Origin of the sequence: Teredinibacter franksiae (genome assembly GCF_014218805.1) — a bacterium.
Lineage (GTDB): Bacteria > Pseudomonadota > Gammaproteobacteria > Pseudomonadales > Cellvibrionaceae > Teredinibacter > Teredinibacter franksiae.
In genome coordinates this window covers 403,700-634,385 of the sequence record NZ_JACJUV010000001.1, presented here as the reverse complement: position 1 = coordinate 634,385, position 230,686 = coordinate 403,700, and the positions used below count along the sequence as shown (strand labels likewise).

Sequence of the window (230,686 nt, the reverse complement as noted above, 5' to 3'; positions counted from 1 at the left end):
AATTTTCCAGAAGCGAAGCGCATCAGTTTCCAGAAGGGCGCAGCCCGCTCCAGAAGCGAAGCGCTCCGGCGCCAAAGAATCTACCAAACTCGCAGTAGCGAGTTTGCTGATAAAGCACGAGTTCTATGAACCCGTGCATTCAGAGCCTTCAGGCTTTTAGCTGCCTAGTTGGTTCCAAAGTAAAGCCCAAGGGGTGTAAGCCCTTATATTGGAGAAGTAACAATGCCAAAAGCTAAAGTACACAGCGGTGCAGCTAAGCGGTTTAAGAAAACTGCTGGCGGCTACAAACGCAAAAGTGCTTACAAGAGCCACATCCTCACCAAAATGACTACCAAGCGTAAGCGTCAGCTTCGCGGTACCAGCATGGTTAAACCTGCAGATACCACTTCGGTAGATCGTATGTTGCGTGCCAAGTAATTGGCCCCCACTATTTTTGAATGAGGAATTAGCATGGCCCGTGTAAAACGTGGAGTAGTGGCACGCCGCAGCCACAAGAAAGTTTTAAAAGCAGCAAAAGGTTACTACGGTGCGCGTTCACGCGTATTCCGCGTAGCAAAGCAAGCCGTAATCAAAGCCGGTCAATACGCTTATCGCGACCGTCGCAATAAGAAACGTAATTTCCGCGCATTGTGGATCACGCGTATCAACGCTCAGTCTCGTGCCGAAGGTATGAGCTATAGCCGTCTGATTGCTGGCCTGAAAAAAGCAAACATTGAATTGGACCGTCGTGTTCTGGCCGATCTGGCTATTCACGACAAGCCGGCATTTGCCGCTATTGTGTCCAAAGCAAAAGAAGCGCTGGCTGCTTGATCAAAGTCATTGGTTCGCCAGTGAGTTTGTAAAACAATCAAAAGGGAAGGGCTTAGGCACTTCCCTTTTGTTTTTTAGCTCTTACAGCGGAGCTTGCTTCGCAAGCATCCGAAGCGGCCTGTTCTCCCTGCATAGCCCTAATAAGCTGCATATGTGTAGCGATTCTGGAATTGGGAGTGCCATCTTCGGCAGCGTCGAAAAAAAAGCGCATATTAAAATTAAAGTGTAAAAACATGGGAGCGTTGCTGTTCCAGCAGCTGCAGAAAGCAGCACTCCAAAATCCAGAGCCTGCAAAGCGGGCGTACCAGCAGAGAGCGAAGCGAACGCTCTGTATTTAACTATGGAAAATTTACAAGAACTCACAACTGAAGCCATTAACTTGGTAACGGATGCCCAAGATCTGGCAGCACTTGATGCTGTGCGCGTTAATTATTTGGGTAAAAAGGGCCAGCTTACGGGTTTGTTAAAGGGCTTAGGGAAGTTGAGCAAAGAAGAGCGACCAGCGGCCGGTGCGGAAATTAACAAGGCGAAAGAAAGCGTTCAAACGAAAATTAACGAACGCAAGGCCACCCTAGAAGGCGCCGCCATTGAAGCCAGGCTGTCTTCAGAGACCATTGATATCACACTCGATGGCCGTAAATCCGAGAGCGGTGGCTTGCACCCGGTAACACGTACCCTCGACCGCATCGAAAGAATTTTTTCAAACGTGGGCTACAAAGTAGAGCAGGGGCCCGAAATTGAAGATAACTACCATAACTTCGACGCCCTCAATATTCCCGCCCACCACCCGGCGCGTGCCATGCACGACACCTTCTATATCGACGACAATCGAGTGCTGCGTACTCACACCTCGCCGGTACAAGTGCGGGTAATGGAAAACCAAGAGCCACCCATCTACATTATTTGCCCTGGGCGTGTATACCGTTGCGATTCCGACCAAACACACACACCCATGTTTCATCAGGTGGAAGGTTTGGTTATCGACAAAAATGTAAGCTTCGCCGACCTTAAAGGTACGATCGTACAGTTTTTGCGCGCATTTTTTGAAAACGACGAACTCGAAGTTCGCTTCCGCCCCTCGTTTTTCCCCTTCACCGAGCCATCGGCAGAATTTGATATTCAGTGGGAGTCCAGCAAAACCGGTTGGTTGGAAGTGGGGGGTTGCGGCATGGTACACCCCAATGTGTTTAACTCCAGCGGCATAGACCCCGAAAAATACACCGGCTTCGCCTTTGGCTTAGGCGTAGAGCGCCTAGCCATGCTGCGCTACGGCGTAAACGACCTACGATTATTTTTTGAAAATGATCTCGACTTCTTAAAGCAGTTTTAGATGGTTTAAGAAAGGCGCCCCAGCAGCAAAGCTGCTCTAATCAAACAACAAAGCGAGCAAACAGCCCGCCCGAACCGAGCCTAGAGAAAATGAAATTCAGTGAATCCTGGTTAAGAACCTGGGTAAACCCCGAAGTGAGCACAGAAAAACTGGTAGACGACCTCACTATGGCCGGTCTTGAAGTGGATGGTGTAAAAGCGGTTGCGGGGGCATTTAGTAAAGTTGTTGTGGGTGAAATACTCGAAGCAGAACAGCACCCAGACGCCGACAAACTGCGGGTTTGTCAGGTGGCCGGGCACCCGGAAGGCACCAAGCAAGTTGTGTGTGGGGCCCCCAATGCACGGGTGGGCCTTAAAATGCCATTCGCACTGGTGGGTGCAAGTTTGCCGCCAGGTGAAGACGGCAAAGCCTTCAAAATTAAAAAAGCCAAGCTACGCGGAGTAGAGTCCTTTGGCATGTTGTGTGGCGAAACCGAACTGCAATGTGGCGACGACGACAGCGGCCTGTGGGAATTATCCGCCGATGCCACAGTAGGCGCCGACCTGCGAGAATACCTCGACCTGAACGACAGCGAAATTGAAGTAGACCTTACCCCCAACCGCAGCGACTGCCTGAGCATTAAAGGCTTGGCCCGTGAAGTGGGTGTACTGAACAAAGCAACGGTTACAGGCCCCGAAATAAAACCCGTGGCCAGCCAAAGCGATAACCGCTTCCCCGTAAGCTTGGAAGCCGGTGCAGCATGCCCCCGGTACGTAGGCCGTGTGATCAAAGGCGTAGACGTAACCAAGCCCAGCCCACGCTGGATGCAAGAAAGGCTGCGCCGCAGTGATATTCGCTCTATCGATGCCGTCGTTGATGTAACCAACTACATCCTGCTAGAGCTAGGTCAGCCCATGCACGCGTTTGACCTAGCCAAGTTAAACTCCGGCATTCGTGTACGCATGGCCGAAAACGGCGAGAAGCTTACCTTACTAGACGGGCAGGAAATTTCACTTAAAGCCGAAACCCTGGTGATTGCCGATCACACCGGCCCTGTGGCCATGGCTGGTATTATGGGCGGCGAAGCCAGCGCGGTAACCGGTAAAACCCAAGATATCTTCCTAGAAAGCGCCTTCTTTAACCCGGTAGCCATTGCCGGAAAAGCCCGCTCCTATGGCCTGCATACCGACTCTTCGCACCGCTTTGAGCGAGGCGTAGATTACAACGGTGCCCAAGCCGCAATAGAGCGCGCAACACAGCTACTAACAGACATCGTGGGCGGTAAGCCCGGCCCAGTAGTGTGCGAAGAACTCTCGAAAGAACTGCCCACGCCCGTGAGCGTTACCTTAAAGCGTGCGCGCATTGAATCTGGCCTTGGCTTTGCCATTCCCGATACTGAAATTGTCGATATTCTGTCTCGCCTTGGTTTAGAGCTGGAAAGCAGCAACGACACCGGTTGGACCTTTGCCGTGCCCAGCTACCGGTTCGATATCACCATAGAAGAAGACCTACTCGAAGAGCTTGCGCGTATATACGGGTACAACAAATTGCCTGTAACCGAAATGCGCGTACCGGCGCATTTGCCACGCCTGACCGAAACACAATTGCCAGAAGAGCGACTAGACAAACAACTTATTGCGCGCGGCTATCAAGAGGCTATTACCTATAGCTTCATCGACCCCAAAATACACGCACTGTTTGCGGGTGAGGGTAATACCGACGCCGTAGAGCTACTCAACCCCATCAGTGCCGATATGAGCGTAATGCGCACATCGTTACTGCCGGGCTTGGTAGAAGTCCTACGCCGCAACATTAACCGCCAGCAAAGCCGGGTACGCCTGTTCGAAAAAGGTCTGCGGTTCATACCAGGCCCAGAAGGCTTAAGCCAAACCGCCGGATTAGCCGGGCTTATATATGGCGCGCGAGACGAGTCTGGATGGGCCGCAGGTAAAGACGATGTAGACTTTTACGACATAAAAGGCGACCTAGAGTCACTGATTGCACTCACAGGTAAGCAGGCCAGCTTCTGCGCCGCTAAACACGCCGCGCTGCACCCAGGGCAGTGTGCCGAAGTAAAAGTGGGTAACGAAAGCCTAGGCTTTATTGGCGCCATCCATCCACAGCTGCTAAAAGCGCTAGACATCACAAAAACCGTATTTGTATTCGAACTAGATCTCGAAAAGGTGATATCGGCCAGAGTGCCGGCCTTCCACCCTCTGTCAAAATGCCCTGAAGTTAGCCGAGATTTGGCTATTCTTGTAGATAGGGGCGTCACCGCTGCAGCCTTATTGGCTGAAATACGAGCGAATGCCGGTGATTACCTAAAGAACTTAAAGGTGTTTGACGTATATAGCGGCGAAGGTATTGATCCTAAAAGAAAAAGTCTTGCTTTTAGCTTGACGTTTCAGCATCCTTCGCGCACTCTTAACGAAGACGAAATTAACGCTTCAATCGCTTCGATCATTGGGCGGCTAGAGGGTGAATTTGATGCCAGTCTCAGATAACATTGACAAGGAATCGTTAACAAAGGCCGATTTGGCCGAGAATCTCTACGAGGAATTGGGCTTCAACAAGCGTGAAGCCAAAGAGCTTGTAGAGTACTTCTTTGAAGAAATTCGTGACGCCCTTGAGCAAAATGAGCAGGTGAAACTATCGGGTTTCGGAAATTTCGATTTGCGCGACAAAAAACAAAGACCGGGACGTAACCCCAAAACGGGGGAAGAAATTCCTATTACCGCGAGAAGAGTGGTAACATTTCGTCCAGGTCAAAAACTAAAGGCACGAGTCGAAGTGTATGCTGGAACCGAGTAATAACGCAGAATTACCCGTTATCCCAGGCAAACGCTACTTCACCATTGGAGAAGTAAGCGAATTGTGTGCGGTAAAGCCGCATGTGCTTCGCTATTGGGAACAGGAATTCCCCCAACTAAAGCCCGTAAAGCGCCGTGGCAATCGCCGCTACTACCAGCGCGCAGACGTTCTCACCATTCGCCAAATTCGCTCATTACTCTACGATCAGGGTTTTACCATTGGCGGTGCGCGTCAGCAAATGACCCACGAAGTAAAGCCAGAACCTAAGCCAAAAGACATGTCGGAAATAGTAAAAGAGATGATCCGCGATCTAGAAGAAGTACTGGCGGTACTCAAAGCCTAACGCCAGTGAACTCAAATTGCCTAAGCAATTGATTCAACAAAGAAAACAACCAACTCCCCCATATTCACCCTTGCATAAAACCCGTTAATCCGTATTATGTGCGCCTCGCGTATAAGTACTAGCAACATACGTGAATCGGAGTGTAGCGCAGCTTGGTAGCGCACCACACTGGGGGTGTGGTGGTCGTCGGTTCAAATCCGGCCACTCCGACCAATTAAACAAAAAAGGCTACCCTAATGGGTGGCCTTTTTTGTTTAACCGGCAGAAGTGAGGGACTTTCGTTCTTAGACCTCGGGTCACTAATTCGTCGGGAACGAATTTGGGCGCCCTTCAGGGCGGGCGAAGCCCGAGGCGCAGGACGCGCCGAGTCAATTCCGGCCACGGAGCTTAATATAGGGCAAACAAAATAAGACTCTACATGCAGCAGATGCGAGCGTTCACTCCGACCAAAAAAGCGTTGTAAATCAACGACATAGAAGCCCGCCACTTAAGCGGGTTTTTTTGCCTGCAACTTAAGTCCGTATTAAGTCCAAATTTTTCAAAGAATTTCGCCCCCGTTCTGCGGGTGATCTGGCTCGTTTTTCTGTAATTGCTTCGTTCGAAGCCATTCCTTTTTATTTGACCTCCCTAAAACACCTAAATGGGTGTGTGTTGCCTCAAATCTGCCCTTAACTCGCTTGAGCTGACTTTAATGGTTGGTGAGGGGTTGTCCTGCCAATAGATGCTGATTAGCGCCAAGGCGGTGTTTGGTCGGTGACAACGAGGTGAGGACTGGGTAACAATTGAGCTGGCGCAATTGTTTGCTTTGGTGAGGAACTATGCTGAACAAGTGAAAGGTGGTGTTGATACTGGTTGAGGTGATATTTTTATTGGGCCACGGAGTTAGTTGTTATATAAAAGCTAGTTGGTCGGCTTTCGACCCAAAGCGGAGTGCGCCAGGGTAAGCTGGCAAAGGATAGGAGGTGCAAGTCCTCCGCAAGAAAAGGTCTAGCCAACCATCTTGGCCCCGAGTGATGCATGGTTTACCGCGAGGTAAGACGTGAAGCGTTCACAGGGGAGTTCATAGGCTGGGTATTGAGCTGCGAAATGGGTTCATTTCAAGGTGCCGATCTCGTTCCGCTGAAGAGAAGGCAATATTAAATCGAGCATAAATGGCAAGTTCGATTTAAACCTGGCGCAGTCGTTAGACCCCATGCATGTGAAGACGTCCTTTGTACGGAACCTGGGAGATCTCATTTGTGCCTAGCTTAGCTAGGCCGATTTATTCAAAGGTAATCACTGATAGATAAATATGAACGCAAGTGAGAAGTCGGACGAGACCATAGTACCGAAGATAACGCCGAACAACGAGTGTGCACACTCAGCGGAGGTGATGGAGGAAAGGGTCTCGCCCAAGAGGAACACGAGTCAAGCAACAGCAGCCCAGACACAGAGCTGGAGCCCTGCATTGATTGGATTGGCTGGTGTGCGCCAGGCGGCGCAAAGGAAGAAAGATGTACCATTCACCGCCTTGCTACACCACATAACTGTTAGCCTATTAACGCAGAGTTACTACGCGCTCAAGCGCAACTCGGCGTCAGGTATTGACGGAGTGACATGGCAAGCTTACCAAGAAAATCTAAACGAAAATCTGCTTCTACTCCACAGCAAAATACACAGTGGTAATTACCGTCCGAAACCTGCTAGAAGAATAATGATTCCGAAAGCTGACGGAACGGAAAGGCCATTGAGTATCCTTTGCTTGGAAGACAAAATTGCACAGCAAGCCGTGGTTTCTGTCCTCGAAGCGATTTACGAAGAAGACTTTCTGGGATTTTCCTACGGCTTTCGACCGGGAAAAGGACAGCACGATGCACTGGATGCGCTCAGTGTTGGAATTTACAGGAAGCGTGTGAATTGGGTGCTTGATGCCGACATTCAAAAGTTCTTCGATATGATGAATCATGACTGGATGTTGCGCTTTCTAGAGCACCGGCTTGGAGATAAGCGTTTGTTACGCTTAATCACGGCATGGCTTAAAGTTGGTGTCATGGATGGAGCTCACAGGCGTAAAGCCCATATTGGAGCGCCCCAAGGCGCAGTCATTTCGCCTATCTTGGCAAATGTTTACCTCCACTATGTGCTAGACCTTTGGGCTCATAAGTGGCGCCGTCAGTCCAGTCGTGGTGACATGATGATTATTCGATACGCTGATGACAGTGTTTTTGGTTTCGAATATGAAGATGATGCGCATCATTTCCTAACGGAGATGCGCATGCGTTTGAACAAGTTTGGCTTAACGATACATCCCGATAAAACCCAACTTATTTGCTTCGGCAAATATGCAATAGGGATGCGGAAGAATCGTGGTGAAGGAAGCCCAGAAACTTTCGACTTCCTAGGTTTTACACACTACTGCACCCTCGGGTATAAACGAAAGACGTTCGTGATAAGGCGTAAAACGATACGGAAACGTATGCGTGCTAGCTTACGCGTTATCAAAGCCGAATTACGGAAACGATGGCATGATCCTTTGGCTGAAACAGGAAAGTGGATTAAGCGAATCCTTCAAGGGCACCTTAACTACTTTTCAGTTCCCGGTAATGATCGCAGCATCTGGCTATTCTTCGGAGAAGTGCGCAGGCATTGGCTTAAGCGTATTCGAAAAAGAAGCCAGCGTGGGTTCATGAGTTGGGAGAAGTTTGTCAAAATCACGGCTCCGTATTTTCCGAAAATCCGAGTGGTACATCCTCATCCTAGGCAGCGCTTTGGCGTTCGTACTTGAGGGAGGAGCCCAGTGCGTTAGTAGCGCACGCTGGGATCTGCGCGGGGGGTACCGGGTAACTGGTATTCCTACCGCGACCATTAGTGTAATCAAAAATCAAAGACCTGACGCTGGTTATGCACTTTAAATTACAGAATAATGATAATTAAGTTAAATGTACTCATTGCATTTCGCCACGTCTTGATATAAATCCATTTTGTGATCCTCAAGCCACAATTTATACATTTGCTGATTTTCGTTATCTAATCCAGTATCCAGCTCTTCACCTCCAAAAACATAATTCTTTGTTTTATCGGCAGAAACAAGATGGCCGTTTGTATGATGATATCCAAGTATTGAAAAAGGCAGTCGTGCGACTAGATCTCCCTTAACAGATTTTACCTTATTGACATGTCGGTAGTAGAGACATTTATTTGATTCCAAAATAGATTTAAACCACTGTGAAAATATTTTATCCCCAACTTTTGGCTGTCCAAATGTTGTTATAGAATTGAATTTTATATCCGACTCATTGATAGATAACGCAAGATAGAGAACGGCCAAGGCGCCGCCCAAGCTATGACCCGTAACATGGACGCTTTTCACTTCCCCCATGTCATATATAATTTTAACCACTTCGTCTATTTCATTTTTAAACGATTGTATACATGACAGAAACCCGTTGTGAACATTACCGAAAGATTTTCCTCCTTTCACGAATTGTTTCATGGAGATATTTAAGTCCGTAGGGTAATCTTTTATACCTGATGTTCCTCTAAATGATAAAAACAAAACCTTGTCGATCATACAGTATGATAACAATACCTTCCTGTGTATTCTATAAGTTCCATTACCATTCTGTCGATTTAACTCCATATCACCTAAATCCACCAACCATCGCAGCTCGACATCTTCTCTGCTAGAGTCTAGGATTTCATTCTTGTCCTTGTATACTAGATTGGCAAGTTTCGAAATTTTGTAGTTTATTTTTCCAAAGTCTTTTGGCTGATTATTTCTATTGTTCATTTGAGTTAATCCTCGATTCATGGTGCTAAACATGATCCACGAGGAAACCATATTGCTCATGGATCATTAAACACATAAAACCATTTTATTTAGAAGTTACGTTGTGAGCATGTTCCAGCAATGTAAAGCCGATGCTTGCCGCGATGCTATTGATTCCTTCGCCGGCACTCTCCAAATTGATCATTGGGTTTTCGTCAGAAGTGGACTGGATGAGATTTTTTTTATCTTCTCCAGGGCCAGCTGCAATTTCCTGAATAATGCTCATGCCAGCAGTCATTATATGTGGAACACATTTGGCCCCAAGGGAAAGTAAATCTCCAAGCCAACCACCAAATTTTTCAGTTTCTGGAATGCATTTCATCGAGGCAGACGATTTAATGATTGCAGATCCTGGCGACACATAAATTGGCACGCTTGTTCCTGTATCCGATTGATAATCTACATTGCATTTTGGGCCAACAATTCCATTGATTAATGAGAAATCCAAATTTGGATCATCGTGGTTCCTTTCATTGCTTTTGTCGATATCCGGAGTTCTAAAAATAGCAGTAATCTCTGCTGGCGGGATGCCAGGACCGCTGAGGTGCACCGCTAGTCTTTGCGTTGTCACGGAACTTACCCGTTTTTGATGTTGCGTGTAAATAGTCTGTTTGTATGGGATTATTTTAGCGCATGCCCCATTATAGTCATATCCAGCCACGATAATTCCAGGATATGACGTGTCGTCTTCGATGTTGGAAGTGTCAGATGTCAACGTGTATTGATCACCTAGTTTTTTAAAGCTAAGAGGGCTTGCGACCACGACATAAGATTTTTTGGAGTCATTAGATTGGTTCATAATATTAGTCCTTTTTAGTCTCGTTTAAGGGATGTTTATGTCACGATTAATTATCGTGTGAAATGAATTTAGCAAATCATAGTTATTATTGTTTATGATCTAGTAACTGTTATTTTCTTTTGCGTAATTTTTTCTGTATTTGGCGGGCGATAGTAGGTATTCCTTTTTGAATGCAGATGAAAAATTGGCAATGTATTTATAGCCAACACAATCAGATATACTCTGAATATCTTTATCTGACGTGACGAGCATCTTCCTGGCTAGCGCAAGCCTATGCTGTCTAAGCCATTTAAAAGGAGGGGCTCCTGTCACATCTATAAAAGCGTAAGTCAATTTGCTGCGATTGGTGCCAACTGACTTTGCCAATCCATTCAGATTAAAACGCCTCTCCGGATTCTTGTGCATGAGATGGCATGCCTCCTCTACCATTCTATTATTTTCATTTTTGTTTGATTCATAATGACCACCCGGAACTATTTTTTTATAATCATTTCCTATAAACATCCATATAGCTATTCGACACCTAATTTCATCCAGTACTATCGGATAAGTAACATAATCACTAAAACCTAAAGAAAAAATTGTTTTGAGGCAGTTGGATCGAGACGCAATAGCGATTTTTACATGTTGAGAGGGTAATGCGATATTGGGGAGGTTGGGAATATATTTGGCTGTTTCCAAGTCCACTAAAACTACACTTGATTTATTTTTGCAAATTATTTCATTGCAAAAATCTACGTGGATTACTTCAGCACGATCTGACAGTGCAAATGAAATTTCATGCGCTTTTTTTTGTCACTTATTATATAAACTTCAAAATTATTCATGTCTGCCACCTTTGTTTTCTTCGGATAAAAATAAAATATCGATAGGCAGTGTATCTAATATTAAACTCGAGCTTGTTAAGCTTGTTAAGCTTGTTAATCTGCTGCCGTAATATAGGTGGTTTTTCAAAAAAATTAGCCTCGTAACATCGGGGCCTGTTTGTGATGACAATTTGGGGGGGTAAAAATTTTACCATAAAATACCGGAATTCTATTTGATTTCCATATCCAAAATATGTCTAGTTGATGACTGAGGAGACTTTATAACTCTTTTAACGCCACTTATTGGTTTACCTTGGCCCTGGGTTGTCTTCAAAACGATCTACCCTTCTCGCACTGTTTTAAATGCGATAATTTTGTCTCGCACGGTATTATTTACACGATATTCAGGCGATGGAATAAGATTCTTCGATTGATAAATTCCGTGAATACCTTGTTGATTGATATTTTACGCCCGTTCACGCATTGCCACTTCACTAACAATTGCATTTGGATGCAGCGTTCAAACTGCGTTTTAACTTGAACTAGCTTGCTTAATTGATATCTAGACGCATTAAAACTGGGTGCTCGCTTACCAAAATATGTCCACGCTTATTGCTACGAATGGGTGGGGTTAGTACGAATGAAAAGGCTTAATGAGATGACTCGCCTTCCATCCTAACCTAGGATGTAGGTGAGAAAAATAACGAAGGTGAATCATAATGACTATCAAAACGTTAGGTGTAGATCTTGGCGAACTCACCAGCGTGTCAAGTTGTATTTGAAACTTGCGGTGGTGCCCACCACTGGGCAACGTATGCGGCTAGGTACGGACATATTGCGAAGTTAATACCAGCTAAATTAGCTCAGTCCTATGTAAAATCGAAAAAGAAAATAAGGGGTCAGGCCTAAGAAAATAAGGGGTCAGGCCTTACATTTGACATTTTCCTCCTGGTAGCTATGCTTGCTAAAAGTCCAAAGGGAGGGGGCTAAATGGCCAGGCCACTACGAATAGAATATGCCGGTGCGCTATACCATGTTACTGCACGGGGTAATGCTCAAGGCGATATTTACATTACCGAAGAAGACCGGGAAGCTTTTCTTAAGCTGTTAAAAAACAGCTGTGAGCGCCATCAATGGCTTTGCCATGCTTATTGCTTGATGGACAACCATTATCACCTTCTCATCGAAACCGAAGCTCCCACTTTGTCTAAAGGTATGAAGTACCTGAACGGCACTTATACACAGCAATTCAATCGTGCACATCGTCGGGTAGGGCATGTGTTCCAAGGGCGATACAAAGCGATTTTGGTGGAGAAAGACTCCTACCTGCTGGAGTTGTGTCGTTATATTGTACTGAATCCTGTGCGTGCTCGAATGGTTCGCAGCGCAAAGGACTGGCGCTGGAGCAGTTACCGGGCAACAGCGGGTTTGGGGGAACCAACGGAAGCGCTCACTAAAGATTGGCTGCTGGGAAATTTTGGCAAGCAACGTAAGCGTGCGATAGAGGGCTACAAAGCCTTTGTAAAGGCGGGCAGAAACCAGCCATCGCCGTGGGAAAAGTTAAGGAACCAAGTGTATCTGGGCTCGGATGAATTCATTGAGCACGCCCAATGTCAAATGACGGACGAGCAATCGTTAGACGATATTCCCAAGCCGCAAAAACTGGCGCCGGTAAAACCCTTGATTCATTATGTAAAGCAGTACCCACCGGCCGAAGGCATGGCAAAAGCTTACCTGAGTGGCCACTATAGTTTGGCTAAAGTTGGCGAGGCTTATGGTGTGAGTTATGCCACGGTGAGCAGAGCGGTGAAAGCGTGGGAGGGAATGTAGGCGGGGTAGATGTGAGATGTCAAATGTAAGGCCTGACCCCGTGTGTGGTGTATTTCCTTTGCCAACCAACGTTAAATCGACGTGTGTTACCATGCGTTATCGTGAAATATTTTAACAGACTCTACGCGCCATATAAAAACCACATCATATATAACAGTCAAAATCAGTATGCGCAATAAAAAGTATTCGCTTGTCATGTAAATTAAGATTGTAGAGAACACCAATTATGCTCGTTATAAAACGCAGAATTTTCTTCCGTGTTTTGGCCTGTACTATTAAGCCAATTCAGTTAAAATCTATTCTTTTTATTCTGCTCTGCAGTTTTTTAAGTGCTTGCTTATCTTCGAACAAACAAGCGGTAGAGTCTGAATACAGCACTGCTAGCCGATGGCAGCCCTACGATGGCATGACACCATCTGCACCCACCCCGCACGACTATTTTGCTACGCCTTTTATGGCGGTTACAACAATCGCATCGGAAGCGAGTTTTAAAATTGCAGATAAGAATAGCAGCACAACTATCTACTACAGTGAAGACGATGCTGCGGTTGTTGCCATTGCCGCAACGGCGCTGAGTGACGATATTAAGCGTATAACGGGTGTTCAACCCTTGATATCGACAGCGGCAATTACTGATAACACCGCCATCATAGTTGGCACTATTGGCCAAAGCCCGCTAATCGATACGTTAATTGCTAATCGAAAACTTAATACGTCTGCCATTAATGGAAAATGGGAGGCTTACACAGCTGCGGTTATCAACACCCCTCTGCCCGGTGTTGAACAAGCATTGGTTATCGCGGGCAGCGACCGCCGCGGAACCGCCTATGGCGTGTTTGCTTTATCCGAAGCCATTGGGGTATCGCCCTGGTACTTTTGGGGTGATGTTGCCACGGCCAAAAAACCTGCATTATATGTGAGTGGTAGCTACACCCAGCATTCACCTGCCGTTAAATATCGCGGCATTTTTATTAACGATGAAGACTGGGGTTTTCAACCCTGGGCGGCAAAAACCTTTGAACCGGAATTTGGCAATATAGGCCCTAAAACCTACGCAACGGTTTTTGAATTAATGTTAAGGCTTCACGCCAATACTATATGGCCAGCCATGCACGAGTACCCTCGTGAATCGACACCGTTTTACCTGCATCCGCAGAACAAAGTGGTTGCCGATAACTATGCGGTTATTATCAGCACCTCCCATCACGAACCCATGATGCGTAACAGCCACGAATACAAACCCGAAAAACTGGGCGACTACAGCTACTGGAGCAACCGCGATAATATTTATACGTTCTGGGAGCAACGGGTTATTGAAACCGCGAGCTACGAAAACATCTATACCATCGGCATGCGCGGACGTGCCGATGCGGGCATGTTCGCCCCCAAAGGCATTACCGACGAAGAAAAAGCAGCAAAAATTCAAAACGACATTATTCCAGACCAGCGAAAAATGATTGCCGAGCATGTTCACGCCAACCCGGCTGATATACCGCAGATATTTATTCCCTATAAAGAGACCCTAGTGCAATATCAGTCTGGCTTACAATTGCCAGAAGATATCACCATTGTTTGGCCCGATGATAACCACGGTTATATTCGACAGCTGTCAACGCCAGAGGAGAATCAACGCTCGGGTGGCTCAGGTGTTTACTATCATGCATCTTATTGGGGGCTGCCCAGCAGTTACTTGTGGCTGTACACCACGCCACCGGGTATGACCTTGTCGGAAATGATAAAAGCCTGGGATTTTAGTGCAAGCAAGTACTGGTTAATTAATATTGGCGATATTAAACCCCACGAAATCGGCACAGACTTTTTTCTTCGATTGGCCCGCAACCCAGAAGCGTTCCGTAATTTCGACCAACAACAATACCTAAGCCAGTGGGCGGCAAAACACTTTACATCGATCAACAAAATCCAAGCCAATACCGTAGCGGATATTTTGGGTGAGCTTTTTCACTTGAATATTAATAGACGCCCGGAGCACTTGAACCGCGAAAAAAGTGGTTTCAGTTTAACGAGCAAAGGGGATGAAGCACAGAAACGGCTCGACCATTTTACAGCGCTAGCACATAAAGCCAGCGTGATTTATGCATCGCTTTCCGATGCAGATAAAGCAGCGTTTTATGCAATGGTGCTTTACCCCGTACGTGCTTCTAACTACGCCAATCAACGCGTATTACTCGCCGAACGCAGCCGGTTATGGGCGTCTCAAAATCGCACCGCTACTAATGAGTTAGCCAAAGCAGCAAATAACGCGCAGCAGGCGCTACTGAAAGAAACCCGCTACTACAACGAACAAAATGCGGATGGCAAATGGAATCATATGTTAAGCCCCATGCCCACAGAACAGCTCCAGAGTTGGGCTCGCGAAACTCAAAACGCTTGGATAATGCCAAAAACCGGTAGCTTTACCCCAAGCGCCGAAGCCGCACTAGGGGTTGTACCTGAAGGCGCAGCAGTGCCTTTAGTTAGCGACCAACCCGGCACACTGCCCACCTTCAATCGACCAGCCGACTCTCGCTATTTTATTGACGTGTTTAACCAAGGCCAAAAACCACTCCCCTGGACAGCCAGTGCCAATAGGCCCTGGGTTAACATAAGCCAGATGGCTGGCAGCAGCGACACACGCTTGATAGTCAGTGTCGATTGGCGTGTAGCCCCCAAAGGCACTGCCGTACCGGCCAGCATAGTTTTTAACGCTACGGGTTATCAGCGTACAATTGATTTAACAGTCTTTAACCCGGAAGGCTTAACACCTGCCAGCCTGCCGAAGGCCGTGGAAAACAACGGGCGGGTTTCGATTGAAGCTGAAGATTTTCTCCGTCTTGAAGACAAGGGCAATACAGGTTGGCGCAAGGCAGACTCGGCGACTGCATCTCGACATGGTATGACCATTCAACCCGTCACCAGCCAAAGTATTGCACCTGACAAGCTATTGCAACAAAGCCCTTCATTAACCTATCAATTCCATATGTTTAATACCGGAGGGGTAGAAATAGCAACCCAGTGCCTGCCCACCCATCGGCTGACTTCTGCGCACCGCGGCTTACGTTACGCCATTTCGTTAAATGGCGATACCCCACAAGTTATTGATATTAACGCTATTGAGTATTCCAAGACTTGGAAGTTGAATACCTTGCGAGCGGCGTCGATTGGTACATCTACTCACACAGTTGCTGAACCAGGATTACAAACCCTAAAAATCTGGATGGTAGATGCCGGCGTTGTACTGGATAATTTCAATATCGTTTTAAAATAATCGGTAGTGCAGGGACGCAACACTACAAACCACGATTTTATTGAATTTTTTGAAGCCTTAGATTTTAACATCACAGACGGGCTTCAGCGTATACACCAACAGCTGCATAGACTGGTAGTGTTATAACGGAACCGCTGACCAAGTGCCTGTTTAATCAGCAAGAGCATCAAACGCGTTTCAGTGAACTTGGCAGGGTGCTCGTCAATCTAAGCATTTTCTGAGATGGTTGTTGAGCAACCACTGAAACTCACACTGGTGTTGAACCAACTTAGAGATGTATTCTAACCGGCGGCGCTTGCTATCGCGCTTTTCTTTTCCCCCTCGCCCCTGCTTACCCCGCAAGTAAATACCACTAGCCCCCAACACAATTCATTGCAAAGCAAACATATGCAACAGGTTCCACAATGCTGATTACGCATACAGAATATAGGACAACTATTCCACGCCTATCCGCCGCTAATCCTAACGATTTGTAACCCATTGTCATCGGCTGAAATGCCAGAGCTTGAACTGCCAACCCGCGCCTTTACACAATTTCCAAATCCTAATGAGTATGGGACTTTCTATCTCTTTATATTGCGGTTAATTTGTAAATGTATTTTCAGTTTGTAACTTAAGGCGCCAGCAAGAACATAATCGTGCCTTACGATTTCCCTGCAAAATCATTTTTGCTAGCTATTTAAGTTGTATTGAAAAAATATAATTGCTTACCCGTTTTAATAAACATACTCTAGGTTTAAGATGCATCACAGCAGCAAGAATAATATTTGTCATGCCGCATATGAAACTCATACCATATATAGTTGTAAGTTAAGCAAGCAGGCTTTCCTACTTGAGAGTTACTGCTAGATTAAGCCTGCTAGACACTAGTGCATTAGGATTACCACCTGCAAAAACGTTGGCAGTGTTCGCGCAAACGCCCTCTAGCCACTTCCTCTATATAACCAAAAAACTCATATTTTTCGATGCTTCACTTTTGCTTTGGTATTTAGGACCATTGAAACAAAAGTACGATATAAAAATTTGAAGCTACCGACCGAGCACGACAAGAGCAGAAATGCATGCGAGTAGAATAATCAATATAACGACGATGTATTTTTCAATTGGCATTATTTTTACTAAAGAGGAAATAAAATGAACAAAGTAGCTAAACGAAAATCATATACCTCGCTTAAAAAGCTGACGTACTTCACATCAACGCTCTTATTATTGGGAACGCCAGTTAGCGCTCTTTCCCAAACGGCATCAAATTATGCTTTTTGTGCCACAGAAGGCCAAACTTGCAATTTTTCCGGTACCCGCGAAGTTCGTTACGGCGCAAACGGGCAATACAATTATCAAACAGCTACGGACAGCATTAAGTGCAACAACTCAGCCTTTGGCGATCCTATATATGGTGTAGTAAAAGAATGCGCCTACGCAGACGACTCTTCGAGCTCTTCAAGTAGCAGTTCTTCGAGCTCTTCAAGTAGCAGTTCTTCGAGCTCTTCAAGTAGCAGTTCTTCGAACTCCTCGAGCAGTAGCTCGTCAAGTTCGGGCGGTGGATTTGACACAGTCCTTCAAGAAAATTCCGCAGGGTTTTGTACCGTTGATGGATCTATCGACAACAACCATAGCGGATTTACCGGCAGCGGTTTTGCAAACACCGATAATTCAATAGGCAAACAAATTAGCTGGAAAGTTCAAGTTCAAAACAGTGGTTTCTATGCCCTTGATTGGCGTTTTGCCAATGGCAGTAGCGCTGCTCGTTCTGCTAGCGTGACAGTCAATGGCAGCCTTGCAGAGAGCGTGGTTGATTTTCCATCCACCGGTTCGTGGGCTTCGTGGACGGCAGGCAGTTTAAGCGTATTTTTAAATGCTGGCATCAACGATATAGCGTTGATAGCCGAGGTTAATAACGGCTTAGCGAATATCGACTCGCTTACCATTGTAGGCAGTGGCGTTAGTGCAGCAGACTGCGATGCTCCTAATACAAGTAGTTCTTCATCAAGCAGCAGTAGCAGTTCTTCTAGTTCCAGCAGTTCTTCTAGTTCCAGCAGTTCTTCCTCTAGCAGCAGTAGCGTTGGTAGCTGCCCAACGGCAATGGAAGGATTCGCTACTCTGGGTAATGGTACTACTGGTGGCGGAAATGCTTCCCCGATGACAGTGAATAACGCAAGCGACCTTAGAAACCAGGCAAATAGCAACTCTGCGCGCGTGATAATCGTTAACGGTACCATTGATGCAGGAGGCTCATCGATCGAGGTTGGTAGTAATACAACTATTCGTGGTGCAAATAAAAACGCCAGAGTAAAAGGCGGGTTTAATATGAACGGCAAGGACAACATCATTATCCAAAACTTAACAATTGAGGGTAAAGGTGAAGGCAATAGCCCTGCTGATACAATCGCAGCACGAAATACGCGTAATCTTTGGGTTGACCATGTCGCATTATTGGATGCTGGCGATGGCTTGTTGGATTTCACTAATGCATCTGATTTCTTAACCGTGTCATGGACAAAATTTTATTACACTGATAGCAATAATGGTCATCGACTTGCCAGCCTTAACAGTTCCGGCGGCGGAAGCCAGCCTAACGACTGGGGCAAAATGAACACCACCTACCACCATAACTGGTGGGGCGATTTAGTTGATCAGCGTATGCCACGTGTTATGTATGGTCACGGCCATCAATACAATAACTTCTTTAATTCTCCAGGTAATAGCTACTGTATAGGCGTGGGTTCGTACGCGGCTGATTTAATTGAAAACAACTACTTCAAAGATGTGAATACTCCTCATCAACACATGTACCGCGTTTGGTCGCATATTACCGCCAGGGGTAATATTTATGACAATACCAGTGGCTCTAGAGACGTAGGGCTAGGCGGTAATTCCTATCAAGAAGGCCAGGATTTTGAGGTGCAGCCGTTCACCGATGCCCCTTACAGCTACCATCTTGATGCAGCTGAGGAAGTTCCGAATATCGTGATGGAATGTGCCGGACCACAGTAAGCGTTAAGGAGTTGGCCATGGGTGCGTGACTAGTGCTCCACCCATGGTGTTTAAAAGAATGCTGGGCGAGTCGACCCAACATTCAAAGAAAAACGTGGGGGTCATGTCTACCCTTTTGTTTAAAGGACGATATTGAGCTCGTCGATCTCACCGATCGCGCTATTCGGGAAAACAAGCACGGCTATATTGATAATCAACTACCTTTCATTCTGGGTGAATTCCATATAAGTTCTCGCGAATGGCTGGTACCAAGCACTCAATCCGAGGCTACATTCAAATGCCTGGTTGGCTGCAAAGCCAAACTGCTTCATGCGGAAAGAGAAAAAAAGATCAAAGAGAAAAAACGAGAAAAAGAGACAGTCACCTTAAAAATGAGTTATAAAAAATTCCTGTAATTTCCCCCAAGGGCTGGCGAAAATCAGCGGTGCTTAGCTGTCAAGTCGGAAAACACTCAAAGAGGGGTAATATTAAAGATTTTACACGAGCGGAATTCCGCTCTTACGGAAGGCCTGATGAGAAAAGAATTTTGCGGTGAAAATTAATGCAAAAGCGCTTCGCAATTACCGTAAGCCGGCCTGCGTTTTAGGCCCAAAACGCTGGCGGCATGCAGCAGTTTGGCTTTACAGCCCACCAGGCTTTTGAATTTGGATTCAAACTGTGTGGTGAGCACCAGCCATACATGGGCGCTGATATTAAGTCGGTCGAGAATGGGGGGGGGAGCTGGTCGTCAATATAACCCCGCTTGTTTTCCCGAATTGCCCTGCCGGTAAGATCCAAAAGTTCGATATAGTCCTTTAAGTGAAAGGGCAAACCTTGCGGCATGGGTTCTCTGGGGTTGCCCACAAACTCAGCTAATTCAAGTGTTTCGGGTATGTTCAGAATCTTCAGGTGTGCGCGCCATTTTGGCTCGTACAGGGTTTAAACCCACATACGCCATGCAAGCCGCTAGGGCTTTTTCATCTAACAAGGCCTGTGATTTAAAGCGGCTTTCCCAGAAACGCCCGGTGCATTGCCCTTCGGTATTGGCCATTCTTGCAATAGGCTCGTTTAAGCAGGATATCAGCGTGCCCTTTGGGTAAAAGCGGCTGATATTGGCCCGCTCAAGGCGCCAGTGTTCCAGTTTCGCAGTAACCGCCTGCCATTGGGCTTCATCCAGCAGTTCTCCTTTCAAAAACCGCTGAGTGAGAAGAGTGCCCTTGTAAAGTTTGTGCCAGCGTTCACACACCTCCAGGTCAGTCAGGCTCAGGGCTTCCGGCATATTGATATGCAGCACAAGGTGGTGATGGTTGCTCATAACGGCGTAGGCGCAGACATCAATGCAAAATACCTCCCCCAAAAACACAATACGATCTTCCACCCATTGGCGTCGGTGTTCGTAATCTTTACCACTAAAGGGATCTAGCCCACACAGGAAGGCGCGCCGCACACAGCGGGATGTACAATGGTAGTAGGGTGTTGCATCGAGGGATATTTGGTGTTTGCGAGGGGTGGGCATAGATCGGCCCTTGATCGCTTTGGTATGTATTAATGTATAGTGCATGTGGATGGTGGGCAAGTGTTAGTGTGGGTGTCTATGTGACCGATGTGACCGTATGACGACAACGCCTATGCTGAATCGATATTCCGCACGTGCAAGTACCGCCCTGATTACCCTTACAAGGGCTTTGAAGATATAAAGCAGGCTCGTGAATGGGTGCTGAAATTTGTATCGTGGTACAACCATGAGCACCGCCACAGCGGAATTAAATTTGTAACGCCGCTTCAGCGCCACACAGGGAAAGATGAGGCGGTATTAGAAAATCGAATAGCGGTTTACGAGAAAGCGAAGCAACGAGACCCGATGCGCTGGAGTGGCAGTACGCGGGACTGGAGCAGGGGCGGGCCGGTGTGGTTAAACCCTGACGATAACAAAGCGAAGTTAGATAAAGTAATTTAAGTTGATGCGACAACTAGCTTGAAAAACGGCGATAGTACCACATATGAAAAAAACACGACTATTCTTATTAATTACATTTTCGATTACATGGCTGTGTTGGTGGACATTATCAATAATAAAACTCGATAATTCTCCAATATTTAACAACATTTTGCATGTGGTAATATTCTGCTTGGGTGGCATTGCTCCAACTATAGCAGCATATGTAGCAATTAGGTTTACCGATAAACAGACAAAAGCATTTAACAAATCGGTTTTACAATTCCGCACCCATATTGGTTTTTACATATTCAGCATATTTGTAGTTTTAGGGATTAAATACATTGCAATATGGTTGTATGACATTTACAACACCCCTATTTGGGCAGAGTTATCACCTCAATTTATGGCATTAATTCCCCTAACATTAATTATGATTCCGCTGGGAGGCTTAGAAGAATTAGGATGGCGAGGTATTCTACTACCAGAACTATCGAAAAAAATAAACTTTAAAACATCTGCTTTAATTGTTAGTGCTGTATGGGCCATGTGGCATTTACCACTTTTTTATATAAATGGCATGAGTCATTATCAATCTGATTTTCTTGCATTTGTACTGCAAACTATTGGTTTAGGGTTAGTGTTGGCTTGGTTATTCCGTAAAACAAATAGCATTTTTATTTGTGTTCTTTTTCATGCATTCCATAATGCTACATCGTCAATTGGGCTAAATTTACCTGATAATGGTAATTACATAACCGTTAGCATATGGTTGCTATTGGGGCTAGGCTTACTCGTGTTTGGAAATAGAAATAAGGAACTGGCTAAAAAGGCACAATAAACCCGTTACAATGAAATGTTCTACAGCCATGCTATTATTAACTCTTATTGCTTTTTCGTGCTGTACTCAAACGAGATAGGCCGCACGGGTTGCTCATTTCGGCGGCATATTGTGCCCCTATGAATTGGGTAAAGTGACCCCACTCGCCGTTTTAGGCCCTTGTATTAGTTGCGTGAGCAGCAAGGCGTCTATAGTTTCGGCATCCAGCCTACGTAGTTCCCGCCACACGGTAGCACTTGCACCGCCAATTTGTTGAGATTGTCGTATATCTAATTGGCACGTACTTCTCCTTGTTGACGTATTTTTTCACGCATGATTGACATTATGTGACGGGTTAACTCTTTAATTCCTGTAACAATGCTTTTTATCATTGCGGCAGCGTGTTTATACTGCTTCTGCCTCAAAGGCATTTCTGTATAAAAAACTATAAAAATAATATTCCTAAACATCAAAATAATTTATTACCGAATCATGTGCGGAGAACAATAATGAATCTTAAAAAATACGTGGTTTATTGGCTGGTCTTGCTTTTATGCTCGCTGGCTACAACGAATATTCACGCTGCAAATATTATAGAAAACGGCACCTTCGACGAAGGGTACTTTCCCTGGGATGCGCCCGGTTGGTGGGCCGGTGGTGCGGGCGATTCAGCAGTTGATGAACGTGGCCGTTTTTGTACCACGGTAACTGCGTTGGGTACTGCCGACTGGGGCGCGCAGTTGCGTCAAAGTCAGCTGGCCTTTGTGTCTGGTGAAAACTACCAAGTGAGTTTGCGTGCCTGGTCCAGCGTGCCCGTTACTATGCAAATGAGCGCTACAGACGAAAGTGCCGGTTTTGTGTGGATTTTCGGTGGCGACATTACTATAGACTCACCGCTGGGTGGCGATGGGCAAGTGATTACGGTGTCTTTTAATGCTGGTGCAGACAGCGATTCCGGTCATTTCCGCTTTTTACTGGGCGGCGGTAATGTGCCTGTTGGTGAAACCGTATGTTTTGACGATATTGTTGTAGACGCACCTTCAGCTGACATTAACCTGATCGAAAACGGCACCTTTGATAGTGGTTTTGAACCCTGGGCTCTCGGTGAGTTTGGTGGGGCTGCAACGCCGTTTTTGGATGAAGGGCGTGGCTGCGTTTTGGTTGACGACCCCGGCGCAGAATCCTGGAGTTTGCAGGTTCGTGTTAATGGCTTGGATTATGTCGAAAACGGCGAATATTTATTTAGAGCCGATGCTTGGTCTAGCGCTCCTGTCAATATTCAAGTGGCCGGTGTTGATGAGTCTGCGGGTTTTGTTTGGCACTTCGGGCAGGACGTCGCAATCGACGCGCCATTGGATGCGGAGCCACAAAAATTGTCTGTTGATTTTGTGAATGGCGGCGGTGTTACAGAGAACGGCATATTCCGATTCTTACTTGGCAATGGCCATGTAGAAGCCGGTACCACTATTTGCTTCGATAATATTGAGCTGCTCGCGCCCTCCAATTCTGAAATTGAAGAGCCTGTTGAGCCAGCGGTTTATGTAAACGCTCACGGTTACCTCACTGCCTTTGATAAATATGCTGTTTATGTTGCCCTTGAAGAATATGGGGATGTGACCAGCCCAAGAGCCTGGAGCTTGTTTAGTGGTGAAACGTCAGTGGCCAGTGGAGAAACAATTTATCGTGGCCTCGATGAGGGTTCCGGTGATCATGTTCACGGTATTAATTTCGGCCACATTCAAACAGAAGCAGACAATTACACCCTTGTGGTAACAGAAGGCGATAACCGTTATACCAGCCAGCCTTTTGCTATTCGTGACGATCTGTACGCAACGCTCAAATACGATGCGCTTTCTTACTTCTATCATAATCGCGCAAATACGCCGATTTTGGCTGATGTGGTTGGCGATATTTGGGCACGTCCTGCTGGCCATGTTAGTGATAGCGCCGTACAAACCATCGAGTGTCAAACAGACTCAAGCGACCCTGCTTGCCGTACTTTGGATTCCAGCGGTGGTTGGTACGATGCCGGTGACCATGGTAAATACGTAGTGAACGGCGGTATTTCCGTATGGACACTGTTAAACCAGTACGAGCGTGCTCAAGTATTGGGTAGCGATGCCGGGGAATTTGCCGACGGTGCTATGACCTTGCCAGCGGAAGAAAATGGTAACGGTACGCCAGACATTCTGGACGAAGCTCGCTGGGAAATTGAATGGTTCCTTACCATGCAGATACCTGCGGATTATCCCTTGGCTGGTATGGTGCACCACAAAATGCACAGTGAGTACTGGACAGGCTTGCCTACGGCACCGCACGAAGATGATGTAAGCCGCTACGTACACCCACCTTCAACAACAGCAACACTGAACTTTGCTGCAGTAACTGCCCAGTGTTATCGCGTTTATAAAGCGCTGGATGCAAACTTTGCAAATGGCTGCTTGCAAGCTGCAGAAGTTGCATACGCAGCGGCCAAGGCCAATGATTTTATCCCGGCGACCAGTAACGGCAACGGTGGCGGTACCTACGGCGATAACAACGCGTCGGACGAGTTTTACTGGGCTGCCAGTGAGCTCTACCTGAGCACGGGAAAGCAGGCTTACGCACAAGACATGCAAGCTTCTGTTCATCACCTGAGCCTTGAAGATGTACAGTATGGTCAGGCTGCGATGGGCTGGGGTACCACACAGGCGCTTGGTTTACTCTCTTTGGCGACCGTTGGGCCGCAATACAACGCAGACGAAAGCTGGGTCGCTCAGGCGCGAAATGCGGTGATCAGTGTTGCGGAACTTTATGTAGGGCACACGGAATTTCAAGCTTACGGTTTGCCCATGTGGACCGGCGGCATGTACTGGGGCTCAAACTCCAATGTAACCAACGATATGATTATGCTGGGTTTGGCTCACGACTTCAGTTGTGACGAGCGCTACCTGGAAACCATGCACACCAACATGCACTACCTGCTGGGTAACAATCCTTTGGGTGTTTCGTATGTGAGTGGTTACGGTGAGAACGACATGAAAGAGCCTCACCACCGCTTCTGGGCAAACGTCGTGAATAGCGACTTCCCTCCAGTGCCTGCTGGAGTGATAGCGGGCGGCCCCAACAGCCTTCTGCAAGACCCTATTGCCCAAAGCGCGTTGCAAGGCTGTGACCCGCTTAAGTGCTACATCGATCACTGGGAATCCTACTCCACAAACGAAGTCACTATTAACTGGAATGCACCTTTGGCCTGGACCGCTGCCTATATGGACCAGTGGAGCGATGCCAGCCTGAAAGCTGCTGCCCAATCCCGCTGTGCTATCCGTAACCAGCACTTTTCCAGCTTCGAAGACGATACCCGCAGTTGGAGCAAACATGGTGCAGGGGAGATCAGTGTTGTTGAAGGCGGCACTCGTGGAGACAATGCCCTTGAAGTTGATGGCTGCGGCTACACCTATCTGGATACGCCGCAATTCAGTACCACAGAGTTTGAAGTACTAGGAGACAGTCTGGCGATAGACGTAATGTTGCCAGACGCACAAGATAACCCGCATTGGCTCGGAAATATTAGTTTCCACATAACGCTGCCCAGCGCAGGCATTCACAATCAGTGGATTGACATGGTACCGCTAACAGATGATTCGCTGGGCTCATGGTTCACTGCCAAGGTAGCGTTGCCTGCCTCTATAAAGGCAGCACTCGCTGAAGAGCACGAGGGCCTTATAAGTGTCGCACTCAATACCAGTAATTGCTCAGCGCCGCTTTTGGTGGATAATCTGCGCTTTACCGGAAATACACATGCTCGTTAATTTATAACTTGTTTGTTTTGTGAAGCCCCGGTTTGTTAGCCCCAGGGATGGGGTGTATTCCGCAAGTTTGTCGGGAACAAACGCGGTTAACCGGGGTTTTTTATTTGTGCTGTTGATCAGGAAAATAAAAAAAGAAAGCTAATACAGGTTGTGATTAATTAAACCATGGCCAGCATGGTGATAAACGTCACGCTTTCGATGTGAGAGCGTTTTTTCTCTATTACGCTTGTAATCTAAATAAGCTTATTTAACAGCATCAACGCCAGCTTGCGCAACAAGCTTGTCGTTCTCAACCGTATCACCGCTTACCCCTATGGCGCCAATTACATCACCTGCGCCATTATAAATGGGTAGGCCTCCAGCAAAGGTAATGAGGCCGTTAATTGAATGCTTAATGTTGTATAGGGCTCTTCTCGGTTGAGTGTTTGCACCAAGATCATCAATAGGCATATCGAATAGCCGTGCTGTCTTTGCTTTTTTTATTGCAATATCAATGCTGCCAATAAAAGAACCATCCATTCGGCTAAACGCAACCAGATTTGCTCCAGCATCGACAACTGCGATATTCATTTTGGTGTTTAGTTTGTTTGCTTCTTTTTTAGCAAACTTTATCGCATTTTCTGCTTGCATCAAGTCAATACCTACATTTTAGATTTTTCATAGTGGCTTGTCTTTTTTGCGTGGCCGTCGTCGATCATAGAGCAGTGTTTCTTGTAGGGCTTCGGGAGCCATCGTCAGAGCTTTTTCAATAAGCACCTTTAGTTCAGGCACGAAAGGGTAGCGCGGGTTGTACTTATACAGCCGCGTTCTGCCTATTTTCTCGTTAATGAGCAAGCCGTCCCGTTCCAGTCGATCCAGTTGCTTTTGAATTGGGCTTAGATCGGTTGAGAAAGCTTTTGCAATTTCGGCTGCATACCCCGACTCACGGGCGGTGATAAACATCAACACCCGTTCTGCGCTGGTAGAGCCAAGGATTGCTTCAATCATGAATAACCTACTATCAAGGTGATAAAACCTACAATATAGGTTTACATACCTACTTTGTAGGTATGTCTAGAGGTAAATAGGGGGGGCCAATTAAACCTGCCCACGAATTTTAGGCTTGGCTCATTTCGAGATTGATATTAGGCAAAGTGAAATAAAACAATATTGTTTATCCTTGAAGGCGGCTCTACCGTATTGGAAGAGCTATGTATAGGCTCAACTAATGTTACCTTGGCTATTTATTCTTTAGGACTCCAATTCAAATAAATAACGGCCTTATTCGCGGTTATCGGCCATATTCGATGAATTAGAGATTCGCCGCTTAACACAAAGCTATCACCACTTTCAATGGTATAGCGGTGCTGTGTGGCAATGTCTAAAAATGTATCGTGAACAACGTAGCCGTCTTCGTCATAAAACCTGATGTGAGAAAAGTCGAGTTTAAAATCTATTGCACTGCCGGTGTTGTTAACAAAACTTGCGGTTACATTCGGGTGCTGCACCGACAATTCAGTAACGGCAATGTTTGGTAAAGGATCTCTCTCTGTTTTTTTACCCGCCAATCTACCTGTTGTTGCGTAGGCGGCAGCATTTATAACTTCTACAGGCAATCCATCGTTTTCTTCAAGGTAAGTTAATGTTTGGCCCGGCATTAAGCAGGTGTTGGTTGCGGCTACAATGGAGCTGTTTAATGGATAGAGCACGCCATTCAAGTAGTATGAATTGGATAACAGTGCAATTTCTTCATCTTCAGCGTTATATAGGCTTATGCCAATATCTACAACAGGGTCTATAAAGCAAATTGGAAAGGGTGCCGTATTAGTGACCTCGAACGAAGCCAGTACGCGCCGAGTGTTAACCTCGGTAGTGCTGTTATAGAGCTTTATCTTATTGTTAATTTGAAGGTAGGGGTCTTCCTCCCCATCCAATATTAAAGGCAGTGTTTTCTTTTGAGCGTCATCGTTCAAGACTCCGAAGCAGCCATTTGCGGGCGCTTTAAATGTATAAATGTTGCCCTCTGTCTCGGTAAGTGCGACCGTGAAATCATTACAGTAGGTGGAATTAAAGGTGGTTTCGGGGGGAGTAGAGCTGCTGGATACCGAACTACTGCTTATTGAAGAGCTTATACGACTCGAAGAGCTCTCACTAGCTGAAGACGAGCTAGAGCTTTGCGATGAAATATCAGAGCTGCTGGAGGAGGACTCGGTAGGAACGGAACTAGAACTAGAACTGCTTGGAGGTAATGCTGTCTGGCGTGGAAGGTTACCGCTACTCGAACTATTACCACCACAACCAGTCATCAGCCCCATGAGGAGCACAGTAAACAGCAAGCTATTTTTTAAAAACGCACAAAACCGATATTTTACATAATCCATTATGAAAGACTCTCCTTTGAGTTTCTGTGTTGAATTAATAAGTGTAATCCAAACAACCGACTGAATATAAATTTGCCGTATAATCGCCCTATAAAGATGAACTATTGCTGAATGGAGTAAACCGATCCAGAATTGAGCTTTAAATGGCGTTAATAGGTTATGGGCAGTTGTATGCCAGCGCTAATGGCAATGTTGAATTCGCTTTATAAAAAGTACGAGTCGATTACTCGCCCATTTTGAGCAGGAATGATATTTGATTGTTACGCCAGTCAGGGGATGAGGTGTGTAATCGTTAGGATTCAATTTTCTCTCGCGAACCACGTACGAGAGCTCTGTATTACCATACGATTTTGGTTTGGAGCAATATTTTTTGTGGGAGAAAAGCCGATTCGAAGAGTGCCTTCGGGTTTGGTCGTAATAAGAAGCTGAATAGCCTTATCACCGCTTCTGTGGTGTTCAGTGCTAAAGCATCGTTTACATCAGTTTTCATGACAACTAACTTAGGGAGTGATAATGAACCTTTGGTATAACCAAAACAGGCGTATACCTGTATATGCGTTATTGTCAGGTTTACTGGCGGTTTACCTTGGGTTCAGGCTGTTTTTTAAGTTTATTCCCGATGCCAAGCTTGCCTTCATTTACCCTTCAGGTGTTTTTGTGAACGCGTTTCTTTCGGGAGGCGAATACTCGATGGGTGAGTGGCTTTTTGGTGGTGATAGCAAAACGGTTTATATACTCGGAGAGTCGTGCAGTGGCACCACCTTCTTCAGTATGCTGTTTGCCTATATGACTTACAGCGTTGTGAAGGGGTATCGGTGGTGGTGGCTGTTATTGGTTTACCCTCTATCACTAATGGCCAACACCATTAGGGTTATTTCGTCAATCTATGCGCATCAGTTGATTAAAGGTTCTGCAATTTCGATTTACGCGGAATATGTTCACATTGCGTGTGGAGTGGCAGCGTTTCTGGTCACTTTTATTCTTGTGGTTTATATTCTAGATCACCTCAACGGGCGTGCAAGCAATGCAGCATACTAACTCAAATCAACGGCCAGCAATACATTGTTTGTTGTGGGCTCTATTGGTACCGCACTCTCTACTACTTATTTTGAATGTGCGTAGCTGGCTACTTATTCAAGGTGAAGCTGGGGCAGAAGAAACGTTTGTTGCTAGTTGGCTGGGGTGTTTTCAAGTACTTTTTATTCTCGCTGAGGTGGCGGTTTATTTGGCCTATCGTTTGCGATACATTCGGTTCGATTGGACGTTCTATATGGCCTCGTTTATGGCGCACGTCGCCTATATGTGGGCGTTCACTCTGAATCTGCACGACATCATCCCCAGCGCTATTCAACCGTGGGTTGTGAATGAAGGGAATGTTGGCCGTTGGAATTTCACATTAATGATGCCGGGAGCGTTTTGCTCACTGTATGCTCTAACGAAAGCTATTTTTAACAAGGTAAGTTCAGAAACTTCACTATTCGCGGTTGTGGTGGGTCTTATTGGTATACCTGTTTTATGGTATTTGTTAGTGTCTGTTCTTCAGCCGTTAATGCTAGGTAGCTTCACAGAAGTCGTGATGATTGTTTTTTCAACGGCATTAGTAACACTATTCTTGGCTGTTGTAATACGTTTATTCGATAATTTTATCTTCAAAGATAAATCGCTTCGTTTTACTGAAAAACATTATGTGTTGGCGTTAATTCTAGGGCTGGCTGCGCCACTGGGAGGCCTCTATTTAAACAAAATAATTCCATTTCCTGTAGATTTTCAAAGCACTGTCATATATGCGCTAGCGGTTTTGAATGGGTTGATTTTAATGTGGAAGCCGGGTGCTGAGGGTTTTGCGTCAATCCGCCTATTTTTAAGGTTTTTAACGCTCCCTTTTATAGCTTATTTTTTCTTGGTTTTTTTACCTTTTTTGCCTCTATCGTTATTTGCAATTATTGCCATGGGAGCGGGTTTTCTTATGCTGACTCCGTTAGCGCTTGGCCTTTTTCAGGGGAGAATCACCTATAACGATTACGCGCTGGTGTGCAGCGTTTCTGGGCCAGCCCGCGCTAGAGCGATCGCCTTAATGGGGTTTCTGATAATTCCTGTGTACTTCACGTCTCAAATCTATCAGGACAAGGCAGGGCTTGACCGAGCCTTGGCGTATTTTTATGCCAATGATATGGAATCTGTGAGCTTGACGGATTCTGAAATTGAACGTGCAGTGAGCGCTTTAATGCAGCTGCGTGATCGTAAGGCCGCAAAACAGTTGCCTTATATTGCCGGTGTATACAACCATTTCGTTTTTGGCGATATGGTTCTGCCAGATGCAAAAATTGAACGTATGTACCGTTGGCTTACCAACGCGGAGTTGCCGAAAACCGAATTGGATTTTTTCGGTTCGCCTCGTAGCCGCTCTTCGTGGGGAGTTGCGGTGCCACCAAAGAAGGAGGTCGAAATTGCATCAATCGATCACGAGCTTTCTAGGCCGGGAGCATCGACGGTTCGGGTAAAATTACGCAACTACGCGAATGATACTCACTCGCTGTATGTAGGGAAGCTCCACCTTCCTGAGGGTGTATTTGCCACAGGAATGAAACTAAAAATTGAAGACGAATGGGTGGCTGCGAGGATTTTTGATCGAAAAACTGCACTCTGGGTATTTGAAAAAATCACGGAGGTGCGACGTGACCCTGCATTGCTAATTTACAGAAGCCTCAATGAACTTGAGTTGCGGGTTTATCCCTTCCCGGCAGAAGGTATTAGAGAAGTGGAGCTTAAATTCGAATACAACCCGTTGGCTGATGCCACAATTGATATTGGCGGCAATGTGATTAACCTGAACCCAACCTCAAATAAGCCGCAGCTTATGGTATCCAATGGTCTGATACTGAAAGCGGAGAGGGTTAGGCGTTACGCGTTTGAGCGAAAGCCCTACCTTCATTTTATTCTCGACTATTCTCTTGATTCGAAACACGTAGCGAATGACTATTTGCCCAAAATCATACAGATAAGTAAAACCTTGGGTGTAGAAAAGCTAGCGATAACGGCCGCTAACGTAGGTAGTGCTGACATTGAAGAAATTAGAATTATCGATGTACAAAGCGAGACAGAAATTGTTAAGGAAATTGAGGCTATTCAGCTAGCTGAACGCGGTGGTTTTTGGATAAAAAGGGCACTGGCGAGTGAAATACTTCGTGCGAGTAACGTTCAAGAAGCGGTCTACGTCGAACAAACGCCAATATTTGTTGTATTGGCCGGGGATCATTTTGCCGGGGATGTGGATATTAGCCTTAAGGAGTGGCATTGGCTAATTCCGGATATGGAGCAGTGGTACCTATTCCAGAATAATACGTTAGTACCGAAGCCGGTTTTTGAGGGTATAGGTGGGGGGCCAGTCGCAGTATTTAAACGTGGTGAAACAGTGCAAGTGGCTTCAGTAAGTCGGCAAGCTGTATTGAATGTCGAAAGTTCAGAGAGTTTGGCCGTATATTCTCTGGCAGAGAAGCGTTTCGTGGCATTTGATGACTATATTCAGTCGGCTAGCAGTGCGGCATGGCGCAAGGCGGCAGAGGCTTGGAAAAGTGCCAAGCAATCTGCACTTAACCCTGCAAGCCTCGAACAAAATAGGCTAAAGCTGTTGAGTGTAAGCCGTGACCTGTCGGTTCTATTACCATCAACAGCATTAATTGTGGTGGAAAGTGATTCGCAATGGAAAATGTTGGAGCGAAAAGAGAAGCAGTCACTGTCAAACCATAGTGGGCTAGAGTTTGAGGAAAAACAGGCTTCTGAGCCTGCGTGGTGGCTAATGGCTTTGATACTCCTAATTTTTGTATATTGGAAAGAGCGAAAGAGTAGACGTTTTTTTGCCAGTAGTGCCGAAAAGTTTTGAAAGTACATAGTATGCCATTCGGGCTATGGGTTCGTTTAAGGCCCGTATCCAACGGCTGATATTGGCCAGCTCCAGCCGCCATTCATCTAGTTTTTCCTTAACAGCTAACCACTGAGCCGCGTCGAGCGTCTTACCTTTTAAAGACTTCTGAGTTAAGAGGGTGCTCTTGTAAAGCTTATGCCAGCGTTAGCCTATTTCTAGGTCACACAAACGCTGAGCTTCAGCTTTATAGGCATGTAACACTACGTGGTGGTGAATACTCAATATCGTATAGCCATACACATCTATACAGAATACCTCCCCTAGGCATAAAATGCGGTGTTCAACGCACTGGCGGCGCTATTCGTCATCTGTACCCGTTGACGTATCCAGACCACAGAAACAAGCGCGGCGTATATAGCGATAACTACAGGCCTACAGGACGCAGAGTGACGCAGGAAGCCAAAGCCGAGCGGTAATAGGTTTTCTCAGGGGCGGCCCTTAATTTATAAGGATTAAACAATACATGAAAAAGTTATTAGTGCTCACCGGTGGCGGTGATTGTCCAGGTTTGAATGCGGTTATTCGGGGTGTTGTAAAGCGGGCATCACTAACGAAAGAGTGGGAGGTTTGGGGTAGCCTAGAAGCATACAATGGTGTGCTTAGTGACAAAGTGGAAATAATTAAGTTGAGTGGAACGTCTGTCACGGCGGGTATTCATGCCAAAGGTGGAACAATACTTCGCACCACAACAAAAGGCGGGCCTTTCAATTGGCCGGTAATACAAGCGGATGGTAGCTGGGCCAGTGAAGACCGTTCAGATTTTCTACTAAGCCGATTGGCTGAATTAGGCTTTGAAGCGGTTATCAGTATCGGCGGTGATGGTTCGCAGAAAATTTCTCAGCAATTGTTCGAAAAGGGTTTGAACGTTGTGGGTGTTCCCAAAACAATCGATAACGATCTTTCAGCTACAGATTACACCTTTGGGTTTCAGACGGCCGTTCAAGAGGCGAGTAACGCCGTTGACAAGCTGGTCACCACCGCCGAGAGCCATCACCGTGCAATGATCCTTGAAGTGATGGGCCGCAGTGCCGGTTGGATAGCTTTGCATTCGGCGATTGCGGGCGGCGCAGAGGTCTGCCTTATTCCAGAAATTCCTTATGATATTGACAAAGTGGTTGAGCGAGTCAATAGCCGTTACTGCGACGGACGTGGTTTTGTCAATATTGTTATTGCCGAAGGTGCAGCGGCCGTTGGTGGGCAAGTGTCTGCCCAGGAATCGACGGAAGTGGGTTATGAAAACGTAAGGTTGGGCGGTGTTGGTAATCTCTTGGCTAGGCAGCTGCAAGACAATGGTTGCACCGCAGACTCTCGGGTAACAGTGTTGGGACATTTACAGCGAGGCGGTTCGCCTACGGCATTTGATAGGGTTTTGGCGACTCAGTATGGTGTAAAGGCTTTCGAGATGGTTTTGGCAAAGGAGTTTGGCCGAATGGTCGCATACAAAAATAATGATATTGTGACGGTGTCTCTGGATGAAGCAACCCGCGATTACAATTATGTGAACACGGATTCATATTTGGTGCAGGCAGCGCGAGGGGTTGGTATCTCTTTTGGCGATTGAGCAAAAGCGGCAAAATAAGCGCCAGCTATAGCGACGAAGGCTATAGTTTCGCGATATTGGGTAATAATCACCACAAATACAAAAGTGAACGATTGTTCACCATAGAAAACAACAAAGTAAAGATGATGAAACCGATTCTAATAATGGTTGTGGTGGCAATTTTGGGCGCGTGTGCCCAAGGTGCACCAAAACATGATGCAAGCTGCACGGGTATAAAAGCAGCGAATCTCATTTCGGCCTGCGATGTAACAACCGGTATTTGCTTATTTGGTGGCGAGCCGGGCCACTACAGCGTGGTAATAGAATTTGATAATGCGGCCAGCACTCTCCCCAAAATTTATTCGGAGTCTCGCCGTTTAATGTTTGATAGCGCCGTGAATATGAGCACTAAACATTGTACTCAATTTTCCGTTAATGTACGCGAACGTGAAGGGCAGCCTTTGCAGGAATCTGCCGCGGATGGCTTTGCGGGTTTAAATTTACATATCCCTAAAAACCTGTCGGCTGTAAAGGCTATTTACGTTGAGAAAGTGGAAAGCCCTAGAGTGCTTTTTATTGCGGGTGATTCCACTGTTTGTGATCAAGACCCGCAATGGGATAGGCCTGCTAGCGAGCGTTTTAGTGGTTGGGGGCAATTACTGCCTGCTTATTTTAATGCCGACATTTCTGTTGCCAATTATGCCGATTCTGGGGAAGGTACAGCGGCGTTTCGTGTAGGCGGAGGTGCTTTATGGGCGCCGCTATCTAAACAGCTAAAATCGGGTGATTGGGTACTTATACAGTTAGGACACAATGACAAAAAAACACCCGCTGTAGTCTACCGCAGCCGCGTATTAGCTATGCTCCAAGGCATTAAAGCCAAAGGCGCTTCTCCGGTACTTGTGAGCCCTATGGTTCGCAACAATGGCGATGCATTATACAAGCAACACATATACGGGGATTTGGTTGTAAAAGATGTTTTAATCCATTTGGCTAAACTTGAGCAAATCCCCTTTATCGATTTAATGAGCTTAACCCACGGTTGGGCTGAGACGCTTGGTCAAGAAGATGCGCAAAAATACTTTGTGAAAACGGATAAGACACATTCAAACGAGCAGGGTGCAGAAATTTTTGCGCAGATGATTGTAAAAGAAATTGCTCGCCAGCAGATAGGTTTAGATGAGTATTTAAGGTAGCCATTGTGATGGACGGTTTTTGGCTAACGGGGCCGTCTCATCGCCTTAGTTTTCTCGGTTTGAGAGTAATAGTATCCACAGCATCTAAAAAAAAATTTCCGAAAAAAATGGGTATCTGCCATACTAAAACGAATTCCCGGGCTTGAATAGGCAGCTGGGGAAAGTGAATGTTTCCAGCTTGATGCGAATGTCCATTCCAAGTGTTAATGTTGCGTCCAAATACAGCACGCTGTACACCGGGTGCGAGCAAAATCGAGTACAAGTAGGTCTATAAACGGACGCAGTGCACGGCGTCAATTTCGATAGAATGTAAGGTAATGGTTATGAATGTAAATAGCGCATCGTTCACACGATATGAACAAAACAATAACGTGTGGTTGTCTCAAGTAAAGGAGCAACATTGGGATTTCACTGATCATGGTGTTAAGCCAACTGTGCTTGATTCTGAAGCTGCTGTTGGCAAAGCGATGCTGAATGAGCTGTATAAAACGGCGGCATCAAAAGACGGTGATATTAATATTGCCCTTCTCGGCGGAAGAGGTGCACAGGAGCTGCACCGGTTACTCGGAGAGATAGCGAAATCAAACGACCAGGACGAGCTACTCGCCAGGTTAAATGTATTTACCCAAGATGCGCTTGCGCCTATGGGTATGGACAATAGCTTTAGCTTTGTTAGGGACTTCGAGCGTATTTTGGGTGGTGAGTTTTTCAAAAAAATAAAAAGCTTTACGCCAATGCGCACGGATACCAGTGATTTAGAGTCGGGTCTTATAGAGTATTTGAATAAGCTGGACGCTCTCGGGGGTTTAGATATATTTTTTATTGGTCATGGCCCAGAAAAAAATCAAGCATCACACCTTGCGTATATTAAGCCATTTTCTGGTGCCCAGAGCCACCATATTGCAGGCTTAATTCCAATATCTAGCAGTATTTTAGAGCACCATATTAGCAAGTTTAAAGCGGGCGGAAGTGTTGTTAGTGAAGGTGATGAGAATGAGTGCCGGTCTGCTGGGTACATTCTTACGTTAGGGCCGGCTGCTATATTGCAAGCCAAAAAAGTGGTGCAATCAGTTGTCGATGCCGATTCCGCGCCGGCGAAAATTCAGACGTATGCTAACGTGTTTAACACGCGCTTAAGTTCAGATAAAGAAGAAGTGTTACATCAGTTAAACTCGAACCCTGGGCTATGGGTAAGGTTTCATCCCAATGCCCAATCTTTTGTATTGCCTAGCTTGGAGGTCAATTCTGTTGAGTAGAGGCTAGTCCTGGATTCAGTCTCGGTTGTAAATGCTAGTGAGCTTTCGATTCACAATCGGTGTATGCCGGTCTTTTTTGCAATCCTAACGACCTCGATGCAAGTTTAATTTTTTTCATACAGTAAACTAAATTTTCGATTTGGCATTAAACTACGTGGTGATTATGACTATTCACGGTTAGAGATATTGAGCCGATCTAGAATGGGAGGTAAGCTGTTGTTGATAAATCTGTTTTTTTCACGTTTAGCTCTGCCAGTATTATCCACAATCGGAATGCAGTCTTGCAAGTGAAAAGGGGAGGCCCTAAGGCATTGGTTCTCTTGGGATAGATATAAGCTCAACGAGCTTAGAAGGTTGAGATGTTTCTGTTTTAGGCAATTAATACGGCGTTTAATTGAGGGGTGCCCGAATTTTTTTGGTCTTTGCCGTTTTAGTTCGAATGGGGTTTAAGTCAATGTAGGTCATACCGACGGTCAGAGATTTTTCATTAACAAAGGCCTGTGAGTTAAAGCGTTGATATAATCAAAGATTTAGGTGAGTTCTAGGGTGCCAGGCGGCAGTCCGACATTAGTAAAACTATAATGCTTTGAACCATTTCTCTAGCCGCACAAGGCCCCTGTTTTGTTATTAATTACGAATTTTCGAGCCACAGGTTTTTGCACTTGACTACCAATAAAGTCTTTAGTGTAAAAGCGATTCAAACTAACTTTTTCATTAATGGTTGCTGTCCAGAAGTTTTACTACATGGTGCAGTCAGCGGAGTTTTTGTTGATGTGTTGGCTGCTATTAATTGGGGTTAGGCTTTTTTCGAGTTCCTACCTAGTTGTACGGCATATACGCGCCAACCTACTCATTCAGTATTGACAACTAGGTTGAAAAGCACTAAAAAGGTGACCCCCTACTGAAAAGGTATACAAGTATTCCTTTGCTTTCTATTGGTCGTTCGGCCGAGGGGTAAGCTCTGAAGTTGATTCACTGCACCAGCAGTAGCTGAAGCTTTTTTCGGCTTTCTGAAGTATTACAGCCCTATGTCGTATAGCATCCTACTTGCTGGAGCGATTCAAAATATAAATTTTAATAATAATAGAGGGTTTTATGAGCATACGTATTAACAATGCTTTCAGCCTGAGTAAAAGCATATTGACGGTGCTAATCAGTGTCGTTTTGCTTGTACCAGCAGCTAACGCTTCATTCCAATCTGGCAACGATAACGGCTTCTATTGGCAATTATGGAAGTCCAATAGCCTCAGTGGCTGGGTAGATTATCAGAACGGATCAGGCGGAAATTTCGACGTCACATGGGATAGCAACGGCAATTACACCTGTGGTAAAGGCTGGGGTACTGGTACGAGTAACCGGGTAATTGGCTATAATGTTGGCGTCTATAACCACAATGGTGGCGGAGGTAGTTTTGCCGTATACGGATGGACTCGCAGCCCCTTAATAGAATACTACGTGAAAGAACGTTGGCCAGGATCTAGGCCCTCTGGCAGCATTAGTATGGGCCAAATTACCAGTGACGGTGTGAGATACGATTTGCACCGATCCCAGCAAGTGAACAAGCCTTCAATTGATGGTACGCAAACATTCTGGCAGCTCTTTAGTACCCGCGCGTCGCAGGCTCCCTTGGGGCAAGACCATGAAATTACCTTTGCCAATCATGCAAGGGGATGGGCAAATGGTGGGAAGAGCTTGGGAAGCAGCCACAATTATCAGATTTTGCTGCAGGAAGCCTGGGGTAATAGTGACGGCCACGTGAACGCAACCGTGTGGGATGCGGGTACCGGCAGCAGCTCCAGCTCAAGTAGCAGCTCCAGCTCAAGTAGTAGCTCCAGTTCAAGCAGCAGCTCGAGCTCAACTGGAGCTAACGCTTATTCAGTTGAACTAGAAAGCCTATCGGGTCAGGGCAGCTTTTCTCCATTTGATGTTCAGACCGATGGGGGTGCTTCAGGTAATCAGTACATCGTTTGGCCAAACAGTGGCTCACAAGTTTTAAGTTCGCCTTCAGACAATCAGTCTGGTCGTGTTGCCATTAGCTTTAGCCTTTCGAAATCGGCCAATGTTCAGTTTGATATCAGGGTCAATATGGCCAACGGCAATGATGACTCCTTTTATTACAAGCTGGATTCCGGCAGTTGGAACACTCAAAACAACACTTCCACCAATGGTTGGGGCACCCTAAGGCCAACCACTTTCAGTAATGTTTCCTCCGGCTCACATACCCTGTGGATACAGCGACGCGAAGATGGTTCGAGGCTGGATAGTGTTACCCTGACGCCTTCTACGGGCTCAATTAGCGGCAGCTCTGGATCATCCAGCTCTTCATCAAGCAGCAGCTCGTCGTCCAGTTCAAGTAATAGCTCGTCGTCCAGCTCTAGCTCAACAGGTAACAGTAATTGTAACGGGGTAAATGAGTACCCCAATTGGACGGCAAAAGACTGGTCTGGTGGTGAGTACAACCACGCTGAGGGTGGAGATAGCATGGTTTACCAAGGCGTTCTTTACCAAGCCAATTGGTATACAAACTCTGTTCCTGGTAGCGACGCGACTTGGACACGCTTAGGAAACTGTAATTAAGCTAACCTGAGATCGAACCCGCCGGGAATTGATCTCACTGCTTGTATCGCCAATGGGGTTGTCCGGTTTGAATCGGGCAACCCTTTTCTAAATGCCAAATTGAATAATAAGAAAAAGCGCTCATGAATGTAAAAACACTAACCATTCTGGTGTTGGCCACCTTGGCTGCTGTGAGTGGGTGTGCGCAAAAAGCACCTGAAAAATTTGCGCTGATTAAAGGCGGGAGTTTTACCAACAGCAAGTCTAACTACGCTGATAAAAAAATCACTATCGAAGACTTTTTTATCAGTAAGTATGAAACTACCCAGGAAGAGTGGCTCCAAGTGATGGGTAGCAACCCTTCAAAATTTAAAGGCAATACTTTGCCGGTAGATTCGGTGAGTTGGTACGACGCAATAGAGTACTGCAACAAACGAAGTGTCGGTGAAGGGCTAAGCCCCTATTACACAATAGATAAAACCAACAAAGACCCCCATAACACAAATTATATTGATACTGTGAAATGGACAATTACCCTTAACGAGGGTGCTAACGGTTACCGCTTGCCGACGGAAGCTGAATGGGAATATGCCGCAAGTGGAGGACAAAAAAGTAAAAACTTCAGCTTCAGCGGAAGCGATGATATAGCTGAAGTCGCTTGGTATTGGAAAAATTCCGGTAAAGCACCTTTGGATGGAGCGTGGAGTTGGATAACAATAGAAGGCAACGAGAATAAACCACACAATGTTGGCACCAAAAAACCTAACGAATTGGGGCTCTACGATATGTCTGGGAATATAAGGGAGTGGTGTTGGGATTGGTATGATGGTGACGCAGGTCATGGCGCCAGTCGTGTATGGCGAGGCGGTGGTTGGTTTAGCGGTGAACGCGCAATTGCTCTCACTTACCGGGGGCAATTTGATGCGAATGGAATAGGGCCCGATACCGGCCTGCGAATTGTTCGCAGTAAATAGTCTGGTCTAAAAGGTTCTTTGTAAGCGTCGAAATAAAATAGAAGCAAAAGCAAATCAAGAAAGAAAATGCTAGATGCTAGTGAGGTCACCCATTAGCATTTTGTAACCCCATTTCAGAAGACAGCGCCGATCATCACATTCAGGAATCCAAAAACCGATTCAATCTACCGTACTTTTGGTGTATAAGAACTCTGGGCTTTATCCTGCATTTTACGCAAGCTAAAGCCCAGAGAATGGTTTGATTTAACGGATCAGTTTGAATCTACATTCACCACAATAAACTCCAGTATCTGCTTCGCGGTGGTGACTTTATCAAGATCCTGATAGAGGACACCGTCTTGCCCCGAATGGTGGCCGTGCCCGACTAAGTTCAGTAGGTATTGTGTGGGGCTTTCGGAATCGATTTCTGTCTCATAAATTAATGAAGGTTGCCCTGATGAACCTGTACCACTATACACCGCATCGTCTGGGAAACGGGCCTTACTGTAGTATTCGTTAAAGTCGTAGGAGCGATTCACTTCCACCATCAACTTAAAGCGCCCCATGCGTGGTGCGTTCATTTTGACTTGATAGTCTACCTTCGGCGTAGCCGCTGTAATGCCATCTAGATCGCTATTGTGTGGGTCGGGGGTGTAAAGCCCATCGCTGGCAATAATGCCTCGCTTGTGACTCCAATAAGGCAGTGCCTCAGGTCGACGTACCACATCAATTTCTGGGTCTTGTGAACGATAACTGGAGTTGGATGTTTTACCGGTTATGTAAAGCGTATCAATGTAGTTGCCTTCGAGTGTTTCCATCCAAACAACTATTTGCGGCACACTGGTGTACGAAAGGTTTAAAAATAAGGGTTGCGGTTCCGACTCATAAGAGCGGCCAGCCTTAAAAAATAGACTCATCTTGGGAGCCGTTTGGTTAGTGGTTAAATCAATTACTGTGTACTCTCGCTTCGGTGCTTGCCCAGATGTTTTGAGGTTGTAACCTAACGTTACAACACTCGCAACGGGCGGTAGTTTGAACACCAGGGCGATTACAATAGGGATGATGCCCAATATCGCCAGCCCCATGGACCACTTACCCGGGCGTTTATACATATGGTTTTTGTAGGTTTTGGCGTTGTGTTTAATATGCAAAACAATACACATCAAAAATAGAATGGCCCCCCAGATATGCAAAGACCCAACAAAATAATTGTAGGGTGTAGCGTACAAAAGCACACCACTAACGAGCAGAACAGCAAAAGCTACGGATAAAGTAATGGTCGATATGGTGCGTAAATTCATGACATATCTCATTCAAAAAATTTGATTTTCAGGGTCGCAGCTGGCGAGCTTGCGCTACAGTTTAAGCCCAGAGTGCTGGGCTGAGATTTCAAGAAATATTAGAGAGTAAATGGGGCGTAATAATGCCTAGAATGTGAAAGAAATGTGTCACTGAGGATATTCGGTGTACAGAAAGTGTACGTTTTTACGCGTCACTCATGGCGCTTCGTATTTGTATCCGCATCCATACACAGAGCGAATCAATTCAAGTTGACCATTGATCTCATTGAGTTTTTTACGTAGTTTTTTGATGTGTCCATCGACAGTTCTATCCCCCACTATGCGATAGTCCTTATAGATATTGTCGAGAATATACTGACGGGTAAATATTCTACCGGGTTGTGAATAGAGCAGCGAAAAGAGTTTAAATTCCACGCCGGTAAGCTCCACGGATTGCTCAAGAATACGCACGCTCATATATTGTTCATTGAGTACCACTAAGCTCTGTGACGCTGGCTCAACAGATTGCGGCGCAGTGTATGTGCGCCGTAACACGGCCTTGACTCTGGCAACCATTTCGCGGGCACTGACAGGCTTGCAAACATAATCATCTGCACCTAGCTCAAGGCCTAGCAATCGGTCAATCTCCTCTACTTTTGCAGTCATCATAATAATCGGCACAGTCGAGCGTTGACGCTGATGCCTGCAAATTTGTAAACCATCCATGCCCGGGAGCATTAAATCGAGCACTATCAGTGCTGGTTCATTTTCCTCCAGCCACTTGTGAGCTTCGTCGCCGCGATTAAAAATAATAACGTCATAATGACTAGCTTTTAAATAGTCGGCTAATAAGTTGGCTAGATCCACTTCATCTTCAACTAAACAAATTTGAGGTAACGCTAACATAACAGTCTCATAAAACTAATCTTGGTAAATCAATGCAGATTTGTAATCCACCGAGAGCGGATGGCTCTGCGGTAATGGTGCCCTGGTGTGCACTAACAATATTTTTACAGATCGCCAATCCCAGACCAGCGCCGCCGGTATCACGGCTACGAGAGCTTTCTATACGGTATAGTCGGTTAAAAATCTTGTCTTCTTGACCGGCAAGAATACCCGGCGCACTGTCATCAATTATTATGTTAACCCGCGTATCATCCGCACTGAGCTTGACGGTAACAAGTCCCCCAGTATGAGTATAGCGGAATGAGTTTTCGAGGATGTTACTAACCAGCTGTTGCAGGCGATTGGCATCCGCTAAAACAGACACGTTTAGCGAGCTATCAATGCAATCTTTCAGTACTAGACCCGCCAACTGAGCTTTAACCTGATAATGCTCAATACAGGTTTTAAGTAAAGGCCCAATATTGAGTTTGTCTTTGTGATAACTCAATGCTCCCACATCAGAAAGCGAGAGTTCAAACAAATCGTCTATTAGCTTGCTTAGTTCAAGGCTTTTGCCATATAGCAGTGCCAAACTCTCCTGATTAAGCGGTCTTATACCATCTTGCATGGCTTCTATCTGCATTTTCCATACTGACAAGGGAGTACGTATTTCATGGGAAATATCAGCTACCCAATGGGCCTGAGATTGTTGGTGAGCATCAAGCGCTTCACCCAGTAGATTAAAACTATTGCACAGTTGGCCAATCTCATCGCGGCTGGCGACCGGTATTCTTCGCGAGTAATCACCTGCGGCTAGTGCCTGAGCATTTTTCGCAAGCGTAGTAAGGGGCAGGCTGATGCGTCGTGAAAACAATGTAGCAACCAACGTTGCGATGGCTAAAACCAACAAACTGATAATGCTAAACACCTTGAATTGCTGCTGGATAAAACGCTTATCCTGCATGCGACTCACTACTACTGGCTTAACAAAGCTGATATATCCCACCAACTGATTAGTACTGGTTACAGGTATCCAATTTAGCGTTTGGTTGGGTTTGGATACACCAAGTAGCATTTGTTTATCGGCGTCTTGCAAACTTATACTGGTAACAAACGCCCGATAATAGGCCTGAGGTGAAGTCTCGGCGGCACTATGGGGCTGTGGGGTATTGGCAAACAGTGTATCCGTTTCAGAGAAAATAATGTCTTTCAGGTTCAGCCAGCGAGAAGGCTCTGAGGCGAGTGTTTTAAATGAGCCTTCCTCTCGGTAAAGATTTCCCAGTGCGCCCCGTAATATCTCCAGCCGCTGGACAGACTGTTGTGAGGTATAGTCAAGAAAACCCTGACGGAGACTATTGTGTAATAGCAAGTAAAGAGCCAGCACGCAAACCGTGATAGTGCCAACAAATGCGAACCATAGTTTAGTACCTACTTTAAACCTTATCATTAGCCAACCTAACCCTCCCCTTGAGAAGGCCCATTGAAGGTCATTTGGCGAAAAATTGCTACTGGTTCCAGCAGACAATCCCGCGGAGTGAAACATTTCGACACACAACCGTGAAGATTTGTGGGGTTTGTCGGCAACCTGAAAACGCTGTGCCGTAGGGCCTAGCCTTTTAACTTACATAAATATGTTCAGCCGGTGGATAGTACCGGCCGAGCTATCCGTTAACACAAGCTTAAGTACGCTCTGTCGAGCGGGAAAGATTTTTTATACGGGGGTTCCCCTTGAAGCATTCTTTACACTTGTCTTCTATTGCTTGGCAATTTATCAGCTATTGCGTTTCGTGGGCGCAGGAGGGTCTCCGCTCCGGTAGAGAAAATCAATCACACATTAGACTGACGGCAAAAATCAGCGCCTATTTCCCCTCATTCGATAGCTCAAGCGCGTAAGTGGTCTTTGCTAGTGTAGGCAAGTAACGCAGGCCGCTAGCACATGACGGCCTGTATGTTCACTTCGTAGCGGTCGGGGTAGGCCGTCGAGCACGGTCATTGATTGGTAAAGGGCTCGCTCTTCGTCGATGATTTTTCGCTCGTGTTCAAAAGGGTAGATAACGTTGTTCATACCACCTTGGGCTATGAATATTTCCGGCGTTTCGATGATATTTTTAACGTGTATTAACTCGTGTAATAACACATCGGCTGGTGATGCGACACAAAAAGGTATTTTCTCCGTGCAAGCATTGTAAAATTTAAATTGCGCAGCGGATCTGGGGTCAAAAAGAACGTTCATAGATTCAATGCTGAGAGCACGGCCTTTCACGTGTGTTTCATAGGTTTTCTCTGAGTAGCGTAATGACCATCGGTTCGATTTAAGTGAACGTATTAATGCACGAACGTTTGGGTATTGGCTGTAATAGCTTGCTATGGAGTCAAGGTCGCTGGCCATTTTATTGTGGTGACTGGAGGCAGGATCGAGGTGTGCATGCAGAATGGTTTTAATTTTTTTATGCCATACATGATCGTAGAGTTTAGTAATTATTTCGCTTTTTTGTTTGGCTGGTGGGGCTACATAACTTGGTAAGGGTATTGAGGTTTCTTTGACTTTGGCCATAGCAAGTAGGGTGGCTTCTATCGGACGACCATTTTCGATACCCCATTTTTTGGTGTCTATCCATTTGTCACCGGATAGGGGTATGGTGAGAGCGCCTACAGAAAAAGCGAGTATAGCGGCGGGTAGCCATTTGTTACGTTTTTGCGGGAGCTTCGAACGGCTTCGGTCTCGGCGGTCACCGCCGCGGTACCAGTTGTGATTGTTTGCGACTTTTTCTATCGTTTTGAAATATAACGGGTCTTGTGCTTCTAAATTGGGCGCACGAAACAAACACATACCTTCTTTTAAAGCATAGGGGTGACCCCGTTCCTGACTTAACTGCGTGTTGCTGTCATGCCAGCGAAACAGAGCTCTTGAACTGATCGAAAGTGAATTTAATGCCTTCATTCCTTTAAGCTAGCAGTCACCGGCCTATTTTGGTTAGTTCTGTCCTATACCAATCTGGTATAAGTCGAATTGTTTATATGTCGATGGGGAAAAGCACAACAATTGATACGTTTGCATTTAGGCGATATTGGCGGGATGAAAATGGATGCCTGCGTTCGCGGGCATGACTCGAATTTAGAGTCTAACCTTGACAAATAGGGTTAAAAAATAAATGAAACAGAAAATGATACAGACACAATAACAAAAATGAAATTGGGTAGCGGGAAACTATTTCGATTAGGAAATTGTTATTTTCCCCATTGACCGAGAAGCTTATTTTGGCTGTATATAGAACCGTTTACAAAGCATGCTCCAATAGAAAAACAGCTAGCCTTTTCCGCTAATTCCCCAAAGCTATTGAAGGTAGGCTAATGGTCTATAAACACACCCCGGTTCTTAACCGGGGTGTGTTTATTTTTTAGGCGTATTCTCGCTGTTAATTAGCTGTTTTTTTTCGTTTAATCGCCATTTAACCAACGCTTAAAGTATTGGGTAAATGAATTGTTGGTGAGGGTTTGTCCATTCATGAGTGTTTCCGTTGCCACGGTACAGCCGGTGATGGTGTTCGCGCCATCAAGGCTACAGTCAGCGGCAAAACTGTCTAGGCGCGTCTTGGCTACGGCTGCGGTATGACAATCGTTACATACCGATGCCACTACATCCGCTTCGTTTTCAACATCGGTTTTGGTGACTAACCGCCGGGCGGAAGCAAAAGTACTTGCGGAAGCATTTTGACCATCTAAACCGCGTGCTTGTATCTGCAGTTGTACATTATCGGGGCAACTGAAATTGGCCGTGGTGCTGGTTAGGTTTCCGTTAATGGTCAGTGGGCCGCTAAAGCAGTTGCCGGTATCTGACACTTCGCTAATGCGATAGCTTAAGCCGGTGGTGTTATTACCATTGCTAGCCCAGCTAAACAAAACACCGGTGCTACTGGCTGAGCCAACCGATACGGCATTGGCGGGAGCGGGGTAGGTGGCGGCGTCTTCTACGCTGGAAGCTGAATGGGTAATGCCACTGGTGACCTCGATACGATAGGCATAGCGGTTATTAGCGACTAAGCCACTGTCGTCCAGGTTCCAATTATTGGCGTTACAATTGACGGATTGTGCGCAGGTGCCAGAAAACAATACGTCGCTCGGTTCACAGCTCGCACCGTTGCTACGGTTACAGCGTAAGAGTGTGTAGGTGCCCGTTTCCAAACCTGAAGGTGCACTCCAGCTAATATTCATTTCGGTAGGTGCATTGGATTGCGGTGTGAGCGCAAGTACCGGCTGGGTTACCACCGCCTCGACGAGCGCGGGGGTACGTATGCTTGCTGCATTGTTGTTGTCGGGCTCAGTTGTTAGCACGGCTGCCACAACGTAGGTATAGCTATTACCGGCCGATACGCTGGTGTCGGTATAGCTTGTGGCCGAGAAGCCACCAGTGCAAACATTCGCGTTATTCACATGGCAATTGGTGAGGGTTGCCAAAGGTGTTGCGGTACCCGCATCCACGGCTGCTTCGAGTGCAGCTGCTTGGTTGCCGGTCATGCGATAGATATTAATGGTTTCTGCTGTAAGACCTTCGGGGTTTGATGCCCAGGAAAAACCGACGGAGGAATCTGATAGTGTATCCGTGTTGATCTCCAGGCTTATGGGTGCCACTTGAATAGTAACTAAACCGGTAGCCTCTGCGATTGAAGGTTGATCGTTTGGGGACAGATCTTGAAGCTGGTATTGAAAACGTATTTCAGTGGCTTCTGCCGGAACGCGATTACTCAGTAATACCTGCGCGTGCCCGTTTGCATCTAACTGCACGGCATTATTTATGGTTAAACCGAAGGGCTCTGCGCCATGGTTGATGACCACTTGCACACTGCCATCGCCAAAATCGGCCTCGCTGAATAACGGGTTGGCGAGTAGGTCGAGTGTGAGTGTGCCATCGCCTGGAACATAATTGGCAACCGCCTCGGCGGTATCGTTGGGACCTAAGTTGGTGGTGTAGGTGAGTTCTCGGGTGACGGGTTTGCGGTCGACCAGAATGGTTTGGGTGTCTTGCTCTTCGCCATTTATGGCCAAGCTTATACGGTGTTGGCAAGGCGATGTGGCGGTTACAAAACTGGCTGCGGTGGTTTTTGCACCGTGCAGGAAGGTATCTTCGCTGCAGTCGTTAGTCAGTTCCCATTCAAAGGCGGTGTCGATGAGGCCGCTAGCCAGTATGCGGATTTGCTGATCGGTGCCATTGGCACTGCCATCAAGGTTGGCGGAGGGTTTATTGTTGTTGTCCTGAATAACCGCATCGATACTGACAATAGACGTAAGTGGTGTTTGCGCTAAACCGGGGTCGTACTGGGTCAGTACATCCACTAGCTGTTCTCCGGCGGAAGCGGTATTGCCGTTGAAGTCTGCCCAGAAGCGGTCGTAGGTTAAGCGTGCCGCGGGCATTTGTCCGCGAGAAAGCACTTGTTCCACCACTTTACTGAAATTGGCCGGCAACCCTGTTTCTATGTCAATTTCGCCCAGAAACTCTTCCGCTGTAGCGAAGTTCACGCGCGTTTGATCGGTCTGAATATGGCAAGCGCGGCAGTATTTGGCAAAAACATCGTGATAGATATCGGTCTGATTTTCCCAGCCCGGTAGCACGGCATCGCCATGGAAATTCTGGGTATCAATAGTGTCGAGTTGTTCTAGGTTGTCAATACTGGTGTTGTACCAACTATTGATTAAATTAATCGGGGCGTCCCAGCGGGAAGATTCGTCGCCCTCGTTGTTGTTTATTTCGGTCTCGTTGTTTGTTTCGGTTTCGTTGTTGCGCGCATCTAAATAGGTGGAGAGTACGTTCTTGTTGAACTGTCGGAACGCGCCGAGCTGGTTTTCTTTTGAGTAGCTGGCGGTGTCGATGTTGGTCAGCAAGCTCGAATTGAGGTAAGGGTCTGTGAGGTTGAGGTCGTCCTCTTCTGCATAAAGAAAAGCATTGAGATCAAACGGCATAAAGGTGGCGTTGAGGTTCGCCATAGTGGCGACACGCTCACTGTCGAGAGCATCCACGGCGGCGATAATGTTGGCGTCGTCAGCGAGCGTACTGACAAATTCGACAACGCTCGCGGGGTTCATGGCGTTATTGGTATTGTAGGGCGTACCGCCATGACAAACAGTACAAACGCCCGGCATATATTTTTCACCGCGACCATCAAAATTCATGCTGCTTGCGCGCACCATCTCGCCGGTAAAATCATTGGGCACATAGGCATAAAACTTTACAAACTTAGTGTCTTGCTGGTTGCACGTAAGCGCGGTGTTGGATGAGCTGTATTCCATAACAACGGTGGCGAAGCTATTGCGATGCTGGAGTGCGAGTTCTAGGGTGGGGTAATTATCCACATAGCTGTAGACGTTTCCGCAGTCGTCTTTGCGCATAACCATATCGCGACCAAAGCCAAGGTCATAATTATTCACGTAGGTGGCGTGAGCGAAATTGGGTTCGCTTTCTACGCCAGCAACAAAGCCTCTGTGGTTCAGCCAGTCCGTTAGAGTGGTTGCCTGGTCTAGTGGGTCAATCATGCGGTAGTAGGCATTGGCAGAGGCAAAGCTTTCAATATTTTGTGAGCGACGAATAAGGTCGACATCCACGTTCTGGGTGCTATCGTCGCTGCGCGTGCTAAGCCATAGCAGGCCGGAATCCACATATTGCTCGCTGTCTTTTTCCAGAATCAACAGGCGGGCATGACTGCTGGCGCTGACAAAGGAAAACTGTTGTACCGTTTGCGCTTGGTCGATTTTATCTAGCTCCAACCGCATGCAGCGCAGTTCGTTCGTTTCACAGGCTGCACCAATATCGTAGTGACGGTTAATCTCATCAACATCAATAAAGGGCATGTCGATACGGTGGCGAGGGTTAAAGTAAGCGTTAGCTGCGGTTTCGGCGTTAACCTGCTCGAAGGTTAAACCCGCTTGCCATTCACCACTGACGATTTCGCTACTGATTAAACGTCGGCACAAATTGTTTGATGCACCGTACTGACAGTCGGTGTGGGGAAACGCGGGCGACCATTCAGCGAAATTTTCGATTAATACGGTGTAGTTTGACGCTGATATTTCAGCTTCTGCAAGGTCGAGAGCAACGGCGAGTAAATAGGTGTTGTGCTCCGGGTCGTTAACGGCTTTTTGAGTGAGAAAAACATCCGCATCTTGAGTGGGAAGAATCACCAAGGTTGCTGTTGTGCTTCGCTCTACTTGGTCGGAGTCTGAAACGGTGAGTTGAAATTCAATTACCGTTTCTTTATCTACTTCAGGTGTCTTGAACGCTTTTGTATTGCGTGTACGTTCCAGCAGTGAAGTGTTGATATCCGCCAGTTCGAGATCGGTATTATTGACTGATATGGCCGTGAATTCGTAGGTGAGGATAGGGTCGTCTACGCCTTCACTGTCTTTTGCGCTCACTAAAACATCACTGCCTGAACGCGTCACAAACGTGTTGTTAGTGATTGCGGTTCCCAGAATTGTGAGGCTGGCGATCGGGGGTTTATCGGTGTTTGTGTTTTCTTTTTTACAGCCTGCGAGGCCGTACGCAGCTAGCAGTAGCGTGAGTATAAAAACCAGTCTTGAGTGCATCATGGTTATGTCCTTATATGCCAATGAGTAAAATTAGAATTCGTAACGTAAACCACCAGAGATCTGGCTTTGGTTGTAATACTCTAAATTGATAAATTCTCTATATTGGATAAAGGCTTGCAGCCCACCGCTGGCAGCGCCGTCGGCGTTTTTCTGGCTAGAGCCTCTTAATACGGCGGACATACCAACGGTGAAGGTCATGTAGTTGCTGTCGAGTTCGTCGGTGGGCAAGGAGAAAACGGTTGCTGATTCGCCTGCAACGATGTCAGCAACATCCACATATTGGGCATTAATTTGACGAGGGGCGGTATCGTGCTGGGTGCGGTATTCAATATCCACATAAGGGATAAAAACACCGTAATTCGGTGTGAGTAGGTAATTAAATTTCAGTCCCAGTGTGGATTCTGTGGAACCAAACGATTGCTCTGCCACGATGAATGCATGGCCTTCATTTTCAATGTCGGTTTCGCTATAGCCGTCAACGGAAACACTGCGATAGTTAAGCGCAACAAACGGTTCCATACCAAAAGCACTGTGTTGGAAAAAGCTATAACCCAAGGTAGAACTGAAGGTATAGGATGATGCGCTAGTGCCGCTAATAGCGACGGTATCGGTACTTTCTATTTGCGGGTTTAACGAAGGGTAGGAGATCGTGCGTTCAGTATCGAAGTCCATGCTTTGAAAGCCGACAGCGGCACTAAAAAATAAGCGTTCGCCGCTATATAGCATATAGGGTTGCAAGGACAGCCCGGTCATATCAACGGTACCTTCGACAATACTTTGATTGGGGTCGAACTCCACGGTTTCACTCTGGTGCCCCAGCATAACCCCGCCCACCCAATTGAGAGAGAAACGATAATCTACGCCGGTGTTAATGGCGGTGCCGTCGAAGTCGAAGGCGTCTTCTCGTTCGGTGGCCGTGCGATCACCGCTGGTGTAATCGGCATTCAGAAAGAACCCCCAGCGTGACCATTGAGCATTTAAGTCGCTGCCCGCACCGCCGCCGAGCGGGCCTTCGTGTCCAAGGGCAATGAGGTTGTTTTGATTCGTCGCACCCATGGCAATACTACCGGTGCCGCCGCGAAGTGCTGTCATACGGCTGGCTAATCCTGTCATTTGGCCACGAAGGAAGTTGGTAGACATATCGCCCTGGGTAGAAAATTCCTCGCCGGCGGTCCAACGCATGGCAAAGCCCAAACCTTCAAGGTCCAGCCCTAAGCTATACAGCGTAGGCCCAGCGCCCGTTAAGTCGTTGGCGGTATGAACCAGCTCGCGCACGGTACTCCAGGTTCGAAAGGTGGCTTCATCGCAGGCCTGTGTAGCGCCGCGTTGTTCGTCGGTGCAGCCATGTTCCTGTAGAACCGCATAGGTCCCCTGCACGGAAGCGGCGGAATACTCCTCCAGTTGTGATGTGAACTCACCTTCTAGGTCGGATAAATCGGCGTAGCTCAAGTGGCTTGCCGCCAATGTAAAAGTGAGGGTGAGGCACTTGGCGGTAAAGGTAAGAGCGGGTGGTTTTTTCATGGGGAAATAGTCCGTTATCGCGGCCCTAAACGGGGGTACTTCGGGCCAATAAGTAGTGTGGAACCCTTTATTGCTTTAGGTTGTTCCAATTAGATTCCTTCTAAAGGCCTGATTTGAGCGCTATGAAAGACAATACGCGCGCCATTATCGGGCTGAATCGGGCCAAATGCTAGCACGTATTAGTCTTGTTTACATTCCCTCTACTAGGCTCATTTAATTGTCGATTTTGTAGGCCGGGTACATTGCGTGTGTTGCCAATTAATAGAACAATGGCCACCATTGTGACCGAGTTGATGGACAGGAGTGGAAGCCAATTACATGAGTAAAGATAAAGGCGTGTTCGATGCCACTACCCGTATCCGGCCTGATGCCGATAAATCAAAGGTACGGCCCGTACCTCGCGCTAGTAAAGCGGAGGAGGATCGAACGAGACTCAAAGACCCCAGTTCGGAAGATGCAACGCGCCTGAAAGCGCCAGCCTCCGTTGATGCAACCCGCCTAAAAGCACCCGAGCCCGATGATGCAACGCGTGTTAAACCGGCCGCTTATGGACCTGCCGCCTATGTTGCTGGCGAATATGCGCCTGGCGAGAGTGGAGCCTTTATTTCTGTTGGCGATACCTTAAAAAACCGTTTTGAAATGACCGATCTACTTGGGCGTGGAGGCATGAGCCACGTGTACCGGGCTATCGATAAACGTAAGCTGGAAGCCGAAGACAAAAACCCGTACGTGGCTGTAAAAGTGCTTGGCGGCGATTTCGCTGGTCACCCGAAGGGTTTTGTTGCCTTGCAGCGTGAGGCGCGCAAGTCACAAACCTTGGCGCACCCCAATATTATTACCGTGTACGATTTTGATCGTGACGGAGCCACCGTTTTTATGACCATGGAGGAGTTAAGGGGCTCACCCCTAGACGTGCTGATTCGTAATAACCCAGGCGGCGTGGACAAAAACGAGGCGTTACGTATTATTGGGGAAGTCGCGAAAGGTTTAGCTTATGCGCACTCCAAGGGCATTGTTCACTCCGATTTAAAGCCGGGTAATATTTTTCTTACCGACGAGGGCACCGTTAAAGTACTCGATTTTGGTATTGCTCGGGCAGCGTCATCTGTTGAGGACTATCAGGCCTCTGAGCAAACAGTTTTTGATGCGGGTGAGCTGGGCGGGCTGACACCGACTTACGCAAGCTATGAAATGTTTGAGCGCGATGAGCCGCATCCCAGCGATGATATTTATGCCTTGGGTTTAATTGCTTATGAGCTGTTAACCGGCTCCCACCCCTACCAGCGTATGACCGCGCTTGAAGTGCAGAAAAAGCGTTTACACCCGCCGGTACTAAAAGGTTTGAAGCAGCGGCAAGCGCAGGCTATTAAGGCGGCTGTTGCGCTAAAGCGCGGGGAGCGTATTGCGGATGCTATTGTATTTACTAAGCAATTTGAAGCCTCTTCTTCATTCAAGCTTATAGCGGCTTCATTGTTAGTTGTTGTTATTGCACTAGGTGTTGTGGTGGTTTTTCAAAGCACAGAAGAGAATGGCCCTGCGGTTCCATTTTCGGAACTCAATGCAAACACCCAAGATAGTATTAACGAATCGATTAGCTTGGCTGAAGAAGCACGAAAATTTGGTGATATTAACGGCGCAATTTACCATTACAACGCCGTTTATCAATTGCACCCGCGCAATATACGCGCAATGAAAGGTTTAGAGGCGGTTGTAGATAAAGTGCTTGGTATCGCGAGAAAAGCCTCTCTTAGCTCTAAAGAAGAAAAGCTCCAACAAATTAATGTGTTGTTGGAGTATGATTCTCTGGCGTCGAATGGAGAGCTATTGGCCTACAAAGCGGAATTACTAGAAAGTAATTAAAAATAAGATAAAGTTATTTTTCAGGTTTATCGGTGCTTATGTTTATTTCGGTGCTTATGTTTATTAATGTCGGGTTTATGGGTAGTGTTAAGCCGCAATTTTCTGGTGTGCAGCGCTAAAAGCGGATCAATTTTACGGCCGCATTCTGCGGCTAAATATCCGCTTATAATTCAGTCTCTAATCGCTGTAAAATGCGTGGCCATTCATCCAGCCAGCAACAGTAGTGGTTGAATTCGGGGTAGCGCCAAATAATACCACCGTGTTTGTGAACATAGGAAAGAGTGATTTCTGCTGTTACGTTCTTATCTTTGCCACCAATAATATGCACTTGTTTTATTTGTGCTGGCGGCGGCTTGCTACTGATTGGGTCAATAGATTGATTAAGCGGTAGGTAATCATGTTCCTTGGTCCAGTGCTCAATGTTCAGGTTTCCCGCAATCGTTACCACGGCCGTAACATTGGGTATGTGCGGGGCTAAAAGCATCGCTAGGGTACCGCCGCCACTATAACCAATCACTATTATGTTGCTGTGTGGGTGGATTTCCAGCCATTCATTCGTTGCTTTCAGCATGCTGGAAACGACGTCTTGCGAAAATCGCGCAAACGTCCAAAGGTCTGGCTGGCAGTTTCTAGCGTTTTCCATCTCAAAGTAGCAGGGGCGGCCAATGAGTACGGCATTATGGGTATCCACTGCCATTAAGTTAAGCGCCAAACTTTTATTTGGCGTCGGGTTGGCTGCAATATGCTTCCCTTCTATCCAGGGTATTCCATCGCCCGCAATGTAGAGGTGGAGGGTGTTGTTATTTGCCCTCGCGCTATTGTGGAAAATCTTGTGGTCGAATGGGTGCCCAGGTATTACGGTTTGGGCTAGCGCGTTTTTTTCGATTAGTGACGGTGTTGTGTGTAGCCCGGTCGCACAATTTACAAGCAGAACGATCGTCAGCAATAGCAAAGAGAGTTTCAATGTGGTTCCCTACCGTGATAAAAAGCGCGTAAAAGATGATCTTCATATCACGGCTAACACGTCATGTATTTTGATGTGTTAGCCGCTATACTGCCTCGCCAAATACTGGTCGACATAATAAAAGGATAATTTATGCGATTGTACTCCCCAAAGTTATTACAGCAACCTGCTTTATTCCTTGTTTCACTCCTGTTGGTGGCTTGTGGTGGAAGTATTGCTACCGTTGACGATAGTGAGCCTTCTACCGCTGCATCTATGGTTGAAGGCCTGCAGGTTGTTGATTGTTTACTGCCTGGACAGGTTCGCCGCCTTGGCAATTCAACCTACGTAACACCTCGCAGGCCCACAAGAACAACCGCTGCCGACTGTGGTATTCGCGGTGGTGAGTTTGTTGCTTACGATCGGGCCGACTATAAAACCGCACTAAATGTATGGATGGCAGCCGCTGAAGCCGGTGATGCCGACGCGCAAGCGAATGTGGGTGAAATCTTCGAGCAGGGGCACGGTGGCAAACCTAATTACACCGCAGCGGCTGTTTGGTATAACAAGGCAGCGGAACAGGGTAATGCGCGTGGGCAATTTAATTTAGGTACACTCTATGAGCAGGGCTTGGGCGTTGAAAAAGATATGCTCAGGGCACTGAACTTGTACCGAAAGGCTTGGGGCATGCCGGAAGACGACGTTATTTTCCAATCTGCCGCCTACGAGCAACAGAAAGCATTACGTGATCAGTTACAGCAACAAATTACCGCGAAAGACTCACAAATTAAATTGCTGGGCCAACAGGTTGATCAGTTGCAATCCAATTTGAAGCTGGCCGAAGAAGACACGGCATTACAAGATCAGATTGCACAGTTAAAAAAATGGATTGCCGATATTCAAACCGAACAGTTAGATGCGCGTAAGCACTACGCATCTTTACCTGTATTTAGAAAGCCAACGGCGCCTTCTGGCTTTACCGAAAGAGACCAGGAGGATTTTTCGAACGAGCGCGAAAGCAAGTTTGGCAAATACTATGCCTTGGTGATTGGTAATCAAGATTATCATCGATTAGATAAGCTCAATTCACCCAGATACGATGCAAGTCGCGTGGCAGATTTATTGGAAAATAAATACGGCTTCTCGGTTCGGGTATTATTGGATGCTAGTAATATTGCGGTTATGCAGGCTATCAACGATCTGAATGATACCGTTGGCGAAAATGACAACTTACTTATTTACTACGCAGGTCATGGCAGTCGTATTCAATCGGGTGATTTGGAAAGCGGTTATTGGTTGCCTGTCAATGCGGACCCTCCGCCCACCGATACCTTCTGGGTGTCGAATGAATTCATTACTCGCCACCTGGCGCGCTTAAAAGCCAAGCGAATTATGGTTGTCGCCGACTCTTGTTACGCCGGGTTGCTTTCCAGTGCGCCGGGTTATCTTTTCCTTGGTGATAAAGCGCATTACGATGACGAGTACATGCGTTACAAACTGTCTAAAAAAGCGAGGCTACTGCTTTCGTCTGGTGCCGACAAACCCGTTTTGGATAATGCCGGAAACGGCCACTCGGTATTTGCTCGCGCATTTATCGATGTGCTCGAAAACAATCAGAAGATAATGGCTGGCCCAGATTTATACACCCAGTTAAAAGGCAAGGTGGAAGCCGGTGCAAAATCCGTTGGTTTTGATCAACAGCCTGAGTTTAAAGCGATGAAAGGCGCAGGACATGAAGTAGGGGACTTCTTTTTTGTTCCCGTTAACTCAGCCGGTTAGCGTGGTTAGAAATTAATTATGAGAGGCGCCCTTAAGGGCGCCTCTGCTTTCCTCTAGAATAAAGAAGGGCATTCACAATGCGCCTATGGCGGACTGTTCTATAACCCTAGTGTAAGCGCCAATCCAACCACACCCTACAAGGCGCGACATTAACATAATAACCTATAGTCTCCATTACTAAGGAGGCTATCATGTCCAAGCGCCGCACCTACAACTGGCCCCAACTTTTCGCAGAATTCGAGCGGTCAGGCCTATCGCAAGTCGAATTTTGCAAGCAACACGACCTCAATCCAAAATATTTCAACTTAAAGCTTTCCAAGCTCAAAGCGCAGGAAGACAGTGCGTTCGCGCATGTGGTTGTACAGCCTGAACTTTACTCGCGGCAGGGGCTTGTCCTCGAAGTGGGCAACTGTAAAGTTCATTGCCCACCAGCCATGTCTATTCCTTCCTTTGTATCATTGATTAAGTCCCTCGCATGATCCAGTGGTCCAATGCGATTCCCATATACCTGCACCGCGACCCAGTAGACTTTCGCAAAGCGATCAATGGCCTAGCGGTTATCGTGAGTGAGGAGATGGAGTTGGATGTATACAGCCAGGCGTTGTTCGTGTTTTGCAATAGAAACCGCAGTCAGCTCAAAGTGCTCTATTGGGACAGTACGGGTTTTGCCCTGTGGCAGAAACGCCTAGAGAAGGACAAATTTAAGTGGCCGAGTAAAGACCCGCTTGCAACCGCATCAATTACCTACGAGCAATGGGATTGGTTATTGCGGGGTTTTGACTTTGCTAAATTTAGACCACATAAGCAGTTAAAATTCACCGAGGTGGCCTAATATTTTGTATAATAGCCGCTATGAAATATGCGGCGGCTTTACAGAAAGAAAATGATTTATTGCGCGAAAAGATTGCCGCGCGCGATACGCAAATCGCCGTATTAAACGAACAGCTTAAACACCTGCTGAGCAAACGCTTTGGATCTTCTAGTGAAAAAATATCGGCTGATCAGCTAGGCTTATTTAACGAAGCCGAAGCATGTGTAGTTGAAGTTGAGGCCGCCGAAAGCGATAGCACCACTGTAAAAAGTTATACTCGCAAGCGTAAGCCTCGCGTTACTATACCCGACAACCTTCCCCGTGAAGACATCATTCACGACATCACCGAAACGGAAAAAGTCTGCCCTCACGATGGCAGCACTCTTAATATCATTGGCAGCGAAGACCATGAACAACTGGAAATCATCCCCGCTAAAATCAAAGTGGTTCGCCACAAGCGACTAAAATATGCCTGTCCCTGCTGTGACAATCACATTGTAACGGCAGGCAAGCCCAAACAGCCTATCGAAAAAAGTATCGCCAGCCCCAGTCTACTCGCTTACATCGCGGTGCAAAAATATGCGGATGCTTTACCTTTATACCGTCAAAGCGAGATATTCAAACGAATCGGCATAGAGCTGGACAGAACTAATATGGCGAACTGGATGGTGAAGTGTGGTGAGCTGACACAGCCCCTTATCAACCTGTTAATTGATTACCTCCACAAGCCACCGTACATCCACATGGATGAAACCACACTACAGGTATTGGAAGAGCCGGGAAAGACCGCACAAAGCAAAAGCTACATGTGGGTAATGACCAGCACAGGTCCACAGTCGGTTTGCGTATTCCACTATGCGGATAACCGAGGGCAACGGGTACCCATCGAGCTACTTAGCGCCGAAAATACCGCCATTATGGTCGACGGCTACGAGTGGTACCAAAAAGCCTGTGATGAGTACGGTATTACCCGCTTAGGTTGCTGGGCTCATGCCAGAAGAAAGTTCAAAGAGGCTCAAAATTTACAGAAAAAGGGTAAAACAGGCAAAGCTGATCAAGCCTTAGCCTATATCCACAAGCTGTACGCGATTGAAAAGAAAATAAAGGACGAACCACCGGATAAACGCTACCAAGTTCGCCAAGAGCAGGCAAAACCCATCCTCGACAAAATCAAAGAATGGTTGGATAAAAGCTTACAGTCGGTGGCACCGAAAACAAAACTCGGTATAGCATTGGTGTACCTGAACAACCAGTGGGATCGATTAATCGCCTACCTGGAAGATGGGTGCTATCCCATCGATAATAATGCTGCCGAACGTGCAATACGCCCCTTTGCTATTGGTCGCAAAAACTGGATGTTCAGTAAGAGTCAGGCGGGCGCTAAAGCTAGCGCAAATCTTTACAGTCTGATAGAAACAGCCAAGGCTAACGACCTGAATACGTACGACTATTTGCAACATATTTTTGAAGAACTACCCAATGCGCAAAATGTTGAGCAGATTGAGGGATTGTTGCCTTGGAATGTCCAGCTTGGTTAGGGTGTGGTTGGTTTGGCGCTTACACCCTAGTGCCTGCACAGCGAGCATAAGCATTTCCTTACAAATAAAATAACATTCAGTAAATAACGGGAAACCTACCAAGCTAGAACAGAGGCGTGTGAGCACTAATCAATTGCTGGCACCGCCGAACGACGTCAACGTGACCCGCCGTTTTGGCTCAGGCATACCTCCCTCTAGCCCCATACACCCCTCGATCACCCTCTCTACATGCAGCGTTTTGCACGCTGCATGTCTTCACCAAAAACCGTTACGCTGTGTGTGGCTAGCGTGTTATTCAACGGTTAGGGTTATGTCATTGCACTGTGGGCCAAACAAGCCTGCAAAATTTAAGTGGTAGCTACCGGTGTCTAGCGCAGGCATGGTAAAGGTGTTGGAATGGTCGACATCGTTGCTTACTATATCGTTCAGCTCGTACAGGTGTCCCAGCCCGGTCTCATCAGCGCCCTTCACGTAGAGGTTCGTGGGGCTAGCACTAAAAGCTGCTTCGTATGCCACCAACTCAAAGGGCTGCCCGGCACTCACCACCGACGGCTCTATGCGATACACGCAGGCGATGGAAATATCTAAAGCTATTTCAATAATGTCTACTTGGTTGGAATCTTCCTCAGCGTACACTTTTACGTAGGCCGTTTCTTGGCTGTGAGTTACATCAACGGGGGCCTCATTAAATTTGTCGATGTCGACACCAAAGCTGAACCACTGATCACCCAAATCACTGATAGATTTATTAATGTTCACTAACCACGGTGTCAACGATTCTACCAGCACAGGCGTATCTAAGGTGCCCTGTATAAACCCTATATCACTCATCTGCTCAACCGTTGTGCTGGCATAGAGGGCATTAGCATACCCATAGAGTTGCCATGTTGTGTTGGTTGGAAGGTAGTAAACATCGAAACTGATGGCTCCTTCTGTTGCGCTCGTTGCGGTAACCCGCGCATGGGAAAAACCTGTGGGCACATTTAGCGGGTTTATCTCTACCTGTATTTCGCTAGTGTCATAGACGAGTGGTTTTAACCATCCGTCGCCTTGGGAGTATTCCACGTTAACATTTATGTCATTTCCTTCCTGCGATATTTTATAGTAATTTGTTGCGTAAAAACTGTAGTTGGAGTGGCCAAGTGATAGTGGAATCAGTTTTTGCGTAAAGGCAAAACCGTTCTTGATGCTCTGGTAGTCTCGGCTAATGTTCACGGAAATACGGGTGGCATGAACCTCGGTATCGTTACTGAAGTCAATATTATAGTGTTGGTAGGTATCGATATGCTGGAAGGTAGGGTGAAGAACAAATTCGTAGTCGCTCAAGAATTCAATCGAATATCGATCGACTAAATCCTGCGGTAGTGTCATTGTTGGAAACTGCGAGGGCGGTTCGACTTTAATGTATATGGGGGCAGGGTCGGCACCTAATATCTCTCGAATTTTTATTTCATTCACAGGTTCGTAAGAGGCCTCTTGCGCACGCTTCATGAAAAATGCTGGCTGTGAACGCACAACGTTGATGGTGTAAGGCAGTGTCGCCCGCGGAGCGGCCATTTCGCTACAATTCTGGTCGTAGCAGACATCGACCGTTATTACACCGCTATGCTCCCCAACGGACAGAGAGTCGGCCAAGGTTAGAAACAGTTGCGCCTCGGTCTCGCCTACATATGGGTCTACTGCTGAAAAACTGGTGTCGTGCTGCACAATTACGAACACAGAGCGGCTCGGTATATCACCCACATACGCAATATCGACCATGACTTCCTCGGTGTATGCAGACACAACTTCTCGCTCAATGTCGAGCGCAGCAGGAGAAAAAGCCAAGCTAAAGTTCGAGTTGCCGCCGGAACCGCCGGGGGTCACCCCACCGCTAGTGCCGCCGTTACCTCCCCCTCCACCACAACCGGTGATCAACAGTGCGGACAATAATCCTGCGCATAAACCTAATGTTCTAATTTTCATTTTTATCTCTGCAACCTTTATTTCGTACTAATATCTGAATACACTTTTGCACCGATCTAATACCGAAGTTTTAGTAACCCTTTCACCGGAGGCTAACCACGCGTTTAACCCCCATCCGATTAATACAAAACCCGATTATATAGGCGCCAAATTGTATTGAAAAGTTCGTTGTTACCGTTGCTTCAATATTCATATCCGTAGCCCTTCCCCCATCTTCGGGCGGTACTGACTTAACCTGTACGCGCTATATCCGAATCAGGTGTGGTTGATCGGACAGACTAAAGCCCTTGTTGTAGGGTGGTTTGCACGTACGGTTATACCGGTGTGCTATTCACTTTCAGTGAAGCGAGAGTGTTGAGGTGGTGTCAAACTATTGGGCATGTAAGGGCTAGGAGGCGGTTGCTCTTGTGTCTATAGGGCTGTATGCCATAATGAGATAAGCATGGGTTTTTACCAGCACAGGAGCTTGATCGATGAAAATGTACGAGGGGCTTATCCCTCCATGCGGCATTTATTGTGGGGGCTGCCCTAGGTACGGAAGGGCGAACGGCTGCGTCGGCGCTGAATTGCAGTGCAGAAAGTGCAAAGGTATCTATGAGTGCTGCATAGGTAAAAAACATTTAAATTTCTGTTTTGAATGCACATCATTTCCCTGCTACAAATTCAATCAGTTTTCCAAGCGATGGGAAAAATACGGTCAAAACCTAATTGAAAATCAACGCCATATAAAAGAACAGGGTATTGATTCTTTTTTAAGATTTTACCAGCGAAAAATTTAAAGCAAGCTTGGGTTAGCTCTATTAAGGTACCGAAGTTCTCCTGTGCTCTTGCTAAGTAGGCAAGGTTACGCCGTTTTGATGCTAGGCTGGGCGTCTGTTTACCCTTTATCAATGTTTTTCGTTAATTAATGTGTGTTGTTAATTAATGTGGCGAGCGGCGTAAAAGTTCAAAATTGGCGTGCTTTTTAATGTTCCTGGAAGTGTTAGTGTGGGTGCTTAATTCACTTCATCTCACTTGTTTCAATAAGCACAGGCTTGAATGTCGGAGTAATGATGAGTGAGCATTGAAAAGCCTGCTATTTCAATGGTTCAGGGCGGCAAAAGGACCGTAAATAGCTTTTCCTGATTAAAGGGGACTATGTGCTGTTTTTTTTTGGAATAAACTCTCAAATATTTCTACTAAATGGGCGATTTGTTAGATTAACGTCATTTGAACTGTGTTATTTTCCTTAGGTAGTGGTCGATGTTGAGGAATGTATTGTCGGAAATGCAACCTAGTGTATGCGCCAAAACAATTCTTCCACTTCTGTCCTAAATCTAATAATAATTTTGTCTGATCAATAGTCGTATCTGCTCAGCTCTTTTATCAAAAAGAGGATTTCACATGCTTAAAATAAATAGACTGGCTCTGGTAGCGGGGCTTTTTTTTGTGGTTGCAAGCGTCGCCAATGCACAGACCTGGCAGTCCTGCGACCAGTGGGGTAACTGGAATGTAAATGGATTCACGATATATAACAATATGTGGGGCGGTGGTGGTGGCTCACAATGTATTTGGGCGAACAATGAGGGCGACTGGGGTGTGACGGCAGATCACCCGAATACAGGTGGTATTAAGTCTTACCCAAATGTTGACTTCGATGTTAACTATAACGTCAATAGCATGCCTACTATCACCTCTAGTTTTAACGTTAGTCGTCCTTCAGGTGGCTCTTACAATACGGCGTATGATATTTGGTACGACAACTACGCCTACGAAATTATGCTGTGGGTGAACTGGAACGGTGAGATGGGCCCCATTTCGTACAATTACGGTTGTGGTGGTGGTTACCCAAGTACGGCATGCCCGGTGGTAACTAATGTCAATGTTGGCGGCCACACCTGGAATTTATTCGAGGGTACTAACGGCTCCGCTACAGTTTATTCGTTCTTGAGAACTAGCCACACTAATTCAGGTACTGTAAACATAACAGAAATTTCCAAGTGGTTAGCCGATAACGGCTACTTCAGCCAAACCACTAACCTGCACGAAATTCAATTGGGTTTTGAAATCAGTCAATCGGCTGGCGGGTTGGATTTCAGTATGAATAGCTACAATGTCAATATCGGCGGTAGCTCCAGCTCTTCAAGTAGTTCTTCAAGTAGCTCCTCTAGTTCATCATCTAGTAGCTCTTCGAGTTCAAGTTCATCTTCTAGCAGTAGTAGTGGCGGGGTCATTATTCAAGAAAACCAAACGGGTTTTTGTAATGTTGATGGATCGGTGGATAGCAATAACAGTGGTTTCACCGGTTCTGGTTTTGCGAATACCGACAATGCCAACGGCAATGGAATTGAGTGGCAGGTAAGTGTACCCGAAGACGGTTACTACAATTTTTTATGGCGATTTGCCAATGGTTCCAGCACAAATCGTACCGGCGAGCTGAGTGTTGATGGCAGCATGAATGCGAATGCCGATTTCCCTGGCACCGGCAGTTGGGCCAGTTGGGCGACGGCTTCAACCAGTGTTTATTTGAGTAGTGGTAGCCACCGTATTCGCTTGCAGGCAAACCAAAGTTCAGGTTTGGCCAATATTGATTACCTCGAAGTGAGTGGAAGCAACCCATCGGCAGCCGGCTGTGATGGTGGGTCGAGCAGTAGTTCTTCTAGCTCTAGTTCGTCCAGTAGTTCCAGTTCATCGAGCAGCTCCAGTAGTTCCAGTTCATCGAGCAGCTCCAGCAGTTCCAGTTCATCGAGCAGCTCCAGTAGTTCCAGTTCATCTAGTAGCTCTAGTTCCTCAAGCAGTTCGAGTTCCTCCGGTGGGGGAAGTGTAACCGCACAAATTGAAACGACGAACGATTGGGGTGGCGGTTATTGCGGCAACGTGTTGTTAAACAATTCGGGAAACACCACGGTTAATGGCTGGTCGGTTGAATTTACCGTTGATGGTACAGTCAGCAACCTATGGAACGGTGAGTATAGTCAGAGCGGTTCGACAGTGTCTTTGGCCGGGGCCGGTTGGAATAACAGCGTTCCTCCTGGTTCTTACAATCCATCCATTGGGTTCTGCGTCAATCGATAATTTCGATTCTCTCGGCGAAATCAAGGCACCCCGTGGTTTTCCGGGGTGCCTTTGTTGCCGCTGAGGCGTGCTAAATTTAAATTTTTGGTACGCTCCTCTTCACGCTCCTGGGGGCTTTGGGGTGCAGATAAATACAGATGCCTGCGTTCGCGGGTATGACTTGAATTTTGTGCCCAACGTTGGATGATGCTACTGGAATAGGCACTATCAGTAATGGTTAGCGCTGTAAAAAATCACTCTCCCCGTTAAGGGCACCTCTATTCATTGATTTTAGCCTCTACGCGATCTCGCAAGCCTTAGTGTAAGGCGGGCTGCGCAGCGGAAGGTTAGTGGCCTTTCCAAGCAAGCCATCGCTGCAATCTTTCCAGGCAGGCCATTACTGCAATAAGGTTTGCTAGGCCACCAGTATGCTGTGAATTTTGTCTTGCGCGCCCTTTATATGGGCCTATTTATTGGGCTGATTTTTTAGAGCGGGGTAATGTCCGGCCTTAGGGCTCTAAGTCAGTTTACCGCTGTGTATAGGCAGGCGAATCTAACTCTCCATCAAGTAGTGGCATGGGCACTATCGCGGTGTATATGAGCGGTGTATGCAGGGCACTTGAGCATGCTGGGGCGGCTACTAGAGCCGAAAAGGTGTATAATCTCCGGCCTCTGAAAAGTACCGGAATTTACCATGAATAGCGAAATTAACTACAAACATAACCCGTTACATGGTTTAGGTCTAAAGGAGCTATTAGAAGAGCTGGTCGATCACTACGGCTACGAAATTCTATTTGCCTACCTGAACATTAAGTGCTTCAAGGAAAGGCCCAGCATTGATTCGAGCGTTAAATTTCTTAAGAAAACCGATTGGGCGCGGGAAAAGGTAGAAGCATTTTACTTGTACCAACTTAAAAGCCTGCCTCGTGCCAGTGCTGAACAATTCGAACTGCCTCCGCGTGACCGCATTATTCCCGAAGACCAGTTTCCGGGAGAGCCAGCAGAGCTAAGCCTAGAAGATGCCGCCCGATTACGTGAAAAACGGGGTCGCAAGGCGAAGGAATTTGGGCGTGGGGATAGAGCGCATTCGGAGCGCGGCAGAGCCAATAACGAGGGCCGGAGTACGAGCCCGTATCGGAAAACGGCTAAACCTTCAGCGCCGGAGAGCGGTGGTGATTCTACACCACCAAACCCCTGGGGAAACTGGAAAGGCTAAGCCCCTACTACGCACTAAAAGCGAAGAAAGGGAATTAAGCTGCTTGGTTTAGCCTAAACCTACCGCTTAAAATAAATACCTTAGGCCTTAAGGCTCTGCGAGCTGATGGGCAGAGAGCTATCTATTTTTTGAGTATCAATAGGCCGTTTTATCCAAGCGTGGTCATATCCTTCTGTGTGTATAAGTCTAGTTAGCTTACGTGTAACGGGTTCGCTTAGGGTGCTTATCCGCCTGCGTTTTCAGTAGACGTGTTTGATGCTCAAGCTTCAGCCGTTAAAGGCCCACTTTAGCTTTTACCGCCTACCATGGCTTTTTATTCGGTACTTCGCCCTTCACCTAAGAAAAAATACGGCCATCCCTGCATTGTTTAGTGTGTAGATGTTCAGGTTCGTGATCACGATGAGTTAAAGAGTCTAAACCGCGTAGAAGGCGCGCCTAACACCCCAAGGTAACCTGGTAACAGGCTGTGGAGACTACAGATATAGAAGGCTTGGGGGGCATGCAGGGTTTTTGTGTTGCCTGTAAATTAGCGTTAAGATTGATCAATACTCCAACACGTGCAGGAAGCCCCCATGGACAAATTTGACCCGAATAAACTCGTACTGCAGGGCAGTAAAGTGTGGAATAAGGCCATGGACAAAAAAGTGGCCGACTTTAACCGGCCGCAATGGTTCGACAGTAAACTGCCCGGTGGCGAGCAAATAAAGGGTAGTAACAAGTTGGATATGCGTGGCATGCATTTTTACGGCACGCGCATCCATTCGGCTTTTGCCGAGGGTTTAAATTTGTCGGGTAGTAGGTTTATCGATGCCGAGATAGAGGAAGGAGATTTTTCCCGCGCCGATTTCAGCAACTGCACGTTTAAAAATACTCGCTTTAATAAAACAATTTTTACCCAGGCCTGCTTTAGTGGGGCCACGTTTATAAACTGTAACCTCAATAGAGTTAACCTAGTAGAAGCACAGTTTGATGTGAAAGAAATTACCGAAACGGTGGTGTACGGTATTTCGGCTTGGGATATTTCCCTTAGTGACGATAGTAAACAGTCCAAACTGATTATTGAAAAAAGCTACGAACTTTATTCAGACTTTATTGCTCGCGGCGAATTGCCCTTGATGGTGGACGATATTGAACTTGCCCAGTTTGTTTACTACCTGAGCAACCATAAAAAAATGCGTGATACCATTAATGTGCTTAATCATCGCGGGGTGCTGTTGTTGGGGCAGTTTCGCGATGGTGGTTTGGAGCGCCTATATAAGCTTCGCCAATGGCTGCAAGAACGCGGCTATATGCCAATGATTTTCGACTTTACACGGCCAGATTCTTTAAGCACTAATGAAACTATTGTTACTATGGCAGGGCTTTCCAAATTTGTGTTGGCGGATCTCGCGGGGCCTAGTGTGCCTGCCGAACTTACCGAAATATTTAGCAGTATTAAGCGCCCACTACTGGCTTTTGGTAAGCACCCCTATGCATTGTTCCCGAATTTAATGGATCAAACAAAAGTGGAGCATGTTGAGGCCTGCCAGAAAACTTGCTGCAGGAACTGGAAGCAAAGCTACCCGCCATGGAGCAGCTTTACAGGGAGAGAATAGCCGTGCTTATTGAGCGCGATAAGTATCAAGCGCCTAGCGCTTGATTGTTAGCCGTAAAGGCATTGCTCGGAGCCCACCGAAGACCAAAGGGCGGCGAGTGAAACTCCCCAGCAATTAAACTCCCCAGCAATTAATATCGAATTGTATAACCCCTGTGGTGTGCATATAGGCGCCTGATGTTTGAGCATAAAAGCGCTATTAAGCGGCTCTAAGGTGTATGTTTGGGGTGGTTATTCTTCGTCTTTAGATTCTGAGCTGTAGTTTCTAGGCGGTGGCACCCAGCCGCGTTCGCTACGGGAATGCTGCCCACTAAAGAGGGTGAGCGCTTTTTGTTTGTGCTCAACTTTGGCCATACGGGGTCTTTATGCCTTTAACAGATACCGTGCGGGCGGAAAAAGCGCGCTAACAATAGCGTTTACTTTTAGGGTATGGCAAGAATAAGCCGCGCAAGGGGATGAGGTTGAGCGGTTTGTATGGCAAAATCTACTGTATTACCGAAGATCTAAATCTAAGGACCCTCAGAGTAAGTCTTGGATGCCTCTGCGCCACCTGCATTACGCAGTAGATGTGCGCTGTAGGCCTTGCCCGTAAGGGGCTTGGGAGTTTTCCCCCGCTGTGTCGCCAAAAGCACCGGCGGTGGGTGCATGGTTACGGCCGGCACCCAGCTTGGCCCTATCGCACGCCTAACAGGTAAATTTTAGGCGAATCGACTTGTTCAGAGGTTTCGTAACGTTAGGGGAACAATGAAAACACCAAAACGGCTTCAGCCATTAATGGAAGATGGTCTGATTGATGAAGTGCTGTATCAGCTAATGAGCGGCAAAGAAGCGCAAGTATTTGTCGTGCGCTGTGCAGGCAATATTCGTTGTGCGAAGGTTTATAAAGAAGCCAATAAGCGCAGTTTTAAGCAGGCAGCACAATACCAGGAAGGTCGCAGCGTGCGTAATTCCCGTCGTGCCCGCGCCATGGCTAAGGGTACGCGCTTTGGGCAAAAGCAGCATGAAGAAGCGTGGCTAAGTGCTGAAGTGGACGCCCTATACCGGCTAGCAGCCGCTGGCGTGCGTGTGCCCAGCCCCCACGGCTTTGTGGACGGTGTACTGCTAATGGATTTAGTGTGTGACGAAAGTGGTGACCCGGCGCCGCGTTTAGACGAAGTCGAGTTTACTCCAGAACAAGCCCGCGATTATCACAGCCGAATGATGATGGAGATTGTTCGTATGTTGTGTGCTGGTCTAGTGCACGGCGATTTATCCGAATTTAACGTATTGGTAGACGCAGAAGGCCCGGTGGTTATTGACCTGCCACAAGCGGTGAATGCGGCGGGGAACAATAACGCTCAAATGATGCTGGCACGTGATGTTAACAACATGACGGATTATTTTGGACGTTACGACCCTAATTTACGGGTAACCCACTATGCGGAAGAGATTTGGGAGCTGTACGAGCACGGGAATTTGCACCCAAACAGCAAGCTTACCGGCGAATTTGCCGAAGCTGATACGGATGCCGACATTGCCACTATGCTGAGCATTATTGAGTTTGCCAAGGAGGAAGAAGAGGAGCGTAAAGAGCGAGAGCAAGCCGCGCGCGATGGAGAATTTTAGGTCCTTTATTGAAATGAAATGAGAGGACAATAGGAGCGGACACATCCAAGGCCGTTTTCGTTTCCTTGAAGTACGGCAGCGCAATTGGGTGTTGAACTCGCCCATCATCGGGAGTGGTTCCGGCCCCAATATACTCGCGGCACAAGGCTTTTCGTAGAACAAGGCGACCCACATTTTGGGGCGTAACAGTGACCCACATATTATCGCGGTGCTAGGCCGCGCAGGGTTCGACCATGACTTTTAGCGCCGATTCCTCGGTACGAACTCAATCTCTCGGTGAGGAGCGGGCAAACGCAATCTCCCACGGAATGGCGTTGTTAGCGTCCATCGTGGCTATTCCTATTCTCATTACCGGTGCCGTTCGTGATGGTGGGGTTTTGACGGTCATTGGTGCGGCTGTTTTTGGCTCAACCATGCTATTTCTTTACCTGGTATCCACAATTTATCACGCGCTACCGGCGGGCAAGGCAAAGCGGGCGTTTGTTGTCCTTGACCATTGCGCCATATTTTTATTTATTGCCGGTACCTATACGCCATTCACTTTTGGTGTACTGGCGGGCTCCTGGGGTTGGAGTTTATTTGGCGTGGTGTGGGGCCTTGCCATATTTGGGGTTCTTGTAAAAAGCATTCTCGGTACGCAATACCAAGGCCTGTCGACCTCTTTGTATCTTGTTATGGGCTGGATTGTGATCGTAGCAATTCAGCCTATGCTAACGGCCGTACCGCTTCCTGGGTTACTGTGGTTATTGGCTGGAGGCTTGGCCTATACCATAGGTGTTGTGTTTTTTCTCCTAGACCGTCGAATTCCTTACGCCCATTTTGTGTGGCACCTCTTTGTTATCGCGGGTTCGTGCTTTCATTTTATCGCCGTGCATGGGTATGCCGCTTAGCGTAACGGGCGCTTCTACGTATGGCTTATGGTTTCTAGCTTTATGGGCGGCTTATGTGCAAGGTAAATTATACCGGCAGGCTGGCAACCTTAGCGAAAAACAGTAAAACTGTGCATGAACAGCGCGTAATGCTCTAAAGCGATTGGCTAGGTAAGCGCTTGCGGCGCCAATCTGCTTGCCAGCACGGTCAGCCTTTCGCTGCGTAAAGGCAAAAAAATACTAGCGGCGGCCTTTAATTCTCCCAAATAAAAAAATGCCCAATATTCACCATCTCGGAATGTACACATGAAAATTCTATTTATTGGCGGTACCGGCAATATAAGCCTAAGTGTGAGTAAGCGGTTGCTGGAAAAAGGTGAAGAGCTTTGGCTGCTGAATCGTAGTGGCGCGTGTTCGGAATTGCCGGGTGCGAAATTTATTCAAGGTGATATTGCTTCGCTGGGTAGTGCAGAGCAAACGCTGGCGAAACATCATTGGGATGTAGTCGTTAACTGGGTTGTCTTCACACCCGAAGAAGCTCAAAGAGATATTGAATTGTTTCGGGGTAGAACGGCTCAGTATAGTTTTATCAGTTCGGCATCTTGCTATCAAAACCCTGGGCCAACGGCCATCATTACAGAAAATACGCCTTTGGAAAACCGTCACTGGGATTATTCTCGTAATAAAATGGCAGCAGAACATATTTTTAATGCTGCTTTTAAATCGGAGGGTTTCCCAATAACCGTTGTGCGCCCAAGTCATACCTATTCACGCGTAATTCCACTCACCATTGGTGGTTGGGATGAATATACAGCTGTGGCACGCATGAAGGCTGGAAAACCTGTTGTAGTTCAGGGCGATGGACATTCATTATGGACACTAACGCACGCAGAAGATTTTGCTGTGGGTTTTTGTGGGTTGCTAGGTAACAAAAAAGCGATTGGTGAAGACTTTCATATCACCTCCGATTTTTTCTTAAGCTGGAATGAAATTTATCAGCAAACCGCTCGTGCGGCCGGTTGCGAAGCAGAGATAGTACACGTAACGTCCGACAAAATTTGCGCCCTAAATACTGAATACACTGGCACCTTACTGGGCGATAAATCGGTTTCGGCTATTTTCGACAACACCAAAATAAAATCGCTTGTACCAGAGTTTAAAGCGAAAATTAATTACGCCGAAGGAATAGCGCGAACTTTAGAGTGGTTTGAAGCTGACCCTAGGCGGCAGGTTATTAGCCCCGAGACAGACGCCTTTATAGACAGGCTTATTTTGTTAGAGGGTCGTTGATGGGATTAGGCTTGTAGCGGTATTCTTTAACGTAGGCTCGAAATTCGACATATGTTTGGGTTCGCGGTATTGCTGTTTGTGGAAAGGTTATAATTCTTAGCCATTGCCGACCCCCCCACTTTTACACCGCAGATTTCTTCACTACGGCCCCGTCATGCCCGCGAACGCGGGTATCTTTTATGGGTGCACTCCAAATCCTAGATTCCCGCTTTCACGAGAGCGATTAAATCGAGGGTGCGTGAGGGTTTTAATGTGTCTCGGGCATTAGGGCGTATTTGAAGGTATAACCTAAATATGAGTCTGCACTCAATGGGATAGCGGTGAAGCTATTAGCTATTAGTGAGTGTCCCATATATTTTTTTACACCGCAGATTTCTTCACTACGGCCCCGTCATGCCCGCGAACGCGGGTATCTTTTATGGGTGCACCCCAAACCCTAGATTCTCGCTTTCACGAGAGCGATTAAATCGAGGGTGCGTGAGGGTTTTAATGTGTCTCGGGCAGTAGGGCGTATTTGAAGGTATAACCGAAATATGATTCTGCACTCAATGGGATAGCGGTGACCCTATTAGCTATTAGTGAGTGTCACATATATTTTTTACACCGCAGATTTCTTCACTACGGCCCCGTCATGCCCGCGAACGCGGGTATCTTTTATGGGTGCACTCCAAATCCTAGATTCTCGCTTTCACGAGAGCGATTAAATCGAGGGTGCGTGAGGGTTTTAATGTGTCTCGGGCAGTAGGGCGTATTTGAAGGTATAACCGAAATATGATTCTGCACTCAATGGGATAGCGGTGACCCTATTAGCTATTAGTGAGTGTCTCATATATTTTTTACACCGCAGATTTCTTCACTACGGCCCCGTCATGCCCGCGAACGCGGGTATCTTTTATGGGTGCACCCCAAACCCTAGATTCCCGCTTTCACGAGAGCGATTAAATCGAGGGTGCGTGAGGGTTTTAATGTGTCTCGGGCAGTAGGGCGTATTTGAAGGTATAACCTAAATATGAGTCTGCACTCAATGGGATAGCGGTGAAGCTATTAGTGAGTGTCCCATATATTTTTTTAAGTGTCCCATATGTTTTTTTACACCGCAGATTTCTTCACTACGGCCCCGTCATACCCGCGAACGCGGGTATCTTTTATGGGTGCACTCCAAATCCTAGATTCCCGCTTTCACGAGAGTGATTAAATCGAGGGTGCGTGAGGGTTTTAATGTGTCTCGGGCAGTGGGGCGTATTTGAAGGTATAACCGAAATATGATTCTGCACTCAATGGGATAGCGGTGACCCTATTAGCTATTAGTGAGTGTCCCATATATTTTTTTCACCGCAGATTTCTTCACTAGGGCCCCGTCATGCCCGCGAACGCGGGTATCTTTTATGGGTGCACCCCAAACCCTAGATTCTCGCTTTCACGAGAGCGATTAAATCGAGGGTGCGTGAGGGTTTTAATGTGTCTCGGGCAGTAGGGCGTATTTGAAGGTATAACCGAAATATGAGTCTGCACTCAATGGGATAGCGGTGACCCTATTAGCTATTAGTGAGTGTCTCATTTATTTTTGGAAGTCATTTTGTGTGTGCCGAAAGATTGGGTGTCACAGCAAGGCCAGGCTCTCGCTCTTGGTCTTGACGAAGAAGGGTGCCTTAATCCATGTAGATCAACTTTTTTGTCGTCGTTAGTTTTGGTGATAAGTTTTGTATTGATGTTTTAAGGAAGTTGAGGCAGTTCACATTTTTTCGGTGGCTGCAGGTGTGGTGTTTGCCTTGCGGTCGAGTGTGTACGTAGGTAATAGGAATGAAAAGGTTTCCCGTTAGCCTGTAAATTGAAATTTGGGTTCTGTTGGGTTGCCTACAAGCTTCACAAGTTTTAGCTAAGTGGGCGTACTGCAAATGGAGTGTGTTGGGCAAGCTGTGTGTATATGAAAATAGTCAACCGTTGCGGATGAAGTTTTGATCCCGTTTACCCAAGATGAGTAGAATGCTAGACTGCATAGAAAAAGGGCAGATTAATAATACGAACATAAGCCTGCTAATCAATATCGGCTTACGGCTTAAAAATAAGAGATAGGCGCTACCCTGAGTGCCTGGATATAAAAAGGACGAAAGGACCCCGGCCATGATCCCTCCTAAAGACAAAGACTTACTTATTTCCACTCCCAATCAAGGCAAAGAAGTGAGCTTTGCGCCAGCAATTAAAGATAAAGGTATAATATTGAAGCGCGCCGCGCGTCAAGGCTATTACTACCCCATGCTAGCGATAAAGCACTTAAATGCTTTATCTACGGGGTTAAACGGCAAGCGCAATGTGTTTATCCCAAACATTAACGACTTTAAAGCCAACACCTTCCAGCAAGTGGTTGTGTTTGTACCCGGTATTATGGCCACGGTAGAGCGGCGGCCTAATGATAATTTGGTGGTGACTGAGCTGCAGTTAAGTGAGGGTTACGACAGTATTGAGCGTGGGAGCGGTAGAAAGCCTGGTGTTTATCGGGTCAGCGAAGGGGCAGAAGGGGTGAAGGTTGATTATAAGAAAAATGGGCGTATTACCCCAGAAAACCATAGAAATGTGGTGGTGGCAGATACTAAGCACAATGTACCGGCGCGTGCCGCCGAAATTGCGGCAACTAAGCTGGAAGCTATGTTTAGCAGCGACGCCGCACTAAAATGTGATTTCGACTTATTTTATTCGCCCGTTGGTAGTAAGTTAGGGGGCTGGCGTAATTATAACCCCATAGTGTTAAAGGAAGCTTATGCCTTTGCGGGCCTACTGGCAGACGCTATGGAGCAGTCTAAACAGCAGAAAGGGGTCGTGTGGGCGTCTGAGTTGGGCGGTTCTGTGGTGCTAACGCAGGCGTTACAAACCTTGGCCAATAAAAATATTTCGTTTAAAGAACAAAAACATATCATTAAAATGTATCAGCCCACCACCAACCCGAATCCCACTTTAGCATCGGCTACCAAGCTTGGCATGATAGCCGATAAAAACTTGGCTAAAGGCAACGGTAATATAAGGGCCAGTGTTAGCAGTTTGATGACCAACGCCGCGCGAGCGCGGGATAAAAGTGACCCTTACACGGGGCAAGACTACGCAAAGGATTTGTCTAATGGTTCCATGGCTGCGATAGGCGCCGCAGGTGCACTTGCGACCGGTGCGGGCTTGCTGGTCAGCTCGCCCGTGGTCACGACCGTTGGCTCCGTTACCGGAGCCATCGGCGCTATTCATTTTGCCGTTAATGCTGTAAAAAAACGTATGAAACGAGGTTGAACCCAGATGTTTGAATGGCTGAAGTTCTTTCCGTTTGAATGGCACGATGACCATAAGCCAGCAGAAGTTCGAGGGCCGTATTTTTCGGCGTTGAGAAAGAATAAGTGGTTCTTACAGGATAGCCTCTTATATTTTGGTGCGCCATTGGCTAACCCTGTTTTTGGTTTTTCTGGTAGAAGTAGCTCAGTAGATGCGGTGTTGCCAGGCTCTGCCAATATATTAAAATCGCCGTGGCAGCGGGTTTACAATAGTGGCTCAGATGCGCCACCAAGCGAATGGGATTACTATCGTTTTTATTCGAACACTTGGTATTTTGTAGGACCTTGGTTTACGGGTTATCAGGCACATTTAAAGGCTAGCGCCTTACTGGTCAAGGCCGATAAAAATGGTACTTTTGCCGATAAAAATTTATTCCACCCCAAGGTATTTGAGTCTGCCATCGCTAATTATTTGGATACTAGCTACGGTTACGATAGGCAAGGTAATAAGCCAAAATATCGAGGTCCTTTGCATTGGCGTGTGCTGCCAATATCCCCCAGTATACACGCGGTGGTATGCGATATTCACGAAATAGGAAATGGCTCCAAAGACAATCCTTCGTTACATCGAGTAGTTTATTTTCCCATAGCACCTCAAAAAATGATTCGGATTAATTTTGATTTTGGCGGTACTTCAATCTACCGCGATGAGGTGCGTGCAAAACCCCTGTTTAAGCTGTGCGATTCTATTATTGACTCCCTTCGTTTAGAGGTTGGAGCTCAAACACAAGCCGAGTGGGATAAAGTAAAGGCCACCTGCCCAGATATGTCGATAACAGAAACCTTTGGTGAATTACCTTGGCCGCTCAAGGTAGAGAAAGCCCGTAAAAAACCCAAAGAAGTCGATATTACCGCAACTCCAGACGCTCCTGGGCATCAAGCTAGAATTAATAAATAGCCCAAACTAAGGGCTATATAAAGTAATCCTTATGCTAAGCCGGCTTTATCGTTAGACTGCCTGTTGGAGGTTACGGTGGTGCTTCAAGTGTTGCCCGCGAACATTACGTTGTTTACAGGTCACAATGCCATTCTCACTTGACAGAGTTTTTATTACACTTCATGTGATATGTGTAATTCCACAATTACGTGTCTGTAAATATTCGTCTTAAAAGCTTCGCGCCAAAGACGATACTGTGTAACCCGTTTGTAAATAGGCAGGGCTTACGGGAGTATGTCAAATGCACGGCGACCCTTTTGTTCTTTTTTATAGGCCATGTGACGAGCGGCGGAAGAAGTGCAATGTCTCCACAAGCAAATTAGCTTATCTTTATAATCTCTCGGCGGTGTCCTGCCTGCCAAGTACTCGCATGACCTCGATAGTGTCAGCACTCACGCGATAGTAGATGCTGTCTACGCCACAAACACTACGCCGGTAGTGATCGCGGATGTGATCGACTGCTTGGTATTTGTAGGGCGCTTCGGCAATATCGCCAAAGCGCTGGATCAGGGCTTCATAGTAGCGGTCGGCCTGAAACTCCCCGAACTCTTTCACTCCGCGCCAGTAGATACGCGCTAGATCCATTTTTGCTTCATTGCTGAGTTTAAATCGCATCACGGCCCAGTCCGTTTTTAATTTCTTTTAGGAGCTCTGTTGGGTTTTGTTCAGTAAAACCACTCTCTTCCGCCCTAATCAGCTTGGCACGGATCACTTCGATTTCGCGGCTTGTCTCCTGCTCTCGCAACTGTCGCTCCCGTATCAGTTCCCGTAGCACTTCACTTTCATTGCCGTAATGCCCCGTTTCGATCTGCGCCTTGATCCAGTTATCTTGCTGGTCTGTTACTGTAATGCTCTTTTTCACCATGGCCATACTTACCACCTCGTCATCCGGATAAATATACTACTCAGTAGGATAATATACTCCTCCTCACTTACAGTTGCGAGCCGCCAGCCCTCATTCTTAACCGCTAGAGTAAAGAACGGCGCGTTTTCGCTCGTTTCGGGTGTATCGATGGGTGACTGCCTGTGATGTGCAGCAGATCGGGCAACAACCCATGTTGGGCATGCTCGCCTTTCCCAAGCTACGCCGAACGCAGGCGTGTACCCCATCGTTCCAGTAAAATCCAACTTCGTTTGGTATTTTCAGGGCTTCGTTCGTACCTGGCGTAGCTAATCTGGCAGTCAACAAAGACGTCTATTACTGTCCATCAGAATATACACCCGTAATTAAACGTAGCGGTAAGGTTCAAGAGATTCCATAGTTCAAGTGACTATTTTGCACTGGTGGATGAAACCGAAACGGGTAGGGCAAATCGTTAAGATAAAACGGTTTTATTCCTGAAGCGTAAACCTGTAAAACTTTGTCAACCCGTCAATCGCCTATTTGTTTGTAAGCCTTTCGCATCGCGCTATGTCAGTAGTTTGCGGTGGTTTTGGCTGGTGTGCGAGAAGAGATTATTTGATTGAATTAAGACCGTTTTGGCGACAACTCACACGCTAAAAAAGCGCGGAATATGCTATAAATACCGCCCTTCAGCATAAGTGCGCAAAGGACTTTGCGTTTAATGAATAAGTATAAAACAAGGAAAGGTAGCCTCATGATATTGTCGTATCGGGTTGTATGTAAACGCATTGCCGCAAAGTGTTTATTGGGCGTGGCGGTAATAGGGCTTGCTGCCTGTGGCGGCGGTGGCGGTGGCGGTACGAATACAACGCCAACAACAGAACCAGTGCCCGATACCCAGCCAAATGCCTTTAGCTTTAGTACACAAGGCGATGTTGCATTGGGTGCAGTAGTAGAAAGTGAAGCGGTTACCATTAGTGGAATGAACGCCGCCGCCTCGGTAGTGGTAAGCGGTGGCGAATACGCCATTGGCAATGGTGCTTATAGCAGCGCTGCAGGCAGCATAAGCAATGGCCAGGCCGTAAAAGTACGTGCAACGGCTGCTGCTGAATTTGCGACCGGGCAAACCGTAAGCCTCACCATTGGCGGCGTAACCGGTGAATTCACCGTAACCACCGCTGCACAGGATATTACCCCTAACGCTATCGACCTTGGCACAGTTACAGACGTTACTCCGGGGGCTACGGCAAGCTCCGTGAGTGTTGGCATTGAAGGTATAACCGGTGCGGTACCCATCAGCATAAGTAACGGAACCTACACCCTGGGCAGCGGCAGCCCCACCAGCGAAGCGGGCACCATTGAAAACGGCCAAACCGTAACAGTAACCGGCACAGCTGCAGCGACCTTTGCAACAGAAATTGTTGTTGCGTTAACCATTGGCGACACCACCGAAAACTTTAGCGTAACCACCGTTGCCGAAGACACCAACCCCGATGCATTCGAACTGGGTGCCACTGCCACCGTATCGGCTCCCGGTGCCACTGCGGAAAGCCAGTTGATTACGGTAGCGGGTATAAACTCCACCGCTAGCATCAGCATTACCAACGGTGAATACCGAATAGACGGCGTGCAAGACTACAGCAGTGCGGCATCTACCGTTACCAACGGCCAGCAAATTCAAGTACGGGCAACGGCTGGAACAATCCACAACGATACCACCACCGCCACGCTCACCATCGGAAACCAAAGCGATACCTTCGCCGTAATAGCCGAAGACCAAACCCCACCCACTGCCGAAGTGATATTCCCCACGGCGAACACAATGAGCAACGGCACCTTCGTTACCCTGCGCGGCAACGCCAGTGACGACTTTGGGCCGGTAACTGAAATAAACGTAACAGTGACTACTGATGACGGCACGGTAGAAGTGGATACCCAAACCCTTACCGCTACCGGCGATGAAGACTTTCAGGATACTTGGTCGGTACAGGTAGGCCTGGCTAGTGAAAAACTGAATACCTTGCAGGTAACGGCAACGGATTTTGCGGGCGAAGCGTCAACGCCGGTAACCTTAACGGTATTGCAGAGGGCGGATGCGTTGACGACTGATTTTCCTGAGGGGAATGATGTGTCGATTGGTAGGTATGAGTATGCCGGTATCGAATGGGATAGAGAGAATGATCGTTTATTTTTAGCGTGTGCAGCACCAGTTCAAATATTGGCTATCGATATTGAGACTGGCACAAGAAGTATATTTATAGATAAAGATCCAGCATTCCAGAGTTTTTCGATGTTAAAACTGCTCCCTGAACAAAATACGCTCTTATTTGCAGAGCAAAACTACGCCATTATTTTTAATGCGAATCTTGAAACAGGTGCTTTCGCTGTATTAACGGATGATAGTAGCCCGGATTCCAATGTTGATATTGGCGGCCCTTACTCCATGGAGCTGGGGAGTGATGGTGCTCTGTATGTGGCTGACGCGGCTGCACGTTTTTACTCAGTAAATATGGATTCAGGGGCACGTTCACTTATTTCTGATGCGTCGCGACCAAGCGGAGGCGCCAACCCTTTTACCAACCCCATGGGTTTGGTGTTGGATGAAGCAAACGATCGTGCGCTACTTACCGATTACACAACGCAACAGCTTTTGTGGGTGGACCTAACAACCGGCGCGCGAACCGTATGGGTGGACAGCGATCAGTTGAATGCACCGTTTGATATTAAAATGGATACAAACGATAACCGTATTATTTTGACTGACGAGGAGTTAGAAGCGGTAATAGCGGTGGACTTAAGTACCGGAGTTTTAACCACGCTTTCTGGTACCAGTAAACCGGCTAGTGATGTCAATAGTCTGCAAATTCCTTGGGGCATTGTAATTGATGAACAGGAAGATATTGCTTTTGTTGGCTCTCAAAGCAAGGTGGTTTCCTCTGGTTACGCAAGCATTCTTCTGGTAGACCTAACAACAGGTGAACGGATAGTGGTTACTAACTCAATTGCGCAATGATATTAAAAACAATGTGTGGTGTAGGGAGAGCCTGCACCATCACAAAAACAATAAACACAGAGTTTCACCGTAAAAACCAACAAATGGACGTTGTACTTTTCAGGGCCTTGTTATGAACCGCGCTAAACCTCTTCGCTTACCGAACACTTCTCCAATAAAAGCCTTTAAACGGTCACGCCTGCCCTTTGTTATTGGGCTGGTGCTGGCTGGCCAGGTTTTAGCAGGGCCAGAAGGTGAAGAGGTGGTAGGCGGGGCGGGCAGTGTTTCGCGTACCGGTAACAACACCCTTATTAATCAAGCCACCGACAGGCTGGCCATTAACTGGCAAAATTTCGATGTTAACAGCGACGAACGTGTGCAGTTTATTCAGCCCAGCAGTTCTTCTGTTGCCTTAAATAATATTCTTAGTAACACGGCCTCTAACATTAATGGCCGAGTGGATGCCAATGGCCAGCTGGTTTTTGTAAACCCTCATGGCATTATTTTTGGCCGTAATGCCGTGGTTAATGCGGGGGGCGTACTCGCCAGTGGTTTAAGTATAAACCCCAACGATTTTATGAACGGCGAGCTTACCTTTAGCGCCATGGCCAATACCGATGGCGTAGTGATTAATAGCGGGTTATTGAATGCAGCTACCGGTGGCAGTGTGAATATATGAGAAATCCACACTAAAAAAACAATCAATTCATTCCCGGTAGAAATTATCAGCTCTCAAGGCTCATCATCTTCTGCCAAAAACTCTTCAATAGACATGAAATCTTTTTTGGGTCGAATCCACCTTAAAGGCTCCATATGTTCTGAATAGCGTTGCCCTGGCCACTGCTTTTCAGCGGCTTCTTTCTGTTGTTGTGCGGAGGGGGAAAGCTCGACATGAACTGAATGCATTATTTTCTGTGCAAATAATTTTACTGCGTTGTGTACGCCTATTTTTTTGTTGAATATTTGGTAGCTGAAATTAAAAGTGAGGTAATGCTCATCACTCAATGGTATTTGCCAGTAGAGGCGCTGAGAGGGTTCTTCTTCGGGATCTTTTACGTTCAGGTAATGGATCCATTGGCTCTCATTAATTTTGTCGGGTTTCCATTCTAGGAATGTTTCGTAGGTGTCTTTTGTGTGTACACCCTTAGGGCCATACATTTTTTCATAGTAACTGGTTACTGCAGTTACGAAAGAGTCGCGTTTAAATAAATTACTTTTTCCCTTCCAGTTTGAAACTGTTACCGAAAATCGAATCCAACCGATATTTTTCTTGAGTAGAGGGGCTCCCTTTATATCCCATCGAGAGGTGTAACACTGAATGACTGGAGAGAAATCATCTTCACGTAAGTAGTCTGAGGCAGAGTATAGGTTGAATTGCTCCGCAAATGAGCGTTGGCTCCCCCATCGATCGTAAAAAGGAGGAACGGAAAAACGCACAACCGTACCCGATAAGTTTATCTTGCGCTGTTGCGACTTTTCAGTTTTAGGTAAGCGAGGGCTTCCAAATAGAGGGTATAACACAAACGCTACTCTTAGTGTTTCGATAAACGATTAAATACGTGGTCAAAAAAGTCTGCACCACTTTCCATTACTTTCTGGTTGGGGTTACCAGAATTCGACGCAATCAGGGTTCCCCAAGCAACTGCCCAAGCCGCAATGCTGACGCCTAAAGTAGGAATGCCATAACTACCGGCACCCAACATACCCGCACGCGTCAGTGCATTGTTCACGATATGCCCCGGTGTAACATTACGCAAGCCATTCTCACCTTGTTCTTTTAGTTGTCTGTACGACACAATCGATTCGCTGACAAAATTACCCGTTACCCAGGTCTGCTCAAGGCTAGTATTGTTCAGTAGCGGCGGTTGGGGCGCTAATTGCATACCGGCTTTTTTGCGGTAATGATCAATTAAACTTAAATTCATCGTTGGGTTCGCATAAAATACCTTATGTTTCGCCAAGCGCGATTTTTCGGTTGCCGTTAAATCTTGCAATACAATATTTAATGCCTGCTTAAACACCGCATGGCCTTTTTCATGCAGGGTCCAGCATGTATCCTTGTCTTTCTTAGCTTCTAGCTTAATCAATTGGGCCAGTTTTTTTGCTGTCTGAGTACCCCCGCTAACACTGCTGGTGTCCACAAACTGGCGCATATCTGACGAAACGCCATCACCGCATGGATTAAAGAAAATACAGTAGCCAGTTTTTTGGAGCGAGGCTTGAGTCGTTTCAGGCTTGTACCCTCTTTCAATAAAAGTTGGCATTGAACCTGACGCAAGTTCCAATCCTCTATATGAGCCATTGATGGCAACATGCCGGGTTGAAATTACGTTGACAGGATCGGGGTCAATATCTTGTCCGGGTTTTACTTTATAAAGCCCTGCTGCAGATTTTCTCCCCGAAGAAACCCCAAACTCCCCAATAAAAATACATCCATCCACCATGTTGTACTTGATATGGCCGCCTTCCAGTTGAAGCTGCATCTGTTGTGGTTTGGCGCGGCTTACTAGGCTTTTTACCAAACCGTGCCGGGTATTCAAGCTCATTAAATGATTGAATAAATACAAGGCGTTGTAGTTGCTTCGGGTTTTGTTTTTCAAGTGGTTAAACGCACTGTGGCGGTTTTTCTCTACAAAGACTTGCATTCCTTGCCCTGAGGGGCTTATCTGCTGCCATTCACGTCCAGCATAATGGGCACATCCATTGGGTTTTAATGACACTTTCATATGGGAGGTCCTTTTTCCAGATAACTATTGGGGTATCTTGTAGCATTCGCTACATAAGTTGAATGTGCAATAACTGAGGTTTGTAGCAAGAAAGGCTTGGGTGCACATGCTCCAAAGTGAAAGCTGGGCGCAGTAACGGTAGCGCGGCCATACTCCCTTTGGAATGAATCTCAGTATCATCCTTGCTATCAATTCTAGTTATTTACTTTTAAACGATTGTAACAGCCAATGTATATACAGAGAAAACCCCACTGCCGTCAATATCTAGCAAAAATTCGACCTAGGTCACACAGAATATCTTGAAACAAATACAGTCAGGCCGGTACCACACGGAAACGCAATGTTTCGGGTATGGGGCGCTGGTGGACCAAGCCCACACAACGGTTGTTTGTCGTTGCGGTACGTTTGTGTCGAAAATCCAGCCAGTAATTAACAACGTTATGCATTGCTTACCCCCCCCTGTATGACATTGTATACCCACCAATCGCCTGATTTTGTGTAAGCCTTCGTGAATACGTTTTGCCAGTAATCCGCCATTGTATTGGCGAGTTGTAAGGTAAATGTAAACAGGGTGAAAAACACACCAGATTCGAGAGGGGTAGCACTCGGGGGATGGCCGGAATATGGTATAACTGACTCCTTTCGTTATAAGTGCGCATGTTTATCGGCGTTTAATTAATAAGTATGAAACAAGGAAAGGTAGCCTCATGATATCTTCGTATCGGGTTGTATTTAAACAAATTGCGACACAGCTTTTTTTTGGCGCAGTGGTTATTGGGCTTATTGCCTGCGGTGGAGGTGGTAAGGGCAAAACAACACCAACGCCTGCCCCCGATACACGGCCAAATGCCTTTAGCTTTAGTGCACAAAGCGATGTTGCACTGGGTGCAGTAGTAGAAAGTGAAGCGGTTACCATTAGTGGGATGAACGCCGCCGCCTCGGTATCGGTTACCGGCGGTGAATACGCCATTGGTAGTGGTGCTTATGGTAGTAGTAATGGCAGCATCAGTAATGGCCAAGCCGTAAAAGTACGGGCAACGGCTGCTGCTGAATTTGCGACCGGGCAAACCGTAAGCCTCACCATTGGCGGCGTTACCGGTGAATTCACCGTAACCACCGCTGCACAGGATATTACCCCTAACGCTATGGACCTTGGCACAGTTACAGACGTTACTCCGGGGGCTACGGCAAGCTCCGTGAGTGTTGGCATTGAAGGTATAACCGGTGCGGTACCCATCAGCATAAGTAACGGAACCTACACCCTGGGCAGCGGCAGCCCCACCAGCGATGCGGGTACCATCGAAAACGGCCAAACTGTAACAGTAACCGGCACAGCTGCAGCCACCTTTGCAACAGAAATTGTTGTTGCGTTAACCATTGGCGACACCACGGAAAACTTTAGCGTAACCACCGTTGCCGAAGACACCAACCCCGATGCATTCGAACTGGGTGCCACTGCCACCGTATCGGCTCCCGGTGCCACTGCGGAAAGCCAGTTAATTACGGTAGCGGGTATAAACTCCACCGCTAGCATCAGCATTACCAACGGTGAATACCGAATAGACGGCGTGCAAGACTACAGCAGTGCGGCATCTACCGTTACCAACGGCCAGCAAATTCAAGTACGGGCAACGGCTGGAACAATCCACAACGATACCACCACCGCCACGCTCACCATCGGAAACCAAAGCGATACCTTCGCCGTAATAGCCGAAGACCAAACCCCACCCACTGCCGAAGTGATATTCCCCACGGCGAACACAATGAGCAACGGCACCTTCGTTACCCTGCGCGGCAACGCCAGTGACGACTTTGGGCCGGTAACTGAAATAAACGTAACAGTGACTACTGATGACGGCACGGTAGAAGTGGATACCCAAACCCTTACCGCTACTGGCGATGAAGACTTTCAGGATACTTGGTCGGTACAGGTAGAGCTGGCCAGTGAAAAACTGAATACCTTGCAGGTAACGGCAACGGATAGTGCGGGTGAAGAGTCAACGCCGGTAACCTTAACGGTATTACAGAAGGCGGATGCGTTGACGACGTTTTTTCCTGAGGGGAGTGATGATGTACAGATAGGGAATGCCAACTATCGAGGTGTTGAGTGGGATCGAGAAGGGAATCAGTTGTTTATGTCTCGCTCGGGGCCAACTCAGGTTTTGACTATTGATTTAGGCACCGGTGTAAGAAGTGTATTTGTTGATGAAGACCCAGCTTTTAATAGTTTTTCAAAGCTCAAGCTGCTTCCTGAACAAAATGCCTTATTGTTTGCGGATCAGAATAACGGAATTATTTTTAACGCCAACCTCGAAACGGGTGCGTTCACGGTACTCACGGATGACAGTAGCCCGAATTCCAATATCGATATTGTTGGCCCCTATTCTATGGAGCTAGGAAATGATGGCGCACTGTATGTGGCGGATATCGTCGCACGTTTTTATTCGGTGGATATGGAGACGGGGGCGCGTACGCTGATCTCGGATAATACCCGGCCAGATGGAGGCGCTAACCCCTTTACCAACCCCATGGGTTTGGTTTTGGATGAAGCGAATAACCGGGCGCTACTCACCGATTACACCACCCAACAGCTCTTATGGGTAGATCTAACAACCGGTGAGCGCACGGTGTGGGTGGATAGTGATCAGCTTGAAGCACCGTTTGATATAAAACTCGATGCCGACGATAACCGCATTATCTTGACCGACGAAAAATTGGAAAGATTATCGGCTATAGACATAAGTACCGGTGTTATGACCACGCTTTCCAGTGCCGGCATGCCTGTGAGTGGTGCCAATAGCTTGCAAATTCCCTGGGGTATGGCAATTGACGAAGAAACAAATATTGCCTTTGTCGCCTCCCAAAGCAAAGTGAATGAGTATTACACGGCCATTCTTCTGGTAGATCTAACCTCTGGTGAGAGGATTATCGTATCCAATTCCCTTTTATAGCTTTGTGATAAACGGGGTGGTGCATTTCAATTTGTGCGCCTACCCCATGTAAGCCAAAACGAATTAGAAAAGCCATTGGATATTGTATTTTCAGGATATTTTTATGAACCGCGCTAAACCTCTTCGCTTACCAAATACTTCTCGGACAAAAACCTTTAAACGGTCACGCTTGCCTTTTGTAATTGGCTTGGTGCTGGCTGGCCAGGTTTTAGCGGGGCCAGAAGGTGAAGAAGTGGTCGGTGGGGCAGGCAGTGTGTCGCGTACCGGTAACGACACCATAATTAATCAAGCCTCGGATCGGTTAGCCATTAACTGGCAAAGTTTTGATGTTAACAGCGATGAACGTGTGCAGTTTATTCAGCCCAGCAGTTCTTCTGTTGCTTTAAATAATATTTTGAGTAACACCGCCTCCCATATTCGGGGGCAGGTAGAGGCCAATGGCCAGCTGGTTTTTGTAAACCCCCACGGCATTATTTTTGGTGAAAGTGCGGTGGTGAATGCCGGGGGCATTCTTGCCAGTGGTTTAAGTATTAACCCCAACGATTTCATGAACGGCGAACTTACCTTTAGCGCGCTGGAGAATACCGATGGTGTAGTGATTAACAGCGGGTTACTCAATGCCGCTACCGGTGGCAGTGTAAGCCTGCTGGGTAAACGGGTAGAAAACAATGGCTTAATCAGCGCGAAATTGGGCTCGGTAAATTTCGCCGCCGGGCGTGAAGCGGTCGTTACCTTTGATAACGAGGGTAAAGTAGGGGTTCGTATTACCGAAGCGTTGCTAGAAAGCGATATTGGCCTAGACCCTGCAGTGGTGAATGCCGGGGCCATTCAGGCCGAAGGCGGTAAGGTTTTACTTACCGCCAGCACCAGCCAAGATATTTTTTCGCAGGCCGTGAACAACGGTGATTTGGACTACAACCGCAGTGTGGTGGTGAATGAAGATGGTTCTTTTACTATTGGTGACGGTGCGGATATTGTTAATGCGGGTTTAATTAGCGTTGCCGGTGAGCAGGCTGGTGATGTGGTGATTGTGGGTGAAAATATTACCCATAGCGGCGAAATAAATGCCGACAGTTATTCCAATAGTGCTACCACTGCTGGCCATGTGGAAATTCATAGCCGCGATACCACTTTGTTAACGCAAAGTAGCGTGGTTACCGCCAACGCGGTGCAGGGTAAAGGTGGCGATATAAAGCTGCTGGGTGACCGTGTTGGTTTGCTTGGTGAAGCACAAGTTAACGCTACGGGCACGAGCGAAGGTGGCCAAATATTAGTGGGCGGAGATTACCGGGGCGAAAACCCGCAGGTACGCAATGCCTCAGCGGTGTATGTGGGCCAAGGTACGCAGTTAAATGCGGATGCTACAGGTGAAGCCGGTAGCGGTGGTAAAGTTATTTTGTGGGGTGATGATGCCTTAAAGGCCTACGGAAGCATTAGTGCAACAGGGTTTAGTGAAGGAGGCTTTGTTGAAACCTCTTCGGGCGTTGTAAATTTAAATCTCTCTGTGGATGTGTCTGCTAGCCAAGGTGAAAGTGGTACATGGTTGATAGACCCCTATAATATCGAAATAAAAAGCTCGATTGATAATGATAATGAAGAAGCGCTGGCGTATACAGACAACGAGGCCCCTGCAGCAGATCTATTTACGCCAAATGAGGGTGGTGCAAATGTCACCAGTTCGGTTTTAACTATTGCATCACTGCGTGGCGCCCTTGCTAGCGGAAATAGTGTGGTTGTGGAAACTACCGGTGATGGTACGCAGGATGGTGATATTACGCTTGTGGATGCGCTAAATATTAACGGCCGAGGCGCAAGCTCGCTTACCTTTCGCGCCCATGATGATATTTTGATCAACGCAAATGTTTTCGATGATAATTCTGGTTTGGGCTCAGACTCCCTAAACCTAACCCTAATCAGTAATTACGATGATGGCGGCCAGGACGGTGGCGGAAATATCGAAATCGCCAGCGGCGTTAACATCACCACCTACGGCGGCACCTTCTCGGCTACGGGTTCCAACTTTACAGCAAATACCACCACAAGCATCAATACCGGCGGCGGTGCAGTCAGCCTGACGCCAACGGGGGCGGTCAATCTTTACGGCCATATAATCACCTACGGCGGCACCTTCTCGGCTACGGGTTCCAGCTTTACTTCACTAGGCCATATCAATACCGCGTCTGCAACGGGCGGTGGTAACGTAACGGTTAATGTTACTGGCGATGCTGCATTTGATGAGCTAATCATAGGGGATAGCAATGCCAGTGGCACAACCGATAGCCTGGTTTCAATAACGGCCGACAACGTAATCTTCAATGATAATATTACCTATGGCATTGAAGGCTCTCTTTCGAGCCATGCTGTAACGTTAACCGTGAATGCTGCGGGAAATATTAGTCTAATTGGCGTAGGCGCAGACAATAGTTCTGGCGCAAATATTTTTAATATTAATTTAAATGCAGACACCGATGTCGGCGAAGCTGGTGATGCTGCGGATGATGGTATTGTTACCCTCGATGGCGGAGGTACTCTTTGGATGACAGAGGGTGATTTCTCAGTCTCAGGGCACGATTTTATAATGACCAACAATGCTACCATTGGAGCAGAAGGTGGTGATATTTCAATTGGGAGTAGTGCTACGTCACTCACAGGCAGTGTGGATGCCTCTGCTGGTCGGTTATCCCTTGCCATTAGTAGCGGCGCTATTAATAAGGGTGGAAATCTTTACATCTATGCCGATGAGGATATTGATTTAGGGCGCCTATACCATCCAGATCAATCCAGTTGGAATTATACTGGTAACGGTAATATTGAATTAATCGTAAGCGCCGGTGATGATTTAACCCTTCACCAAAACATTAATATGGATATATTATCGGGCGATGGTACAAATTCTTTTACCTTTCTCGCAGGCAATTCAAACCCCACCGACGCCTTCGTTGCAGACAATAATAATGTAGATGGTATTCATCTTCTCGGCGAACTTACCGCAGCTACAGACGCTGTAGATTTAACCTTTGGCTCTTTCGGCGGCGATGCCAATCTCACTCACTTTACCAACGAACAAGCCATTCAAACCGATGGTGGCACTGTTAATATTTCCGTTGATGGCGATATTAATATTGAAAGCGGTATTTCCACTGGCGGTGGTGATTTTTTGGTGGGCAGTGAATTTACTGTTAATAGTACCGATTACACCGTTTACGCCAATTCATTCGACAACTACATAAGCGGCAGCGGCGGTACAATAGACACCGACGGTGGCGCTATCACCATTAGAACCATTGTTGATGGTACTGCCAATGGTAATGTGGTTTTAGGAGTACTCGATAACAGCACAAATTCGAGTGCTGAGTTGGCGGGTGATATAACCGTTACGTCGGGCAACGATATAACACTGCAGTCTGAATACGATTTTGATGAGACCGGTACAGATGCGGTTTCGGTTGATAACGACCCTTCCTTTATTACCTTTGAACTAAATGCCGATAATGCGATAACGTTGAATCAATCAATAGTCGATACTGCCGTAGATGATGACGACACCCTCAATCTCGTTTTAAATGCTGGCCGCCAAACGGGCTCTACTACTGGCCACATTAACATCAATGCAGCAACGTATACCGGTGGTGGAACAATAAGTGCCTCCGGAGTTGATTTTGATAGCGCGGGCGTGTGGATTCACACAGGGTATTCAAACGCTGGTGGCGGTGGCAACACCACTACCAGCGGTGACATTACGCTTGCGATGACCGGTGCCGTTACCCTGGGTAATTTACGAACCGAAGGGGGTTTTGGCGGTGGTGATTTAAGTATTACCGCGAACGGCATTAGTTCAGACACCAATAGCAGTACTATAGAAGTAAACGGCAGCACTCAGCTAAACGCTGGTGCTACCGGCAATATTACTTTTGATAATGCCGGCCACGAATTTGATGGGGCGATAACCGTTGTAAATGCGCAAGACGTAACCCTTGCCAATGAAAGTGCGAGTGATGGTGCAGTCTATGTCGCCAGTGTGCGCGACCTAACCTTAAGTGATAACGGTGTAATAGTAGTCGGTGGCTCGGGTGGTACACCCACTATTTCCGGCAATTTAAATATAACGGCTACGGGCATTACAGATGACGGTGCGTTTACTGTAAACGGTACCACCAGCTTAACTGCTGGCACAGGTGCCATAGCGTTAGATGCCGACCACAATTTTCAAAGTGCCGTAACCGTTGTGAGCGCTTCGCAACTAACGCTGCGCGATACCGTAGGCGACCTGGCATTGGGTACAGTCACTATTACCGGCACAGGTGACGCCAACGCAATAACCGCAACCGCTGGCGCTGTTACCCAAGCCGCCACTAATACCATAACCATTACTGGCACTAACAGCGCCTCGGGTAATTTAACCGTTAATGCCCAATCGATTAACCTACAAAATATTAGTACGGCAGGTGTTAATAATTACAACGGCGGAACTATAATTTTGGATGCCTCCGCTGGGAATATTACTACTGGGAGTATTACGACTAACGGTGGTGCTGCAGATGGCGGCAACGCTGGCAGTGATGCCGGTGCTATTACCTTAAGTGCCACCGGTGCGGTTTCGGTAGGAAATGTGCAGGCCATCGGCAGTGATGGGCTTGATAATAATAATAACGGTAGTGCTCAATACGATGGCGGCCATGGTGCGAACATTTCCATTACTTCATCCGGCGGGGAAACAATTACGCTTTCGGGCGTGAGTGCGGATGGTGGTAATGGCCATGCGCAAGATGATGACAATGATGACGACGCAAACGGTGGTAATGCGGGAACTATTACGGTTACTTCCCAAGCCAGCGATAATGCTTTTGGGGTTATCACACTTACAGACAATGTTACGGCTCGCGGCGGTCGACTGTGGGATCAAAATAATTCGCGAGAAAACGGTAATGCGGGTGGTATTACTTTTGTAGGCAATGCTGTGCTTGACGATGCGAGTATGGCCGATCCTATCGTTATCGACGCAACACTTACGGGTGTATTTATAGACAACGATGGTAATAGCAGCGGTACTGTTGAGTATGCCAAGTCGGCCGATGTGATTTTTAGTGGCACAATTGATGGTACCACCGTAGGAGCAGAAAACCTTACGGTACTGGGGGCTAACATTACGTTTGCTGGCGATGTCGGTGATAGCGTACGTTTGGGTGATGTTATCGTTGGTGAGGCAGATTCAGATGTTACCAATGAGTTAGGGCCGTTGGCCTCGCAGGTTACGGCTGCAGATATCACTTCAACCTCATTGGCTGTTACGGGCAGTCTTTTCTCTGCTTTTACTATTAATACTGACGGAACAGAAGATGCCGCGGGTGGAAGTATTGATATAGCGGTGGATTCTACACTCGCCGTTGGTGACATATCCAGCGCTGGTGGCACCGCCACAGCTGGTGGTTTAAATGGTGGTGCTATTAATCTCAGTGCTGCCGATATTACTGTGGGCACCATTACCAGTGCCGGTAGCAATGCTGTAACTGGTACAGGCGGCAATGGTGGCGAAGTCACTATTAGTGCTACCGAAAACGGCGGCACACCGTCCATTATTGTTAATGGCGATATCAATACCGAAGGTGGTGCGGGCACGTTGGCGGGTACGGCGTCTATTGCAACACTTTCCCTAAATGGCACCGGCACTACGGAAGGTAGTGTGGAGCTGAATTACACCAATTTTATTACCTCCAGTTTTACTTTAAACGGCAATAGTGAGTCTGGGGCAACCGATACGCTTAACGGTTTACCTGTTGCTTCTTTTTGGGAATCTTCAGCCGCTGGTGCGGGTGAAATTGCCAATGCGGAAAATACGCCATCCACTGTTATTAGCTTTACATATTTTGAGAACCTGAAAGGTGGTGATGCGGTTGATACCTTTACATTAAACCATAGCTTTTCTGAAGTGGCCGGTGGTGGAGACGCAGACACTTTTGCTGTGGGCACAGCGATTACCAGCCGTTTATTAGGTGACGCGGGCGGTGACGTTTTCCATCTGAATGCTGGCGTAAACGATGGCGATGGTTCTACAACTTGGGACGTTGACGGTGGTACAGGCAACGATATTTTTAATGTATTAAGCGGTATATCAACCACCGCAATTACGGGCAACACCGGTACTGAAGACACCTTAACGCTTGTAGATACTACCGGTGAATTTACCTGGGTACTAACCGATAACAATTCCGGTTCGCTGGGGAATATTGCCTTTACAGCGGTGGAAAAGCTTAATGGCTCTAACGGCGGCGACGACCGCTTTGAATTTGATTTTTCGGGTAATTACGGCGGTGCGCTGGGTGGCATTGATGCGCGAGACGGCAATGATTCGTGGTTAGTGACAACGGCTGGTGTATATGAGGTTACTTTAGGCTCCAGTCTAAAAGGTATGGTAAATGTTGAAACCATTGAGGGGGGCGGCACGGGTTATAGTTTGCAGCTGGCCAGTAGCAGTGCCATGGCGGGCACGGCTACCACCTGGGATATAGATGGTGTTAATAGCGGAACGGTTTCGAATGGTGCTGATTCGCTGGCATTTGAAAACTTTGCGGCGCTAGAGGGTAATGAAGCCAACGACGCGTTTGAAGTGGCAAGCACCGGCTCTATTGTAAGTGTAAGCGGTGTACGAGACAGCAATAATGCCGATTTGTTTGCATTGGAAAACAATACACTGCAATTCGAAGATGCTAGTAATCAATGGTTGTTGAACGGCCTTCACCAGGGAGTTGTTTCCGTTGGGCACACCACGTCGTTTACGGAAATACAAACGCTTACCGGCGCAGGTGCCGATTCTTTAACCGCGCGAAATCAAGCCAACACCTGGACATTAAACGGAAGCACAAACACGCTTGCGGCCGATGCAAACAGCCCCAGCGATACCGTTACCTTTTCAGGTATGAGCACCCTAAACGGAAACGATAATTCCGATGAGTTTGTTATTAATGCCAGTGTTGCCATGATGCTAAACGGCGGTGCCGGTGATGACACTTTCGCGTTTGGCGCTACGGGTGCTGTTATAGGTGCCGGTGCTGGTATTAACGGTGGTAGTGAAACGGATGTTGATACCCTTATTGCACGCGATGCGGAAAACAACTGGTCACTTTCAAGCGGTGCCAACGCTATAGCAGACAGCGCAGATGCGGGTTATGTGAGTAATTTCAGTGGTATTGAACGACTGGAAGGAAGTGATGCCAGTATCGATAATTTCGATTTCGCTGATTTTATAGCCTTTGACATTTCCGCAGGTGCGGGTGCAGGTGATATTGCAGACTATGCCGATGTTACCGGCGATGTCGATATTGTGGTGGGGGCTGCTACTGTAGCCGGTATTGACCGCTTTATTGGCAACAACGATGGTTTAAATCCAGCCAACACAAACAGCAGCACATTAACCTACAGCAGTAATGCAAATGCGGCAATTGGCTGGGCTATTTTTGATATTGATGCCGCTGCAAATGCCGCCGGTGCCGACGGAATAAACGATGGTACTGTTGCAGGCACAACGGAGTTTGTTAACTTTAATAATTTAGCCGGTGGCGCGGGTAACGATACTTTTACGTTTGATCAAACTGCCGGTGCAGTTGTCGGGTTGTCTGGCAGTATAGCCGGTGGCGGTAATAGTGGCGCTACTGGTGACGTAATTGTTGCGCCCAATGTGGATATCATCTGGTCTATCAATTCTGCGGGCAGCCGTTTTACGTATGCCAATGGGCTTTTAAATGCTGATGAAACAAGCACTAACTTTTCTACAATAGAAACGGTTTCTTCCGGCTTTGGTGATGACACGTTTAACGTGGTCGATGCATTTAATATTACGCTGAACGCCGGTGACGGTGCCGACATTTTAAATTTACCCGCAGACGATTTGGATATCACCCTGGGTAGTGCCATTAATGGTTTGGCCCTCCGTGATTTTGAAACGGTGAGTGCCGATGCGCTTTATAATAATTCACTGACCGTAAACAGTAATATAAGTGAAGTTGTACTTTGGGATATTGATGGTGAAAACAGCGGCTCTGTAACCGTAGGGGTATCTGCAGCGGTAGCGTTTGAAAACTTCCAGGTATTAATTGGCGGCGGGGGTGACGATACTTTCGATTTCTCCGGTGGTGGCAGTGTTGTTCGCTCGGAAACTATAGAATTCGGCGCGGTGCAGGGTGAGGCGGGTAATAACACACTTATTAGTCGAGAAGCGAATACCCAGTGGGCCATTAACGGCTTAAGCAGCGAGGACAGTAACGGTTCTTTAAGCGTGGCGGGTACGGCCTACGTAGAGGCATTTTCTGGTATTCAAATACTGGAAGGGCAGGCGGTATTTGTAGACAGTTTTGTATTAACAGACAGCGGCGCGTTTGATGGCAGTATTAATGGGTTTGGTGGTGCCGATACTCTATCGGTGGCCAGTGTAAGCGGTGAGCGCAATGACTGGTATTTAAATAATGAAAATGCAGGGGTGGTTAACCGTTATAACAGTTCGAATGTGGCGAGTAGCCGTTTTACCTTTAGCAATATTACCGCACTTACGGGCGGCACAGGGGTTGATGAATTTCGCTTTACCGACGCTGGCAGTATAACCGGTACGATAAATGCCAACGCAGTATCAGGTGAGAATATTGGTTCTGACACCGTTAACCTCTCGGAGCTTAGTGGTTTGGTTTCGGTGAACTTGTCTGGTGGTACTGTTTATGGTGTACAAAATATTGAAGAGGTTATAGGAAACGGCGACGGCAGCACATTAATCGGTTTGAATACGGGTACCAATACTTGGCAGGTAAATGCTCCAAACGATGGAACACTTGTAAACGGGGCTAACAGTCTTGGATTTTTTGATTTTGCTAATTTAACCGGCGGAGCCGACGCTACTGATAATTTCACTATTACGGCCGATGGTAGTGTTACCGGTATGATTATTGGCGGTACGCCCACCAACGGTATTGTTACCGACTCCATTATTACCGAAACCAATAGCCGCGTTTGGGCACTAAGTGCTGCAGGCGAGGGCGACGTAAGCGGTATTAATTTTACCGGTGTAGAGCGTTTTGTGGGTAATGGCGAGGGCGATACGCTGGTGGGTATTAGCCAGAATAATCGATGGACGGTAACGGGGGTGAATGAGGGGAGTGTTTCGGAAGCCGGTGGTGCAAATGCTCTTGCCTTTGTGGGTATGGAGAACCTCTCGGGTAATGTGGGTAGCGATGAATTTATTTTAAATGATAATGCTGTAGGCGACGACGGCCAAATAACGGGCACTATTCGGGGTACCGCTGTAGGGTTCACGGATGCAGGTGTAGATACTCTCACCATTGCAAGCGCGGGCAGCGATAGCATCACTTGGGCTTTAACCGAACTTGGCGGTGTTTCCAGTGCAAGTGTAAGCGAGCGGGTAGGTTCAGCTGTACTTTTTGAACAGTTTATGGGTGGCGATGGTGCCGATTTATTCGACGTGAACGATGCTGATGTGAACGTTTCGGTTGATGGCGCTGGTTCTACTAACGACAGGTTGCGTGTGAATTATGACAACCCTACACAGTGGGGTATTGGTGACGCTGTTGAGAGCGTAGCGGTGCAAGGGCGAGGGGTTGTTACTTTTAACAATATTGCATTAGCCGAGGGTAGTGATTCAGCAAGTGACACGTTTAATCTGAATGGCGCTGCTAGTAGCCTGCGCGAATTGAGCGGCCGTGGTGGAGATGACGTATTTGCCGTTGTGGCAACGTCTGAGGTTCGTATGACAATCGATGGCGGCGGTCACACCGATGGCGACAAGCTTGTTGGCGCTAACCGCGCCAACAACTGGTTGTTTGCCTTGAGCGCTGATGACGATGCCAATACGTTGAATTGGAATAGTGCGGAAGGCGCCGGTATTGATTTTAGTAATATTGAGGATTTTACCGGCGGTACCGGTGCGGATAATTTCGAGGTGCGCAACGCGAACATTGTGAGCACGCTTTGGGGTGCGTCGGAAGGCTTTACTGAAATTGCCACCGATACGCTTCACGTAACCAACGCGGCTACCTGGAGTATTTCGGGTGACAATGAGGGCAGCGTTTCGAGTGGTTATGTAAGTGATTTTAACTCCATTGAAAATCTTACGGGTAGTGATAGCAACGATATTTTTAACTTTACGGCTATTACTGCATCGATCAGCGGTTTGATCGATGGTGGTGCGGGCACTAATGACCAGTTAGACCTTCAGGTATTCACCGCCGGGGTAGTGGTTGAATTAGGCGCTACGGCGATTCCTGGCAGTATTGTTGAGGATGCTAGCGATTTGCCGAACGTTAATGCCTGGCAGTTTGAATCCATAACGGCCGCGCATAAAGATCCTAAAAACGGCGAGAATAATAACTGGCTGGCTATTGCGCACGGTGATGATGTGCAATGGGATATGGATGTGGGAGGGCAAAATGAAGGTATCGTTCGAAGCATTGAAAGTGCGGATGCCGAACCGGTAGTCGCTATTGCTGGCACGGATAGCCATTTTTACCATTTTGGCAGCATTCAGGCCGGAGTTGGCGATGAAGACACAAACCTCGATCCAGACTCGGATATTACCGGCGAATATCGCGAGGGTTCCGGTTTGCGATCGCTGGACTATAGTAACCGAGACGGCTTGACGGTAGTGGTGGATATTAGCCCACAAATTCTTCGCTTAGTGGGTAATGACGATACCTTTCTACGGGTTACAGAAGACAGTGGCTTTAACGGTGAGAACACTTGGACAATTTCCGGTGTAAACAGCGGTAATTTTTATTCAAACGATGTTGATTACGAAATCGAGGGTGTTGCGGCGACTGAATTTGGATTTTCATTCAGCGGAGTCAATCAGCTTCTAGGGGGGGGCGGTGAAGACACCTTTAATTTCGTTTTTGATAATGCGGCTGGTACGAGTGGGTTGCTTGTAGATGGCTTTATTAATGGTGGTGGGGGTGTTAATGCTATTCGTGTTACCTCTACGGCCAGTGATTTAACCTTTGGTGTGAATGCTGTACAAACCACGCCGACAGTCGTTGACGTTAGTTACCCACAACCATTAACGCAGCTTGTTTATTTGATGGATAACCGTGAAGGTGTTGTCGATATTGCCAATATCGCAAGCCTGACGGATACCGGCGAAGGCACAGGTGCCACCGTTGTTATGAGTTCGGGTGCGGGTACAGCGATCTGGACGCTTGATGCCAGTAACGGTTATCAGCTAGTTGATAATTCTACAACATTAAGTTTTTCGGGCGTTGATAGTGTTGCCGGTGGTGCCGCGAACGATACGTTTAACGTTCTTCAGCTTGGCGATGTAAGCCGGGTATTTGACGGTGGTGCTGGTGCAGATACCGTGAATATTACAAGCCTAACAACGGCGCAGCATATTTCGCTTGATATTGATGACAGTGCCGTTGCCAATTTTGTTTTGGCAAACGTGGAAACATTACAGGCAAGCGCGAATACGGTTGGCCACAGACTCAGCGGTAATGACATTGGTAATACCTGGAATATAACCGGCACAAACGCTGGTCGTGTGAGTGCCTCCGACGGTGCACCAGTACTTAATTTCAGTAATATGGCCCACCTTGAGGGTGGCGATGATCAGGACGTATTCCAGCTTAGCGCCTTGGGTATGGTTACCGGCACCGTTAACGGCGGCGGTGAAGCAGCTCTTCCCGACCAGTTGCTGGTATTAGGTACTTCCAACCAAAGCTTTGTTTTCCAGCAAACAACGTTAGACAACCAGAACCATGCTGTAGACCTAGGGGCTACTCAAATAGATGTGTATGGTGTAGAGCGGCTAATTGCGAGCAATACCGAGCCACATACTTTATTAGGCGCAAATAACACGGCCAACACTTGGTCTATTGCGGCACTTAATACGCTTGTAAACACTAACGGCACTTTGACCTTTTCGGGTATTGATAACCTGACCGGTGGCAACCAGCAAGATCAATTTAGTTTCGATGGTAATCTTGTGGGTGGTTTGGTTGACGGCGGTGCAAATGAAAATAATTCAGCAGACTCGGTTATTTTTCGCAATATCGCCGCTACCGGCATTTCAACAGTTCGGCTTGGCAGTACCGTTGGTGAAACCGAAATTAATCTAGCCAATGTGGAGGGTGTTACCTCTGAGACTCCCTCCGATAATTTACGCTTAATGGGCGATAACACGACGAATATTTGGACTATTCAGGGTACAGACGCTGGCTTGGTCAACAGTGTTGCTTTTAGCGGGTTTGCCGATATTGAGGGGGGTTCTGGAAACGATACTTTTGTGTTGGCGCGGCAAGTGGGTGCAAGCGAGGATGATCGTATTACCGGCTCCATTGATGGCGGTGTAAACCCTGATGATGGTCTAGCGACCGACCGTATAAATCTTCTGGCGGTAGAGGACAGCGTGACAGTTTCTCTGGACCCAACTTACACTACCGCTTATCTCACAATCAATAATATTGAGGTACTTGAAGCCGCCGATAATAATAATATTTTGGTAGGCGGTGCCGATGGCACACAAACTTGGACAATTTCGGGGCAAGATGACGGTTCGTTAAATAGTTTATTGTTCAGCGGTTTTGCCAGCCTGTTAGGCCGCGATCAAGTCGACATATTTAGTTTTACACAAAGTGGTGATATGAGTGGGCTGGTTAATGGTGGCGGTCAGCCAGTAGGAACTCGTGACCGGGTGGATATGAGTGAGTTAATTATTGCGAATGTTGTGATTGGCGATATTGATTCCGGCTTCGAAAATATTGAGGAGTACGTCGGTAATAACAGTTCCAGTACGCTTACCGCAGCGGATGTGCGTAATGAATGGACGATTACGGGCGAAAATACCGGCAGAATTCAAGACCAAGGCGGTAACGATATAGCCTTTAGTGGTTTTACTACGCTTCTTGGTGGCGGTGTTGTCGATGAATTTACTCTGGAAGCGGGCGGTAGTCTTAGCGGTGAAATACGTGCAGGTGCCGGGCAAGATCGCTTGAACGTAAATTTGGGTAGTGGTGTGACAGGGGGCGTTGCCTTTTATGGCGGGGCCGATGACGATACGGTCTTTATCGATGGCGGTGACGACAATAACCGTTTTACTGCGACCTACACTCCGGCTTCCGCGAACGACAATGAAAACTTTGCATACAGTATTACACAAGACGAGGTGGCTTATAACTTTGATATGGAGTTGGCGCAAACCGAGTTTGTAAACAATCGTGTTTATACCTCTGTACTGACACTGAATGATGTTGCTGGGCAGGAAGACACAATAGTACTTGCGAACAATCGCGTTGAATTTACCGGTTTACGTGAATTCAGTATTGCCAATAACGAAGGCTACAGTGTGATTGGCGAGCAGGCCGACCGTGTTGTGGTTGAAGGTAGTTTGATGCTGGAGGAAACCTTTAGCGTCACTAATGCTTCAGTGATGGGTGCTGATGAGAATGCGTTGGTTGTGGCCAATCGCGGTGTGATTTTTAACGCAACCGGTGAGGTGGGTACAGCAACTGCACGACTCTCGATCGATACCAATGATCTCTCCTTGGTGGCTGTGCGAGATGATGTGTTCCTTGCCCAAGATGGTGGCCTGACAATAAGCGCACTATCGAACCCCGGTGGTGTAGTGGATATTGAAGCGACTGGCAGTATTGTTAGTGGTAATGCCTTCAATTCCAGTAATGCGCTGCGCCTGGTGAGTGATGGCGATATTTTACTGAATAATAACCATGCACTTTCTGGCGAGGTTACGCTGTTGGCCGACGCCGGTGATGTGAGCCTTACAAACGCAACAACACTATTGGGTGATGTGCTTGCGCAAAATTTATCGCTTATTACTACAGGCAGTATTGAGGGTGAGGGTATTGTTCAGGTGGCAAACCAAACCACTATTACCGGTGCCGACACCAGTGTGGTAACGCTTAACAACGACAATAATCGTTTTGAAATTGTGGATGTTACTAATGCCGGTACGTTTGTATTGCAAGACAGCAGCGAAAACGGCGTTGTGGTTAGCGGTAATGTGGTGAATGATTTTTCTGTAGTATCCCCTAACGGTATTACGGTCAACGGTATTTCCGCTGATGACGTATCGCTTGATAGCGGTGCCGCCCGTGTACTGATTCAAAACACCATTAATGCGACGAACTCAGTGGTTGTGAATGGGCTGGGAATTGATGTAAACAGTGCGGTAAATGTTACCTCTAGTGCGGCGGACAGCGCCATTTCACTGAATGCCGGTAATGCTGATTTAACCATTCGTGGTGCATTGCTTGCGAATGAGAGCCTGGCCGGCAATATTGAATTGCAGGGCAACGCGGTTAACCAAATGCTGGGTGCGACTATTGCTGGTGCCGATGTTGTTGTAACCAGTGCAGCGGATGTTGCGCTTGGTGCGGATGTGTCTGCCAGTCAAAACCTGACGGTTTCGGCGGCAGGTAGTATTGTTATGGATGGCGGTGTGAGCCCGATTCAGGCCGATGCACAAACATTGAGCTTCACCGCTGGGCAGGGCATGGTGACTGAGCTACTGTCCGCAACCGATATCCGTCTTGTTGCCACTAACGGTGATGTTATACAGCAGGGTGATATTAACGCGGGCGGTATTACGGTAATAGCGGAAAACGGTTCTTTCGAAAATCGATCCAATACCACCAGCACAGTTGAGGCTGGCGGCTTCACCATTAGCGCGAGGATGGTGGAGTTGGACGGCACTGTGCAGTCTTCCAGCGGTGCGTTTGATGCAACGGCGGCTGATTCAATTGTTATTGATGGCGCTATCTCTTCAGCTGGGGTGATTATCACGGCGGGCAACCAGTTTGGCATGACCGCTTCTGGCCGTATTTTCAGTAGTAACGATGCGGTCTTGAGTGCGGGCTCTGATATACAGCTGAGTTCGGTTCAGGCCGAGAACGGGAGCGTGTCTTTAAGTGCTGGGGGCGCTATATCCGACAATAATGATGATCAGCTCAACATAGTGGCTGACTCGCTCATTGCGCGATCGGAGAGTGGTTTTGGAGGCTTAGAAGATTCCGCTACCCTTGATATGTCGGTAGCCAATATGGATGTACTCAATGCCTCTGGCAATGTCGGCGTTACCAATAACCGTGACGTTACGGTAAGCGCTTTAATTACCAATGGTGATATTCGCATGGTTAATACGCAAGGCAATGTGACCATGGCGAATGCCGGCGAAGACTACGATCGTGCAGCGCTTACCGCACGAGAAGCGGGGGGCGTCATTAATGCAAATTACGCCTCTGGGAATGTAACGCTGGTGATTGAGGATGGCTATTTAACCGCTACACCGGGTGCTCACTCTAATCGCCCAGAGTTAGTGGGCGATATTATTGACGTGACCACCAGCGACGGCTTCGGTGTAGACCGGCAGCTGATGGTATATGCGCAAACAGAGTTGATTGTAAGTGGCCCCGGCATACGGCCCTTATGGGCCTTTGGTGAAGAACCTCTATTTGGTTTAACCACTGATTCAGACTTGTTAGACCCTTCTATTGTCGGCAGTGTGAGTGAACTGTTGATTGAGGTGGATGACATTGAATACATCGACCCGGCGGTATTTTCCAATGTGCGTAACTTCGCCTATGGAGGAAGGCCAATTCGTATGCCGCTAGACCAGCTCTACGATGACGAACTTTCCGATGAAGAAAAAGACGAGCTTTCGGGTTTGTAGTGGACAGTGAAAATTTATACAAGTTGAAAAGCTTCCTAAAAACATAAAAAATTTAGTAGCCCTATGATGTTAAAGAATTTTGCTGCGTTCTGTTTTAACGCGCTAGTTGTGGTTGTTGTATTGAATGTTCAGGTTGCCTGGTCTCAGGGGTTTTTGGAGATGCCAGATACCACCCAAGTGCCGGACTACGAGCGCGAAACCATGTTGATGGACTTGGATATTCCTGCGGTAAGAGATCGCGACCCCGACCCAGAAGCTGGGCCACGATTAAATGTTAAAGAGTTTCGGTTGCAAGGTGTTGTGGAATACCCAGACTTGGGTATTACCCGCGAGGAAATTGTTAAACGCATTGAAGCTATTCGCTTCGATATTATGGAGGAGGGTGATTACACTGACTCCGGGTTTACGTTAGACGAGTTGGGCGAGTTCTCTAAGCTGTTTATGGAAATGGAAAGGAGCACTCAAGATCGGCACGTTGGCCCCGTTGAGGTTCAGCAGTTTGTCTTTCTGATTCGTGAACAGCTGCGTAATAGGGGCGTTACGCTGGGTATGATTGAAACTGTGGCCGATACCATAACCCAGTTCTACCGTGAGAATGGTTTCATTTTGGCGAAGGCCTACATTCCAAAGCAAGAGGTGCGCGATGGGGTGGTGACTTTAACGTTACTGCTGGGCGAATTGGGAGAAATAGACGTAGAGGGAGACAAGCGCGTTTCGAGGAATATGATTGCACGTACCTTTAAGCGCGACATGTATAAACCTGTAACTAACGAAAATATAGATGAAGCGCTCACGCTTATTAACGATATACCCGGGCTCAGAGCGCAAGGGTTTTTGTCGCCAGGCACGCAAGTTGGCGACACCCGTATGACGGTGAAAGTTAATGAAGAAAAATGGACGACGGTAAACCTTCGCCTGGATAATCATGGCTCGGAAAGCACCTCGAAAAATCGCGCCTATGTTGATGTGTATGTGCATAACCCGCTTGGTATAGGTGACGAAGTCTACCTAGGGGTGTTAAAAACCTATAACCCAGACCAAAGTACCTATGGCGCCTTTCGTTACAACTCATTCATATTAAACCCCCGCTGGCGGGCAAGCGTTGGTTATTCCAACAACGACTTTGTTTCTCGTAATCTCCGTGGTGTGGGGGCTACGTTTTTTACCGGCGAATCGCAAGTAGCCGATGCCAGTATGCGCTATATCTTTCAGCGGAGCCGTGTGAGCAATTATTCGACCGAGCTTAAATATATGGATATTGATACTCAATTGGATACTCAGGCGAGTGTTACGGAAGAGGATGTAAACAAAACGTCGTTGGGGTTCAATTTCGATTTACTCAATGAAAAGTGGCGACATTTATATCTGGGTAATATTACTTACCATCAAGCAAAAATTCATGAACTCGGTGGGTTTGAAGGCGAAACCACGGGTTCTGAAAGTTTTGTGACTTTCGATGTTTCGATGCTTAACTTTTTTAAGCTGCCTTTTTCAAATTATGAGACCCGCTGGCTGTGGAAGGCTAATGGACAGTATGCCGGTGAAGGTTTGTCGAACCTCAATCAAATTAACCTAACCGGCCCCAGCCGCGCCCGGTCGTTTGGCGTTAATGGTTTTCAGTCGGATGATGGCTTGTATTTTGGTGCAGACTGGATTTTCTCTTTCCCCAAATTTGGAGGGCAAACCCTTTTCGGTGAAAGCATTAGCCGGGTATTTCAGCCATTCGTATTTTTTGATACGGCCTACGGTGTTATTCACCCACTTCAGGAAGGGAGTGGTGAAGGGGAGATTACCGGTACCCTAGCCGATGCGGGCATTGGTATTAAAATGAATCATTCGCGCTTTAGCGGTGGTGTAACCTACGGCAGAGTACTGGAAGATCAAATCAGTGAATTACAGGATGAAACGCCGAGTAGCAAGTTGTCTTTCGAGCTTCAATTGGCTTTCTAGCGTTAAGTGCTGAGCCTAGGACAATACGAGCCTTTTCAGCGTTCTCAATTATCTAGGTTACGCGCGTTTGGCCGTAATGTTGACGATAAATTTGACACGTTATTGTGGGTCGCTGGGTTTAAGCGAAGCACATAGATTTTACGCTGATGATTTAATGGGCTGACGTTAAGTGTGGCAACTGGGCGCCAGAGGGCTGGGTTATTATGGCGGGCAAAACGACATCTAGAGTGACATTTAAAACTAAGACTTTAGGCTGTGTCGAATTTGTTTCCAGTCAAAAAGCTAGCGACTAAAGGTTGAGTTCCCCTCGTAGAGGGCCTAATAAAGCCGTGAACTTGTGACCTGTGTCACGAAGCGAGAGTTTGTCTGGTTATCTATGGGGCTAGTATTAAAAATACGTTTGATTGAATCGGCTTTGTGCTTGAAAATAAGCGAAACGAGCGACAGAGTGTTTCAGTCGCTTCGTTGTTTAGATAGCAGAATTAGGATAATATCCGATCAGTCTCAAGCGTTTGCATAAACTATGTAAAGGTACAAGGACAGACACAAATTATAATAATTTTGGCATTTATATTCGCCGTGTTATAGCGCCAAGTATATGCGCCATTTTTAGTATCGAAGAACCAATTCGGTTGTGATTTAAAATAAACAAATTAGGAGATAGTTAATGGCAATATACATTGAATGGGAAGGTATTAAAGGTAATGTTACAGCTGACGGTTACAAAGACCACCTGTCTGTAGATACTTTCAGTTTCGGCGTTGGTCGCTCCCTTACAATGGAAGTTGGTAATTGTGCAAACCGAGAAGCCAGCCGTCCTGCATTCAGCGAAGTAACGCTAACTAAGCCAGCTGATAACTCTTGTACTTCAATTTTCCAAGAAGCTACCAGTGTTTCTGAAGGTAAGAAAGTTCTTATCAAGTTTGTCCAAACCGGTTCCGATAAAGTAACCGAGTTTATGACTTACACGCTTAGCGAATGTCTGGTTAGTGGATACACTGTTAGCGCAAGCTCCGAAGGCGATCCTCTTGAGAGTATCACCATCAGCTTCTGTAGCATTGAAGTTAACTACCTCGACTTCGACGCAACCAACAAGGGTTCTAGCCCACAGCGCGTTGGTTACGATCTTAAAGGTGCTAAGCCTCAGTAAATCTGAGTTAGCAACTCGTGTTAAGCAAATCTCTGGGAAATCTTTATGGTTTCTCAGGGGTTGTCTATTCTAGTGCTAGTCTTGCATTTGCTTGAGGACGTTCTAGGGTGGGGCACTAGGCCCAATTCCGTTGTCTGATTTGTGTATGACTTAGCTAATTATGCCTCTTACCGGGCACCTATTTGGCGCGTTTGTTGTAGGCTGTCTTGGGTCAGCTTAATACTGTCAAAGAGATTGTGCTGAGTGCAGTGCCAGTGCAGAGGTGAATAGGAAGCCGGCGGTAAATATGGGTCAGTTCAGTCAGGAAAACCGTTTTTTATCCATCAGTCAGTTTTCGTTCGAAAACGACACACTCCTTCTTACAGATATTTCTGGTGAGGATCATATATCGGACCTTTTTAGGTTTGATCTTGTTTGTCTTTCAGAAACACTGGATATAGATCCCGACGATATCGTGGGTAAAACCTGTACCGCTAAGGTCAATGATGAAAATGGCCGTCATTTTCACGGGTATATCGTTAAGTTTACCTATGGTGAGATTGTTGGGCAGGGACAAGGTGCCACCTTTCGTAAGTATCATATGCAGATGGTGCCGTGGTTGTGGTTTTTAGACCGAACGAACAATCACCGAATTTTTCAAGAAAAAAACACTAAAGAAATTGTTAGCCAGATTTTCGATGATTTGGGTTTTTCCGATTATGAATTTAAGGCTCAAGGTGGTTTAGCCAGAGAATATTGTATTCAGCACAATGAGAGCGATTTTCATTTTGTTTCTCGTCTTTTGGAAGAAGAGGGCATCGCCTATTACTTCAAGCATGAAGAGAAAAAACACAAGCTGATATTGGTAGACCAGAAAAACGCCTACGATGAAGTGCCTGAAACCAAGCTCGAATATTCCCGCGGTTCCACCGGGGACACACATATTAATGAATGGCGTCACAATTATGCATTCCGGAAGGGGCAGTGGACCCTTAACGATTACAATTTTAAAGAGCCTGCAAAAGATCTAACGGCAAATGCGGCTACAGGCAGTAAATTTGCTAACAATAAAAGCTTTGAGCATTACGAATACCCTGGTTTGTACGAGCATACGGCCGGTGCGGACTTGGTTAAAATTCGCCTCGATGCAGAGGAAGCTGATAAAAATACTGTATTGGGAGCAAGTGATTGTGCAAGTTTCTATGCGGGAGGGCGTTTTGCCCTAGCCAAGCATGAAGCCGCTTCCGAAAAAGGGGACTATATTCTCGTCTCTGTAACGGTTAACGCCTACGAACACAGTTACGGCATGCATAGCCAAAACGGTTCTGGCTACAGTAATACCTTTCAATGCATACCGTCTTCCGTCTATTTTCGCCCAAGATTACGCCACTACAGGCCGGTTATGCGTGGTCCACAATCTGCGGTTGTGGTTGGGCCATCGGGCGAAGAAATATATGTCGATGAATATAATCGTATAAAGGTCCAATTTATTTGGGACAGAGAAGGAAAGCAAGACGAAAACAGTTCATGTTATCTCCGCGTAACGCAATCTTGGGCGGGTAATCAGTGGGGCGCTTCGTTTATTCCGCGCATTGGCCATGAAGTTATCGTCGATTTTCTGGATGGCGATCCCGATCGCCCGATTGTTACTGGTTCGGTTTACAACGGAAAAAACAAACCACCTTTTTCGTCAAAAACTCAGAGTGGTTTTCGAACGCGTTCGACCAAAGACGGTACTAGCTCTAATTCGAATGAGCTGCGCTTCGACGATAAAAAAGACTCGGAACAAATTTACATACACGCCGAGAAAAACCTCGATACCGAGGTTGAGAATGATGAAACCCTGACAGTTGATAACAACCGCACGAAAACCGTTGTAAAGAATGAAAGCTCCAGTATTGGTGAAGATCGAACCAAGTCGGTTGGTAAGAATGAATCGGAATCGATTGCAAAAAATAAAGATATCAGTGTTGGCGAAAATCATTCGGAAAATATTGGAAAGAACAAGTCGCTCGATGTAGGCGGTGACCATAGCGAAAGCATTGGTAGTGCTATGACTATTTCTGTAGGTAAAGACTTAAAGGAATCGGTGAGCGGCGCCTATGTAGAAAAAGTAACCAAAGAATATGGTTTGTCGGCTAAAGAAATTGAAATGAAGGCGGACAAGAAAATTACGTTACAAACCGGTTCCGCAAAAATTGTGATGGAGTCTAATGGTAATATTACAATTTCCGGTAAAAACATTAATCTGAAAGGTTCTGGTAAAGTTGTTATAAAAGGCAGCAAGGTAGAATCCAATTGATTCTATTTGGATGGTTTAAGTGAAAGAAGAGTTGTCAGATACCAGTAATTATACGGAAACAGAGAGCATTTCATCAGCCAGCCAAGCTTTGGCGGCCGGGGAGGTAGTGTTAGGCGATTTAGTCGGCATTACCGCAGAAGGGCAAGCGAAAGTAAGTTTTTCTGTTGGTGGTGAGGTGTTTGACAGTCGTATCGCCAAAACCACACAACCACTAAAGCCTTCTTATATTGGCCGTCAGGCCGTATTAATGTTTCTCGATCAGGATTTATGCCAGCCAATAATCACGGGTTTTATTCATGGTAGCCTAGAGTCATTCTTGACTGTAGCAGACGATGTTGGCGCACAAGATGTTAGTACCCAAGATGTTAGTACCCAAGATGTTAGTACCCAAGATGTTAGTACCCAAGATGTTAGTACCCAAGATGTTAGTACCCAAGATGTTAGTACCCAAGATGTTAGTACCCAAGATGTTAGTACCCAAGATGTTAGTACCCAAGATGTTAGTACCCAAGATGTTAGTACCCAAGATGTTAGTACCCAAGATAGTAACGAAGACCAGGGTGTTTTCCCAAGCGAGCCAGAGGCCCCACTAACCGTCAAGGTTGATGCCGATCAGGAAAAGAAGTTGTTCCTAGAGGGTAAAGACGAGGTTGTGCTTAAATGCGGTGAGGCCAGTATTACCTTAACTCGTCAGGGCAAAGTGATATTGCGGGGCAAGTACATCCTGAGTCGTTCAAGTGGTGTTAACCGTATTTTGGGTGGTTCGGTTCAGGTAAACTAGGCTATTAGGTATTAAGTGAATGTTACAGCTGGAAAATCATACGCCTTTTGCTGCTGCGTTTACTGTCTTTCCTAACCCCCAAGGTAAGGACACGCTTTACGTCATTGTTAAAGCTTCCTTCGAATTGCAAGAAGGGCGATTAAATCTTGCCGATGAGCAGTTGCCGCCTCAGGAGACCGATGAATTTTGGGGTGAGCCCGAGCATACGAGTTTAAAAGCTACCTCGGATTTTTTGCCGGTAAAACCCGCCACCGATATTATTGTTACAGGCAGTGCATGTGGGCCTGACGGAAGAACTATGCGTAGGATGGAGGTGTCTGCCGCTGTTGGCAACATCCGCCAGTCGATTATGGTTTTCGGTAATCGCGTATGGCGTGAGGGCCACATAAGTGAGCCTGAAGGCTTTACGGAAATGCCGATTCTTTACGAAAACGCCTTCGGTGGGTGCTGTGAATCTAGCACCGGGGAAATTGAATTCGAAGCTAGAAACCCGGTTGGTAAAGGTTTCTGGGTCAATAATAATGTTCCTGACGGGACAGCTTTACCCAACTTGGAATTACCCAGTGCGTTAATCTCTGAACCTAAGTCGCGGCCTTTACCTGTTGGGTTTGGGCCAATAGCACCGGGCTGGCAGCCGAGGGCAAGCCTGGCGGGTACTTATGATGATGTATGGTCGACAACGCGAGCGCCTTTTTTACCGCTAGATTACAATGTTGGCTTTGCCAACGTTGCTCACCCCTCCTTAGTTAATAAGGGTTTTCTCCTTGGTGGAGAACCTATTGTTGTTACGGGAATGAGCCACGCTGGTGCTTTTAACTCGGTAGTGCCAGCGGTTAACCTTACCTGTCAGGTATCTTTAAAAGATAGTAGTGAATTAGTAAAGTTTAACCTAGAAACGCTGATTATAGAGCCAGCGGCTTCAAAGTTACAGGTTGTGTGGAAGAGTGAGTTTGGCTGTAATAGGGCAAGTGAAAAAATTCGCTCTATGACAGTAAAAATGTCGAAATAGTTGGCTGTTGCTTGTGAACAGCGTTAACGCGTTTCCAGAATGAATGGCGCGTGTTACAGCCTTCCGCGGTCAGTTCAATAGCCCTATGGTGCGCAGTACCGTTGTTAAACAGCAGTTCCGTTTGAAAAGTATGTGCTGAAGGTGCAAGTTGTAGAATAATTGTCGGTGGCGGAGATTGTGGCGGAGATTAAAGTTGAACGGAATAGTGAACAGTAAAACTAAAAGCGAATATGAATTTATGATGTACTCTTTATCTTTAAATGTGACGCGTGAAGGCAAGGGCCTGTGTAGTACTGCAGATACCGAGAGTCACGCTATAAAGACGTTCATCGGATAGCAGCGGGGCACGCAAAGGCGAAAAAGTGGATCCGTATCGGCATATAATTGAACAGCATATAGATGATGCTGCATTTCTTTGGGTGTTGCGCTCTGTTGCAGTAGATCAGCCCCATTACCTTACCAGCGATATCGTGTCGCTGGAGTCCCGCATCGATAAGCATCTTGATGGCATTCTTGCTTCCCTTAGTCGTGCGTGGCCATTGTGTTTGCGTGCAGCAGAATTTGAGGAGGGGGGCGAAGCGTTTCTGCTCGCTGTCACGGCTTTTCGTAGTCTCGAAGTGGAAAAAATAAAGCAGTCTGTCGACTTGGCGGTTGTCAACGATGCAACGTTTAAAGGGTTTGTGTCGGCGATGGGCTGGTTACCAGGAAAGCTCTGCCATGACTGGATTAAACGCTTTTTCACGAGCAAGGACCTTGCGCACAAACATCTAGCGATAGCGGCCTGTAGTGTAAGGCGGGAAGACCCAGCCGACTACCTCACCAGAATTTTAGAGCGAGAAGACTGTATAGCAGACCAGCCCCTGTACGCGCGAAGTATACGCATTGCGGGTGAACTTAAACGCCGGGATTTAATCGATAAGTTGGAAATTGCTCGATTATCCGACGACGATTGCATTCGCTTTTGGGCAATTTGGTCATTGGTTATGATGGGTAAATTACATCTGGCCTTGGAGTTGGAAGGCTTTGTTCATTCGCCTGGGCCTTTGCAGCAGAAAGCGATAGAGCTAGCGTTTAGAGTTTTGCCAATGGACACCGCACGCCAGTGGATATCGAATATGTCCAACAGCGATGAAAATGCGAGGGCCATTATTCGAGCAACCGGTGTGTTGGGTGACCCCCAGGCGATGCCATGGTTAATTGAAATGATGAAAACCCTGCGGGTGGCACGTGTAGCTGGAGAAGCCTTTTCTTTGATCTCAGGTATAGATTTAGAGGAGCACGATTTAGCTCTGGAAATCCCCAGTATAGAAACTCTGGAAGAAGACATGGACCCCGGAGAGATTAACGAAGACGAAAATTTGGCCTGGCCTTGTGTGGAAAAACTGGCAGTAGTTTGGCAGAAGTATGGCCAAGGCTTTAAGCTGGGTAATCGTTATTTTCTAGGTAAGCCTCTTAGTGATGACTTCCTGCGCACTACCGTTTTACATGGTTTTCAGCGTAGCCGCCATGCGGCTGCACTTGAACTGTCTATTCGCCATACCGGGCAGATACTTGTGAATACCAGCGCTAGCCATCCGTTTTAGGCGCTTGCACCTCAGTGGCTATGGGCATTTTACCCGGAGGAAGAGGGGTTACCGGGTCGAACAGATCACCAAACAGGCTGTGTAATCGCAGTTTCTGATGGCCTATTGCCTTTCCATCAAGATCTTTCCAGGGTACAACATATAGGATTTTTGGCAGCTCGGTGTTGCCTTTAATAAAAGTAGTATCTAATTCTACGCGGTCTTCAGCTGCGTGTAATAGGGCGCTGCTACTCAGCAGAGCGAATAATAATAAAATCATAATTTTCATGGATTACCCATCTCCCAAGGAGTATTTGAGCTGCTCTACCCAATTCAGTGTTTGCTCATCTTTATAGTCAATAAGGTTAAGGTAGGTTAAATAGTATTTGTATGCCTGCTGAATATTTTGATAATAAATGTCGTACAGCAGTGCAAGGTTGTAGTATGCCAATGCGTAGTCTTTGTTAAGCGCAACGGCCTGCGCAAATGCTTTTTCAGCAGCCTTAAATTCGTGCTTTTCCAGCTTTAGCAAACCTTCCAAATTGTAGAGTTTGGCGTCTTTATTGTTTAGGCTAAGTGCTTGCTGGAGAGAAGTTTCGGCTTTGTCGAAATTTTCAGTTTTATAATATACCAACGCAAGATTAAGTTTTACCGGGTAATAGCTGCCTTTTTTATCTAGCCGGGTAAGTGTTTTTATACTCTTTTTGTAATTCTCTTTTCCAATTTCTGTAATAGCATGCTGAAACTCCACTTTTTGTGATGCTGACAGCGTTCCGCTTTGTGTCGGCAACGTCGGTGCGTTGCTGGTTTGTTCTTGTGTTGGAGTTTGCTGTGGGGTCGTTCCGCAGCTGGATACCAACAGTGCGCACAACACTAATAATAGGAACCGAGGGTTCGCCAAAAACACATTATTCATTGTAAAACGCCTCTACTTTTACTTTACGATCAAACCGCACAGGGAAGAGCTCTATAAGCTTTTGATGGCTGGTTGAAATCCACTGGTCATAGGTGTCGTCTTTAACTCTTGAGAGATTTGTTTCATAAAACTCAATGGCTTTTTCCTCAAACGGAAACGCTTGGTCTTCCAGTAAAATATTGTATTGTTCCAGCTCGTCACCATTAAGGTGAGACGGTCTTTCCGATTCGAGTAGCGCCACACTAAAGGTTTGATAAATGTCGGCAATTTGAAACGTTGATTGGGTGGTAACCTCGCTGATTTTGTAGGCTGAGGCTTGGCCGTACAACTTTATAGCGGCTTGCATTTGCTTCTTTTTCTTCTTTAAATTTGTCGCTAAGGGCTCGACCAAGCGCGTACGGGTGAAGTCCTGTTTTTGCTGTTCTGCCAGATCCAGGACCGTGGAAGAAGCAATGAAATTAGTGCGATCAGTTTTTACGCGCTGACTTGCGCGTGCATCTGCATTTTTAATTTTGGTTTGCCAGAAGTAGCGTTTTTGTGAATCACGTTTTTGCTTGTAAAGCGCTGTTAAACGATGCATAGCCTCCATGTTTTGCGGGTACGGCTCTTTAAAGGCGTGCGCATATTCACGATAGGAACGAATGGCTGCATCTATATCTTTGCGCTCGTCGTATAGTTGGGCTGCCTGCCAGAGCGCCGCCATTTTAACTTCGCGACTTTCATCGCCACGTGCGAGCTGCTCAAATTGCTTTGCGGCTTTGTCTTTTTGGTTGGATTTAAGGTAGGCCACGGAGAGTTGGCGAGTGGCTTCTTTATTGTACTTATGTTTAGGGAAAAGCTGCTGAAAGCTTTCGTAATAAAAGATTGCGGAGCCCCAAAGTTCATTTGTTATCGACAGTGAAGCCGCATCGTATAAGCCCGTTGCGGCAACAGCAGACTGTGGGTAGCGCTGTACAATTCGACCAAAGTGATGCACAGCGGATTCTATATCGCCTTCGCTTTTGGCCTGCTCGCCTCGCTTGTAGATCGACAAGGCTATACTGTCTTGAACTTTTTTACGTTCACCAGAGGACAGTTTGTTCTCGGTGAGGAGGTCGGTAAATGCGGATTCCGCGCCGGTGTAGTCGCCGGAATCGAGAAAAGATCTTGCCTTAATGTTGCCGATCACGAAATCTTGCCGATTTTTTCCGCTAGGTTTATACAGTTGAGTTAGCTTAATGGCACGCTCGTAATCTTTTGCGGCGAAACTTAGTTGTGCAGCATTGGCAATAATATTTCCAACACCGGGATCTTCGGGGTATAGGCTCGCATAGCGATAGGCGTATTCGGTATGTTTGGCCAGCCAATTAGATTTACTTGCGCTTGTGGCTGTGTTGTAGAGTTCGTTGGAGAGTGTGGCTGTGGCATAAGCGGCCTTTTTATCAAGTACCAGTTCACCATCGTAGGCTGCTTCTTCATAGTAGCTAAGAGCTTGCCCTTTCATGCCGCCAGACGCGAGCAGGTCGCCATAGCGAGCGTAAATTTTGTCCTGCCGGGCGAAGTGCTCGTAGTGATTTATGTAGCGTGAGTACCATATGTTCGCACTATTGAAGTGTGCTTTTTTGCCGCTCTTTTGGTACTGACTGTGATGGAAGGCGGCTAGTTTTACAATGTAGTCGCGTAAGGTATTTTGAATTTCTTTCTGTGCAGAATTGTTGGGGTTTTCTTTCCAGTAGGCGGAAGTTGGATTATAGGCGGTATAGAGTACTTCTATTTGTTCGTGCAGGCGGTCGGTAAAATTACCCTGCTGCCAAATAGTAACCATGTTTAATTGTGCCAGCGGTGCTTCTACTGCACTTGGGTGATCCTCAACAAAGAGCTTCATGGTCTCTGCTGCATCGGAAAAACGTTCCTGCTTGACGTAAATGTCGGCCACTACCGTATAGGTATGGTAAAGGTATTTGAAATTGGTCTGGTCCGCAAAGTATTCGTTTAAGCTTCGGGCTCCGCGCAAATGTGAAAATACTAGGCCAATCGCTCGAAAATATTCGTCGAACTGATCGCGTTCGGTTTTGTTCAATTTCTCGATGTCGGCAAATCGGTGGTAAGTTAATGCTTGTAGGTAGTCGTCAACGGCCTCGTCATATAGCTCTTGCTTATAGCGTGTCCAGCCACGCTTAAAAAGTGATTTTTCGTAAAAGCGATCGTTGCTAGAGGTAAGAATTACTTCGGTATAGGCATCTTCGGCGGTTATATAGTCGCCGGAAACAAAGGCATGTTCGGCCAGCCGAAATTGAGCCTCCGCATAAAATGGCGACTCAGGATACTTGCTGACCAAGGTCTTTAGGTTGGCGACAGCTAAGTCACCGCGCCCGAGCTGGTCTTGGGTTCGTGAAAGTTGATACAGGGTGTTGTCATTGTTAGACGCATCGGGGAAATCACGCAATGAAGTGGACAGTAAATTAGCGGCTTTCTCCAGTGATTCGAGATATAACCTATCGGTAATGTCTTCGTTTTCATTAGAATCACTATCTGCGAGAATTTTATTGGTTAGGTTAAGCTCCATAGCGGCAATGCGATTAATAGCGGCCTGGCGGGATTGGTCTGCTTGTGAGGCGTTGCGAATATATTCGTAATAAGCTTTTTTTATTTCGGCTTCCGATTTTGGCTTTACGAACACCGTTGCATGGGTGTTTTTACTGTCGCTCACATCCAGTTCGGCCAGCGTGTGTTTTTTTTCATTAGTGGAGCAGCTCGTAATTGCGAGAGTTAGCACAAAAAAACAAGCTGTTCGGAGTTCTGTATTGAGCATAAGGTTAAACTGAATTTAGTTAATGGTGTCAAAAATTTTGGCTTGGCCGAATTGCGCTTGGCTCAAATAGCTTGTTAGTACGGTATTGGCCTTTTGCTGCCGGAGTCTGTCGACCATTGCGATTTTCTGACTATATTGCATGGCTAGCTTTTTAGCGTTTTTCCTTAGTGGCTTTGAAGTGTTCGGGTCTTTTTGTACGGATTCCAAAAGTTTGCTTCTGGCAATATAGGTTTGGGTTATCGCTGTATTGGATTTATCTTCAAAGAAGGCGGTGTTACCGGCCGATAGTTTTAGCAATAGCTGATTATAAAAAGCTATGGCGGCTTCGTAGTGGGCGGAAGCTAACGATTTTTCACCCATTTGTTCATGGGTGTAGGCAAACAAAAGGTGAGACTCTATAACCGGTAAAGAGTAATCTGTTTTTGCTTTAAGTATGCCAAAGGCATTGATTGCGCCTACGTAATCGCCTTGATTCAAAGCGCTTAAACCAATGCCAAGTAGCGCTTGGTCGGCGTACTGGCTTTCGATTTCCACATTCCGAAACGCTTCCCGCGCGTTGCGGTAAAATTCGTGTTGTAACTGATTGGAACCAAGCACTAGGTAAAGGCGGTTTTCAAATTCATCGGCGGGTTGAGAAAGTTTATTGCCTAGCGCCTTCTCTATACTGATTTTTGCGTCTGTCCACCAGCCCTGCCGTATATAGGCTACTGCGATGTTCAATAGGGCATGGTTATAGTATGCCGAAGTTTCAGCTATTGACTGGTAGTGCTTGATGGCGGCCCTATGATTTTTTTGGTTTTGCAGGGTTATGCCGAACATCAGTGTCGCATAATCGCTTTGTGAGTTCTCAAGTGCATTTCTGGATTCGATGCGAGTGAGAAATGTTTGGGCTTTTTGCCAATCACCCATATCAAAGTGGTGCATAGCCAAAAAATAGTTGAGTTTCGCTTGCGTGTAACTGTCGGCGTATTGTCGCGCATCGTTATAGAATATTTCGGCTACAGATGTGGCCTGTTGTTGAAGCAGATACTTGAAAAGAGTAATAAACTTCTCGTCATCAATGTTGGTGATTAGCCTGTTATGGTTGGCCGCAATAGTGGCTATGGCGTCAGCATTGTTTCCGGTGGACAGGGCAGACGTGAATGCGTGGAAGATATCGTCAAACGTGTTTTTAACCAGATTGCCTGATTTGAGTTTGTTTTTTTTGTACAGATAGTCCTCAAGCACAAAACGCTGATACTCCGCATTTAGGGCCGAGGAGGAGGTTGAAGTGGTATTAGCCTGTGTTGCCGTTGCCAGTACAAAAAAGGCGATGGCTGACCAAAAGCTGAGTAATTTCATAATGTTCTTTATACGTTATTAAGGCTGTAAAAGCGCCTAACGACAGGGCGGCATTATATTGCCGCCCGAGGTAAAGTGTTATGCGATCTCGTAGGTGAACTCGCCTTCTTCACTTGCCGCTATATGCACTTTTTCAATAGGCAGGTCTTCTGCCAGTCGTGAAAGGCACAAAGATGCCAATGCAGGCAACATAGAGCGTGAAATAATGTTTTCGATATTGCGCGCGCCAGTGTCTGTATCTTGGCAGCGTCCAACAATATGGAGAAGCACATCTTCGTCGTAGGAGAAGCTGGCTCCGTACTGTTCGCCTAATCGCTTGGCTATCTTGCGCATATTGATTTCAGAAATTTTCATCAGAATTTCGTCATCCAGCGGATAAAAAGGAATAATACTGGTTCGACCTAAAAACGCCGGTTTAAAGTAATTCAGCAATTGTGGTCTGAAATTGTCTAGTAACACATCGGGTTCTGGTTTTTCCTCACAGGAGGCGACCATTGCACGAATATGCTCTTCGCCAGCGTTGGAGGTCATGATAATCACTGTATTTCGGAAATCGATATCCCGGCCTTCGCCGTCTTTAATCGTGCCTTTGTCAAACAGGTTGTAGAACACGTCCTGCACGCCTGGGTGGGCTTTTTCCATTTCATCTAAAAGAACAACACTGTATGGGTTACGACGAACGGCTTCAGTGAGTACACCACCTTCACCATAACCAACATAACCGGGAGGAGAACCCAGCAGCATGGATACCTTATGCTCTTCCTTAAATTCGGACATGTTTATAGTTGTGAGGTTGTGCTCCCCACCGTATAGAAGGTCTGAAAGTGCCAGTGCCGTTTCAGTTTTACCCACACCGCTTGGGCCAACCATAAAAAAGACACCGATCGGTTTGCGGGGGTCTGTTAAACCGGCGCGTGACGTGCGGATAGACTGCGCGATACCTTCAAGTGCGTGATCTTGGCCAATGACACGCTCGCCAAGCATGTCTGTTAACTTCAGTACTTGCTGAATTTCGTTGGAAACCATTTTGCCGACGGGAATACCTGTCCAGTTGGCGACGACCTCGGCTATTGCCTGGCTGTCGACATTTACCTGAATCATGGGCGATTCTTCTTGAAGCCCATCAAGCTCTGCCATCAGTCCTTTAAGTTGGGCTTTGATTTCAGATTTCTCTTCGTCGGTAAGCGGTGTGTTCTTCTCTTCTGTATCTGTATCTTTACCGTTATTGTCGAGGTTGCGATGGAAGTCCGCTTCAATTTTTTCTTGCAAAGCGTGAATTTTCTCTACCATCTCGCTTTCGGCTTGCCATTGTTTTTCTTGTTTTTCCAAGAGAACAACTAATTCCTGCTTTTCGTTTTCCAGTTCAGCGATTCTTTCGTCACAATTACCCAAAGTGGCATTTTCGCGCTGAAGGGAAATAATATTGGTGTCGTTTAGGGTAATGCGTCTGCGCGTGTCTTCTACGGCGGCAGGGGTGGCGCTCTGGCTAAGTGAGACACGGGCGCAGGCGGTATCGAGTAGGCTCACCGATTTGTCCGGTAGTTGTCGCGCGGTAATGTATCGGCTAGACAGTTTTACCGAATCGACTATTGCTTCATCCATAATACGAACACGGTGGTGGGTTTGCAGCATTTCAGAAATTGCACGCATCATGCTTATGGCTTTATCTTCACTGGGTTCTTCTATTTTAACCACTTGGAAGCGTCGGGTGAGGGCTGGGTCTCGCTCGAAGTATTTTTTGTATTCGGCCCAAGTAGTGGCAGCAATGGTGCGTAGCTCGCCGCGAGCGAGTGCAGGTTTTAACAGGTTGGCTGCATCGCCTTGGCCTTCTTTGCCTCCAGCACCGATAAGCGTGTGGGCTTCATCGATAAACATGATAATGGGTTCTGGCGAGGCTTTAACTTCGGAAATAACCGATTTAAGACGGTTTTCGAATTCACCCTTAACACTAGCGCCAGCCTGAAGAAGGCCGAGATCCAAACTTCGTATGGTGACATTTCTCAAAGGCTTTGGCACGTCACCGGAAGCGATACGTAGTGCAAAACCTTCCACAACGGCGGTTTTACCTACACCGGCTTCACCGGTGAGAATGGGGTTGTTTTGGCGCCGACGGATAAGGATGTCGATAATCTGACGTATTTCTTCGTCGCGACCCAGCACCGGGTCGATCTTGCCTTTTTTTGCGGCTGCTGTGAGGTTTACCGTAAACTTGTCTAATGCGGGGGATTTGCTTGGGCCAATGGGTTCGCCGCTGGCGGTAGTGGGCGCAGTGGTATCGCCCGAAGCATACAAATTTTCAGATTCCTGCGTACTGCCAACAACTGAGCGAACAAGCTCACGCATTGATTCGGGTGCAATTTTTTCGAGTTCACTGGACGATGCAGCACCACCGCGCCGTAAATTTTCATCCAGTAAAAGTGCAGCCAATATGTGACCGGATGTTGCAACGGGGTGCCCGTATTCAACAGAGGCGAGTATCCAGGCGCTTTTAGCGAGGTCAACAATGGTGGGGGAGAGTGCAGCTCTGCGGGAGTTGCCGGATTTAATTTTATCCAGCTCCTGATTTAACTGTTGGTTGAGCTTGCCGCGATCTACTTCGAATTTTTCCAGCAGCGCGTTAAAATCGTTATTGGGTATTTCCAACAGTTTTAGTAGCCAGTGCTCAACTTCCACATTGTAGTGTGTGCGCGCCATGCAAAGGCCTGCGGCGCCTTCTAGTGCATTCCGTGCTTGATCGTTGAGTTTGCCCACCAGTGATTTTAAATCGATGTTGATCATTTTGCGGTCCTTAATAGTCTCTTATTTAACAGCTGGACGATATTTTTATATCCAGAACGGCGGTCTCGCTACTTTCTGGGCGAGAATCTGAAAGCCAGGTGCTCCACCCCATAATGGGGGGCGCCTTGGGGTTAAGTACAACCTTGTCTTGCAGGTTTGAGCGATTTACTTTAATTACAAATTCGAAGTCGTATTCCATGCCCAAATAAAAGCGGCTTAATTCATTGAGCGCGTTACAGCTGCGACTACCCGGCGCAAATTGGCGGTGTGCTTGCTGGCTGAGAGGGCCAACAATAATTTGTAATTTTCCCTGTGCGAACCAACCCTGGCTTCCCAGCATACTGGTTTGACCTAAGCGTGAGTTTTGCCCAAGAGGAAGCCCAGGCCCGGGAAGCCGTGTTCGAACATCGTCGATGAGCGGTTGCCACTGGCCAACAAACTCATTTACTTGAATGGGGACTTGAAAGTAGTGCTGTAGAATCTGTTTTAACCCTTTTGCCGTCTTCACCCGCTGACAGAGTAAACCGCTGTAAAAAATCAGCGATTCGTCGTGTAGTGATTGGCGGTTGGTTAAATGTCCGCTACTCAACCCCAGTAACGATAAAATCGCGAGGGTGTGATTATCAGATTGAACGTTAAGTGATTGTCTTTTGTCTCTTTCTAGCCGCTGGGTTTCATATTGCAGTGGTAATCGATACTTAATCGAAGCCTGATAAAACAAAGATGTGATGCGGTGATTGAAAAGGTTTAGAAAGCGGACAAAACTGGCATCTTTTTTTCGTAATCGTTGTATCGCAAGTTCACTGTAGTGGAAGGGCAGAATACCCATGGCTCCATTTAGGCCGATAAAATTCACCAGTACACGCCAGGTACTCGGTTTGTATGCTTGAGGCTCATCTTTAATGAGTTGAATATCTGACTCAGGAAAAGACAGTGACGAATTGCTTTCGAACCTTATCGATTCCCTTTCTGCTGGGGCGAATCTGCCAATAGTGCGTGTATTGCGATTTTCGCCAGCGCCAAAGTTGCGATAAGTAGACGCCCGCTCTAGCAGCCTCACCGCTTGAGTAAAACAGAATTGTCCTGGCTCACGAATGAGCCGGTCAATTACAGAAAAACTTTTTCGCCGGCTCTTGGTGGACATTTTTTTAAATAATCATCTTTGTTTTTAAGTTTAACGAGTACCCGAGTAAATGAATTTACTGAGCAATAAACGGCAAAAAAGTGTTCCAGTACGCTGGCGTATAAAAAGCTACTACTGCCAGTCAGTAGGGCGTTATCGAGTAGTATATCTATCTCCACACCACGACACATAGTGGTGTGGCCATTAATGGGTAGTGGCGCACTAATGGCATGGGCATCAACGGCCAAAATGGAATCGATGAGTGCGCGAGAAACTGATGTTTCAGTAAAATCGTAAAGTCGTAATATTTCTTTTAAGGCGTCTGCTGCTTTGCCACCACCGGTTAATGACAGGTGGTTTAAATTCAGGTGCGATAGTAATCGCCATCGAGCATGATTTTTTAACGGTGGACGAATAACTGGTGTAGGTTTTGTAAGGCATCGAATCTTGGAGCAGGGTGGCGCGCTGTTGCTGCACTGCAATTTGGGTTGGTCTACACCAAAAGGTAGTTTGGTTGGCAGGTCTCTGTTACTGCAAACGGCTTCAATTGACAGTGTGCGATCGTGTGGAATATTGGGGTTAAACTCTAGGTCCACTAAATTGAGGTATACATCGGTACCTTCGTCGCGCTCGCCAAAGCCCGATTTTGCCGGTCGGCGGGTAGCGAACCAGTAGGCATGGTCTGCAGGGTCTTTATGTTCATGCCTAATACCGTAAAAAGGTAAATAGTCTGTTTTGTCGCCACTGGATGTGGAGGCAACAACTTTTTCAACAGACTGAACTTCAAAGCCTTTTGGCCTGCGCGAATCGGGTAGTAAATGGTATTCCGTCTGGGTGTGGTCAAGTTTAATCGGGTCGCATTTTAAGCTAAAAATATTTACTGCGGGCGTTGCGCCCAGCACAAATGTTTTTTCACTAATATTGTGTTCCAGCTCGATATTACTGTCTTTGAGATAAATGTAAATGTCCAGTTGATCACTGGCGTTCTCTGGAAGGTGTTTAGATAGATTGCATATGTCGATAAACATAAATTTATCGGGGAAAGCAAAATACTCGGTTAAGAGACGGTAGCCTAGAAATGAATTTTCTGGATAGGAAAGTAAACCTTCGTTCTCGGTAAAGCCTACCGGCTGTAGTGCCGTACTGTCGAGGTAGGTGGGCTGTAAATCGTCTTCAGACCCAGTAAGTACAATTTGGTGTGTTTCCCTAAGCAACATTTGGTAAAGCGGGTGAACATGTTGAGGTTGCCCTTTAAGGTAAAGGCGTAGCTTATCTAGGCCAATGTCTTTAATTTCAATATCGCTGTTAAACGTTTTAATACTCAATTTGAGTACACTGGCACAGTTAGACATTTTGTCGGCGCCAGGCGTTAGAAACGGCCGGCCAATGAGCGTCGCTTTGGTGATTTCTATGGGGTATAGCTCAACGGGGTAGCAGGTAGAAAAACGGCAATTTTCACCCTGAAAATACTCTGTTTCAATTTCGGTGTCTTTTTCTACAGTGTATTTGCTCTCGAGCTGTTCTTGATCGGCTGTAAATTCCACCATGGTAAGTGATGGAATAGGGCGAAGGTAATGTGGGAAAACGACGTTTAGCAGGGCGTCGGTAAGCTCTGGGAAATCGTCATCTAGCTTATGCTGTATGCGCGCGTTTAGATAAGCGAAGCTTTCGACAAGTCTGGAGACATGTGGGTCTTCAATGGTGTCGTTATTGATCCCCAAGCGACCCGCTATTTTTGGGTTTTCGCGAGAAAACTCCGAGCCCATCTGGCGAATAAACGCTAGTTCTTTTTCATAATAGGGCAGCAATTCATCAGACATGGTTGGATTCCTCAATATTGACTGTGCGGGAAACCGGTTCGAGTACAGAGTCGAAAACAATCACTTCCGGTGAAGGGTCGGCGTAGATGGTTGCATCTATTCTAAAACGTAGGGTGCGGTCACTGCTGTCTGGGTTTTCTTGGTAATTCACGTTCACTGTTTTAAAACGAGGCTCGTAGCGTTTTAGCAGGCCTTCTAGGTTTCGCGTAAATTCGCGGCGTTTGGCCAAGTCGGTGATGTTGACTGTGGCTAGGTCGGCTAATCCGTAATTCAAAATGGAGCTTTCCAATTGTGTCAGTTCTTCTGGTGGCGAAATAATGCGATAGCGAGTGTTGAGCAGGCTTTCCAGATCGCGCTTTACACTCTTACGTAGATCCCTTAGCTGTTGGTGTTTGCTGGGTTCAACTTCCTGAGTGCTTCTTGGATCGCTGTCAATTAGCCTATCGAGAATTGACGGACGCAAATTTTTATTTTTATCTATTCTGGCCAACGGGTAGTCCTCACTTAACTCGATTGCACTAATTCGGTTACTAACTCGAGCTCAGAAACCATTTGGTCTACTTGGTAGTGGGGCACCAGATGTATAACACACAGATACTTTCCGGGTTTTTCCGGGTGTTCCCGTACGTTTACATCGGCTTCGCGCAACGGATAACGTGCTTGCTGCTCCCACTCTAGGTCGTGTCGGCCGGTGGTGTATTTTATCAGCCAGCTGCGCAAAAAAGTTTGGCATTCTTCGGCCGACATAAATGAGCCTACTTTATCGCGGATCATGACTTTGATGTAGTGTGCTACCCGCGAGGCACATAATACGTGTTGCAGCATGGTAGATAATTTAAAGTTAATCGCCTGCTGACTGCGTTTGTTTTTAGGTTGTACTTGCACAGATTGGTTGCTATAAAACGCTGTAAAGGGTGTGTTGTAGCAACTGCACAATGGAACCATACCCAATTCGCTTACTTCTCGTTCTAGCGAATCGGTGATTAGAATATCGGTTACTGGCTTGTAGGCAATGCCGTCACCATCGGTGGTAAATTCATCTAGAGGCAAATTGGTTACCAAGCCACCACCAAGAAGATCGCGTGGAACGCCGCGAATATGCCCAAACCAGCCAACGCTTGCGAACTCACGAATTAAAATACCGCCGAAGGCATAAGCGGCATTGCCCCATAGGTAGGACTCCTGAGTATCGCCGGTTATGTTTTCACGAAATGTGAGCCCTTTATAACTGCCGTGCGTTTTTTGATAGGGTGTGCGCATTAAAATTTTGGGTAGGGTTAGGCCAATAAAACGGGCCTCTTGTTTTTCGCGCAGGCTACGCCAGCGAATATACTCCTGCTGTGCATAGATATCGGCTAATGGGGTGCCCTGACCAAGCTCCGAAAAGGTGTCTGCTCCCAGTAATTCAGGGGTTGCACTGAGAACGAAGGGCGTAAAAGCTGCTGAGCCGATATCGGCGAGGCCGCTCAGTGTGGCAATGTCATCATGTGGGGATTTGGCTGTGGTTTTATGCGTAATTTCATAGTCACCGATAATGACACCGTAAGGTTCGCCACCGGGAGTGCCGTATTCTTCGCTGTAAATTTTGTTATACAGCTGGCTTTGGTCAAAATCGAGCGTGCGCTCAATATCCTTACTGACTTCCGACCATTTTGCATCTAGCGTTTTAATTTTGAGGTTGCGAATCCCTTCGGCCTGAATAACTAAATACCACAAGCCCCGCCAAGAGGCTTCCAACTTTTTAAAATTCGAATGATGGATGATGGCGTTAAGTTGACTATTTAATTGCTCGTCAATATGGGCAATGGCCTGGTCTATGCTGTGCCATATATCTTCTGTGCTGGTTATGGGGTTGGAGCAGTATTCGTTTAGGAAGTAGCTCAAGCCTTTAACCGCATTGTTTTCGGCGAGAAACGCTTGTAGAGAAACGATATGCGGGCTGGAGCTGCACAGTTCCTCGAGGTCGATGGCGCTGGGTGGCGCTGAGCTTGATAATGGTAGAGATGGTGCGGTCACAAACTACAATCCTGATCATTCCGCAAATAAGGGAGCCAAAAGGCTCCCTTGTGCATACAGTAAGCCGATGCGTTATTACCCAACCTTGGGTATGTTGGCTACTAGGCGGAGAGACGCAGTAAGTTCTTCCATTTGTAACCACGGGCGAAGATAAGCCACTGCGTTAAACACGCCGGGTTGGCCTGGTACTTCTTTTACTTCCACTCTCGCTTCAGCTAAAGGATATTTGGCTTTCATTTCGGCACTGGCGCCGGGCGTGCCGTTAACGTATTGGCTAAGCCAGGTGTTCAGCCAGCGTTCGGCTTCGTCGGCTTCCATAAAGGAGCCAATCTTGTCGCGTGCCATAACTTTTAAGAAATGGGCAATGCGCGATGTAGCCATAATGTAAGGCAGGCGCGCAGAAATGGCTGCGTTGCCGGAAGCATCGGGATCGTCGAATTTTTTCGGCTTTTGTGTGGTTTGAGCACCAAAGAATACCGCGTAGTCTGTATTTTTGTAGTGACACAAAGGCAGGAAGCCCAATTTGCTAAGCTCAGCTTCACGACGGTCGGTAATACCGATTTCGGTGGGGCACTTCTGATCGGCATCGCCGTCATCACTCATAAATACGTGGCTGGGTAAACCTTCTACCTTACCACCGCCCTCAGCACCGCGAATGGTGGTACACCATCCGTAATTTGCGAATGCCTTGGTGAGCGTTGTACCTAATGTGTAGGCAGCGTTCATCCAGCAGTAGGAGTCGTGCTCGCTTTCTAGGTGCTTGCCGTCTGCGGTTACGTTGGCTTCTTCGAAGTTAAATTCTTCCACCGGCTTGGTGGCCTCACCGTAGGGGAGGCGAGCGAGTGTGCGAGGCATGGTTAACGTAACAAAACGGGAGTCTTCGCTTTCACGGAAGCTGCGCCATTGAATGTATTCTGCAGATTCGAAAATCTTTTCTAAATCACGAGGCTTGGAAAGCTCGGTGAAAGATTCAAAACCAAACATTTCTGGGGCTGTTGCCGAAACGAACGGACAAAAACCTGCCGCCGCAACGTTAGACATTTTTGAGAGCAGGGAAAGGTCATCTGGGTGCGCGGAGAAGTCGTAGTCACCAATGAGCGCGGCGTAAGGCTCACCGCCGGCGGTGCCAAATTCGCTTTCGTAAATTTTCTTGAAGATTTGGCTTTGGTCAAACTCAACCGCTTTTTCCAAATCTCGAGTAAGCTCTTTTTTACTGATATTCATAACGCGCATTTTAAGTTGCGAGCTTGTTTCGGAGTTCATAACCAGATATTGCAGGCCGCGCCAGGAGCCCTCTAGCTTCTGAAATTTTTCACTGTGCATGATTGCGCACAACTGGTCGGACATAACTTTGTCGATGGCTGCAATAGCCGAACTAATGGTAATGCTCAGGTTTTTATCCCATTTCACAGTACCTTTGGTCGCTTCTTTTGTGAGCGTTTTTAACAGTTCTTCCGTTTCGTTGCGAGGCGTTTGCTTAGTGGCAGATATAGCCTGCTCGAGAAAGCTCGCTTCGGTCGCTTCTGCTGCACCGGCTTCTTGCGACTCAAGTTGTTCTTCGTTATTCGCCATCTTTGGCATCCTCTTCTTCTACGCCCAGCTCACCAGACAAGCTGCTTAATGATGCGGTATTGCTCAAAATTTCTTCTAGCACATTTTCCAGGTCTTCGGAGCGATCTGCTTTGGTTAACAGGTCACGGAGCTGGTTGCGGGTTTCCATGAGCTTTTTTAATGGATCAATCTGCTCAACCAGCTTTTGTGGTTCGAAATCTTCCATGCTATTAAAGCTAAGGCTGGTAGACATTTCGCTGCCATCGCCCTCGAGTGTATTTTCAACCTTGAGGTTTAACTGGGGGTTGGTTTTACTCATTAGCTCATTAAAATTATCTCGATCCACCTGGGCGAATTTACGATCTTTTAGGGCTTTTTTACCTTCGGTGTTGTCACCGGAGTAATCACCCATTACACCCATTACAAATGGGAGTTCTTTCTCAACGACGGCACCACTGGTTTCCAAGTCGTAGGTAATGTGCACGCGGGCTTTCCTTACACGCCCAAGTTTATCTTGTATACTTTCTGACATTGTCAATAATCTCCAGGTTGGAATTTGTGTTAGTCGTCATCCGCAAGTACGCCGGTCAGCTCGCTGTAATGGCTTCTGGAGGATGAGTCCGGTATAAGTTCGAGAATAAGTTCGTTAAGTGGCATTTGGCCCCATTTAACTGCTTTTTGTAACACATAAGAGACCGGTGAGTGGGGTTCTGTTTTACGAAAAAACTCTGCGATTTCGTGCAGTTGTTTAAATGCTGCTTCGCGGTTATTAATTTGAGCAGGAACACCAGCCTTCGTTGCGGCGGGTGTGCCATCTTCCGTTTCTACAGTCTCTTCGTTCTCTACCGGCTCTTCTTGAATGGCGAGTTTGTCTCGAGCTAGGTGGTTGATCGCGCCGAGACAGTCTTCGAGCACCTCTAAAATGGTGCGGGTAGGTGGTGCGTCGAAAGCACCGCAGTGTTCATCAAGAAGGGTGCTTGCTTTTCTATATTGCTCAATGGCCACATTGAGGTCATCGCGCATATCTTCATAAAATTGGTTATCGGTTTCACGAACGGCGGTTTCAATGTTGTCGAGGCTAAACCCGAGCTTTTCTATTTTTGCCTGCTTGGCTTTTTCGTCCGGTAACTTTTGGCACTCCAGTGCTTGCTGGTATTCCCAATAGGTAAAAGGGCCAACGGAATTGCCGCCGGTAATTATGGTTTTACGAATGGGCGCGATCAAAACACCTTCTGCACCTTCGCCGTTTAAGCCAGCGAGACAGGCAACCCGCGTTTCCAAGCCATCTTCATCAGGCATGGGGTGCAGGTTGTCCCAAAAATTTTCAACAAGGCCATGAATAATGCTGAAACCATCGCGCAAGCCTTGAAAGCCGTTTGCACGCAACGCCGACTCGGTAAGCCAGCAGGCTACTTCAAGGTCTTTGGATTGGTTGAGCAAAATGTTGGGGGCGTTGGTACGAATGGTACGCCAGTGCTCGTCGGCTTCAGATGTATTGCCATCGTGAATGCTGTTTCTTTCAGCGGCACGGGCAGAGCTTCGAGCAAGTTTAATTGTTTGGTATAAAGAAGTAGGGGATGCATCTAAACGAACGTCTACACCGGTATTCACCTCCCCATCAATGGGTGTGAGTATCTGATCAAGATCAAAGAGTGCGGCGGATGTCATTTTTCTTCCTTACGTGTCCTGCGTGACGTCAGGGCGGTTTTCTTATTTCTTCCTTGGCGCATTTTGTATTAGTTACCCATATAAAAGCAAGTGCAACCAATGTGCTGTGTATATAAAAGAACAAACAGCCCAATCTGTGAATTAAGGGCGCATAAGGCAACTTAATGGCATGCAAATTAACGGTTTTGTTTGTATGGCAGCCGCAGCAAGGTAAAGCGTACATGAATGAAAAATGCAGGGGTAGGTGATTAAGACTGTTTTTTTATTTACTGCTCGGTCTTTTATGCAACTAATAAATGCTTATAAATCAATTGTGTGCGGAGGTTTTTGGTATCGCCTGCATTGGCTGGAGCGAGAATGGTTTCATGTGTTAACGTACCTATTTCCGGTCTTTTTGTGTTTTTGTTGACGGTTTCGGTGCTCTAAGCGAGCGCTGGCGGCCAACTTTGTTTTGAATAGCGTTCTGCCACAGAATATACTGGGGTGGCATGTAGAACAGGAGTTCGTGCGAGAAGTTTAATTGTGTAACTTGTGATTCGTTTCACGTATTTCGCTTGCATAATGGCGCAATAGCCGGGTCCGGTTTTCGCAATTAATGATATTTTCTATAGAAAAAAATACGGAAGTCATTAGATGGTATTAAAAGTGGAGGTAGTCGAGTCGCCTCAGGGAGCGGTAATTTCCGAGGCGAGTAAAACTATTTCGGAGCAGGGTGGCTCTTTCGGTCGAGGTGAAAATAACTCTTGGGTCTTGGATGATCCCGAGCGATTTTTGTCTAGCAGACATTGTGAATTTTCCTATGAGGCTGGTCAGTATTACCTCACCGATGTGAGTACCAACGGTACGTTTATGAATGGTTCCCCAGAGCCCCTGGGCCGTGGATCCAAAGTTCAGCTCCAAAATGGTGATAAAATAGAGTTGGGTGAGTACAAATTTGCTGTTCAACTGGATTCAGCCAGTTCAGATTTTGTTGGTGATTCAGGCCTGGACCCGTTCTCTAGCCCGGCCTCCCCGTTTGATTCTGCGCCGCTCCCACTCGATACCGGTTCCGACCCACTGGCTTTTGGCAATAGTTTTGGTACAAATGACGGCGGAGCTCCCAGCGATCTGGGAGCGATTGAAACCGACCCATTGGCCGCGCTCGACAAAGTGGCTGCCGACCCTTTCAGCGCAGCTTCTACGCCATTTGAGCCTGGATTAAGTCTTAATCCGGATGCGCCAGCCGAGTCATTTCCTTATGGCCAGAACACTTTTTCAGACAACGCCGACCCAATGGCGGGCTCGTTTGAGTTGCCGGCGGCTGCGGGCAGCGTAATTCCCGAAGATTGGGAAGATGATCTCGGTATGGCGTCCCCGCCCACAGCGGCACCTATACAGTTGGAAGCCGAACCTCCAAGGCCGCAGCCACCTCAGCCTAAACCAGCCGCACGGCCCCGGCCCGCTGCAGCAAGGGCGGCACGGCGCGATATCTCGCAACCGAATCACGTGGTACGAAAAACGCCAAAAACCAAACCCGTACCCCCGCAGGCTGCGCCTAAGCCTGCCGCTAAAAAGGCCTCGCAAGCGGTTGCGCTGGAGCGTCACACGGGTAAAACCCTACTCGATGCCATGGGGTTAGACGCGCAAAGCCTGTCGGCGAAGGAGCAGGTAGAGATGGCGGGTATTATTGGCGAGCTCATGCCCGTGGTTGTAGAGGGTATGATGCGAGTGTTACGTTCACGTGCCAGTATCAAGAATGAATTTCGAATGAATGTTACAACCATTCAGCCCATCGAAAATAATCCGCTCAAATTTTCGGCGGATGCGCATGAAGCGCTGGAAAACATGTTCATTCGCAAGAGCAAAGCCTATAAAGGGCCGGTGGAGTCTTTTTCCGAGGGCTTTAACGCGATTGCAGAGCACCAGGTGGCCATTATTGCGGGTATTAGAGCCGCTTTTTCCAAAATGATTGAACATTTCGACCCTGGAGCGTTGGAAGGTCAATTTGATAAACAAAACAAGGGCGTAGTAATTCCTGGTATGCAAAAGGCGCGGTATTGGGCGAGCTACACCGATTATTACCAGAGTTTTATCGACAACATGGAGCAGTCGTTTCAGAATCTATTTGGCGATGAATTTGTACGCGCTTACGAAGACCAGCTGTTTCAGTTAATGTCAGCACGAAATAACGAAGACAAATAAAACAAGCCGGGTAATAACGGCCGTTAGCTAAAATTAGGAGATGATTATGTTAAGACACCTCACAGCCGGGGGGCTGTTGTGTTTTCTTGTGTTTCTTTCTGCTTGCTCCTCCATGAACAGCAAAGTAGGAGGGGTGCTCAACCTCGATACCGATTTGAAATTAATTGTGAGTGCAGATTCCGATGTTAATCCCGATGAGTCTGGCAAACCCTCTCCGGTATTCGTACGCTTGTATGAGCTTAAGGATACCAAAATGCTCGATAAAGCCGATTTTCTAGCGGTTTACGAGCGCGATGAAGAGGTACTGGGTAAAGACTTAATTGCCAAGCAAGAGCTAAAACGCCTAGCGCCGGGTGATAGTCGCGAAGAGCAGTTTGTGCTTAATCCAGAAACGCAATACATCGCGTTATATGCAGAATTTTTTAACTACAAAAACGCTGGTTACAAAGTGGTTGTTCCTATAACAACCAACAATATTCTGCGGAATGCGGTCAAAATTCGCCTTTCAGGCAATCGCATCTTTCTGGAAAATAAATAACGAGAAGCCCGTATGTCACTAGAAAGTAAGGTTGTCTGGAAAGAGGGGATGTTTTTAAACCCGCAGCACTTTCAGCAGCAAGAACGTTATTTCGAGCGCTATATAAATCATCGTCTCGATGCCACTGCAGAATTTCATTGGGGGGTTCAGGAGTTTGAGATAGACCAGCAGTTGCTGAAGCTTGGCAAAATTTCTGTGATAAAAGCCCGTGGCGTATTACCCGATGGCACGCCCTTTAGTGCACCCGATGTAGACGATGTGCCGCCGGTGATGGATGTGCCAGTAAACACGGTGAATTGCCCTGTCTATATCGCCGTGCCCCTGCGTCGACCGGGCGCGGTTGATGTGTTGCCGGAAGATAGCATGCAAGGTTTGGCTCGTTACTATTCTACTGAGCATGAAATACGTGATGTAACCAAAGAGGGTGGTGAAGCACACAAACTGGATATAGGTAAGCTGCGACTGAAGTTGTTATTGGAAACCGATGACCGCAGTGGCTATGCCTGCATTGGCGTACTAAAAGTGGCAGAAATACGTGATGACCAAGAGGTTTTTCTTGATGATCAGTTTATTCTTTCCTGTTTGGATTGTCGCTGTTCTTCAAGGCTTACGGGGTTTCTAACGGAAGTTGTGGGGTTGCTTAATCAGCGAGGCCAGGCTATCGCAGGCCGGCTTGCGGATACGGCGCGTGGTGGCACCGCCGAAATTGCCGATTACATGATGCTGCAGTTCCTTAACCGTGTAGAGCCGCTGGTGCGTCACTTATCGCAGGTGCAGGGGCTTCATCCGTTACAACTGTATCGTGAAATTATTCAAATTGCCGGTGAAATCAGTACATTCACCAACAGCGATAAGCGGCCGGCCGAATTTCCGTCTTACTTACATCAAAACTTACAATTGTCGTTTACCGGTTTAATGAATGCGATGCGCTCCAGTTTGTCGATGGTGTATGAGCAATCAGCCATTTCATTGCCGTTAGTAGAGAAGAAATACGGCATTCGGGTGTCTGAAATTGCAGATCGAACACTCATCACATCAGCTTCTTATGTGCTCGCCGTTAGGGCCGATGTGGCGGAAGAGGTTGTACGTACCCGTTTACCTGCACAAATAAAAATTGGCCCGGTAGAGCGTATTCGCCAATTAGTGAATGCGGCTATGCCCGGTATTGAAATAAAACCTTTACCTGTAGCGCCACGTCAAATTCCGTTTCGTTCTGGTTATAGCTATTTCGAACTTGAAAAACAAACGCCTCTTTGGCGTGAGCTAGCAACCTCTGGCGGATTTGCTGTTCATGTGGGGGGTGATTTCCCCGGAATTGAATTGGAATTTTGGGCAATACGACAATAATTGGGGCCAGTCATGTCGAATAACGATAAAACAGTTTTCCGTCAGCCCACGCCAGGAGGTGATCGTTCTGGCGGAGACCGCACAGTTATGCGTCCGCGACCGGGTGCCGCACGCGGTGGTCAGCGAGCGGGAGCAGGGCAGGGGCAGAATGTTCCTCGGCATACCTCAGCCGCACCCGTGGCCGATGTACAAGCGGCGGATTTTGCCAAGGGTAAAGGCCTAAACCCGCTGGTTAATCTGGCCAGTACCTTGATTGCCGTATACGAAAAAACGCGACATTCCATGACCCATGTTGACCCCGCCGGGTTGCACAACCGTCTCTGTAATGAGTTGCGCACGTTTGAAGCCGGGGCGCGAGAGGCGGGTATTCGTCAGGAAATTACGCTTTCTGCCCGTTACATACTGTGCTCGATGCTCGATGAATCCGTTTTAAATACACCTTGGGGAAGCGAGAGCGCATGGGCGCAGCGAACACTGCTTTCTGTGTTCCACAACGAAACATCGGGCGGCGAAAAGTTTTTCCAAATTTTAGACCGCATGCGGCAATCGCCTGCCGAAAATATCGATATGCTCGAGTTTTTTTACGTGTGCTTAAGCATGGGCTTTGAGGGCAAATACCGTTTAATGGCAAGGGGGCGAGATGCAATTGAGCAAATTCGTGATGACTTGTTTACCATTATTCGTCGTTACCGAGGTGAATACGAACGCGATCTAGCCACCAGTTGGCAGGGGTTGGGCAAAACCAGTAAAACACTCGCTGAGTATGTGCCTGTTTGGGTAGCGGTAACGGTAGTAGTTGCTTTAATGCTGTTTGGGTTTTCAGGGTTTCGTTATTGGTTGTGGGAACGAGCAACCCCTGTTGTTGAGCAGCTGGACGTTATTGTTGCAGAGCAACCCGAAGAAACGAAAAACACCCAGAATAAATAAAACTGACACTATCTTTTTGCTGGTGGTATTTATGCCGCCATGGCCGTAAACATACGATATGAAAAAATTTACTTCTGTTATTTTCAGCCCCGCCTTTATTACTGCAATGGCATTGCTGCTTATTGCGCTACTTATTTGGTTTGCCGGGCCCTATACCAAATTTGGTGAAAGCAATACGGCTCCGTTGGCGAGCACTACAGCCAGGCTTGTTTGTATTCTCATATTAGTGGGTATTTGGGGGCTTAATAACCTACGCATTCAATGGCGGGCGAAGAAACAAAATAACAGCCTGGTAGACGATATTCAGAAAAACCAGAAAGAAACTACCACGGGTTCTTCTTCGCAGGTGGTGGAGGAAATCCAACAAATTAATCAACGTTTTGGCCAGGCGTTGGCAACCTTAAAGAAACGCAAATTTGGTGGCAATGGTCAAAAAGCACTTTATGAGCTGCCTTGGTACATTATTGTAGGCCCCCCAGGTTCGGGTAAAACTACGGCTCTTGTTAATTCTGGCTTGGATTTTCCGTTAGCGGAAAAATTTGGTAAAGGTGCGCTGCAGGGCGTGGGCGGTACTCGAAACTGCGACTGGTGGTTTACCAACGAAGCCGTACTTATCGATACCGCAGGTCGCTACACAACCCAAGATAGTCACCGAGTGGTTGATAGCTCGGCCTGGGAAGGTTTTCTTGGTTTGCTCAAGCGTAATCGCCGTCGACGGCCCATTAATGGTGCTGTAGTGGCCATAAGCCTACAAGACTTGTTAATACAAACCGAAGACGAGCGCATCCAAAACGCGAAAACAATTCGCTCGCGCTTAGATGAATTAATGCAAAAGCTGCAGATTCGTTTTCCTGTTTATTTAATGTTTACTAAATCCGATTTGGTTTCGGGCTTTTCGGAGTTTTTTGAAGACCTTAATCGCGATGACCGAGAACAAGTATGGGGGGTATCGCTACCCAATGCGCCAAAGGCAAATCAAAGCCCAAACTTCGACTATATTTCGGAGCAGCTTGATCAGCTAACAGAGCGGCTATACGACCGTGTACTGTGGCGAATGCATCAGGAGCGCGACCCTAAACGCCGTGGCGCTATATACGGTTTCCCCCAGCAGATGGAAAACCTACAAAATCTTGTAGATTCCTTCACCCGCCAAACATTTTCGCAAAATCGTTATCAGTTTCAACCCTATTTGCGTGGCGTATATTTTTCCAGCGGAACCCAAGACGGCACACCGATTGATCGGTTGATGTCCTCCGTATCTGCCAATTTTGGTTTCGCCCGCGATTCCGCGCAACTGGCGCAACAGCAGGGCAAAAGCTTTTTCCTTTCTCGCTTGTTTCGCGATGTGGTTTTTCCTGAATCTGAACTGGTTGGTTCTAATATTGGCTACGAGCGTTTTATACGTTGGGCGCAGCGGGCTACTTATGCCACGCTTGCCGTTGTTATGGTGGCTACTGGTTTGGTATGGAGTGGTGCGCTTACCCGGCAAACGCTTTCTATGAATGAAGTGAATGGGTACCTTGAAGAATTTTCGGCAGAAGAGAAAAAAGTAAAAGACTGGAACAAAGACGTTCGTGTGGTCTTGCCACCACTTAATGCTCTGGCCAAAGCCAGTATTGTCTACGATCAGGAAGAGCACCCTTGGTTGTCGGGCATGGGGCTTTACGATAGCCGTATAGATGAGAAAGCGAATAAAGCTTACGAACTGAAATTGCGTGAGTTGTTATTGCCTCGATTGGTAGACGATCTGGAGCGTGCGCTTAAACAAGGTCATAAAGGCGGAGATTTATACAACACATTCCGTATCTATATGATGTTTGAGCGGCTCGACAAAATGGAGCCTGAGCTGGTTAAAGAGTGGTTTCACGCGCAGTGGGATGCGGGCCTACAAGGTGAGGCAACCCGTCGTCAACAGTTAAAAGCTCACCTCGATCAACTGTTGGCTTTGCCATTAGCGCCATTGGAGCTTAATCAGCGATTAGTGGCTGATACACGCACTACACTTTTACGCGTGCCGGTATCGCAGCGCATATACGAGCGCGCGAAGAATAACCCTGAATACGGTTATCCGGTCGATATGCTTAATCAGTTCGGTGAATCGGTTCGTTCCTATTTTAAAACCGAAGGTAAAACACTTTCAATTCCAGCGCTATACACTATTGGTGTGTATGAGAATCTCGACTTTTCTGCTGAATCACCGTTAATTGCCGATATAGAAAATGAACGCTGGTTACTGGCGCAAGACGAAAAAGAGCGTGTTGACTTTATTCAAGAAGATCTAGGTGAAATCAGTAAAGAAGTCAAAGAACTTTACTTAGCCGAATACGCTAGTACTTGGGCAAGGTTGTTCAAAAATCTTGACGTTAAATCGTTTTCGAGTATTAACCAAGTTAACGATGCATTGATGAGTTTTGCCGACCCGGTATATTCACCATTACGGGCCATTCTTCAGGTAGGCAAAGAGCATACGCAGCTTACTATGCCCGTATTGCAAGACCTTGCTGCCGGCGATGAAGGCAATAGCAAGAGTAAAATGGGGCGTTTAAAATCCTTTGCTGCCAGTAAAGTAGAAACTACACGGGTTGATAAACAGTTTCGTGAACTACATTTAATGCTGCACGAATCTCGCAGTGGGCTTACGCCCGTTGATGGCGCTATGCAAAAGGTGCAGCAATTGCAGGAGTTCGTTTCTGAGGTGGCCATGTCGCCAGACCCGGCTAAAAAATCGTTCGATATCGCCAAAGCACGCTTTCAAAGCGGTGGCGGAAATGCCATTACGTCGCTACGTGCTTATGCGAAAAATCAGCCTGAGCCGGTAGAGCGGTGGTTAACCACCTTAGCCGACGAAACGTGGAAGGTTATATTGGGTTCTGCCCGCCAGTATGTAAATGTTGAATGGAACGCCCAGGTATACACGAGCTATAGGCAGGGCTTGGCTGGCCGGTATCCGCTGAACGGTGGCAGTGCAGATGAAATGGCCATGTTTGATTTTGCTGCGTTCTTTAAGCCCGCAGGTACGTTGGACCTGTTTTACAAAGACTATATAGCGGCTTTTATCGATACCCGCAAAAACTGGTCGAACAAAGTTGTTGATAAGTACAGCATTGGCTTTTCTAATAAAACGTTGAGGCAGGTACGCCGGGGGCTGAATATTAAGAATGTACTATTTAGAACCAATGCAGAAACACCTGAGATACAACTGGAGTTGCGTCCTTATCGAATGAAAGAAAACCACGCTCGTTTTGTATTAGAGCTGGGCGACGAGCGGCTTATTTATAAGCATGGGCCAAAGTTTTGGAAAAATATTAACTGGTCTGGTGCCAGCGACAATAATCGCATAAGAGTCATTTTTGAAGACCTTAACGACGCAGTACATGATCGCTCTTTTACCGGGCCATGGTCTTGGTTTCACTTAATGGATTCTGCTGACATTGAAAAAACCAACCGCGCTAATGTGTATAACATTGGCTTCAAAGTAATGGACGGTAATAACGAACAGCACCGTATTCTGTATCAGGGGAAGGCGAAGAGCGTGAACAATCCAATGGATCGCTCTTGGCTTACCTCTTTCCGGTGTCCGGAGTCAATTTAGTGTCTGCGTTCACTACAGGTTTTTTTGGCAAGCTTCCTTCCCACGGCGATTTTATCAGCCGGGAACTTCCGTCCCAGTTTATCGATATCTGGGACAACTGGTTGCAGTTGTTTGTTAGTTCCACCCAAACGCAATTGGGTGAAGACTGGCTAGATATTTACCTTACCAGCCCCATCTGGCGTTTTGTGTTAAGTGAGGGCGTAATTGATGAAAACAATTGGGCGGGCATACTTCTGCCAAGTGTCGATCGCGTGGGTCGCTATTTCCCCTTTTCAATTGTTTCGCCTATTCCACCGGGAACAAACCCGGTAGCGGTATTGTGTGAGCAAACAGCATGGTTCGACACCATGGAAGAGTTTGCTCTGCAGGCTCTTGAGGGTGAAATGGATATTGAAGCCTTACTTGAAGACATTAATAGTGCGGCGATAGTGGCCAACCCCGCTTACACTAAAACGGAAAATCTTTTTGGTGGTGCTAACCCAGTGTCGCCACTGCTGGTTCGTCAACAAGGTGAAGACCTCTCACCTCTTGCAGGCTTACCAGCGCTACTGGACGCCAGTCTCCGAAATTCCTATGCCAGTTACAGCATGTGGTCTACTCGGGGCTCTGAATTTGTTGAACCCTGCTTGTTTGTTGGTCGTGGCTTGCCCGTCACAACCGCTAGTGCCGCTATGCTCGAAGGCCAGTGGCAAAACTGGGACTGGCCCGAACCCTACTATTTAAACCCGCTGAGCTACGAAGAAGAATCGAATCCCAATGAGTGATACTGAATTTCGTCCGATCGACTGGCATGGTGCTAGCGCGACAGACGTAGGATGCGTACGAGAAGTTAACGAAGACACCCTGATAATGCGTCCGGAGATTAGCCTATGGGCTGTCGCCGACGGTATGGGTGGCCATGAGGTGGGCGACATTGCCTCACAAAAAGTGGCCGAGTTATTGAACACACTGGAAAATACTGATCGACTCAGTGATTTAGTCGACGAAGTCGACGATGCCTTAATTCAAGCTAATCAGGAAATTCTAGAATATTCGGAAGAAAAGCTTAATGGCGGATCCATGGGCAGTACCGTGGTGTTATTCGCTACCCGTGGTCGGGTAGGGGTCTGCCTATGGGTGGGAGACTCACGCTTATACCGCTATCGCGGAGGTGTTTTGTCGCAGCTTTCACGTGACCATAGTCAGGTGGAAGAGCTGGTGCAAATGGGTATGCTCACAACGGAGCAGGCCATTGACCACCCCGACAGCCATGTTATTACCCGCGCCGTTGGCGGTGAAAACGAAGTGTTTGTCGATACCACTATTTTTAGTCTGCAAATTGGCGATACCTTTTTGTTATGCAGTGATGGGCTCTACAACGCTATTGAATACACCGACATGGAAGAGTGCTTGGCGTGGCGAAATGGGCAAGACGCGGCCGAAGAGCTGATGCGTCGCGCATTAGCGAGCAAGGCTAGAGATAATGTTTCACTTATTGTACTGAAAGGTGAGCCAGGGAGCTGTTAGAGATCGATATGGATACACCCGAAGATACTGACAAAACAAAGATAAAAACGCGTGTGGCGGCTAAAAAACCGCTGGACGGAGAGGGTAAGCAAACGCCCGCAAAAACACCGCTGGAGGCTCCGGGGGATGCAACGGTTATAAAAAGGTCGCCGCGTCCAGCATCGCCATCACCTGACGCAACTGTAGTTAAAAAAGCCGCTAAGCGGCCATTATCCGATAGCGATAAAACACGCATAGCCAGCCATGCGCAGCAAAAACAACGGCAAATTAATCGAGCGCTACAAGAAAAGGGCATACCGCAGGCGCCGACCAAAACCAGAACCGCTGCACGCCCCAAAGCCCAATCGGCTGCCGGTGATCAAACTAAAATTCAGCCAAAAGTCCAACCAAAGGCAAGGCCTCCTGCTGGCGACAAAACCCAGTTTAATCCCGGCCGGCGTACGCCAGCGGCCGCGCCAGCCTCTGGCGGTCATGGTGCACCTAAGGGTTTGTCGCTAGAGCCAGGTCAAACAAACCCTTCGGTTTCCGCCTCCACCCCGCGTAAGCACATATTAAAAAATCGATTTATTTTTGAAGAAATGCTCGGTGCTGGCGGCATGGGGATGGTGTACAAAGCTAAAGACCTACTGAAAGTAGAAGCGCAGGACCGCGACCCCTACGTTGCGATAAAAGTATTGGGTGACGACTTTAAATCTCATCCCGAAGCCTTTATTGCTCTGCAGAGAGAGTCACGAAAAACCCAAAAAATTGCCCACCCCAACATCGTAAACGTATTCGACTTCGACAAAGACGGCGATAGCGTTTTTATGACCATGGAGTTTCTCGACGGAAAACCACTCGACAAACTTATTAGCCAATACAAGGCAACTGGCCTGCCGGAAGAAGATGCTTGGCGGGTATTAGAAGGTATATGTGCGGCATTAATGTACGCCCACGGTGAAAACATCATTCACTCAGACTTTAAGCCCGGCAATATTTTTGTGACCGGTAAAGGCCTTGCCAAAGTGTTTGATTTTGGTATTGCGCGCGCGGTAGCGGCGACAGAAACACATGAAGATGACCCAGAGGATAAAACCGTATTTGATGCCGGCAACTTAGGCGCCTTAACCCCGGCATACGCCAGTAAAGAAATGCTGGAAGGCTTAGAGCCTGATGTACGCGACGATATATATGCGCTGGGTTGTATAGCCTACGAAATGTTTACCGGTCGTCACCCCTTCGATAGAGTTCACGCAAATGAAGCAGCTCGGTTGGGCCTAAAACCCGAGCGCATTCCCCAGCTAAGGAAAAACCAATGGAAAGCGTTGGAAAAAGCACTGGCTTTCGAAAGGGAAGGGCGTGCATCTAGCGTAGAAGAGTTTTGGGGCATGATGACGCAGTTGCGTCAATCCTATTTTAAGGCGGGTGTCGTTACCGTCGTAATTCTTGCGTTGCTCACCACGGTTGGTTATTTATATATGGGGGGGAATAACGGCCCCACCATTTCAGAAGACGACGTGCGTAGCGAAATTGAAATGCAGCTGCGTGTAGAGCAGCACAGAGCAAATATTACCAGCCTGCTTAAAACACTGGAGTTTACTCGTACCTGGGAGGCCGACCTTCTGCTGGAGGTAGAAGAACTAACCTCCATGGTGGGTGAAAATGACGAATGGCTACAAGCTCGTACCCCGGAAATTTACCAGCAATATTTGCAAAAAATTACGGTATTTATACAGCAAGAAGATATGGCTAATGCGGCTCGCCTCTTGGAGAATGCGCCGAGGTATGCCGGCGACTTAGATGCACTTAGTACATTGACTGAACAATACGAGCTAACGCTAAAATCAATAGAAAAAAGACTGGCCGACGTAGAAGAACGTGATCGTTTGGCAAAGAAACGGGCGACGAATGTAGCGGTACAAAAAGCGGAAGAGAAGAAAAAGCGCGATGTGTTCGACCAGGCCATGACCAACGTAACCGAACAAACATCATGCCGAAGCGGTTTGAATATGCGTGATTTTAAAATCGCCGTGACCAAACTGAGAGAAGTTGACATGTCTCGTTACAGAAAAAATGAAGGCGGTATTGTAACCGCGCTTTCGGCCTGTATCTCGCGTATTGGTCGCTCATTCCCCGAGCGTGCAAATGAGTATAAAAAGCAAGCTATACGGTTGTTTCCTAAAAACAATGCGGTTCAGTCCATTGCTATTATTCCGAAAGACCCGTGTGACCTCTCGTTAGCTGGCTTGGGCGCCAGAGGTAAGCGTGCCAGTTGTAGAGATCGGTTAGCAGGAGAAGAGAAAGGCCCCACATTAGTGGTTATTCCCGCTAAGGGAAGCGTGAAGGCTTTCGCAATAGGTAAATACGAAGTAACCGTAGAAGAATACAATCAATATTGTACCTCCAGTGGTAATTGCACAGCCAATGTAAATACTAACCTGGAGTTTCCCGTAACGAATATTAGCCCTAGAGATGTAAAGGGCTACCTGCGCTGGGTAAGTGAAAAGGCGAAAAGAAAATATCGACTGCCCACCCGTGCTGAGTGGGAATATGCCGCTCGCGCGCAACGAGGCAAGCTCGACTCCAATCGAAACTGCAAACTTAATTCGCGCGGTATACAAAAAGGTGATTCGCTTATTAAAGCCGATGTAGGCGTTCAGAATCGTTGGGGGTTGGTTAATCATGTGGGCAACGTCAGGGAGTTGGTTGCCGATAGGGGGGGAGAAATTGTTGCTGTGGGTGGTTCTTATCAAACCGCAATGGAAGACTGCAGCGTAAATCTTGCCGAAACAGTAAGTGGTGCCGACAAATATACCGGTTTCCGTCTACTCAGAGAAATTGTGGAACGATAACTAAATGTCACAAAATCACAGTTATTCCGAAATGATTCGCGAACTTTCACGCGCGTATTACAACAGAAGTTTGTCTACAGAAGAGTATCGTGCACAGCGCAGGCACATACTTAACGCAGTAGACCAAGAATACAATGGTGTTGAAACGGAGGGCGGTGACGAAAATGAAGTGCTCACCAGTAAAGGTAACAGCATGACAACTGTTTTCTACGGGCCTACAGATACACAACCAAATTTTACAAAATAAACCCCAATTTATAGAGGTTAACTTATGGACTTGATTAAATTTTTCCAAACGGGCGGGCCGTTTATGTACGCCATTTTAGCCGTAATGGCACTTGGTTTGGCTATTGCTTTGGAAAGACTCATTTATCTTCTCTCTACTCAGGCAAAAACCAATAAGGTATGGAAAGGTATTACGCCTATGCTAAAAGCAAACGACTTGGAGAGGGCCGAGCTGGCGGTGAGTCGTACGAATACGCCACTCGCACGTGTACTGGTGTACGGTTTTTCTCGGAAGAAGAGTAGTGCTAAGCGTGAGCTAATCGAGTCGGCAATGGACGAGGGCATAATGGAAGTTGTTCCCGAGCTGGAGCAGCGTACCCACTACCTTGCGACCCTGGCCAATATTGCAACGCTCTTGGGGCTGTTAGGAACAATTATCGGGCTAATACAGGCTTTTACGGCTGTTGCTAACGCCGACCCCGCTGAAAAAGCTGACATGCTGTCGGCGAGTATTTCGGTAGCTATGAATACCACCGCCTTCGGCCTTACCGCTGCCATTCCGCTTATCCTTATTCATTCATACCTCTCTACCAAAACAGTTCGCCTTGTCGATAATATTGAAATGGCGGCGGTAAAGTGCCTCAACTTAATGACCGATGAATAAGGCCGCTAGGGCGTAGTAATGAAACGAATACGAAAAAACCGAATGCAGGAAACAGTAGAGCTGAATATCACGGCTTTCCTGAATCTTATGGTTATTCTCGTTCCATTTTTGTTGATAACGGCAGTATTTTCCAGAATGACAGTGCTGGAGTTAAACCTGCCATCGTTAGACGCGAAACAAAAAGAAAACGAAGAAATAAAGCTGCAGCTTCAGGTGCGCATTACTGAAAACAGTTTGATTATACAAGACGCGATTCTTGGTCAAATGAAAGAGGTGGCACGCAACCCTGAAAGTGGTGAGTTTAACTGGAATATATTTGCCGATGTACTTATCGAAATTAAAACCCGGTTTCCACAAGAAAAGAATATTTCGCTGCTTATGGACCCCGCTGTTAAATACAGAACAATGATAGAGGTGATGGACCATGTTCGCTATGCAGAAGTTGTACAGGTTGCAACACTAGAGCTGGTAGAGCTGTTTCCCAATGTGTCCATCGGTGATGCACCAAAGGAAGAGCAAGCCGGAGAAGTAGATGCTGCGGTAACCGAGGAGGCTAAATAGATGCAATTATCTAAGCGCGCACGGCGTATGGAGCGCAATCATAAACTGCAGAAGAAGCCTGCACTTAACCTTGTATCGTTGATGGATATTTTCACCATATTGGTATTCTTTCTGTTGGTTAACTCATCGAACACGCAACAACTACCCAGCGCAAAAGATTTGACGTTACCGTCTTCCATTGCCACCAAAGCACCAAAAGAAACGGTGGTGATTGTAATAACCCGCGACGATATTTTAGTGCAGGGTAGGCGGGTAGCCACCATTGCTGAGTTGCAAAGCAGCGAAGAAGAAACTATTCCAGCGTTGAACAAAGAACTGGAATATCAGGCTTCGTTAGGGTTTATTTCCCCGGTAAACGAAAAGGCTGGTAGAGCGGTAACCATTATGGGTGATGAAAATATCCCCTATGCGTTAGTAAGAAAAATACTCAAAACTTGTCAGCAGGCTAATTATCGAAAAATCGCTTTTGCTGCCAATCAAAAAGCCAAAAGTAAATCATAAAAGAAAACTATCGGATGACGAACACGACTTACCGATCAATAACTCTGGACTGGCAACCCGCCTCAAAGCGCACTGAGCGGCTGTTTGTGCTGGTGCTGCTCGCTGTATTTTCAGTCGCTATTATTACCGCGGCAATAATCAGCAACGTAGACGTGCCAGAACCAGAGCGCAAAAAAAGGTCACCTCTACCCGATCGGGTAGCGCAGTTTATTGAAGAGCGGCCAAAACCAACCCCACCGCCTCCACCACCGCCACCCCCCCCACCGCCGAAACCCAAGCCTACGGTGGCCAGGCAGGTAGAGAAGGTAGATGAAAAACCGCTTACCGAAGTTGAAAAGAAAGCCCGCGACAAAGCCGCCGACAGCGGGTTACTGGCGCTGGGCCACGAACTGGCTGATTTAATAGACACGAGTGCCGTAGATGATTTGGTCAATGGCGACCTAAAAGAAAGCAAAGGCGAAACCAAAGCTGCAAGCCTTGGCACCGAAACCTTACTGGCCGGTGCCGGAGAGGGTAGTGGCGGCATTAACGACGGCGATTATGTGGCTGGTATTGGTACCACAGGGATCTCTCGTCATGAAGTCGCACTGGTTAAGCAGTCTTTATTTAAAGAAGACGCCGACGGTAACATAGCGGCCGCCGGCAGCAGCGGCCAACAACGTGAACGAGGCGATAACGTTCGCTCCGAAGAAGAAATCACCTTGGTGTTCGACCAACACAAAGGTTCACTGTATTCCATCTACAACCGAGAACGCCGCAAAAAACCGGGCCTAAAAGGCAAAATTGTACTGGAGCTAACCATCTCGCCGGAGGGAAAAGTAACGGCGGCTCGTATCGTTTCGAGCGAACTCAACGATCCATCCCTAGAGCGACGATTGTTGGCGCGGGTGAAAATGTTTAAGTTCCAGGAAAAGAGTGTAGAGCCGGTCACCGTTGTGTTTCCGGTGGAGTTTTTACCTTCGTAGGACCACGTTTACACGATAGTAATCGTTTATATTTGCTGTCGAGAGAATAATATGAATAGACGTGGTGTTTGCTAGCGCGTTGTTAGCCGTACTCAAATTCAGTACAGCATTACAAGGAGAAAAGAGAATGCTTCAAGCTAGCTGACTAAAGGCCCAGGAGGGTGTGCTTCATACAATGGTAGGTACCTCCGGAGGAAAGCAAGGTAAGTGTTCTAATCAGGCGCTATCAGTTTTGTTTGCAGTTATGGAAAGGGGTTTCCCCGCGCTATGGAATTAGGTTCACGCATACGGCCTGATGACCAATCATATCCATTTCCTGGCGACGCCAGAGCATCCTCATAGCTTATCGAATACCTTAAAAGTAGTTGGTAGCCGCTATGCACAGTACGTGAATTGGCAATGCAGCAGAAGGGGCACTTTATGATAGGGTCGTCATCGTTCAACTTTGCTGTAAAGTGAAAAGTGTTTAATGCTCTGTTACTGGTATATTGAACTAAACCCAGTAGGAGCTAACATGGTGCGCCGGGCTACAAACGGTCTAGCTACGAAGTAAGTGCCTGCGGGAGCGTTTCCTGGCTCACTCCCCATGACGAGTACATGAAGTTGGCCGCTGAAGATAGCGTAAGGCGGCGCGTATACAGAGAGCTCTTTTGCGAAACACTGAATGCGAAAGACGTACACAAAGTTCGGCAGAGTGTGCAATATAGCCACCCAGTAAGAGATGATCGATTTTGCCAAGAAATCGAAGAAAAGTACGGCATTAATCTGGGGGTGAAGAAGCGAGGGCGATCTTGCAAAAGTCAGAGTAGATGAGAATTTAGTCCCTCCGTCCTCTTTCTTTTTCCGATGAGCAATGAGAAAAAGCCCACTGCTCAACGAGCAGTGGGCTTTTGTGTTTAAAACTCGCAATTAACAACTCTTCCTTAGCGGTTGAACTAACGTTTACCCGTAGGCAAGCCAGAAGCGGCATCCCGTGGTGATAAAACACTCGATTTCATCTCAATACGGTTAACGCGAATACGGGTTGTACACTGCGTAGTTTTCGTATCGATCTTTTTGCCGCCTACACAGCTTTTAGCGATGCGCTCTATTTCTGCGGTTGCTGCCACTGGGGTTGGGCCGCCGCCGTTACCGCCGGCAAGGCCACCATGGCCTTCGCAAAGCGCAGGGGCAACAATGCCCACACCACCAGCACCACCAGAATAAGAGAAGATTTGGCCATCGGTACATACTATGGCGTAGTAGTTATTGGCAAGGTTATATACGGTGTAGGCCGATGCGACAGGAGCCATAAATGCCCCAAAGCTAATAACCATAGTCAATGCGCTTAATTTTACGTTCAAAGCAAATTTTTTCATTGTGGGCCTCCTCAGGCGTACATCTTTTAGTTCGTTAAATGTTTTATTCACTGTGTGCTTATAGATGTGTCGTAACGAGTTCTATCAGGGTTCAAACTTTTTTATTGTATTTACAGCTTTTTAAAAACGTAGCCCGTGGAGCAATAATCATTTGGTTGATCGACTAACGGCTGTTTTTATGGCTAGAGTTGTGGTCGGTGGCTTTTAAGCTGCCGCTAGATCGAGTGAAATCCGGCAAGGGCGCGTACGGTAGAGAATGCCAGCCAGTATTCCTGGCCTAGCTACCAAGGCAATGCCATTGGCAGGTAAGCCCCGCTGCTCACCCTGTATCCGGTTTTTATGCAGGTGGGTAGTTCGGGTGGGGCGCGTTCCGGTCACTTTTTATCGACAGTATGGGGCACTTGAGCTAAATAACGATGAAGCGCATAGTTATGCTTTTGGTTTTTATGTTTATTATGGGGTGTTCGGAATTGAATGCGATTGATGAAATAGAAAATGCCTGGCAGTCAACGGTTCATAGCAAAACAGAAAGTATGGAAAGGGAGGGGGCGCTAGTATTGGCTCGGCTGGTGAAAGAGTATGAAGTCATTCTGGATATATTCGGCAAAAACAAAAAGGGGAGACTATACCCTTTTCTAAGGCTAGCGAGGTGTTTGAAATATCTTCTATGGATATTCAGTTTATATTGGCTGAATCAGATTATCGGGGAGGGGGGTTGAAAGCTCAAAAAGCGTTGAGAATTTCTTTATTCTATTGCAGGAGTAAGGGCATAGATTTTGGTTTCGCTTCGTGTCTGAAAAACCAATGACTTGACGCTATTAGTCTTCGTCAGTTGGTGGGTCTAAAGATGGATCAGGTTGAACTAAAGGTATTTGTTCACTTTGATCTACAGTGCCTTCAAGAATAGACAGTTGGGCGAGGGCGCCGGAATTGATTTGGTCAGCATACTCACCTTTAGCAGGTAGTAATTCTTGCAACGCATCAGCACAATCTTCCGCACACTCATCATCTTGGTTATAAAGATCTACTTCGGCTAAAAACGGGCTGTCGTATGCGGTGTCATAATTGTTGTCATTGGGTTCGGGTGGCGAGTGTTGTGCTTCCCATGTTGCAACGATAAGATCTCGTTCCGTGATTTCCAATATTATTTCATCGTCCTCTTGCTGCTCCACTTTGCTTTTCTCTGCGGTATCAACTTTAATTTGGGCGCTACTCGAATTGCTTGCGCTATTTAGTGTGCTGTCCACATTATGGTTCTTTCTTGGTTCGATAGTGTGCTGGATATTGTGTACCGTTATATCATCGAATATTTCACTTTTATTCATGCGGTTTAGGTAATGGCTAGCTACCCCGATAACGCTGAATATTGCAGTCAAAACAGACAAGATAACTAGTTTTTTATTGAAAATATGCATATGAATTGCCATAAGAGCGTGCGACAAAAATGTCGCACGCTACCAATTTATTACGCTCGATTAATCGATAAGTGTTACGCGACAGGCGGATGCATTGTACTGGTTCCAAGATAGTACGGCGAAATTTGCGTTGGTGTCACCTAGGTTTGACCAGTTGGAATAGCGGCCATCCGTAAAGTAGCAGGACCAAGCCTGCATGATATGCTGTGTACCATTGTTGCCGGTTGTGCCCTGAGTGTCGCCATCCAAATCGCGCCAATTACCATTGCTAGCGTTATAAAAAAGTAGAGATTCGCGTGACGCTGTGCGCCGATTTCCGTCCCAGTTGTACATTGAAATACGCACTTTACAGCCGTCTATATCCCCACACAGAGCACTAACTCTTGATTCGGGAATGTTGTAAGTGTAGCCGCGCGTATAGGCAGAATACGTTGAGGTGTCAGAGGCTTGCACCTCAGCGGCTGTTAATAAAGCGAGTGTGGATAGCGCTCCACAGAATAGACCTAATTTCATATTAATTTCCTTTTAAATGTGTGTAGATTATTCGTAAAATAATCTACAGCTAGGTATGCCGCATCAGTTACATCGGAAAATTATTTGAATAGCTTCAGGTTTTTTGAAGAGTCTTGATCATGATATTTTCCTTATATCGTATTGGTGCGGTTCGAGGATTTCCTGCGTAATCCAAGCAGGCGGGTGCAGTATATATAAGCGAGTACGTTGTGAAAGGTTGTAGCGCGACACAATTCCACTGTTGGTGGAAATAACGGGTGTTTGTGATTAGTTCACAAAAAAATAGTAATTAAATCACAAGCAATAAGTAACTATGCCGACTTTGATTTTCGGTAAGTGCGAATTGATTATTCTGGTTGATTGTAAAGTTCACGAACAGACTTAGTGAAGTGAATTAGTGGGTTGAATTAACGGGGAATGAATCATTGACGCTGCGCGCCAAGCCAGTTGATTTAGTAGCGCTTTAATCATCAAATCGTAAAATTATTTAATAGAGCGTGCCTGTGGCACGTTTGCTTCGGCTTTATGTTGCCGGTTGTGTGCGGTATGTGATCCGGCCTAGAAATAATCACTAAGTCTGTTTTTATGTGGCGAATGCCAGCCAGTATTCCTGGGCTAACGGCCAAGGCAATGCCATTGGCAGGTAAGCCCCGCTACTCACCCTGTATCCGGTTTATATGCAGGTGGGTAGTTGCGGGTGGGTAGTACGGGTGGGTAGTGCGGGTGGCGCCCCCCCGTTCACTTTTATCGACAGAGTGGAGGCGCGTGAGCTAAGTGTAGCTGTTGACGCAACCCATAAAGGCTTGGGTGCTAGGTGATGAGCGTTTTAACGCGCTTTTCGGGGTTGCAGGTGGTTAGAACTCGGTGCCAGTCGAGCGGGGCGGAGGCGGGAAGTCGGCGGTTTTTCGTGGCGCTTAGAATCAGAGACTCTTACCCTGCTGGTCCACTGACCTTCATCCCCACCCTTGCAACGATTAAAAAGCTTGATTTAAATGGTGCGCCAATTATAATTGGCGTTAAATCTATTTATGCCAATTATAGTTTGCGATATGACCAAGTATTACCTGTCAGAACCCGCCTGTGAATTGCTGCAGGAGCTGGGTAAAAACCTTGAAATCGCCATCGATACCCGTGAGTCCAAAATGGCGTTTGCCCAGCGGGTAGGGGTGTCGCGGGAGACTATTCGTAAAATGTGCCAGGGTAAGCCGGGATTGGATTGGGGCGTGTTAATAGCCTCGCTTGATGCTTTGGGGCTGTTAGACCACCTAAGGGATGTGGGCACGCCCGAAAAAGACCAGTTGGGGCAGTCTATACGTGTTGGGCGGGTGTCAGCTAACAGCGTTACCTTAGATTCTGACTTTTAAAGGCGATACCCATGCTGGTTAAAGAAGCCTATGTGTTCGTAAACCTACAGGGAGAAGACGTAGTCGCTGGTAAAGTACAGCACCATCGCGAGAACCGAGGGTTGGAGCGCTTTTACTTTGTCTACGGCCAGTCGTACCTCAAGCGAACAAATGCCTTCTCATTAGACCCGCGCCAACTGCCGTTAAGCACACGCACCTTTATACTCAATGCCTTACCTTTAGCTATTCAGGACTCTGGCCCAGATGAATTCGGTCGAATGCTATACGCCCGCACCATAGGCGAGGCAAGCTCACCGTTGGATTATCATATCGCTAACGGGCCGTTTGGCGTGGGTGCACTGGCGTTAAGTGAAAGCTTGCAGCTCGAAGAGCGCTCTCTGTTGGTAAAATTTGATGCCTTAGACGATATCGCCAAAGCACTCAAAATGCTGGCTGCGAGTAAACCGCTTCCAGAAAGATTAGAAAACCTGCTTCACCCTGGTTCAAGCTTGCCAGGCGCAAGACCAAAAGCACTACTAATCGACGATGAAGGCGACCAATGGATAGCGAAGTTTGGTCGCGACAACGATATATTCGATATTCAAATCGCCGAAGCTGCTGCAATGTCGGCCGCACAAACCTGTGGCATTCGAGTTGCGGAGCACAGGCTTGAAAAAATACGAGGGCAAACGGTATACCTCACTAAACGGTTCGACCGCGAGCAAAAAATACGGCATCACTTTTTATCGGCCTATACCTTAATGGGGGGAGCGAATGCCAACACCGAAAATTATTACCAAACATATGCCTATCCACGCCTGGCCGAACTGACACATCGAGTTTCTAGAGAACCACAGGAAGACTGCCGTGAACTTTTTAAACGAATGGTCTTTAACGCACTGTGCGCAAACAAAGACGACCATCTGAAAAATCACGGTTTTTTAATGGGCATTAAAAACACCTACCGCTTGTCTCCAGCCTACGACATAGTGCCCGGTGCAGGCGCTGGGGATCACGCTATCGGTTTGGGCGGGCAGGGTGCGCAAGCAACTCGTGAAAACCTTCTGTCTAAATGTGCCGCTTTTAAGTTGGGTAAGCAGGAAGCCGAGAAGATCATGCACGACATAAAACCTGCGGTAACCCAGATTGTTGAGCGTGCTAAAAATTTAGGCATGAAAGAGGGTGAGCTTGCGGTATTAAAGGCGCGGCTGGAAAAAGTTGAGGCTAGTTAAGGTTTTACTGCATTGCCCTAGGTCATGCTTGTTCACCGTCCTAAATGAATTTCTCCAAATACCTTAACAGATCTCGTAATGCGCCTTCTAGTGTTTGCGTTTGAGTCGTAGTTTTCGGCCCTTTGCTAGCGGTAGTAACGCTGATGGCTTGTTTGTCTTTATCGATTATTTTTTTACCTGCTTGCGGTAGTTCCAAGTGCCAGCATTTATCTTCAATTATTAGCCGGTCAATGTAAATTTCGCCCTGTGCGGGCTTTTTATAGCGAATATTTTTGATTTCACGGGTCATGCCCATCAGGGCTGTTTCGAATTCCCGTAGTTTGCCAGCGTTAACGCTGGAGTAGGGGATATCCAATACGTTTTTATTTTTATAGTCTGCTTCGCTTACGCAGTGTAGCGAAACTTTTTTGCTCTCTTTGTAGAGCGCTTCAATCTTATCTTTCATGGCCCGCTTGCATTTTTCTTGGCCTTCAATTTTTTTAGCGTAATACACTTCTTCCACAGAGCGGCCAGCGGCTGCGTATCCCCAGCCTCTGGCGGAACGCAGTGTTGCTACCGATGTGGCGTTGGGGTAGGCGCCACAGTTGTTGTACATGATGCGTGTTTGGTCTTCGAAGGTGCGTAATGTGCTGGATATGTCGCACTTGTTTATGCCAGCATAAGTCATCGCTAGTTTTATAACGTCTTCTGTAAAGCTGGAAAGTACTTTGCGTGCGTTTGTACGGTATACGATTTGTTTGGGGCCTGTGGCGTGCACATGTGCGCCTGATTTGGCAAGGCCGTATTTTTTGGCCGTATCGGCAACGGTCGATTTGTTCATGCCGCTAATTTTGGCCAGAAGTACTTTTTCAGAGCGGCCGTTTGGGTCTATGCGTTGGTCGGGTTTTTTAAGCTTTACAATATGGCGCTGGTATTTTTCTATCGCGGTTTTGGTTTTTTTACCACAACTACCGTCGGCTGTGAGTATGTCGAGGCGCATATCTTCTGTTGCCAACAGTGATAGCAGTTCTTGAATAAATTTAACATCGTTTCTTTTGTTAATGCCACCTGCCCCAACCGAGCCGCTAATAAACATGGGTTATTCTCCGCTTTCGCTACTGTGGTACTGTAAAGTGAAAAATCTAAGTTCAGGGTTACCGGATAGTTTAAAAATATGCTTTTTCCCGTGTAAGTCCATGATGGGCAAAGTAAAGGCGTCTGTATTTAGGCGAGGGTTCATTTTAAGTCGGGGAGCGAGTTTTTGAATGAATACATCACTAGTGCCTTGGTTGCGTAGAATGTGTAATACCCAGTTAGCCAAAACGTCGGCTGACACTGGTTTGGTGTAGTGCAGGCTGGCAATACCTTTTACGGCTTCGTCGACGATATACAGTGCGCGGTTATCAATTATTTCGGCTTTAATTTGATGAATAACTTTGGTGCTTTTATTTACGGGTGTGAGCTTATCCGGGCTTTCAGTTACGGGGGGGGGGTTGTGTGGTTTGGCCGCTTGTTCAGCTTCTTTTGCGCATCCACTGTTGGAAAGCGCTAGCAGTATAAATGTAGGTAAGATGGCTCTGATCTTCATCTTTCGCTGCTCCAATTAGTGTAAGGGCGCTTGCCAGCGGTAGTGTAATACGAATGTAAACAACGGGCTGGAGGATTTTTTTAATACTAGGGTGTGGGTGTCTGTTGGGCCCGTCAGTTCAATGGGTTCATCCAGTACCAGTGGTTGTTTGGCTTTTAACTGTTTAACCAATTCATTTACTTTGCTTTCATCTTGTACATCAGCTCTTGGGGTAAGAGCCGTAACAAAGCGCTGAACAAGTTGTGTATCTGGGGTTGTCGTGGCTCGAATCAGGTAATGCGCATTAAGAGAGAGTTCGCAGGTACCGTATTCGGCCAGTATCTGGTCACCGTTGGCAAACGAGACATTGAGTACGCCGGTATCGGTATAGTTGTTACTGTCAACCGCCTCGGGTAGGTTTGTGAGTCGCTCTGGCGGTAACGTCGTTACGAGGCATTCTTCGGCGTAGGTACAAGCGGCAAGTAAGGTGAGGGTAGTAGCAAAAAAATAGCGCAGCAACATGTTTGGCTCCACAGATAAGTAGGCTCCCATAATAGGGAAGGCCGACGGCTGTTTCAATCAATAGGTTTGTGCTTTGGGATAGGTTTCTATTTGTTTCTAAATGGGAATAGCTGCGTTAGGGAGCTGTTAAATGAATGTCTGCGCCGTTTTTTCAAATATTCTTTACATCAGTTTGTGTAGGTGCCCTGTAGGTAATCTCTTGGTTTTCCTGTACATGCCCACTGCAGTGTATGGGGAATTTTACGGTCCTCACCTTCCTCCTATTCAGTCGCTCCGGCGAACACGAGGGGCTAGTGTTTGGGGTGCGTTAAAAATAGATGCCCGCGTGCGCGGGTATGACCTGTTTTAGGTCTGCTTTACGCTCGTTTAATGCAAGCGGTGATGTACATAGGGTTAAATCAATTGACTAGATTTCTCCAAGCACTTACGCGTGTATTCCAATTAATAGGGCGCTAACGTTAGTGTCCGATAGCCCGTGTTTTTTGTTGCGCCTCGATAGTGTCGAAAAACTGCCGCTCTCCCGGCCGCCCTGTAAAACTGTGTAATCCGCAATAAACTCTGTGCGCCATGGTTATGGGTAATTGTTATCAAATGTTAAATCGCACATTTATCGTTCGTTTTGGTGGCTGTTGTCGGCTAATACATTACTCAAATATGGTATAAATAGCGCCTTTCGCAATAAGTGCAGAAGTCTATCTGCGTTTAGCTCCCAGAAGCATTAATCCTCCGTCGTTAACGAGTAACCATATCGGTGGCAAAGCCGTTGATATGACCATCAAATGGACGGGTACCATCAAAGTAAAGAAAAAAGAGGGCGCTAGCGTGCCGGTTACCTATTCGCTAAACGTAAACGCCAATACGGTTTTGCACGCCATTGGAGAGTACTATGGGGTAAAAAAACTAAAAACCGATGCACCACATTGGTCATATAATGGACGCTAAAATGAAGCTGCTCCTGCTTGTGCTCTCTGCTTTTGTAGTGATGTCGTGCTCATACCCCACGCAATCATCTCTGGATATAGAAGAGAGCAGCGTTGGCTGGATGCACGGCAATTGCTTGGCAATAATGAACACCAATATTGTTTTGCCACACCCGCTGATGTTGTTGCGCGTTGACCATAAGGTAGAAATTGATAAAGCAATGATCATTGAAAAAGCAACCTCTGGCGAAGAGTGTTACCCGTTGATGGATGACAGAGAAAAAATAAATACAGAAGCGGGGTATTCCTTTTACAAGGTCAAATCTAAAACGCCCGTTAATTTAGCGCTTGGTGTTTTGGGTGAAGGTGGTGTGGTTAACCTAAAACCTGCCTACTGCAATACTACCGAGGGGCTAAAGTTTTCATTGTATGAAAACGATTCGGTTGTTTGGGAAGGCTACTACTACCTTGGTTATGAATCTGAGCCAACCTGCGAGTAATAACGTTAGCAGCGCACTTATTGCACGGTGGCTTGAATCGGCCTCGTTCAATATAAGCGCAGGCTAAGCATGAGGTAAAGCCAATAATTCCCGCGTTCGCAACCGGAGCGGGCTGTGTGTGAGGTGTTTTATAATTGCCTAAGCGGGAGTGCGAACGCACACGGCTGTTCACGCTGCAATGTTGTTACTCGGGCATAATGCTATGCGCGGCGGGTGTTTCTAGTGTCCGTTTTCTTTTGGGGTTCTCAACTTTTCACCGATAAAGTCTCACCAGGGGGCGGTTTCTAGGCTCTGTTCCCATACCTTTTTTGTTGGATAGCGCGCCAAAAAATAATCATTTATATGCCAGCAATGTAAAACATTGTGAGTGGTGTTGGGTATTTGACGTTTGTGAGTGAACCCTAACCGCTAACCCCTTTTGTTTGTTGAAAACTTCGGTTAACACGACAACGGTTGAATTGATCACAAAGAGATCGATTGAGTGACCGATGGCCGGAAAATATCTTGGTAAATATGGTATAAATAGCCCCTTTCGTAATAAGCGCGGATGTTCTTCTGCGTTTAATTCATAAGTATTAAACAAGGAAAGGTGGCGTCATGATATCTTCGTATATGGGTGTGGTTAAGCAAGCAGCAATAAGGCTTGCACTTATTACCGCGGTGGTTGGTTTGGCTGCTTGTGGTGGGGGAGACAAAAAAAATAAACCCACGCCGACATTGGTGCCCACCCAAGCCCCCGATACAACCCCCGCCGATTTTTCTTTTACTCTGCCGCAAGCCACTTTTGGGGTAGGCGAAGAGGCCACCAGTGACAGCATCACCATTACCGGTTTAGACACCCTAACGGATATTTCTATTTCGGCCGGTGGTGAATACGCCATCGACGGCGGTAGCTTTACCAGCGCTGCAGGGCAAATCGCGAATAATCAAACGCTAGTAGTAAGAGCCATGGCAGGTGCAAATTTTGATGATGCCGTTGCGGTAACCGTTAATATCGGTACTGAGAGTCAGACCTTTACGGTGGTTACAGAGCCAGCCGATACAACCCCCACTGATTTTTCTTTTACCTTACCTCAGCTCAATTATGAGCGTGGAGAGCTTGCCACTACCACAAGCATAACCATTACCGGGCTAAACACCCTTGCTGATATTTCTGTTTCTGCTGGTGGAGAATATTCTGTAGATGGAGGGAGTTTTACCAGTGCCGCAGGGCAAATAGCCAACGACCAAACGTTGGCGGTGCGTGTAACCGCTGGTGCAAACTTTGATGAAACGTTGAATGTCACCGTTAATATAGGTACTGCTAGCCAGACTTTTTCTGTGGTGACAGAAGCGCAGGACACAACGCCAGAGGTGTTTAGTTTTACCGACGCAGTCGATGCTGTATTTGCCAGTACCGTTGAATCTAATTCAATTTCCATTACGGCCATTAACGATGCAGCACCTATTAGTATTACCGGTGGTGAATATTCCATTGCGGGTGGAGCTTTTGTATCGGTTGCGGGTACGGTTTCTTCTGAGCAAGAGGTTATCGTAAGAGGCATTGCCCCCACATTAGCTTCAGCGACACAGAATGTTGTGTTGACGGTGGGTGGTGTTAGCGATACGTTTTCCATTGCTTCACCGGTTGATAACACGCCGCCCGTTGCAGAAATATATTTTCCTACTCAGGTGGGTTTAACCGATCAAGCGGAACTGCAGGTGCGTGGTGTGGCTACGGATGACATGAGCAGTATTACGGCGATAACAGTAAACGGTATAGATGCAGCAAGTTCAGATGATTTTGCCAACTGGCAAGTTACCGTGCCTCTGGCGCTTGGCGATACTGAAATTGCTGTTATCGCGACTGATGCAGTGGGTAATAGCAGTGAAGTAGAAGTATTGGCGACTATTACGCGTCGTGATGATTTAACAGGGGCCTTTCCGTTGAATGATTATGATGTAGTCAATCTGTATGCATTGAAGTTCATCGATAACTATCAAACCCTCGTGGCGGCGGAGCGATATAGGAAAATCTACAAAATGAACCCACAAACAGGAGAGCTTAGCGTTTTCTCTAATGGTGAAGACCCGCTTAATGATAATGATACGCTGAATAATCGTGTGTTTCGCTTGGCCTATTTTGATAACTTGCCTGAGCCAAGATTGTTTTGTTTGGGGAAGGATATCCATGAGATTGATCTAGAAACGGGCGAGAGAACACTCTTTGCTGAAACGGCTTTTAATGACCCGGAAGAATCTATTGATTCGATAAGGCGGTCTGATGAATATAAAGGCATAGCTTCGGATTCTTCATACATGTTGGCGCATAATGGTGGGGGAATATTATTCAAGGTGAATCTTGCTTCTGCGCAACGTAATGTGGTTTCTGATCCGGCGAATGTTGATCAGGGGCATACCTTTGGAAGTGGCTATAGCTCTATATCAATTGCTCCTGCTGGCGGGGTTGTGTATGCAACTACAGGTGGTATTTCGGACTCTACTCTATCGGTCGATTTAGAGACAGGTTTCCGTACTTTCATTTCAGGAGAAGATGTGCCAGAGGGGAACTCTGTGATTTCTACCCCGTATGATACCGAAATCAGTGGTGATGAAACGCGCATGTATATTACCGGCGCGATAGACCATAGCACCCTGAAGGAGATTCGAGTAATGAATTTGCAGGCAGGTGAAGATTATGGGCGCACCACTGCTATTCGTTCAGAATTACCGCCAGGTCAAATCCCGCATTATGATATGGAACTCTGGGAGGCGCGGGGGCTTGTGTATGTTAATGATTTCAAATCAGTTGCTGTAGTCGATTTAGTGACGGGCGATGCTGTTATTTTATTTAAATACGCCTTTTAAAGCTAAAAAATTTTATAGAGAAAACGAAACCAACCGATTGGGAAACGAGTGCGCCATGAGAGAGTTACCGACGCAGAGCAAAAAAAATGGAAAAGCAACTAAAAAGATAATGGGGTATGGAATGCCCTGCAAACTCTCGGCGATGGCGCTGGTAATTCAGCTGGCTTCTGGCACTGCTTTTGCTGGCCCCGAAGGGGGGGTGGTAAAAGGCGGTACTGGTAGTATTACCAGTACTGGCAATACCACTATCATCGAGCAGCTAAGCAATCGTATGGCGATAGACTGGCAAAATTACGATGTGTCTGCCAGTGAGCGCGTTAATTATATTCAACCCAGCTCTTCCTCGATTTCTTTAAATCGCATTCTTTCCAATAGTGGCTCAAAAATTCAAGGTCAAATAAATGCCAATGGCCATGTTATTTTAATGAACCCACACGGCGTGGTGTTTGGTGAAAACTCTACCGTTAATGTGGGGGGGCTATTGGCGTCCGGTTTAAATATAGAGGCCGATGCCTTTATGAATGGCGACTTTGCTTTAACCGCTTTGGATGGTGGTGAGGGCAGGGTAATTAACTCCGGTATTATTAACGCCGCTACCGGCGGTTCCGTAAGCTTTGTAGGCAAGCAGGTAGAAAATAATGGCCTTATTGTTGCTAACCTTGGCCGGGTAAATTTAGCCGCCGGTAAAGAAGCGGTTGTGACTTTTGATAACGACGGCCTTATGGGGGTTCGTGTAACCAAAGAGGTGTTGCAGGGCGATATTGGGGTGGATGCCGCCGTTGTGAATAACGGTGAAATTATCGCAAACGGTGGGCAAATATTATTAACGGCTAGCGTAAGCCAGGATATTTTTTCGCAAGCGGTAAATTTAAATGGTGAAGCTAAAAGTGTTGTGGTTCACGACGATGGCTCGTTCACTTTGGGCGGTGGTGCCGATGTAGTAAATACCGGTACCCTCACAACCAGCAATAGCTCACAAGCTAATGCCGATGGCCAGATAGTGATAACTGGTGGCAATATTACCCATTCCGGTTTGGTGGAGGCCGCCGGTGGTGATATTGAGCTACATGCGCAAGATACCCTGTTGTTAGTTGAACAAGCCGTAGTTACTGTAGCCAATAGTAAAGCCGGTATTGGTGGCACAGTAAAACTGTTAGGTAATCGAGTTGGCCTTTTAGGCAGTGCTAGCGTAAATGCTTCGGGGCTAAGCGGTGGTGGTGATATTTATATCGGTGGTGATTACAAGGGAAGGAATGCCTTTCTGCCCAATGCCGATCGACTTTATGTGGGCCAGGGAGTTTCCCTGAATTCGAGTGCGCTGATAAGTGGTAATGGCGGTACGCTTATTAATTGGGCAAACAGCGTTAATCGTTTTTTTGGTACCGCTTTTTCTACTGGTGGAACTGCTAGTGGTGATGGCGGTTTTGTCGAGATATCGGCGAATTCGCTCACCTTTGACGGGCGTGTGGATGTTTCTGCGAGTAATGGCGAGAGCGGCACTGTTTTGTTTGACCCGTTGAATATCGAAATTTCGACTTTCTTTTTAGATGACGCCATTGATAACGAAGATGCTCCATTTTATTCGCCCGCCAACGGTACTCTAGAAATTGATCCTATTACCTTTAGTGCCGCAGTAAGTGGCTCAGTGGTACTAGAAGCACTTAATAATATTTCAATCGTTTCTGACGAGGGATTAGATTTAACTGATACAAGTATCACGGACATTACCTTCATCGCCGATGCGGGTCACTACCACGTACAACAAGGAGACTGGGATAGTATAGTGGGGTCTTTGATTCCTGCGCCGGACCCCCCCTTACCTACTCCTGAACCAGGGGACGGCATAACCTCAGGCATCTTTTCCATGGATTCCGGTTTTGCCATAACCGCCCCTGGAATAGACGTAACCATTTATGCCTCTGGCATTACGCTGGGTACATTAAATACCAGTGCAGTTGGCCGAGAAAACGGTGGAAATATTACGCTTACTGCCCACAACGGCAATATTTCCGCAACGGCTTTAACCGCCAACGGATGGAGTGCGTCTGAATACAGTAACGGGTCGGATAGCAGTGATGGTTTTGCTGGGGGCAGTATCGCATTAAATGCTCTGGGTAGTATTGGCGTTACCAATGATATTTCTGTCGTTGGTGGAGATGCTTTTTATCGTACAAGTAGTAGTCAGGAAGGCCGGTGGGGAGGTAATGGTGGTGCTGTAAGCTTAACCTCTGCTTGCAGCTCGTTAGTAAGCTCTTGTATTCAGGTTGGCAGTATTGATGTGTCTGGAGGAAACGCCTCTGGAGATGATTCTGAAGACCCGGGTAGAGGCGGCCATGCAGGTTCAATAACACTCTCTGCGGCGAGCGGGTTGCTGTCAATAGCCGCGGGCGTTGACTTAATTGCGGAAGGTGGTTTTGGTGTGGGGGACGAGGCAATACACACCAGAAATGCCGGCGGAAATCCAACTGGTACAGTTGCGACTGACGATGATGGCACTGCGTTAGATCGAGGTGTTGGCGGTAAAGGCGGTGCCATTACTTTAGTGGCCGCTGACGTTAGTGTTACTGGCGATCTTTCGGTTGCGGGTGGTATCGGAGGCGCTGGTGCTGATGGTATTTCCGGAGGTAGTGCTGACCAAGACGAAGGTGCCAGTGGCGGTAACGCTGGCAGCGTTGTACTGGTTGGTAATACCGTTTCGATAACGGGCCTCATTGATGCCGATGGTGGTGATACCGGGAATTACAGGGCGGGGCACGCCAGTGGGCCTGTTAGTGGCAGCGGCGGGGAAATTTTTATAGTTTCCAATAATGCAGTTATTGGGAATAACTTTAATGTGGCTAGTGGCACTCTTGCTGAGGGTGTGCAAGGCGGCTCTGCAGGAGCAGAAGGCTGGTATCAAGTTTGGTTAGGTGGTGACTCGGGCAGTGCACAGATTACTTATGATGAAGCTTTAAACCATGCGGTTGTTATTGGTGAGTATATCGATGCTAATTTCGAAGAAACAGATTACGCGTTCGTTACATACGCAGATGCAACAGGGAGTCAAACGCTGTTTGGCCCAACGCTCTCGGGCAATGCTGTCAACGCATGGGCCATTACTGATTCAAACATGGGCACCCTTAATTCAAATGTATCCTTCACAAATATAGAAAACCTTACCGGCGGCGATAACGTCGATAATTTTGTACTCAGTGCTACCGGCTCAATAAGTGGAACAATACAAGGTGGCGAAGGAACCGATACGCTTCAAGCACTCGATACAAATAATACTTGGGTATTTGGTCACGATGGTGTTCTAAATGAAGCGGGTGACTCCGTAATAGATACTCGCTACGGCCAGCTATTTACCGATAACAATAGTGATCGCAAACTCAATAGCGGTGATACGATTTATGTTAACCGGTTTGAAAGCTTGGAAACTGGAACCGGTGGAACAGCTGATGATTATTTTATTGTGGGTGCCGATGGTTTTGATTTAACAATTGCTGGTGGTAATGGTAACGATACGCTCGTAGCCAATACCCTGCTGCATACCTTTAGTGTGGTTGAGAATGCAGTTGATGTTATTACTGTTGCTCAAACCAATAATTGGGTTGTTGATAGTACTTCTACAATAGATTCTGCAGCAGATGGTGATACCGATGTGTCCTTTAGCGGCATTGAAGCGATTGCTGGTGGTGATGGGGCAGATAATTTCACAGTTAATAATATTGCCACCATCAGTGGCTTAATTGATGGTGGTGCAGGCGATGATACACTAACAATTAATTATGACGTAGATGCCTCAGTTGCTATTGCGCCAGACGCAACAGCTAGTGACCGAGTTGATATTAGTGCTATTGAAGTTGTGACTGCATTTTCCGGTAGCAGTTCGGAAGTTACGCTTGAATATGCGAGTGAACCCAGTGATACCGAGGGAAATTACTGGGTTGTTTTGGGGGACGACGGCGACGGCGGTACAGCGCTCGATGGGACAAACGACGGCCAAGTAAATTTCGGTGTAACCTACAGCGGTGATGCCGTTGATACAAGCACTCAAGTTGTACAGTTTAACGATTTTTCTACTCTAACCGGTGGTGTAGGTAATGACGTATTTGTAGCAAACGAAACAGTTGGCGTTGCATTTTCCGCTAGTTTTGATGGCGGTGGTGGGGAGAATACGTTTAGGGGTGACAGCGTAGCCAGTACTTGGGTGATTAGTGATGGTGGTAATTCCTACAACAGTGATATTACATTTACCAGTATTCAATTACTTGAAGGCGGGAGTAATACGGATGACTTTAGTTTAACAGGTAGCTTCAGTGTTACGGACGTTGATGGCGGTGGTAATGTTGATGAGCTGGAAATTGACAACGGAGAAGACAATACCTGGACAATAAACGAAGCAGGTACTTCCGACGTATGGTGGGGTGTCGACACCGATAATCGCGATGGTACTGTGGTGTTTACCGATATAGAAGCTTTTATTGGTGGCGAAGGTGATGACGATTTCGTTGTTCAGAATTTTGCAGATTCGGATTTTGGTAACCTCTCTTTTGATGGCGCAGAAGGGAGTAACTCTCTCGAAATTGATATTGATACCGCACAAGTTTGGGGCTTGGATGGCACCGATACAGTTGCATGGGTAACAGGTGTGGACCCCGACGCTATTAGTTGGAATATTGCGTTTAGCGATATTACTACTGTTATTGGTGGTGGTGCTGGCGATACCTTCACGGTTACGGGAGGCAATGTAAATGTAATAGATGGCGCTGCCGGCGCAGATGCGTTTGATGTTGGTTTAAATGTTGATGGTTTGTCGATTAACGATACGGGTTCTGATAGCGCGCAAGACACATTAACGCTTACCCATAATGTTGCGAATAATTGGATTATTGACGGCTCTAACACGGGAGCTTGGGATCACGATGCTGACGCCGGGGCTGTTAGCGCCGATTACAGCGTAAGCTTTGCAGGTGTAGAAAGTTTGGTTGGAGGTTCGGCGGCCGATGTTTATACGGTATCCAGCACCACGGCTGTTAATGCCATTACGGCAGGCAATGGCGCCAATATCTTTACGCTTTCCGAAGATATTAATTCACTCATCATTACAGGCGGTACTGATACCGATACACTGAATATCGATCACAGCGTAGATACCACTTGGTTATTTGATGGAACACCTGATGCAACGTGGAATTCAACGATCGATAGAACCGTATCATTTTCAGGGGTAGATGCTGTGAACGCCGGTGGCGGTGCAGATACATTTAATGTAAATACGGCCATTACATTTAGTATCGATGGCCGAGGCGGCGACGATGATTTTAACCTTTCTGCCAATGCAACCGGAACACTGGTTGGTGGTGCGGGGAATGACGACTTCTTTCTTAAAACGGATACGCTCAATTACGCGATAACTGGCGGTGACGATACCGACAGTGTGCAAATTGATTTTACGGCAGATGTTACCTGGATAATAGACGGTGGCAGTGAACTGGCCAGTTGGGACGACGCCGGCAGTGTAGCGCGTACATCAACTCTCACAACCATTGAAACCTTGGTTGGCGGCGATGGCGGCGATATTTTCAATATTAATACAACCACGGCTCCATTGGTTACTTCTGTAGAGGGTCGTGGCGGCGAAAATTCACTGGTATCACAGCAATCGTCGGGCGGCAGTAATGCTTGGTATTTAGGTACCGAAACGTCGGGCAATTACCATTATTTCTCTCAGGTAGCCCCAACCGAATCGGATACACCTGTTTACGTTATTGGCTTTTCGGGGATAGAAACGTTAACCGGTAGTGCGGCGCTGAACGATGTTTTGAATGGCGCAGCTGATGGCGGCGCAGGACTGGATACCAACAGTACCTGGCGTATTACCAACGAAAATACCGGTAGCTATCGCTACACCACCACAGCAGTTGCGGAAGCAACCTCGTTTTCCAGTATGGAGGAATTACACGGTGGTAGCGGTGTAGACCGTTTTGAATTTATATACACCAGCGCGAGCGAGTATGGAGATGTTAATGCCATTGACGGTGGCGACGGAAACGACGTATTGGCTGCCTTTGACGTGAGTGGTATCGATAATGCCTGGGCGGTAACGGGCGTGGGCGCAGGTAACGTTGCCTTGGAAACCAGCCCAGCCGTACCTTATGTGGTTTATACGAGTATCGAAAGCCTGGTAGGTGGTGTAGGCACCGATTTACTGAATTTATCTGGCTACGATGGCGACATTGCTGTTTCGGTGGGCACGCTGACTGCAACTGACGATATAGTTGACGACTTTGAAATGTCGGCGGTGGGTTTTGAAGGGGCAATTGGTAATGATGCCGATGGTACCGGTACGTACCGTTCATTATTGATTGTTAACGATGCCGCTTCAACTGCAAGTACACGTTGGAGTGTAAGTGATGTTAATGATGGCACTGTCGAGGGGCTTGATACTGAAGGTGATTCGGTGTCCTCTTTTACCTTTGCGGGTTTTAATACGCTTTGGGGGGATGGCGAAGTAGATGCTTTTAACGTTGGGGCAAATGTTGATAGCAGTATTGTTGGCAGGGAGAGTGAAATTGCGGGTTTAGGTGGAGCTGATACCTTTACCGTAAATACTGATGTAACACTCACTGCGAATATTATGGGTGGTGATGACGCCGATGTTTTTAGCATTGCTGGAACTACTACCGGTAACCTGGACGGTGGAACGGGTAACGATAGGTTTGTAATTGCGTCTACTGCCAACGTTTCATCCATTAATGGTGGTGACGACCTCGACACCCTCGTATCTCCCGGCAGTAATTCCGAATTTATTCTTGCTGCAACCAATAGCCTCACCGATGGCGCTGCCGCACCCGTTACCTACGTTACCAATTTTTCAAGCTTGGAAGTGCTTGAAGGCTCTGGTACCGATACGCTAAATGCAACGGCCTATAGTTCAGAGCTAATTATCGATTTAGCTGCTGGTTCCGCCAGCGATACCGTATTGGAGGTTAGTGGTTTTTCTTCGCTTGAGGCGAATGCCGCTAACACCAATACCCTTGGTGCCGATAATGTTGAAAATGAATGGAGTATCACCGGCACCAATTCCGGTGCATTAAATGTTGGTATTGCGTTTACAAATTTTTCACAATTGGAGGGTGGTACGAATAACGACACCTTTACGCTGGCGGGAGGCTCTATTGGGGGCTCCATTACAGGTGGTGGTTTTACGGTTGACGGTGCTGACACATTAAAGGGTAGCAATGCGAATACGTGGTGGGTGATTGACGGCGAGAATGACGGTTTTGTTAGTAGTAGCCAGGCTAATGCCGATGCTGATATTGGCGATTTGGTTGCAGGTTTTATTGATATTACTGCATTGGTGGGAAATAACAGTAACGATATTTTTATTGTTGAAGATGCCGGTAGTATTGCCGGAGCCTCGGGTGGTAGTGATGTTGGTGTAGACACGCTCAGTTACCAAAATGCAGTGGGCCCAATTTCTATTCAATTAAGCGCTGGCGCAGGCGTTACCGGTTTTTCTGATATTGAGTCGTATCGCGGGAATAATACGAACAGTACGATTGGTATAGCCAGTAGTGTAGAGGGTTCCGCTACGTGGAATATTACCCAAGAGAACGACGGGAATGTATTGTTCACCGGGCTTTCAGAATCTATTCAGTTTGAAAATTTCAATAATGTCTCTGGTGGTGCTAATACCGATGATGCATTTAATCTAAGCACTACTACGGCGAGTATTACCAGTACGTTATCGGGTGGGGCTGGCGGTACAGATTCTATTACGAGCTTCACTTCCGGCGCGCACTTTGTTGTTAGCGATTCAGAACGTTATGTACAAATATCTTTTGCGGATGGTACGCGAATAATTCAATCTTTCACCGGCATAGAAGCGCTTAACGGCAATACTGGCAATGATACTTTTGCCCTAGTTAGTACATTCTCGGGTGCTATTGACGGCGGTAGCGGTGGTGTTAACCAATTAGATTTAACCGACAGTGCCAATGTTAACTGGCAAATAACTAACGCAGACAGTGGTAGCGTTGAGGGAATGACCTTTGGCAATATTCAAACGCTTTTGGGCAGTGAGGGAAATGATGCGTTTGTATTGGTCGATACAGGCCTTGACGTTGGGAGTGTCAGTACATTAATCGATGGTCAGGGCGGTAGTAACAGCATTACCGGCCCTAATTTAGATAGTCGGTTTATTGTTACCAGTGCGGCGGCTTATATCGAAGAAAATACCGGTGCGCAAACAGAAACGCGCCGCGTGCAAAGTCTCCAAAATATTACAACACTTACCGGCGGTTCTGCGAATGATGAGTTTGAGGTTAGTCAAAGCGGTTTGATTGGTGCCGCCACCTATAACGGTGGTACAGGTGATAATCAAATAACCCTCGTCAGCAACAGTGGGTCAGATGTGGCTTGGGCGTCCACTTCTGCCGGTGCTGGTACAGTGGATGTAAATACCTTTAGTGGCATGCAAGTACTAGTGGGCGGTGACGGAAATGATAGTTTTGATATTTCCCACAGTTTTACCGATGTTTCCGGTAATGCCGGTAACGATACGTTTACGGTTGATAACGCTAACCTAAATTTAGCTATTTCTGGCGGGGCAAGTGGTGCGGCTGGTGATACGCTCGATTTGGCCTATTCGAATAGCGCCACCTGGACATTAAATGGCGGCACGGACGAAACGGTAGCCGCCACCGGAACCATTACGTTCTCGGGTATTGAGGTGGCCCACGGTTCCGAAGGTGTCGACCAGTTCAATGTAGATGCCGCTTCGGTTGCAACACTTTATGGTGATGCAGGCAGCGATATTTTTTCTGTCGCTTTAAATATTGCCCCCGCTATATTCGGCGATAACGGAGTGGATGTTACAGCCGGTACAGATGTGTTGGTATTAAACCATAGCACAGATGTTACTTGGACTATCGATGGTTCACCTTCCGTAGAAAATGGCTTGGCTACTTTAGGGTTTGCCAATATTGAGACAGTACGTGGTGGCGAAGGTGAGGATACTTTTAATGTAACTCAGGCCACGGTATTGAATGTTGAGGGGGCGGGTGGTAGCGATACATTTAATGTAAATCAATCCAGTTTGGATATTAATTACTACGGAGAATACTTCGGCGCAGCAGCTGACATTTTCGACGATACGCTTTCGATTGGCAGTTTATATACCGATGCGACAACGTGGACAATTGCTGGTTCGAGTAACAGTTTTGGTCTTTCCGCCGGTGGCGATACATCTTCTTTTAGTGGAATAGAGATAATAAACGGCGGTGCGGCGGTCGATACGTTTAATGTGTCTAGCTCTGTGGTATCTCAAATAAACGGTTTGGCGGGTGACGACCAATTTAACATTCAAAATGCGAGTGTCGCAATTACGGTTGCCGGTGGTGCGCACGCGGCGCTTGGCGGCGATGTATTGGATCTACAATACGGCAGCGATGCTACGTGGACTGTAGACGCGAGTGTTTCTCAAAATGTAGCCGCTAATGGTGGTGGTTCTGTCGTTTTTTCCGGTATAGAAATTGCTGAAGGCAGTGATGGCGAAGATCAGTTTAATATCTCGGCGGCTGGCCTGAATGTGGCGAATGGCGAGGGCGATAACGATATTTTTACCCTGCTAACGTCGAACATTGCACTTGTTATTAATGGTGGTGGCGGAACGCAAAATGTTGTGCAAACAACCCATTCGGGTGGTGCGATTTGGACTATAGATACTGCTCCTTCGCTAACTCACGGTGGAGCAGTTATTGATTTCAGTAACATCGAAATTGTACGTGGTGGTGTTGGTGTTGATCGTTTTGATATTTCTGCCGCATCTGTCGATACCGCAGAAGGTTTTGGCGGCGAAGATACATTTAATATAGATGCGGGGGGCTTAGGACTAACGTTACGGGGTGGTTCCACGGCAGAAGATACGGCGAACGATTACTTGGTTTCTCGCTACTCAGACAATTCCACTTGGACTATAGATGGCGGTGCAGTCGAAGCCCTACAGTTGACAGCCGGTGGCCCATTGCTTCAGTTTTCGGGAGTTGAAGCTGTAACCGGTGGTAGCGGGGTGGACACCTTTAATGTGAGTGCTGCTTCGGTAAGCACTCTAACGGGAGGTGTTGGCGAAGATAGCTTTAACATTGAAAGCGCCTCTTCTGCCGGTATAACCCTTATTGGTGGTGCTGATACCGATTCCATTTTTGAGATCAGTGGTAGTGGTAGTAGCTGGCTGCTTGGCGCTACGCACACCGTTAATGGTGGTGCCGGTACCGTTGAGTTCTCCTCCATAGAAAACATCTTCGGCCGAGACAGCACCAATGGTGCCGATAGCTTTACAATCGATGCCGTATTTAATGGAACAATTGATGGTCGTAACGGTAACGACACTTTTATCGTTAATCAGTCTGTGGTTGGTGGGTTAATGGGTGGGGCGGGCAATGATATTTTCCAGATAGCCGCTAGTGTTTCAAATGATATTACTGGCGGTACTGGAGACGATACTTTCTGGCTAAACGACTTGAATGTTACAGCCAATATTTTAGGTGGTAGTACCGGGGAAGCGACCGGTGACAGAATTTGGGGTTTTGCCGGTGAGAGTGAATGGACTGTATTTGCCAATACAGATACCTCAACGATAACCTCCACCACTGTGGGTACTACAGGTACGGTAACCTTTTCTTTTATTGAAAATTTATTGGGTAGAAATGATGTAGCCGATACTTTTATTGTTAATGCCGTAGGCGATACCGTCAATATCGATATCGAAGCCGGTAGCGGCACTTCTATCGATACGGTTGATTTTTCCAATATCCTTGCTGATACGGTAATTGATGTTGCTTCGGCTGATTTAGGCGGAGCAGAGCGTGTTCGTGATGATGGCGAGTTGATTTTAACTTCGTCTTCTTCTGCCGCCTGGACATTGACAGATTTCGATGGTGCTAATGCTATTGCCGACGGTGTAAACGATGGCACCGTTGTAATCGATGCTGAAGAAATTCAATTTGTTGATTTTCAGAATATTCAAGGTAGCGCGGGGCAGGATTCTTTTGTTATTGCAGATGGCACCTTGAGCGGAAGTATCAATGGTCTGGGTGGTGGAGATACGCTTTCACGCACTGGGTTAGGTTCAACTTGGAATATTACAGGGGTTAATACCGGTACGGTTCAAGGTGTTGCGGGTAGTTTTACTGGTATTTCTGTTTTGCAGGGTAACGCAGGTAATGATCAATTCATATTTAATGATGCTGGAAGCTGGTCTGGTGATGGTTTTCAAGTTATAGGGGGTGCTGATACCGGGGTAGATTCGGTTGTGTCGAATCGATCTACTGCCAGTAATTGGACTGTTACGGCTGCCGGGGAAGGCAATGTTACCGGTTGGTTGAGTAGCTTTTCGGGCATAGAAACATTAAATGGTAGCGTCGCCACCGATACTTTCACTGTGGGTGCCTATATTAATTCAATTGTTGGTGGCGCTTCCGCCTCTATCGCTGAATATGATGAAATTATTGTGGCAGTTGCTGATCCTGAAATGGCTTGGAATCTTGCGGGCACCAATAGTGGAAATATTGAGTTAGGCAATGAAGACCCGGCGAATTATTTAGTAGCAAATTTTTCGGACATTGAAAATCTAACGGGTGGCGATACAAATGATACGTTTTTCTTTGTGGGGAGCGTTGCCGTTTCCGGGCTAATACAGGGTGGTGCGGGTATTAATGTTCTCGATCAGTCGGAACTGACGGGCATAAACTGGACACATATTGATGGTGAGGCCTATACGGAACAGCCTATTGGTGGGAACTCCTTCAGTATTTTACCGGATAGCTTTTTTGAAATTATATCTGGCGATAACGCGGCAAGTAACGGTTTGATTGGGGCAATCGATGCTACAAATTGGCTATTTAGTACCGACAACGAGGGCAACCAGACGGTTACCGTTACCTTCGATGGCAACGAAACGACGTATACGAATATTGGTCAGGTTATTGGCCGGAATGCTGTAAACGATACTTTTAATTTTACCGTTACCGGGTATCTAGATGGCGCAATTAGTGCTGGAACCGGCGCAGGCATCGATATTATTAATTCGCCTGACATTTCAGGTGTTGTTCCCTGGAATATTACCTCGGATGGTACGGGTGACGTAACATTCAATACTATTGTTACGAATTTTAGTGCAATCGAAACGCTTAATGGCGGGAGCGGGCCTGATCAATTCTTGGTTCAAGCTTCGGATGTGTCTATTGCGGATATCACCATAGCTATAAATGGTGGTAACGGTGCAAATCAATACACGGTAAATACTGCACTTGTTAACGGTATTGTCGGTGGGGCTGCCGTTGATGTTTTTAATATTAACGCGGCGGTGATAGGGGATGTAGTTGGCGGTGGCGGCAGTGATCAATTTATTGTGGCTACCTCAGCGGCGAACATTAACTTAATTGCGGGTGAATCTGCTGGGGATGAAGATTTACTGCGAATAGACTACGACACAAGCTCGAACTGGACTCTGGCCGAAGGTGGTTGGCAAGTTACCGACAACGACGGTACGGTTAATACCATAACTTTTTCTGAATTCGAAACACTTGAAGGCTCTAATCGTGCAGACACCGTTTCGTTTAATGATGCCGCGTTTACCGGCACTTTTAGTGGCCGCGATGGTGCAGACCAGTTTACCTTAGCCAGGGGTAATTTAAGTTTTACTTTGCATGGGCAAGACGGTGTGAGTGCCGATGTCGCCAACGATACCGTTATTAACACACATGCTTCGGATTCAGCCTGGACAATTGCCGCCACGGATAGCTCGGTGCAAACCGATAATGGCAGCGTCGCACTTACAGGTATAGACGCTATAGCGGGTGGAGATGGTGTAGATACTATCTCTACTACCGTCGCCATGCTTCAAATTGCAGGCGGTGGTAACGACGACCAGATTACCCTTGGTGCCGATGTGACGACTAGTGTATTGGGGGGTGACGGTAGTGATACCTTTACGTTGGCCTCGGATACTATTTCTGCATCTTTTGATGGCGGCAATAGCGTGGGAGATATGGACACGCTTCAGGCTGCAAATTCCAGTAACACCAATGTCTGGGTAGTGAGCAGCGCTGGCACGGGCTCTCTTAATAACACCGGCGCCGTGTCTTTTTCCAATATGGAAAACCTAACCGGTGGTTCTGGTGTTGATGAGTTTGATATTAACGGTGCTCTTTCGGGTACGGTTCGGGGCTTGGCGGGCAACGACACCTTTGCCGTTGCTGCACAGGTGAGTAATGGCATATTAGGCGGTGAGGGCATTGATCAGTTTACCGTAGAACAGCCTGGCTTTAGCCTTGCCATTGACGGTGAGGGTGGCAGTGGCGATTCACTTATTTATGCCGTGGCGAACGGCAGCGTAAATGAATGGATTGTTTCTGCCTTGAATGAAGGTTCTGTCACCAATGGTGAAACGGTTTCCTTCGAAGGCGTAGAAAATATTCAAGGCAGTACCGCTACAGATACTTTTGCTATTTCGGCAAACATAAGCGGTGCAATAACGGGTAGTGATGGAGAAAACACCTTCACTTTCGCTGAAAGTGGGCTAACCACTGTCGTTGTTGGTGGTGTAGGTTCGGATACCATTATGGCTACCCACACCGACGGCGGCACTTGGACGAACACGGCCGATGCACAAACCATTGTGGACGGTAGCGACGCACCGGGAACCATTACGTTTAGTGGCGTTGAGTCATTCGTAGCCGGTGACGGTAACGATGATTTTGCTATTGGCAATGCGACTACGAGTATTGCGACCAATGGCGGTATAGATACTGTCGTTACCAGCGTTGCGATTACGGGTGGTGTTGACCTTGGTGAGGGTGATGACACCTTACAGGTGACGGCGGCTAATTTGAGTTTTGCAGCCGAGGGTGGCGCTCATGATAATGGCGATACCTTTATAGGCGCAGACGAAATAGCTTATTGGGCTGTTGCCGGTGATAACAGTGGTAGTTATCGCAATACCACAACAGATATTATCAGTTTTACAAACTTTGAAAATCTGACGGGTGGTACAGGGAACGATACCTATACGCTTAATATTGGCTCTACACTAGATGGCGTTATCGACGGTGGTGGTCATACGGCGCAAATTGCTGATCCGAATGCCCCGAATTTAAACAACGACACTTTTGGTGACGAAATAATAGCGACCGCACTGATTGATGCTTATACCTTTATTCAGGAAAATATTCGTTCGGGCGAAGGCGATTATAGTTTTGCCAATGTTGAACGGCTTAGTGTTAGGGCACAATTGGGTGAGGGTTTATATGACACCATTCAGAGTGGTAACGGTGTTAATAGTTGGGTTATAAATGGCAGTAACCAGGGTGTTTTAATTAATGAAGCTACCGGCGCTAAAACCTATTTTACAGGGTTCCAGAATGTTCAAGGGGGCACCGGTGTTGATCAGTTCGCGTTGCAGGGAAATAATACTGATTACATCGATGGCCAAATTCACGGCGGTGGTGGTGATGCGATCGATACTATCGATTTCTCGTTGGTAGACGAATCCGTTACCGTACAAATTGGTGCTGCCAGTGGCGGTGTTGAAGACATTGAGGGCGTTACGGGTTACCGTGATGGTACCGTTGGTGCTAATCATCAGCGTATTTTGATTGGTGTTGATAGTGGTAATGATAGTGAAATTAGCACTTGGACTATCAGTGATTTTGACGGTGTTGATGTTGCTGCCGACGGTATTAATGACGGTGAATTTACACGCGGTGGTGAGACCTTTAACTTTACGAATTTCAATACCTTTGTAGGCCACGACAATAACGATCAATTTATTATCAGTGGCGCAGGGCGATTAACCGGTGGTGTCATTGGCGGTGGTGGCACTAACACGCTGAACGCCTCTACCCTTACCGATAGCCTAAGTGCTGAATTGACGAATGCAACTCGTGCAGATCTGTTGGAAATTAATCCAACGGACGGCATCGTGCAGATGAGTGGTATTAGTACGGTTACCGGTAGTGCCAGTTTTGCCAATACTCTTTATGGGTTCGCAGAGACTGCCAACCTTTGGACTATAGATGCTCCAAATGCGGGAGTAGTAGAAACGGTGGCTTTCAATAATTTCGCTAATCTTGTTGGTGGCAGCGGTCAGGATGCATTCACCTTTGCCACAGCCACCTCGCTGAGCGGCATTATAGATGGCAATGGTGGGGCTTTGGATTCTATCGATGCCAACGCACTGAACGATAATCAAATTGTTATTCTTGGTACGAGTATACCGGGGAATATTCTTCCTACGTTGAGAGTCGCAAATGTTGAATCTATTGCCTTAGACGGTAGTGGTAATCAGTTAATTGCAGACGTAACAAATAATACCTGGGCCTTTACGGGTACAGACCAAGGTTCGATTTCTCGAACAGGGGCCGTCTCTGCCGATACAACGGTTACTTTCACGGGCTTCGGTACTTTACGCGGTAACACGGGCAACGATGATTTCCGTTTTGACGGAGCTCAACGGGTTACCGGTGTTCTGCTGGGTGGCGAGGGTGATGGCGTGGATTCTCTCGATTTATCTGGGGTTACCACTGCCGGCAATAGGCTCACGGTAGGCTTAACAGATTCTGTAGCGCCCACCGTTATTGCGGACGCAGACTTTAGCATTGCGGGTTTTGAATCAGTTGATGGCAGCCTTACTGCAGCAAGTACATTGCGTGGTGCAAATGAAAATACTAATTGGCAAATTGACGATACCGATGCTGGTACGTTGAATAGCACGCTGGCGTTCAAAGATTTCGGTTCACTGGTGGGCGGTAGCGGTGTCGATGTGTTTACTTTCCTTGTTCAGGGTAATAGCGAAGGCGCTATAACCGGCGGTATTGATGGAGGCTTACAGCCGGTGGACGCGGAATTTGGTGATACTGTTAATATGAGCGCTCTTAGTGCCGTTGCTATCCAGGTAGGCGGTGATAACGGTATGGAAAACATTGAACGCTATGTTGGTAACAATGCCAATAGTGAATTAAGTGCAGAACTGGATGCCGTCAATGCCTGGGTTATTAATGCTGAAAATAGCGGTACGCTTAACGGTAATGTGCAATTCGAAGGTTTTAATATATTGAATGGTGGTGACGCTGTAGATAACTTCAGTGTTACGGGTTTAGGCTCTGTTACCGGTGCAATTAATGCCGGTGGCGATAACGATACCCTTTCCCTAGTGCTTGCGGAAACTTCAGACGGTAGCCTGCGTTTTAACGGCGGAGCCGATAGCGATACATTGATTGTGGAAGGCGGTGGCGGGGCGCTGGTTGCGGAGTACACACCCGAAACGGCTGAGGCGGGAATCAGCGAACTTGAATATAGTAATGAAGCAGAGAATACTCAATATCAGTTGCAGTTTGGTACTACAGAAAATGTAACAGACAACGTTCAAGCTTCTCGTTTGGTGGTTAACGATACGGCTGGTGAGGACAGCATTTTACTCACGTCCAATAGCGTAACTATCGGGGCTTTGACCGAGCTTACTTATGCCAACAAAGATTCATTACAGATTGCGGCTTCTTCCACCGATACCGTTACTATCGAAAATACGCTAACGCTTGAGCAGCAGTTAATGATCGAAAATGCTGTGGTAGTGGCCGGTGACAATGCCATGGTTGATGTTAACTCACTGGTGTTAGATTCAACCGGTAATGTTGGCTCTGCTGAGGTTAGGTTGCGTGTTGATGTCAACGAGTTGTTAATTCAGTCTGCGGATAATGCCATATACATTCAGGATATTAATCAGCTCACGCTGGCGGCGCTTTCCAGTACAGGTGTTGTTGATATTGTCGCTGAAGGCAATATTACCGATAGTGCCGCTTTGGTAATGCAGGGTACCAACAGTGAGCTGAATTTAACGTCGAATACTGGCAGTGTTGTTTTGGATAATGCGAATTCATTCGGTGGCACTATTGCTGTTGTGGCGGATGAGAATGCGACCATTAACAGCGCCGGAAGAATGGTGTTGGCTGGTCTTACGGCAGAATCTGCAACGCTTATATCGGGTGGTGGCATTGAGTCTGAAGCGGCTATTACTGTTCAGCGTGAATTTACGATTGATTCTAGTGGCAACGTGCTGTTGGCAAACGCCAATAATCAGTTGGGTTCAATGAATATTGTGGCTGCCAATAATATTTCTGTTGCGGATCAAGATGTGCTGACTGTTGCTACTGCAAATGTTTCGGGTGAACTTGCAACGGTATCCGAGGGTTTGCAAGTAAACGGCACTATAGTGGCGAGTAGCGCGAACATGGATGCAGGAAGCCATTCGGCTACGATTGCCGGTACAGTTTCTACTTCTGGCTCTGCGGTCATTGTGGCGAATGGAATGGAGGTTCTCAGTGCAATTGACGCCAGAGACGTTAGTTTGGATTCCGGCGTTGGCGACCTTTTACTTTCTGCAACACTAAACTCTTCGGGCGGTGACGTATCGCTTGTGGGTAACAGTGTTCTGCAGAATGCTGCAATTACCAGTGGGAATGATTTGCACATTAATAGTATTGCAGATGTGCAACAGAACGGTGGAATTGATGCTGTTGGCAATGTGGCTATTGTCTCTAGTGGTGGTTCAATTGCGATGCAGAGCAATGCCCAAACGAGCGGTGCACAGGTTAACTACAATGCGGCGGGTTCACTGACGGTTGCCAATATAGACGGCCAAAGTATTACCTTGGATGCTGTAACCGGTATTGATCAGGTGGGTGATCTGAGGTCCAGCGGTAACATAGTTTCGAATAGCGAAGCCTATGTGATGCTTGCGGACACCGAAATGGTATCCACCACTGGCAGTGTAAATATTGGAGCTTCTGGAAACGTAGAAACACAAACGGTTTCCGCCAGTGAAAGCGTTATTATCCGTGCGGGCTCAAGCTTGAATGCAGGCGGCAATATTCATTCCTCAAATTCAAGCCTTCAACTGACCGGTAATGGTGGCGTTGATGTTAGCGGCGAATTATTGGCCGCGGGCGACATATCACTTGCCTCTGCAGCCAGTGATATTGCACTTGGCTCAGCTGTCGATTCGTTAGGCGGTGCCGTGCAGTTGGTGTCTGCTGGTGCAATAGCGATGGGTGAGCTGTCGTCAGTGCAAGTCCATGGCGAGAACAATGTAACGATGGAAGCGGGTAGCCAAATCTCTACGGCTACTATCGCCGCCGAAACCGGTACTATTTTACTTACCAGTGGCGGTTCGGTGCGCGATATTACCCAGGATACAAGCGTTACAGGTGCGAACCTTACGATTGTGTCGCAGAACGGTATTGAGGGTGTTTTTGCGGGCACCGAAAACATGTTCGGTAATACATTCCGTGCCGATGTTAATAGTGTGTCGCTCTCGAACCAGCAGGAAGAGGTTCGGTTTATGAACGAATCGACGGTTAGGATTGATCACTTAGGCAATAACGGCGATATTACTTTCCAGTCAAACAGTGGCGATATTGTTATAAACAATGAAAGAACGGCTCCTTTCGTGGGCGGCGACGATGCCAATTTGGCCGGTGGTATTAGTAATGCCAATTACGATATTGGCACGCTTACCCTGTCGGCCCAAAGCGGTGTTATTGAGGCCCTTGGCCCTTATATTCTAAATGAGCCCGACATTGTGGCAACAAGGGCGCGTTTGTTTGCTCAGGAATACGGCAATCGTAGTAGAGCGCTGATATTTTATGTGCGCGATGCGCTGCAAATCGGTTTTGGAACCAGTTATGGTCTCGGTTTTTACGGTCAGCGACCGTTAGAAGTTCAGGACGACTCAAACCGTCAGCCAGGTATGTTTGATAGTTACGGTAACGGTGGCGAGCAGCTCGTTGCGGTTGAAGAGTTGGAAGAAATTGATCCGGCGATTTTCACCCCGGTAAACAACTATTTCTTCGACGACGTTTCTATTCGACTGCCTGAAGACCAGCTATATGAAGATGAGTTAGAAGAGCTGGCGCAGGCAGAGTAGGTTGCCTGCAGAAGACTTTATTGACGCAGGGTAATACCCGCCCGCGAAAGCGGGTATCCAGCCGTTGAGCTATTAACGCCAACAGCTGCCGTCGAAATAAGTTGTGGTGGGCTGGGAGTAACCTAGAAGGAATTGTTAAAACAGTCGCCTTACCATTACATTAATATATAGAAGCCACCTTGGTTTTTTAATTGCGGTATTGAAACATAAAAAATGAAATTGATTAATTTTCGTGTATTTTTGGCCTTTACGTGTACTTTTTATCTTCTTCAGGCCAACGCCGGTTTTCTGGAAATGCCTAACACCAAAGAAGTACCTGAATACGAAGAGGAAACCATGCGCCTCGACTTGGATGTGCCTAATGTACGCGAACGAGATCCAGACCCTCAAGGTGGGCCACGATTAAATGTTCAGGAATTTCGGGTGCAGGGTATTGTTGAATACCCGGATCTGGGAATTACCCGTGAGGCTCTGATAAAGCGTATTGAAGAGATTCGATTTGAATTAATGAAGGAGGGCGCGTTACTGGATTCTGGTTATACCCTAGATGAAGTTGGTGAAGTAAGCGATTTACTCGCTGAAATTGAAGATGAAACCGAAGGCGAACATGTGTCGCCCGTAGAAGTGCAGCGATTGGTGTTTTTAATTCGCGATCAGAGAAGAAAGCGTGGCGTAACCTTAGGCATGATTGAGTCGGTTGCCGATGTTATTACGCGTTTTTACCGAGAGCGTGGTTTTATACTAGCCAAAGCCTATATTCCTGAGCAGCATGTGCGAGACGGTGTAGTGACTTTAACGCTGCTTTTGGGGGAGTTGGGTGAGGTTGCGGTGAACGGAAATAATCGTCATTCCGACAGAATGATTCAGCGTGTTTTTGATTCCTCTATGGGGGAGCCGGTAACCACGAAAGATATTGAAGAACGGTTGTATTTAGTTAACGATATGCCCGGTGTAAGTTCGCGTGGTTATTTTGAGCCGGGCTCACAGGTAGGTGATACCAAGTTAAATGTGAATGTGGTGGATGAAGCATGGTACGACGCAAACGTGCGTATAGATAACCATGGTGCACCCGGCAGTGGCGAGTACCGTCTGTATTCCGATGTTTTTCTTTACAGCCCGTTTGGTTTGGCCGATCAGCTTCAGCTGGGCTTTTTGGCTTCCTTTGAACCGATGAACTCCACTTACGGGTTAATACGGTACCAAACCAATATTTTACACCCACGACTTAGTTTGTATGCGGGAGCATCCACAAACGACTTCACCTTGGATCAAACCATAGGTGGCGATGATAATTCCCAGGAAATTAATTATAAGGGCGATTCGGTTGTAGTCGATGGTGGAGCATCATGGAAATTAAAACGAAGCCGAGTTTCGAACCACTCAGTTGATTTGAATTTTTCTCAGATTGAATCGTCAATTGGATTTGAAGATCAGGGTACAGTGTTCAAAGATTCCATTCAGAATACAACAGTAAGTTATACTTTTGATACTATTAATGAGCGCAAGCGCAGGCTACATCAGGGAACTGTTTCTGCCAAATCATCGGAGATAATTCAGGCCGCGCAAGATACTCTGGAAACGCAATCTTATATATTGTCATACGACTACGCATTACTCACATTTGCGCCTTTACCTTTTACCAAAGCAGAAAGCCGTTTAATTATGCGATCTTCCGGGCAGTATTCAGGCTCATCGGTTTCGCCTTCGGTACAATTCGGTCTAGGTGGTCCACTTAGGGCAAGGGGCTTTGATGTTAACCAGTTTTATGCCGACTATGGTCTATACGCAGGGGTAGATTGGCAGTTTAATGGGTTTGGTGGAGATAAAGCTGAATTTTATGGCGAGAAGCTACGCAATATTTTTCAGCCGTACCTCTTGGCCGATACCTCCTATGGGTATAAATACCCCTTGGAAAATAATGCCTCCGACGCGACAGAAGCGAGTTATGCCAACGTGGGCATTGGGGTGAAAATCAGCTTCAAAAAAATGCGTGGTAATCTGGCGTTTTCACGGGTGCTTGTCGATGATGTTTCGTCGATATTCGAGGAAGAAGAAAAGAAAAGTGGAAGCAAGCTTTATTTGGATTTTCAGTATAGTTTCTAATTTTTTGTACACCGGTTGTTAGCTAATCACTGCTCCAACTATGATTGTACGCTCATGCCTTTGGTGGCGTAGCGGAAGCCTCTGTGTACTGGCCGGCTCTAGGTCGAATGGGGCTAAATAGTCAATAGTGTTAATAGTACAAGCTTGGTTTTCATCTGCTAGGGGACTATTTCCTTTAGTGGGGGCTGCCTTGCTAAATTTCCGATTATTGAGCTTCAGCCTTGCTGCAAGGCCTTCTTTGTGTGTAGGATTGAATGAGACTGTTTTAAGGACAATATTATGGGTCAAACAACATTTGCAAATGCGCGCGGGATTGCCCACAAAGGCAGTGGCGGGCTGAGTATGGTATTCCCTGATGTGTGCAAAACGCCGACTCCAGGCGGGCCTGTGCCTATTCCCTATCCCAATATCGGCAAAGCCTCCGATACCAGCAAGGGGCCAAAATCCGTTAAAACGGATGGTAAAATGCCCATGGTCAAAGGTGCGCAATACTCCCGCAGTGCCGGTGATGAGGCTGGTACTGTTAAGGGCCTGATCAGCAGTGACCAGATGGGGGTGTGTGAATTTATGATGTATTCCATGGATGTGAAGTTTGAAGGTAAAAGTGTTTGCCGTATGGGTGACCCTTTATTCCATAACAAAAAAAATATAATGGGCTAGCGACTTTCGTTCGCTCGCGTGACATCCTTTCATGCTTAGCTCGGTTTTATATTCAGAGATTATAGTAATCTGCAGTGGCTTCTCGTCGGATGAGTTGCAGCACTTGAGTTTCACAAGCGAACATTATCCGATATTTTCTAAAGTGCGGTGGCGAAAATCTCGCCGGTTAGCACCGCTGGAATTTGAGGGTGTCAATGGCGAGCATGTTAGCTTATCAATGCATTAAAGGGCGGCTGAGAGGCACGCCCTTTTTTTGTTGAGAATCGGTATCAGAGCCCATAACCCATAACCCATAACCCATAACCCATAACCCATAACCAGTCTCTCAGCTCGCCAATATTGCCTGATTTAGCGCATTGTTAAGCAAACATCTTAAGATCCGTTATGTAGCCACGTCAGGCGCAAACTTTATTTCTCTCTGAAGCCTTCTGAAGGTGAATATTTAGACCTGAAGTGGGCATGTCCTCTAGCGCGTGCAACTGGGAGCTGGAGGCGCTAGTCTAGCGAAGCCTCTCACTTTTATAGGCAGGTGTATTGGGGCGCGAATTGGGGTGTTGATATCGTGTGATAAATATGGGTCGCACACAAAGCCCCGAAGGGCGTGGGCTAGCACCTTATTGCAGCAGCGTTGGTCTGCAGGGAAAGGCAATAGCGTTCCGCTACGGAGTTTGCCTTACACTAAGGCTTGCCAGGCAACGCAGAGGTGAAAATCAATTAATAGCTGGCCTATATTGTCGTGTTTTAGGTGTTGTACAAGACTATTCATATGGCTCGCTTTATTCTGACTACATTCAACCCAATGAGCTTAATGCAAAGTGAATACAAGTCATAAAACAAAACGGTGGATTAGATCTTAACATTAAGAGATGTTAAAAAGTCGAATCGATGTAACGATTGAAGATTGCGCTGTATTTAAATACCATTTGTATATTAATGGCATTGATAAGCCATTTCCCGAGGCCGGCATTTACGCTAGAGAACCTGTTTATATCGCATTCTCGCCTAGAATTATAATGCTCATCAATATTACTGAAACGGCTGCGATTAGGAATTTTAGTGTTGTCAGTGCCTTTATAAAGCGTATGAAGGGTTTCGGTTGCCAATTCGCGCTTGATGATTTTGGCGGCGGGCTGTCATCTTTCGGCTACCTTAAAAACTTAGATGTTGATTACTTGAAAATTGACAGGATTTTTGTAAAGGATGTTGTCGATGATAAAATCGATTTGGCAATGGTTAAATCTATTAACGAAAACGGTCATGTAATGTCGATTAAGGCTATTGCTGAATTTGTCGAAAGTGACGAGATAATGGAAAAACTTCAGGAGTTGGGTGTTGATTATCTTCAGGGGTACGGTGTTGCTCCTCGGAAAATGTGGTCTCAAATATTGATGCGTTAGTGGGGGGGGGTAAACATTTTTTGAGTATTATCTTCTGCCTGATAGTTGCGTTAGTGTAAGGGCTCCATTCTAATTTTTTCGGGCTGTGTAGGAATAAAGTTTATCTGCACTACATGATGGAGGGCTTGAAAACCACCGGGGCTGGTGGTTTTCAGTTTTGATATTGAGGGCCTTAGCTTGCAGAAAGTTCTCGCTTTAAGTCGGCTTTATTGACCCGGTTTTTGTCGCTCTGTACAAGTGGTAGAGATCGTTTGTAGATGACTTTACTCGGGATCATGTACGAAGCGAGGTGCTTCTTAAGTTCAAACAGAATTTCCTTTTCTGGTATTTCGCTGGCAGCGGAATATACTAAAACAATTTCCTCTTCAATTTTTTCGTTAGGCAGGCCAAATACGGCACTTTGGCGTATTTGAGGAAGGTTTTTTGCCACTACAGATTCAATTTCGTAGGGTGAAACTCGGAACCCTCGGGTTTTGATCATGTCGTCATGACGAGAGACAAAGAAAAAATACCCCTCTTCATCTTTGTAAACATAGTCGCCAGAGGCTACAACAATCTCATCGGTGAGTTGGCCGTCTAGATTGATCACATCCTTTAGGAGCTGAATGGATTTGAAACGTTGGGCGTTTTGTTCGGGGGCATTCCAGAAGCCTCGATAGATATAGCTGCCGCGGTGAATCAGTTCGCCTACTTCACGTGGAGCACATTCCTTGCCTTCTGCGTTAATCACGTAAAGCTCAACATCGGGAATGGGCTTGCCGATAGAGTCGGGCCTTATTTGTACCTGCGAGGGAGCGAGGTAGGTAGAGCGAAATGCTTCGGTTAGACCGTGCATGGAATAGAAGTCAGCGTTCCTAAAAGTGTTTTTACAATCCTCAATCATTTTGGCGGTAACGGTACCGCCTGATGAAGTAATGGTTTTAATGTTGTCGAAGAGTTCTGGGCTTGGTGTTCTATCGGTGCCGTCTTCGAATATTTGCGAAATGTTGAAAGGCATTAGAGGTAGAACAGTGACTTTGTCGTTAATCAAATGATTGAAAAAGTCATCGGGAAGCAAAAAGCGATGTAGTGCTAGGGTTGCTCTTTTATACAATGTGCAGAATAGTTGATTCAGGCCGTAATCCAGATTGAAAATAAGCATGCCGGAGATAACATCGTCCTGCTGCAGCTTTAGGTATTGGGTGACTACTCTAGCAGAGTCAATTAGGTTTCGGTGGGATATAACAATGCCTTTTGGTGTGCCAGAAATACCAAAGGAATAGGTGATTACCGCGTTACTGTGGCCGTTAATATCGCATTGGTAGGGTTTGTTATAATACTTGTAAATCTCTTCGAAAGAGGGGGTTTCTTTGCTCGCCGTTTCGTAAGAAATAATGTGGCCATCAAACGAAATTTCTTCAATGTTCTCAAGTTTAAGTTTGTCGGTAATAATACATTTTATGTCGCAATCATTAATCGCATACTCTACCTGTTCGGTTTTGAGTAGCTTGGTAAGCGGCACTAAAATGTACTCTGTCGACAATATGGCGAGTATAGCCACAACTTGATCTATACCCTTGTTGGAGTATATGCCTATGCGAGATTCTTTTGGTAGCTCCAGCTCATTCAGATAAAAGGCTACTTGGTTCACCTTGGTAAAGAGTTCGCCATAAGAAATACTGCTTTGGCCTGCTATTAAGGCGGTTTTGTCTTTATGCGTTCTTGCGGCGTCTTCCAGTAATGTTCTTACACAGTTTATTGACATAGCTATTTTCCTTCTGCGCCTAGCGTCCAGATATCGTAGTTGGTATCCATAATGGTCGCTGGGTTATGGTCTGAAGTAAGAATTTTTTTGTAGAAAAACGAAATTATATTTTCCACATCTTCCTTGGTTAGAACCTTGGTGATGCCACCCGTAAGTACAATTGAGTTGATGGCCAGCAGTTTTAGATTGATATACGCCTTGCGGTAGCTCGACATCTTGCATAACACTAAAAAGATGGCGAGTTGCATTAAAATTTTAGTCGCTTTCTCACTGTGTTCAATAAAGATGTTTTCGGTAACTTTAAGGTGCATCAATAGTTCATAGACAAATTCGTTATTCTTGGCTACGTAAATAAGCGACTGTTTCGATTTGTATACGCCAAGTTTTTTGAACACCAATCGATCGTATTCATTTTTAGTTACGATGTTTTCGTCTACCAGGTCTTTAGAGTAGTGGACGTCGGTAGTGGCGCCACCAATATCCAGTAAAATAAACGGGTTTACCACTGAATAGCTAGCGTCTATCAGCGGCAGCGTTTTGTTTACAATGTAGGGGGTCGGGTAAATCTGGTTGGCGGTAATACCGTAGAGGTTTTTGATGTCCTCTTTGCCTTCGATATCTTGCTGATACAGGTTCGTTAAGTATTCACGAAGATGATCTTCTACTATGTGGAGTTTTCCATCGATAATGTTAGGCAATAAAACAACCGTTTCAATATTGTTTTTTATCGCTAGACTGTCTTGTTCAGTTCCCGCAAAAACGATATTGGAATAGTTTATTTTTGCAAGGTAGTCGAATAGAGTAGAGGAGAAAACATTAGCTTTTGAATCAATGCCACCCACAATGACTACGACATCAATCAGGTCGCTGGGTAGCGAGCACTCTTCAATCTCTTGGTAGAGTATGGTGTCAATTATGTTGACGCCCGCGTTGTAGGCAATATTGGTGGCGTATTTCAGTGAATAGGAGTTGGTTATACCGATGATGAGTGCGCTTAGGCCGCCATTGGCCGAAGAGCATATATGGATGTCTTCTTTGTTGAATCGGGTAATGGTGCTGTCGCACTTGGACATTAAGTCGTCAAGAATGTCTTTGTTGAAATCCCGAAAATGCTGCTCTATATGATCGATGCTGCTAACCTTAAAGTAGGTGCTGCCAACATCTATCAGTAGTTTTTCAGTTTTTTTGGTCATTGCATAATACCTATATCGTGAACAATATCATTGACGATACTGGTGGTGTCTTTCTTAAGGTCGCACTGTGCTTTTTCGTACTCATAGCAGCGGTCGGGTATGGGTACGTTACCCCGTTTAATTATTCGAATATTTTTATTGGCGTCGCGGATGGTGATCATTTCATTATGGTTGATAATGTGCGGAGAAAAAGGTACATCAATAACACCATTTTTTATCGAGTTAAATACTTTGCGCCAGAGGGTGTCGGCAGGGTCATTAAATACCGCTTCCATTATGGCTTTGACTTCTAGCGTAAGAATTTCCTCTTCTTCCTCGTCTACAACGGCTGGTAGGCCGTTGAGGATTCTGAGGGTGTACTGGGTATTTGCGACGGTTTTGGCGTTCGCTTCTTTTGTGGGAATGCCAATGGCTTCTTCACAGGTTTTGGTGATTATTTTGTCGGCACCCACCATGGAGGCTATAACCGTAGACATATTGATAAGCTGATCGGCATATTCCCTGTTGGTTGGAAATGCGCCCATCCACTGATGGTAAACCAAATGAATGGCGGCATCTTCGCAGCCGATTTCTTCGGCGTAATGCTTGGCTAGCTTTTTAATAACGGCACCGGTAACAATGTCTTGTACCATCGACCCCTGCTGTGAAAATGAGACAGAGAAAGACTTAACGCCTTCTTCTAGGGACAGGAGCATCTCCAGTAATTGAATCACAATGGTAATCGACGGCGGTACCAAGGTTGCGGTCAAAGGGCCAAAGGATTCTCGATTAATCGGTTCGTTAAGTTTTGAGTAGTTTGCGCAAACCCGCTCTACATACTTCCAATACAAAAAGGCTTTGTCTAAAGGGAAATTTTTGGAATAGGGCAGTAGGTAAGTAATAGGGCCGCCTTCAATCTCAAAAATACCCGAGGCTATGGCTGTTTCAATCAGCAGGCGCGCATCAGGTGTGCCATGGCGTAGACTTACCGGCTTGTTGAAGTGGGTGATCATCTTGCGAGTCGTTCGGTAGCCATGGTTGACCAGCGGGTAGCCATTAAGCATGTCTACATCGCTTTCTTCGCTTAAACGGAGCATTTTCTCTGCGGTGGCGTAGTCGTTCAGGCGGGTATTGGAGTCAACGGTTAATGGCAGTACATCGACGTCGGCTTTAACAAAAAACTCGCTCAGTGCAAACTGTTTTTCATAGGTGGGAAAGCCTCCACGAGGCTGAACGAGCATTTTGCTTTTGTTTTTAAAGTGATGCGATATAAACAGCTCTTTACTGGCATTTTTAACGAATTCTTCAACTTCAGCAAAGTCGAAGGTATCGACATACTCATTGCTAAGAATTATTTCGCGTTCTTCTTGCAATAAACTCATTGTGTGTTTCTCTTTTGAATAAAGTCTTCTAGCAGATCGAGCCCGGTGTTTAGGTCGATTTGGTGGCACACCAGGTCAAAGCCATAGTTTTTGTACTTGGGTACTATGTCTTCGGTATTGCCGGTGCCAACGGTGAGGTTGCCGCCAATCATCATGATGAGGTTATCCAAGGTGTTGTATTTGGCTTTGAGTCGCTTAACCTCGCGCCCCCAGCCTTCGGCTTCACCGTTGAGGGAGGAGATGAGCAGTACCTGCGCTCCGGTTTCCACCGCAGCGTCGAAAAACTCTTCTAAATATGTATTTACGCCCAAATTGAACACTTCGAATCCTCTGGCTTGCAGAGAAAGATCAATCAGCCGGTTAGCGACTACGTGGATGTCGTTGCCCACTACGCCTGTAACTACCTTCATTTGTCGTGACGCCTAATGTTTTAAAGGGCGCAATGATAGCAAAAGCTTCAAGGAAAAAGGGCCTCTAGTGATAGAATGCTGAGCTAAAATTGGGTAAAGGACATTATTGTATGACAAATTATACGGCAGATATCTGTGATGACCACAATGATAAGGTCAGTGTGTTGGCAGCGGGCTACCAAAACTACGGTGGCGCAGGCAGATGTGAGGGCCAAGTACTGACGATTAAATTGGACAAAAACAACTCTGACCTGATTAAGCTGCTGCGCGATGAAGACGGTACCGGCAAGGTGGTTGTGGTGGATGTAGACCAAGCCTACTACGCTGTTGTGGGTGAAAACTTAATGAAATTCGCCCATAACAATAACTATACGGGAATTGTGGTTAACGGCTATATCCGTGACACTTTGCAGATAAAGGATATTCCCGTAGCGTTGTACGCACTGGGCACCTGCTCTCGGAAGTCTATTCCCGTTACTTCGGGAGAGAGGGGCGTTGGGCTCTCTTTTGGGGGGGTAGAGATAAATAATGGCGATTATTTATATGCGGATACCGACGGTGTAATTGTTACGGCGGAAAAGATCGTTTAATGGGAATAATGCGGTGGTTACCCTAACCACCGCAGTTGCTTGTTTTGACCTACTGTTTTTAAAGTACTTTGGCGATGGACTGGGTAAGGTAGTCCACGTTTGAGGGCGAAATGGCGGCAACACTGATGCGGCTGGAATTGACGATATAAATACCAAATTCCTGCTTCAGGCGTTCGATTTGTTCGGGGCTAAGACCGAGAAATGAGAACATACCGTTTTGGCGAGTGATAAAACTGAAATCACGGGTTACGCCGTTTTCGATCAGTTTGGCTACCACTAAGCTACGCATTCCACTGATGCGATCGCGCATTACTTTTAGCTCTTCATGCCACTGCCCGGTTAACTCTGGTGACCCTAGGATTGTTTCTACCAACGCTGCGCCGTGAGCGGGTGGCATGGAGTAGTTGACGCGTACTACACGTTGAAGAACCGCATGAATAATATCGGCAGACGCTGTATCTTTACCGATAATTGAACAGGCACCAATGCGCTCTCGGTACAGAGCAAAATTTTTGGAGCAGGAGCTACAAATAATCATTTCGTCTACAGTGTTGGCCATTAAGCGCGGGCCGTAGGCATCTTCTTCAAGGCCCAAGCCAAACCCTTGATAGGCAATATCAATGACGGGCGTAAAGCCTGTTTCTTTGGCAATTTCAGCAACTTGCTGCCACTGTTCTTTACTTAAATCCATACCGCTGGGGTTGTGGCAGCAGGCATGGAGTAATACGGCATCACCTTTGGGCACTTTTTTTAATACTTCGATCATGCCGTTGAAGTCGAGGCTTTTATTCGCGTAATCGTAGTAGGGGTATGTTTCTATCTTAAGACCTGCGGCCTGAAATACGCCCTGGTGGTTCGCCCACGTGGGGTTGCTTACCCAAATAGTAGCGCCTGGTGTACAGCGGTTAATAAATTCACCGGCAATACGCAGGGCGCCGGTGCCACCGGGTGTGGATATAGTACGAATGCGGTTTTCCGCAATTACGGTATGCTCACCGAGTAAAAGGTCGGTCATTCTGGTATTGAACAGGGCCGAACCAGTAGAACCTAAATAGGTTTTGCTGGTTTCGTTTTCAGTGCGGAATTTTTCAGCCGTTTTCACGCAAGCCAGTACCGGCGTTTGACCGTCGGCATCTTTATATATCCCGGCGCCGAGATCGATTTTGTTAGGGTTGCTATCGCTCTTAAAGGCTATTGATAAACCCAAAATAGGGTCAGCGGGTGGTTGCTGTAACTGAGAAAACATAGGCTTTTGTACCTTCAAAATGACTTAAGAGTGGGTTGTGATTCTAGGAAGAGCAGCGTGGTTTACCGCTGTATATTGGACGCCCCTTTTGGGTGGTGCAGAATATTCAATGCCATTAAAGAAATGCTCGCTATTCATAATTAATTGGTTTAATAGCTGTAAAAGTCTTCTGATACGAGGCGTTACGACAGGCATGACTTGACCAAGGGTTTGGTTATTTCCGTCTGCCGTCTTGGTACGTAACGGGCGGTAATATTACTGTGTTTCACTTCTGTCGTACAGTTGTTGACGATGGTTATAGGCTTGTTTTGACTGACTTAAACTGCGCGTTGACTCTAGAATGGGTCGCTCGCTTAAGGGCGTGGAGAATGGTTTTCAGTGCGACTCCAACTTGCGGCTCAGGTATATTTCAGTAATCTATATCAAAAGTATGATAAATCCACCTAGGGGGATCTTCCGTGAGCGAAGCGAGTTCGGCGCCATTTTCACTCAAAAGCACGTTTTATATTTGTACGGCCATATTCTTGGTGGGTTTGTTACTGACGCAGGTTATTTTTAGTACAGAACCTGAGGCAAAACGTGAGGCAGCCACTAAGCGAACGGCCATGCTTGTGGAGGTAGTGACCGCCGAGCGGGGTGATTTTCAGCCGCAGATTATTGCCATGGGCGCAGTGGTGCCAGCGGAGCGAGTGCTGCTGCGGGCTCAAGTAGGGGGGCAGATTACACACCGAGCGGAGGGTTTTTTCCCCGGTGGTTTCATAAAAAAGGGTGACGTTCTATTGACCATAGACCCCGCCGACTACGGGCACCAGTTGCAGCAGCGGGAAGGTGAGTTGGCACAGGCGCAGGCGTCGCTTGCGATTGAGGCCGGTGAGCAGGCGGCGGCGCGGCGGGACTACGAGCGGCTGAATCGCGAATTGTCTGGTATGCAGCAGGAGCTGATTTTACGCAAGCCACAAATGCGCAGTGCACGTGCCAAGGTAACGGGGGCCGAGGCGGTGTTGGCGCAGGCGCGTTTGGATTTGGAGCGTACACAGGTGCGCGCACCTTTTGATGCCCAGGTTGTTAGCCGTAATGTCGAGTTGGGTTCCAACGTGGACACCAACGATACCCTGGCAGAATTAGTGGGCCTTAACAGCTATTGGGTGGAAGCCAGCTTGCCGTTGGCGAAGTTGCCGTGGCTTCAATTACCGAACACAGAGCATGAAGGTAGCAAAGTGAGCCTGCGTCATCGCACTGCTTGGCCAGCGGGCGCAAGTCGCATTGGGTATTTAAAAAGCGTTATCGGCTCGCTGGAAGGCGCTACCCGTATGGCGCGTGCGATTATAGAGGTGCAAGACCCACTTGCTAGGCAAAAGCAAAATACAGGTGCTGCACAGCTTTTCGCGGGGAGTTACGTAGAGTGTGTAATTGCGGCGCGGCCCCTTGTTGACGTGGTGAAACTGGCGCGCCGGTACGTCCGAAAAAACAATACGGCCTGGCTAATGGAAAACAATAAATTGGTGATTCGAGAGCTGGATATTGTTTTTGAGGACAATAGCTTTGCATACGTACAAAGCGGAATACTCGCTGGCGACAAGATTGTAATCACGGATCTCTCTCGTGTGCGTAATGGTGCTGAGCTTCGGCTAAAACCAGTTGAAGGCTCAAATGTGGAAGCGGCTAACGCCATGGAGACTGGCTCGTGAACATAAATAGTGGCCCCATCGCTTGGATGGCTCGCAATGCTATAGCCGCTAACCTGTTAATGGTTATTTTGCTCGGGGGCGGTTTTTTTATGGCCTTCGAGGTACAAAAACAGGTATTCCCTGAATTTGAGTTAGACATCATTGAAGTGGATGTTCGCTACCCAGGTTCGTCGCCAGAGGAGGTGGAACAGGGCATATTACAGCCTATTGAAGGTGCTCTGCGCGGCGTGCAGGGAATTAAGGAGATGACGTCGCAGGCACGGGAAGGTTCTGGCCGAGTAAGTCTGGAACTGGTGAACGGCACTGAACGCATGCGGGCATTTCAGGAAGTGGAGCAAGCCGTGAATCGTGTGCGTACGTTTCCAGACGATGCCGAAGACCCTCAGGTGCGCATTCGGGCTAATCAGCGCCAGGTTATGGAGATTGGCCTGTACGGCGATATCGATATTTGGAGCCTACGTGAACTGGCCGAGCAGGTGCGCGACCGCCTGCTTACCGAAAAGGCTCTAACTCAGGTGGAGCTGGGCCGAACGCCCAACTATGTTACCCATGTAGAAATATCTCAGCAGCAATTGCGACGCTATGGATTAACTTTGGGTGAGGTCGCACGAAAAATCGAGTTGTCTGGCCGAGATGTACCGGCGGGTGCTATTGAAACCAGTCGCGGTGAAATTCTTTTGCGACTAAAAGAGCGCAAGCAATGGGCGCGAGAGTTTGCCGAAATTCCCGTGGTAACGACTAACGCGGGCGCCATAGTTAGGTTGGGGGATATTGCCAATATTTATGATGGTTTTGAGGAGTCGGGGTTTCACGCTCAATTTAATCGACAACCCTCAATGGATATAGAAATATTTAGGGTGGGTGATCAGTCGCCACTGGACATTTCAGCTGCGGTCAACACCGTATTAACTGAACTCGATACTACCCTTCCGCCTGGTGTGTCCTATCGTATTGATAGGAACGACGCTGAAGATTTTCGTGACCGTCTTATGTTGTTGTTGGGTAATGGTTGGTTGGCGATATTCATTGTATTTACGATTCTCTCAGTTTTTTTGGAATTGCGTCTCGCATTTTGGATTATGGTAGGCATGTGTATTTCATTTGTGGGTGGAGTACTGGTGCTGCCGTTTATTGGGGTGAGCATTAACATGATTTCCATGTTCGCTTTCTTGGTGGTGCTGGGTGTTGTTGTGGACGATGCCATTGTGGTGGGAGAAAACGTATACGAACATCGCCAGCGCGGTATTAGCTCCATGGAAGCTGCTATTACTGGCACGCGCGAAATTGCCATGCCGGTCATTTTTACCATTCTCACTACCATCGTCGCGTTTGTCCCCATTATGTTTATACCCGGCACTATGGGGAAATTCTGGTGGCCGTTTCCTGTTGTAGTCATCGTGGTATTACTGCTGTCGCTCGTTGAAGCTTTGTATATCTTGCCTGCACATTTGGCTCACAATCGTGTAAAAACGCGCACAAAAATTGGGAAAAAAATTTATACGCAACAACAAAAAATAGCGCGGGGTTTTAATCGTTTTGTCGAAACAAAATATCGCCCGGTCATCGAGCTTTGCCTGCGTTTTCGCTATATCACCGTAAGTTCTGCGCTGTCATTACTGATTGTGGCCGGTGCCTATGGTGTGAGTGATCATATGGGCATGATTATGATGCCGCGGGTGGCGGCTGATGAAATAGAGGCCGGTGTACGTTTGCCGGTGGGTACCACCCTAGAACAGGCTGCGCGCGTAGCCAATGCTATTACCGAATCTACCCATCAAATGTTTGACGCGCATAATCTCTACGCTGTTGCCGAGGGCATAAAAACAAATGTTCGCGGTAAAAGTTTTATCGATGTAGAAATTGTGTTGAAGCCACCCGATGAGCGTGACATGAGCGCAGCGGAAGTGATTGAGCTTTGGCGAAACGAAATTGGCGATATCGACGGTGTCGAACAAATCACCTTCGAAGCGGAACGTGGCCCCGGTGGCTGGCGTGATGATATTAGTGTAGATCTCAGCCACAGTGATACTGAGCTACTCGCCACTGCTGCCATGGACTTTAAAGCGCGAATGGCCGAGTTTTCCAATACCCGGAATCTCAATGATAATTTTAACAAGGGTAAGTTGCAGTACAACTTTACGCTGCTGCCGGAGGGCGAGGCTACGGGGTTAACCCCTACCAGTGTCGGTCGCCAGGTACGCGATGCTTTTTACGGTGCTGTTGCTCTGCGGCAGCTACGTGGTACTAACGAAATTGAAGTGCGGGTTAAATTACCCCTAAGGGAGCGTCAGCAACAATATACCCTCGATAACTTGATTGTACGTACACCCGCTAATCAAGAAGTACCCTTGCATGATGTGGCCAATGCTGAATTGAGTGAAGCATTCAGTTCGCTTAGTCGTCGTAACGGCCGTCGGGTGATTAATGTAGGGATGGACGTGGAGCCGCAAAGCGCGATTAACCGGGTAAGTGCGGTTATGAACGAGGATGTGCTGCCACAATTACGAAAAGATTACCTAGGCATAACCTGGAGTTTTCGGGGCAGCGAAGCCGAAATGCGTGAGTCTACCCATGTGTTGTGGAGCGGCTTTGGCATGGCAATGTTTATTATTTACTCCCTGTTGGCGGTTGCATTTCGCAGTTATTTACAGCCCTTAATTGTGATGATCTCAATTCCTTTTGGCTTAATCGGTGTGGTTTTTGGGCACTTGCTTCTGGGTTATGATTTGTCGTTGGTCAGCCTTATGGGTATGGTGGCTTTATCGGGTGTGGTGGTAAACGGCGCGCTTATTATGGTGGATTATGCCAATCGGCATCGAGGCAACCTGTCTGCGCAAAGGGCCATTTGTGAAGCGAGTATTCGGCGTTTTCGGCCAATATTTTTAACAACACTGACAACCTTCGGCGGCCTTGCACCGATTATCATGGAGACCTCACGGCAGGCCGCGCAGTTAATACCTATGGCGATATCGTTGGGATTCGGCATTGTTTTTGCCAGCGCTATTATTCTTATTATTGTGCCTTGTTTTTATATGATGCTGGAGGATCTGAAGGCGTTTATTCGATCTGAGGGCACTGATGTTGGAAGCGAATTACAGGACACCGCTGAAAAAGTTTCAGAGTAAGTGTGGGTGCTTTTACAGGTCTAGCCGAATTTTTCGGGAAGAAGCCCGAGCGAAAGCTCGGGCTGTGTTTGGGTTGTATTTGGGATAACGAATGTTACCCCAGTATACAGTCGTTTATACTAAAATCTCTTATTCTAGCTCACTCACCAATGATGAGTACAAACTAAAATTATGCAGATAGTAAACGGCATCGTCGTCCAAAACGCCTCTGTCGTTAGAAACGGATGGGCCAGAGTAAGTCATTTGTCCTTCCGCAGCGCTCGCTGCTTTTAGTATACCAAGTCGTGTCAGCTGGGCATCACCTTGGGCGTTGGTCTCTATTTCATAGGCGTATAAACCGTTGTGATCCCAGTAGTAGTGCTGATTCAACAGATCGGGGTTACCACCAGGCGGAAGCCGATTTTTTACTTGCACGGGCAGTGAAAAACGAATGCCGTTATCGTCGTTCCTAAATGCGAAGGAGCGGGGGTCATAGTTCACCGTGGTGGATGAACCACGCTTACCGATGATTTCGCTACCTAAGCTACGTAACATTGTTGGGTCTGAAATATCAAACAGCTCGACTTTGACACCCTGAAACCAGGTGATATTCCTTGCCTCATCGAAAATGGCGTCTTTGCCTATACCGAGTAATAAATTTTCGCCGACCGGGTGAAGATAATTTGAAAAACCGGTTACTTCAATTTCCCCTGCAATAAATGGATCGGCTGGATTGCTTAAGTCTATTGCATATAAAGGGTCTACTTTCTCGAAGGTTACAATATAGGCGTGGTCGCCAAAGCTACGCATGGAATAAATCAGCTCACCCGGTTTACCAATGGATTCCGGACGGGATTCATTGGGCAGGGTTGAAACAATTTCAAGCGCGTTATTCTCCACCGCAGATTCTTGAATGAGCGCCAGCCGGTAGGGTGTTGTACCCGTACTGGATGAGCTGGAGCTGGAGCTGGAACTGGAGCTGGAACTGGAGCTGGAACTTGATGCTCCGCTACTATTCGTTGCCCTATATAACACTCGCAACACGCCATCTTTTTCGCCAAAGCAATAGGACGCGGGCCTGCAGGGAATGCTACCGGTAAGTTTAACGCTACCCCGGTATTCCATCGCGCCATCAATGGCGAATTTGTATATTTTCATTCCGCTGTAATAACCATAACCAAAGGCATAGATAGCCTCTTGCGATGCGTAAATATCGGTTGCCGAAGCGGGTAAGCAGCGCGACTCAATCTCGCTGGTATCATCGAGATTAATACGCGTAAGTACGACCAGTGACCCTGCGTATGCATCGGCCTTTTCAGGCCATTCTGGGACGGTACAATCGCTGGCTGATAACAAGGGTTTGCTATTGCCCGACGGGTCATAAATGTGTGGCAGCATGTCTTCCAAAGCCGCGTTGGTGGCCAACTCGATATTTTGACTATTGGCCGTGGTGGTATTGTTAAGTGCGAGCCCTAAGCGAGACATGTTTGCGCTGTAGCGGCTGGCAACATAGAGCATGTTGCCAATTCTACGGCTTGAAAGTAGAGATCCATCGAAACTCAATCGTTCGATTTCACTCATAGCACTTGGATCATCTGTGTTAGTAAGAACGATCGATACTTTGTTGGACGTTTGATAATACGGATAATAACCGTTGTACGATGAGTACCAGCCATACGAATACACATTAGATGTTTCACCTACGACCGCCAAGGTGTTGCCTTCTTCTGTTTGTCGAAGGTAAGCACCCGATAGGTTCATTTGAGTGTTGTCATAGGCTAGGCTGAAGCTTCCCGCAATTTCTGTAGACGCGGTAACGGAATCGGTGGTGTGAGCCGTAATGTGAACCGTCGTTCTGGCGGTGATTGTGGGTGATGGGGTTGAACCGGAACTAGAACTAGAGCTTGAGCTGGAATTGTAAATTCGCTGAACTGTGAATAGGTGTGTGCCATCGGACTCAATAATATCAGCTTCGTCTACGCCACCTTCTTGGGTGTTGGTGATGTCGTCTTCCTGTGATGCACTGCCAGCCGAACTCGATGAAGCGGCGGAAGACGATGAGGAGGAGCCGGTAGAGCTACTGGTACCTGTTCGGCTCCCTAGGTGGTTAAGTAGCCCTTGACGCAGATAATTGGCAAGGGCTTCATTTTGTGGGTCTGCGTAACAGGTGGGTTCAGAAAAATCACCGTTATGACTGCCAACAAACCCAAAAAAAGCGCTATCGCCAGCGTTTAAGTGGCCATTCCAGAAAAGGTTAGACGCTTCAATGGTATTGTTGTTGACGACAAAATCTGAACTCCAGGCGTTATTAATACTGGGGGCCTGATTGAATTGAAGGGTAACACGCCAATTACTGAGGGCGCTATCGCCATTGTTGGTTACCGTTACGTTTGCGAGATAGCCATTATTCCAGGCTTCTGTAGTTACAGAACATGAGATTTCAGCGATGGCCTTCATGTTGAAAGTCATCATGCAGAGAAAAAATATAAATCCTAGTTTACGAGTCATGAAACAGCTCCTGCCGATAATTCGTCGTTAATAGAAATGGAATTGCACACGTAGAAATTGACGAGGGAATGTCTGTTAGCTAAACATGCAAATTAAGATGTGATGGAAATTGGTGCGCCAAAGACGCAAAAAACACTATTATTATCGTTCAGCACAACAGGGTGGTTGTGCTTAATTTTAAGTGTCTCAGTGATTCTTAACAGAGTCAATATAGGGCGGGTTTGTTTATTTGATTTCGCTTAATTCTTGTGCTTTCGGTATCAATAAAATGTATTGAAATAAAATATTTGGAGGTACAGAAAGCTATTGGCGCGTATAAATATTTTTTGTTAATGGTGCCACGGGAAAAGGAGCTGAATATAGCCCCCTGTCATGCGGTTATCTAGTAACACTTTTGGTCGCCGTAATAATCGTTGGCATAGTTGCAGCAGTTGCCAACTGTTTTTGCTTGCGGTTTATGCTGGTCCGAAATTTCAAACCATTCCACCATGACATTAATAATATCTCTCATTGCTCAACCTCCTCTCCGTTTAGGCTTGTAGTTTGCCGTAGCAAAGAGGTGTTGAACATTGAATATTTTGAAACCTCATCTTCAGTTTTTTGAATATGACTTACTCAAAATGTTTTTCGTACAGTGACGCTGTTCCGGTAACACCTTCTTCCAAATGAAGGCGGTAGTCATGCTTGCGAGTGCGGGTTTCCTCACCGGTGTACAGATAATCTACATTACTGACGACAGCTACCACCACGCCATTTTTCGGTGCCTTATCCAAGTTTAAGCAGGCTTCGCCATTTTCAACCGGCTGGCTATAGACGGTAGAGCCATCTTCGGCGCGGTAGGCGAGCTGCATACGCATATTGTCTGCAAAAGGTTCGAAACTTACTCGTACTTTGTCGCCACTAACATTTAATGGAACTTGGTTGGCGCCAGACCAACCCGGGAGGGTGTCTGTTTTTGGCGTGAGTATGTCGTTGTCGAGCGTTGTATCGGCATAAAAGGTTAATCTGTGGACTTCAGGTTCCTGCAATATGCCACCATCGATTTCTTCGGCGCCAATGGTACGCCCCCAGTTGCCATTAATGGGAGACTTAAACGCGTTTGTCCAGGGTCCGAAATCAAGCATGGCTTGGCGAGCGCGATATTCCATAATCAGATGTTGGGTTTGCTCTGCACCCAAGCCGCCGGCCAGTGAGGCGAGAATATGGTTTTCACTGCCGTTTTTCCAAATCCAGGCGTTAGCCCCTTTGGAAACATACAATGACAGAAAGTGCGAAAACACGGAGTTGTATTGGTGCCCGCCTAAATAGTCACGCCAAGTCGATATTTGCTGGCCATTGCGTGTTTGGTTAACACCTTCAGCATTGGGGCCGCCAAAAGAACCGTCTTGCAACCAACCGCTGTAATTTTCTATGGGCATATGAGGGGCGAGGAAGGGCGCCCCATCTAAAAACCCTACGCCATAAGTCCCGGTGCGCGAAGCCTCCATGTTCATTTGCAACCAGGTATTCCCACCTTCGTTGAACCAGGCCGCTTTGTTGCCCAGTGTTGCCATAATGGTGTGAATCGCTTCATGGGTAATACCACCGCGTTCACCGGGTGTTACAACCGGATAGTAGGACAGTAGCACCATGGGGTAGCCGTTAATGCCACTTTGCCAGCCACCTTTTTCAGTATTAGACGCTGAGTCGGTACACAGGCCAGAGCCGAATAGGTAGACATTACTGTAATAACCCTGCTGCGCTAGTTTATCGGGCGGCCAGCCCATTACATCACGGGCGTAAGCCATATCTTCATTTAGGTTGGCCAGCACCCGGTCTATATCTTCGTCGGTAATGTCTGGGTTGCGATCATGCCCCCAAATAAAATTATACCAACCGGACGTTTTTACGCCGGCAATAAGGCTTTGGTCGCAACCGTAAAATACGTCAAATTCTTCCGGGTCGATATCGACGAAGTCGTTACGAAAATCGTAATTTAAGCTAGGCTCATAGCCCGGCCAGTCATATGTAGCGCATTGGTTTGTGCCGTTATCAGAACTGGAGCTGGAGCTAGAACTGGAGCTAGAACTGGAGCTAGAACTAGAGCTAGAACTGGAGTTAGAACTGGAGTTAGAACTAGAGCTAGAACTAGAACTGGAACTGGAGCTGGGATTAGAACTAGAACTGGGATTAGAACTAGAGCTACTTGGGCTTCCATTGTTGTTTGAATTACGGCTACTGAAGGAAGAGGCCTCGCTGGACATATTGCCAGCCGGGCTGTTTTGGCTGGACTCTTGAGAGGATTCGGCCGCAGAGGATGCCCCCGATGTCGATGCTGGGTTGCTCGGTTCGCTACCTGGGTCTTCGGGTAATAAATCACTCGCTTCGCCACCACATGCCGATAGTAGGGTAGCGGCACTTATAATCAGAAGCGCTCTTTTGGTGACTGGCCAAAAGTTCACATGTTCGGCTTTATGTCTCATGCCCACGCCTCACCGTTATTGTTGTGATTGCGAGCAGGGTATTGGCCCAAGAGTAGAACCTCAAGGACAGCAACAGCCGAGTAGCCATTTTATTTAGTTTGTTAGAAGCAGGCCCGTTAAGAAGTTGATCGATGTGGCTTTTTCCGTGTGAACAGCCGTCGGTTTAAGGTTTCTCCAAGGTTCGTTTAAATAAAACCATTAATCGCTCAATGCTATTCAGTGCGGCATAGCCGGGCCGCACGAGAAAGGCAATGGTTCTGTGGGGGCTGGATTCGTTAAGGTGTACGGCTCGAAGTTCCGGGTGAGGCCTAACCAATTGATCCAATGCCATTTCCGGTACCATAGTTGTACCCATACCGGCGGCAACCATGGGCATTATGGTATTCAAGCTTGTGGCACCCACGGAAAATGGTTGGCTGGTTACCGAAAATTTACAGGCTGCTAACGCGTGATCTTTTAAGCAATGCCCGTCTTTTAGGAGCAGTAGGGCCTGTTGGTCGAATTCTGTGCTGGTTATGTGCTCTTGATTGGCTAGCGGGTCGTCGGTTTGAGTAACCCAGTAAAAATCCTCTTCCCAAAAATCAAACCTTAGTAGCCCCTGTGTGGCGAATGGCAATGCCAATATCGCCGTGTCGATTTCACCGTTGCGTACCATATCCACCAGTACATGGCTCTGATCTTCGATTATTTGTAGCTTCAATTTAGGGTACTGGCGAGTGAGGGTGGGCAGTATACGTGGCAGTAAATAAGGCCCTATGGTGGGAATCACCCCAATCGTGATGGGAAAGCTAAGGGGTTCTTTTTGACTGTCGGCCAGCTGTCGCAGTTCTTCCAGTGTGGTTTTAACTTGCCGAGCCTTGTCTAAAACCTGCCTGCCGACCGGCGTTATCAGTACTTTCTTGTTGTCTCGCTCAAATATCTGCAAGCCTAGCTGTTTTTCCAGCTCGTTTAGCGCGGTACTGAGTGCCGATTGGGAGATATTACAGGCCTCTGCGGCCTTCTTGAAATGCAGGGTTTTCTCTACGGCAAGGGCATAAATTAGCTGTTTGGTCGAAATCATGGGGGCTCCGGGTTTGATCAAGGTGTTAGGTATACCGGTTTGGGTGGCCATAGGCAATGAATCTACATTCAGTATTTTAGAATGTAACGATCTATTTAAGTGATTTTATTAATCGAAGGTGGTTCGTTAATCTGTGCTTAACGCTGAAGAGATCAGCAACAAACTGATTTATAAACCTTGTTTTGTATTACCTAAATTGGAGCATAAACATGTCTGTACTCAATACCAAGATCAAGCCTTTTAACGCCAATGCCTATAAGAACAGTGAATTCGTAGAAATTAGTGACACCGACCTCGCGGGTAAGTGGTCCGTTTTCTTCTTTTACCCAGCCGATTTTACGTTTGTATGCCCAACTGAATTGGGTGACGTAGCCGATCACTATGAAGAATTCCAATCCCGTGGTGTTGAGATTTACTCTGTATCGACTGATACCCATTTCACCCACAAGGCATGGCATGACTCGTCCGACACTATCGGCAAAATTAAATACACCATGGTTGGCGACCCAACGGGCGCAATTACTCGGAATTTTGAGGTTATGCGTGAAGATCAGGGCCTGGCCGATCGAGGAACCTTTGTGGTCGATCCAGATGGTGTTATTCAGGCGATGGAAATCACCGCCGAAGGCATTGGTCGTGACGCGGCAGACCTGTTACGCAAAGTAAAGGCGGCTCAGTACGTGGCCGCTCATCCCGGTGAAGTTTGCCCAGCTAAGTGGAAAGAAGGCGAAGCGACACTAGCGCCATCTTTGGACCTCGTTGGAAAAATCTAAAGCTCGGGTAAAGAGTACCCAGTAACGCGATTATCGGCAGGGGCTCACAAGGCCCCTGCCGAACGACAGACCTAATTTTATTGAAGGGGCAGAACCATGTTATCGAAAGACATTCTTGCAGCCGTGAAAAGCTATACCGCTAACCTGCAATCGACCATCACGTTTGTGTTACAGCGGGGCGACCATGCCAAGCGTGAGGAACTGATGGAATTTCTAACGTCGCTGGCCTCTGTCTCTACCCAATTCAATGTAGAGGTTCGCAAAAGTGTTGAAAGTTTACGCGGCCCTATGAGCTTTGCACTGGAAGTTGATGGTGTGATGAACGGTATTGTATTTTCCGGAATTCCCAGTGGGCATGAGTTTAATTCTCTCGTTTTGGCCATACTCCACAGTGGTGGTACGGCATTAAAGCTCGATGACAGCCTGAAAAATATTGTTAAGGGCGTGAAAACGCCATTGAAGTTCGAAGTATTTATTAGTTTGAGTTGTCATAATTGCCCGGATGTTGTTCAGGCGCTTAATCAGTTTGCCATTATTAACGAAAATGTTTCATCGGAAATGATCGATGGCGGTGTTTTTCCAGAGATAATTGAACAAAGAGATATACAGGGCGTACCCAGCGTTTATTTAAATGGTGAGCTTTTTGCGAACGGCAAAGTGGAAACGGCTGGGCTTATTGACAAACTTATTGAAAAACACCCGGAAGTGTTGCATGGCGCTCATACCGAAAAGCTTCCTTTGCAAGATGTAACGGTAATTGGCGGTGGTCCTGCAGGCGTTGCGGCAGCGATTTACAGCGCGCGCAAGGGCTTGAATGTCACTTTAATTGCCGACCGTCTTGGCGGCCAGGTGAAGGATACAATGGGCATAGAAAATCTGATATCGGTTCCTAAAACAACGGGCCCAGAGTTATCTGGTGCTCTTCAGGCCCACATTAACGAATACGAGATTACCGTAAAAGAGCATTTACGTGTAACCAATATTGAAAATGGACACCAGAAACAAGTGACACTCTCCTCTGGTGAAGTGATTGAAACAAAATCACTGATTGTTGCGACAGGCGCGAAGTGGCGTGAGCTGGGGATTCCTGGAGAAAAAGACAATATTGGTAATGGCGTGGCCTACTGTCCGCATTGTGATGGCCCATTTTTTAAAGGCAAGGACGTCGCTGTAATTGGCGGAGGAAACTCGGGTATCGAAGCTGCGCTCGACCTTGCGGGTATTGTTAACTCGGTTACCGTGTTTGAGTTTATGCCTGAGCTAAAGGCCGATAAAGTTTTAATTGATCAAGCTGAAGCGCGCAGTAATATTACTATTTTAAAAAATATAGCAACGAAACAAATAGTCGCCAAGCAGGGTAAGGTAAGCGGCATTGAGTATGAAAACCGTGAGTCGGGGGAGAATACCCTTTTAAACCTAGACGGCGTATTTGTGCAAATTGGACTTGTGCCCAATAGCGCATTTTTAGGTGATTTGGTGGAGCGCACGCGACACGGTGAAGTTGTTATCAATGAACGCTGTGAAACCTCCGAACCGGGTATCTTTGCGGCGGGGGATGTGACCACTGTACCTTATAAGCAAATCGTTATTGCCATGGGAGAGGGGTCTAAGGCATCGCTGTCAGCATTTGAGTATCTATTGAAAAATCACGGGCAGGTAGCGGTAAGCGGCGAGACGGAAGTTGAGAGTTGTGTTGCCTAAAGTTTAACGCAAATGGGTGTAGTTTCGCTTGGCCAATGTTGATCAATCATCATTGGCTTTGCGTTGTTCTGCCCTGTGGCCCTATGAACTTGCTCCTGAGAAGCGCGACTTTACACTTAGTTGGTGCAGGGTAAATGGAAACCGAAAACTTGGCCGTGATCGTCATGGTAATTTCCAGCCCTTGGCATTAGTATGCACGCTTTAAGTACCCCTTACTTCCCCTTCAAGGATTTTCCCTTTGAGCACACGCAAATTTTCGTCTTTGAAACTGAATACGGCTTTACTGGCTAATTTAGACACCCTTGGTTATACCGAAATGACGCAAATTCAGGCGCAAAGTTTGCCCTTGATTTTGGTCGGGAAAGACGTAATAGGGCAGGGTAAAACCGGTTCAGGGAAAACAGCGGCTTTTGGGCTTGGGTTACTGGAAAAGCTAGCGGTTAAACGGTTTCGTGTGCAATCACTGGTTATATGCCCAACACGTGAGTTGGCTGACCAGGTGGCCAAGGAAATTCGGCGCCTCGCTCGATCCGTTCAAAACATAAAGGTTACAACGCTTTGCGGCGGAATGCCCTTTGGGCCACAAATTGGGTCTTTGGAGCGTGGGTCACACATTATTGTAGGAACGCCAGGCCGATTGGATGAGCATATTCGTAAGGGCACCTTAAAGCTGGATGAAGTCACTACGCTCGTGTTAGATGAAGCCGATCGTATGTTGGAAATGGGATTTCAGGAAGTGCTGGACCAGATTATTGCCATGCTGCCTGCTAAGCGCCAAACATTGCTGTTCAGTGCCACCTACCCGGGTGAAATTCAAGCGATAGCGCAGCGTATAATGGTGCAGCCGGAAATGGTTCAAACGCTTTCCACCCACGATGAAAGTACAATTGCTCAGCGCTTTTACAAGGTGGATGACAATCGTCAGCGTTTGCAGGTGTTGCGCCTGTTGTTATTGGAGCAGCGTCCTCAATCGGCTATTGTCTTTTGCAATACCAAGCGAGAAACCCAAGAGGTCACCGATGCTTTGAAGGGGTATGGTTTTAGCGCGTTGGCGCTCCACGGCGACCTTGATCAAAAAGACCGTACACAGTCATTGGCGTGTTTTTCTAACAAGAGTGTGTCAATACTGGTGGCTACCGATGTCGCTGCTCGAGGGCTGGATATCGAATCTTTGGATGCGGTTTACAATTATCAAATCGCACGCGATCAGGAGGTACACACTCATCGTATTGGTCGAACGGGTAGGGCGGGTAGTAAAGGTATCGCTTGCTCGCTATTCAGTGAGCAAGAGGTTCATAAAGTGCTTAAATTAGACGGTGATATCGATCCGTTACACGACTGCCTGCCAATACCCCCTGCGTCGTTGTTAGACCGAACCCCCGAGCAGCCGGCTATGACCACCCTTCAAATTGATGGCGGAAAAAAGCAAAAACTCCGCCCGGGCGATATATTGGGGGCGCTAACCGGTGAGCGTGGCATACAAGGAAAGCAGGTGGGTAAAATAAGTATTCAGGAAAATTACGCGTATGTAGCTGTGGAGCGTTCGGTTTATAAAGAGGCCTTAAGCATTATTGGCAAGGGCTCACTTAAAGGCCGTTCATTTAGGGTACGTCATATTTCCTGATGGGCCACCTAAAGGGCCGGACAGTAAACAAGTGCAGGGAAGGCAATAAAAAAGAAGGTACATTTAAACTGAGGGGCAACTAAAAAAGAAAAGAGCCATCCTTGGCTTCACCCACTCTAAAGGTGTTCTAAAGGCTAAATTACGGTCTGAGTAATTTAGCGTAATCTCCTACCGAGCCTCGATCCATACAGCATTCGATTATATTGCTGCCCAGTGGCGATAAATCTGTTACCAGAAAGTGTGTTAGTTCTTCGTGGAAGAACTTGTACAGCTGCTCGGCGCCTTCATCATATGCGGCAGCTCCTACTTCAGGTTGCTCTTCGACTCTAAGAAAATGCGGTGGAATCTGCATGCCTTCCACTACCATTTGGTTGGGCACTTCACCCAACAAAGAGCAGCGCGCCGGAGCTAATTGTTCTGGCCTGAAATGAGCCATACCTCTTCGAACTAAATACTCACGGGAAACCCATTGCGACATAAAGCCTGTTTTCCAGCAGCCAATATGCTGATTGGGGATGAGCGCAAACATATTGTCGGTGGTACGCTGAATCTGTTCTAACAACAAGTTGGCTTGGTCAACACGGCGGCCGGTTGCAAACGGCCAATAGGAACCCACACCTTCTGAAGCAAGCCCGCCAGAGGTATCGACAATGGACGGGTTGCCATGGCCGCGCGGCGCCACAAGCCGCCACAGCCATGCCAATGCAGGGGGGAGAACCTGCATCATGCCCATAATGCCGTAGGTTGGGTTTTCGGCGGTACAGGGGGGGGTTCGTACACCAAAGCTGCGAATATCGACAGTTACTGGGCCGTCTACGACATTGGGAATACACTTTCTGGGAATCACAACACGCGGGTTGGGGCATGGCTCGTTAGGCGCATCCATTACGTGTTCCCAAATTAAGGTGGTTGCGCCGGGGAAAGCGTCAATATTCAGTGTGAGTAAAGGCTCGGGTGGATGAATCGTTAGGTGCTCAAGTTGCGGGGCGGTACCGTACTGATCGATGTGATTAACACGTACAAACCAAGCGTTTTCCGCATCGATAACCGTGAGTTTTTTCTCATCGGTTTGCAGTTCGGGGTGGCACAGCGCCATATCGTCTGTAACCGGGCGTAAATCACACGAACGTGGCAATTCGAGATGGGTTTTTTCGTTAGTGACAAGGTTGTGCCCCAGTAGTAGGCGGCCATCTTGCTCTCGATGTGCGTGCTCAAGCATTTCACTCTTACCGCCACCGGAGGCACCTTCATGCATGATGGTAACAATGTTGTCGTAGGGGGTTACGACCTGAACAGTAGAGCAGTGGGCCGTCACCCAGCCTTCCTGTTCACCTAGATGAATCAGAACACCGTAAACACCTTTTTTGGCGCTGGGCCCGGGGTAGAGATTGTAGCTAAACAGTTCGTGAATTTCTTCGCCACGGTTGTGTACGACTAGCTGCTTACCTTCAAAGTGGGTGTAGCGGAACGTTGGCGCTACATAAATTACCGCTTTTGGGTGGAAATCCGCACTTAGTTTATCGATGGGCGTAATGCCCTGTAATTGGGCTAGACCTAGGCCGAAAAATCCGGCGTTGGCAGGAGCCACAACCAACGCCGGTAAGCCGTGATTTTCATCACCAGCGTAAAAAGCGAATAAACAAAGTTCTTGGCTTTTTAGCCAATCAAAAGTTTCCTGTCGAACGTCATCGAAGTTTTGATGGTGAAGGTCGGCGAAACGTTTTTTATCAGTAGGCAGGTCGTCACCAATTAGCAGACAATCGGGGTCTCGGCGGCGCATGTAGGGGTCTGTGTAGTTAGCCGATACCGCGTTGCGGGTGCGACATACTCGGGCATCGACAATACGGCCCTGGCCGGGAATATCGTAGGCAACTTCGTGCCAGCCACTCTCATCCGCATCGCGTGTGGCCAGCTCTACTAGGCTTTCGGTATCCGTGGCTACGGTGTAGCGAGGGCAGGCATCTAGCAACTGTTGAACTTCGATGGGGACAGAAAACGGCAACGCGGGGTGAAAAGGTGACACAGGGAATCCTCCTATTTGTGGCTGAATACTGCTCAAGGTTCCCTTGCCCCTTGAACAACGACGGGACTAGCTTAGGGTATATACCTATCGGATAGGTATGATGTAGATCATGAAATTGGTCATGCCAATGGCGTGTTTAGTTGCTCATTGGTCAGACATGATTGGTGTGGTCGTGGCAAAAGAGGGGTAAGATTTGGGCGTAGAGGCTTGCTAGTTTGGTTTTTCGAAACCCGCGGTTCGAGCATCTATGTATTGCTAACGGCTGCAACGGGGGGTTCCGCGGAAGCCAAAAAAGTTCAGCGTTCGCGGAGTGCTGGTTGTAAGGACACCTTCATTAACGGTTTTATTTGATAGGGGGAATTTGGTCATCTAGTGCACCCGCACTAATCATATTGGACAGTGTTTTCGAATGAAATTCCCGTGCATAGAGTATGGCAACCACAACGGCAACAGCAAATACGTAAAGGCCCGCATGAAACAGCCATATCAGTATTGCCATTGAAAAATAATAGGCTCTCAATCCATAATTATAGCTATGGCCGGCTTGATCGATGACCTTTGAAAAATGGAAAGCAAAGGTTTTACCCGGGCCAGTGGTGGAAAGTTCTTCGTCGTGCATGGGGGTTGCACCCAGTAAGATGGCACTGAACCCATATTGCCGCATGGACCAGGTAAACGTGAAGAAGGCAAACACATGCACAAACAGTAATAAAATAATTTTGAACTGTACTTGGAGCGGGGTTATTGCCGTATTGGCGAAGGGTAGGTTGATTAGCAAGGCATGGATCTTGTCTGTGGAGGCAACGGCGGTTACCAATCCGGCAATAACCAGTATAGAGGTTGAGGCTAAAAAGCTGGCGTTGCGTTCGAGGTTGGCAATAATGGCAACATCACCAATTCGATTCTCCCTTCGTAACATGCGCAATATCCATTGCTTACGGTATTGTTGGAGCACTGAAGACAAGCAGTAGACTTTTTTTGCGCGGCGTCGCGCGAACACCGAATAGCCTATCCAGCACAAAAATAGCCAGCCAGTGGCAAGAACATCCAGTACATGCAGCTGCAGCCATCCTGCTAAATCCATCGATATATACCTCGGTTTTAAACGCGTGCTTTTATTCTAATGCATTCAGTGACTTCTGTGGGCCGCTATCTGCCCCAGTGAAATGGTTAAAGGCTTAACGATTTGGTTTTGTCGTATGTGGGCTTTTAGCAGGCGGGGAATAAACCTATCGTTCTGTGAATGCAAGTACCATATAACCAGTAATTCTAGTGCGGGTAGCGGTATTGTTGGCTCCAGCCCTCAAAACCGGATGGATATCGCACACTTGCGTGTTTTATATTCAAATCTATTGGCTTTGAACTAGACTTTAGGGCACCTCCGTTAATTGATTTTGTTTTCTACACGGCTTGGCAAGCCTCAGTGTAAGCCGGTCTGCGAAGCGGAAGGAGGTTGCCTTCCCTAGAAGATCAGCGTTGCAGTGATGTTTGCCAGACTGCGTTCTTCGGGCCTTTGCCTTGAGCATAAGTCGAACGCAAAGCCAGAGGCCAAGTATAATTGATAGAGGTGCCCTTTACGGGCAAAAACGGAAATTCGACAGGTGGAAGAGAATGGATTATCTGAACGTGGAAATCGGCGCACCTGTATTACTGGTTTGCCGCGATGGTGATTTCCTAAAGGAGCTGCATGGCCGGTTGACTCTGGCAGGATACAGCAATTTGCATCTGGCTAGGTCGGCTAAGGCCGCTCTGGAGGTTATTCGCACGAATAACATTAGTATGCTGGTCGCTTTTCTTGATATGGGTGAGATCGACGGCTGGCGTATGACACGCCTAATTCGCGGGGGTGCCTTAGAGTGCTTACCGAGTATTCCTATTCTGCTACTGACCGAGGTTTGGTGTCAGCGTATCGCCGAAATTACCGCACGGGAATACGGGGTGAACCGCATTCTCTCAATTACAGAACTTGATTCGCTAGAAGGTGAAGTGGGGCGCTGTTTAGCGGGTCAGTATGAGCCAGGCCGAAAATCAAAATTGTTGGTTATTGAGGATGCGCCAGACACAGCCGATCTGGTGAAGAGGGTGATGGAGCGGCAATATAAAGTCGAAATCGTCAATAACGGTGAGGATGGTATTCGCCGCTGGCAGGAGTCACGTCACCAATTGATCCTTTTGGATTTCATGTTGCCAAACAAATGCGGAAAAGAAATTGCGAAGGAAATACTAGAGGAGGAACCCCATCAAGCGATCGTGATGATGACAGCTCACTCTAGCAGCGAACTCGCGGAAGAAATGGTATTGCTGGGTGTTACCGACTTTTTACCAAAACCGTTTCGCACGGAGCAGCTGCGGAAAGTGTGCGAGCTAGCGACTAAGCGTGAAGATTTTATGGAGAGTAACCGCCAATTTGAAAAGCAGGTTTTATCTCTGGAAGAAAGTCGTTCGGACTACAAAAAAATATCGGATAAACACCAGCAATTGTTGCATAACTTACAAACAGTGGTGATGGAACTCGACGATGGTTTGGAAATACGGTATCTGAATTACCCATGGAACGTTCTTATGGGGTACTCCATTGAGGAGTCTCTTGGTAAGAACCTGAAAGCATATTTAACAACTGAAAGTCAGAATACCTACCCTGAACTGGAGGAGAAGCTACTGGCTGTATTAAACGGCCGTGAGGATTCTTGCGAGCCAGAATTGTGTCTAAAAGACAAGGATGGGCAGCGGTTGTGGGCAAAAATGCGGGTTCGTCGTTCTTTGGTAGACGAGGTGCCTACGCTAACGGTGTGCCTCGATAATATTACCAAGCATAAGGTTGCTCAGAAACAACTTGAATACATTGCCATGCACGATTCCCTTACCGGTTTGTTTAACCGACGCTATTTTGAGGAATCACTTAAACAGCTCTATGCCGATGCTCTACGTAACAAGCGCAGTCACGCCATTGTGTATATAGACCTCGATCACTTCAAAATCATTAATGACTCCTTTGGTCATCGTGAAGGTGATGAAGTGCTTCGCCAGATTTCAGCGGCGATGAGCCGACGGGTACGTGCTACTGACTTGCTTTGCCGTCTTGGAGGTGATGAATTTGCGATACTTGTTCATAGCATTGACGAAGAAGGCGTAACGGATATTGCGCTTGATTTACAAAAAATAATTAACGATTACACCTACGAAGCTGAAGGGCATAGGGTAAATTTGGGGTGTAGTATTGGTTTGAGTATTGTCGATGGCTTGGCAGGCTGCGCAGAAGAGTACCTGATGCAAGCCGATATTGCCCTCTACGCGGCAAAGGCGCGGGGGCGGAATGTTGTCCACTGTTATAACCCCGAAGACAATGATTCTGACCGATTACGTAGTCGAATAAATTGGGCGCAGCAAGTGCGCGCAGCCATAACGGAAGACCGTATAATACTGCATTTTCAACCGGTACAAGATGTGCAATTAGGAGAGGTGGCTTACTACGAAGCCTTAGTGCGTATAAGGAAGGCCGATGGCTCGCTGATATATCCCGGTAGTTTTATTCCTGCACTAGAGAAAACGGGAGAAATGCATTTGTTGGATCGCTGGATTATTAAGTTGGCGATTGAACAGTTGAGACAGAACCCGGTACTGAAGCGTATTGCGATCAACCTTTCGGCCTACGCATTTAACGACGAAAATCTTGTGCCAGTTATCCATGAGGCATTAACGACTTGCGGGGTAGACCCTTCTGCACTCACTTTTGAACTTACCGAAAGTGCGAGCTTATTTAATTTAAATGTTACAAAACATGTGATAGAAGAGCTGCATGCCATTGGTTGTAGTTTTGCTGTGGACGACTTTGGTTCTGGTTTTAGTAGTTTTGCCTATTTAAAAGAACTGCCGGCCGATTACATTAAGTTAGATGGTTCGTTTATTCGAAGACTTCATGTTGATGATGTTGATAAAGCGTTGGTGCGTTCGCTTATTCAAGTTGTGAAAGCGCTTGGTAAAAAAGCTGTGGCAGAATATGTTGAGAATGCCGAAATTTTAGCAATTCTTAATGAATATGGTGTGGACTACGTACAGGGGTATTATATAGGTCATCCGATGCCGGTAGAGGATGTGAGGGAGTTCTCTGCTGCCTTAGCGCAAGACCTGCAGTCTAGGGTTAAGTGTTAGCAGGCCACGGCATTGGATACTACGCTACGGATCGCGGATTTAATGGCTTCGCGAGTAACGGGTTTGGCTAGAAAACCGGTTGCGCCTAATTCCAGGCAACGGTTTTTTTCGTCAATGACTGAGGCCACAAATATAGGGGTATGACTTAGGGGTGGCATTTTTCTGATGGTCCTAAGAAATTCCATACCGTTCATGTCCGGTAGTAACAGGTCTAGCACAATGACATCAGGTATGATTTTCTTGGCAATAATTAAGCCCTCTCCGCCGGTCTCGGACGACAATACTGTGTAATTTTCGCTTTTAAGCGTGCGCGTCATAATGTTGATAAATTCTTTATCGTCATCTACCAGTAGTATTGTAATGCCACCAGCATTGCTTGCGGGTTTATCCAGTTTAACAGCGATTTCCTTTTTTCCTGTTGGTGCGGGCTCGTGCAGGTCAGGCTCTCCAGTACTGTGTTGAATTGGAAGTGGAATGGAAACCGTAAAAGTGGAGCCCATATTCAGTTCACTGGAGACGCTTATCTTGCCCCCCATTAATTCACAAAACTGTTTTGAGATAGCTAAGCCTAGGCCGCTTCCCTGGTGTTGGCGTGTTTCAGAGCTGTCGGCTTGCTGGAATCGTTCGAATACATGCGGTATTTGTTCAGGTTTTATACCAGACCCTGTGTCTTGGACCGAAATATAAATTTGATTTTTTCGGTGCTCTGATACAATTTTAACGACGCCAGTATTAGTAAATTTACAGGCATTGCTAAGTAAATTAAGAATAATATGAAGAAGCTTTTCCTCGTCGGCAACAGGGAAGTTGTCGCCGTTATCAGTTACGACCGCTAAAGCAAGTTGTTTTTCGTCACACTGAGGTCGTACATTGGCTATTGCGTCGGAGGTTATAGATTCGAGGTTAACTTGCGATAAACTCAGTGTCATACGCCCGGCCTCTATTTTAGCAAGATCGAGCACGCCATTAATTAACCTTAGCAGGCGTTCACTATTACTAATAACCCGATTTAAGTCGCTTGTATATTGTTCCAAGCCTTCCATGCGTAGCTCTTCTATTACCACGTCTGCATAGCCAATTATGGCTTGTAAAGGCGTACGTAATTCGTGGCTCATGAGTGACAGAAATTCGCTCTTGGCTCGATTGGCCTCTTCGGCTTTGGCTTTAGCAATTGCGAGTTTGTCGCGGGCAATTTGTAGGTCGTGGCTATGGGCCTCTAGGCGCTCGGCATCTCGCCGTTTATTGGTGTAGGCCCAAATGGTAACAGCCACCAGGACAACGCCCAGTAATACAAGCGCTATAAGATTGTTGAGTACAACCCCTTGGGTAGCAATACGGTCATCTAATTCGATGATGCGCGATTTTTGCTTAATCAGCGTATCGTTAAGCTCATTTAGCTGTGTTTCACGGTTGGCGATTTTGGCGCTGATATCATCGAGTAAAAATTGACGGCTATTAAGCTGTCGTGTTTGCTCAATAACCTCAGATTCTAGCTCTTGCCTTGCTATATCTGTTTGGTGCAATGTTGCTTTATGCTCATTAATTAATGAACGTTGTTTAAGGATCAATTGCTGACTTTTTTGGATGTCGGACTGTATCTTTGTGAGGGTTGTGTTCAGCGTATCATTTTCTGTTTTTAACGCACGTACCCCTTTTTCCATGTTGCTAAGCTTTTCTTCGCGAATACGCAATTTCTGTTGGATCTTTACTAGCGAAGCTTGGCCTTCCCTAAAAAGTTGGGCAACGTCAATTTCCGATCCGCCATTTAAAATGATTTCGGGTTTTACATCCAAGCCTTGGACAATCATATTGGCTTTGTTGACCTCAAAGCGGATGTGGTTATCGTCCGTGGATATAAGGTTAATCATCACCAACTGGCGGTTGCGATAATTGTTGGTTACCAGCAAAATTGGCCGAGAGCTAAGTTCATCATTCAGTTCTTCTACCAAGGTATTGTTTTCTTCTTCTATGAGCAAAATCTGAATACCGTTGAGAGAATTGATGGAGTGAATATCCCTTACTTTAAGTGGCAGGCCCCTGAGTATCGCGGAGCGGAAGTGTGCCCTCAGCTGGCCAGTTAATTGGGTGTTGGTAGGGCGATATACGCCCACGGTAATCGCGTCAAGCGAACCTTCGTTTGGCCAGGTAACATTTTTGGAAAAGTTGTACAGGTACGAGGCGGTAATTTCGTCGTGGCTAAATACTTGGGTAATAGCCGACTGCGCCCACACCGCCCACACCAGAAGTGGGAAGAAACAAAATAGCCTTAATGTGGATAGCGTAAACTTCACCATAGGCATCACTGGCCGTTTGGGGGCATGAGGAATGAGTGAATTCAATCGGTTGGTTACTCCATTCTAGACACTCATCGTGTATTTTGTGTTGCTTTTGGTGAAGAATGTTCGGCTTTTGATGCCCGAAAGATGATCTTGACGAATACCGCTATTTGCGACCATTATCGACTGGCTCAGGTTTTTAGCCTTGGCAGCGTAATTGGCCTGTGCGCGTTGTTTTGTGTGCCAAAAGCTTGCTAGGTAACACGGCCAGGCGATTGTGGTGAGGGAAGTTGAAAGCGAGGCTGTCTCGTCACTATTGCCGTCACTATCGCTGCCACTATCGCCATAAGCACCCCTGGCTACTCTGAACATAAATGTGAGCCGCAGCGAGTGTTGATTGATGAAACGCATTGAACTGCTGGTGCGGTGGCGGCAATATGGCATGCGGGCTTTTTGCGGGCACCGCTATTAATGGCTTTTGGTTTTGTGTGGGTTTCGCGCGCAAGCCAAAATTTACAGCCTGTGGGTGGGCTGGCGAAAAATTTTAGCGCTGTGTATGAATCGCACACAAAGCTTCGAAGTACACAAAGTCCGGAAGGACAGGCAGACGCTAAATTTAATTATTAGAGGTGCCCTTAAGCGGGTACTCAACAGTATCCTCAACTACAGAGCGTATTAGCCGGCACTGAATAGAGAGCGGGTATCCACTCAAACGGAAAGAATAAAAAGAGGCAAACATGAAATTGGAATCTTTGGCTTTACATCATGGGTATAAATCGGAATCTACTACCAAGGCTGCGGCCGTTCCCATTTACCAAACAACATCCTATACCTTTGACGACACCCAGCACGGTGCCGATCTATTCGATTTAAAAGTACAGGGGAATATCTACACCCGTATTATGAACCCCACCACCGCGGTGTTAGAGCAACGTATCGCAGCGATGGAGGGCGGTATTGGAGCGCTAGCTGTAGCCTCTGGCATGGCAGCTATAACCTATGCCATACAGTGCTTGTGTGAAACCGGGGACAATATAGTCAGTACCAGTCAGCTGTATGGTGGCACTTACAACTTGTTTGCCCATACGTTTCCGCGTCAAGGCATTGAGGCGAGAATGGTTTCTCACGATGATTTTGAAGGCTTTGACAATGCCATTGATGAAAAAACCAAAGCGGTTTTTTGTGAATCTATTGGTAATCCTGCGGGGAACATTGTCGACATTACCCGTTTGGCGGCTATAGCGCATAAGCATGGCGTTCCGCTAATCGTAGACAACACCGTGGCAACGCCTTACTTATGCCGTCCGTTTGAGCTGGGTGCTGATATTGTGGTGCATTCATTGACCAAATATATAGGTGGCCACGGTACGTCTATTGGCGGTGTTATTGTGGATTCCGGTAAATTCGACTGGGTGGCGAATAAAACCCGGTTTGCCGTTATGAACGAGCCAGACCCTTCTTATCATGGTGTGGTTTACACCGAAGCACTGGGTGAAGCGGCTTATATTGGGCGATGCCGGGTGGTGCCGTTACGCAATACAGGTGCGGCGATTTCCCCCATGAATGCTTTTCAAATCATGCAGGGTTTGGAAACATTGGGTTTGCGCATGGATCGTCACTGTGAAAATGCCGAGAAACTTGCGCATTTTTTGCAACAGCATGAAAAAGTAGAATGGGTAAATTATGCCGCATTGCCCTCTAGCCCATTCCATAAAACCTGTCAGACAATAACTAACGGTAAGGCGTCTGGTATATTGAGTTTCGGCATAGCTGGCGGCGCGGCTGCAGGCGCGCGGTTTATTGATGCGTTGGAAATGGTTTTACGCTTGGTGAATATTGGTGATGCCAAATCGTTAGCGTGTCATCCGGCATCGACCACCCACAGGCAATTGAATGCAGAGGAGCTTGCCGCCGCGGGTGTAAGTGAAGACCTTGTTCGAATATCAGTGGGTATTGAACATATCGACGATATTATTGCGGATGTAACCCAGGCACTGGAGCAAGCTTGACAGGCAAGCGGTTAGCGCATTACAGCCAAAAAACGCCGTGCTTAGTGTTGTTTTATTTAAGGCAAGGGTGGAGCCTTTTTAAAACATCTAAAATTTTAAGGCCAGGGCTTCAGATGTATAAGTAGGCGGAGTACACGCTATCGTTGCTGTGCTTTTGTAAAAGGAAAAAAGGCCGCCCCAAATTTTTGGGCGCGGCCAGTACTGCGGTCAGGCAGAAATGTTACATCTAATGAGGGAGAAAATTAAAAACGTATACCGGCATTTACACCTAAAGTATCGGTAAAATCAGTGTTGGAATAATAGGCGCCTACATAAATGGCTTCGCTGAAGAAGTGCTTACCGTTAATTGTCGTTTCGCTTAGGTCAACGCCATCTATTCCTGTTACATCATCGTATTCAATACCAATGCTGGTGGCCGGTGAAAAGTAGTAATCAACGCCGGCATTGTAGAAGGTAGAGCCGTCGCTATCGGTAATGCCGCCGTGCAGCCCTAATGCGGTGCCCCCGGATAGTTGAGCGACATATTTAACATCAATGTTTGGTTCGTAACCGCCTTCATCGGCGATAGATGTTGTCAGTAGCAGCCCGTCGATTGGCATGTAGCCAACGGTGCCTATCAGGGCGTCTCCGTCGAGCCCATCACCGTCTATTTTTACGAAGTCCAGCGCAGTGTAAAAATTGGTATTAGCGATATACCACTCTGCACCAATGTTGGAGATTGTTGCATCGTCGTTATCGTTTGTGGTGTGAGCAATGCCGCCGTTGACGTTTGAGGCACGGTTTAAAAAAGCCGCTTCAGCCAGAGGCATGTTGTCCGTTTCTACTGGTTTAAAGTATACCGTACCGTTGAGCGTGTAGGTGTTAGCACTGTCTGCGCCGTTTATATCAATATCGGTTTTAGCCAAGCCGCCTTCAATTTCTGCGTTGTAGCTTTCAGCCATTGCGGTAGAGGTTAATGCCATGGTTACGGCTAAGCCCAAAATATGTTTCTTCATGAGATGACTCCATCGGTTTGTAAAAAATAATAAATATTTAAAAGTGGTTTCTTGTTTTTCTGGGGCTAGTTTGTTGCTTTGTAAATGAATCAAAGCTGAATAAGCTGAACATATTCGTTATCGTTCAATTTATGGTCAGGTTGTTTGGTTTGGATGCTGGGCAGAGCGCAATAGTGGCGAATGAGGGAGCGTTAGTGAGGAGTTGATGTGAGGGTGGGTAATGCACGCCATAAGGGTAACGCGGCTAAATGATTGCTGAATGTTTACTGTGGCAGGGCAAAGATTTTTGGGTTTTTGTGTGTTTGCGATAAGCGTTTGTTAGGAATATGAATTTTATGCGTGTAAATACTGTAATCAAATAGCGCGATTGCGGAAGTTTGCTATCTTTATTAAGGCGACATTTGGTTTTCAGTTAGAACAATTTATGATAAAAACTCTTGTTTCGATATTAGTTTCGTCGGTGGTGTGTTTGAGTTTCAGTATTAGTGCCGAGACTCAGGTCATTCATCCCAAGCTTCAGTTGCAGACCGATCGTTACATGGTGGGCCTGATGAAGATAGCTTTGGCGCATTTCCCCGGGGAGTACAGCTTCTCCGAATATGATGAACTGCTCACACGAGCTAGGTTGGCTGAATTGGTGAAGGATGGCCAAATAAGTGTGCTGTGGACAGGCTCCTCCAAGCACAATGATGCCATTTTGGCGCCCGTTCATATTCCAGCCTACAAAGGGTTAATGGGGCATAGGGTATTTATCATCCGTCAGGGCGATCAAGGGCGGTTCGATTCGGTTCGTTCTTTGGCAGATTTACAGCGCATAACACTGGGTCAGGGGCGCTCTTGGAGTGACACCAAAATTTTGCAGAACGCGGGCTTTACCGTTGTTACGTCCAACAAAGCTGAAGGGTTGTTTTATATGCTGGATGGAGCACGATTTGACGGTTTTCCTCGCGGGGTACACGAACCATGGGCCGAAGTTGCCAACCACCCAAATCTACAGCTTACCGTAGAGCGAAATTTGGTACTGAAATACGTTATGCCCTATTATTTTTATATCTCGAAGGGTAATTTGCAGTTGGTTCGCGATCTGACAACAGGGTTGGAGAAGTCGATTACTGATGGTAGTTTTGACAGGCATTTTTACGGTGATGTTGATGTGAAAATGGCACTGGAAAAGTCTGATTTAAAAAACCGTACGATCTTTTCCATTTCAAACCCCAATGTATCCAATGATATTCCGGTGGATAAACCTGAGCTTTGGCTGGACTTTTCTGAATAGAAGCGCATAGATACGAAAACGCCCGAGTTATTCGGGCGTTTTTTGGCATTTGTGTCGGCTTAAAAATCCGGCAGCTCGTCTAGCGTTATGACCCGTTCGTGATTGTAAACATGGGTTTTATGGGCGTTGGTGTTGTAGTACTCGCCTGTCCAAAAGTTATCTTCTGCCGTAACCCCTGCGGTATCACCACCATCATTCCAAACCATAAAATATAACCACCAGGCACCGTCGGCTTGCATGGCATCGGGGTCTGGAATGTTGCTGTTTTCACTCAGTGCAACCAGCTTGGTTTGGAAGGGCTGGTTGAGCGTGACATTGTATGTGTGTATCTGAGAGTCGTAGCTTCTTGGGTCGTCGTAGATATCGTGGCTGACGATATCGACGTAGCTATCGCCGGGATACCAAGCCGCGTTTTGGCCGTTCCACACCCAGATTAGGTTGTTTAAACCATGGTGAGTGGTAAGGCGGTCGAACATATATTGCCACAATAGAATTTGTGCGTGAGCGGCGGGCACGCTGTCTGAGCGTTGCTTGCCCCACCAAAACCAGCCACCGTTGGCTTCGTGGAGGGGGCGCCATAATACGCTAACACCTGCACTTTCTAGTTTTTGCAGTTCACCGGCGACCATGTCGATATCGGCAACCATTTTGGTGAAGTTGGCGTTGCTGGTGTCTAGCTGGGCATTAGCGATAGGGATTTCAAAGTCTGTACCGTTGTCTTTGGCATCTTTGGTGTAGAACTGCTCCGTGGCATCGGAAGGGTCGCGCCAGTGCCAGTTAAATGTAACTAGGCCTCCGCGATTCCAGTGGGCTATGGCTTCGTCCGTTTGACCCTGACCATCATATTTACCAATGGTGAAGTTCATGTAGTCAAAGCCCATAATCGCCGGCGCTTTGCCTGTGTCATCCAATACCCGTTGGTACATGTCGGTAGAGTCTCGCCACGTGTTATCCATAATGCCCGATAACATTTTACTGCCCCATACGGATTTCAAGTAGGTGTAAACCGCTTGGGCGGTGGTGTCTGCGTTGGGGTTAACCAGGCTGCTCGATATTGCCGTTTGGGTTTTGCTGGCGGCGCCAGGACAAAGGCTGGTAGAGATACAGTAACGACTGTTCTCAAACCCCCAGCCTTGGTTGTCGGTGTCGCAGTAAGGGGTACTGGCATTACCGATCAGGCAGTTGGGTCGGCTGGCCACACCAGGGTCGGAGGACGAGTTAAAGTAAACACAGCTGGCCTGGTTTTCCCAGCCCCAACCGTCGGTGTCACTGGGGTTTGGAATTCGACAGTAGGGTGTAGTGTTGGTGGCCGCATTTGGAATGGTGGCCGTCGATACACTGCTGGAGCTAGAACTCATCGACGAAAGGTTGGAGGAGCTACTGGAGCTCTCAGAGGAAACGCTGGAGGAGCTACTGGAGCTTTCCGAGAAAACGCTGAAGGACGATGAGCTTGAGCGGCTGCTGGGGTTTTCGTTGGAACCACCACTGGAACCGCCACCACAGGCACTAATAAAAAGGGCACACGCCAAAGCGGCTATTGCATTGTGTATTTTCATTCTAGGCATCACTAATTATCAACTTCGGGTCAAAATAGTTGATGTAACGGGTTACATCAACCTCTTATATGTAAGTGTTTGTCTTCAGTGGTCCAGCGGCCAGATCAGGTTGACGGCTAAAAGGGTAGCATGGGGTGGAGGGATAAATCGTTAATTAGGCTTTACCGAGATGCACCGTAGGTCGCTAGAATGCTCCCTGAGTGATGATAGCGCCAGTTATTGTCGATCACCGAGGAAACCTCCAAGCCCGGAAGCACACCGCTGGTTAGAAAGCTTGTGGGTTTGATTACCGCCGTACATTGTGAGGGATCATCTTAAAGAGCATCGCTATCGAGAGATGCTTCTTTAGCGTTTGGCTGACTGCTCACATTCGTGGCTGCGATTTGCTATGATGCCCCTATGTTTACACGATCGACCACAATTGTGCTTATCCTATGGTTACTTTGCCAGCAAGCGCTGGCGGCTGTAGAGATGTTGCCGGTTGGGCCAGCGGATCAACAACAATACTCCAGCTCTCAGGGGCTGCCTGCCTCAACACACTGCCACGACGAATACCAAACCGAGCAAACGGCTGAGATACAAAACGATGCGTTGGAAAGCGCGGAGTGTTGTGATAGCGGCGGTAGTTGCTGTGTTTTGGGTTGCAGTTTTGCGCTGCTTGCGTCGGTGTTTTCCCCACAGTTTTATACCCTTAGTATAGATGGCTGCGGTTCCAATACTACGCCTTCACGTGAGTGCCTTTCCTCTTTGTATCGCCCACCCATCCAAGCTTAACGCAATATCCGTGCGCCCGTTATTCGGGTTTCGTTTAGTGTTCAGTTCTGGAGAATTTTTGTGAAAAGCCTATTCAATCGTTTCTCGACGATTTTTGTTAGCCTTGCCTGTGGCCTTGCCATTGGCTACCTCCTATTTCAATCACCGATGGAATTAAGTTCTTCCCTCGAAAAAGACAAAATACCGCTTTATTGGGTGGCGCCGATGGACGCTAACTTTCGTCGCGACAAACCGGGGAAATCCCCCATGGGGATGGATTTAGTACCTGTGTACGAAACGGTGGGAGGGCCGGGTGAAGTTGTTATTTCACCCGAGGTGGTTAACAACCTGGGAGTGCGTACGGTTACGGTACTAAACACAAATTTGCAGCCGCAAATTAAAACAGTGGGCTATGTGCAGTACGACCAAGACAAATTGGTACATATACATCCACGCGTAGAGGGGTGGGTAGAAAAGCTTTATATCAAAACATCGGGTGATCCGGTGCAAAAAAATCAGCCATTATACGACCTCTATTCACCCGAGCTGGTGAATGCCCAAGAGGAATATCTATTGGCACTTAACCGCAATAACAGTCAATTTATACAGTCGGCGCAATTGCGTTTGAAGGCCTTGCACATTCCCGATGCCGTTGTAACGCATATAAACAAAACGCGCAAAGTTAAGCAGACAGTAACATTCTATGCTCCCCAAGCGGGGTATAGCGATAACTTGAAGATTCGCGAAGGCTTTTATGTAACGCCTGGCACCACGTTAATGTCGATAGCCAATTTGGAAAATGTATGGGTGGAAGCGGAAATTTTTGAACGCCAGGCTGCGCAGGTAAAAGTGGGGCTTGCGGTAACCATGACATTGGATTACCTCCCGGGACGTGAATGGGTGGGTGCCGTTGACTACGTTTACCCGGCGCTCAACCCACAGAACCGTACCGTGCGCGTTCGATTGCGTTTCGATAACGCGGAAAAAATTCTTAAACCGAATATGTTTGCTCAGGTGATAATTCATGCCGAAAGCAATGATATGAAACTGGTCGTGCCCAACGAAGCGGTTATTCGAACCGGTGCTCAAAATCGTGTAGTACTGGCATTGGAACAGGGTAGGTTTAAATCTATTGCGGTAAAGCTAGGCGCTTCTGATAATGTCCACACGCAGGTATTGGAAGGCTTGCAGCAGGGAGATGTAATTGTTAGCTCGGCGCAGTTTTTACTGGATTCTGAATCCAGTAAAACCTCAGATTTTATGCGCATGCAAAGCCATACAGAAAAACCGGCTTCAGTGTGGGTGGAAGCTCGAATTGAGGAGGTGATGGTAGACATGGGGATGGTGAAGCTTACCCATCAACCCATTGAAGAGTGGGACTGGCCGGTAATGACCATGATGTTTCCCGTAAACGACAGCGTAGATATAGGCAAACTAAAAGAGGGCCTAACACTGCATGTCGAAATTAGCGAAACTGACGATACCTGGGTGTTAAGTGGAATCCATTCTATGGAGGAAATGAAGCATGATTGAAGCTGTCATTCGTTGGAGTGTTCGCAACCGTGTCCTTATCTTATTGGCGACGGCGGTTTTAATTTTTGGCGGCATCGCTGCGGTCAAAAATACGCCAGTTGATGCAATTCCGGATTTGTCAGACGTTCAAGTCATTATTAAAACCCGCTACCCCGGTCAGGCACCGCAAGTTGTTGAAGATCAGGTAACCTACCCGTTAACCACCGCAATGTTGTCAGTACCGGGTGCTGAAACGGTACGCGGTTATTCATTCTTTGGCGACTCTTATGTTTATGTGATTTTTAACGAGAGCACCGATTTATATTGGGCGCGAACGCGAGTGTTGGAATATTTAAGTCAGGTAGCCCCTTCGCTACCAGAGGCTGCACGTTCACAGTTGGGGCCAGATGCAACGGGCGTGGGCTGGGTTTATTTATATGCATTGGTGGATAAAACCGGGAAGCATGACATTAGTCAGTTACGCAGCCTGCAAGATTGGTTTTTAAAGTACGAATTACAAACGGTACCGGGCGTTTCGGAGGTGGCTTCGATTGGCGGCATGATGAAACAGTATCAAGTAACGGTTAACCCGGAAAAACTACGTGCTTTTGGAATACCGCTGGCACATATTCAAAATGCCATAAAAAACGCTAATCAGGAAGTAGGGGCTTCGGTTGTGGAGATGGCCGAAGCCGAATATATGGTACGGGCATCTGGCTATATTCAAAACGAGAAGGATCTGGAGGTGGTTCCCCTTGGCGTGAACGAGCAGGGTACGCCACTATTACTGAAAGATGTAGCCTCTATTGGAACGGGCCCGCAAATGCGTAGAGGCATAGCCGAGCTGAACGGTGAAGGCGAAACCGTTGGCGGGGTGGTGGTTATGCGTTATGGGGAAAATGCTCAAGCCACACTTAAAGGCGTAAAGGCTAGGCTGGCGTCGCTTAAAAAAAGCCTGCCGGAAGGCGTGGAATTAGTAACGGTTTACGATCGCTCGGGTTTAATTGAAAGCGCAATAGAAAACCTGTGGCACAAGTTGGTGGAAGAACTGGCAATGGTCGCACTGGTATGCGCTTTATTTCTCTTTCACTTGCGCTCATCTTTGGTGGCCATTATCAGTTTACCTGTGGGTGTTCTGGCGGCCTTTATTGTGATGTACTTTCAGGGACTAAACGCTAACATCATGTCATTGGGGGGCATAGCCATTGCCATTGGTGCGATGATTGATGGGGCAATAGTGCTGATCGAAAATATGCATAAGCATATGGAACGCACGCCATTAAATGATAAAAACCGCTGGAAAATTGTGGCTGACTCCGCCGTCGAGGTAGGCCCAGCGCTTTTTTTCAGCCTGCTTATTATTACCGTAAGTTTTTTACCGGTATTTACATTAGAGGCGCAAGAAGGGCGAATGTTCTCACCGCTAGCCTTCACAAAAACCTACGCCATGGGCGCAGCCGCAATATTGGCCATAACCTTGGTGCCGGTACTCATGGGCTATTTTATTCGTGGTGGTGTTAAAAGTGAAAAACAAAACCCGGTAAATCGTACACTGGTTAATGTGTACCGGCCAATGCTCAACAAAGTTTTAGCGTACCCCAAAACAACGCTGTTTATGGCCTTGCTGTTTTTGGTGAGTAGTGTATTTCCGCTGCAACGCATTGGTAGCGAATTTATGCCGCCATTGGATGAAGGTGACTTGATGTACATGCCAACTACGCATCCGGGGTTATCCATTGGTAAAGCGCGCGAACTCCTACAGCAAACGAATAAGTTAATACGTACAGTGCCAGAAGTTAAAACAGTTTTTGGGAAAATTGGCCGCGCAGACACCGCCACCGACCCGGCACCACTCACTATGATAGAAACATTTATTCAGTTACAGCCTCGTGAACTGTGGCGAGAGGGCATGACCACTGAAAAACTTAAAAAGGAACTCGATGCACGGGTAAAGCTGCCAGGGCTGACTAATGCCTGGGTGATGCCCATTAAAACGCGTATTGATATGTTGGCGACCGGCGTAAAAACACCCGTGGGCATAAAAATAGCGGGGCCAGATCTTGCTGTAATTGAACAGTTGGGCATGCAAGTTGAACAAATACTTGAGCAAGAGCCGGGAACCGCATCGGTTTATTCCGAGCGTGTAGCCGGAGGCCGCTACATTAATGTGAACATTAACAGGGAAAAAGCCGCGCGTTTTGGCCTTAATATTACCGATGTTCAGCAGGTTATATCGTCGGCGATTGGGGGTGTTAATGTTACCCAGACGGTAGAGGGGTTGGAACGATATCCGGTGAATATCCGTTACCCCCAGAGTTACCGCGACACACCAGAACAGATTAAGCTTCTACCAATAGTCACGCCCAATGGGCAGCGTATTGCATTAGCTGATGTGGCGAGCATAAACATCTCCGATGGCCCTGCGGGTATAAAAAGCGAAAACGCTCGAACAAATGGCTGGGTGTATGTGGATATTGACGGAATAGATGTAGGTAACTATGTTGCAAATGCGAAAGTATCGGTAGACCAGCAGCTTTCATTGCCACCGGGTTATTCCATTGCTTGGGCTGGGCAGTATGAATATATGGAGCGCGCCAAAGAAAAGTTAACCTTTGTTGTACCGCTTACCCTGCTAGTTATTGTTGTGCTCTTGTTCCTTAATTTTCGCAGAGCAACCCCAGTCATTATATTAATGGCATCGTTACCATTGGCATTGGTGGGCAGTGCGTGGTTCATGTATTGGTTAGATTTCGATTTCTCCATTGCTGTGGCGGTTGGAGGCATTGCGCTTGCGGGGGTGGCAGTAGAAACCGGCGTGATAATGCTGGTGTATTTGGACCAAGCATGGGAGCAGTATTTGTTAGAGGAAAATAAATCTCAAGAAAACCTACTTTTTGCTATAGCACAAGGTGCGGGGCTGCGGGTAAGGCCGGTGGTAATGACCGCCAGCGCCACCATTGTTGGTTTACTGCCCATATTATTGGGTACGGGCACCGGCTCGGAAGTAATGAGCAGGCTTGCAGCCCCAATGGTTGGCGGCATGGTTACCTCGGTGTTACTGACACTGTTCGTATTGCCGGTGGTTTACTTATTGTGGCGACAAAAAAAAGGAGGTAACGCTGTCTAGCAGCGTACAAAGCCCGGCATACAATAAAAGCCGGGCTTGCGAGCTATTACTTGAGCTATTAGTTGGTGTCATCATTTAATGCAGGTTTTTTAACCGTATGGTTAATTCTGTCTAAGGCGCCCATGGCAAATGCCGAGGCAACAAATGTTAGGTGAATAATGACGTACCATTTGAGTTTTTCATTATCCACCTCTTGAATATCCATGAACTTCTTTAATAAATGAATAGAGGATATTGCAACAATAGAAGCCGCTATTTTAGCTTTAAGCGACGAAGAATCCATTTTGCCCAGCCATGCGAGCTTTTCTTCTTCGCCATCCAGGTTTATTTGGCTAACAAAGTTTTCGTAGCCGCTCATCATAACCATTACGAGCAAGCCGCCGACCATGGCGATATCGATAAGCGATAGTACCAGCAAGATCATATCCGCTTCTTTCATGTCCCAGGCGTGGAACAGCAGGTGAATAACCTCCTGAAAAAACTTAACCGCCAGCGCCAAAACCGCCAAACTCAAACCAAGGTAAATGGGTGCTAGTACCCAGCGTGAGCGGTACATTAAGCGTTCAAAAATCTTTTCCATAGGGTCTCCGAAATGGTTCCTCGTTTTTTCAGCGCGAAGGATATTGGTAAAGGTGGGGGTTTATCAATAGGCGAGGGTGGATTATTGCGTTTAGCGTAGATTGATGAGTGGTTTACCACCCATAAATTGTCTTTTGTGGCTGTAGGTTAAGTTATTCGCTGCTCGGGCTTCTAGTGAAAACACTAATCCGACGTCGGTGATGTCATTGTTTTCATGAGGCAATTCGACGGGCTGGCGCGGCTAACATGCTACTGCAGTAGAGGGTTTAAGCTAGGCTCTAAGTGGCCGCAAACTGCGGTAATCGCCTGCGGACTATTTTTAGACCAAATGCAGTACACCATAAAGGGGTGATAGTGCCGGGAATAGCAGCGGGGATGAATAAAATGGGGTATGGGCAGTAACTAACCTGCGACAGGATGCATATTTAGAGCGCAAACGCGGCCGTGTATTGTTTAGTATTGATAAGCAATTCCGACGAAGGCTTTGCTGTGATTTGACCCAGCATATAAAATAACCTTTTCAGGCCCCTTATTAATTGCTTTTGGCCTCTGGCTTTGTGTGCGGTTCGTGCGCAAAAAAATGGTGGCCAGGCGAAAAATTTTAACGCCGTGCATGAACTGCACACAAAGCCCCCAAGGGCGTTGCCTGGCAAACCTTATTGCAGCCTTGGCCTGCTTGGAAAGCCAGCCAGTCTTACGCTGCGCAGTCCTCCTTGCACTAAGGCCTGCCTGGTCACGCAGAGCCAAATTCAATTGATAGCGGTGCCCTTACTATTGGTTGAGGTGCCCAACACTGCGCGCATAGTGGCGCCAATAGTGGCGCGTATCGAGTTTTACTTTGGCCAGCCAATTAGCTGAGGTGTTAGTTAGCGACTATTTTGATAAGGTTAATGTATTCAATGGGTTACAGGTGTTACGTTTCTCGGGGTATATCGGCCCTGAGAGCTGGGTATTCCTGTAATAGCAGGGAGATGTGTACATTTCGGTACCAAGATGGCATCTTTTGGGTTTTTTCGCGTACGTAATGGGGGCTGCGGGGCTGTAGATTCTCTTCGATGCATGTTTGCACATAAACCCGTTCTATATGTATCGCAGGTGCCCTAACGTTATGACTTAATGGACTGAAGTGATATGAGTTTTATTGGATATACTATTACCGCATTTGGATTACTGCTTTTATACAAAAATGAACTTCTACTCGGTTGTTTTGTTTTTGTTGTCGGTGGTTTTTTAGCGAAGAAAATAAAAATCAGCATTCGCAGTGCAGGTGTTGTCATTTTGGTTCTGTCAACGGCCTATGGTTATCACAATAGCTACAGCATTGAAGTACTTTTTGTAATGTTAGTTGGCTTTATCATGGCTTGCGTTAATAGTCGCCGCGTTAAAAATGGTGGTGATTACGATACTGGTTGGGGCTTTGATCTTGATTTTTCCTCCCTAGGTTCTTCAGATTCTGATGGTGGCGGGGATGGTGGTGATTAGCCTGATTTGTCCACTGAAGCGCAGTCATACCGATGAATAAACATAGGTGCCCTTTAGTTTAGGTGGTTTTTTAATGGCGAAAGCTGGATTTATACCTCAGAAAATTAAGCCTTGGATAGAGGCTAGAAAGAAATATCAGTTGTCCCATGCTCAAATACAAATGGCTAGGGAGCTTGGCCTTAATCCCAAAAAATTTGGCAGTATGGCTAATCATAAACAGGAATCATGGAAATCACCTCTTCCGGCCTTTATTGAAGAGTTGTATTTTAAAAATTTTGGTAGGAAGAGCCCTGAAGCTGTTCGTTCACTCGAGCAAATACTAAAAGACAAAGCTGCGAGAAAAACAGCGGGTAAAGAGAGCTTTATAGTTGATGTAAATGGGCAGCATTCATCGGAGTAAGTTTAAGTCGATGGTTCCAAAATTCGGCGTTCGCGCTATAGATTTTAGGCGCGCAAAAAAAACAATCACACAAACATCCACCACAACAGCTGCGTAAATGAGCGCTGCGTTTACTTTTCGAGGAAGTGCCTTTTAATGCTTGATAAAATTAGTATCATACGAGATTACCTGAACGAGACCAAGACTCGCTGTACCTATAATGCAGCGGCTCAAGCGCTAGGCATTAAACCGGCCGAGCTTAAAAAGCTGATAGGTGATCGTAGACCCGAAAATTCTTGGTTCGTAAATGCAGGTGCAGGAGAGCCAGTAGGATACGCTGACAATGAAAAACATCCTGAGCTTTATCGGACGAAACGCATTATTAAATCCGCAGAGGTTTTAACTAGAAACCTAGAGCTGTGAAAGAATTGATGAAGCGGTCAGTGTTTGCCACTTTGTGTCGCTAGGGTGTAGTTTTATGCTAGGTGCTAGGTGCTAGGTGCTAGGTGCTAGGTGCTAGGTGCTAGGTGTTAGGTGTTAGGTGTTAGGTGTTAGGTGTTAAGTGTGAACTTGAGCGGCTGGAGGCGCACTTAATTTTTGAACTCGGGGTACCCTTAAACTTATATGGAGAGCCCTGAAGGCTTGATGGGTAATGGGCTGCTAGGTGATGTTGAGTGTTTTTCCGAGCGTTTGAATTTTACACGGGGTACCCCAGTGGCATACCCTTGATTTGGCGGGCTTCGTGGTTACATTAATGCGCCTATCGAAACTCAGCCTGATAATATTGGTGGCCGATTAGGGACGGCACGTTAATCGCTTGTTACCCTAGGAATTATTGTTCTGAAAATAATTTTAATGCGGCTGTTTGGAAGCAAGTTTTATTGCTTTCGTTTTGCCGTTGGAAAAAAGAGCAAGTTGGGCGCGTATTGTGGGTGAGTTTTGGCGTTCTCAAGAGTATAGGTTCCGAGCTTAATTACATTGGTGAGAGTTGAAGTTTGAAATGATCATAGATATAGATAACTTGTCTGAAGAAGAGTTGGTTGAGCTCAACCACAAAATTGTTGAAAGGTTGAAGTTTCTAGATTCAATGCACGTTCATAGAGAAATGATGCATTTTAATCCGGGTGAGAAAGTGAGTTTCGAGCCAGCAGGCAGGGGTAGGCAAATCGGCACGCTAATGAAGTTTAATAAAAAAACGGTAACAGTCATTACGGATTCTGGCCAAAAATGGAACGTATCACCTCATTTGTTAAGTAAAGTTAAAAGCATGAAATCAAATAGAGAGGGATCGGCTAAAGTTATCGAGTTGCCTAGAAAAAAATAAATGCCTAACGTTACCCAAAAATGTGACTTCAATGCTGGCATCGCAGTGTTTGGTTTGTTTTTTGGGTAGACGCTAAGTGGATAACTTAGCGTTTTTTTGAGCCCTATTCCCTAGGTGCTATTTGGTTTAAATCAGCCGCATTACTTGTATTTGTTTATCCACTCTTTCACCTGGGGAGAGCCTGGCGCAATGCGGGATATTTGACTGAGGTAAGAGTATACATCTTTAGCTCTTCCGGCCTCGTCGAGATAGTAGATGAGGGTGGCCAGTGTCTCATATTGGTTTTTCCATTGCTCGTTCGACCGAATAAGTTCATTTATAGCGTTTTCTTTTTTACCGCTATCGTAAAGGGCTACGGCATATACGTATGCATATCTAGGCCTCGCGTCTAGTAGGCCGCCGGAAGAGGTTTTTAGGTATGGCATTGCTTTGCTGTACTGCTGATTACGAATGTAATGCAACCCCATTGCATGATGGACCGCTGCACTTTCAGGCATTGCGGCCATAGCCTTTTCAAATAATGGCAGTTCTTTATCTTTGTGCCCGGTGTTTCTTAGATATTCAGCGTAGTTTAGTAGGGCGGGTACGTAGGTTGGCGATATACGTAGAGCGTGGCGATAGGCTGCCTCGGCTTTTTCGTAATTACCCAGCTCGGTGTATAAACTTGCAATACGCAGTTGTGAAGACGGCGTATCAGCACTGAATAGCAGTGTCTCTTTCAGCTGATCTATGGCTGTTTGGAGTATTTTTCTTTGGTCATTGGGTATATCAAATAGTACGCCTGCTAAAGATATTGCCGCCTCGTCTCGTACGAATCGAACGTCGTCCTGAAGGAGTGGGCTTAGCAGCGTCCACCTTGTGGCGGGATCGACAAATATTAGGCTTTCAATAGCGGAGCGGCGAACCAGAGGGGCCGGTGATTTTAGTGCGTACTTGGCAGATTCAAGGGTGACTCTGGACGGAAATGCACCCAGGTGCTCTAAGGCCGTTGCTCGAATTATGTCGGGGAGCTCTTGGTCCTGGGCAATAGCTGAGAGTGTTCTCACCGACAGTACGTTGTGATTTCTTGCTTCGTGGAATGCGCTTGTCCATTTTTCATTTTGAGGTTTTACACCGGCTTTTTCGAGCTGTGTAACCGCCCATTCGTTACCTTTTTCTTCGTGGCAATTACTGCAAGCATTGGGCACGCCAAAGTCGATTGATGCTTGGGGGTTTGGTATGGCAAAGCTGTGATCTCTACGGGGGTCGACGCCCATGTAGGTTGTTTCAGGCATATGGCAGTCCACGCAGAGGGGAGCGGGCGATTTGGCATGGAGGTGATGGGACGGTTTATCGAAGGTCTCGGGTGCGTGGCACTGGGCGCATACGGCCTGAGGTTCTGCTATTAGCTTTCCGCTATGTGGGTTGTGACAGTTCAGGCAGGTTACACCGGCTGTATGCATTTTGCTTTGTAGAAAAGAGCCTAATACATAAACTTCGTCTTGGATTTGTCCGTCTGGGTGGTAGAGACCGTTGATGATGCTTTGATGCCTATATTTTTGGTTGTAGTCGGTAAAGGTGTTGGGATCAGTAATACCGAAACGCCTAGAGTGGCAACCACCACACATGTTGATGTGATTTTCACCGGTTGATTTGGCGTCTGAGGCATAGGCTAACCCGGTGTTACTATTGGAGTAGGTTTTTGCATTCACTAGATCTATATGCTTGCTGCCTTGCCCGTGGCATGCTTCGCAGGCAACATTTATTTCTGACCAGCTAGTATCATAGCTATGTGATTCGGCGTCGTAGTTTCGTTCTAAATTAGTGGAATGACATTCAGCGCAACGGCTGTTCCAATTTTGCACATGGGCCCCCCAAAAAAACATGTTGTCGGGCGTCATGTTTTCTTCCGGTTGAAGGTGAAACCAGCGTTGACCTCCATCCTTCTTTGGTCGGCTATCCCAGCTGACGTTCATGGCTTGTAGGTGGCCATCGCCAATGTCTGCTAAATACTGTTGTAGAGGAAACCAGCCGAAAGTATAGGGAATGCTGAATGTTTCGTTTTTGCCGCTTTTGCCGATAGTCTCTACGTAATATTTATTGTTTTTGGTGAAAAAGCGGTGACTAACCTTGTTGAAAGTTACAGTCTTTCCGGAGAAATCCCCTAAAACGGTACTTTCATTGGCAACCGCCATTGCTTTGAAGTGGTCCGAGCCTACCCATGAATCGTACTGCTCTTTATGGCAACCTTCACAGGCGCTAGAGCCCACCCATTCAGCTTGAGCCCATTCGGTGAAAAAAACCAAAACACAAATGGCAAATATTAGCCGCTGAATACTTTTACGGGGCGAGATGTGTTGATTGCAGTTTGGTAATACCATGAGTTTAATATGTCGTTAGTCGGCGATATTTAAGGGAGCTTGTTCGTACACCATAAAAACAGTGCGCTTAACCCATGTTGGTTAATGACAATGGGGCGTTTTATCACTGGAAAGGCTAGGCTTTAGCGCTGTTCCGAATAGTAATGCTACTTATGCTGTTCGAGCTACTGAGATACCCAAGGGGTATTTCGGTTATTGGAGGGAGCAGGGTTGAGCGTTATTTCAGCTGCTTTATACCAATTCGGCGGCCATTTTACAGGGTTTTTTCGCGAAAGTAATAATTTCGCTTGGTTAATGCTAATTGTGCCTGCGACTTCAGTGCTATGTGGGTGGTGGGCGGCGAGAACCACAAGGCGCCGACAAATGCTGGCACACTGGTCATCAGCATCGTATGCCTGTTCAAGCGTTAGCTTACCTCTGGAGAAGGCGATTCGGTATAAGCTGTTGAGTGCAAGTTTATAATCCTGATTGTGGATGGCTTTAATAAATAGCGTTTCTTCCTTGGGGGCCAGCTTCGTTCTATTTTTTATGTAATTAATGTAAAAATATAAAATCGCGGCAAGTAGTGCGAGTATCGATAGCCATAATAGAGTGCTTGTTAAAACCGTTTTGTTGGTGGGCAAAGAGAATGCAAGCGGGGAGGTAGGACCGGCAGAGATTTTTACGCTTTCAGTTGTCTCTTCATGGAGTACCTCATTGTTGAAGTCCCACCAATAGAAGCTGTGGACAGGTAATTGATAAGTTCCGGGCCGTTCTATGGTGTATATAACGCGATCAATCCGCTCCCCCTGTAGTTCGCCTCTGTTAGAGTTGTCTTTAATTATGGGCTGCTCTCGATAAATCGCGAGCCCTGCTATATCACCAATTTTTGGTGGACTTAACATCATGGCGGGTGTATTGGTTGCGGTTTGACGGATAGTTCTAATAATCGCGTCTCCGGGAGCATAGGTATCTTTTACACCCTCTAGGCTTGCTGTTAGTGTGTAGTCTTCGGTGGCAATCCAATTTTTCGGCGTATCACTAATGGGCAGGTCTGCTACGTTGAAGCTTATGGGGTTTGTGACATATTGCCCTTCTACAATGCCATTTTCATCATTTAGTGATAATTGCACGACTATGCCAGGGATAGAAATTAGGCCCGGTTTACGCGGGTAGAGGCGCAGGTGCCATTGTTGTGTTGTCCATGTGTCGCCGTTAATTTTTTCTGAATAATTGGTTGCGAATTGCGATGCTTGTTGCACAATTGCGTTGTCGACCGTCGGTAAACTTAGTCGGGAGCCTTTCGCGAACCAACGATAAAAATGTATATTAACGGAGAGGGCAATGGGCTGGCCGACATAATAGTTTGACGTTTTCTCGGCGGTTAAATCTATTTTTAATGTGCCGTCAGCGAGAAGCTTTTCTATTGTGGCTGCGTGTACCATATTGCCAAATAGCATGAACAGCAGTAAAACTAATTTTTTCATTGTTTTTCGCCCAAATCGGGGTTTATAGGCTGTTCTAACAGTTGTTGCTCTAGCTGCATTAGAAATTTTATTTGCAAAAATCTGCTTGGGTTCACCTGCACTTGGCGCATCCACATTTCCATTAACGCTGGATCTTGTAACAATTGGTCGGCGTCCAATTGAGCTTCTTCGGTGAGTGAAAACACTGTGCGCTCGTCACCCTCAGATGATTCAGGGCCGGTTTCGTCGGAGGAGCTTGAATCCCCAGATTCAGCAACTTGGCTTTCAGACAGCTGAGTGTTCGCATCGATTATGGCTTGAACAAGGGGGATATTTGTTTTAGCGGCTGAATTGTCTGGGTATAGTTCGAGAAGAGTTTTGTAAATGCGTACAGCTTTAACATATTCACGGCTGTGAGCCAGTGAGTTAGCGGTTGCCAGTAGGCCATGCTCATTATCGTATTGGGAAAACAAAGTGGCCGACGCTGTAAACTCTTCACTGGCGTAGAGTGCAACCGCTTGTCTATAGGGGCTCTGAAAGTGTTGTGAAGCCTTTTGATAGTGGCCCAGGTTAAACAGTATTTGGCCATACTGGTCTGGCGTAACCCATAAATAAATAAACTGAATAGGGTTAAGTGCCGCCCATAGGAAAAAGCTTAAGGTCAGTGACCAGGCTAGAATTTTTAGCTTTTGGGTATATTTGATTCTAGAATTTACCACTGTAGTGTCCACCCTTTTCGGAACCAGAGCAGAAAAATCATTAACATCGGCCAGATAAGAACATATCCGGATTCTTGCCAAGGTCGACTTTCTTCTTCGCTTAGTGCGAACGCATTATTGATTTTTCGCAGTATCTTCTCGATATCATTTTTGTCTGTTGTTAGTGGTTGGTAGTATCCGTTAGCTGTATCGGCTAGGGCCTCAAGTTGTGCATTTTGTAACGGTATAATGCTTGAGCTAATACCCTCAACGGCCTCGTCATTGAGGGTTTGTTGGGTTTTGCCTATGCCCCATACTAATAAGCGATGCTGGCTATTCTCGAAGTAATGCTTAAAGGCTGGTAGAGAATTTTCGGTCATACCATCGGTAATCAATAATAATGTTGTGGGTACATCCGTATGGCTAACGAGTCCATCAATTAGTTTGAAAACATTTTCGGGGCGTTTGCCTTCACGAGGTAGGGAACCAATGTCTAAAGCATCAAGGTAGTGGCCAATAACATTCCGGTCGTTGCACAAAGGGATTACGGTATGAGCAGTTCCTGCATAGGCAATGAGCGCGGTATAAGCGTCCCCTCGTTGTTCTAATAAATCGCCAACTTTTTGCTTTACACGCATTAACCGACTTGGCTGTACGTCACTTTGTGCCATGCTCTGGGAGAGGTCGATTGCGACGATTAAAGAGGCTCTGTCGGTTGCAAAAGGCGATGGCTTTTGCTTCCAGCTTGGCCCAGCCAGTGCAATAGCTAGGGGGATGGCAACAAAAAGCATTAGCCCAATTGGGCTGTAAAGCCGACGTTGGCTACCTTGTACAATGAGGTGTTGTAATAGGTGAGGCGCAACATGGGCTCTCCATTGTTGCAGCATGTCAACACGGTTAACCTGAAAATAAAACAGTAGCGCGAACGGTATTAAACTGAGCAGCCAGGCAGGCCTTATAAAGTGAAAGTGCTCAATAGCGTGTGTTAGTTCAGTCATTCGTATACCTTTTGCGCCGCCTTTGTATTTGCCCGAGCAACGCGTAAACAGGTAGTGTTAGCAAGAATAGTGCGGCAAACGCTGCAAGTGGAATGTAGTAAATATCCCGTTTAGGGCGGTAAGAGAGGGATTCGTAGAGCTCCGGTTCCAGTTTGTCAATTTCTTGGTAAGCCTGTTCGAGGGATGCTCGGTCGAGAGCTTCGAAATACTTTCCTCCAGTTGTTTCGGCAATGACTTTTAGGGTGTCCACATCTACGGCATCTTCGCCAATACTTGTGGGGTCGCCCATGGCTATTGGGTAAATACTTACGCCGTTTGCACTAGCGACTCGAGCCGCATCCATTGGCGGTACTTTTGAGCCGGTATCGTTGCCATCCGTCAAGACTATCAATACACGGTTTTCCGATGCAGACCCTTGGAAAGTACTGATCGCCAAGCCTATGGCGTCGCCAAAGGCGGTACTCTGACCAGCCATGCCAACTTCGGTCTCAATCAGTAAGTGTTGAACGGTGTCGAGGGCATCGGTGAACGGGGCCTGAAGGTAGGGCGCATCGCCGAAAACAATTAACCCTATACGATCACTTTTTCGAGCGGGAATAAACTGTTGTAAAACTTGTTTAACGGCGGTTAAACGATCGATAAGCTGGCCTTCGGAGTTTGTAAAGTCCTCGGCCGCCATAGAGCCTGATAGGTCTACAGCAAGCATTAAATCTCTTGCTGATTTTTTTATTTCTATGGGTTCGCTTACCCATTGGGGTTTTGCCGCAGCGGTAGTAATGAGCACCCAGGCGAGCACTAATACCAGCCCCTGAAACCATTTCCGTTGCAGCACACTGGCTCCACGGCTGGGCTTTGCTCCGCTGATGGTTACAAGCTGCTGAAAATAGGGGACTTGCAGTGAATCCTTTGTCTCTTTGTAGGGCGGGATAGCAAACGCCATAATGAGAGGTAGGGGTAGCAGAGCGAATGCCCAGAGGTGCTCAAACTCAATCATTTGGCCACCTGTGATGTTTTATCCATTCAACGAATTGATTCCAGTTTTTTTCTTCCAGTAAATTATTCAGTTCGCTTTTAGGCGCAAAACCACATTTATACAGTATATCTATAGGCTCAGTTTCAAACGGTGGCCCCGGGTAGGTATCACTGAGAAAAACACACCAGCTGTTTCCCGTAAGGGCTGCGATTGTTGTTCGTGGGTAGACTTGAAGGGCTGTTGCTTTAAGTAATGCAGGAAGTGCGCGAACGGATGTTGTGTCACCCTGCTGGTACGCGTTTTTTATTTGTTTGAGCTGGTTAAGTGACACGAGGCGATAAAGGTTAGCGCGATAGTGTTGGTATTTACGATAGCCAATCAAAAAAAGCCACGCAATAGCTGCTAGTAGCAATATAGCCCATCCAATTGTTTGGGGGAGAAGTGATACTGATTCCGGCAGTAGAATTTCTTCAATACCGCGTATGGCGTAATTGCCCCAGCCTTCGGAAAACGGCAAAGAAAGGGGCTCATTATTGACTACTGTGTACATTTTTAGGTTCGCCCTCCCATGGCCGATATGAGTTGCTTCGAAGCCGGTGAAAGTGTGTCTATTATGAGCAAAGGGATGGTGTGTTTTCTAAGATCGCGCGCCATTTCACCTAAACGATCGGCGTAGGTTTTCTTGAAGGCATGCTGTATTGTATGTGTGCTGGTTCGAGTAGCAATTTGAAGATCACCGTCGCTTACAATTAGCTGCTCCATCGAGGGCAGATTTTTTTCTCCGGGGTCAACAATATTGACGGCAATCAGGTCATTATGTTGACTAAGCTTTCTCACCAGATCGCTTGTTGTTTTTTGCCAGCCAGTACCATCACTTATGAGAATAACTAAGCTGTCTTGCTTGGTAATGTTAGAAATCCTCTGTAAGGCTTTGTCGAGCATTGCGGCTTCGCTTTGCACGCCGGCTATAAGTTTCTGATTAAACTCGACAATTTTGTGGAGCATTTCCAGTATATGCCGACGGCTCCGTTGTGGTGCATGGGTATAGATATCGGAGTCATTGAATACTACCCCACCGATACGGTCGTTTAATGATGTTATCCGCCAGGCAATTAGCGCTGCAATTTCAGCCGCGATTACAGACTTCATTGCACTTTGAGTACCAAAAAACATAGAAATTCGTTGATCTACGAGAATAAAAACATTTCTCTCTCGCTCCTCAGTGTAAATTCGTACGTGTGGCTTTCCGGTTCGGTTGGTAACTTTCCAGTCCAGGGTGCGAATATCATCGCCGGGTCGATAATGGCGTAATTCTTCGAAGTTTAGCCCTCTGCCCCTGAGGCGTGAGGCGTGGCGCCCGGTCAAAATACTACGCGCCGGTTGGCGAGTATTGAAGCTGAACCCCTTGGCTCGGTATTCCATGCGCGACAGGGTATCTAGATTTGTATAGATTCGGCTGTCGTCGGTGGCCACTGGTTTTTTAGTGCGTATTCGTGAAAATCGGATCACCGGGTTATACCGCTACGTTTTTCAAAATTTCGTCAATTACTTGATCCGGGTCGATCTGCTCAGACAGTGCTTCGTAGGTTAGGATTAGCCTGTGCCTAAGCACGCTATGGGCGACCGCGCGAATGTCATCGGGGTCAACGGTATTTTTGCCTTGAAGCCAGGCGCGGGCCCTTGCACAGCGGTCGAGTGAAATACTAGCGCGAGGGCTGGCACCAACACTTATCCAGTCTTTTAGGGGGGCGTCTGTATAGCGCTGCGGGTCTCGAGTGGCCATAACGAGAGCAACTAAATATTGGTCTATGACGGGGCTTACTTCGATTTTGCGAATTTCTTCACGTGCAGAAAAAATGACGCCTTGATCGATTGCCTCGATTTTTGCTGAATTTGCAACATTCTCCTCGCCGCGCATTAAATTAATGATTTGTAATTCTGCATCGTCTTCAGGGTAATCAACTCTTATTTTCATAATAAAGCGATCCATTTGAGCTTCGGGTAGAGGGTAAGTCCCTTCTTGCTCAATTGGATTTTGAGTGGCCAACACCATAAAAAGCTCGGGGAGCTTATAGGTTTTACCGGCCACGGTAACCTGGCGTTCTTCCATGGCCTCCAGTAAGGCGGCTTGTACCTTTGCTGGTGCGCGATTAATTTCGTCGGCTAATACGAGGTTGTTAAAAATGGGGCCCTGCTGAAAAGATAGAATTTGCTTACCATCCAGCTCTTGATAAATTTCTGTTCCCGTCACATCAGAGGGTAATAAGTCTGGTGTAAATTGTACGCGGCCCATCGAGGCTTGGAGAGTTTTTGATAATTGTTTGATCGATCGTGTTTTTGCGGTTCCAGGTAAGCCTTCCAGCAATACATTGCCGTTTGTCAAAAGTGCGATGATAAGTGTCTCAATGACGTGGCTTTGACCGATTATGGTTTGTTCCATTGTCGAAGCAAGGGTGTGTATAGCTTGGTGTGAAGGGGAGGGCATAAAAGTACCTTTGTAAGCTATAGGCCCCCAATACCTGGAGGCTTACAGAAGTTTTTAATAGAAGTGCCCTAAAGATTAATGCTGGAAATTATTAGGGGTGCCCTTAATTCCCAGCCCCGCAGGGACTTGTGTCATTGTCTCCATTCCCAGATCAATACTAAATTTTCCGTATTCTAGTTTTATTCTTGACGGGTGGCGAAAGCATAACAAAGTCCACCATGGTTTTGTGGCTACTTTTTTGTAGCCTATCGTCAATATTTAGCATGCACGGGCGCTAGGAGTTTAACCGAGCAAAATGGGTAATGCCAACCTAAACACCTGCTTTATTGTTGGCTTCTTAGATGCATGAATAGAATGGCGGATAAGATTTAGGGATGAATTTGTTCGGGGCTGCTTGTTGTTGTCGAAGCCGCGCTAATTGCGTAGTAAGGCATGCTAGGTCGCACCCTGTGCGGCTTTGCGTGCGATCCATACTTTGTTTCGCCAGCCCACCAGCATGCCGGTTAAAATTGCAGAGCATAAACATAGGAAGTAAAGTTGGGGTCCAATCCCGATGAATTGGGGTGCCTTTAATTAGGTATGCTGAGGTATAAGCAAGAGCCCTATTGATAGCCGTTATCTATAAGCGTTGGTAGGCATAATGCTGACGGTTTTGTGTGTTGTATAACCGGGTTGTACAGGAAATGTACGCATTTCATTTCTGGTGTTTTCCACAGGCAATATCGTTGTAAGGTTGAACCGTTGAAACCGCTATATTTAGTGCTGGTTTTGGGGGCGATAGGCTCTGAAAAGGTGAGCCTATGGGCGGCGACCATTATCGGTTTTGATTGTAATGGCAGGCAGGCAGGCAGGCAGGCAGGCGGGCGGGCGGGGGTCGACAACTCGCTCTTAATGCGAGAATAAGCATGGTTTTTTCGATGTGATGATACTGGAAGCGTTTCCTGTTGATAAGCTTAACCAGGTTATTAAAGAAGCGCTTAACCGGGCTGAAACGGGCGAACTTGTCATTCGATTTAGAGCGAAATAATTAAACTATGTTGCCAAATGGGGTGGCCACCCCTTCAATCTAGATGGGAAGCCATTTAAGGGGAATGAACTCGAATTCGAGGTTGTTGGTGGCGTGATAAGGCTGGTATTACGGAGTGACTGAGCTTTGTTGGGGGTTTAGAATTAGATGGTTATAAAATCTAAACTAGTGGATAAGTAGGGGAGCAAGTGGGTACAGGGCGTAATAGCACCGCTCCGACTAATTCTATCGAGCCTGGGAGCTTAGTTTTATGCTCAATGTGTTGTTATGTAACAGGGGCTGTGGGCTAAGTCGGACATTTTTCTAGGCAACTAAATTTCAAGGATAAATAATGACGTTGAAGCAAAAACTAAACTTGAGTAATTACTCTAAATTGATCGTTGCAACAGCAATGCTTTGTTTCGCAGGGTTGGTTTCAGCGGGTAATAAACCTAAATTAATCCTGCAGATAACGGTTGATCAGTTTCGTGGCGATATGCCCACTCGCCATTATAGTCAGCTGGGTGAAGGCGGGCTAAAGTATTTACTGGATAATGGTGTGGTATACAAAAATGCGCACCATGCCCATGCGAACACCGAAACTATTGTGGGGCATGTAACACTTGCAACCGGCGCGCATCCTTCTGCACACGGAATGATAGGCAATATCTGGTTTGACCGGTCCACGGGTGTTACGGCTTATAACATTGAAGACCCAAGCTATAAACTGCTAACCGCTAATGCGGATGTCGACGCAAGTACAGAGATTGACCCAACCCAAAAAGCGGCATCCAGTGATGGGCGATCACCAGTCTCCATTCTGACCACTACGTTTTCAGATGAGCTTTCTTCGTTAACAGCGGGAAAAGCAAAAGTATTCGGTATATCTGTTAAAGATAGAGGTGCGGTGTCTATGGCTGGCCATTCCGGTAAAGCCTTCTGGTTTTCCAAAGCTAGCAATGAATTTGTTACCAGTAGTTACTATTATGAAAAGTACCCTCAGTGGGTGGTAGATTGGAACGCAAAAAAACTACCTCAACAATATTCCGGTAAAGCTTGGGAACTTATGCATCCAAAAGACAGCTATTTGTTTGGCGATAGGGATGATCAAGAGTGGGAAGTTGATCTGGCTGGGTATGGGCGAACTTTCCCGCATAAGTTTGATACGACTGAAAATAAGTATTTTTCGACCTACCTTACAATAAGCCCTGCCGGTGACGAGTTAACAGTGGCGTTTGCTAAAGCGACTATTGATGCTGAAAATCTTGGTGGCGATGATATTACTGACTTTTTAGGTGTTAGTTTATCGGCAACTGATTATATTGGGCATTTTTTCGGGCCTTCTAGCCTGGAATCGGAAGACAATATCTTGCGCCTTGATCGTAGCCTTAAAGACTTGCTTGCGCATGTAGAGAAAACTGTTGGGCTGGACAACACCTTAATCGTTCTATCCTCTGATCACGGTGGCCCCGAGGCGCCGGGTTATCTAAACTCAATGGGAATACCGACCGGTTATGTGTCCCCCGACAGTTGGGATAAGCAGCCCGCTATAGACAGAATTAAAAAGAAGTTTCGTATATCTGGAAAGCTTATAGACGCTTATGACCATCCCTATGTCTACTTGAGTAATGAGG

The 230,686-nt window shown here is 46.9% G+C and carries 144 protein-coding genes, 1 tRNA gene and 2 pseudogenes (1 of these 147 only partly in view); 83 read left to right on the top strand and 64 right to left on the bottom strand.

Features of this window, described 5'->3' with window-relative positions:
• Nucleotides 1-222 precede the first annotated feature (222 nt).
• The gene (rpmI, locus tag H5336_RS02435) at nt 223-417 is read left to right on the top strand and encodes a 50S ribosomal protein L35 (protein WP_185231100.1); all 195 of its coding nucleotides are present in this window, start codon (nt 223-225) and stop codon (nt 415-417) included.
• Between the two features lie 33 nt (nt 418-450).
• Nucleotides 451-810: a 50S ribosomal protein L20 gene (rplT, locus tag H5336_RS02430; RefSeq protein ID WP_185231098.1), complete on the top strand. Its 360-nt coding sequence runs from the start codon at nt 451-453 to the stop codon at nt 808-810.
• A 52-nt stretch (nt 811-862) separates the two neighbouring features.
• Here the strand turns inward: rplT and H5336_RS22580 are convergent, their stop codons facing one another.
• Nucleotides 863-1,045: a hypothetical protein gene (locus H5336_RS22580; protein ID WP_221627967.1), complete on the bottom strand. Its 183-nt coding sequence runs from the start codon at nt 1,043-1,045 to the stop codon at nt 863-865.
• Between the two features lie 105 nt (nt 1,046-1,150).
• Between H5336_RS22580 and pheS the strand changes: the two genes are divergently transcribed.
• The 6 genes from pheS (at nt 1,151) to ltrA (ending at nt 8,037) form a co-directional block, all read left to right on the top strand.
• Nucleotides 1,151-2,140 carry a phenylalanine--tRNA ligase subunit alpha gene (pheS, locus tag H5336_RS02425; protein WP_185231096.1) on the top strand — a complete coding sequence of 330 codons (990 nt, stop codon included), beginning with the start codon at nt 1,151-1,153 and terminating at the stop codon, nt 2,138-2,140.
• Between the two features lie 89 nt (nt 2,141-2,229).
• Nucleotides 2,230-4,623: a phenylalanine--tRNA ligase subunit beta gene (gene pheT / locus H5336_RS02420; protein ID WP_185231094.1), complete on the top strand. Its 2,394-nt coding sequence runs from the start codon at nt 2,230-2,232 to the stop codon at nt 4,621-4,623.
• Nucleotides 4,607-4,930 (top strand): integration host factor subunit alpha, encoded by a 324-nt coding sequence (ihfA, locus tag H5336_RS02415; protein WP_185231092.1) that lies wholly within the window; start codon nt 4,607-4,609, stop codon nt 4,928-4,930. The genes pheT and ihfA overlap by 17 nt, the downstream gene beginning before the upstream one ends.
• The gene (locus tag H5336_RS02410) at nt 4,914-5,273 is read left to right on the top strand and encodes a MerR family transcriptional regulator (RefSeq protein ID WP_185231076.1); all 360 of its coding nucleotides are present in this window, start codon (nt 4,914-4,916) and stop codon (nt 5,271-5,273) included. Before ihfA ends, H5336_RS02410 begins: the two co-directional genes overlap by 17 nt.
• A 136-nt stretch (nt 5,274-5,409) precedes the next feature.
• Nucleotides 5,410-5,486, top strand: a tRNA-Pro gene (locus tag H5336_RS02405).
• Nucleotides 5,487-6,720: 1,234 nt separating this feature from the next.
• Nucleotides 6,721-8,037 (top strand): group II intron reverse transcriptase/maturase, encoded by a 1,317-nt coding sequence (gene ltrA / locus H5336_RS02400; RefSeq protein ID WP_246439003.1) that lies wholly within the window; start codon nt 6,721-6,723, stop codon nt 8,035-8,037.
• Between the two features lie 150 nt (nt 8,038-8,187).
• Here ltrA and H5336_RS02395 read toward each other — a convergent pair whose 3' ends face one another.
• From H5336_RS02395 to H5336_RS02385, 3 genes are all read right to left on the bottom strand, one after another.
• Nucleotides 8,188-9,042, bottom strand: coding sequence for a lipase family protein (locus tag H5336_RS02395; RefSeq protein WP_185231072.1), 855 nt, complete (start codon nt 9,040-9,042; stop codon nt 8,188-8,190).
• An 85-nt stretch (nt 9,043-9,127) separates the two neighbouring features.
• Nucleotides 9,128-9,880 (bottom strand): hypothetical protein, encoded by a 753-nt coding sequence (locus tag H5336_RS02390; RefSeq protein WP_185231070.1) that lies wholly within the window; start codon nt 9,878-9,880, stop codon nt 9,128-9,130.
• Between the two features lie 99 nt (nt 9,881-9,979).
• Nucleotides 9,980-10,567, bottom strand: coding sequence for a helix-turn-helix domain-containing protein (locus H5336_RS02385; RefSeq protein ID WP_185231068.1), 588 nt, complete (start codon nt 10,565-10,567; stop codon nt 9,980-9,982).
• 1,109 nt (nt 10,568-11,676) lie between these two features.
• On the opposite strand from H5336_RS02385, the gene H5336_RS02380 reads away from it, so the two are divergent.
• The 3 genes from H5336_RS02380 (at nt 11,677) to H5336_RS02370 (ending at nt 18,775) form a co-directional block, all read left to right on the top strand.
• On the top strand, nt 11,677-12,516 hold the full coding sequence (locus H5336_RS02380; protein WP_185231066.1) for a transposase: 840 nt from the start codon (nt 11,677-11,679) through the stop codon (nt 12,514-12,516).
• Nucleotides 12,517-12,742: 226 nt separating this feature from the next.
• Complete coding sequence (locus H5336_RS02375) at nt 12,743-15,781, top strand: glycosyl hydrolase 115 family protein (RefSeq protein ID WP_185231064.1); 3,039 nt, start codon at nt 12,743-12,745, stop codon at nt 15,779-15,781.
• Between the two features lie 1,134 nt (nt 15,782-16,915).
• Nucleotides 16,916-18,775, top strand: a complete 1,860-nt coding sequence (locus tag H5336_RS02370) for a carbohydrate-binding protein (protein ID WP_185231062.1) — start codon at nt 16,916-16,918, stop codon at nt 18,773-18,775.
• Nucleotides 18,776-19,313: 538 nt separating this feature from the next.
• Here H5336_RS02370 and H5336_RS02365 read toward each other — a convergent pair.
• Nucleotides 19,314-20,270, bottom strand: a pseudogene (locus tag H5336_RS02365) (transposase).
• 99 nt (nt 20,271-20,369) lie between these two features.
• Between H5336_RS02365 and H5336_RS02360 the strand changes: the two are divergent.
• The 3 genes and pseudogenes from H5336_RS02360 to H5336_RS02350 form a co-directional block, all read left to right on the top strand.
• Nucleotides 20,370-20,711: pseudogene (locus tag H5336_RS02360) on the top strand (integrase core domain-containing protein); the annotation flags it as partial.
• A gap of 43 nt (nt 20,712-20,754) precedes the next feature.
• Nucleotides 20,755-21,531 carry a CPBP family intramembrane glutamic endopeptidase gene (locus H5336_RS02355; RefSeq protein ID WP_185231060.1) on the top strand — a complete coding sequence of 259 codons (777 nt, stop codon included), beginning with the start codon at nt 20,755-20,757 and terminating at the stop codon, nt 21,529-21,531.
• 488 nt (nt 21,532-22,019) lie between these two features.
• Complete coding sequence (locus H5336_RS02350; protein WP_185231058.1) at nt 22,020-25,301, top strand: glycoside hydrolase family 9 protein; 3,282 nt, start codon at nt 22,020-22,022, stop codon at nt 25,299-25,301.
• Nucleotides 25,302-25,544: 243 nt separating this feature from the next.
• Here H5336_RS02350 and H5336_RS02345 read toward each other — a convergent pair whose 3' ends face one another.
• From H5336_RS02345 to H5336_RS02335, 3 genes are all read right to left on the bottom strand, one after another.
• Nucleotides 25,545-25,931, bottom strand: coding sequence for a GlcG/HbpS family heme-binding protein (locus H5336_RS02345; RefSeq protein ID WP_185231056.1), 387 nt, complete (start codon nt 25,929-25,931; stop codon nt 25,545-25,547).
• 27 nt (nt 25,932-25,958) lie between these two features.
• Nucleotides 25,959-26,288 carry a winged helix-turn-helix domain-containing protein gene (locus H5336_RS02340; protein ID WP_246439002.1) on the bottom strand — a complete coding sequence of 110 codons (330 nt, stop codon included), beginning with the start codon at nt 26,286-26,288 and terminating at the stop codon, nt 25,959-25,961.
• Between the two features lie 236 nt (nt 26,289-26,524).
• Complete coding sequence (locus H5336_RS02335; RefSeq protein ID WP_185231054.1) at nt 26,525-27,661, bottom strand: hypothetical protein; 1,137 nt, start codon at nt 27,659-27,661, stop codon at nt 26,525-26,527.
• Between the two features lie 513 nt (nt 27,662-28,174).
• On the opposite strand from H5336_RS02335, the gene H5336_RS02330 reads away from it, so the two are divergent.
• From H5336_RS02330 to H5336_RS02300, 7 genes are all read left to right on the top strand, one after another.
• Entirely contained in the window at nt 28,175-28,699 is a 525-nt protein-coding gene (locus tag H5336_RS02330) for an archaeosortase/exosortase family protein (RefSeq protein ID WP_185231052.1), read from the top strand.
• Complete coding sequence (locus tag H5336_RS02325; protein ID WP_185231050.1) at nt 28,686-31,541, top strand: MSEP-CTERM sorting domain-containing protein; 2,856 nt, start codon at nt 28,686-28,688, stop codon at nt 31,539-31,541. Before H5336_RS02330 ends, H5336_RS02325 begins: the two co-directional genes overlap by 14 nt.
• A 505-nt stretch (nt 31,542-32,046) precedes the next feature.
• Nucleotides 32,047-33,144, top strand: a complete 1,098-nt coding sequence (locus tag H5336_RS02320; protein WP_185231044.1) for a 6-phosphofructokinase — start codon at nt 32,047-32,049, stop codon at nt 33,142-33,144.
• A complete protein-coding gene (locus H5336_RS02315) occupies nt 33,141-34,319 on the top strand; it encodes a GDSL-type esterase/lipase family protein (RefSeq protein WP_185231042.1) in 1,179 nt (392 codons plus the stop codon). The genes H5336_RS02320 and H5336_RS02315 overlap by 4 nt, the downstream gene beginning before the upstream one ends.
• A gap of 323 nt (nt 34,320-34,642) precedes the next feature.
• Complete coding sequence (locus H5336_RS02310) at nt 34,643-35,575, top strand: sugar phosphate isomerase family (RefSeq protein ID WP_185231040.1); 933 nt, start codon at nt 34,643-34,645, stop codon at nt 35,573-35,575.
• Between the two features lie 1,095 nt (nt 35,576-36,670).
• The gene (locus H5336_RS22795; RefSeq protein ID WP_246439001.1) at nt 36,671-38,152 is read left to right on the top strand and encodes a glycoside hydrolase family 11 protein; all 1,482 of its coding nucleotides are present in this window, start codon (nt 36,671-36,673) and stop codon (nt 38,150-38,152) included.
• Between the two features lie 122 nt (nt 38,153-38,274).
• Nucleotides 38,275-39,105, top strand: a complete 831-nt coding sequence (locus tag H5336_RS02300; RefSeq protein ID WP_185231038.1) for a formylglycine-generating enzyme family protein — start codon at nt 38,275-38,277, stop codon at nt 39,103-39,105.
• A gap of 251 nt (nt 39,106-39,356) precedes the next feature.
• Here H5336_RS02300 and H5336_RS02295 read toward each other — a convergent pair whose 3' ends face one another.
• The 6 genes from H5336_RS02295 to H5336_RS02270 form a co-directional block, all read right to left on the bottom strand.
• Nucleotides 39,357-40,385: a DUF4405 domain-containing protein gene (locus H5336_RS02295; protein WP_185231036.1), complete on the bottom strand. Its 1,029-nt coding sequence runs from the start codon at nt 40,383-40,385 to the stop codon at nt 39,357-39,359.
• Nucleotides 40,386-40,580: 195 nt separating this feature from the next.
• Nucleotides 40,581-41,270, bottom strand: a complete 690-nt coding sequence (locus tag H5336_RS02290) for a response regulator (RefSeq protein WP_185231033.1) — start codon at nt 41,268-41,270, stop codon at nt 40,581-40,583.
• Nucleotides 41,271-41,277: 7 nt separating this feature from the next.
• Nucleotides 41,278-42,696, bottom strand: coding sequence for an ATP-binding protein (locus H5336_RS02285; RefSeq protein WP_185231031.1), 1,419 nt, complete (start codon nt 42,694-42,696; stop codon nt 41,278-41,280).
• A 456-nt stretch (nt 42,697-43,152) separates the two neighbouring features.
• Complete coding sequence (locus tag H5336_RS02280) at nt 43,153-44,190, bottom strand: hypothetical protein (RefSeq protein WP_185231029.1); 1,038 nt, start codon at nt 44,188-44,190, stop codon at nt 43,153-43,155.
• 497 nt (nt 44,191-44,687) lie between these two features.
• Entirely contained in the window at nt 44,688-48,827 is a 4,140-nt protein-coding gene (locus tag H5336_RS02275) for a fibronectin type III domain-containing protein (protein WP_185231027.1), read from the bottom strand.
• Nucleotides 48,828-48,857: 30 nt separating this feature from the next.
• A complete protein-coding gene (locus H5336_RS02270; protein ID WP_185231025.1) occupies nt 48,858-50,348 on the bottom strand; it encodes an autotransporter outer membrane beta-barrel domain-containing protein in 1,491 nt (496 codons plus the stop codon).
• Nucleotides 50,349-50,666: 318 nt separating this feature from the next.
• Here H5336_RS02270 and H5336_RS02265 point away from each other — a divergent pair, with 318 nt between their 5' ends.
• Entirely contained in the window at nt 50,667-52,208 is a 1,542-nt protein-coding gene (locus H5336_RS02265) for a serine/threonine-protein kinase (RefSeq protein WP_185231023.1), read from the top strand.
• A gap of 163 nt (nt 52,209-52,371) precedes the next feature.
• On the opposite strand, the gene H5336_RS02260 is transcribed toward H5336_RS02265, so the two are convergent.
• Nucleotides 52,372-53,172, bottom strand: a complete 801-nt coding sequence (locus tag H5336_RS02260; protein WP_185231021.1) for a dienelactone hydrolase family protein — start codon at nt 53,170-53,172, stop codon at nt 52,372-52,374.
• A 132-nt stretch (nt 53,173-53,304) separates the two neighbouring features.
• Between H5336_RS02260 and H5336_RS02255 the strand changes: the two genes are divergently transcribed.
• The 4 genes from H5336_RS02255 (at nt 53,305) to tnpC (ending at nt 57,279) form a co-directional block, all read left to right on the top strand.
• Nucleotides 53,305-54,930, top strand: a complete 1,626-nt coding sequence (locus H5336_RS02255; protein WP_185231019.1) for a caspase family protein — start codon at nt 53,305-53,307, stop codon at nt 54,928-54,930.
• A 191-nt stretch (nt 54,931-55,121) separates the two neighbouring features.
• The gene (gene tnpA, locus H5336_RS02250) at nt 55,122-55,409 is read left to right on the top strand and encodes an IS66 family insertion sequence element accessory protein TnpA (RefSeq protein ID WP_185231017.1); all 288 of its coding nucleotides are present in this window, start codon (nt 55,122-55,124) and stop codon (nt 55,407-55,409) included.
• On the top strand, nt 55,406-55,762 hold the full coding sequence (tnpB, locus tag H5336_RS02245; protein WP_185231015.1) for an IS66 family insertion sequence element accessory protein TnpB: 357 nt from the start codon (nt 55,406-55,408) through the stop codon (nt 55,760-55,762). The genes tnpA and tnpB overlap by 4 nt, the downstream gene beginning before the upstream one ends.
• A 20-nt stretch (nt 55,763-55,782) precedes the next feature.
• Complete coding sequence (gene tnpC, locus H5336_RS02240) at nt 55,783-57,279, top strand: IS66 family transposase (protein WP_185231013.1); 1,497 nt, start codon at nt 55,783-55,785, stop codon at nt 57,277-57,279.
• 291 nt (nt 57,280-57,570) lie between these two features.
• On the opposite strand, the gene H5336_RS02235 is transcribed toward tnpC, so the two are convergent.
• Complete coding sequence (locus H5336_RS02235; RefSeq protein WP_185231010.1) at nt 57,571-59,244, bottom strand: hypothetical protein; 1,674 nt, start codon at nt 59,242-59,244, stop codon at nt 57,571-57,573.
• 663 nt (nt 59,245-59,907) lie between these two features.
• Nucleotides 59,908-60,135, bottom strand: a complete 228-nt coding sequence (locus tag H5336_RS22575) for a hypothetical protein (RefSeq protein ID WP_221627966.1) — start codon at nt 60,133-60,135, stop codon at nt 59,908-59,910.
• 492 nt (nt 60,136-60,627) lie between these two features.
• Between H5336_RS22575 and H5336_RS22570 the strand changes: the two genes are divergently transcribed.
• From H5336_RS22570 to H5336_RS02210, 3 genes are all read left to right on the top strand, one after another.
• Nucleotides 60,628-62,298, top strand: a complete 1,671-nt coding sequence (locus tag H5336_RS22570) for a cellulose binding domain-containing protein (protein ID WP_221627965.1) — start codon at nt 60,628-60,630, stop codon at nt 62,296-62,298.
• Between the two features lie 673 nt (nt 62,299-62,971).
• Nucleotides 62,972-63,493: a VF530 family DNA-binding protein gene (locus H5336_RS23705; RefSeq protein WP_185231008.1), complete on the top strand. Its 522-nt coding sequence runs from the start codon at nt 62,972-62,974 to the stop codon at nt 63,491-63,493.
• A 572-nt stretch (nt 63,494-64,065) separates the two neighbouring features.
• Complete coding sequence (locus H5336_RS02210) at nt 64,066-65,088, top strand: pentapeptide repeat-containing protein (protein WP_185231006.1); 1,023 nt, start codon at nt 64,066-64,068, stop codon at nt 65,086-65,088.
• A gap of 230 nt (nt 65,089-65,318) precedes the next feature.
• On the opposite strand, the gene H5336_RS23315 is transcribed toward H5336_RS02210, so the two are convergent.
• Nucleotides 65,319-65,441 carry a hypothetical protein gene (locus tag H5336_RS23315; protein WP_281385330.1) on the bottom strand — a complete coding sequence of 41 codons (123 nt, stop codon included), beginning with the start codon at nt 65,439-65,441 and terminating at the stop codon, nt 65,319-65,321.
• A gap of 390 nt (nt 65,442-65,831) precedes the next feature.
• On the opposite strand from H5336_RS23315, the gene H5336_RS02205 reads away from it, so the two are divergent.
• From H5336_RS02205 to H5336_RS02185, 5 genes are all read left to right on the top strand, one after another.
• Nucleotides 65,832-66,692 (top strand): PA4780 family RIO1-like protein kinase, encoded by an 861-nt coding sequence (locus H5336_RS02205; RefSeq protein WP_185231004.1) that lies wholly within the window; start codon nt 65,832-65,834, stop codon nt 66,690-66,692.
• A gap of 233 nt (nt 66,693-66,925) precedes the next feature.
• A complete protein-coding gene (gene trhA, locus H5336_RS02200; RefSeq protein ID WP_185231002.1) occupies nt 66,926-67,582 on the top strand; it encodes a PAQR family membrane homeostasis protein TrhA in 657 nt (218 codons plus the stop codon).
• A gap of 285 nt (nt 67,583-67,867) precedes the next feature.
• Nucleotides 67,868-68,851, top strand: coding sequence for an NAD-dependent epimerase/dehydratase family protein (locus H5336_RS02195; RefSeq protein WP_185231000.1), 984 nt, complete (start codon nt 67,868-67,870; stop codon nt 68,849-68,851).
• A gap of 2,121 nt (nt 68,852-70,972) precedes the next feature.
• Complete coding sequence (locus H5336_RS02190) at nt 70,973-72,121, top strand: hypothetical protein (protein ID WP_185230998.1); 1,149 nt, start codon at nt 70,973-70,975, stop codon at nt 72,119-72,121.
• A 6-nt stretch (nt 72,122-72,127) separates the two neighbouring features.
• A complete protein-coding gene (locus H5336_RS02185; protein WP_185230996.1) occupies nt 72,128-73,057 on the top strand; it encodes a hypothetical protein in 930 nt (309 codons plus the stop codon).
• 369 nt (nt 73,058-73,426) lie between these two features.
• Here the strand turns inward: H5336_RS02185 and H5336_RS02180 are convergent, their stop codons facing one another.
• The gene (locus H5336_RS02180; RefSeq protein WP_246439164.1) at nt 73,427-73,711 is read right to left on the bottom strand and encodes a type II toxin-antitoxin system RelE/ParE family toxin; all 285 of its coding nucleotides are present in this window, start codon (nt 73,709-73,711) and stop codon (nt 73,427-73,429) included.
• Nucleotides 73,701-73,967 (bottom strand): type II toxin-antitoxin system ParD family antitoxin, encoded by a 267-nt coding sequence (locus H5336_RS02175; protein WP_185230992.1) that lies wholly within the window; start codon nt 73,965-73,967, stop codon nt 73,701-73,703. Before H5336_RS02175 ends, H5336_RS02180 begins: the two co-directional genes overlap by 11 nt.
• Before the next feature lie 694 nt (nt 73,968-74,661).
• On the opposite strand from H5336_RS02175, the gene H5336_RS02170 reads away from it, so the two are divergent.
• Complete coding sequence (locus H5336_RS02170) at nt 74,662-76,953, top strand: NHL repeat-containing protein (protein WP_185230990.1); 2,292 nt, start codon at nt 74,662-74,664, stop codon at nt 76,951-76,953.
• A 112-nt stretch (nt 76,954-77,065) separates the two neighbouring features.
• A complete protein-coding gene (locus H5336_RS02165; RefSeq protein WP_185230988.1) occupies nt 77,066-77,611 on the top strand; it encodes a two-partner secretion domain-containing protein in 546 nt (181 codons plus the stop codon).
• A 53-nt stretch (nt 77,612-77,664) separates the two neighbouring features.
• Here the strand turns inward: H5336_RS02165 and H5336_RS02160 are convergent, their stop codons facing one another.
• Both H5336_RS02160 and H5336_RS02155 read right to left on the bottom strand, forming a co-directional pair.
• Nucleotides 77,665-78,453 (bottom strand): hypothetical protein, encoded by a 789-nt coding sequence (locus H5336_RS02160; protein WP_185230986.1) that lies wholly within the window; start codon nt 78,451-78,453, stop codon nt 77,665-77,667.
• Between the two features lie 11 nt (nt 78,454-78,464).
• Nucleotides 78,465-79,658: a hypothetical protein gene (locus tag H5336_RS02155; protein WP_185230984.1), complete on the bottom strand. Its 1,194-nt coding sequence runs from the start codon at nt 79,656-79,658 to the stop codon at nt 78,465-78,467.
• A gap of 707 nt (nt 79,659-80,365) precedes the next feature.
• On the opposite strand from H5336_RS02155, the gene H5336_RS02150 reads away from it, so the two are divergent.
• The 8 genes from H5336_RS02150 to H5336_RS02115 all read left to right on the top strand — a co-directional run bounded on the left by H5336_RS02150 (nt 80,366) and on the right by H5336_RS02115 (nt 107,039).
• The gene (locus H5336_RS02150) at nt 80,366-82,609 is read left to right on the top strand and encodes an NHL repeat-containing protein (RefSeq protein ID WP_185230982.1); all 2,244 of its coding nucleotides are present in this window, start codon (nt 80,366-80,368) and stop codon (nt 82,607-82,609) included.
• Between the two features lie 103 nt (nt 82,610-82,712).
• Complete coding sequence (locus tag H5336_RS02145; RefSeq protein ID WP_185230980.1) at nt 82,713-98,285, top strand: filamentous hemagglutinin N-terminal domain-containing protein; 15,573 nt, start codon at nt 82,713-82,715, stop codon at nt 98,283-98,285.
• Between the two features lie 63 nt (nt 98,286-98,348).
• On the top strand, nt 98,349-100,235 hold the full coding sequence (locus H5336_RS02140) for a ShlB/FhaC/HecB family hemolysin secretion/activation protein (RefSeq protein WP_185230978.1): 1,887 nt from the start codon (nt 98,349-98,351) through the stop codon (nt 100,233-100,235).
• Between the two features lie 667 nt (nt 100,236-100,902).
• Nucleotides 100,903-101,385 (top strand): Hcp family type VI secretion system effector, encoded by a 483-nt coding sequence (locus H5336_RS02135; protein WP_185230976.1) that lies wholly within the window; start codon nt 100,903-100,905, stop codon nt 101,383-101,385.
• A 286-nt stretch (nt 101,386-101,671) separates the two neighbouring features.
• Nucleotides 101,672-103,666, top strand: a complete 1,995-nt coding sequence (locus H5336_RS02130; RefSeq protein ID WP_185230974.1) for a type VI secretion system Vgr family protein — start codon at nt 101,672-101,674, stop codon at nt 103,664-103,666.
• 19 nt (nt 103,667-103,685) lie between these two features.
• On the top strand, nt 103,686-104,447 hold the full coding sequence (locus H5336_RS02125) for a DUF6484 domain-containing protein (RefSeq protein WP_185235821.1): 762 nt from the start codon (nt 103,686-103,688) through the stop codon (nt 104,445-104,447).
• A gap of 19 nt (nt 104,448-104,466) precedes the next feature.
• Nucleotides 104,467-105,456, top strand: a complete 990-nt coding sequence (locus H5336_RS02120; protein ID WP_185230972.1) for a DUF2169 family type VI secretion system accessory protein — start codon at nt 104,467-104,469, stop codon at nt 105,454-105,456.
• A 362-nt stretch (nt 105,457-105,818) separates the two neighbouring features.
• A complete protein-coding gene (locus H5336_RS02115; protein ID WP_185230970.1) occupies nt 105,819-107,039 on the top strand; it encodes a TIGR02270 family protein in 1,221 nt (406 codons plus the stop codon).
• Here H5336_RS02115 and H5336_RS02110 read toward each other — a convergent pair.
• From H5336_RS02110 to tssA, 12 genes are all read right to left on the bottom strand, one after another.
• Nucleotides 107,023-107,307, bottom strand: coding sequence for a hypothetical protein (locus H5336_RS02110; protein ID WP_185230968.1), 285 nt, complete (start codon nt 107,305-107,307; stop codon nt 107,023-107,025). The two genes, H5336_RS02115 and H5336_RS02110, sit on opposite strands and share 17 nt — an antisense overlap.
• 3 nt (nt 107,308-107,310) lie before the next feature.
• On the bottom strand, nt 107,311-107,934 hold the full coding sequence (locus H5336_RS02105) for a tetratricopeptide repeat protein (RefSeq protein ID WP_185230966.1): 624 nt from the start codon (nt 107,932-107,934) through the stop codon (nt 107,311-107,313).
• On the bottom strand, nt 107,927-110,689 hold the full coding sequence (locus tag H5336_RS02100) for a tetratricopeptide repeat protein (RefSeq protein ID WP_313555818.1): 2,763 nt from the start codon (nt 110,687-110,689) through the stop codon (nt 107,927-107,929). Before H5336_RS02100 ends, H5336_RS02105 begins: the two co-directional genes overlap by 8 nt.
• 51 nt (nt 110,690-110,740) lie before the next feature.
• The gene (locus H5336_RS02095) at nt 110,741-112,066 is read right to left on the bottom strand and encodes a tetratricopeptide repeat protein (RefSeq protein WP_185230961.1); all 1,326 of its coding nucleotides are present in this window, start codon (nt 112,064-112,066) and stop codon (nt 110,741-110,743) included.
• A 78-nt stretch (nt 112,067-112,144) separates the two neighbouring features.
• On the bottom strand, nt 112,145-114,844 hold the full coding sequence (tssH, locus tag H5336_RS02090; protein ID WP_185230959.1) for a type VI secretion system ATPase TssH: 2,700 nt from the start codon (nt 114,842-114,844) through the stop codon (nt 112,145-112,147).
• Nucleotides 114,845-114,869: 25 nt separating this feature from the next.
• Complete coding sequence (gene tssG / locus H5336_RS02085; protein ID WP_185230957.1) at nt 114,870-115,988, bottom strand: type VI secretion system baseplate subunit TssG; 1,119 nt, start codon at nt 115,986-115,988, stop codon at nt 114,870-114,872.
• The gene (gene tssF, locus H5336_RS02080; RefSeq protein ID WP_185230955.1) at nt 115,952-117,787 is read right to left on the bottom strand and encodes a type VI secretion system baseplate subunit TssF; all 1,836 of its coding nucleotides are present in this window, start codon (nt 117,785-117,787) and stop codon (nt 115,952-115,954) included. Before tssF ends, tssG begins: the two co-directional genes overlap by 37 nt.
• On the bottom strand, nt 117,780-118,277 hold the full coding sequence (tssE, locus tag H5336_RS02075) for a type VI secretion system baseplate subunit TssE (RefSeq protein ID WP_185230953.1): 498 nt from the start codon (nt 118,275-118,277) through the stop codon (nt 117,780-117,782). Before tssE ends, tssF begins: the two co-directional genes overlap by 8 nt.
• Nucleotides 118,278-118,291: 14 nt before the next feature.
• Nucleotides 118,292-119,803 (bottom strand): type VI secretion system contractile sheath large subunit, encoded by a 1,512-nt coding sequence (gene tssC, locus H5336_RS02070; protein WP_376766511.1) that lies wholly within the window; start codon nt 119,801-119,803, stop codon nt 118,292-118,294.
• 75 nt (nt 119,804-119,878) lie between these two features.
• Nucleotides 119,879-121,375 carry a type VI secretion system contractile sheath large subunit gene (gene tssC, locus H5336_RS02065; protein ID WP_185230951.1) on the bottom strand — a complete coding sequence of 499 codons (1,497 nt, stop codon included), beginning with the start codon at nt 121,373-121,375 and terminating at the stop codon, nt 119,879-119,881.
• On the bottom strand, nt 121,365-121,886 hold the full coding sequence (tssB, locus tag H5336_RS02060; RefSeq protein ID WP_185230949.1) for a type VI secretion system contractile sheath small subunit: 522 nt from the start codon (nt 121,884-121,886) through the stop codon (nt 121,365-121,367). The genes tssC (H5336_RS02065) and tssB overlap by 11 nt, the downstream gene beginning before the upstream one ends.
• A gap of 29 nt (nt 121,887-121,915) precedes the next feature.
• Entirely contained in the window at nt 121,916-123,022 is a 1,107-nt protein-coding gene (tssA, locus tag H5336_RS02055; protein ID WP_185230947.1) for a type VI secretion system protein TssA, read from the bottom strand.
• A 633-nt stretch (nt 123,023-123,655) separates the two neighbouring features.
• Between tssA and tagH the strand changes: the two genes are divergently transcribed.
• From tagH to H5336_RS01990, 13 genes are read left to right on the top strand one after another with little or no spacing between them, the layout of a single operon-like run.
• Nucleotides 123,656-125,203 carry a type VI secretion system-associated FHA domain protein TagH gene (gene tagH / locus H5336_RS02050; RefSeq protein ID WP_185230945.1) on the top strand — a complete coding sequence of 516 codons (1,548 nt, stop codon included), beginning with the start codon at nt 123,656-123,658 and terminating at the stop codon, nt 125,201-125,203.
• A gap of 46 nt (nt 125,204-125,249) precedes the next feature.
• The gene (gene tssJ / locus H5336_RS02045; RefSeq protein WP_185230943.1) at nt 125,250-125,741 is read left to right on the top strand and encodes a type VI secretion system lipoprotein TssJ; all 492 of its coding nucleotides are present in this window, start codon (nt 125,250-125,252) and stop codon (nt 125,739-125,741) included.
• Nucleotides 125,742-125,753: 12 nt separating this feature from the next.
• The gene (tssK, locus tag H5336_RS02040; RefSeq protein ID WP_185230941.1) at nt 125,754-127,088 is read left to right on the top strand and encodes a type VI secretion system baseplate subunit TssK; all 1,335 of its coding nucleotides are present in this window, start codon (nt 125,754-125,756) and stop codon (nt 127,086-127,088) included.
• Nucleotides 127,089-127,100: 12 nt separating this feature from the next.
• The gene (gene icmH / locus H5336_RS02035) at nt 127,101-128,015 is read left to right on the top strand and encodes a type IVB secretion system protein IcmH/DotU (protein WP_185230939.1); all 915 of its coding nucleotides are present in this window, start codon (nt 127,101-127,103) and stop codon (nt 128,013-128,015) included.
• A gap of 58 nt (nt 128,016-128,073) precedes the next feature.
• Nucleotides 128,074-131,607, top strand: a complete 3,534-nt coding sequence (gene tssM / locus H5336_RS02030; RefSeq protein ID WP_185230937.1) for a type VI secretion system membrane subunit TssM — start codon at nt 128,074-128,076, stop codon at nt 131,605-131,607.
• Nucleotides 131,607-132,371 (top strand): type VI secretion system-associated protein TagF, encoded by a 765-nt coding sequence (gene tagF, locus H5336_RS02025; protein WP_185230935.1) that lies wholly within the window; start codon nt 131,607-131,609, stop codon nt 132,369-132,371. Before tssM ends, tagF begins: the two co-directional genes overlap by 1 nt.
• On the top strand, nt 132,364-133,113 hold the full coding sequence (locus H5336_RS02020) for a PP2C family protein-serine/threonine phosphatase (RefSeq protein WP_185230933.1): 750 nt from the start codon (nt 132,364-132,366) through the stop codon (nt 133,111-133,113). Before tagF ends, H5336_RS02020 begins: the two co-directional genes overlap by 8 nt.
• 8 nt (nt 133,114-133,121) lie before the next feature.
• Nucleotides 133,122-135,944 (top strand): bifunctional serine/threonine-protein kinase/formylglycine-generating enzyme family protein, encoded by a 2,823-nt coding sequence (locus tag H5336_RS02015; protein ID WP_185230931.1) that lies wholly within the window; start codon nt 133,122-133,124, stop codon nt 135,942-135,944.
• A 4-nt stretch (nt 135,945-135,948) separates the two neighbouring features.
• Nucleotides 135,949-136,191, top strand: coding sequence for a hypothetical protein (locus H5336_RS02010; RefSeq protein WP_185230929.1), 243 nt, complete (start codon nt 135,949-135,951; stop codon nt 136,189-136,191).
• A gap of 24 nt (nt 136,192-136,215) precedes the next feature.
• Nucleotides 136,216-136,833, top strand: a complete 618-nt coding sequence (locus tag H5336_RS02005; protein WP_185230927.1) for a MotA/TolQ/ExbB proton channel family protein — start codon at nt 136,216-136,218, stop codon at nt 136,831-136,833.
• A gap of 18 nt (nt 136,834-136,851) precedes the next feature.
• Nucleotides 136,852-137,394, top strand: coding sequence for an ExbD/TolR family protein (locus H5336_RS02000; RefSeq protein ID WP_185230925.1), 543 nt, complete (start codon nt 136,852-136,854; stop codon nt 137,392-137,394).
• Nucleotides 137,395-137,895, top strand: a complete 501-nt coding sequence (locus H5336_RS01995) for an ExbD/TolR family protein (protein ID WP_185230923.1) — start codon at nt 137,395-137,397, stop codon at nt 137,893-137,895.
• A 14-nt stretch (nt 137,896-137,909) separates the two neighbouring features.
• Nucleotides 137,910-138,860: an AgmX/PglI C-terminal domain-containing protein gene (locus H5336_RS01990; protein ID WP_185230921.1), complete on the top strand. Its 951-nt coding sequence runs from the start codon at nt 137,910-137,912 to the stop codon at nt 138,858-138,860.
• 935 nt (nt 138,861-139,795) lie between these two features.
• On the opposite strand, the gene H5336_RS01985 is transcribed toward H5336_RS01990, so the two are convergent.
• The 3 genes from H5336_RS01985 to H5336_RS01975 form a co-directional block, all read right to left on the bottom strand.
• Nucleotides 139,796-140,218, bottom strand: coding sequence for a hypothetical protein (locus H5336_RS01985; RefSeq protein WP_185230919.1), 423 nt, complete (start codon nt 140,216-140,218; stop codon nt 139,796-139,798).
• A gap of 818 nt (nt 140,219-141,036) precedes the next feature.
• On the bottom strand, nt 141,037-141,633 hold the full coding sequence (locus H5336_RS01980) for a hypothetical protein (RefSeq protein ID WP_185230917.1): 597 nt from the start codon (nt 141,631-141,633) through the stop codon (nt 141,037-141,039).
• 60 nt (nt 141,634-141,693) lie between these two features.
• Nucleotides 141,694-142,146, bottom strand: coding sequence for a DEAD/DEAH box helicase family protein (locus tag H5336_RS01975; RefSeq protein ID WP_185230915.1), 453 nt, complete (start codon nt 142,144-142,146; stop codon nt 141,694-141,696).
• Between the two features lie 1,049 nt (nt 142,147-143,195).
• Between H5336_RS01975 and H5336_RS01970 the strand changes: the two genes are divergently transcribed.
• Nucleotides 143,196-143,510 carry a helix-turn-helix domain-containing protein gene (locus tag H5336_RS01970; RefSeq protein WP_185230913.1) on the top strand — a complete coding sequence of 105 codons (315 nt, stop codon included), beginning with the start codon at nt 143,196-143,198 and terminating at the stop codon, nt 143,508-143,510.
• Nucleotides 143,511-143,521: 11 nt separating this feature from the next.
• Nucleotides 143,522-144,721: a type II toxin-antitoxin system HipA family toxin gene (locus H5336_RS01965; RefSeq protein ID WP_185230911.1), complete on the top strand. Its 1,200-nt coding sequence runs from the start codon at nt 143,522-143,524 to the stop codon at nt 144,719-144,721.
• A 40-nt stretch (nt 144,722-144,761) separates the two neighbouring features.
• Here H5336_RS01965 and H5336_RS01960 read toward each other — a convergent pair whose 3' ends face one another.
• The 3 genes from H5336_RS01960 to H5336_RS01950 are packed head-to-tail and all read right to left on the bottom strand — an operon-like array spanning nt 144,762 to nt 146,789.
• On the bottom strand, nt 144,762-145,796 hold the full coding sequence (locus H5336_RS01960) for a peptidoglycan-binding domain-containing protein (RefSeq protein WP_185230908.1): 1,035 nt from the start codon (nt 145,794-145,796) through the stop codon (nt 144,762-144,764).
• 3 nt (nt 145,797-145,799) lie between these two features.
• A complete protein-coding gene (locus H5336_RS01955; RefSeq protein ID WP_185230906.1) occupies nt 145,800-146,288 on the bottom strand; it encodes a hypothetical protein in 489 nt (162 codons plus the stop codon).
• A 15-nt stretch (nt 146,289-146,303) separates the two neighbouring features.
• The gene (locus tag H5336_RS01950) at nt 146,304-146,789 is read right to left on the bottom strand and encodes a hypothetical protein (RefSeq protein WP_185230904.1); all 486 of its coding nucleotides are present in this window, start codon (nt 146,787-146,789) and stop codon (nt 146,304-146,306) included.
• 768 nt (nt 146,790-147,557) lie between these two features.
• Between H5336_RS01950 and H5336_RS01945 the strand changes: the two genes are divergently transcribed.
• The 7 genes from H5336_RS01945 (at nt 147,558) to H5336_RS01915 (ending at nt 174,183) form a co-directional block, all read left to right on the top strand.
• Complete coding sequence (locus tag H5336_RS01945) at nt 147,558-147,731, top strand: hypothetical protein (RefSeq protein ID WP_246439000.1); 174 nt, start codon at nt 147,558-147,560, stop codon at nt 147,729-147,731.
• Between the two features lies 1 nt (nt 147,732).
• Nucleotides 147,733-148,209 carry a hypothetical protein gene (locus H5336_RS01940; protein WP_185230902.1) on the top strand — a complete coding sequence of 159 codons (477 nt, stop codon included), beginning with the start codon at nt 147,733-147,735 and terminating at the stop codon, nt 148,207-148,209.
• 597 nt (nt 148,210-148,806) lie between these two features.
• A complete protein-coding gene (locus H5336_RS01935; RefSeq protein WP_185230900.1) occupies nt 148,807-151,056 on the top strand; it encodes an autotransporter outer membrane beta-barrel domain-containing protein in 2,250 nt (749 codons plus the stop codon).
• 121 nt (nt 151,057-151,177) lie between these two features.
• A complete protein-coding gene (locus H5336_RS01930; RefSeq protein WP_185230898.1) occupies nt 151,178-170,023 on the top strand; it encodes a filamentous hemagglutinin N-terminal domain-containing protein in 18,846 nt (6,281 codons plus the stop codon).
• A gap of 213 nt (nt 170,024-170,236) precedes the next feature.
• Nucleotides 170,237-172,126: a ShlB/FhaC/HecB family hemolysin secretion/activation protein gene (locus H5336_RS01925; RefSeq protein ID WP_185230896.1), complete on the top strand. Its 1,890-nt coding sequence runs from the start codon at nt 170,237-170,239 to the stop codon at nt 172,124-172,126.
• A gap of 279 nt (nt 172,127-172,405) precedes the next feature.
• The gene (locus H5336_RS01920) at nt 172,406-172,786 is read left to right on the top strand and encodes a DUF4150 domain-containing protein (protein ID WP_185230894.1); all 381 of its coding nucleotides are present in this window, start codon (nt 172,406-172,408) and stop codon (nt 172,784-172,786) included.
• A gap of 866 nt (nt 172,787-173,652) precedes the next feature.
• Nucleotides 173,653-174,183, top strand: a complete 531-nt coding sequence (locus H5336_RS01915) for an EAL domain-containing protein (RefSeq protein ID WP_185230892.1) — start codon at nt 173,653-173,655, stop codon at nt 174,181-174,183.
• A gap of 172 nt (nt 174,184-174,355) precedes the next feature.
• Here the strand turns inward: H5336_RS01915 and H5336_RS01910 are convergent, their stop codons facing one another.
• From H5336_RS01910 to glmS, 4 genes are read right to left on the bottom strand one after another with little or no spacing between them, the layout of a single operon-like run.
• Nucleotides 174,356-175,927, bottom strand: coding sequence for an AMP-binding protein (locus H5336_RS01910; protein ID WP_185230890.1), 1,572 nt, complete (start codon nt 175,925-175,927; stop codon nt 174,356-174,358).
• 2 nt (nt 175,928-175,929) lie between these two features.
• A complete protein-coding gene (locus H5336_RS01905; protein ID WP_185230888.1) occupies nt 175,930-177,120 on the bottom strand; it encodes a glutamate mutase L in 1,191 nt (396 codons plus the stop codon).
• Nucleotides 177,117-178,481, bottom strand: coding sequence for a methylaspartate mutase (locus H5336_RS01900; protein WP_185230886.1), 1,365 nt, complete (start codon nt 178,479-178,481; stop codon nt 177,117-177,119). Before H5336_RS01900 ends, H5336_RS01905 begins: the two co-directional genes overlap by 4 nt.
• Complete coding sequence (gene glmS / locus H5336_RS01895; protein ID WP_185230884.1) at nt 178,478-178,891, bottom strand: methylaspartate mutase subunit S; 414 nt, start codon at nt 178,889-178,891, stop codon at nt 178,478-178,480. Before glmS ends, H5336_RS01900 begins: the two co-directional genes overlap by 4 nt.
• A 110-nt stretch (nt 178,892-179,001) precedes the next feature.
• Between glmS and rraA the strand changes: the two genes are divergently transcribed.
• Nucleotides 179,002-179,481, top strand: a complete 480-nt coding sequence (gene rraA / locus H5336_RS01890) for a ribonuclease E activity regulator RraA (protein WP_185230882.1) — start codon at nt 179,002-179,004, stop codon at nt 179,479-179,481.
• Between the two features lie 58 nt (nt 179,482-179,539).
• On the opposite strand, the gene H5336_RS01885 is transcribed toward rraA, so the two are convergent.
• Entirely contained in the window at nt 179,540-180,727 is a 1,188-nt protein-coding gene (locus H5336_RS01885) for an amino acid aminotransferase (protein WP_185230880.1), read from the bottom strand.
• A gap of 458 nt (nt 180,728-181,185) precedes the next feature.
• On the opposite strand from H5336_RS01885, the gene H5336_RS01880 reads away from it, so the two are divergent.
• Nucleotides 181,186-182,415, top strand: coding sequence for an efflux RND transporter periplasmic adaptor subunit (locus H5336_RS01880; protein WP_185230878.1), 1,230 nt, complete (start codon nt 181,186-181,188; stop codon nt 182,413-182,415).
• On the top strand, nt 182,412-185,540 hold the full coding sequence (locus H5336_RS01875; protein WP_313555779.1) for an efflux RND transporter permease subunit: 3,129 nt from the start codon (nt 182,412-182,414) through the stop codon (nt 185,538-185,540). The genes H5336_RS01880 and H5336_RS01875 overlap by 4 nt, the downstream gene beginning before the upstream one ends.
• Before the next feature lie 129 nt (nt 185,541-185,669).
• Here the strand turns inward: H5336_RS01875 and H5336_RS01870 are convergent, their stop codons facing one another.
• The 4 genes from H5336_RS01870 to H5336_RS01860 form a co-directional block, all read right to left on the bottom strand.
• Nucleotides 185,670-188,027: a beta-propeller domain-containing protein gene (locus H5336_RS01870; protein ID WP_185230876.1), complete on the bottom strand. Its 2,358-nt coding sequence runs from the start codon at nt 188,025-188,027 to the stop codon at nt 185,670-185,672.
• Nucleotides 188,028-188,409: 382 nt separating this feature from the next.
• Nucleotides 188,410-188,538, bottom strand: coding sequence for a hypothetical protein (locus tag H5336_RS23310; RefSeq protein ID WP_281385328.1), 129 nt, complete (start codon nt 188,536-188,538; stop codon nt 188,410-188,412).
• A gap of 100 nt (nt 188,539-188,638) precedes the next feature.
• Nucleotides 188,639-190,489: a hypothetical protein gene (locus H5336_RS01865; RefSeq protein ID WP_246438999.1), complete on the bottom strand. Its 1,851-nt coding sequence runs from the start codon at nt 190,487-190,489 to the stop codon at nt 188,639-188,641.
• Nucleotides 190,490-190,652: 163 nt separating this feature from the next.
• Entirely contained in the window at nt 190,653-191,549 is an 897-nt protein-coding gene (locus H5336_RS01860) for a hydrogen peroxide-inducible genes activator (RefSeq protein WP_185230874.1), read from the bottom strand.
• A gap of 209 nt (nt 191,550-191,758) precedes the next feature.
• Here H5336_RS01860 and ahpC point away from each other — a divergent pair, with 209 nt between their 5' ends.
• The 3 genes from ahpC to dbpA all read left to right on the top strand — a co-directional run bounded on the left by ahpC (nt 191,759) and on the right by dbpA (nt 195,647).
• On the top strand, nt 191,759-192,322 hold the full coding sequence (gene ahpC / locus H5336_RS01855; protein WP_185230872.1) for an alkyl hydroperoxide reductase subunit C: 564 nt from the start codon (nt 191,759-191,761) through the stop codon (nt 192,320-192,322).
• A 96-nt stretch (nt 192,323-192,418) separates the two neighbouring features.
• Entirely contained in the window at nt 192,419-194,023 is a 1,605-nt protein-coding gene (gene ahpF / locus H5336_RS01850) for an alkyl hydroperoxide reductase subunit F (protein WP_185230870.1), read from the top strand.
• A gap of 238 nt (nt 194,024-194,261) precedes the next feature.
• The gene (gene dbpA, locus H5336_RS01845; protein ID WP_185230868.1) at nt 194,262-195,647 is read left to right on the top strand and encodes an ATP-dependent RNA helicase DbpA; all 1,386 of its coding nucleotides are present in this window, start codon (nt 194,262-194,264) and stop codon (nt 195,645-195,647) included.
• Nucleotides 195,648-195,786: 139 nt separating this feature from the next.
• Here dbpA and H5336_RS01840 read toward each other — a convergent pair whose 3' ends face one another.
• Together H5336_RS01840 and H5336_RS01835 are read right to left on the bottom strand one after the other, a co-directional pair.
• Nucleotides 195,787-197,670, bottom strand: a complete 1,884-nt coding sequence (locus tag H5336_RS01840) for a DUF4914 family protein (RefSeq protein ID WP_221627963.1) — start codon at nt 197,668-197,670, stop codon at nt 195,787-195,789.
• 343 nt (nt 197,671-198,013) lie between these two features.
• Entirely contained in the window at nt 198,014-198,754 is a 741-nt protein-coding gene (locus H5336_RS01835; protein WP_185230866.1) for a DUF599 domain-containing protein, read from the bottom strand.
• Between the two features lie 527 nt (nt 198,755-199,281).
• On the opposite strand from H5336_RS01835, the gene H5336_RS01830 reads away from it, so the two are divergent.
• The gene (locus H5336_RS01830; RefSeq protein WP_185230864.1) at nt 199,282-201,819 is read left to right on the top strand and encodes an EAL domain-containing protein; all 2,538 of its coding nucleotides are present in this window, start codon (nt 199,282-199,284) and stop codon (nt 201,817-201,819) included.
• On the opposite strand, the gene H5336_RS01825 is transcribed toward H5336_RS01830, so the two are convergent.
• On the bottom strand, nt 201,816-204,158 hold the full coding sequence (locus H5336_RS01825) for a YfiR/HmsC family protein (protein WP_185230862.1): 2,343 nt from the start codon (nt 204,156-204,158) through the stop codon (nt 201,816-201,818). The two genes, H5336_RS01830 and H5336_RS01825, sit on opposite strands and share 4 nt — an antisense overlap.
• An 18-nt stretch (nt 204,159-204,176) precedes the next feature.
• Nucleotides 204,177-204,467 (bottom strand): hypothetical protein, encoded by a 291-nt coding sequence (locus H5336_RS01820; protein WP_185230860.1) that lies wholly within the window; start codon nt 204,465-204,467, stop codon nt 204,177-204,179.
• Between the two features lie 365 nt (nt 204,468-204,832).
• Here H5336_RS01820 and H5336_RS01815 point away from each other — a divergent pair, with 365 nt between their 5' ends.
• Nucleotides 204,833-206,104: an O-acetylhomoserine aminocarboxypropyltransferase/cysteine synthase family protein gene (locus H5336_RS01815; RefSeq protein ID WP_185230858.1), complete on the top strand. Its 1,272-nt coding sequence runs from the start codon at nt 204,833-204,835 to the stop codon at nt 206,102-206,104.
• 242 nt (nt 206,105-206,346) lie between these two features.
• Here the strand turns inward: H5336_RS01815 and H5336_RS01810 are convergent, their stop codons facing one another.
• A complete protein-coding gene (locus H5336_RS01810; RefSeq protein ID WP_185230855.1) occupies nt 206,347-207,099 on the bottom strand; it encodes a putative porin in 753 nt (250 codons plus the stop codon).
• A 424-nt stretch (nt 207,100-207,523) separates the two neighbouring features.
• On the opposite strand from H5336_RS01810, the gene H5336_RS01805 reads away from it, so the two are divergent.
• Nucleotides 207,524-208,375 carry a transporter substrate-binding domain-containing protein gene (locus tag H5336_RS01805; RefSeq protein WP_185230853.1) on the top strand — a complete coding sequence of 284 codons (852 nt, stop codon included), beginning with the start codon at nt 207,524-207,526 and terminating at the stop codon, nt 208,373-208,375.
• A gap of 59 nt (nt 208,376-208,434) precedes the next feature.
• Here the strand turns inward: H5336_RS01805 and H5336_RS01800 are convergent, their stop codons facing one another.
• A complete protein-coding gene (locus H5336_RS01800; RefSeq protein ID WP_246438998.1) occupies nt 208,435-209,931 on the bottom strand; it encodes a glycosyl hydrolase in 1,497 nt (498 codons plus the stop codon).
• A 399-nt stretch (nt 209,932-210,330) separates the two neighbouring features.
• On the opposite strand from H5336_RS01800, the gene H5336_RS01795 reads away from it, so the two are divergent.
• Genes H5336_RS01795 through H5336_RS01785 form a run of 3 tightly spaced genes read left to right on the top strand, consistent with a single transcriptional unit; the run spans nt 210,331 to nt 215,323 of the window.
• Entirely contained in the window at nt 210,331-210,705 is a 375-nt protein-coding gene (locus H5336_RS01795) for a CopL family metal-binding regulatory protein (RefSeq protein WP_185230849.1), read from the top strand.
• A gap of 60 nt (nt 210,706-210,765) precedes the next feature.
• Nucleotides 210,766-212,217, top strand: a complete 1,452-nt coding sequence (locus H5336_RS01790) for an efflux RND transporter periplasmic adaptor subunit (RefSeq protein WP_313555767.1) — start codon at nt 210,766-210,768, stop codon at nt 212,215-212,217.
• Nucleotides 212,210-215,323, top strand: coding sequence for an efflux RND transporter permease subunit (locus tag H5336_RS01785; protein ID WP_185230847.1), 3,114 nt, complete (start codon nt 212,210-212,212; stop codon nt 215,321-215,323). Before H5336_RS01790 ends, H5336_RS01785 begins: the two co-directional genes overlap by 8 nt.
• 58 nt (nt 215,324-215,381) lie before the next feature.
• Here H5336_RS01785 and H5336_RS01780 read toward each other — a convergent pair whose 3' ends face one another.
• Nucleotides 215,382-215,903: a TIGR00645 family protein gene (locus H5336_RS01780; protein ID WP_185230845.1), complete on the bottom strand. Its 522-nt coding sequence runs from the start codon at nt 215,901-215,903 to the stop codon at nt 215,382-215,384.
• Nucleotides 215,904-217,033: 1,130 nt separating this feature from the next.
• On the opposite strand from H5336_RS01780, the gene H5336_RS01775 reads away from it, so the two are divergent.
• From H5336_RS01775 to H5336_RS01760, 4 genes are all read left to right on the top strand, one after another.
• On the top strand, nt 217,034-217,384 hold the full coding sequence (locus tag H5336_RS01775; RefSeq protein ID WP_185230843.1) for a hypothetical protein: 351 nt from the start codon (nt 217,034-217,036) through the stop codon (nt 217,382-217,384).
• A gap of 73 nt (nt 217,385-217,457) precedes the next feature.
• The gene (locus H5336_RS01770; protein WP_185230841.1) at nt 217,458-217,784 is read left to right on the top strand and encodes a hypothetical protein; all 327 of its coding nucleotides are present in this window, start codon (nt 217,458-217,460) and stop codon (nt 217,782-217,784) included.
• A gap of 135 nt (nt 217,785-217,919) precedes the next feature.
• On the top strand, nt 217,920-218,186 hold the full coding sequence (locus H5336_RS01765) for a hypothetical protein (protein ID WP_185230839.1): 267 nt from the start codon (nt 217,920-217,922) through the stop codon (nt 218,184-218,186).
• 577 nt (nt 218,187-218,763) lie between these two features.
• Nucleotides 218,764-219,087, top strand: a complete 324-nt coding sequence (locus H5336_RS01760) for a hypothetical protein (protein ID WP_185230837.1) — start codon at nt 218,764-218,766, stop codon at nt 219,085-219,087.
• A gap of 140 nt (nt 219,088-219,227) precedes the next feature.
• Here H5336_RS01760 and H5336_RS01755 read toward each other — a convergent pair whose 3' ends face one another.
• The 8 genes from H5336_RS01755 to H5336_RS01720 all read right to left on the bottom strand — a co-directional run bounded on the left by H5336_RS01755 (nt 219,228) and on the right by H5336_RS01720 (nt 228,046).
• Nucleotides 219,228-221,447, bottom strand: coding sequence for an ammonia-forming cytochrome c nitrite reductase subunit c552 (locus tag H5336_RS01755; RefSeq protein ID WP_185230835.1), 2,220 nt, complete (start codon nt 221,445-221,447; stop codon nt 219,228-219,230).
• Between the two features lie 164 nt (nt 221,448-221,611).
• Entirely contained in the window at nt 221,612-222,913 is a 1,302-nt protein-coding gene (locus H5336_RS01750) for a BatD family protein (protein WP_185230833.1), read from the bottom strand.
• Entirely contained in the window at nt 222,910-223,611 is a 702-nt protein-coding gene (locus tag H5336_RS01745) for a tetratricopeptide repeat protein (protein ID WP_313555761.1), read from the bottom strand. Before H5336_RS01745 ends, H5336_RS01750 begins: the two co-directional genes overlap by 4 nt.
• A complete protein-coding gene (locus H5336_RS01740) occupies nt 223,605-224,588 on the bottom strand; it encodes a vWA domain-containing protein (RefSeq protein WP_185230829.1) in 984 nt (327 codons plus the stop codon). Before H5336_RS01740 ends, H5336_RS01745 begins: the two co-directional genes overlap by 7 nt.
• Nucleotides 224,581-225,582: a VWA domain-containing protein gene (locus tag H5336_RS01735; protein ID WP_185230827.1), complete on the bottom strand. Its 1,002-nt coding sequence runs from the start codon at nt 225,580-225,582 to the stop codon at nt 224,581-224,583. The genes H5336_RS01740 and H5336_RS01735 overlap by 8 nt, the downstream gene beginning before the upstream one ends.
• Nucleotides 225,575-226,111 (bottom strand): DUF4381 domain-containing protein, encoded by a 537-nt coding sequence (locus tag H5336_RS01730; RefSeq protein ID WP_185230825.1) that lies wholly within the window; start codon nt 226,109-226,111, stop codon nt 225,575-225,577. The genes H5336_RS01735 and H5336_RS01730 overlap by 8 nt, the downstream gene beginning before the upstream one ends.
• Before the next feature lie 2 nt (nt 226,112-226,113).
• Nucleotides 226,114-227,070, bottom strand: coding sequence for a DUF58 domain-containing protein (locus H5336_RS01725; RefSeq protein WP_221627962.1), 957 nt, complete (start codon nt 227,068-227,070; stop codon nt 226,114-226,116).
• Between the two features lie 4 nt (nt 227,071-227,074).
• Complete coding sequence (locus H5336_RS01720) at nt 227,075-228,046, bottom strand: AAA family ATPase (RefSeq protein ID WP_185230823.1); 972 nt, start codon at nt 228,044-228,046, stop codon at nt 227,075-227,077.
• Between the two features lie 1,358 nt (nt 228,047-229,404).
• Here H5336_RS01720 and H5336_RS01715 point away from each other — a divergent pair.
• Nucleotides 229,405-230,686: the 5' portion of an alkaline phosphatase family protein gene (locus H5336_RS01715; RefSeq protein ID WP_185230821.1), read on the top strand. The gene runs 428 nt beyond the window's last position; only the first 1,282 of its 1,710 coding nucleotides appear in the window; its start codon is at nt 229,405-229,407; the stop codon falls past the right edge of the window.

Coding starts and splice junctions, on each gene's coding strand:
- rpmI (WP_185231100.1), top strand. CDS start 223: ATGCCAAAAGCTAAAGTACACAGCGGTGCAGCTAAGCGGTTTAAGAAA.
- rplT (WP_185231098.1), top strand. CDS start 451: ATGGCCCGTGTAAAACGTGGAGTAGTGGCACGCCGCAGCCACAAGAAA.
- H5336_RS22580 (WP_221627967.1), bottom strand. CDS start 1,045: ATGTTTTTACACTTTAATTTTAATATGCGCTTTTTTTTCGACGCTGCC.
- pheS (WP_185231096.1), top strand. CDS start 1,151: ATGGAAAATTTACAAGAACTCACAACTGAAGCCATTAACTTGGTAACG.
- pheT (WP_185231094.1), top strand. CDS start 2,230: ATGAAATTCAGTGAATCCTGGTTAAGAACCTGGGTAAACCCCGAAGTG.
- ihfA (WP_185231092.1), top strand. CDS start 4,607: ATGCCAGTCTCAGATAACATTGACAAGGAATCGTTAACAAAGGCCGAT.
- H5336_RS02410 (WP_185231076.1), top strand. CDS start 4,914: ATGCTGGAACCGAGTAATAACGCAGAATTACCCGTTATCCCAGGCAAA.
- H5336_RS02395 (WP_185231072.1), bottom strand. CDS start 9,042: ATGAACAATAGAAATAATCAGCCAAAAGACTTTGGAAAAATAAACTAC.
- H5336_RS02390 (WP_185231070.1), bottom strand. CDS start 9,880: ATGAACCAATCTAATGACTCCAAAAAATCTTATGTCGTGGTCGCAAGC.
- H5336_RS02380 (WP_185231066.1), top strand. CDS start 11,677: ATGGCCAGGCCACTACGAATAGAATATGCCGGTGCGCTATACCATGTT.
- H5336_RS02375 (WP_185231064.1), top strand. CDS start 12,743: ATGCTCGTTATAAAACGCAGAATTTTCTTCCGTGTTTTGGCCTGTACT.
- H5336_RS02370 (WP_185231062.1), top strand. CDS start 16,916: ATGAACAAAGTAGCTAAACGAAAATCATATACCTCGCTTAAAAAGCTG.
- H5336_RS02355 (WP_185231060.1), top strand. CDS start 20,755: ATGAAAAAAACACGACTATTCTTATTAATTACATTTTCGATTACATGG.
- H5336_RS02350 (WP_185231058.1), top strand. CDS start 22,020: ATGAATCTTAAAAAATACGTGGTTTATTGGCTGGTCTTGCTTTTATGC.
- H5336_RS02345 (WP_185231056.1), bottom strand. CDS start 25,931: ATGCAAGCAGAAAATGCGATAAAGTTTGCTAAAAAAGAAGCAAACAAA.
- H5336_RS02340 (WP_246439002.1), bottom strand. CDS start 26,288: ATGATTGAAGCAATCCTTGGCTCTACCAGCGCAGAACGGGTGTTGATG.
- H5336_RS02335 (WP_185231054.1), bottom strand. CDS start 27,661: ATGGATTATGTAAAATATCGGTTTTGTGCGTTTTTAAAAAATAGCTTG.
- H5336_RS02330 (WP_185231052.1), top strand. CDS start 28,175: ATGAACCTTTGGTATAACCAAAACAGGCGTATACCTGTATATGCGTTA.
- H5336_RS02325 (WP_185231050.1), top strand. CDS start 28,686: ATGCAGCATACTAACTCAAATCAACGGCCAGCAATACATTGTTTGTTG.
- H5336_RS02320 (WP_185231044.1), top strand. CDS start 32,047: ATGAAAAAGTTATTAGTGCTCACCGGTGGCGGTGATTGTCCAGGTTTG.
- H5336_RS02310 (WP_185231040.1), top strand. CDS start 34,643: ATGAATGTAAATAGCGCATCGTTCACACGATATGAACAAAACAATAAC.
- H5336_RS22795 (WP_246439001.1), top strand. CDS start 36,671: ATGAGCATACGTATTAACAATGCTTTCAGCCTGAGTAAAAGCATATTG.
- H5336_RS02300 (WP_185231038.1), top strand. CDS start 38,275: ATGAATGTAAAAACACTAACCATTCTGGTGTTGGCCACCTTGGCTGCT.
- H5336_RS02295 (WP_185231036.1), bottom strand. CDS start 40,385: ATGAATTTACGCACCATATCGACCATTACTTTATCCGTAGCTTTTGCT.
- H5336_RS02290 (WP_185231033.1), bottom strand. CDS start 41,270: ATGTTAGCGTTACCTCAAATTTGTTTAGTTGAAGATGAAGTGGATCTA.
- H5336_RS02285 (WP_185231031.1), bottom strand. CDS start 42,696: ATGATAAGGTTTAAAGTAGGTACTAAACTATGGTTCGCATTTGTTGGC.
- H5336_RS02280 (WP_185231029.1), bottom strand. CDS start 44,190: ATGAAGGCATTAAATTCACTTTCGATCAGTTCAAGAGCTCTGTTTCGC.
- H5336_RS02275 (WP_185231027.1), bottom strand. CDS start 48,827: ATGATGCACTCAAGACTGGTTTTTATACTCACGCTACTGCTAGCTGCG.
- H5336_RS02270 (WP_185231025.1), bottom strand. CDS start 50,348: ATGAAAAAACCACCCGCTCTTACCTTTACCGCCAAGTGCCTCACCCTC.
- H5336_RS02265 (WP_185231023.1), top strand. CDS start 50,667: ATGAGTAAAGATAAAGGCGTGTTCGATGCCACTACCCGTATCCGGCCT.
- H5336_RS02255 (WP_185231019.1), top strand. CDS start 53,305: ATGCGATTGTACTCCCCAAAGTTATTACAGCAACCTGCTTTATTCCTT.
- tnpA (WP_185231017.1), top strand. CDS start 55,122: ATGTCCAAGCGCCGCACCTACAACTGGCCCCAACTTTTCGCAGAATTC.
- tnpB (WP_185231015.1), top strand. CDS start 55,406: ATGATCCAGTGGTCCAATGCGATTCCCATATACCTGCACCGCGACCCA.
- tnpC (WP_185231013.1), top strand. CDS start 55,783: ATGAAATATGCGGCGGCTTTACAGAAAGAAAATGATTTATTGCGCGAA.
- H5336_RS02235 (WP_185231010.1), bottom strand. CDS start 59,244: ATGAAAATTAGAACATTAGGTTTATGCGCAGGATTATTGTCCGCACTG.
- H5336_RS22570 (WP_221627965.1), top strand. CDS start 60,628: ATGCTTAAAATAAATAGACTGGCTCTGGTAGCGGGGCTTTTTTTTGTG.
- H5336_RS23705 (WP_185231008.1), top strand. CDS start 62,972: ATGAATAGCGAAATTAACTACAAACATAACCCGTTACATGGTTTAGGT.
- H5336_RS02210 (WP_185231006.1), top strand. CDS start 64,066: ATGGACAAATTTGACCCGAATAAACTCGTACTGCAGGGCAGTAAAGTG.
- H5336_RS23315 (WP_281385330.1), bottom strand. CDS start 65,441: ATGGCCAAAGTTGAGCACAAACAAAAAGCGCTCACCCTCTTTAGTGGG.
- H5336_RS02205 (WP_185231004.1), top strand. CDS start 65,832: ATGAAAACACCAAAACGGCTTCAGCCATTAATGGAAGATGGTCTGATT.
- trhA (WP_185231002.1), top strand. CDS start 66,926: ATGACTTTTAGCGCCGATTCCTCGGTACGAACTCAATCTCTCGGTGAG.
- H5336_RS02195 (WP_185231000.1), top strand. CDS start 67,868: ATGAAAATTCTATTTATTGGCGGTACCGGCAATATAAGCCTAAGTGTG.
- H5336_RS02190 (WP_185230998.1), top strand. CDS start 70,973: ATGATCCCTCCTAAAGACAAAGACTTACTTATTTCCACTCCCAATCAA.
- H5336_RS02185 (WP_185230996.1), top strand. CDS start 72,128: ATGTTTGAATGGCTGAAGTTCTTTCCGTTTGAATGGCACGATGACCAT.
- H5336_RS02180 (WP_246439164.1), bottom strand. CDS start 73,711: ATGCGATTTAAACTCAGCAATGAAGCAAAAATGGATCTAGCGCGTATC.
- H5336_RS02175 (WP_185230992.1), bottom strand. CDS start 73,967: ATGGCCATGGTGAAAAAGAGCATTACAGTAACAGACCAGCAAGATAAC.
- H5336_RS02170 (WP_185230990.1), top strand. CDS start 74,662: ATGAATAAGTATAAAACAAGGAAAGGTAGCCTCATGATATTGTCGTAT.
- H5336_RS02165 (WP_185230988.1), top strand. CDS start 77,066: ATGAACCGCGCTAAACCTCTTCGCTTACCGAACACTTCTCCAATAAAA.
- H5336_RS02155 (WP_185230984.1), bottom strand. CDS start 79,658: ATGAAAGTGTCATTAAAACCCAATGGATGTGCCCATTATGCTGGACGT.
- H5336_RS02150 (WP_185230982.1), top strand. CDS start 80,366: ATGATATCTTCGTATCGGGTTGTATTTAAACAAATTGCGACACAGCTT.
- H5336_RS02145 (WP_185230980.1), top strand. CDS start 82,713: ATGAACCGCGCTAAACCTCTTCGCTTACCAAATACTTCTCGGACAAAA.
- H5336_RS02140 (WP_185230978.1), top strand. CDS start 98,349: ATGATGTTAAAGAATTTTGCTGCGTTCTGTTTTAACGCGCTAGTTGTG.
- H5336_RS02135 (WP_185230976.1), top strand. CDS start 100,903: ATGGCAATATACATTGAATGGGAAGGTATTAAAGGTAATGTTACAGCT.
- H5336_RS02130 (WP_185230974.1), top strand. CDS start 101,672: ATGGGTCAGTTCAGTCAGGAAAACCGTTTTTTATCCATCAGTCAGTTT.
- H5336_RS02120 (WP_185230972.1), top strand. CDS start 104,467: ATGTTACAGCTGGAAAATCATACGCCTTTTGCTGCTGCGTTTACTGTC.
- H5336_RS02110 (WP_185230968.1), bottom strand. CDS start 107,307: ATGAAAATTATGATTTTATTATTATTCGCTCTGCTGAGTAGCAGCGCC.
- H5336_RS02105 (WP_185230966.1), bottom strand. CDS start 107,934: ATGAATAATGTGTTTTTGGCGAACCCTCGGTTCCTATTATTAGTGTTG.
- H5336_RS02095 (WP_185230961.1), bottom strand. CDS start 112,066: ATGAAATTACTCAGCTTTTGGTCAGCCATCGCCTTTTTTGTACTGGCA.
- tssH (WP_185230959.1), bottom strand. CDS start 114,844: ATGATCAACATCGATTTAAAATCACTGGTGGGCAAACTCAACGATCAA.
- tssG (WP_185230957.1), bottom strand. CDS start 115,988: ATGTCCACCAAGAGCCGGCGAAAAAGTTTTTCTGTAATTGACCGGCTC.
- tssF (WP_185230955.1), bottom strand. CDS start 117,787: ATGTCTGATGAATTGCTGCCCTATTATGAAAAAGAACTAGCGTTTATT.
- tssC (WP_185230951.1), bottom strand. CDS start 121,375: ATGGCGAATAACGAAGAACAACTTGAGTCGCAAGAAGCCGGTGCAGCA.
- tssB (WP_185230949.1), bottom strand. CDS start 121,886: ATGTCAGAAAGTATACAAGATAAACTTGGGCGTGTAAGGAAAGCCCGC.
- tssA (WP_185230947.1), bottom strand. CDS start 123,022: ATGACATCCGCCGCACTCTTTGATCTTGATCAGATACTCACACCCATT.
- tagH (WP_185230945.1), top strand. CDS start 123,656: ATGGTATTAAAAGTGGAGGTAGTCGAGTCGCCTCAGGGAGCGGTAATT.
- tssJ (WP_185230943.1), top strand. CDS start 125,250: ATGTTAAGACACCTCACAGCCGGGGGGCTGTTGTGTTTTCTTGTGTTT.
- tssK (WP_185230941.1), top strand. CDS start 125,754: ATGTCACTAGAAAGTAAGGTTGTCTGGAAAGAGGGGATGTTTTTAAAC.
- icmH (WP_185230939.1), top strand. CDS start 127,101: ATGTCGAATAACGATAAAACAGTTTTCCGTCAGCCCACGCCAGGAGGT.
- tssM (WP_185230937.1), top strand. CDS start 128,074: ATGAAAAAATTTACTTCTGTTATTTTCAGCCCCGCCTTTATTACTGCA.
- H5336_RS02020 (WP_185230933.1), top strand. CDS start 132,364: ATGAGTGATACTGAATTTCGTCCGATCGACTGGCATGGTGCTAGCGCG.
- H5336_RS02015 (WP_185230931.1), top strand. CDS start 133,122: ATGGATACACCCGAAGATACTGACAAAACAAAGATAAAAACGCGTGTG.
- H5336_RS02010 (WP_185230929.1), top strand. CDS start 135,949: ATGTCACAAAATCACAGTTATTCCGAAATGATTCGCGAACTTTCACGC.
- H5336_RS02005 (WP_185230927.1), top strand. CDS start 136,216: ATGGACTTGATTAAATTTTTCCAAACGGGCGGGCCGTTTATGTACGCC.
- H5336_RS02000 (WP_185230925.1), top strand. CDS start 136,852: ATGAAACGAATACGAAAAAACCGAATGCAGGAAACAGTAGAGCTGAAT.
- H5336_RS01995 (WP_185230923.1), top strand. CDS start 137,395: ATGCAATTATCTAAGCGCGCACGGCGTATGGAGCGCAATCATAAACTG.
- H5336_RS01990 (WP_185230921.1), top strand. CDS start 137,910: ATGACGAACACGACTTACCGATCAATAACTCTGGACTGGCAACCCGCC.
- H5336_RS01985 (WP_185230919.1), bottom strand. CDS start 140,218: ATGAAAAAATTTGCTTTGAACGTAAAATTAAGCGCATTGACTATGGTT.
- H5336_RS01980 (WP_185230917.1), bottom strand. CDS start 141,633: ATGCATATTTTCAATAAAAAACTAGTTATCTTGTCTGTTTTGACTGCA.
- H5336_RS01975 (WP_185230915.1), bottom strand. CDS start 142,146: ATGAAATTAGGTCTATTCTGTGGAGCGCTATCCACACTCGCTTTATTA.
- H5336_RS01970 (WP_185230913.1), top strand. CDS start 143,196: ATGACCAAGTATTACCTGTCAGAACCCGCCTGTGAATTGCTGCAGGAG.
- H5336_RS01965 (WP_185230911.1), top strand. CDS start 143,522: ATGCTGGTTAAAGAAGCCTATGTGTTCGTAAACCTACAGGGAGAAGAC.
- H5336_RS01960 (WP_185230908.1), bottom strand. CDS start 145,796: ATGTTTATTAGCGGCTCGGTTGGGGCAGGTGGCATTAACAAAAGAAAC.
- H5336_RS01955 (WP_185230906.1), bottom strand. CDS start 146,288: ATGAAGATCAGAGCCATCTTACCTACATTTATACTGCTAGCGCTTTCC.
- H5336_RS01950 (WP_185230904.1), bottom strand. CDS start 146,789: ATGTTGCTGCGCTATTTTTTTGCTACTACCCTCACCTTACTTGCCGCT.
- H5336_RS01945 (WP_246439000.1), top strand. CDS start 147,558: ATGACCATCAAATGGACGGGTACCATCAAAGTAAAGAAAAAAGAGGGC.
- H5336_RS01940 (WP_185230902.1), top strand. CDS start 147,733: ATGAAGCTGCTCCTGCTTGTGCTCTCTGCTTTTGTAGTGATGTCGTGC.
- H5336_RS01935 (WP_185230900.1), top strand. CDS start 148,807: ATGATATCTTCGTATATGGGTGTGGTTAAGCAAGCAGCAATAAGGCTT.
- H5336_RS01930 (WP_185230898.1), top strand. CDS start 151,178: ATGCCCTGCAAACTCTCGGCGATGGCGCTGGTAATTCAGCTGGCTTCT.
- H5336_RS01925 (WP_185230896.1), top strand. CDS start 170,237: ATGAAATTGATTAATTTTCGTGTATTTTTGGCCTTTACGTGTACTTTT.
- H5336_RS01920 (WP_185230894.1), top strand. CDS start 172,406: ATGGGTCAAACAACATTTGCAAATGCGCGCGGGATTGCCCACAAAGGC.
- H5336_RS01915 (WP_185230892.1), top strand. CDS start 173,653: ATGTTAAAAAGTCGAATCGATGTAACGATTGAAGATTGCGCTGTATTT.
- H5336_RS01910 (WP_185230890.1), bottom strand. CDS start 175,927: ATGTCAATAAACTGTGTAAGAACATTACTGGAAGACGCCGCAAGAACG.
- H5336_RS01905 (WP_185230888.1), bottom strand. CDS start 177,120: ATGACCAAAAAAACTGAAAAACTACTGATAGATGTTGGCAGCACCTAC.
- H5336_RS01900 (WP_185230886.1), bottom strand. CDS start 178,481: ATGAGTTTATTGCAAGAAGAACGCGAAATAATTCTTAGCAATGAGTAT.
- glmS (WP_185230884.1), bottom strand. CDS start 178,891: ATGAAGGTAGTTACAGGCGTAGTGGGCAACGACATCCACGTAGTCGCT.
- rraA (WP_185230882.1), top strand. CDS start 179,002: ATGACAAATTATACGGCAGATATCTGTGATGACCACAATGATAAGGTC.
- H5336_RS01885 (WP_185230880.1), bottom strand. CDS start 180,727: ATGTTTTCTCAGTTACAGCAACCACCCGCTGACCCTATTTTGGGTTTA.
- H5336_RS01870 (WP_185230876.1), bottom strand. CDS start 188,027: ATGACTCGTAAACTAGGATTTATATTTTTTCTCTGCATGATGACTTTC.
- H5336_RS23310 (WP_281385328.1), bottom strand. CDS start 188,538: ATGAGAGATATTATTAATGTCATGGTGGAATGGTTTGAAATTTCGGAC.
- H5336_RS01865 (WP_246438999.1), bottom strand. CDS start 190,489: ATGAGACATAAAGCCGAACATGTGAACTTTTGGCCAGTCACCAAAAGA.
- H5336_RS01860 (WP_185230874.1), bottom strand. CDS start 191,549: ATGATTTCGACCAAACAGCTAATTTATGCCCTTGCCGTAGAGAAAACC.
- ahpC (WP_185230872.1), top strand. CDS start 191,759: ATGTCTGTACTCAATACCAAGATCAAGCCTTTTAACGCCAATGCCTAT.
- ahpF (WP_185230870.1), top strand. CDS start 192,419: ATGTTATCGAAAGACATTCTTGCAGCCGTGAAAAGCTATACCGCTAAC.
- H5336_RS01835 (WP_185230866.1), bottom strand. CDS start 198,754: ATGGATTTAGCAGGATGGCTGCAGCTGCATGTACTGGATGTTCTTGCC.
- H5336_RS01830 (WP_185230864.1), top strand. CDS start 199,282: ATGGATTATCTGAACGTGGAAATCGGCGCACCTGTATTACTGGTTTGC.
- H5336_RS01820 (WP_185230860.1), bottom strand. CDS start 204,467: ATGTTCAGAGTAGCCAGGGGTGCTTATGGCGATAGTGGCAGCGATAGT.
- H5336_RS01815 (WP_185230858.1), top strand. CDS start 204,833: ATGAAATTGGAATCTTTGGCTTTACATCATGGGTATAAATCGGAATCT.
- H5336_RS01810 (WP_185230855.1), bottom strand. CDS start 207,099: ATGAAGAAACATATTTTGGGCTTAGCCGTAACCATGGCATTAACCTCT.
- H5336_RS01805 (WP_185230853.1), top strand. CDS start 207,524: ATGATAAAAACTCTTGTTTCGATATTAGTTTCGTCGGTGGTGTGTTTG.
- H5336_RS01800 (WP_246438998.1), bottom strand. CDS start 209,931: ATGAAAATACACAATGCAATAGCCGCTTTGGCGTGTGCCCTTTTTATT.
- H5336_RS01795 (WP_185230849.1), top strand. CDS start 210,331: ATGTTTACACGATCGACCACAATTGTGCTTATCCTATGGTTACTTTGC.
- H5336_RS01785 (WP_185230847.1), top strand. CDS start 212,210: ATGATTGAAGCTGTCATTCGTTGGAGTGTTCGCAACCGTGTCCTTATC.
- H5336_RS01780 (WP_185230845.1), bottom strand. CDS start 215,903: ATGGAAAAGATTTTTGAACGCTTAATGTACCGCTCACGCTGGGTACTA.
- H5336_RS01775 (WP_185230843.1), top strand. CDS start 217,034: ATGAGTTTTATTGGATATACTATTACCGCATTTGGATTACTGCTTTTA.
- H5336_RS01770 (WP_185230841.1), top strand. CDS start 217,458: ATGGCGAAAGCTGGATTTATACCTCAGAAAATTAAGCCTTGGATAGAG.
- H5336_RS01765 (WP_185230839.1), top strand. CDS start 217,920: ATGCTTGATAAAATTAGTATCATACGAGATTACCTGAACGAGACCAAG.
- H5336_RS01760 (WP_185230837.1), top strand. CDS start 218,764: ATGATCATAGATATAGATAACTTGTCTGAAGAAGAGTTGGTTGAGCTC.
- H5336_RS01755 (WP_185230835.1), bottom strand. CDS start 221,447: ATGGTATTACCAAACTGCAATCAACACATCTCGCCCCGTAAAAGTATT.
- H5336_RS01750 (WP_185230833.1), bottom strand. CDS start 222,913: ATGAAAAAATTAGTTTTACTGCTGTTCATGCTATTTGGCAATATGGTA.
- H5336_RS01740 (WP_185230829.1), bottom strand. CDS start 224,588: ATGACTGAACTAACACACGCTATTGAGCACTTTCACTTTATAAGGCCT.
- H5336_RS01735 (WP_185230827.1), bottom strand. CDS start 225,582: ATGATTGAGTTTGAGCACCTCTGGGCATTCGCTCTGCTACCCCTACCT.
- H5336_RS01730 (WP_185230825.1), bottom strand. CDS start 226,111: ATGTACACAGTAGTCAATAATGAGCCCCTTTCTTTGCCGTTTTCCGAA.
- H5336_RS01720 (WP_185230823.1), bottom strand. CDS start 228,046: ATGCCCTCCCCTTCACACCAAGCTATACACACCCTTGCTTCGACAATG.